The organism is Pseudomonas sp. MIS38, assembly GCF_019891575.1.
Classification (GTDB): Bacteria; Pseudomonadota; Gammaproteobacteria; order Pseudomonadales; family Pseudomonadaceae; genus Aquipseudomonas; species Aquipseudomonas putida_A.
In genome coordinates, this window is the sequence record NZ_JAFLXF010000006.1 from 57,672 (window position 1) to 241,200 (window position 183,529).

Here is a 183,529-nt window from a genome sequence, read left to right on the forward strand (position 1 = left end):
GCGCAGGAACCCGCGATCTCACCTTCTATTTCATATACGCGTGACATCCAGCCAATCTTCACCGAGAAGTGTGTGGCCTGCCATGCCTGCTACGACTCGGCGTGCCAGCTCAATCTGGGCAGCGGCGAAGGCGCAGCGCGGGGCGCGAGCAAGATGCCGGTCTACGATGGCGAGCGCACTCAGGCGGCGCCGACCACTCGGCTGTTCTACGACGCTTTCGGCAAACGTGCCTGGCAGCAGAAGGGCTTTTATTCGGTACTCGACGCTCAGGGCAGCCAGGCGGCGCTGATGGCGCGGATGCTGGAACTGGGCCACAAAACCCCGCTGACACCGAATGCCAAGCTCCCGGAAGACATCGTCCTCGGCCTGCAACGGGAAAACATGTGCGCGATGCCCGCCGAGTTTGACGGCTATGCCGGCGCCCACCCGAAAGAAGGCATGCCGCTGGCGGTGACGGGGCTGACCGATCAGCAATACCAGACCCTGCAACGCTGGCTGGCGTCCGGTGCGCCGATCGACGAGCAGGGGCTGGCGCCGAGCGCCAGGGAAGCGCTGCAAATCGTCCAGTGGGAAAACCTGCTCAATGCGCCGGGGGCGCGGCAGAGTCTGGTCGGGCGCTGGCTGTTCGAACACTGGTTCCTCGCGCATATCTATTTCAAGGACGGCGAGCCGGGGCACTACTTCCAGTGGGTGCGTTCGCGCACGCCGACAGGGCAGCCGATCGACCTGATCGCCACCCGCCGCCCGAATGACGATCCGGGCACTCAGGTGTATTACCGCTTGTGGCCGGTGCGAGGGGTGATCGTGCACAAGACCCACATCACCTATCCGCTGAGTGCGGCGAAGATGGCGCGGGTCAAGAGTCTTTTCTACAGCGGAAACTGGCAGGTCAACGCGCTGCCGGGTTACGGCCCGCAGAGCCGGGCCAACCCGTTCGCCACCTTCGAGGCGATTCCGGCGCAGGCGCGTTATCAGTTCATGCTCGATAACGCTGAATACTTCGTCCGCACCTTCATTCGCGGGCCGGTGTGCCGTGGGCAGATTGCGACGGATGTGATCCGCGATAACTTCTGGGCGCTGTTCCAGGCTCCGGAACATGATCTGTACATCACCGACCCCAACTATCGCGGCCAGGCCACGCCGTTGCTGGCAATGCCTGGGCAGAACGATGACGTCGGCAGTGTGCTGAGCCTGTGGCACAACTACCGTAACAAGCGCAACGAATACGAAGCCCTGCGCCGCGACAGTTACGCCGAACTGCCGGCTCCGAGCTGGTCAACCCTGTGGGCCGGCAACGACAACGCGCTGCTGAGCATTTTCCGCCACTTCGACAGTGCGTCGGTGACCAAAGGCCTGATCGGCGAAGTGCCACAGACCATGTGGCTGTTCGACTATCCACTGCTGGAGCGCACCTATTATCAGTTGGCGGTCAACTTCGATGTGTTCGGCAACGTCTCCCATCAGGCGCAGACGCGTCTGTATTTCGACCTGATCCGCAACGGCGCCGAGCAGAACTTCCTGCGCCTGATGCCGGCCGATTCCCGCGAGGACTACCTCGATGATTGGTACCAAAGCAGCGGCCAGTTCAAGATGTGGCTCGACTATGAGGCGATCGACGACGACAAACCGACCGCGCTGAAACTCGATCCGAAGGACCCGAAATACGATTTCGCCATGCAGTTGCTGGCGCGTTACGGCGACCTCAATGCGCGGCCGGATCCGATCAACCGCTGTGACGGCGCCTACTGCTCGCGGCCGAATATCGACCCGGCGCTACAGAACGCCGAGCAGGCACTCAGTCGCCTGACCTCGCGTCCGGCCGCCGGTTTGAAGGTGATCGACCAATTGCCGGAAGCAACCATGCTGCGCATCGAAACTCGCAGCGGCAAACGCGAGATGTACAGCCTGCTGCGCAACCGTGCGCACAGTAACGTGGCGTTCCTGTTGGGCGAGTCGCTGCGCTATCAGCCAGGGCTGGACACCTTGACCATCTACCCGGGCGTACTGAGCAGCTATCCGAATTTCATCTTCAACATTCCAGCCGAACAAGTGCCGGAGTTTGTCGATGCCATGGAGAATGCCAAGGATGCCGAGCGTTTCGAGAAAATCGTCGAACGCTGGGGGATTCGTCGCAGTCATCCGCAATTCTGGTTCTATTTCCACGACCTGAGCCAATACCTCCACGAAACCGATCCGGTGGAAGAGGGCGTGCTGGACATGAACCGCTACCAGAATCTTTGATCATTTAATACAGGTCTGCTGTCCCAATTCTTAGCAACACCGCACATTCCCTGTAGGAGTGAGCCTGCTCGCGATGGCGTCAGTCCATTCAGAATGGTTGTCGCCTGACATGTCGTCATCGCGAGCAGGCTCACTCCTACAAGGGGGCGGTGGTGGTTTTGAGAGTTGTGGACAGGAGCCGATCATGTTGATTTCAGTGCAGGCCCTGCGGGCGCTTGCCGCGTGGACGGTGGTCTGTCACCACTTCATGCAGATTTTCTTCGACTTCAAGGCGCGCGGCCCGGTCGGGCAATTCTTCATCGACAAGGGCGCAGTCGGCGTCGATGTTTTCTTCGTCATCAGTGGTCTGGTGATTTTCCTCTCCACCGAAAGCAAAGCGCTGCCTCCGGCGCGGTTTCTGCTGTATCGGTTGTTTCGCATTGTCCCGGCGTACTGGCTGTACACGCTGTTGATGGCGTTGCTGGTGCTGTTCGCCCGGCCAATGTTGCCGGATCAGACGGTGGACTGGGCGCATTTCCTCGCGTCGCTGTTATTCATTCCTGCGCAAAACCCCGGCGGTTACGGGATTTATCCGACGCTGAATGTCGGCTGGACGCTCAACTACGAAATGCTCTTCTATGTGTTGTTTGCATGCGCGCTGGTGTTCCGCTGGCAGGTGCGCTTGCTGGTGGTCGCCGCGTTGCTGTTTTCGGTGTGTCAGGCGTTCGGCTGGCTCAACGAGTTTTACCGTTCCGACATCGTCTACGAGTTTCTGCTGGGGATCGGCATTGGCGTGCTCTATCGCCGGGGCTGGATTGGCGCCGGCCTGTGGCTGCCGCTGTTGGCGATGGGCGCTGCGATGATGGCGATCTATCACCTGGCACCGGCGCCAAGGTTATTGAACTGGGGCGTGCCGAGCGCGGTGCTGGTGATGGCTTGCATGGCGCTGGAGCGCTACGTCGAGCGCAATCGGGTGATGAAATGGCTCGGTGACTGTTCCTATTCAGTGTATCTGATGCACGTGTTGGTGTTGTCGGTTGGTGGTTTTATCGCGCGACGCTACGGAATCAACCCGTATCTGATGTTCGTTATCTGTGCTCTGGCGATTGGTGTGGGGTCATGGTTGAGCTACGAATGGGTGGAAAAACGCAGCTATCAGTGGCTTAAAGCGCGGATCGAGGGCGAACCGATGCGCGCACCTGTCGAGAATCTTTCCCGACAAAAATACTAGGACTTTGTCCGGCGCAATGATTGGCGTAAACTGCGCCCAAGCCTGCGAGGAGTTTCCATGACCGCTATTACCATTACCGACGCCGCCCACGATTACCTGGCCGATCTGCTCTCCAAGCAGAACACTCCAGGCATCGGCATCCGCGTCTTCATCACCCAGCCTGGCACCCAGTACGCCGAAACCTGCATTGCCTACTGCAAGCCGGGCGAAGAAAAACCTGAAGATACCGCGCTGGGGCTGAAAAGCTTCACCGCCTATATCGATTCGTTCAGCGAAGCGTTCCTTGACGACGCCGTCGTCGATTACGCCACCGACCGCATGGGCGGCCAACTGACCATCAAGGCGCCAAACGCCAAAGTCCCGATGGTCAATGCCGACAGCCCGGTCAACGAGCGCATCAACTACTACCTGCAAACCGAAATCAACCCGGGACTGGCCAGCCACGGCGGTCAGGTCAGCCTGATCGATGTGGTCGAGGACGGCATTGCCGTGCTGCAGTTCGGCGGCGGCTGCCAGGGCTGCGGCCAGGCCGACGTGACCCTGAAGGAAGGCATCGAACGCACCTTGCTCGAGCGTATTCCAGAGCTCAAAGGTGTGCGCGACGTGACCGACCACACGCAGAAAGAAAACGCCTACTACTGAGTAAGGTGTTCACTGCGAACACGAAAAACGGCGCCCCGTGAGCGCCGTTTTTTTATGCACTTGATTAATGAGTGCCTGTTTATTGTGTGGCGAGGGGATTTATCCCCGATGGGTTGCGAAGCAGCCCCAGAAAAGGAACTGCTGCGCAGTTCATCGGGGATAAATCCCCTCGCCACAGGTTGGCACCCAATCCCATATGATTCAGGGTCTGTAGAGGTGTGCATGCCCCGCGCGATACAGCGACGACTCGCTAAACACCTCACTCCCCAACACCCGTCCCACCAGAATCAACGCCGTACGCCGAAACCCCTTGGCCGCAACCTTCTCGGCAATATCTTCCAGCGTCCCCACCACCCAGTCCTGATCCGGCCACGTCGCCCGGTGAATTACCGCAATCGGGCAATCCGCGCCGTAACGCGGCAGCAGTTCGGCGATGATTTTCTGCAGATGATTGACCCCCAGATGAATCGCCATGGTCGCGCCATGCTGCGCCAGACTGCTCAACTCCTCACCCGCCGGCATGGCGGTTTTATCGGCGTAGCGGGTCAGAATCACGCTCTGCGACACGTCCGGCAGTGTCAGTTCCGCGCCTAGCAAGGCTGCACACGCTGCGGTCGCGGTCACGCCGGGAATGATCTCGAACGGAATATTCAGCTCGCGCAGATAACGAATCTGCTCGCCAATCGCGCCATACAGACTCGGATCACCCGAATGCACCCGCGCCACGTCCTGGCCATTGGCATGGGCGGATTTGATCAGTTCAATGATCTGCTCCAGATGCAATTCGGCGCTGTTGACCACGGTTTCAGCCTGATGCCCCTCCAGCACCGCAGCCGGTACCAGCGAGCCTGCGTAGATGATCACCGGGCAACTGCGGATCAGCCGCTGACCTTTGACAGTGATCAATTCCGGGTCGCCGGGGCCGGCGCCAATGAAGTAGACGGTCATGAAGAAATCCTGTGAAAAACGGGGCAGGGCAACGCTTCAGATGAAGATTGCTCATGATCAAACGGGGGGATTATCGGGAATTTACGCAGCGCCGGCCAATGCCAAGGTTGCCTGAGCGTATTTTTGCCGAGAAATCAGCAGTTTTGCCGGTGCCTGAATCAACTGCTCGGCAAGGGCCAGGGCGGCACTTTCCGCCACGCCGTAGCAGCCAGTGCGCTCATAGGCGATCTGCGAATGGTGGCTCAGGCGTTGCTGATAACTGGCCAGTTCGTCGCTGCTGAAATACAACAGCGGCAACGCCAGTTGACTGGCCAGTTCCTGCAGGCCGGGTTCATCGCGTTTAAGATCGATGCTGGCCAAGGCCTTGACCGCTTCAAGTTCTATACGATGCGCCTGCAACGCTTGATCGAGTAGCGCGCGCAGCGTGCTGACCGGGCAGCCGCGCTGGCAGCCCAGGCCGACCACAAAGGTCGGCGCTGCGCGGTCATCGGTCATGCGTGGTATTGACCATCGCTTTTGCGGCGGAACAACCAGGCGCTGATCAGGCCCAAGGCCAGCCAGAACACCACGTTGGTCAACTGCGAAGCGATTTTGAACTGGGCTTCCAGCGCCTCCGGGGCGAGCATCGAATGCACTTCCGGTTGCGGTGCGCCGATCACGTGCGGCACGGCGAGGATCGCCACGCCGAGCAGCTTCATCAACCAGTGGCGGCTGAACACAATCAACGCCAGGCCAACAGCGGTGGAAGCGGCGGTGCCGATCCACCAGGTTTGCCGCGACGCCAGATCGGCTGCAGCGGTGCCCGGCAGTTCAGGCGGCAGGCCCAGGGTCGGTGCGAGCACGAAGGTCGCGTAACCGGCCAGGCCCCAGAGCAGGCCTTGCGAGGTTTTGGTCGGTGCACGCAGGGTGTACAGGCCAGCGAGCATCAGGGCGAAACCGACCGCCACCACCAGATTGCCGCCGGTGGTCGAGACCACGCGTTGCCAGCCGTCCTCCGGCTCCCAGGCTTCGGCGTCATGGGTGTGAGCAGCCGTACCGGCGGCGTGTTCGTGAACGGCCACCGGTTCGGACTTCTCGAAGGTTTCGGCTTGTAGAATCAGCGGCGAGACCCAGAAGCTTTGCAGCAACGTCAGCAGCAGGGCGGCCAGCAGGCCGGTGAACCCTGCGGTTTGCGCGATACGCTTGATCATGTCTGCAGGTCTCAGTGGCACGGGAACGCGGCGCTGTGGCGGGTATCGTGAGCGGCGTTGTGCACCGCTTCGATGTGCGAGAAACCGGCGAAGTACACAAGGCTGGCACCCAGAATCGACGCGAAGATCGCGGCGGTCAGGCGTTGGCTCAAGGTGGCGGTGCTGGAGATTTTGTCGGTGTTGCTGCCGGTGCTGCTGATGATCGACATGGCGCTTCCCTCTGGAGTGTCAGCGGGTGATATAGAGCGCATGAAAACCCCTGCGAGTCGGGCACGCAGAGGTTCGAACAGCGCCCGCCCACCGCGGGTTTGTTATGTTCAGCGACGCAAAATGCGCACTGTGTGTTGCGGGCCGGTCTCCGGGCTCACGAGGGGTTGGCGTCTGACCGACCTGCAAGCGTCACCTTCCCATGCCGTATGGCACAGTGGATCTGACGCTTCGCTCGCTTACCGTTGCGGGGGCAGCACCGGACTGACATGGCTTTGAGTAAAGCACATGATTCACCGGTTTCCCGTTTCACCCTGTGAAGGGCACCCGTAACAAGTTGTGTAGGAGACCATGAGGGGAGGATTTGAGTCAATTGGGATTGGGGGCATATCCGTTGCTGCGGTAATGGCCTCTTAGGGTTCCGCCCTTACGGCGGGTCACTTTTGGCAAACGCCCCAAAAGTAACCAAAAGGGCTTTACCCTGACGTTCGGCCCTCGCCTAGGCTCGGGTTCCTTCGCTCCGGGATTCATCCGGGGGCAGCGCCTACGGTTTGCTTCGCTGCACCTCCTCTCGCTGTGTTTGGCTGCGCCAAACGGTCGCTGCGCTCCCACCCCCGGATAAATCCCTCCACTCAGCCTGCCGACGGGCCCTGAGATCAAAAGCTTTACTCGAGCTAACGCTCATTGTGTTGAGTGGGGCGGCTGCGCCGCATGGGGCTGTACACAATCTAAACTGTGGGAGCGGGCTTGCTCGCGAAGGCGGCCTGACAGCCGACCAATCTCTGACTGAATACAACCACTCCCGTGAGCTGCCGAAGGCTGTGATCTTTTGATCTGCTTTGGCTTTGGCTCTGGCTTTTGATGTGGCTTTTGATCTTCAGCCCCTTCGGCAGGCCGAGCGAAGGTGTTCATCAGGGGGTTAGGCGCGCAGCGCCATGCGGCGAAGCCGCATACATCGAGAGGAGGTGCAGCGAAGCAAACCGGAGGCGATGCCCCCGGATGGACACCGTAGCGAGGGAACACTGAGCCTCAGCGAAGTGCCGTACGCCGGGGCAAAGCCTTTTGGGTTACCTTTTCGGCGTTTGGAAAAGGTGACTCGCTGTAAGAGCGAAACCGCCAGAGGCAACACCCGAAGGAACGGATATGCCCCCAAACCCCAAACCTCAAACCCGGCGTTTGGAAAAAGTGACCGCTGTAAGAGCGAAACCATAGGAGGCCGTTACCGCAGCAACGGATATGCCCCCAATCCAAAAAAAAACCAAAGCATTGACCCATCCTCAAGCCATGCGTAGCCTTGCGCTTTCGAGGTTCTTCGGCCCACGCCGAAGCTAAGAAGGGAACGCGGTCAAAGCCGCGGCTGCCCCCGCAACTGTGAACGGTGAAGTTCGTTGCCACGCCACTGCCAGCTCAATCCACTGAGCCCGCGGGAAGGCGCAGCGAACGCCGGGCCCAAGGCCCGAACACCGTCAGCCAGGAGACCTGCCTCGTCACAGATTTCTCACTACAACCGGGCGGGGTGATCCGGTGGCGAATTCTTCCGCGCGCACGCTCGCAGCGGATCTCGTCCCGTATGCCCGCCACCTTGCCAAAGGGCATCCGATGAAAACACTGGCCAAACTCCCCGTCACCATCGTCACCGGTTTCCTCGGCTCGGGCAAAACCACCTTGCTGCGCCATATGCTCGACAACGCTCAGGGCCGTCGCATCGCGGTGATCGTCAACGAATTCGGCGAACTGGGCATCGACGGTGAGATCCTCAAGCAATGCACCATCGGCTGCACCGAAGAAGAAGCCACTGGCCGCGTCTACGAACTGGCCAACGGTTGCCTGTGCTGCACGGTGCAGGAAGAGTTCTTCCCGGTGATGCGTGAACTGGTCGCCCGGCGCGGTGACCTTGATCACATCCTGATCGAGACGTCCGGTCTGGCCCTGCCAAAACCGCTGGTACAAGCCTTCCAGTGGCCGGAAATCCGCAGCGCCTGCACCGTGGATGCGGTGATCACCGTGGTCGACAGCCCGGCCGTGGCCGCGGGCACCTTCGCCGCGTTCCCGGATCAGGTCGATGCCCAGCGCAAACTCGATCCGAACCTGGATCACGAATCGCCACTTCATGAGCTGTTCGCCGACCAACTGGCCAGCGCCGATCTGGTGATCCTCAACAAGGCCGACCAGACCAGCGCCGAAGATCTGGCTCGCGTTCGCGCCGAAGTCGCCGAAGAACTGCCGCCAGCGGTGAAAATCATCGAAGCCAGCAACGGTCGCCTGCCGCTGGACGTGCTGATCGGCCTCGGTGCCGGATCCGAAGAACATATCGACAGCCGCCACAGCCATCACGATCACCACCACGACGGTGATGACGACCACGATGACCACGATCACGACGCCTTTGATTCGATCTCGATCGAACTGCCGCAAGCCGACGAAAGCCTGCTGCTCGACGCGCTGACGCAACTGGTTGTGCAGCACGGCATTCTGCGCGTGAAGGGCTTCGCGGCGATTCCGAACAAGCCGATGCGCCTGTTGATTCAGGGCGTGGGCACGCGTTTCGACAAGCACTTCGACCGACAGTGGGGCGCTGACGAAGCGCGCGTCACCCGTCTGGTGCTGATCGGTCAGGAACTCGACGCCGCGCAACTCGAAGCGCAACTGCGCGCCGCGCTCAGCGTTTAAGCCATGCACCTGCTCAGGACCCAGCCCGGCGGTTTCGTGTCGGATGACAACATTGCCGACCTTGGACAAACCCCCGCCGAGCTGGTGATCCTGTGCAGCGGCGATTCCAGCCTGGCGCTGCTCGCCGAAGCGGCGCAGCAACTGCCTGAGGACTACCCGAGCCTGCGCCTGGCCAATCCGATGCAGGTGCAGAATCACGCCTCGGTCGACCTGTATGTCGATGAGGTGCTGCGGCACGCCAAGGTCATTCTGATTTCGCTGCACGGCGGCATCGCTTATTGGCGTTATGGCGTCGAGCGACTGGTGGAGTTGTCCGAGCGCGGGGTGCAGGTGATTCTGGTACCGGGGGATGATCGTCCCGACCCGGAACTCAGCGACCTGAGCACGGTGCCCGCCGAAGATCGCGACCGCCTCTGGCAGTTCTTGCGTCAGGGTGGCATGGGCAATGCGCTGGGCTTCTTCCATTGCCTGGCCAACCGCTGGCTGGCGCGGGATTACGCTTGGGGCGAGCCGCAGGCGTTGCCGCGCACGGCGATTTACCAGCCACAGAAAAACACCGCCGCACTGAGCGACTGGCAAGCCGAATGGCTGCCCGGTCAACCGGTCGCGGCGGTGTTGTTTTATCGCTCGCATTTGCAAGCGGCGAACACTGCGTTCATCGACGTGTTCTGCCAGCGCTTGCAGGCGGCGGGGCTCAATCCGTTGCCGATCGCCGTCGCCAGCCTGAAAGAACCCGGCTGTCTGAGCGTGGTCGAGGACTGGCTGGACGAGGTTGAGGCGGCGGTGATTCTCAACACCACCGGTTTCGCGCAGTCCAGTCCAGAAGCCCCGCATCTGCGCCCGTTCCGGCGCAATATTCCGGTGATTCAGGCGATCTGCGCTCAGGACAACGAGCCCGGTTGGCGCGACAGCGAGCAGGGTCTCGGGCCACGGGATCTGGCGATGCACATCGCCTTGCCGGAACTCGACGGGCGCATCATCAGCCGGCCGATCAGCTTCAAGGATCTGGCCTGGCGCAGTGAGCGCAGTCAGTCCGACGTGGTCTGCTATCGGGCGCAACCCGAACGCATGGATTTTGTCGCTGAACTGGCGCGGCGCTGGAGCGATCTGGCGCAACTGCCGAACGCGGAAAAACGCATCGCGCTGATTCTCGCCAACTACCCGACCCGCGACGGTCGCATCGGCAATGGCGTCGGTCTCGATACGCCGGCCGCGGCATTGAATATCCTGCGCGCGTTGCAGGCGGAAGGCTTCCCGTTGACGGCGGAGTTGCCGGACAGCGGCACCGAGCTGATCCAGCAATTGCTCGGCGGCGTCAGCAACGACCTCGACAGCATCGACCTGCGTCCGTGCCAGCAAAGTCTGGCGATGGATGCCTATCTGGCGATGTTCAACGCGCTGCCGCAAGCCAATCGCGCGGCGGTGCTGGAACGCTGGGGCGCGCCGCAAAACGATCCGATGTGCCGCGACGGGCGGATGATGATCGCCGGGCTGCGTTTTGGCCTGACCTTCGTCGGCATTCAACCGGCGCGCGGTTATCAGGTCGATCCGAGTGCGGTGTACCACGACCCGGATCTGGTGCCGCCGCACGGCTATCTGGCGTTCTATTTCTGGCTGCGTAACACCTACGGTGCGCACGCAGTGATTCACGTCGGCAAGCACGGAAACCTCGAATGGTTGCCGGGCAAGGGCGTCGGCCTTTCGGAAAATTGCTGGCCCGACGCATTGCTCGGGCCGCTACCGAACATCTATCCGTTTATCGTCAACGATCCGGGCGAGGGTGCCCAGGCCAAACGGCGCACGCAAGCGGTGATCATCGACCACTTGATGCCGCCGCTGACCCGCGCCGAAACCTACGGCCCGCTGCGCAATCTGGAATTGCTGGCCGACGAATATTACGAGGCGCAACTGCTCGATCCGCGTCGCGCCCGCGAGCTGCAGCGCGACATTCTGCAACTGGTGCGCGAAACGCAGATCGACCGCGAACTGCAACTCGACGCCGGTCTGGACAGCGACGCCGATGCAGCGATCTGGCTGCCGCGTCTGGATACCTATCTGTGTGACCTGAAGGAATCGCAGATCCGCGATGGCCTGCACATTTTCGGCGAGTCGCCGACCGGACGTTTGCGCATCGACACGCTACTGGCGTTACTGCGTATCCCGCGTGGCGACGGCAAGGGTGCGCAGTCGAGTCTGCTGCGGGCGTTGGCCAAGGCGTTTGAGTTGGGCTTTGATCCGCTGGATTGTGTGCTTGCCGATCCGTGGAGCGGCCCGCGTCCGCCAGAGCTGCAAAGCGTCAGCGACGAAGTCTGGCGCAGCGCCGGTGACACCCGCGAACGCCTTGAGCTATTCGCCACCCAACTGATCTCCGAAACAGTGCACGCCCTTTGTAGGAGTGAGCCTGCTCGCGATAGCGGTGTGTCATTCAACACTGAATTGCCTGACCTGACGCCATCGCGAGCAGGCTCACTCCTACAGGAACCGAGGGGGGCTGAAGTGAGGGCAATCATTGATAGCCTGCGCGAAGTCGTCGCCCCACGCCTCGACGCCTGCGGCCCCGCCGAAATGCGCGGTCTGCTCGACGCCCTCAGCGGCCGCTTCGTCCCCGCCGGCCCAAGCGGCGCGCCCAGTCGTGGCCGTCTCGACGTGTTGCCCACCGGGCGCAACTTCTACTCGGTGGACGTACGTAATCTGCCGACCACCACCGCGTGGCGCATCGGATTCCAGTCCGCCACGCTGATTCTCGAGCGGCACCTGCAAGATCACGGCGATCACCTGCGCCAGCTCGGTTTATCGGTGTGGGGCACGGCGACCATGCGCACTGGCGGTGACGACATCGCCCAGGCCATGGCGTTGATGGGCGTGCGTCCGGTCTGGGCCACCGGCAGTCAGCGCGTTGATGACTTCGAAATTCTGCCGCTGAGCCTGCTCGACCGGCCACGAGTCGATGTCACGCTGCGGGTCTCGGGCTTCTTCCGCGATGCCTTTGCCAATTTGATTCGGCTGTTCGACGCGGCAGTGCAAGCGGTAGCGGCGCTGGACGAGCCGGATGACCTCAATCCGCTGGCCGCCAAAGTCCGCGCCGAGCGTGAGGCGCTGCTGCAATCGGGGCTGGATGCCGACGCGGCGCGGCGCCAGGCCGGCTGGCGGATCTTCGGCGCCAAACCCGGAGCCTATGGCGCGGGCGTACAGGGCGCCATCGACGGTCGCCTGTGGCAGACCCGCGAGGATCTGGCCGAGGTCTACCTGAACTGGGGTGCCTACGCGTACGGCGGGGCAGACGAGGGCACCGCCGCCCGCGAGCAGTTCGTCCAGCGTCTGAGCCAGGTGCAGGCGGTTTTGCAGAATCAGGACAATCGCGAGCACGACTTGCTCGATTCCAACGACTATTACCAGTTTCAGGGCGGCATGCTCGCGGCGGTGGAAACCCTGCGCGGCGAAGCGGCGGCGAGTTATCACGGCGATCACAGCCAGCCGGATCTGCCGAGAATCCGTACCCTGAAAGAAGAGCTGAACCGGGTGATCCGCTCGCGCGCGGCCAATCCGAAATGGATCGACGGGGTCAAGCGTCATGGCTATAAAGGCGCCTTCGAACTGGCGGCGACAGTCGATAACCTGTTCGCTTTCGACGCCACCACGCAACTGATCGATGATCATCAGTACGCGTTGCTGGCGGACGCCTATTTGCTCGACCCGACGACCCGCGATTTTGTTCGTGAACACAATCCGCATGCGCTGCGCGACATGACCGAGCGCATGCTCGAAGCGCAGCAGCGCGGGATGTGGCAGGAACCCGGCGTGTATAAAGAAGCACTGGAAAACCTGCTGCTGGATATAGAAGAAGACACCTGACACACCACAACATTTTGTAGGAGTGAGCCTGCTCGCGATAGCGGTGTATCAGCCAACCTATTTGTCGCTGACCCACCGCTATCGCGAGCAGGCTCACTCCTACATTGAAATGAATTCACACCGACCATGACCGAGTACCGAAGATGACCGACACCCCGCATTTCCCGCTCTCCGCCGTGGTCGGCGCCGATGACCTGAAACTCGCGCTGTGCCTGACCGCCATCGACCCGAAAATCGGTGGCGTGCTGATCGAAGGCCCGCGCGGCATGGCCAAATCGACCCTGGCCCGTGGCCTCGCTGATCTGCTGGCGAGCGGGCAGTTCGTCACCTTGCCGCTGGGCGCTACCGAAGAGCGTCTGGTCGGCACTCTTGATCTCGACACGGCGCTGAGTGAAGGACGGGCGCAGTTTTCTCCCGGTGTTTTGGCCAAGGCTGACGGCGGTGTGCTGTACGTCGATGAAGTGAACCTGCTGCCGGATCATCTGGTGGACCTGCTGCTCGATGTGGCAGCCAGTGGCACCAACCTGATCGAGCGCGACGGTATTTCCCATCGGCATTCGGCGCGATTTGTATTGATCGGCACGATGAACCCGGAAGAGGGCGAATTGCGGCCACAGCTGCTTGACCGTTTCGGCCTGAACGTCGCCCTCAGCGGCCACACCGCGCCGACCGAACGCGGGCAGATCATCCGCCGCCGCCTGGATTTCGACAGCGATCCACAGGTGTTCTGCGCGCAGTGGGAAGCCCGGCAGCAAGCGCTGCGCGAACGCTGTGAACAGGCGCGCATCGCCTTGGCGAGCATTGCGCTGGACGACGACGCGTTGGCGAACATCACCGAGCGTTGTTTTGCGGCGGGTGTCGATGGCTTGCGTGCCGATCTGGTCTGGCTGCGGGCGGCCCGTGCGCACGCAGCATGGCGCGGCGCTGCAGCGATTGCCGAGCAGGACATCGACGCCGTGGCGGAATTCGCCCTGCGGCATCGCCGTCGCGAATCCTCTTCTTCCAGCCCTCAGCCACCCGCGCAGAACCCGGCCAGTAGCCAGGCCGAACCGAGCGAAGGGCAGGGCCAGTGGGGCGATATGCCCGCCCCGGCACTGGCCACTGGCGCTCGCCGCGAAGTGCCGAGCTGGCCAAAAAAGTAACCGGCATTCGTCCCCGATCCGACGCGGGGGCGAATGCCAGACCCCGCGCCGGACGCCTCGACCACGGACGCCAGGGCCAGCGCCACGCTACGCGCAGCGGCCTGGTGAACTGGCCGGGCACGCTGCTCAATGGTCGGCCGCAGACTCGTGAAGATCTGCAGTTCCAGTTGCGTACTCGAACTCCCCATGAGCTGTGGCTGGTGATCGTTGATGCCTCGGCTTCAACGCGTCGGCATCAGGCGCTGAGCGATGCCAAGGGGTTGCTCGCGCAATTGTTCGATGATGCTTATCGGCAGCGTGCGCGGCTGGCCCTGCTGACCGCCAGCGGCAGCGCGCCGAAATGGCAGGTGCAAGGTCTGAAAGCATCGAGTGGCTTGCGCACCTGGCTGGAGGCGTTGGGGGCGGGCGGCGGCACGCCGTTGGTGGCGGCATTGACGCAGGCACAGCAATGGCTGGTGCAGCGACAAAAGCGCTTCCCGGCCGAGCAGCAGCGCTTGCTGGTGGTCACGGATGGGCGTTTGAAAGCCTTACCGTCGATGCCGCCGCTGGAGTGTCCGGGATTGTTGATCGACATTGAGCGCGGGCCCATCCGATTGGCACGGGCGCGGGAATTAGCGGCGGCGCTGAATGCGGATTATCGGCATATTGATGATGTGTGAAGTCTGAGCGGGCCTCTTCGCGAGCAGGCTCGCTCCCACAAGGAATGTGAACGCTGCTTTACCTGTGGGAGCGAGCTTGCTCGCGAAGAGGCCACCTCGGTTCAAACGGATATCATCAAAACTTGCAGCGCTGCTCTATGCTCCACCCCAGCCCAATCACAAGGAGTGAATCATGCGGGTACTGGTCGCCAATCCTCAGGACGATTTTCGCGTCAAAGCCTACGCCGGCACCAACGGCGTATTACTCGCCATGGACCTCGCCGAGCCCCGACGCAAAGGCCTGCTTGGGTTTGCCATTGAGAAGCAGCAGGGCGACAAACCGTGGTTGTTCCTGTTCAACAGCCTGACATCTCCCGGCAAGACGCACACCTTCCCGCAGTATCACGCCACGCCCAGCGATAAAGCGCCGCTACAGAAATTCCGCTGGGCCGATTACGCGGTCAATCCGGGCACGACCATGCACTATCGCGTGCATTTGGCCTACGGCACGGCGGACGCGCCGCTATTGGGCGAATCACTGGAGCTAAGCATCACCAGTGACGACGGCCACCCAGCCAATCAAAGTGTGATCTTCAACCGTGCTGTGGCCGCCAGTCAGGCCTTCCAGCGCAAGTTTCCCGACCTTGACGCGCAGATCAGCGCCAACAAGAACCTGCCCATCGAAGCTTGGCCCGACGCGGCGCGACTGTGGCTGGAGAACGGGTTGCTGGAGCGATTACTGGGCTTTATCGAACGTGCGGTGGACGCGCAGTGGGCGCTGGACATCGCGATCTACGAGTACCAGTTGCAGGCGATAATCGATGCAGTGAATGCCGCATTTACCCGAGGGGTTCAGGTGCGTGTGCTGTATCACGCTCAGCCTGATGATCCCGATACGACCCTGAACGAAACGAACCTTGCCAAATTGCCGGCGGCGAACAAGCGCGGCCGGGTCACCCATAACATCTTTCACGACAAATTCATTGTTCTCAGCCGTGTCGATGGCGCGGGTCAGCGGCAACCGCAGGCGGTGCTGTGCGGCAGCACCAATTTCACCGCCAATGGCGTGTATCGCCAGGCTAACGTGGTGCATACGCTCGACGACGTGACGATTGCCACGCGTTATTTGCAAGTGTTTGAAGAGGTCTGGGCCAACCCCGCCGATGTCGCTGCGACGCGCAGCTGGATCACCGAGCACAACCCGATGGACCCAACACAGGCGCTGTTCGCCGGGTTCTCGCCACGCAGCGGTGGTGGCGATTTGCGTGAGTTTGTCGAGATCATCGAGGCGGCGAAAAAGGACGTGTTGTTCGTCACCGCTTTCAGCCTGCCGGACGCGATTCTCAACGCGCTGCTCGGCAAACCGCATGACGACATCCTGCGTTACGGCCTGCAAAATACCGCGAGCAGCATCACCGGATTTCATGCCGACCGCACCGCCGAATTCGCTGCCACAGCTTTGCTCAACACCGGGCTGGAAGGCTGGCTGAAAGAAAACATGAAAGGCCAGAAGGGCAACCTGCTGGTGCATACCAAAGCCGTGATCACCGACTTCACCACCGATGCGCCGACCATCATCAGCGGTAGTCACAACCTCAGTACCTCGGCCAGTAACGGCAATGACGAAAATTACCTGATCATTCGCGGCGATACTGATCTGGCGGATCGCTATGGCCTGGAATTGCTGCGGTTTTATGAGCATTACCGCTTTCGCTATTTCGCGAAAAAACTCGAGCTCAAGCAGGTGAGTCCGCTGGCGGTGGATGACAGCTGGACCAACGATTATTACGTGGAAGGGGATTTGCGGCAGTTGTCGCGGTTGCGTTTTGCCGGGCGATGATGTGGCGTGTTTGATGACCCCTTCGCGAGCAAGCCCGCTCCCACATTGGCCCCTCTTTGAACTCAGAACTTGCGTCCGACGAACAACCCCTGTGGGAGCGGGCTTGCTCGCGAAAGGGCCAACAGGAAAAACACATTTCTTGTGCTCTTACAGATTTTGAAATGATTTGCCGCTGTAGAAAATGTGCCTTGAGCCTGTACGCTCCAAGGCCATTTTTCATTCAGGATTTGCATGAACACCCTCTTGGAGCCTCCCAGTCGTACCTTCTCCACGCGCCATGGCGCGGTCTTGACGTACTCGCAGCATCCGGTTTTCCGACTCCCGTCTATCGTTGACAACGCGGCTTCAGAGCCTTCGCGTTGCACTTTGCCGTGCCCGGCAGCCTGAATTCACTGAAGAGAGATCGAGACATTTATGGAATGGTTAGCGGATCCCACGGCCTGGTTAGGCTTGTTGACTTTGATCGTGCTGGAACTGGTGCTGGGTATCGACAACCTGGTGTTTATCGCGATCCTGGCGGACAAACTGCCGCCGCATCAGCGCGACCGTGCGCGAATCATCGGCCTGTCGTTGGCGCTGATCATGCGCCTGGGCCTGTTGGCGAGTATTTCCTGGCTGGTCACCCTCACGCAGCCGTTGTTCGAGGTATTCGACAAGAGCTTCTCCGGCCGTGACCTGATCATGCTGTTCGGTGGTGTGTTCCTGCTGTTCAAGGCGACGATGGAGCTGCACGAACGACTCGAAGGCCACGTCGGCCAGCGCTCGACCAACGCCGCCTACGCGCTGTTCTGGCCAATCGTCGCGCAGATCGTGGTACTCGATGCGGTGTTCTCGCTGGACGCGGTAATCACCGCCGTCGGCATGGTTGATGAACTGGCGGTGATGATGATCGCGGTGATCATTTCCATCGGCCTGATGATCGTCGCCAGCAAGCCGCTGACCCGCTTCGTCAATGCGCACCCGACGGTGATCATGCTGTGTCTGGGCTTCCTGATGATGATCGGTTTCGCCCTGACGGCCGAAGGCCTGGGTTTCCACATCCCGAAAGGTTATCTGTATGCGGCGATTGGTTTCTCGATCCTGATCGAGGTGTTCAACCAGATCGCCCGGGCCCGACGCAAACGTTCGATGCAAGGCTTGCGCCCCATACGTGAGCGCACGGCCCACGCGGTAATGCGTCTGCTGGGCGGGCGCAAGCTGGAGGCGGAGGAGGTCGGCGAGGAAATTTCCGATCTGCTGGATGACGGCGAAGCCCCGAGTGCGGAGCTATTCGATCGCCGCGAGCGAGTGATGATCAGTGGTGTGCTGCAACTGGCCGAGCGGCCGATTCGGAACCTGATGACCGTACGCGCGGACGTCGACACCATCGATCTGGCCGACGACGCCGAAACGATTCGCACAAAATTGATGCACTCGTCGTATTCACGTCTGCCGCTGATTCGCCACGGCGCGGTGGATGAACCGCTGGGCTTCGTGCACAAGAAGGAATTGCTCAAGGAATACCTGGCCGGTACCGAGCCGAATCTGGAACACCTGGCACGCAAGACCATCAACCTGCTCGACAGCTATTCGATCCTCAATGCGCTGGAGCAGATGCGCGCGGCGTCGACCCACATTGCCTTCGTGGTCAACGAATTCGGTGACTTCGTCGGCGTATTGACCATGACCGACATCCTCGAGTCGATTGCCGGCGAACTGCCTGATGCCAGCGAAATCGGAGGTCCGGACGTGATCGAGGGGCAGGGCGGGTTCATCGTCAACGGCGCGTTGAACCTGACGCGTGTTCGCCAGCGCACCGGGTTTGGCGCCGAACCGACCGAGGACTATCAGACCCTGGCCGGACTGGTGATGAGCCTGCTGGATCGCTTGCCGATGATCGGCGATCGGCTGCAGTACGCAGGCTGGCAAATGACCGTCAAAGCCGTTGAGGAACGACGGGTGACGCAGGTGTTGCTGGTGCGCGATTCTGCGTAAGGCAGCAGCCTTGCGCTGACGGTGCCGGCCCCTTCGCGGGCAAGCCCGCTCCCACAGTGCACGCGTCGTACACGAAATGTGTGAACAACGTTGCCCCCTGTGGGAGCGGGCTTGCCCGCGAAAGCGATGTGACAGACGCCGCAACGATTACGGGAAATGCACTGCCTCAAATCACCTGCCGATGCGCACGCGTGATTGTGCAGAGCCTGCTCAATGTGCGGCGCAACCACGGCAGGTCATGTCGTGGTTTCTGCTGCACCACCGGTGCCCTGGTCCTGCCGATATGCCGGGCAAAGTCCGCCGCCAGTGTTTCCTCCGTGCCAATCCCTTTGAGCTTCTTCAGCAACCTGCCGATCTTGTAGAACAGCACGGTAGGCGTTCCGGTAACCAGCGGATGGCGTGGCGACTCGCTGGTGTTAAGCATGTAGATGTTGGCGCGATGACGGTACGGCTCGGCCACCTCACGAAACACCGGCCCGGCGAACTCGCAGGCGGGGCAGTGCTCATTGGCGAAATACAGGATCACCGGGCGCCAGGTTTTAAGGGCTTTGCGGTAAACAGGGGCCAGATTGGAAACGGTATTGGCAGCGCTCATTGAGAACTCCTTTTCAACGACCTCGAAGATTCGATGACGTTAAAGAAGGGTGAAGAACAGGTCTACTGTCAGAAATTACAGGTAGCCTGTGGATTCGCGAGATTTTTCCCACTTTTATGAAGGACCGGCCCGACACGAAGCCCGGAAATGTGGAATGTCGGGACGTGATACCTTTTTTCACTCAATAAAAGAGAAGGCGGTAATAAGCGATAGGCGTCGAAGCCCTCTTGGAGTGCTATTTTAAGCACCATTAACAGCACTCCAGGGAGCACCATCATGACTCACGTAGTTCTTTCCAATATCGTTGCGAGTATTTCTGAATTGAAAAGAAACCCCATGGGTACCGTGGCCGCCGGTGGCGGCCAATCTGTTGCAATCCTCAATCGAAATGAGCCAGCGTTTTATTGTGTTCCCGCAAAGGAGTATGAGGCGATGATGAATCGCCTTGAGGATCTGGAACTGATCGCACTGTGCAAGGAGCGAGAAAACGATCCCACCATCAAGGTCTCTATAGATGACCTATGAGCTGGAGTTTTCCGAGAAAGCCTGGAGGGAATGGAGAAAGCTTGATTCAGCACTTCAGGATCAGTTCAAGAAAAAGCTCTCTACACGTCTGGTCAATCCTCACGTTCCTGCCGATCGACTCCGAGGGTTGGGAAACGCCTACAAAATCAAGCTTCGCAGTGCTGGATACAGGCTGGTCTATCGCGTAAAGAACGAGGTTTTGGTTGTTACCGTGATTGCGGTAGGGAGAAGAGAGCGGGGAGAGGTCTACGACAAAGCCGCTTGCCGATAGATATGGAGAGCTGGCCCCTTCAATCGCTAACCACATTGCACCGAAGTAGTCCTTCGTGCTCCATCTGGGAACCTGCTACTCGTTATTTGTAGCCTAAGGTAGCGCAGCCCATCAGTACCCGCACCTGACTCCATTTTTCGCATTTCCTGCATCCCGTTGATTCCAAAAACATTTAACCCCTCTACAGATTCCCTGTGATGCCTGTGGCACACTTTCTGCTGTCTATTCCGTAGTAACAAACCGTGTTCCGGTATAGCGGAATAAACATCATCCTGGAGTGCTTGCCATGCATCGCCGTCCTTCGTTGTTCAAAGCGTGTGTTTTCGTTCTTGCGGCTTCGTCCGCTGTGATGGGCATGGCCCAGGCAGCCGATAGCAAGCTCGACAGTGTTCTGGCCCGGGGCAAGCTGATTGTCGGCACCGGCAGCACCAATGCGCCGTGGCACTTTCAGGGTGCGGACGGCAAGTTGCAGGGCTTTGATATCGACATCGCCAGGATGGTGGCCAAGGGGTTGTTCAATGACCCAAGCAAAGTCGAGTTCGTCGTGCAGTCGTCCGACGCGCGAATTCCCAATCTGCTGACCGACAAGGTCGACATGAGCTGCCAGTTCATCACCGTTACCGCCAGCCGTGCGCAACAAGTGGCGTTCACCCTGCCGTACTACCGCGAAGGTGTCGGCCTGCTGCTGCCGGCCAACAGCAAGTACAAGGAAATCGAAGACCTGCAGGCGGCCGGTGACAGCGTTACTGTGGCCGTGCTGCAAAACGTCTATGCCGAAGAATTGGTGCATCAGGCGCTGCCCAAGGCCAAGGTCGATCAGTACGACAGTGTCGATCTGATGTATCAGGCGGTGAATTCCGGTCGCGCCGATGCCGCTGCTACCGATCAGTCGTCGGTCAAGTACCTGATGGTGCAGAACCCTGGCCGCTACCGCAGCCCGACCTACGCGTGGAGCCCACAGACCTACGCCTGCGCAGTCAAGCGCGGCGATCAGGACTGGCTGAACTTCGTCAACACCACTCTGCATGAAGCCATGACCGGCGTTGAGTTCCCGACTTACGCGGCATCCTTCAAGCAATGGTTCGGTGTCGACCTGCCGTCGCCGGCGATCGGTTTCCCTGTCGAATTCAAATGATCCCGTGAGAGTGGGGCGCCTGCACGCGCCCCGCTCAAGGTACTGCTGACCATGAACTATCAGTTGAACTTTGCCGCCGTGTGGCGCGATTTCGACACCTTGCTGGCGGGGCTCGGTCTGGGCCTTGAACTGGCGCTGGTGTCGATCGCCATCGGCTGCGTGATCGGCCTGCTGATGGCGTTTGCCTTGCTCTCGAAGCATCGCGCCTTGCGGGTGCTGGCCTCGGTGTACGTCACGGTGGTGCGTAACACGCCGATTCTGGTGTTGATTCTGTTGATCTACTTTGCCTTGCCGAGCCTGGGTATCCGGCTGGACAAGATTCCCTCGTTCATCATCACGCTGTCGCTGTATGCCGGTGCCTATCTGACCGAAGTGTTCCGTGGCGGCTTGCTGAGCATCCCCAAAGGCCAGCGCGAAGCGGGGCTGGCGATCGGACTCGGTGAGTGGCAGGTCAAGGCCTACGTCACCGTGCCGGTGATGCTGCGCAACGTGTTGCCGGCGCTGTCGAACAACTTTATCTCGCTGTTCAAGGACACCTCGCTGGCCGCCGCGATTGCGGTGCCGGAGCTGACCTATTACGCGCGCAAGATCAACGTCGAGAGCTACCGGGTGATCGAAACCTGGCTGGTGACCACGGCGTTGTATGTCGCGGCCTGTTACCTCATTGCCATGCTGCTGCGTTACCTCGAGCAGCGTCTGGCGATCCGCCGATAGGAGGCTGCGATGTACGAATCTCCCAGTTGGTTGCATGAATTGTGGTTGGCACGCGAGACGTTGCTGCAAGGCTTCCTGACCAGTGTGCAGGTGTCGGCATTGGCGATTCTGTTCGGCACGCTGCTCGGGGTTGTCACCGGTCTGGTGCTGACTTACGGCAAGTTCTGGATGCGCGCGCCGTTCCGCTTTTATGTCGACATTATTCGCGGCACGCCGGTGTTTGTATTGGTGCTGGCCTGCTTCTACATGGCGCCGGCGTTGGGCTGGCAGATCAGCGCGTTTCAGGCCGGTGCGCTGGGCCTGACGCTGTTTTGCGGTTCGCACGTCGCCGAGATCGTGCGCGGCGCCTTGCAGGCATTGCCACGCGGGCAGATGGAAGCGAGCAAGGCGATCGGCCTGACGTTTTATCAATCCCTCGGTTACGTGCTGTTGCCCCAGGCGTTGCGGCAGATCCTGCCGACCTGGGTCAACTCGTCCACCGAAATCGTCAAGGCTTCGACCTTGCTCTCGGTGATCGGCGTTGCCGAACTACTGCTCAGCACCCAACAGATCATCGCCCGGACCTTCATGACTCTGGAGTTCTACCTGTTCGCCGGTTTTCTGTTCTTCGTCATCAACTACGGCATCGAATTACTCGGCCGGCATATTGAAAAGCGGGTGGCCCTGCCATGACTCAAGCTCAAGTTTCCAACGTTCAGAACGCTCAGCTGCTGCTGGACATCCGTGGCCTGCACAAGCAGTACGGCGCAGTCGAAGTGCTCAAGGGCGTCGACCTGAGCATGCAGCGTGGCAACGTCGTGACGCTGATCGGCTCCAGCGGTTCGGGCAAGACCACCTTGCTGCGCTGCGTGAACATGCTCGAAGAGTTCCAGGGCGGGCAGATCCTGCTCGACGGCGAGTCCATCGGCTACGACGAGGTCGGTGGCAAACGCGTGCGTCACGCGGAAAAAGTCATCGCCCGCCATCGCGCAATGACCGGCATGGCCTTCCAGCAATTCAACCTGTTCCCGCATCTGACGGCGTTGCAGAACGTCACCCTCGGTCTGCTGAAGGTAAAGAAAATGCACAAGGACCAAGCCGTGGTGCTGGCCGAAAAATGGCTGGAGCGGGTCGGCCTGCTGGAGCGGCGCAATCACTTTCCCGGGCAGTTGTCCGGTGGTCAGCAACAGCGTGTGGCGATTGCCCGGGCGATTGCGATGAACCCCAGCCTGATGCTGTTCGACGAAGTCACCTCGGCCCTCGATCCGGAGCTGGTCGGCGAAGTGCTGAACGTGATCAAGGGCCTGGCCGAAGACGGCATGACCATGTTGCTGGTGACCCACGAAATGCGTTTCGCCTTCGAGGTTTCGGACAAGATCGTGTTCATGAATCAGGGGCGGATCGAAGAGCAGGGACCTCCCAAGGAACTGTTCGAACGCCCGCAATCACCGCGTCTGGCTGAGTTTCTCAAGAGCACGCGGTTCTAATTTTTGCTTTGTAATCAGGAGAAGTACCCATGAGCATTACTCGATACGGCACCGGCAGCACCGCCGCTGGCGGTCAGCCACGTCCCTTCGCGCGCGCCGTTGAAGCGGATGGCTGGCTGCACGTGTCCGGCCAGGTGCCGGCGGTGGATGGCGAGATCATCGTTGGCGGCATCGTCGAGCAGACCCACCAGACCATGAAAAACCTGATCGCGATTCTCGAAGAGGCCGGTTATGGCCTGGAGGACGTGGTGCGGGCTGGCGTATGGCTGGACGATCCGCGGGATTTCAGCAGTTTCAACAAGGTCTTCGGCGAGTACTTCAAACCGGAACACGCTCCGGCACGGGCCTGTGTGCAGGCGAGCATGATGGTTGATTGCAAGGTCGAGATCGATTGCATCGCTTACAAGAAAAAGGTTTGAGTGATGGCTACCCCTCACCCTAACCCTCTCCCGGAGGGAGAGGGGACTGATCTGTATCGATGCGAATTTCGCGTATGACGCTTACATTTGCATCGATACGGTCAGGCTCCCTCTACCTCCGGGAGAGGGCGGGGGGTGAGGACCTCGATCCAACTGACACAACACCTCAGGCCAGTTACCATCCCGGCACTTCTTATGGGAACCACTGACATGACCGAAGACACCATCAAACGCCGGGCCCGTGGTCTGGACCGGGCGTTCGATATCCTCGACTTCCTCAAGGAGATCGGCCAGCCGCTGCGTCCGAACGACATCGCCAATGGCATCGGCAGCCCGAAATCCACGGTCTACGAACTGGTGGCGTCGCTGCTGGAACGACGGATTCTGGAGCCGGTGGGCAAGGACGGTCACGTCTATCTCGGTCGCCAGCTGTACTTCCTCGGGCAGGCGCATCTGCGCCATTTCGACCTCAGCCGCGAGGCCGATCACGCCTTGCAGGAGATCGTCAGCCAGACCCGGGAAACCGCGCAGATGTGCCTGCTCAACGGGCGCAAATACACCGTGGCACTGATGAAGGAAGGCGAGCGGCATTTCCGCATTTCGTCCGACATCGGCGAAAACGCGCCGATCCCGTGGACTGCGTCCGGGCGCTTGCTGCTGGCGCATTTGAGCGACCAGCAGATCATCGACCTGATCGACGAAGACGATTACATCCTGCCCGACGGCGAACGCCTGCCGCTGGAACGCTTTCTGGCAGAGATCCGCCAGGCCGGCATCGACGGCTTCTTCTCCTTCGACAGCGTTGCCGACACCTTCACCCATTGCTTTGCCGCTCCGGTCAAAGACCCCAGCGGCGTGGCCATCTGCACCCTGTGCATCGTCGCCCCACGGGCCGATGCGAAGAACAATTACGACGACTATCGCCGGGTGCTGATCGAGAGCGCGAACAGCCTCGCCCGGCGCATCAACGAATAACCGCGGCTGCCTGCGGCCGCGACTGAATGCGAGGAGTTTGACCATGACGACTGCCATCAATACCGCTGTGGAAAAGGGCGACGCCGCCATTGGCGCGCACCTTGTGCGTGACGTCAGCCTGCCAGCGCTGGTGCTGCACCGCGAGGCGCTGGAGCACAACATTCGCTGGATGCAGAAGTTCGTCAGCGACAGCGGTGCCGAGCTTGCGCCCCACGGCAAGACCAGCATGACCCCGGCGCTGTTCCAGCGTCAGCTCGACGCCGGCGCCTGGGGCATCACCCTTGCCAGCGCCACCCAGACCCGCGCCGCATACGCCCACGGTGTACGCCGGGTGCTGATGGCCAACCAACTGGTCGGCACGCCGAACATGGCACTGATTGCCGATCTGCTGGCCGATGCCGATTTCGATTTTTACTGCATGGTCGATCACCCGGACAACGTCGCCGATCTCGGCGCCTACTTCGCCTCGCGCGGAGTGAAGTTGAATGTGATGATCGAGTACGGCGTGGTCGGTGGCCGCTGCGGTTGCCGCAGCGAGCAGGAAGTCATCGCGCTGGCCCAGGCGATCAACGCGCAACCGGCGCTGGCTCTGACCGGCATCGAGGGTTACGAAGGGGTGATCCATGGCGATCACGCGGTCAGCGGCATTCGTGAATTCGCCGCGTCGCTGGTGCGTCTGGCGGTGCAGTTGCAGGACAGCGGCGCGTTTGCCATTGCCAAGCCGATCATCACCGCCTCGGGTTCGGCGTGGTACGACCTGATTGCCGAGTCGTTCGAAACGCAGAATGCGAGCGGACGCTTCCTCAGTGTGCTGCGCCCTGGCAGTTACGTGGCGCATGACCATGGCATCTACAAGGAAGCGCAGTGCTGCGTGCTGGATCGTCGCGGCGATCTGCACGAAGGCCTGCGTCCGGCACTGGAGGTCTGGGCGCATGTACAGTCGATGCCGGAGCCGGGTTTCGCGGTGATCGCCCTCGGCAAACGTGACGTGGCGTTTGATGCCGGGCTGCCGGTGCCGTTGCTGCGTTACAAGGCCGGTGTGTTGCCGGCGGTGGGCGACGATGTCGGCGCGTGCAAGGTGACGGCGGTGATGGACCAGCATGCGTTCATGAGCGTGGCGCCGGGGGTTGAATTGCGGGTGGGCGATATCATTTCCTTCGGCACCTCGCACCCGTGCCTGACGTTCGACAAGTGGCGGGTGGGGTTGCTGGTGGATGAGCAGTTGGCCGTGGTCGAGAGCATGGAGACCTGCTTCTAAGGTTTCAGACCGAGTCGCGCCCATCGCGAGCAGGCTCACTCCTACAGGGGAACGCATTCCAATTGTAGGAGTGAGCCTGCTCGCGATGAGGGCCGCCCAAACACCGATGATTATCCAGAGACACCTCCCAATGACCAGCCTCAGCCCCCTGGGCCCGAACACCCCGCGCATCGCCCTGATCGGCGAATGCATGATCGAACTCCAGCACCGCGCCGATGGCAGCCTGCAGCAAAGCTTCGGCGGCGATACCTTGAACACCGCGGTGTACCTGTCCCGCGCTCTCGGCGACAAGGCCCAGGTCGATTACGTCACCGCGCTCGGTGACGACAGCTTCAGCGACGCCATGTGCCAGAGCTGGGCCGATGAAGGCATTGGCCTCGACATGGTGCAGCGTCTGCCCGGTCGTTTGCCGGGTCTGTACTGCATTCAGACCGACGCCAACGGTGAGCGGCGTTTCCTCTACTGGCGCAATGAAGCGGCGGTGCGCGATTGCTTCACCACCCCGGCGGCGGAGCCGATTCTGGCGGCGCTGCCGGACTACGATGTGCTGTATTTCAGCGGCATCACCCTCGCAGTGTTAGGTGCGAAGGGCCGCGAACGCTTGATCCAGACCCTGATCGAAGCCCGCCAGCGCGATGCGCGGATCGTCTTCGACAACAATTATCGGCCACGCTTGTGGGCCTCACAGGAAGAGGCGCGGGCGGCCTATCGCAGCGTGTTGCCGCATGTCGATCTGGCGTTGCTGACCGTGGATGACGAACAGGCGCTGTTCCATTTTGCCGATTGCGACGCAGTGTTCGAGGCGTACGCGCAGATCGGCACGCCGGAAGTGGTGCTCAAGCGTGGCGCCGAGGCGTGTCTGATTCGCTGCGATGATGAGGCGTTCGAAGTGCCGGCGCAGCAGGTCGAGAAGGTGGTGGATACGACGGCGGCGGGGGACTCGTTCAGCGCGGCGTATCTGGCCAGGCGGTTGCTGGGTGGCAGTCCGGTCGAGGCGGCGCAGGCGGGGCATTGGCTGGCAAGTCGGGTGATTCAGGTGCCGGGGGCATTGATTCCCAGGTAAGCGGTGGATGGCCGCTTGCTGCGCAATCGGTTCGCGGGCAAGCCCGCTCCCACAGGGTACGCATTCCAGACTGTGGGAGCGGGCTTGCTCGCGAAGAGGCCCTGAAGCCAACACTCAATCGCGGAAAAACACCTGCACCAGGTGATAGCCGAACTTGCTCTTGATCGGCCCATGCACCGTGCGCAGCGGCTTCTTGAAGATCACCGCATCGATCGCGCCGACCATCTGTCCCGGCCGCACTTCACCCAGATCACCGCCGCGTTTGCCGGACGGGCAGGTCGAGTATTTCTTCGCCAGCACATCGAACGCTTCGCCCTTGGCAATGCGTTGCTTGAGTTGTTCGGCCTCTTCGGCGGTTTTCACCAGAATGTGGCGGGCTTGGGCTTTCATCGTGCGATACCTGTAACGGGGTGACGGCGGGGCGCGGGATTATGCCTCAAGTGACGGCGTTTGGTTGATCATCTCGCGGATCTTGTTGGCCAGCACTTCAATCGAAAACGGCTTGGCCACCATGTCCATACCATCCTCCAGAAAGCCCTGACGCTCGGCGGCTTTCTGCGCATAACCGGTCATGAACAGCACTTTCAGGCCCGGACGATGCTGGCGGGCGATTTCCGCCAGTTGCCGGCCATTCATCCCCGGTAGACCAACGTCGGTCACCAGCAGATCCACACGCAGCTCCGATTCCAGCAGCGGCAGGGCGGCGCTGGCGTCGGCGGCTTCGTGGGCGAGGTAACCCAGCTCCTTGAGCAGATCGAGCACCAGCATGCGCACCGCCGGGTCATCCTCAACCACCACCACGGTTTCCCCGCAAGTGGCCGTCGGCGCGGCACCGAGGGTTTCCACGACAGGCCGTTCCGGCTCCAGCAGGTTCAGGCGCGGCAAGTACAAGCGCACACAGGTGCCCTGATTCGGCAGGCTGTCGAGGCTGACATGGCCGCCCGACTGCTGGGCGAAGCCATAAATCATCGACAGTCCGAGCCCGGTGCCCTGGCCGATCGGTTTGGTGGTGAAGAACGGATCGAACGCCTTGGCGCGCACCGACGGCGTCATGCCGGTGCCGTTGTCGCTGACCGCCAGCATCAGGTAATCGCCGGCCTTGACCGGTTCGAGGGTGGTGATGTCGTTGCCGTCGAGGTAGACGTTGGCGGTTTCGATCAGCAGCTCGCCGCCATCGGGCATGGCGTCGCGGGCGTTGATCACCAGGTTGAGCAGGGCATTTTCCAGTTGGCTGACGTCGGTGCTGATCGGCCAGACATCGTCGGCCAGGCGCAGCGTGAGTTCGATCGGGTCGCCCTTGGTGCGGCGGATCAAATCTTCCAGCGAATGAATCAGTTCGTTGACGTTGAGGGTCTTGCGGTCCAGCGACTGCCGGCGCGAGAACGCCAGCAGCCGATGGGTCAGCGCCGCCGCTCGGTTGGCCGACGAAACCGCCGCTTCGGTGAAACGGCCGATTTCATCGGCGCGGCCGTCGGCGATGTAGCGCTGCATCAGGTCGAGGCTGCCGATGATTCCAGTGAGCATGTTGTTGAAGTCGTGGGCGATACCGCCGGTGAGCTGGCCGACCGCTTCCATTTTCTGCGCATGGCGCAACGCATCTTCGGCGCGCTCACGTTCGAACATCTCGTTCTGCAAACGTTGATTGGCCTGGGCCAGTTGTTCGGTGCGGGCGCTGACCCGTTCCTCCAGGGTTTCATTGAGATTGCGCAGGGCTTCTTCGGTTTTTTTTCGTTCGGATTCGTCGATCACGAAAATATAGAAACCGTTGACTGAGCCGTCGGCGCCGTGGCGCGGCAGGTAATTCATCAGCGCATGGCGGTTGCTGCCGTCGCGATGCGGGGTATACAGGCTGAACGAGCAGGGCCGCCCGGCCAGCGCTTCGGCAATATACGGCGCGCGCAGGAAGTAGGCTTCTTCGCCGATCACTTCGCGAATGGTGCGGCCATACAGCTCCTGCGGCGTGAGGCCGTACCAGTCCAGATACGCCGCATTGTTCAGGCGGAAGCGCTCTTCGTGGTCGACGTAACTGATGAGGATCGGCATTGCATTGATGATCAGCTGCAATTCCGTCTGGCTCTGGCGCAGCGCCTGCTCGGTGTGCTTGCGCTCGGTCAGGTCCAGCGCTGCGCCGAGGAAGCGCACGGGTCGCCCGTGGTGATCCTTGTAACAGCGGCCCCGGGCAAACACCCAACGCAGCTCGCCGTCGGCTTTTAGCAGGCGATATTCCTCGGCGTACTCGGTGCCGTGGGTGATGCAATGCTTGATGCTGCGGGCGATCAGCGCGCGGTCTTCGGGGTGCACGCCTTGCAGGTAGTCGCTGATCGGCAACTGGCCGGCCTGTGCCGGGTCGATGCCGTGCAACTGGGCGAAATGCGCGTCGGCGATGAAGCGGTCTTCGCCGATATCCCAATCCCAGGTGCCAACCGCATCGGTGGCGGCCAGCGCCAGTTGCAGGCGTTCTTCAGTGTCGCGCTGAGCCTTGAGACTTTCTTCGGAACGGCGTTGCAATTCGAGGGCGATGCGCCGGCGTTCGTTGGTTTCGATGGCCGTCACCAGGATTCCGGCCACTTGCGTGCTTTCATCGCGGATGGGGCTGTAGGTCAGGTCCAGCCAGAAGTCGGACTCTACGCCTCCGCGTTGCAGGGTAAATCGCCGCTCGCTGTAGGTGCGCACCTGGCCTTGTAGGACGGCTCGATAAATCGGGTCGGTAAAGTCCTGAAGTTCTGGCCATATAAGGTGCGCGGGCTGTCCGAAAGCGTGCGGATGCTTGCTCCCGGCGAGCATCGCAAAGCCATTGTTGTAGATCTGCGTGAGCTGCGGCCCCCACAACAGCAGCATCGGCATCGGTGAGTGAATCACGATGTCCACCGCGGTGCGCAGGCTTTGCGGCCAGGTGCCAGAAGCGCCCAACGGCGTGCGGCTCCAGTCGGTACGGGCGATCAGGGCTTGGGCGTCATCGGGGGAGGGTGCTGCGTTCATCACATGTATCCTGAGCGTCGGTCAGTGCGTTGGCATCTACTATTCTTGCACTTGCGGTAGACGCTGTATGACCCGTTACGTCACGACAGCGGGTCATTTCTGTTCATTGAATGCTTCGCGGGTGCTTATTGCCATGGAAATCGATGCACTGTTGCTCCGTCTGTCGAGCCAGCACGGTTCTGACCTGTTCCTGTCCACGGGAGCGCCACCCAGTGCGCGCATCGATGGCGTGCTGACGCCGTTCAGCGAGCGGCCGTTCAAGCCCGGCGAGGTCGAGACCATCGCCAACTCCCTGATGGACGCCGAGCAACGGCGCGAGTTCGATCGGGATCTGGAAATGAACCTGGCGATTTCACGTACAGGCATCGGCCGTTTTCGGGTGAACATCTTCAAGCAACGCAATGATGTGTCAATCGTAATCCGCAACGTCAAACTCGATATCCCGCGCTTCGAAGACCTGAAACTGCCGCCGGTATTGCTGGAAACGGTGATGCTCAAACAGGGGCTGATCCTGTTCGTTGGCGCCACCGACTCCGGCAAGTCCACTTCGCTGGCCGCGCTGATCGATCACCGCAACCGCCACAGCAGCGGGCACATCATCACCATCGAAGACCCGGTGGAGTATATCCATCGGCACCAGCGCTCGATCATCAATCAACGCGAAGTCGGCGTCGATACCCGCAGTTTCCATGCGGCGCTGAAAAACACCCTGCGTCAGGCCCCGGATGTGGTGCTGATCGGCGAAATCCGTGACCGCGAAACCATGGAGCATGCGCTGACATTCGCCGACACCGGGCACCTGGTGCTGTCGACGCTGCATGCGCACAACGCCAATCAGGCGCTGGACCGTATCGTCAATCTGTTCCCCGAAGAACGCCGCCCGCAGTTGCTGCATGCGCTGGGCAACAATCTCAAGGCGTTCGTCTCGCAACGGCTGGTGCGTACGCTGGACGGTCAGCGGCGGGCGGCGGTCGAAGTGATGCTCGGCACGCCCACCATCGCCGACCTGATCCGCCGCAACGAATTGGGCGAACTCAAGGGCATCATGGAAAAGTCTGGCGAGGTCGGGATGCAGACCTTCGACGCGGCGCTGTACGGGATGGTGGTGGAGGGCGTGATCAGCGAAGACGAAGCGCTCAAGCATGCCGATTCGCAGAACAACCTGCGCCTGCGTTTGAAACTGCACACCGAGGCGGGGCCGGCGCCCGCGCCCACAACATCAGGCGATTGGGGCCTGATGGATTAACACCTCACCCCTGTGGGAGCGGGCTTGCTCGCGAATGCAATCCATCAGTCGATATCAGCGGGACTGACACACCGCTTTCGCGAGCAAGCCCGCTCCCACAAGGGCATGAGGGATCAGTCCGACAGCTCCAGGCGATTGCGCGGCCGCTGCCTGCGCCCACCACATCAGGCGATTGGGGCTTGATGGATTAACACCTCACCCCTGTGGGAGCGGGCTTGCTCGCGAATGCAATCTATCAGTCGATATCAGCGGGACTGACACACCGCTTTCGCGAGCAAGCCCGCTCCCACAAGGGATTGGGATCAGTCCGACAATTCCGGGCGATTGCGGAACTGCTCCAAGGCCTCGGGATTGGCCAACGCATCGGTATTTTTCACCGGCTCACCGTGCACCACATTGCGCACCGCGAGTTCCACCACCTTGCCGCTGATGGTGCGCGGAATATCGGTCACCGCGACGATCTTCGCCGGCACGTGGCGCGGTGTGGTGTTGGCGCGGATCACCTGGCGGATCTGTTGTTGCAGGTGGTCATCCAGCGTCACTCCGTCCTGCAGACGGACAAACAGCACTACGCGCACATCGTCCTGCCATTGCTGTCCGATCGCCACGCTGTCCAGCACCTGCGGTACTTTCTCGACCTGACGATAGATTTCCGCCGTGCCGATGCGCACGCCGCCGGGGTTGAGCACCGCGTCGGAGCGGCCGTGGATCAGCATCCCGCCGTGGGGCAATTGCTCGGCGTAGTCGCCCTGGGCCCAGACACCGGGGAACAGGCTGAAATAGGATTTGCGCAGTTTTGTGCCGTCAGGGTCATGCCACAGCCCGACGGGCATCGCCGGGAAGTGTCGGGTGCAGACCAGTTCGCCTTTTTCGCCGACCACGGCAACGCCGGCGTCGTTCCACACTTCAACCGCCATGCCCAGGCTCTTGCCCATGATTTCGCCGCGGCGCACCGCCGACAGCGGATTACCGTTGACGAAGCACGACACCACATCGGTGCCGCCGGACATCGACGCCAGGCACACATCGCGCTTGAAGTCGCGGTAGACGAAGTCATAACTCTGCGGCGACAGCGCGGAGCCGGTGCAGAGCAGGGTCTTCAGGCTACTCAGATCATGGCTGTGCGCAGGCTTCAAACCGCTGCTTTCCAGTGTCGCGAGAAACTTGGGGCTAGTGCCGAACACACTGATGCGCTCGTCGTCGATCAGGTCGAGCAAGCGCTCATGGCCCGGGTGAAACGGCGAGCCGTCATACAGCACCACCGCGCTGCCGACCGCGAGGGCCGAGACCAGCCAGTTCCACATCATCCAGCCGCAAGTGGTGTAGTAGAACAACCGGTCACCGGGGCCGAGATCGACGTGCAGTCCGTGTTCCTTGGCATGCTGCAGCAACACGCCGCCAGTACTGTGCACGATGCATTTCGGTACGCCGGTGGTGCCACTGGAATACAACACGTACAACGGGTGATTGAACAGCACCGGGACAAACCGCGGTTCGCCGCCGGGTTGGTAGAACTCGTCCCACAACGTCACGTTGGCGTGGGTTTGGTAATCCTCGGTACGGGTCTGCGCGCGAGCGTAGGGCACGATGATCAACTGCTGCAGCGATGGCAGTTGCGCGAGGATTTCGTTGATCTTGCTGGTCTGGTTGATGTCTTTGCCGGCGTAACGGTAGCCGGCGCAGGTGATCAACACTTTGGGTTCGATCTGGCCGAAACGGTCGATCACGCCGTGGGTGCCGAAGTCCGGCGACGAGCACGACCAGATCGCCCCGAGGCTGGTGGTCGCGAGCATCGCCACCAGGGTCTGCCAGGTGTTGGGCATGCACGCGGCCACGCGGTCGCCGAGGCCGACACCGGCGGCTTGCAGGCTGGCCTGAAAACCGGCGACGTGCTCGGCCAGTTCGGCCCAGGTCAGCTGTTCGCGCTGACCGTTTTCCGCCACGGCAATCACTGCGACCGCATCGTCACGACGGCGCAGCAAGTGTTCGGCAAAGTTCAGGGTCGCGCCGGGAAACCATTCGGCACTGGGCATCTGCGCGCCTTCACGCAGGACGGCGTCGGGTTGGGTGTGAAAGCGGATGTCGAAGAAATCGACGATCGCCTGCCAGAACGCTTCGCGCTGTTCCACGCTCCAGCGGTGCAGGTCGGTGTAGCTGCTCAGCGCCAGGCCATGGCGCTGATTGATGTCGCGGCGGAACTGATCCATGCGCGATTGGGCGATACGCTCGGCGTCGGGTTGCCAGAGGAGGTCGGACATTGGTTTGCCTCTTGTTTTGTTGTTCATGACACATCACTTGTAGGAGTGAGCCTGCTCGCGATAGCGGAATTACACTCAACATTGATGTTGGCTGATACACCGCTATCGCGAGCAGGCTCGCTCCTACAGGGACGCAGCATTACTGCGCCAACCACCCCCCATCAATATTCCACGCCGCCCCGCGCACCTGGCTGCCAGCCTCGCTGCATAGAAACAACACCAATTCCCCAAGATGCTGCGGCGTGACGAACTCCAGCGACGGCTGCTTCTCCGCCAGCAAATCATGCTGCGCCTGCTGCGGATCGACGCCTTTGGCGGCACGATCATCGATCTGTTTCTGCACCAGCGGCGTCAATACCCAGCCCGGACAGATCGCGTTGCAGGTGACGTTACTGGTAGCCGTTTCGAGGCCGACCACTTTGGTCAAACCAATCACGCCGTGCTTGGCCGCAACATACGCGGCTTTGCCGGTCGAGCCGACCTGGCCGTGCACCGAGGCAATGTTGACGATCCGCCCCCAGCCCTTGGCGCGCATCCCCGGCAAGCTGAGGCGGGTGCTGTGGAACACCGATGACAAGTTGATCGCGATGATCGAGTCCCAGCGCTCCACCGGAAACTCCTCCACGGCCGCCACGTGCTGAATCCCGGCGTTGTTGACCAGAATGTCGACGCCGCCGAATTCGCGTTCGGCGTAAGCGATCATGTCGGCAATCTGCGCCGGATCGCTGACGTCCGCCGGATGATGACCGACCTTGCCGCCAAACTGGCCGACTTCTGCGATCACGCTCGACGCATCACCGAAACCGTTGAGAATCAGGTTGGCGCCGGCCTTGGCCAGGCTCAGGGCGATGCCCAGACCGATGCCGCTGGTGGAGCCGGTAACCAGTGCGGTCTTGCCCGAAAGAGTCGTCATGAATACCTCACACAATGCCAGTGGCGTAGAAAGTGCCGATCACTACGAAGACCGCAAGGGTCTTGATCAGCGTAATACAGAAAATGTCTTTATAGGCTTCGCGGTGGGTCAGGCCAGTCACCGCCAGCAGGGTGATCACCGCGCCGTTGTGCGGCAGGGTGTCCATGCCGCCGCTGGCCATCGCGGCCACGCGGTGCAGCACTTCCAGCGGAATGTTCGCCGCGTGCGCCGCCGCGATGAATTGTTCGGACATCGCCGCCAGCGCGATGCTCATGCCGCCCGACGCCGAACCGGTGATACCTGCCAGCAGGGTCACGGTGATCGCTTCGTTGACCAGCGGATTGGGGATTTGCTTGAGCCAGTCGGCCAGTACCAGAAAGCCCGGCAACGAAGCGATTACCGCACCGAAACCGTATTCCGAGGCGGTGTTCATCGCCGCCAGCAGTGCGCCGCTGACCGCGCTTTTGCTGCCTTCGGCGAGTTTGCTGCGGATCGCCTTGAAGCCGAACACCAACACCATCAAGATGCCGATCAGCAATGCCGCCTGCACCGCCCAGATTGCGGTGAGCTTGGCGATTTCCGTAGTCACCGGAGTGGCCATCCCCGGCAACGCGAGGCTGTGGGTCTTGCCGTACCACTGCGGAATCCACTGGGTGAACAGCAGGTTCATGATGCCCACCGCCAGCAGCGGCGACAGGGCGATCCATGGGTTCGGCAGTTTCAGGTCTTCGGCGGTTTCCGGCTCGTTACGCAGCTCGGTGCCATAACCTTCGCCAGCACGCTGGGCCTTGTTGCGTTGGCGCTGCAGGAACAACATGCCGGCGCAGAACACGAAAATCGTGCCGATCACCCCCAGCCACGGCGCGGCCCACGCGGTGGTGTTGAAAAAGGTGCTGGGGATGATGTTCTGAATCTGCGGCGTGCCGGGCAGGGCGTCCATGGTGAAGGAGAACGCGCCGAGGGCGATGGTCGCCGGAATCAGCCGCTTGGGGATATTGCTCTGGCGGAACATTTCCGCGGCAAATGGATACACCGCAAACACCACCACGAACAACGACACGCCGCCGTAAGTGAGCAAGGCGCAGACCAGCACGATCACCAGCATCGCCTGTCGGGTGCCGAGCAAGCGAATCGCTGCGGCCACGATCGAACGGGAGAACCCCGACAATTCGATCAACTTGCCGAACACGGCACCGAGCAGGAACACCGGGAAATACAGTTTGATGAAACCGACCATTTTCTCCATGAACACCCCGGTGAAGGCAGGGGCGACGGCGGAAGGGTCAGTGAGCAGGACAGCGCCGAGGGCGGCAATCGGGGCGAAGAGGATAACGCTGTAGCCTCGGTAGGCGGCGAGCATAAGCAGCGCGAGGGCTGCCAAGGCGATGATCACACTCATGGAGTGTCTCCAAAGATTGTTATTTTTGTGGGTGAAGCGGGTGCAGGAGAGGCTTTAGCGAGATCTGTGCCAGATATTCAAATCATTGAAATGTAAGGGTTTTATAGGTTTAAGCGTGTTGAGAGTTGAAGGGTTGTCTCTTTTTAGAGATTTTCATTGAGAGGCCTGACGCCTTCGCGAGCAAGCCCGCTCCCACATTTGGAATGCGTATCCCTGTGGGAGCGGGCTTGCTCGCGAAGCTTTTGTTGTTGTCTTTTTCTGGAGACTTAAGTCTCTTTATTGAGACTCGGCGATGCCCAAGGCCAGCATCTTCTTGTACAGCGTCGAGCGTCCCAGTCCCAGTCGAGCCGCCGCCTCCGGCACTTTGCCCGCACATTGCGCGAGGGCAGACTGGATCAGTTGTCGGTCAAACCGCTGGCGCGCCTGGGCAAAAGTCTCTTCCGCCAACGGTGCCAGCGTCGACACCGACGGACGTTCAACCGGGGTAAAGGTGCCGATGGCCGCGCGAATATCCTCTTCGGTGAGGATCAGGTCATCGCTGAGCAGCGCCGCGCGCTCCAGCACGTTGCGCAATTCGCGGATGTTGCCCGGCCACGCATGTTGCCCGAGCAGATCCAGCGCTGCGCGACTCAGCTCATGCTGACTGCGCAGTTCTTCAAGAATCGCCTCGCTGAGTGCCGGCAGATCGTCGAGACGTTCGCGCAGCGGCGGAACCTGGATCGGCAGCACGTTAAGTCGGTAATACAGGTCGGCGCGGAACTCACCGCGCTTGATCGCGGCTTGCAGATCGGTCGAAGTCGCCGCGATCACCCGCACATCGCTCTGGATCACGTCGTTGGAGCCAACCGGCTCGAACTCCTTTTCCTGCAGCACCCGCAGCAGTTTGCTCTGCAGCGGCAACGGCATGTCGCCGATTTCATCGAGAAACAGCGTACCGCCCTGAGCGATCTCCAATTTGCCGGTACGACCCTTGCGGTCGGCGCCGGTAAACGCACCGGGCGCAGTGCCGAAAAACTCGGCTTCCAGCAGCGCTTCGGGAATCGCCGCACTGTTGATGCTGACGAAGGCTTTGTGCGCCCGGGGCGAAGCGCTGTGAATCGCCTGGGCCAGCAACTCCTTGCCGGTGCCGGTTTCACCGAGCAACAACACCGGGGATTCGGCGCTGGCACTGCGGCGGGCGCGGCGTTTGACTTCGAGGCTGGCGCTGCTGGTGCCAATGAAATGGGCGAAGTTGTATTTGGTCTGCCGCGCCCGCAGCAGCGAGCGGGTCGAGGCGAGTTCTTCCTGCATGCTCAGGTAGCGCTTGAGCATCGGCGACAGGCTGCGCAATTCATCGAACAGGGCAAAACCGATGGCGCCGATCACCGCCCCGGCATCGTCGTGGATCGGCAGGCGCATCACCACCAGCGGCTCTTTCGGCGTGTCCTGCATGTCCAGCAGGATCGGCCGGCCGGTGCGCACCACTTCACGCAACAAGCTGCCGGGGATCACGCTTTCGCAGGGTTGGCCGATGGCTTTTTTCGCCGACTCCAGCCCAAAACGCCGGGCATAGCGTTCGTTCATCCAGACGATGTTCGCATCACGATCGACAATCACCGTGCCTTCGCTGGACTGCTCGATGATCTCGAACAGCGAGCGGATCGCCAGCGTGCGCACGCGTTGGTAGTCCTTGAGACTTTCGGTGGTGTTCATGGGTTGGCGGATCCGGAATTTGGGTTGTCTGTTCGAGCCTCCTCGCTGGCAAGCCAGCTCCCACAGGTTTCTCTGGGGTACCCCATATTTGGGTACAACCCGAATCCCTGTGGGAGCGAGCTTGCTCGCGAAGGCCGCGACTCGGTATCAAGGCAAGCGCCGATTATGCCTACCCCGGATGCGCCGCCGCCAACAGCTCCTTGGTGTAAGGATGCTGCGGCGAGTCGAACACCTCGTGGCTGGCACCGCGCTCGACCACTTTGCCGTCCTTGATCACGATCATGTCATGCGCCAGCGCCCGCACCACCGCCAGGTCGTGGCTGATGAACAGGTAGGTCAGGCCGTGTTTTTCCTGAAGATCGCGGAGCAGGGCGACCACTTGTTTCTGCACGGTACGATCGAGGGCTGACGTCGGTTCGTCGAGCAGGATCAGTGCCGGTTTCAGCACCAGCGCCCGGGCGATTGCGATACGCTGGCGCTGACCACCGGAAAATTCGTGCGGGTAGCGATGACGGCTTTCCGGGTCCAGGCCGACTTCCTTGAGTACACGGATCACCTGTGCATCGCACTCATCGGCGCTGGACTGACAATGCACCTCCAGCCCTTCACTGATGATCTGCGCCACCGACATACGTGGACTGAGGCTGCCGAACGGATCCTGAAACACCACCTGCATCTGCCGACGCCATGGTCGCAATTGCTTCTGATCGAGACCGTCGAGGGCGGTGCCCTGAAAACGGATACTGCCCTCGGAATCGAGCAACCGCAGAATCGCCTGGCCCAGGGTCGACTTGCCCGAACCGGACTCACCGACAATGCCCAGGGTTTTGCCGCGCTGGATATTCAGGCTGATGCCGTCCACCGCGCGCAAATATTGTTTGCGCTGGAACAGCCCGCCACCGACGACGAACTCGACCCGCAGATCGTCCACCTCCAGCACGTTCTCGCGTTCATCGCGGGGCAGGGCTTCGCCTTCCGGCTCGGCGTTGAGCAGCACGCAGCTGTAAGGGTGTTTCGGTTCGGTAAACAGGGTTTCGCACGGGGCTTGCTCGACGATTTCGCCAGCCTTCATCACGCACACCCGTTGCGCAATGCTGCGCACCAGATTGAGGTCGTGACTGATCAGCAGCAGCGACATGCCCAGGCGTTGTTGCAGGGATTTGAGCAGCAGCAGGATCTTGCGTTGCACTGTCACATCAAGCGCCGTGGTCGGCTCGTCAGCGATCAGCAGTTCCGGCTCGCAAGCCAGCGCCATGGCGATCATTACTCGTTGCCGCTGGCCGCCGGACAGTTGATGCGGATAGGCCTTGAGGCGCTCTTTGGGTTTCTGAATACCCACCAGTTCCAGCAGTTCAAGAATCCGCTGCTGCGCCGCTTTACCGCCCAGGCCACGATGCACCAGCAGCGTTTCACCGATTTGCTTTTCGATGGTGTGCAGCGGATTGAGCGAGGTCATCGGCTCCTGAAAGATCATCGCGATCCGGTTGCCGCGCAGTTCACGCAGGACCTTCGGATCGGCGCCGAGCAGCTCCTGACCGCGATAGCGAATGCTGCCGCTGGTTTGCGCATCGCCTTCGGGGAGCAACTGCAGAATCGAATGCGCAGTCACCGATTTGCCCGAGCCCGACTCGCCGACCAGCGCCAGGCACTCGCCGGGCCGGATGTCCAGGCACAGGTCGCGCACCGCCGGCTGGCCATGGAAGGCGACGTTCAGGTCACGGATTTCGATCAGGTTATCAGTCATGGTCACACTTCAGGATCGAGGGTCGAACGCGTCACGTAACGCTTCGCCGATGAACACCAGTAAAGAAAGAATCAGCGCCAGGGTGAAGAATGCCGTCAGCCCGAGCCACGGCGCTTGCAGATTCTGTTTGCCCTGGCCAATCAGCTCGCCCAGCGAGGCACTGCCGGCGGGCATGCCGAAACCGAGGAAGTCGAGAGCGGTAAGGGTGGAAATTGCGCCGGTGAGAATGAACGGCAAGTAACTCAGCGTCGCGTTCATCGCATTGGGCAGGATGTGCCGGAAAATCACCTTGCGGTCGCTCAGGCCCAACGCGCGCGCCGCTTTGACGTATTCCAGATTACGCCCGCGCAGGAACTCGGCGCGCACCACATCCACCAGTGCCAGCCATGAAAACAGCGCCATGATCCCCAGCAGCCACCAGAAATTCGGCTCGACAAAGCCGGACAAAATGATCAGCAGGTACAGCACCGGCAATCCGCTCCAGACCTCCAGCAAACGCTGCCCGAGCAGATCGACCCAACCGCCGTAATAGCCTTGCAGGGCGCCGGCAGCTATGCCGATCAGCGCGCTGACGGCGGTCAGCATCAGGGCAAACAGGATCGATACCCGGGCACCGAAAATCACCCGCGCCAACACATCACGCGCCTGATCGTCGGTGCCGAGCCAGTTGACCTTTGAGGGCGGGCTCGGCGCAGGTTGATTGAGGTCGTAGTTGGGCGTGTCGTCGCTGAACGGGATTGGCGGGAACAGCAGCCAGCCACCGTCCTTGCGGATCAGGTTCTGCACATAGTCACTGCGATAATCGGCCTGGAACGGCAATTGCCCGCCAAACTCCTGTTCGGTGTAGCGCTTGAGGACCGGGAAGTAGAGCTGGTTCTGATAGCTGACCACCAGTGGTTTGTCATTGGCGATCAGTTCACCGCCTAGCGTCACCACGAACAGTCCAATAAACAGCCACAACGACCACCAGCCACGGCGGTTTTTCTTGAATCGCGCGAAACGGCGACGGCCCAGAGGCGAGAGCTTGAACATCAGGCGTTCCTCGCGGCGAAGTCGATACGTGGGTCGACCAGGGTGTAGCACAAGTCGCCGATCAGTTTTATCAGGAGGCCGAACAGGGTGAAGATGAACAGCGAGCCGAACACCACCGGATAGTCGCGAGAAACCGCCGCTTCGTAACTCATGCGGCCGAGGCCGTCGAGGGAGAAGATCACTTCGATCAACAGCGAACCGGCAAAGAACACACTGATGAACGCCTGCGGAATCCCCGAGACCACCAGCAGCATCGCATTGCGGAACACATGGCCGTAAAGCACGCGGCGCTCGCTCAAGCCTTTGGCGCGGGCGGTGACTACGTACTGGCGGGTGATTTCATTGAGGAACGAGTTCTTGGTGAGGATCGTCAGCGTGGCGAAGCCGCCAATCACCAGCGCCGTCACCGGCAACACCAGGTGCCAGAAGTAATCGGCAATCTTGCCCAGGGTCGACAGCGATTCGAAGTTGTCCGAGACCAGACCGCGCACTGGAAACCAGTTCAATGACGTGCCACCGGCAAACACCACGATCAGAAACATTGCGAACAGAAACGCCGGCATCGCGTAGCCGATGATGATCGCGGTGCTGCTCCAGATGTCGAAATGGCTGCCGTGATGCACCGCTTTGCGGATGCCCAGCGGGATCGACACCAGATAGGTGATCAGCGTCGCCCACAAGCCGAGGGAAATGGTCACCGGCATTTTTTCCAGAATCAGATCGGTGACCGTCGCACCGCGGAAAAAGCTTTTGCCGAAGTCCAGCTGCGCGTAGTTCTTGAGCATCAGCCACAGCCGCTCATGCGCCGGTTTGTCAAAACCGTACTGCTTTTCGATGTCCTTGATCAGTTGCGGATCGAGGCCACGGCTGGCGCGCGAAGTGTTGCTCATGGTTTCGCTGGAACTGCCGCCGACACTCGCACCGCCGATCCCTTGCAGATGGGCGATGGCCTGTTCGACCGGGCCACCGGGTGCGGCCTGAATGATCACGAAATTGACCAGCAGGATGATCACCAGCGTCGGAATGATCAGCAGCAGGCGCCGCAGAATGTATGCCCACATCAGTGCGGTCCTCCGGGTCTGCCACGGCCGATTTTTTCGGCGGTCATCTGCTGGTTGGTCAGCGGCGTACTGCTGATTTCCCACCAGCTCTCGATCGCTTCGTCATTGCTGGCCTGGATCGCCGGCATGCCGAAGCGGTTCCACCAGACGGTGGAGGTGCCCGGCGGGTAATAGTTGGGAATCCAGTAGTAGTTCCATTGCAGCACCCGGTCCAGAGCGTGGGCGTAGTGCAACATGTCGCTTTGGGTCGAGGCGCGGATCAGGCCGTTGATCAGGGTGTCGACCGCCGGATTCTTCAGCACCATGTAGTTGTTGGCGCCGGGGTCGTTGGCCGATATCGAACCGAAGTAGTTGAGCAACTCGCCCCCCGGAGATGTGCTGACCGGGTAGCCGGTGACGATCATGTCGTAATCACGGCTCATCAGGCGATTGACGTATTGCGAGGAGTCGATGCGGCGGATATTCAGCTCAATGCCGATCTGCTTCAGCGTGCGCTTGTAAGGCAGAAGCAGGCGATCCATACCGTTCTGGCTGACCAGAAAGGTGAAACTCAACGGTTCGCCTTCGGCGTTGACCAGTTGGTCGCCCTCGGGTTTCCAGCCAGCCTGTTCGAGCAGTTCCAGGGCTTGCAGTTGCTTGTCGCGGATCAGCCCGCTGCCATCGGTTTTCGGCGCCTCGAAGACCTGGGTGAACACTTCGTCGGGAACCTGCCCGCGCAACGGCTCGAGGATTTTCAGCTCGGCGGCATCCGGCAACTCGCGGGCTGCCAGTGCGGTATTGGAGAAATAGCTCTGCTGGCGGATGTACATGTTGCGCATCATCTGCCGGTTGCTCCACTCGAAATCCCAGAGCATCGCCAGCGCCTGGCGCACCCGACGATCCTGGAACATCGGTTTCTGCAGGTTGAACACGAACCCCTGCGCAGATTGCGGGGCCTCGGTGGCCAGGTGGGCTTTCTGCAAGCGGCCGTCACTCAGCGCAGGGCTGTCGTAACCGATCGAATAGCCGGTGGCGGAAAACTCGCGGTTGTAGTCATAGGCACCGCCGCGCAATACCTGGCGGGCGACATCGGTGTCGCCGAAATATTCGATGCTGAAGTGATCGAAGTTATACAGGCCGCGACTGACCGGCAGGTCCTTGCCCCACCAGTCGGGGTTGCGTTCAAAGGTGATGCTGCGCCCGGAGTCGACCTTGCCGACCCGATACGGGCCGCTGCCCAGTGGTGGTTCATAGCCACCGCCACCGGCGAAGTCGCGGGTTTTCCACCAGTGCTCGGGAAACACCGGCAGGGTGGCAATGTCCAGCGGCAGGGTGCGGTTCTCGTTGCTCTTGAAATCGAAGCGCACGGTCAGCGGCGCTTCCACTTCCACGCCTTTGACGTCGGCGAACTGCGTGCGATAGCGCAGGCTGCCCTGGGTCATCAACAGGTCATAGGTGTAGCGCACGTCCTCGGCAGTGATCGGCTTGCCGTCGGCAAAACGCGCCTTGGGATCGATGAAGAAGCGCAGCGACAGACCATCCTCCGAGCGCTCCATCTTTTGCGCCACCAGGCCATAGACCGTGTAGGGCTCGTCCATCGAGCGCTGGGCCAGCGGCGAATAGAGCATGCCGTCGATCTGGGTGACGCCGATGCCTTTATCTATATAAGGCAGGATGTGATCGAAATGCCCGATCTCTATCGCCGAGCGGCGCATGGTGCCGCCCTTGGGCGCCTGCGGATTGGTGTAGTCGAAGTGGCTGAAACCGGCCGGGTATTTGGCAGGTTCGCCATAGACGGTCAACGCATGTTGCGGGGTGGCGTTCACACCGGCGGCGCCCAATAGCAGGGCCACGGCAGTGAACAGTAAAGTCGGGAAAGCCAGTCGCATTGTCAGCCTTAAAGCCGGGTGATCGATAAGCGCAATTTGTACGCGAGCGGCGCGTCAGTCGCCAGCCGTATCCTGTAACCAAAACACAACGGCCCACCAAAAGGCGGGCCGTTGGGACAGCAGTCAGGCGACGGATCAGTCCTGGCGGCTGGTGACTTCGAGCAGGTGATAACCGAACTGGGTCTTCACCGGGCCTTGCACGACGTTGATTGGCGCGCTGAAGACTACGGTGTCGAATTCCTTGACCATCTGGCCAGGACCGAAGGAACCCAGATCGCCACCCTGACGGCTGGACGGGCAGCTGGAGTTGGCCTTGGCGACCTCGGCGAAATCAGCACCGCCTTCGATCTGGGCCTTGAGTTCGTTGCACTTGTCTTCGCTGGAAACCAGGATGTGGCGGGCAGTGGCTTTAGCCATGGGGAAATTCTCCAATCTATTTCAGTAAAGTGTGGAGCCTACCGGATTCAGTAAGCGATTTCTCTGCAAAGTTCCACTCGGTACATTGACGTACATCTACAGTTGCGCGGCTTTCAGGCGCATCGCGTGTTCGACATAGAGGTCGACGGGATCCGCGCCGGGTATTCGCAACCCGCCCGGATGGCGCAAGCTGCCAAGGTGATTTAGGGGATAGTCGGAGCGGATGACCCGGCCCAGGTGAGAACTGTAACGGCCCACGAAACCATCGTTCTGTCCGGCCTCCGTGACGAAATGGCTGGATAATGCGTGGCAGACGGAATGCACTGGATCCAGAGCCTGCAACAAATTGTCCTGCAGCGTGCCGCTCCAGGAGTAGTAGTGGACGTCATTGACCCGTTCCGCCCCCTGGCCGCCCCACGTCGAAGGCAGGCCTTGAGGGTATTTTTTGTTGAATTGCCCGACGTCCGCAGTCGTCAGGGCATTGAGTGCGGCTACGGCGTTCTGCGGCAGACCCGGCTGACCGCTGAGCAGCGAGAGGAATCGCGCAAACTGTGTCGCAGCGTGCTCCGCCACCTGCTCCGGCAGGCCTCCCGGAACCAGCGCCAGGCGTAAGGCGTCAGCCAGTTCCGAGCCGTGATTGGGGCCGCTGACCGATGTCACCGAGGCGACTTTCTCCGGCGCGAGCGCAGCGGCATAACGGCATGCCAGCGCGCCCTGGCTATGTCCGATCAGGTTGACTTTACCGGCGTCGGTGCCTCGCAGAACGCGCTCGATCTGGAACATCAATTGCTGGCCGCGAACTTCGTTGTCATGGGTTGCGGACAGCTGCGGCACAAACACTTGCCCGCCTGCCTCCCTCAGCGCTTGCTTGACATCATGAAAAAGCTCGAAATGGCCGATACGGTCAAACCCGAACAGGCCATGGACCAAAAGGATGGGGTAGCGGGTTGTCGCATTCCGTTGCATGTTCCTGCCTCTTTTGCAGATGCTTGTCAGTGGTTGGTGCGTGCCACTGTAAAACAGGCCTGCGGGTCGGCGATGTCTGAAAAATCCTCTGTACTGACAGGAAATTGGACTAAAAGCGGTACGAATTTTCGCTTCTGCTTGAGAGGGTAGTCGGAACATTTGGCAATCTTTTGCCCGGTATCGCTGGATTCTGCTTCGTAAGCCTACGTCATGCGGTGTATTTACCCTGCCGACGGAAGGCGTTGTGCTGACTTCCGCCGGTCGCTGGATGGTGTTCAATGGATTTCGTTCGACGCGGCCTTCACGGCGGCGTTTTATCCAAGGAATGGAGCTACGAATGTCTATATACGAAGCCACCGGCGATTCTTCTGTGGTACCAGCGTCAAATATGTCCCCTGTAGCGGATGAATCCGGTGAACACCGTCTTCTGAGTTTGAAGGTGGACGGCGACCACTTCGAATTCTGCTATCGACACGCCTCTGCGGCGGCAGACTCTCCAGACTCGTGGCTGCCTGCACCGATGCTTGAGGTTATGGAGGGTGGAATGCTTGATCCTTCACTGGACCATGCATTCGTCAGGGTGGCGCCTTACCCGAACATGTTGTGCGGCGACAAACTTGTGCTGAGCTGGCAAGGACTGGATGACGAAGGATTGCCCTATATTCACGAAACCACTCGTGCGGTCAGTGAAAACCAGGTGGGTCAGGAACTCGTCTTTGTCATAAAGGGTTTGCACATCGCAGCGCTGGAGCGCGGCTCGCTGGAGGTTTACTGGACGCTGTACAGCGTTGCGCTTCAGAAGCCCGTGTCATCCAGGCGTTTGCAGCTGAATGTGGGTGATCCGGAACCCGATCTGCTGGCTCCGATCCTTGAAGAGACGGTGGGCGGGACGCTCGATCCGGCCCGTGTCCCGCAGGGCACTGGCGTTATCGTGCGACCTTACGCCCGCATGGCTGTCGGGGACCGGGTCACCCTGTCGTGGCAAGGTGTCGAAGGACTGCCGGTGATCAGTGATGTGTTGCTCGTGGAGCCGTTTGCTGTCGGCGAAGCGCTGTCTTTCTGGATACCCGCAGATCGCATCGCCACTCATCGTATGCAGGAGGTGAGCGTCAGCTACCGGGTGGAATCAAGGTCGGCGCAGGTGAGGAACTCTGCAACCTCGCGAATTCTGATCGCGCCATTGATGCGAGGCGAGCTCGCAGCTCCGCAGGTACTGGAAGCGCAAGATGGCGAACTGGAGGTAGCAGATGCCGAGGATGGCATTACCGTGGTGATCGGCAATGCCCAGGCCGAGGAGGGGGAGCTGGTTTACTTGAAATGCGATGGTGAGTATTTCAGTCACCGCGATGATCGGGACATCACCCGGGAAACTGCAGGCGAGCCCTTGGTATTCATCGTGCCTTATCGTTTCTGGCGAGAGCATCGGGAAACTGTGGTGCAGGTGTCGTATTCAGTGGAGCGGCTGGATGATGTAAGCCAGGCTTCCGAGATAACACGCATCCGGGTGCGGGCATAACCCGGTGGTGAAGTCTGAGCGATGACTCAGCCTTTGCGGGATTTTGATAAGCCCGCAAAGGCTGCTCGGATCATCAGGCTCGAAGTCGCTTGGCGGCATTCGACAGCAACTGCTCCGTCGCGCTGAACCCCAGGCAACCATCGGTGATCGATACGCCATAACGCAGGGCAGGGCTCAAAGGCTGGCAGCCCTCGAACAGATGGGACTCAATCATCATGCCGATCAAGGCGCGATCACCTTGCAGGCGTTGTTCGAGCACCTCGTTGAACACGTCGGGCTGGCGCAATGGGTCCTTGCCGCTGTTGGCGTGGCTGCAGTCGACCATGATCCGGCTCGGAATTTTCAGTCGGCTCAGGTCGGCATGTACCCGGGCGACGCTTTCGCGATCGTAGTTAGGACCGTGATGACCGCCGCGCAGCACTATATGAGTGTCGGGGTTGCCCGGGGTCTGGATGATCGCCGGGTGTCCTTGGCTGTCGACGCCGAAGTGTCGGTGCGGATGTGCTGCTGAGCGCATGGCGTCGACGGCTACACCTACGCCACCGTCGGTGCCGTTCTTGAAACCTACGGGCATGTTCAGGCCGCTGGCCATTTCCCGGTGAATCTGCGATTCGGTGGTGCGTGCACCGATAGCAACCCAACTGAGCAGGTCGTCGAAGTAGCCGGTCGCCATTGGTTGCAGCAACTCGGTAGCGATGGGCAGCCCCAGGCGGATCATCTCAAGCATCAATTCACGCGACAGGGTCAGGCCGCCAGCCATGTCGTCGCTGCCATCCAGGTGCGGGTCGTAAGCCAGACCTTTCCAGCCGACGGTGGTGCGGGGTTTTTCGATGTAGGCGCGCATCACCAGCAGCATCTCGTCGCTGATTTCATGGGCCAGGCGGGAAAGTTTTTCGGCGTATTCGAGTGCGGAGCGCGGGTCGTGAATCGAGCAAGGGCCGACGACGACCAGCAGGCGATGGTCTTCGCCATTGAGGATCGCGCGGACCGCCTGGCGGTGGGCTGCGACTTGCTGGGCGAGGGCATTGCTCAGGGGCAATTGCTGTTTGAGCTGCAAGGCGCTGGGCAGACGCAGGGTCAGTGCTTCGTTGGCAGAATCAAGGGTGGTCAGTGGCAGAGCAGAAACAGACGAGTTCATATTCGGGATTCCTGGGCTGGCGGCGGGTGTTTCCCGCTCACTCGGCCCTACTGGGGTGTTCGACAATTGGCCGGATTGGCTGCGTGTGTGTGCTTGCCACCTGTGGGTGACCGATCGGAGGCGGCAGGCTGTCCCGAGCGGAGGTTGCTAAATCGCCAGGCGGTAAAAGTGTCGTAACGGTAATAAGTGGCGTAGTTCATGTCGTGATTCCTCAAAGTTCTGGTGTGTTGCTGAAAAATTTGGGGCCTGAAAAAACAAAACCCCCGGTCGGGAGGCCGACCGGGGGTTGAGAATTCTCTGGTAGGCGACCCGTTTTTATGGGCGCCGGTGGGTATCAGGCGCGCCAGTGGCTAAACCAATACCCAAAATAAAAGCTGACAGGAGCGCAAGCGTCATTCGCCCGGGCAGCCGCAACCGAGCGCAGGGCGCTGGCGGAACGAAGCTGTGAGAGGGCGTTGAACATGGTTGTCTCCGATGAATGCGCCGAGCTTACTAGAGGCCCGTACGGCTGAGCAATCAGAAATTGCTATCGCCATTGCGGAGGTTACCTATCGCTTGAGTGCTGCAGGCGTTGTGACACACTGGTTGCTTTGCACAAACACCAAGGATGATTCATGTCGATGTTCACGGTCGCTGCAGCCCAGTCGCTCTCCATTGCCGGTGATCTGGCGGCGAACATCGCCCGTCATTTGCGCTTCATGGCCGTGGCGGCGGAGCAGGGCGTCGAGCTGCTGGTGTTCCCGGAGCTGTCGCTGACAGGCTACGAAGGCCAGATGGCCGCAGACCTGGCAATCGATCCGCAGGATGCTGTGCTGCAACCCTTGCGCGATTGCGCTCGCGAGCTAGGCCTCACCGCTGTCGTCGGTATGCCGATTCGCGATAGGGACAGTTCGAAGGTATTGATCGGCGCGCTGACATTAGGAGGGGATGGTTCTCTTGAGGTTTACAGCAAACAACATCTGCACAGTGGCGAAGAGCTTTTCTATGCCCCAGGTGCTGGTGGTTCGTCCTTGAGCATAGGCGGCGATACCATAGCGCTGGCGGTCTGCGCTGATTTTTCCCATGCCAGTCACGCGGCAGCGGCCGCCGATCTTGGTGCCGACCTGTACGCAGCAGGCGTGCTGATCGGGGAAAAAGGCTACGGCGTGGATAGCGCGCTGCTGCAGGGCTATGCCCAAAACCACTCAATGGCGGTGCTGATGGCCAATCACGCCGGGCTCACGGGTGGATGGCAATCGGCGGGTCGCAGCGCGTTCTGGTCTGAAAGCGGGACACTGGTGGTGGCGGCGCAAGGGCCGGGTGAAGTGTTGGTTCTTGCCCGGCGTGATGCCGGCGCATGGCAGGGGCGGGTAGTACCCGTGGCGGTAGACCTGTGACCTGGGCATTGCGTCGTGCCGAATCGGCAGATCGGGCGTTCGCCCGAAAGCTGACGTGCCAGAACATGCTGCGCTATTACATTGACCACGAGCTGCTGTGGCAGGACGAAGCGTTCGACGTTGCTTGGGATGGGCGGGACAACTGGCTGGTCCTTCTTGGTGAAGTTCCTGTGGGATTTTTCAGTCTCAGTCATGATCGCCGGGCCTTGTACATCCGCGAGCTGCAAATAGCCGAGGTCTCTCGCAGGCAAGGTGCAGGATCCTGGGCGATTGATCAGGTTGTCGCTTTGGCTCGCGGCGAAAAACTGCCAGCACTGCGTTTGACAGTATTCAAAAATAATCCGGCGCAAAGTCTGTATAAGAGAAAAGGCTTCAAGGTGTGCGGTGAGGACGAGTGTTTCCTGAGGATGGAGCTCGATTTCGGTACACTTGTGCTCTGAAACCCACGGCCGGCAAGCCTTCGATGATGAATTGAAACTTTTTAAATGATGCTTGCCGCTAGGTCTGTCTGGCACTTTTTGCTAAGGTGTCCGGCATCCCAATAAGACCATATCGCGAGGTGTCTGCTTGATTAGGGTGCTAGTGGTCGACGACCATGATCTCGTTCGTACAGGCATTACACGTATGCTGGCCGATATCGATGGCTTGCAGGTGGTTGGACAGGCCGAGTCCGGGGAAGAATCCCTGATCAAGGCCCGTGAGTTGAAACCCGATGTGGTCCTGATGGACGTAAAGATGCCCGGTATTGGTGGCCTCGAGGCCACGCGCAAGCTGTTGCGCAGCCACCCGGACATCAAGGTCGTCGCGGTGACCGTGTGCGAGGAAGATCCATTTCCTACGCGCCTGTTACAGGCTGGTGCCGCCGGCTACCTGACCAAGGGCGCTGGTTTGCCGGAAATGGTTCAGGCGATCCGTCTGGTGTTTGCCGGGCAGCGTTACATCAGTCCGCAGATTGCCCAGCAACTGGCGATCAAGTCGTTCCAGCCAACCAACGATTCACCTTTCGACGCCTTGTCCGAGCGGGAAATCCAGATCGCGTTGATGATTGTCGGCTGCCAGAAGGTGCAGATCATCTCCGACAAACTCTGCTTGTCGCCGAAAACGGTGAACACATATCGCTACCGGATTTTCGAAAAGCTGTCGATCAGCAGTGACGTCGAGCTTACGTTGCTGGCTGTGCGCCACGGCATGGTGGATGCCAGCGCCTGATCATGACTGAAGTATTCGATTCCGGCGCCTTCCTGGCGACTGTCAGTGGGCGCCCCGGCGTCTATCGCATGTTCGACAGCGATGCGCGCCTGCTGTATGTCGGCAAGGCCAAGAACCTCAAGAAGCGCCTTGCCAGCTATTTTCGCAAGACCGGGCTGGCGCCAAAAACCGCTGCGCTGGTCGGGCGTATCGCGCAGGTCGAAACGACCATTACCGCCAACGAAACCGAGGCGTTGCTGCTTGAGCAGACCCTGATCAAAGAGTGGCGGCCGCCGTACAACATTCTGCTGCGCGACGATAAGTCCTATCCCTATGTCTTTCTGTCTGACGGCCAATTCCCACGCCTGAGTATCCACCGTGGCGCGAAGAAGGCCAAGGGCAAGTATTTCGGCCCGTACCCGAGCGCCGGGGCGATTCGCGAAAGCCTCAGCCTCTTGCAAAAGACCTTTTTCGTCCGTCAGTGCGAAGACAGCTATTACAAAAATCGCACGCGCCCGTGTCTTCAATATCAGATCAAGCGTTGCAAGGCGCCTTGTGTCGGTCTGGTCGAACCTGAGGTCTACGCCGAGGATGTACGCCATTCGGTGATGTTTCTCGAGGGGCGCAGTCATGCCCTGACCAATGAGCTGTCCACGGCAATGGAAGAGGCGGCAATCAATCTCGAATTCGAGCGCGCCGCCGAGTTGCGTGACCAGATTGCCTTGCTGCGCCGTGTTCAGGATCAGCAAAGCATGGAAGGTGGAACGGGCGACATCGATGTTATCGCAGCTTTCGTCAACCCGGGCGGCGCTTGCGTTCACTTGATCAGTGTGCGCGGCGGTCGGGTGTTGGGCAGCAAGAACTTCTTTCCGCAGGTGGGTATCGAGGAGGAGGTCGCTGAAGTCATGGCGGCGTTCCTCGGTCAGTACTACATCAGCAGTCCGGAGCGCGACCTGCCAGGCGAACTGATCGTCAACGTGGTTCCCGAAGACGCCACGGCTCTGATCGACGCCATCCACGAGCTGCGCGGTCGGGAGCTGAGCATCAGCCACCGGGTACGCGGCACGCGGGCACGATGGCAGCAGTTGGCGGTCACCAATGCCGAGCAAGCGCTGGGCGCACGCCTGGCCAATCGTCAACACACGGCTGCGCGTTTCGATGCGCTGGCTGAAGTGCTGAACCTGGATGAGCCGCCGCAGCGTCTTGAGTGCTATGACATCAGTCACTCCAGCGGTGAGGCCACCGTCGCTTCCTGTGTCGTGTTCGGCCCGGAAGGCGCGATCAAATCCGACTATCGTCGTTACAACATTGAAGGCGTCACGGCGGGTGATGACTATGCAGCCATGCACCAGGCGTTGACCCGGCGCTTCAGCAAACTGAAGGACGGGGAGGGCAAGCTGCCGGACATTCTGTTGGTGGACGGCGGCAAAGGTCAGTTGTCGATGGCCCGCGACGTACTCAACGAGCTGGCGGTGCCGGATCTCATTCTTCTGGGTGTGGCCAAGGGTGCAACACGCAAGGCAGGCTTCGAAACTTTGTATCTCAATGATGCCGCGCATGAGTTCACGCTGCGTGGCGATTCCCCGGCGTTGCACCTGATCCAGCAGATTCGTGACGAGGCGCACCGCTTCGCAATCACCGGCCACCGTGCGCGGCGCGGCAAGACCCGCCGCACCTCGACGCTGGAAGGCGTTGCGGGTGTCGGGCCGACCCGACGTCGGGACTTGTTGAAACATTTTGGTGGATTGCAGGAGCTGTCTCGTGCAAGCATCGAAGAGATCGCCAAAGCACCGGGGATCAGTAAAAAGCTCGCAGAGTCGATTTATGCAAACCTGCATAGCGAGTAGAATGCCAACTCACCTCGTAGCCAGTTGTGCCGATGAATATCCCTAATCTGATTACCGTTCTCCGCGTCCTGCTCATCCCGATCTTCATTTTGCTGTTTTACCTGCCTTACCAGTGGAGCTATATGGCCTCCGCTTCGGTATTCGCCTTTGCGGCGGCAACTGATTGGCTGGATGGCTATCTGGCCCGCCGCCTTGAACAAAGCACGCCGTTCGGCGCGTTTCTCGATCCGGTTGCCGACAAGCTGATGGTGGCAGTCGCTTTGGTACTGCTGGTTCAGGAACACGGCAATTTGTGGCTGACACTTCCCGCAGCCGTCATCATCGGCCGCGAGATTGTCGTATCGGCCTTGCGTGAATGGATGGCCGAACTCGGTGCCCGCGCTCATGTAGCAGTGTCCAATCTCGGCAAGTGGAAAACCGCGGCGCAGATGCTGGCGCTGGTGATCCTGCTGGCCAATCCCCGCGATTTCAGCTTCTGGGTGCTGCTGGGTTACGCCTTGCTGATGATCTCGGCGGGCCTGACGTTGTGGTCGATGGTTCAATACCTGCGGGCCGCCTGGCCGCATCTGAAAACCGACGTTGAAAAGAAATAAAACTTTTTTGAATCAAAGGGTTGACGGGGCATCTGAAATCTATAGAATGCGCCACACCAAGCGGGAATAGCTCAGTTGGTAGAGCACGACCTTGCCAAGGTCGGGGTCGCGAGTTCGAGTCTCGTTTCCCGCTCCAAGTTTGTACGCGGTTGTTGTTGTGCTACTAAACAGCGATCGTTTGAGGCCGAGTAGCAAAATGGTTATGCAGCGGATTGCAAATCCGCCTACGCCGGTTCGATTCCGACCTCGGCCTCCACTATAAACAAGCTCCGTAGATCCATGATTTACGGAGCTTTTTTATTTTCAGTGCACTGCAAGATTTAGTCTTGAAATCAGCCACTGTGAACTTGCTTCACCGGGACGTGATGTATATATTTCCCGCTCTGCTTCAAAGGCTCAACAAAGTCAGATTCTCTGGCCGACTGATTTGAGCACTACAACAGCGCTACCGCCCGAATGGCGAAACTGGTAGACGCATGGGACTTAAAATCCCCCGCTCGTAAGGGCGTGCCGGTTCGATTCCGGCTTCGGGCACCATCTTAAATCAAGGGTTTGCGGGCGAAAGCTGAGGCAAACCCTTGTTTGTTTCCGGGTCGCAATTCTGACATTGGTTCGCAATTCACTTTGTGGGCATGACCTTTTTACCCTTTCGATTGCGAATGTACTGCTCTGTCATCCCTACGGTGGTATGCCCAAGTTGATCCTTGGCCCGCATGATGTCGCCGCTCGATTCTGCCTTATCAGTACCAGCCTTGGCGCGTAAATCACGCATTTGAAACTCGGCCTTTTCAACACCAACTGCCTCCCTGGCCACATCAAATCTCCTGCGCAACATTGCCTCCGTCATCGGAGTGCCGTTTTCTGCCACGATCAGCCGCGTCGAGCGGACTTTGTGTCCGGACTTCCTGGCTATGATTCGATCAATCAAAACTTTCAGCTCACCGGTTACCTCAATCCGTCGTTTGGCCTTCGTTTTCCCCTGGAGCACCCAGATTTGGCCGTCGCGCACGTCTCGTTCATCCATAAGCCGCGTGTCTGTCACTCGCTGGCCAGTCAAATAGGCCAAGTCCATGGCATCGCGCAGTCCGGCGTCAGCCTTGTCGTGCACCTCTTCCCAAGACACAGGTCATCTCCTTGGCGATGAGCAATGTGTCTATTAAAAAGTGTCCACCATGTCTCCGAACACCTGTCCACCATGTCTCCGGTACATACATAGTGCAGGCGAGGGGGAGTGCATTCGAGTGGTGTCGGCAGCGGGGAGGGGTTAAAGAAATGAAGGGGCTAAGCCGATAGGCTTGCGTCGGCCTTGATGCCAAACATGAATGCTGGGGTATGAAATGCCGTTGGAAAGATCGCGTATTGGCGTGTTCGCCGCACTTATTGGCTGCACTCTTGCATCGACCGCCCATGCTGCCAGCGAACATGAGATGGCCGTCGGTGGTGCAGCTCTCTACCAAGTCTGCGGAGAGAAGCATCCAGAAAAGGAGCTTTCTTTAGAGCAATTCATATCGCTACATCCACACATGTCGACTCAATTAGCAAACGACATTCGGGAATTCTCCTCGCAGCCAAAACACAAAGCGGAGCTTGAGCAAATGGTTGTACGCATGCGGACCGAGGCCACCCAAGAATTACTTGAAGTGATATGTGATAGCTATTACCGAGATGCAAAGGGGCGGGAGTAGGCCAAAGTTTTATTTCGCATCGGGGTGTGATCTGTCCGGGGCTCAACCGGCATTCGGCGGAAGGGGTAGCCCTGTAGGCGACCAGTTGGCACATCCGATGCCCGAGGCTTGACCTCAGATCACACCCCGATGCGCTCTCATAGAGAGGATCGGGTAGTTAACGACAGGCTGTCGTGGCGCTGGTTGTTTAGCCCGTAGCGCTGAAGGCTGGTAGCATCGAACTCCTTTTCGGAGCGCGCAATTGCTATGCATCAGGTTGTTGAAAGGGCGTTGAACGTGATCGCAACAGAGAGCAGCGAGCCCGAATACACTGAAGCGTTCAGCGCTGCGCGGGCAGTCGTCCTTGAGTTTGGGGAGGACAACCTGGCTGACCGGCTTTTTGCCGATATTCCCGATTCAATCTCTTTCATGCAGGTGGCCCGGCTCTTCGATTTTCTTGCCTGGCAGACGGAGGACAACGGGTCAGCGATGACTCGCGCTGTTGAGCGTTGGCTGGTAGAAGGCACCAATTTGCGCAAGGTTCAGATCGCTCTCAATCTCGACGTCTATCCATTTCTGGACGAGCGCGAGATGGATCGAGTGCTGTCTGATGTGGCTGTATCACTCCCGGAGATGGCTGATAGATGCCAGCAGATAATCAGCTCTCGGAAAAGTTGGTAGCACCTGGTCTACATCCCAAAGCCCGCTCTTAGAACCATCCCTTTCAAGGTCTTCTCGTTCTGGCGGCCTTGATTACCCTGTCCGTTGAAACATGAGCATGCACCGCTGTGCCTTGGACCCACGTCTTAGGCTTTGGCACCTTGGAGCCTCGGGGGCTTTTCGCAACTTGTTTTGGCTGGATGTTTCTGGCTAGTTCCAACAAGCGCTGAGCCAGTTTTTCCGCAGGGATAGCCATTCGCATTTAAGGAGTCGAGTGCATGGAGTTATTGCAGCGCCTGCTCGACAAGATCGACAGGTTTGAATTGCTGATCGCAGGACTGGTCGGCGCTGTCGTCGCAAGCTGGTGGCACAAAGACGATCTGGCCGACTGGCACGCCTGGCTGATCTTCCTGATCACCGGCATCGCTTGCTCGCTGTACCTGACGAGCAAGGTCAGCACCTATCTGGGTGTGACTGAGCCGAAGATTGTCGCGGCATTGGCTTCCTGCTGGGCACCTTCGGCGGATCGCTCTTGCGGCCATCAACCGAGCCATCAGAGCCGCTGACCTCCGGGTGCTCATTCGCCAGCGGTTCGGGGGAGGCAATCCACCATGAGTCTTGAACTATCAACTCTATCGCCTGCGGCTTTATTGCCTTGTGGGCGACTTGGTGTGTTCTGAGCGGTCGAGTGCGGGACGGAATCCTCGGCAAGCTGATCTATTCAGCGATCGCCATCAGCGGGTTTGTGGTGATGAGCCGCAACCAGAACATCTTCATCATCGGCCCGACCACCGCCGGGATCACGCTTCACGTCTCGCTGGCCCTTGCCGGTATGCGTCACATCTTCATGGTCATCTGGTGGCGGCGGGTGAAGGCCTGGCTGTGCCGAACGCTAAACTGTGAGCATTGCATGCGTTGTGAAAAGGCGCCGGGCGGGATCGAGCGGCGCGGCAAGTAGGTCACGCCACCATCTCATCGAAGTAGTCAGTGTAGTTGCTACTCGAAACGAGCCTTCTTGATATCGCCGTGCTTGTTCTGCAGGTAGATGGAATAGGGCAGCACGACAGTGTCTGTAACCGCTGAGAGCCCCATGTCGAGAACAATAAGTGCGGGCGCAGGATATCCATCGAAACCAGTGCTTCGCCGTGGTTCCGCGTCTAGCGTGCAGTAATTAAAGACTGTACCGCTGTAGATTCGCGGAACCGAGTCACAATGGGAATGCCAACGAGCCAGTTTATTGCTAGCCACGGCATCGTCCCGGAAGGTCGTGTTGATTGTTCCGCACCCGGTCACTGAAGCGGCCGCGAGCATCAAAACAATGTATCTGAAGGTCATTGGTCGATTCCGTTCGAAAGAAATGAATGGTAGCTGTTTATCTGGAGTGAAGAATTCCAATTTTCCAGGTCGCGACACGTTTCGCGAATCAGCAAATTGTGTCGCGACACGGGAGCAGCGCATGACCGCATAAATTCATGACATTGCGGATCAGCGATCACACCTGACGGTAACGGCTGAAGACGGTGTCCACGTGCTGCCCTGTGACCTTGTGCGTTCAGTGATCGCCGGCGAAAAAACATCCGCAATCCTGACAGAGCCAGTCATGCGCCGGATCATTGAAGAGTGGTTCGGAATGGTGATGGTGCGGTAGGCGTGCCGCAGGGATACTGCGGCTTTGACTTGGTTACTTGTATGCGAAGGTAATCTTAGCGCTGACTAGAGCCTGTCCGTTGATTGTTACCTTGCAGAATTTCACGGGGGTGGATTTTGCCCCGTCGGCCTCATCTGGCTCGCATTCAAGAAGGCCCGTCTTGTCACCGAATGGCAGTTGTTCGCCCTTTGTGGCTTTACTGAGGTCTATTCGGAACGGTTGACGGTAGTTCACGCCTGCGAGAACTTGTGGCTCGCCATCGCTCAGAAAGCCCGAGCGCGGAGTGGCGCACAGAGTACCTACAATCCGCTTGCCATCAATAATGTTGGCATCTGTGTAGCAAACAATTTTTCCAGCCTCGGTGACGAGATTAGACGGACCCAAGTTGGTCCAGGTCTCTTCTGGAATCGCGACGCATCCGAAGAGAGTTGCGGCAGCAGTCCGGGTCGATCTACCACGCTTACGACCGCAAGCTGAACCAGTGCTTCGACACTGTGCTGCCCGGTGAGCCGCTGTTTATCGGCATGGACTTCAACGTCGGCAAGATGGCGGCGATGTTTTTAACCTTGACGAAAAATCAGGCCCAGCCCCGCGCTGGGCTTTTTTGTATCTGCTGTTCGGCGAGAAAACAAAAAGCCCAGGCATACCCGGGCCAGTTGAGGGAACACATTCAGCGCGAATCAACCTCTTTTGCAGCCTGGGCGTTTGATCGTTCCTTGCGCCTGCGCAGCCAGCTGAAGAATGCATGTACCGGGTGTAAAAACGCAGCCAGTACGCACAGTAGCATGATGGTGAAAATGGCAATCAGCGGGAGGCTTTCGTGCGAGAACATGGTGGGGTACTCCTGTAGGCACTATGTTGGAACCTGCAGGCTAGACGCTTTGAGCCATGCTTGCGATGAACGTATGTTCATCCTTGGGCGCTTGAACTGTGCTACGGAGGGCTCACCAAAATGATCAATTGCAGAGGTGCGCGAGCGCCGGCCTTCAGTAAAGGCCAGCGCTGTGCGTGGAGTGATTACGCAGGTGTGTTATTAGCTGCGCTTGGGCAACTTCCAGTTCGGACGGATGAAGTGGCAGGTGTAGCCATTCGGGATCCGCTCCAGGTAGTCCTGGTGCTCAGGTTCCGCTTCCCAGAACGGCCCCGCCGGTTCGATTTCGGTGACTACTCGGCCCGGCCAGAGACCGGAAGCGTCAACGTCGGCGGCGGTATCCTCGGCGATGTCGCGTTGCTCTTCGCTGAGATAATAGATCGCCGAACGATAGCTGGGGCCGAGATCGTTGCCTTGACGGTTGGGCGTACTCGGATCGTGGATCTGGAAGAAGAACTCGAGGATCTGCCGGTAGCTGATCACCGCCGGGTCGAAGATGATTTCGATGGCTTCAGCGTGGTTGCCGTGGTTGCGGTAGGTGGCGTTCGGTACATCGCCGCCGCTGTAACCGACGCGGGTTTCCAGCACACCGGGATAACGCCGCAGCAGGTCCTGCATGCCCCAGAAGCAGCCCCCGGCGAGAATCGCGGTTTCGGTTTGTCCGGTCATGATTTTTTGCCTATAGGTGACGGTGGATATGGTTCTGGTTATGAGGGCGCGTTGGCTATTTGCAAGCTTGCCTCAGGGCTACGGGCTGCTCGAACCGGAGTTTTCAACAAAAAGCCCTGACGATAAGGCCAGGGCATTGATGGGTTCGAGCGGTGAATTCGTGGCAATTCACGTCGAGTGATGGACTAAAAACACGACATCAATCGGTTATACGAACGCTTGCCCGAAAAAGCCCCTTGGCAGGCGCTGCGGCCCGGCCAGCGCGGTCAGGCGTTCGATCCACTCCGAACGCCAGTTCGACGCACCATGATCAGCTTTGGTGTGGCGCGCTGCGCGGCGTGCGGCATTGCGTTGGGTCTTGCGTGCTTCTTTGTAGGCGTCTGTGTTGCGGCAGCTGCGGCATTTGACGCGATTGAGTTCCAGGCTTGAGGCAAGGTTGCTGCCCTTGTGACCACAAGCCAGATGTCCTTCTGTTTTGAAATGGATAACCATGAACCGTCTCCTGGGTGACGTGTACAGGTTTTGACCGCCCACACCTCGGGGTGTTCGGTACATCGGCCAGACGGTACGCCGGTTAGCTGTCGATTATCGCTGTGCAGTCATCTGAAACGTGGCAGTGGCCGTTCGACCGGTTGTAGCGACGACAGGGTGCTGCGGATCAGCGGTGTGTCTTTTTCGATGTCGTTCAGTCGATCGCGGATGCGCAGGGCAGTCGGATGGCCGCCTTGATGATCGACCCAGTCGGCGATTTCCTTGCAGGCCGCGGCAAGTCGCGCCTGACGAGAGTCGAGCAAGGTGAGGAGGGTGGTGATGGACTCTTTTTCGGACATGGAACACCTCCGTTCAGACAAACCGTTGAGAGGCAGCAAAAAGCCCGCGGGCTGCGAGCTCTCTGCCGTTGGGGCGCTGGTCCGTCAGCTGCTTTGAGTATAGACCCCGCCTGTCAATTGCATCAGCCGGCCGATTGTCGCGCCGGCAGCGGCGAGCTGGCCGCATTGAGCCGTCGGCATTCGCGTCGGGCATCTTCCTCAAGATCGTAGCCGTCGCCGATGAAGCCGCCGGTGCGGGTGTCGTTGATCCGAAACCAACTGCTGGCCTCAGCGGGTTCATGCTTACTTTCCCCGGCGCGGCGGCCGTGAATGATGATCTTGTTGCAGCGTTTTACGACAAAGATGTCTTCCATGGCGTCACCACAGCAAATAGGTGTCAGATCAACTATAGAAGCCTTGGCCAATCGTGCAAAAAATAGCCAGTCAGTTCGTCGGTTGCAGCCGCCACTCCGTGGCATGCCAATCCAGGCGGTGCGTCGGACTCAACGCTTGTAGAAACTCAGGATCGTGGGAAACCGCAACAATTGCGCCGGGAAACGTCTGCAATGCCTGCTCGAAAGCCTGAACCGATGCCAGATCCAGATGATTGCTCGGCTCATCGAGCAGCAACAATTGCGCAGATGTCTTGCCCCACAAGGCCACCGCCAGCGCGGCTTTCAAACGTTCTCCACCGCTCAGTGAAGCGCTCGGTCGGGTGACCCGCTGCGCGTCCAGTTGCAGATGCGCCAGATGGCTGCGCAATTCGCTCTCACTCAACCGACTCTGCAGCGCGAGCAGTTGCTCGATGACGCTGAGACGGTCATCCAGCAGCTTCAGATGCTGGTCCAGATAAGCCGCAGGAACATGGGTGATGCATTCGCCACTGGCGGGATGCAGTTGACCCGCGAGCACTCTGAGCAACGTCGATTTGCCGCAGCCATTCGGACCAATGACGGCGACGCGCACAGGACCGCTCAGCGTGAGATTGAACGGTTGCGCCGGCAGCCATGGCAGGCACGTATCAATCAACGAGCAGACTCTGCGCGCAGCAGGCACTGCGCTGCCGGGCAGGTTCATCAGCACCGCATCATCCGCGAGCACTTTGGCATAGGCATCGCGCACCCGTGCATCAAGCTCCGATTTGCGCTGCTGATGACCATGACGCACCTGGCCCATGATCTGCCTCGCCGCACCTTTGAGGCCGGCGCGTTCGAAGCCTGAGACGTTGGCGGTTTTGGCATTGCGCAGTGAGCGGGCGGCATGCCGCTGGATGGTGTCGTGCTCGTTTTGCAAGCGCTGCTGCTCGCGCCGGCGCTCGGTTCGGCTTTGATCCAGCGTCGCTTGCGCCGCTGCCTGATGGATTTGTCGTTGCTGCTGGTAAGCGGAAAAATTGCCGCCGTACACCGTGACACCCAGCGGCGTCAGCTCGACGATACGCTGCATGCGTTCAAGCAATTGCCGATCGTGGCTGATGACGATCAATCCGCCGCGCCAGCGTTCCAGTTCGCTCATCAACCAGTCGCGGCCGGGGCCGTCGAGATGGTTGGTCGGTTCATCCAGCACCAACAGATGCGCCGGATTCAGAAGCGCCCCGATCAACGCCAGCCGCGCTTGCTGGCCGACGCTCAGCGGTTGGGTCAGATCCGTGGGAGCAATGTCCGGCAGACCGGCGTTATCCAGCGATTGGCGCAGACGTTCGGGCAGATCCCAGCGCTCGCCGAGGATCTCGAAATCTTCTGCTGCCGCCTCGCCAGACTGCAGCCGTTGCAATGCGCGAAGGGCGGCGGCGGTGCCGGTGGCGTCGGCCACGGTCTGCCGCGCATCGGCGGTGAATGTTTGCGCCACATAAGCCAATGGAACCGAGCAGGTGACGCTACCGGCAGTTGGTTGCAAGTGCCCGGCGATCAGCTTGGCCAGCACGCTTTTACCGACGCCGTTGCGCCCGACGATGGCGGTGTGGGTGTGATCGAATTGCAGATTCAGGTCGTTGAAAATCGTCTCGCCATTAGCGAACTGAAAACTGGTTTGATTCAGCGAGACGAGGGCAGGCGTGCGCCAGACGTGAGTCATCGGCACCTCCGAAAAATGTCGTGAAGACTGACAGGCGCTATTCAGCGCTTATCGCGATTACATTTTCAGAAGGCTTGATTGTTCACTGTCTGCGGTCGTCCGGACGGGGGAAAGGTGGCTAGCCTAGATCACCCATCCGCCGCGATCAAGACGCGTCCATCATTTGCTCGAGAAACATCGCCAGCGCCACTTCCTCGGAGCGCAAGCCCTTGCGCACCCTAGGGCGTGGCAGTTCGGCCAGCGCGCCGAGCAGGAAACGCTCGACCACGGCCGGATGGATGTAGCACTTGCGGCACACCGCCGGGGTGTTGCCCAGCTGTTTGGACACGCTCTTGACCATCTCCACCACATGCCGTTTCGCCTCGGCTTCCGACTCCCATTGCAGTTCGCGCAATACCGCCAGAGCCAGTGCGCTGCCGGCCCAGGTGCGGTAATCCTTGGCGGTGAAGTCGGCACCGGTGAGGGTTTGCAGGTAGCTGTTGACGTCATGGGAACTGACGGTGTGCCGCTCGCCGTTTTCGTCCAGATACTGAAACAGATTCTGTCCGGGGATTTCCAGGCAGCGCTTGATGATGCGCGCCAGGCGACGATCCTTGACGGTGATCTGGTGTTCGATGCCGCTTTTGCCGCGAAACTGGAACAGAATCGCGCTGCCGTTGACCTCGACATGTCGGCTGCGCAGGGTGGTCAGGCCATAGGAGCGGTTGTCCCGCGCGTATTGGGTATTGCCGACACGAATCAATGTGGCGTCGAGCAGTGTGATGACCGTGGCCATGACTTTGTCGCGGCTGAAGCCGGGGGCGTCCAGCAAGGTTTCGAGCTGTTTGCGCAACTTCGGCAGCGCCAGGCCGAACTCACGCAAGCGCGAGTACTTGTCGGCATCACGCACCTCGCGCCAGCGCGGGTGATAGCGATACTGCTTGCGGCCCCGGGCATCGCGTCCGGTGGCCTGCAAATGGCCACGCGGATCGGCGCAGATCCACACGTCGGTGTAGGCCGGCGGCACTGCCAGCGAATTGATCCGTTTGATCTCATCAGGGTCGGTGATGCGCTGCCCGGCCGGATCGAAATAGGCGAACTTGCCGCGCAGCTTTTTACGGGTGAGGCCGGGTTGGGTATCGTCGACGTAATGCAGGTCGGGCGGTAAGACGTCGGCTAGTGCGGTGTCGGGCATGGCGGTGTCCTTGGCGAATCGCTCTGTTACAGCGATTGACCGCGCGCCGTGGCCGTCGTGCCAACCAATTCAGGCCAGCACGGCGACGGCCTTGATCTGCGCCCATAAATGCTGGCCCGGGTGGATGCCGAGCTGATCCCGGGAAAACCGCGTGATCCGCGCCAGCAACGGTGTGCCGCCGGCATCGAGCCGAATCAGCACATGCGCGGCATTGTCCGCCGCCAGCTCGCTGACCACGATCACCGGCAAGCGATTGAGGATGCTGCTGGCCTCGCTGTTGTGCAGGGCCAGACTGATATCGCGGGCGTGCACCTTGCAGCGCAGGGCCTGACCGACCGCCATCGGCGCGTGAGTCACCCGGATGTTCATGGCAGTCGCCGGCAATTGCAGACTCAGCAACTGGTACTCGGCATCATAGGCGCTGACCTGGCCTTCGATGATCACTCCGGCGTCATCGCCCAACGCCATTGGCAGGTCAAGGCGCGCGAGGGTTTCGCCAATCGGGCCGCTGGCCAGGGCCTTGCCGTCGCTGAGCAGCACCAGATGATCGGCCAGGCGGGCGACCTCATCCTGCGCATGGCTGACGTAAAGCACCGGGATGTCCAGCTCGTCGTGCAGACGTTGCAGGTACGGCAGGATTTCGTTTTTGCGCTGGCTGTCGAGAGCGGCCAATGGCTCATCCATCAGCAACAGTTTCGGGCTGGTCAACAGCGCGCGGGCGATGCCGACACGTTGGCGTTCGCCGCCGGACAGATGCTGCGGATGACGCTCCAGCAAATGACCGATGCCCAGCAGTTCGGTGGCTTGCGCCATGTCGACCCGGCGCTGGGCCTTGGCAATGCGTTTAAGGCCAAATTGCAGGTTGGCCAGCACTGACAGGTGCGGAAACAAACTGGCTTCCTGGAACACGTAACCGATTGCACGTTTGTGCGGCGGGACAAAAATCCGCCGTTCGCTGTCCTGCCAGACTTCGTCGTTGATCTGGATGAAACCCTGCTCGGCTCGCTCAAGCCCGGCGATACAGCGCAGGCAAGTGGTTTTGCCCGACCCGGAATGACCATACAGCGCAGTCACGCCACGCCCCGGCAAGTGCAGATCGACATCCAGGCTGAAACCCGGATAAGTGATTTTCAGACGTGCATCAATCATCGATCAGCTCCAGCCCGCGCGGGTCTTGCGGCTGGAGTAGAGCGCCAGCAACACCAGAAACGAAAACACCAGCATCGCCCCGGCCAGCCAATGGGCCTGGGCATATTCCATCGCCTCGACATGGTCGTAGATCTGCACCGAGACCACGCGCGTCTTGTCGGGAATGTTGCCGCCGATCATCAGCACCACGCCGAATTCACCAACGGTATGCGCGAAACCGAGGATCGCCGCCGTCACGAAACCGGGGCGGGCCAACGGCAGGATCACGCTGAAAAAAGTGTCCCAGGGATTGGCGCGCAGGGTCGCGGCCACTTCCAGTGGGCGGGTGCCGATGGCGGAGAACGCGTTCTGCAACGGTTGCACCACAAACGGCATGGAATAGATCACCGAACCGATCACCAGCCCGGTAAAACTGAAGGTCAGAGTGCCCAGACCCAGCCATTGCGTGAAGTGGCCGAGAAAGCCATTGGGCCCCATCGCCAGCAGCAGATAAAAGCCGATCACGGTCGGCGGCAGTACGAGGGGCAGGGCGACGATTGCGCCGATGGGGCCACGCAGCCAGGAACGGCTGCGCGACAACCACAGGGCAATCGGCGTGCCGACGACCAGCAGGATAGCGGTGGTCAGGGACGCCAGTTTCAGGGTCAGCCAGATCGCCGCGAAGTCGGCACTCGTCAGCGACATTTAGAGCTGGTAACCGTAGGACTTGATCACCGCAGCGGCTTTCGGACCCTTGAGGTATTCAACCAGCGCTTTGGCGGCGGCGCTGTCCTTGCCTTTGTTGAGAATCACCGCGTCCTGTTTGATGGGGTCGTGCATGCTCGCTGGAACGATCCACGCCGAACCGCTGGTGACCTTGCCGTCCTTGTAGATCTGCGACAGTGCGACAAAACCCAGTTCGGCGTTGCCGGTGGACACGAACTGGTAGGCCTGGGTGATGTTCTGGCCTTCGACGATCTTCGCCCTGGTCGCCTCAGTCAGATTGAGTTTTTCCAGCACCTGAGTAGCGGCCAGACCGTATGGCGCGGCTTTCGGATTGGCGATGGACAGGTGCTGGTATTCATTCTTCTTCAGGACTTCACCTTTGGCGTCGACATAACCTTCTTTCGCCGACCACAGCGCCAGGGTGCCGATGGCGTAGGTGAAGCGCGAACCCTTGACGGTGTCGCCTTCTTTTTCCAGTTTTTCCGGCGTGGTGTCGTCCGCCGAGAGGAACACTTCGAACGGCGCGCCGTTTTTGATCTGGGTATAGAACTGACCGGTGGCACCGTAGGCGGCGACCAGTTTGTGCCCGGTGTCTTTTTCGAAATCGGCAGCAATTGCCTGGATCGGCGCGGTGAAGTTGGCGGCAACCGCCACTTGCACTTCATCAGCCTGAGCGGTACCGAAGGCGAATACCGCAAGCAGGAAGGCCAGGCAGGTTGGGGCAAAACGTGAGGCACGAATGGTCATGTAACAGCTCCGTTATGGGCGAGTGCAGAGGGCAGTTATTGTTGGAGGTGGACTGCACCGATGCGAAGGGTGGAACGCTATATAGCGAAATATATAGCGAAATGCCGCTAAACAGGAAGTGCTGGTGAACACAGGGTGAGGTGGTGCCATGTCTCACCCTGCGCCGGATCAGCGGCGGAGCAGTTTTGCCAGAGCGCCATCCGCCAGTTGCCGGGTCAGATCAGCGCTGTTCAGCTCTTCGCCCAATGGGAACGCCTGACCGGCCCAGAGGTTGCTGAACTGCGCTTCACTTTTGGCACGCAACGGTATCAGCGCCCCGCCGGCCAGCGGGAAGGCCGGAGCATTCGGTGACATCGGGCCGATTTCGCGCATCACCCGATTGAGAATGCCGCGAGCCGGGCGGCCGGTGAACAGGTTGGTAATCGCAGTTTCACTTTCCTTGGCGCTGCGCAGCGCCTGGTGATGCGAGGCGCTGACTTTCGCTTCCGGGGTGAACAGATACGCGGTGCCGACCTGCACCGCTGACGCACCGAGTACCAATGCTGCGGCGACACCGCGTGCATCGGCAATGGCGCCGGCAGCGATCACCGGCACCTTGACCGCATCGACGATCTGCGGCACCAGCGCAAAGGTGCCGACCTGACTGCTCAAATCATCGCAGAGAAACATCCCGCGATGCCCGCCAGCCTCGTAACCCATGGCGATGATCGCGTCGCAACCGTTTTGCTCAAGCCATACCGCTTCATCGACAGTGGTGGCGGACGAGAGGATTTTCGCGCCAGTGGCCTTGACCCGATCCAGCAGGGATTTTTCCGGCAGACCAAAGTGAAAGCTCACCACCTCAGGACGAAACTCTTCGAGCACGGCGCACGCTGCCGCATCGAATGGCGCGCGGTTGGAAACCGGTGTCGGTGCGTCGAAATCCACGCCCAATTCGCGGTAGTACGGCTCCAGCAGGTTTTTCCAGTCTTGCGCGCGCTGTTCATCGGCGGCCGGTGGCTGGTGGCAGAAGAAATTGACGTTGAACGGTTTGCGGGTGTGCTCGCGAATGGTCTTCAGCTCTTCGCGCAACTGCTCGATGCTCAGCATTGCGGCAGGCATCGAACCCAAGCCGCCGGCGTTGCACACGGCGATCACCATTGCCGAAGTCGTGGCGCCGGCCATCGGGGCCTGAATGATCGGCAGCTCGATGCCGAGCAGGTCAAGAATGCGAGTGTCAGGCCATTGGCTCATGAAAGCGGTTCTCCGAACGATGAAACGGGGCAGGGACGGCAGAGCCGGTTTTTTAACAGCAAAACCGGACTCGGGGCCAGTCTGAATTTTCAATGCAGCCATCAGCGGCGATGAAAACCGCCGCCCCCGCCGCCCCCAAATGAGCGGTTCATGACTTGCGAGGAGTTGTGAAAGTTGTTGGTGCGCTGGTTGCCGAAGTTGCGCGCAGCAGACTCGCGATTGAGGTTCTGCAGTTGCGCATTGTTGTTGACCGGCGCCGTGCGGGCCGGGCTGCCCTTGACCATCGATTGCCAGCCGTTGTCGGTTTTCTTGTAGACGTTGCCGTCGCGCCCGGCATAGACGTTGTCGCCAACCCGTGCGGCGCCGCCGTTGCGGCCTTTCACGCCGGCATACTGCGTGGTCTTGTCGGTGTTGGGGTTGTACACCGCGCCACGATTGGCGGTGACCTGGGTGCCGGTGCGAGCATTACCTGCGGTGACCCGGCCACCGGCGATGGCGCCACCATTCGGCCCGACCACTTCACCGCTGCGTCCAGCCGCGTAGTTGCCGGTGTAGGCGTTGTGCACCGCGCCGCGTTGGCCTGCCGCCGCAATGCCGGTGCGCGAGTTATAGGACGAGCCAACCTGACCGGCCCAGCGATTGCCGGTCCAGGCGTTGTATCCGGCGCCATAGCGACTCACCGTCGCGCGATCCCCCCACTGACGATAAATGTTGCCGGTGGTGCCTGCCCAGCCACCGGGCCCCCAGGCCACAGCACCGCCACGATAGCCATAAGCGGCGCCGCCCCAGGCCAGTGGCGCGGGGTACAGGCGCGGGCCCCAGGCGTAACCCCAGCCATAATTGCCCCACCATGGATAAGCGCCCCAGCCCCAACCCATCGCCACGGTGTTGCCGCCCCAGCTCCAGCCGAAGCCGAAACCGAAGGTCCAGCCTGTCCACGGCGTATAGCGCATGGCGACGCCGAAACCGTAGGTCACCGGTGGCCCGTACCAGACGCTGCCGACCCACGGCGTGTAAGGATAACCGGTGCCGTAGACCACCACGCCGGTGGCCGGATCCAGATTCGACCCTTGATAACCCGGGGTATAGCCGACCACCACAGTGTCGCCGCTGGACTCATAGACTTTGACGTAGGTGAGGTAATGCATCGGCGAACTCGGCGGGATCGAATAGATCACCGCCGGCACCGAACTGGCGACGCTCCATGGCCCGTTCACCGAGGTGGCGCTGAACCAGATACCGTTTTCCACCGCATACCAGTTGTCGTTGTCGACACGAATAATCGGCGTCGCGCTGTTGACCACGTACTGCAGGGATGTGCTGTTGATTGCCTTCAACTGTGGCTCGCCATCGAACTGCGGTGCGGTCATTTTCACTGCGCTTTTCTTGATCGCCGAGGTTTGCGGGATGGTCGCCGCGATCGCGGCTTCCTTGGCCTGTGGCGTGCCGGCGACCGAGGCCTTGACGTTCTCTTTCGGGCTGTCGTCCGGGATGTTGGCGAAATCTGCCGGCAGTTTGTCCGCTGGGGTAAACGTCCATGGGCCGCGCATGTCGGCAGCGCGAAACCAGCGCCCGGAAATCAGCACGTAACTATTCTGGTCGCCGATTTCCTTGAAAATGTGCCCGGTGGTGTTGCTCACGTAAAGCAGGCTGGTGCCCTGAATCGGTAGCCACTGCGGCGCGCCGTCGGCGACGATCAGCTCGGTGGGCGTGGTAGCGATGAAAATTTTCGGCTGCGGCGGTTTGGCCAGATTTGGCACCTTGTCTTTCGGATCACTCTGCCCGGTCAGCAGATCGACCTGACGGCTCTGGATCGCCGCCTGTTTGGCCTTCTCCAGATCGGCCGGTGGTGTGGTCAGACGGGTGTATTCGCCGCTGAGGCTGTCAGCGACCATCCAGCCATCGAACACGTGCAGGTAGTGCTTGCCCTCGGCGTCCTTGAGCAATAGCGGGCGGGTGTTGATCACCCGCTGCAGCGCGGTGCCATCGACCGCACGGTACACGGCGTTGCCATCAATGTAGACGAGCAGCGCCGGGACGTCTGAACTGATGATCGTCGGCGGGGTGTTTTCCAGCGGCGCGCTGTCGGCTTTCTGCTCGGCTGACAGCACGCCGACGGCGGCTTCAAGTTGATCGAGGGAGATGGTTTTCTTGCGACTTTCGGCATCTTTCTGCAGCGCGCCGAGCCAGACGTCGGCCTGACTGGCGTCGGCAGGGAAGTCGGCCTTGATGATCTTGTACTGATCCAGTGCAACCCAGCGCGTGGCCTTGTCGACCAGCGTGTGCGCGCTGAACTGGACGATGCCGAAGGTGGGTTTGCCGTCGGCGCCGGTGGCTTCGACGGCAGCCCGGGCATTGAGGGTGTAGCCATCCCAGCTGTCGAGTTGCGGCTGGTACACGGTCAGTTTGGCCTTGCCGCTGCTGATCACTTGCGGCCACGTCGGAGCGCTGGCGGCAGCGTCGGCAGCAGCAGGTTTGCTGGCGGTAGCCGGGGCCGCCCAAGTGTCGCCAACCGTCAGCAGGCACAGCATCAGTATCGCAAGCAACGAGCGCGGGTAAGACATTGTCAGCTCCATCGACAGGGCCGCTTTCAGCAGGATGGCAGCGAAAGCACGACCGTCGAAAAAGCATAGCCGCCCGCTTCATAATTACCGGGCGGATTCGCGAATTGGCGCAAAGTCGGGTGGGGCAATGTGTTGCTTTGTGTTATTTCAGGGCACGAGGATTTGAATCCATTGATTGAGAGGCAGCCATGTTCAACGGCATTTTGATCGACAAAGACGACAGCGGATATCGCGCCAGCCTGCAGCAGATCAGCGAAGCGCAGTTGCCTGAAGGCGACGTGACGGTGAAGGTCGCGTACAGCACGCTGAACTTCAAGGACGGACTGGCGATTACTGGCAGCAGCCCGGTGGTGCGCAAGTTTCCGATGGTGCCGGGGATCGACTTGGCGGGCACGGTCGAGGTCAGTTCGCATCCCGATTACCAGGTCGGTGATCAAGTGCTGCTCAACGGCTGGGGCGTGGGCGAAAGTCACTGGGGCGGATTGGCGCAGAAGGCGCGGCTCAATGGCGACTGGCTGATTCCTCTGCCCAAGGCGTTTACCGCAGCGCAGGCGATGGCCATCGGTACCGCCGGCTACACGGCGATGCTGTGCATTCTGGCGCTGGAGCGTAACGGCGTGTCCCCGGATCAGGGCGAAGTGCTGGTGACTGGCGCCAATGGCGGGGTGGGCAGTTTCGCCATCGCCTTGCTAAGCAAACTCGGTTATCGCGTGGTGGCGTCCACTGGCCGGGTGTCTGAGTATGAGTACCTGAAGCAACTGGGCGCCGGCGAGATCATCGATCGCGCAACTTTGTCTGAGCCGGGCAAGCCCTTGGTTAAGGAACGCTGGGCCGCAGTGATCGATTCAGTCGGCAGTCACACCTTGGCCAACGCCTGTGCAAGCACCCGCGCCGAAGGCACGGTGGCGGCCTGCGGTCTGGCTCAGGGCATGGATTTTCCGGCATCGGTGGCACCGTTCATTCTGCGCGGAGTGACCCTGGCCGGGATCAACAGCGTAACCCAGCCCAAGGCGCGGCGGATCGAGGCCTGGGCGCGTCTGGCCAAGGATCTGGACTTCGCTCTGTTGCCATTGATCAGTCATGAAATCGCCCTCAGCGAAGCCATCGACGCGGCGCCAAAACTGCTCGCCGGACAGCTTCGCGGCAGGGTTGTGGTCGACGTCAATCGCTGACAGAGTAGGCGTCATTGCGGCCCTGTGTGGCCGCACTTCTATACAGGGAGCCGCAATTTCGATGGATTTGAAACGACAGCAAATCGACGCCTTCACCGTTGCTGGCCTGCAGGTTCGCACCACCAACGCCGCAGAGCACCAAGCCGAAACCGCGAAAATCGGCCCGATGTGGGGCCGGTTTTTCGGCGAGGAGTTGGCCGAAACCATTCCCGGCAAGTCAGCCCATTCGCCGATTTATGGCGTGTATTCGGCTTACGAGTCGGATGCTTCGGGTGCGTTTGACGTTACCGCTGGCGTTGCCGTGAATGCTTCAGTCAAAGACTTTGAGTCCGTGCGGATCGAAGCGGGCGAGTATCTGGTGTTCGAAGCGCAGGGGCCGTTGCCTGATGCGGTCATCTCGACCTGGGGAAAGATCTGGGACTTCTTTGCAGCCAATCCGCAGATTCAGCGCCGTTACGCTACCGACTTCGAGGCCTATACCGGCCCCGAGTCCGTGTCGGTCTACATCGGCGTGCGCTAAGACTGGGTTTCGCGTTCCAGCAACTGGCGCTTACGCTCTACGCCCCAGCGATACCCCGACAGATTGCCATCGCTACGCACCACGCGATGGCAGGGGATTGCCACGGCCAGACGGTTGGCGCCGCAGGCTTGCGCCACGGCGCGCATGGAGGTTGGCGCGCCAATGCGTTGGGCGATTTCGGCGTAACTGGCGGTGCGACCCACTGGAATCTCCCGCAACGCCTGCCACACCCGTTCCTGAAACGCTGTGCCACGCACATCCAGTGGCAAGTCGAGGCCCAGCGCTGGCGCTTCGATGAAACCCACCACTTTGGCAATCAACTGCTCGAAGCCGGCATCGGCGCCAATCAGGTTGGCCTGACGGAACTGATCCTGCAGATCGCACACCAGTTGATGCGGATCGTCGCCCAACAGAATCGCGCACACGCCGCGCTCACTCTGCGCCACCAGAATCGCCCCGAGCGAACATTGGCCAACGGCAAAATGAATGTCGTTGTTGCGTCCCGCAGCGCGGTAGTCGCCGGGCTTCATGCCCAGTACCTTGTCGGCTGACTCATAAAAGCGGCTGTTGGAATTGAAACCCGCGTCGTACAGCGCATCGGTCACCGTGCCGCCATCCGCGAGCCGTTCACGCACCCGGCGTGAACGATGCGCCGCCGCGTAACCCTTTGGTGTCAGGCCGGTTGCGGCCTTGAACACCCGATGAAAATGGAAAGGGCTGAGGCCGGCGGTTTCGGCGAGTTCATTGAGTGCGGGCACTGTTTCACTCGACTCGATCTGCCGACAGGCCATCGCCACGGTCGCGGCGTGCTGGCTGGCGACTTCAGTCTGATCCTTGCTGGTGCGCTTGCTTGGGCGGTAACCCGCCGCCTCGGCAGCTTGAGCACTTTCGAAGAACTCGACGTTCTGCGGCTTGGGCAAACGTGAAAGGCTGCTGGGGCGGCAATAGATGCCGGTGGTTTTCACCGCATAGACAAACTGCCCGTCGGCCCGCGGGTCCCGTGCAACGACGGCGGCCCAGCGTGGATCGGTTTCAACGTTGATGAGGGGCGAAAGCTTTTTCATGGCGAGTAGTCCGTTGACCTGTTTGATTCAGGTTAACCAGCGGCAATGTTGGTAGCACTCCGGGCCTTGCGGTCAAACTTTTCAGATCACCCGGCGACACGCAAGGTCAGGTTGATCCGGCGTTCGCCCAACTGCGGATGCCGCCCGGGTTTGATCGGCAGCACACCGTGAAAACGCAAGCGATCAACCCCGCCCCAGACCACCATATCGCCATGCAGCAGAGGAATGCGCTGGCTCTTGTCGCTGCGGGCAAAACCACCGAACAGGAACATCGCCGGCAAACCCAGGGACAGCGAAACGATCGGCGCCGCGTAGGCTTTTTCGTCTTTGTCCTGATGCAAAGACATTTTCGCGCCGGGGACATATTGGTTGATCAGGCAGGAGTCTGGATGAAAGTCGGCAAATTCAGCGCGCTGTGCTGCTTTGCGCGCCAGTTCCGACAACACTTCTGGCATCGCCGGCCAGGGCTGGCCACTCAGCGGGTCGACGGTGCTGTAGCGATAACCGCTACGGTCGGTGATCCAGCCCAGGGTTCCGCAACTGCTGGTGCCCACCGACATGCTGAAACCGCCCGGGGTCATCATGTGGCGCAACGGTGCTACGGCGAGAATGGCTTCCAGCGCTGGCAATAGTTGATCGATCACCGGCAGGGCGAAGCCGCGCAACACCCACGATTGTTCGCCGATCTGCTCGGCGCGGGGTTGTTGCTCGGGTTCGTGGTCGGCGAACAGGTCGAAGGTGGTCGGGTGCATGGTGTTCATGATGCGTCGTGGAAGATGATGCCCAGAGTATGCCGATTTCCGCTGTGCAGGCGACTGACGCCGTGACGCATGGTCACTCGATAATCGCCGCGAGTGCCGCTGACCGGACGCTGGTTGACTGCAAATATAACCGCGTCACCCTTGTGCAGAGCCACAACGTGCGGGCGCGACTGCATGCGTGGACGCTGCTCGGTCAGAACGAACTCACCACCGGTAAAATCCTCTCCGGGCTGCGACAGAAGAATCGCCACTTGCAATGGGAAAACCAGTTCTCCGTACAGATCCTGATGCAGGCAGTTGTAGTCCTGCGGGCCGTATTGCAACAGCAAGGGTGTCGGCCGCAGTTGGCCGGCAGCCTGACAGCGCTGCACAAACTCGGAATGGGTTGCGGGAAAGCGTACAGGCACATTCATGCGTTCGTACCAGCGGTTGGCCAGTGGCACCAGGCGCGGGTAAAACGCAGTGCGCAGACGTTCGATGGCTGTCGGCAGGGGATAGCTGAAGTACTTGTATTCCCCGCGACCGAAACCGTGGCGGGCCATGATGACCTGCGAACGAAACGGTTCGGTCTGCGAATACAGGGCGCTCAAGCGTTCACAGGTTTGCGCCGACAGCAACGAGCGGACGATGGCATAGCCATATTGATCCAGATGCTGTTTGAGGCTTGCCCAATCGAGCGCATCCAGCCGAGACGGGGACATTGACATGCTGACTCCTGAACCCTTTGGTCGAGGCTGTCAGTCTGGGCAAATACCGGCGGCAGAACACTCCGCCGCTTGCGGTCGAATCCCGTAATGTGGTGTTACAGGGCTTTGCTCACGGCGATGTCGCTGATCACGTCTTCGGTGGTGCCATGGATGGCATCCAGTGCGGCCTTGGCCTCTTCGACGGTGCCGTTTTCCAGTTGCGCGAACTCGAAACGGCGTTCACCGTTGAGCTTGTATTTGATGACGTATTTGGTCGTTTGGGCCACGGTCGTGCTTACCTTTTTGTCAGGGGCGACTCAGCTCAGTTTGGAGCTGGAGCGGCGGATGATCTTGATCGAGTGGGTCAGGGTCGGCTTGCGCGTGACGCTGATGGCGCGACGGTTGACGGTGTCGATGGTGATGTTCCAGAAACCGGTGCTCGGCGCGGTGATGCGCGCAGGAAACGTGTCGAAAGCGCCGCCGTGGTAGGTGTGGCGGCCGCCGTTCTTGAACGCGCGGAAGTTGGCGTCGTTCATCAAGCGGATGTTGCAGGTTTGCGAGCATTGGATGACGACGATGTCGTCTTCGTTGAGGTGCTCGCGCTGGTGAATGAATTTCATGGGCGCCTCCAGAAGGGCTTTTTCTACTAAATCAAAACGATAGCATGTGCGATTGGCGCAGTTTATCAGCCCGAACGGGTTATTATCCCGCCGTCGAGCGCTGCTTTGACAATTAAAAACAGTTATTCGCGATTCCATGCGGGTTTAATGGAGTAAGCCTCGGAGAAAAATGGCATTACTGCTGTCCGAGGGTCTTTATGGGAGGTATTTGTATGAAGTGGGGTGTGGTGTGTCTGCCGTTGATGTTGGTCGTGGGTGGTTGCGCGAGTGTTTCCGAAATCAACGAAACCTTGCCCACCATGAGCGTGATTTCCGGCAAGAAACCCCATGAGTATGCTCAGTGCCTGGCCGACAAGCTTGCCAACAGCCGCGGCGCGCTGCAGATGCAGCCGCACAAGGATGGCGTGCGAGTGATTGTTCCCGGGAAATTTTCCACCGGCGCGGCTGCGGTGTTTGATATCGAAGACCGTTCCGGCGGCAGCAGCATCAAGCTGCATGAGCGGATGTCCAATGTGCCGGTTCGTCCCCGTGACGTACAAAACGCCGCCAATGCCTGTATTTCCGGCTGATAGAATAGCGTCCATCAGCACCGATGCCGTCACAGTCTTGCTGTGGCGGCATTTTCATTTCTGGAGTCGCGCATGAAGCGAGAGCAAGTACGGGAACGGCATGCAGAGGGCCTTATCTCTGCCACGCATGTGATTCAAAATCCGGCGAACTCGGGCGAGTGGATCGTGTTTTTCAAGAAGAGCGCCGGTCGCAGCTATTTTCTGGTGGACGATAACGACGAAGTCGAATCCTTTGCCCGGCTAGACGACCTGATCGAGGTCGTGCGCGGGCTCGGGATCAAGTTCGCCGAGATCCACATGTAGGGTCTATTTGCAGACCACCACCACACTGCGGTTCTTGTAGTTGCCGACGTCGACCCCCAGGGTTTTGTCACTCTCCTTGGGCGCCGGCGTGCCGTCGGTACCGACGATGCGATAGCCGGTGCCGGCGCAGGAGGCGTCAGCCTTTTCGTAGCAGGTGGCCCAGGAGTTGGCTTCCCCGGAGCAGTCGATGCTCAAGCCCTGTTCGCCGTTGTTCAGGTAGGTGGTTTCCGAGGTGGCACAGCCACCGAGGGCCAATACCGCGATCAGCGGCAGCATTCTGTTCATGTTCATAAGTGTGTCGTCTTCAGCGAGGGAGGGGCTAAACGCTCTGACAGCGCCAGCATGAAAAGGTTATAGCGATTGGCCACTTGTTTTCATCATGCTGCGAGCGGCCACAAAAAAGCCCTGCACAAGGGCAGGGCTCGGTGCGTGTCGCAACAGATCAGTCCTGATCTTTGCCACGGCGTTTGGACGACGCAGGGGTGTCAGTGAACACCGACGCTACATCAGTCGCCAGTTGCTCGCTGTCGAAAGGACCGGCGATGTGTTCGCCATTGGTCGTGGTCAGGTTCCACTTGCCGTCTTTCTTGTCGATCACATACCCGTTGATGATTTTTACCGCGGCCATCTATCTGTCTCGTTCGCTGGTTCAAAGGCGCCATGATACCGACAAATCCTCACATTGGGGGATGATGAGCGTATGGTGATGCAGCGCATTTGCGTGTTTGAGCTACTCTGTTTTCGCGGGTCGAAGTCGCCAACGGAACTATCGGCGAGAATATTTCTCTATGTTGGCATCGGTTAGCCAGTGCGGGGCATTGTAAGGTGCACGCCGCCTGATTAGACTGCGCCGAAACTCGTACACACAGCCCTTTCAAGGACTTATATGATCAAGAAATGCTTGTTCCCAGCAGCCGGTTACGGTACTCGCTTCCTGCCAGCGACTAAAGCCATGCCCAAAGAAATGCTGCCGGTGGTAAACAAGCCACTGATCCAGTACGGCGTTGAAGAAGCTCTGGACGCTGGCCTGACTGAAATCTCGATCGTGACCGGTCGTGGCAAGCGCGCTCTGGAAGACCACTTCGACATCAGCTATGAGCTGGAAAACCAGATCAAAGGCACCGACAAGGAGAAATACCTGGTCGGCATCCGCAAGCTGCTCGACGAGTGCTCGTTCTCCTACACCCGTCAGACCGAAATGAAAGGTCTGGGCCACGCGATCCTCACCGGTCGCCCGCTGATCGGTGACGAACCGTTCGCCGTGGTACTGGCGGACGACCTGTGCGTCAACCTCGAAGGCGACGGCGTACTGACCCAGATGGTCAAGCTGTACAAGCAGTTCCGCTGCTCGATCATCGCCATCCAGGAAGTCGATCCGCAGGAAACCAGCAAGTACGGCGTGATCGCCGGCGAGATGATCCGCGACGACATCTACCGCGTACACAGCATGGTCGAGAAGCCAAAGCCGGAAGACGCGCCGTCGAACCTGGCGATCATCGGTCGTTACATCCTGACCCCGGACATCTTCGACCTGATCGAACAGACCGAGCCAGGCAAGGGCGGTGAAATCCAGATCACCGATGCCCTGATGAAGCAGGCCCAGAACGGCTGCGTCATGGCCTACAAGTTCAAGGGCAAGCGTTTTGACTGCGGTGGCGCTGAAGGCTACATCGAAGCCACCAACTTCTGCTTCGAGAACTTCTACAAGACCGGCAAGGCTTACTGATAGCGCCGGACCTGCATCGCGAAGGGTGTGAAAGCACCCAAGTGAACGCACCCACAAACGCCCCGACTTGTTCGGGGCGTTTGTTTTTGTGCTGGAACAATCCTTGATCCTGGTGGTGCAATTTACTGGCGCCCTGTGAGCGCGCTGGCTGCTCTTTCAGGGAGGAGGGTACGTGCGAGCATGCTGGCTGCTCCGATTTCCCTCAGGCGGTACAGTAGAGCCCCATAAAGCGGGCTACCTGACCGCCCAAAACGAAAAAAGCTCCGTATCTTGCGATACGGAGCTTTTTCTTTATGCGTTATACCGGTTGCGATCTCTCGAAACCGATGCCTTCCGAGCGGTTACTGCTGCACGACATTCGCTGCGGCAGGGTCAACCTTTTTCGGCTTCATCAGGCTGAAGTCGATCAAGGCGCGCTGCTCGCGCTCGTACGGGTTGCCGATCATCAGCGGACGTGGTTTGAAGCTGTCGCTGACCAGACTCTTGCTGCGGTCCAGTTCATCGAAACTCAAACCGGCCATGTCCGCCCAGGTGTGGATCAGGTGCGAGCTGCTGTACGGCCGGCCCAGGTCGGCGGCGAAGTTCCAGTCGTGGTTCTCGCGCCATTTCGGCGACGCCCAGGCCATGAACGGAATGGTGTACATCGGCGCGGTCGGTTTGTTCTCGTTACGGCCGAGGGTGTTGTGGCCGGCGGAGTCGAACACGTCTTCACCGTGGTCGGAGAGGTACAGCAGGAAACCGTTCGGATCGGACTTGGCGTAGTCCTTGATCAGGCTGGACACCACGAAATCGTTGTACAGCACGGCGTTGTCGTAGCTGTTGTAGGTCGGCACCTGATCGTCACGTACGCCGGCCGGCACGCCGGTACGGTCCTGGAACTTGTCGAAGGTCGGCGGATAACGGTACTGGTAGCTCATGTGAGTGCCGAGCAAGTGCACGACGATCAGCTTGCGCTGCGCCGGGTCGGTCAGCGCCTTGTTGAACGGCTCGATCACGTCACCGTCGTACTGCGCGGCGTTCTGGTTGCGGTTGTTGTTCAGGTACACCTGCTCGTCGGCCTGCTCGGAGAAGGTCGTGAGCATGGTGTTGCGCTTGGTCATGGTCTGCTGGTTGGTGATCCAGAAGGTCTTGTAACCGGCCTGTTTCATCATGCTGACCAGCGACGGCGTGGACAGGTACAGATCAGGGTTCTCTTCGTCGGCGAAGGTCAGGACCTGCTGCAGCGCTTCAATGGTGTAAGGGCGCGGGGTGATGACGTTGTCGAACACCGCGAGCTGATCCTTGAGCTTGTCCAGTTCCGGCGTGGTCTTACGTCCATAGCCGTACAGACTCATGCGCTGACGGTTGGTCGACTCGCCGATCACCAGCACCAGGGTCGACGGTTTATCGGCATCGGTCACCTTGAGGTTATGCAGCGGCGGCACTTTGCTGGTGCTGTGCAGCATGTCCTGCATGCCGGCCAGGGTGTCGAGGTAACGGTGGTAAGCCACCGCCATCTGCCAAGGCACGGCTGGCTCGATACGGTCTTCGAACTTCTCGAAACCGCCGGCGAAACTGCCGGTACGTTGGGTCTGTTTGATCAGCGGGTAGCCGACTACGGCGAAAACGATCGCGATCGCAGCCACGAACGCGCGGCCTCGGGGCATGTACACCGGGCGCAGGCGGGTCCACAGGAAATAGGCGAAAGCGGTATGGGCAAGGAACGCCGGGATCATCCACCAGGCAAAGTACTGGGTCATGTACTCGCCGGCTTCAGAGATGTTCGACTCGAACATGATGAAGATGACGCTTTGCGAGAATTCCTGCTGATAGATGAAGAAATAACCCAGGCTGGCCATCGAGCAGGCCCACAGGACGATACCGATCAGCGCGGCCAGCAGTTTGGTGCGTTTGGGAAACGCCAGCATCGGGGCGAGCCACAGCGCGCTCATCACGAAGGCCTGACGGAAACCGCTGAAACCGGAGGTACCGGTCAGTTGAATCAACAGTTGGGTGATGCCCGAGAAATACCAGAAGAAAGCGAACAGCCAGAGAACCCCGGCCCAGTCGAAACCTGTCGCAGTCGTTTTGCTGCGTTTGAACAATGCCATTCAGCACTCCAGCTCATCGTCACTAACCACCGTCGGAGCGCTACATCAAACCGACGAACGGAAGCCGCGCGCAAACGCACGGCCAGAATGCGCCGGAGTATCACCAAGGCAGTGTGAAAACTTCGTTAGTTGCCGATCAGGGGGAGGGGAGCATCATGTCGGGAACGACAGGTGCCGTTCCCGAAGCTGGCGGGGCAGGTCAGGCGTGCGGATGGCGCTGGACCACCGGCAGAGGTTTGGGCTGAGCGCCCTGGGTCAGCGAGCGCAGCTGCGCCAGCTCCTGCTTCAACTGGTCGCGCTCGTCTTTCAACTGGCGCAATTCATCGCGACGGATCGTGACGTACAGGGTTTGTGGCGGCATTGCTGTGTGTACTGTGCCCATTGCTCACCTCGCAAATGGCGTGTCTCAACTGCAAATCGTCCCCGCGTCGGGGCTACGGAGTTGCTATCGGCGCCAATTTTGATTTCTTTTGCCCGCGAATGGAACTTTTTTATTTTTCATGGTCGGTGTGTCTTCGGCAGGATTCGGGGCGTTATCAGTCTGGATCGGGCACAATGCCCGGAAACTTCATCGCAACGCTCTGGACTAACCTCCATCAGTCGCGTTGGGCTATAACCAATGACACACATTTATTTGTAGTAAGGAGCATCAGCACATGCAACTCGGGATTATTGGACTGGGCCGCATGGGCGGCAATATTGCGCGACGTCTGATGCTCAACGGTCACACCACCGTTGTTTACGACCGCAATACCGCTTTCATCGATAACCTGGTCGCCGAGGGCTCCACCGGCGTTGCCGACCTGCCCGCTCTGGTGGCAGGCCTGGCCAAGCCACGTGCCGTATGGGTCATGCTGCCGGCCGGCGCGCCGACCGAAGACACCATCAACACTCTGAGCGACTTGCTGGAAGCCGGTGACACCATCATCGATGGCGGCAACACCAACTATAAGGATGACATTCGTCGGGCGAAAACCCTGGCCGAGAAGGGCCTGCACTACATCGACGTCGGTACCTCCGGCGGCGTCTGGGGCCTGGAGCGCGGCTACTGCATGATGATCGGCGGCGACGCCGAGACCGTGAACCGTCTGGACCCTCTGTTCGCAGCGCTGGCGCCGGGCATGGGCAACATTCCGCGCACCAGGGATCGCAAATCCGAGGATCACCGCGCCGAGCACGGCTACATTCACGCCGGTCCTGCCGGTGCCGGGCACTTCGTGAAGATGATTCACAACGGCATCGAGTACGGCATGATGGCCGCGTTCGCCGAAGGCTTCGACATCCTCAAGACCAAGTCCAGCGAGCGTCTGCCGGAAGATCAGCGTTTCGACCTGAACGTGGCCGACATCGCCGAAGTCTGGCGTCGTGGCAGCGTGGTCTCGTCCTGGCTGCTCGACCTGACCGCCGACGCACTGGCCAGCGACCCGAAACTCGACGGCTTCTCCGGTTCGGTGGCGGACAGCGGCGAAGGTCAATGGACCATCGAAGCGGCCATGGAGCAGGCGGTGCCGGTTCCGGTGCTGTCCAACTCGCTGTTCTCGCGCTACCGCTCGCGCGGGCAGGGCACTTTTGGCGACAAGATTCTCTCGGCCCAGCGCTTCGGCTTCGGCGGCCACGTGGAGACACCGAAGAAATGACCCATACGATCCGCAGGAAATCCAAGGCAGAACCCGCACCACCGACCACGCTGTTTCTGTTCGGTGCCCACGGCGACCTGGTCAAGCGCTTGCTGATGCCGGCGCTGTACAACCTCAGTCGCGACGGCTTGCTTGACGAGAATCTGCGGATCGTCGGCGTTGATCACAACGCCATTACCGATGAAGCCTTCGCGCAAAAACTCGAAGACTTCATCCGTACCGAAGTGGCGGCGAAAGTCGGCAAGGGCGATCAGATGCTTGATCCGGTCTTGTGGGCCAAGCTCGCCAAAGGCATCAGCTACGTCCAGGGCGACTTCCTGGACGACAGCACTTATTCCGCGCTGGCGGCAAAAATTGCCGACAGCGGCACTGGCAATGCGGTGTTCTACCTGGCCACCGCGCCACGTTTCTTCAGTGAAGTGGTACGCCGTCTCGGCGCGGCCAAACTGCTGGAGGAAACCCCGGAAGCGTTCAGAAGGGTGGTCATCGAGAAGCCGTTCGGCTCCGATCTGCAAACTGCCGAAGCGTTGAACGCCTGCCTGCTCAAGGTCATGTCCGAGAAACAGATCTATCGGATCGACCATTACCTGGGCAAGGAAACCGTGCAGAACATTCTGGTCAGCCGGTTCTCCAACAGCCTGTTCGAAGCGTTCTGGAACAACCATTACATCGACCACGTGCAAATCACTGCCGCCGAAACCGTCGGCGTCGAAACCCGTGGCAGTTTTTACGAGCACACCGGTGCGCTGCGTGACATGGTGCCCAATCACCTGTTCCAGTTGCTGGCGATGGTCGCCATGGAGCCGCCGGCCGCGTTCGGCGCTGACGCCGTGCGCGGCGAGAAGGCCAAGGTGGTTGGCGCGATCCGCCCATGGAGCGTTGAAGAGGCACGAGCCAATTCGGTACGCGGTCAGTACCGCGCCGGCGAGGTCGATGGCAAAGCGTTGAATGGCTATCGTCAGGAAGCCAACGTGGCGCCTGACAGCAACACCGAAACCTACGTCGCGCTGAAAGTCATGATCGACAACTGGCGCTGGGTCGGCGTGCCGTTCTACCTGCGTACCGGCAAGCGCATGAGCGTGCGCGACACCGAGATCGTCATCTGCTTCAAACCGGCGCCGTACGCGCAGTTCCGGGATACCGAGGTCGACGAGTTGCAGCCGACCTATCTGCGTATTCAGATCCAGCCCAACGAAGGCATGTGGTTCGACCTGCTGGCCAAACGGCCGGGGCCGGCGTTGAACATGGCCAACATCGAGCTGGGTTTTGCCTACAAGGATTTCTTCGAGATGCAGCCGTCCACCGGCTACGAAACGCTGATCTACGACTGCCTGACCGGCGACCAGACGCTGTTCCAGCGCGCCGACAACATCGAGAACGGCTGGCGCGCGGTGCAGCCCTTCCTCGATGCCTGGCAACAGGATGCGAGTGTGCAGACTTACGCTGCCGGGGAAGACGGCCCGCAAGCCGCCAATGATCTGCTGACTCGCGACGGTCGCGTCTGGCATGGTCTGGGATGAGTGAATCGATCCGCTTTTTATTGAGTGACATGGACGGCACGCTGCTGCTGCCCAATCACAGTCTGAGCCAGCGCACCATTGACGCCGTTCGTTCGCTGCGCGAGGCCGGCGTGTTGTTCAGTCTGGCGACCGGGCGCCCACCCAAAGCCATGTTGCAGCAGATCGAAGCCTTGGGCGTCGATCTGCCGACCGCCGCTTTCAATGGCGGCACCATCGTCAATCCGGATGGCAGTCTGTTGGTGGCGCATTACCTGCCGGTGCCGACCGCGCTGATTGCTCTGGCGTTGTTCACTGACCAACCGGATGTGGAGATCTGGGTGTTCAGCGGTGGCGACTGGTTGCTCAAGGATCCGCACGGGCCGATGGTGCCGCGCGAACAGCACGGCCTCGGTTATCCGCCGGTGGTGGTCGAGAGTTTCGAGCCGTACCTGGAGCGCATCGACAAAATCGTCGCCACCAGTAACAACACCGATCTGCTGATCGAGCTTGAGGCGCGCCTGTTAGCCAAAGTCAGCGGCATGGCTCAGGTTTCGCGTTCGCAACCGGTGTACCTGGACGTGACGGCGCTGGAGGCCAACAAGGGCACCGCACTGGCAACCATTGCCGCGCACCTCGATATCCCGCTGGCGCAGACCGCCGCGATTGGCGATGGCGGCAACGACCCGGCGATGTTCCATTGCGCGGGATTGTCGATTGCCATGGGGCAGGCGGAAGAGGCGGTGAAGCGCCAGGCTGACGTGGTCACTGCGCCAAACACCGACGACGGCGTGGCGCAGGCGATCGAGAAGTACATCCTCGGTCGCTGATTCACCCGGAAACAAACTGTGGGAGCGAGCTTGCTCGCGAATGCGGTGCATCAGTCAACACATCAAGTGCCTGACACTCCGCATTCGCGAGCAAGCCCGCTCCCACAGTTTTAATCGCGTGTAGTCAGAGCCATTGGCTGAGCGCCTGCCAATGTGGGAGTGAGCCTGCTCATACCGGTTGATCGAGAGTTGCCAGCGCCATTGGCTCACCGCCCTGACAATGTGGGAGCGAGCTTGCTCGCGAATGCGGTGCATCAGTCAACACATCAAGTGCCTGACACTCCGTCAGCCCGCTCCCACAGTTTTATCGCGTGTTGTCAGAGCCAGTAACTCACCGCATACCAGCCCAGCAACCCCATCACTACGGTGTACGGCAACGCCATCCACACCATCCGCCCGTACGACAGGCGCACCAGCGGCGCAATCGCCGAGGTCAGCAGGAACAGGAATGCCGCCTGACCGTTCGGCGTCGCCACGCTTGGCAGGTTGGTGCCGGTGTTGATCGCGATCGCCAGGGTCTCGAAATGCTCGCGGCTCATGTGCCCGGACAGGAAAGCCTGTTTCACTTCGGTGATGTAGATCGTGGCGACGAACACGTTATCGCTGATCGCCGAGAGCAGGCCGTTGGCGATGAACAGCATGCCCGGCTGTTGTTCCGCCGGCAGCGCCAGCACCCACTGGATCAACGGGGCGAACAGTTGCTGATCGTGAATCACCGCGACCACGGCAAAGAACACCACCAGCAATGCGGTGAACGGCATGGCGTCCTTGAACGCGCTGCCCAGACGATGCTCGTCGGTGATGCCGGTGAACGCGGTGATCAGCACGATCACCATCAGGCCGATCAGCCCGACCTCCGCGACGTGAAACGCCAGGCAGCCAATCAGGATCAATGCGGCAGCGCCTTGCACCAGCAGGGCGGCACGCTGACGCGGGGTGCGTTCGGCGTTGTCTTCGGCGGCGTAATTGGCCAGCACGGCGCGGACGTTGTCCGGCAGCAGGGTGCCGTAGCCAAACCAGCGCAGTTTTTCCAGCAGCACGCACGTCACCAGACCCGCCGCCAGCACCGGCAACGAAACCGGCGCGACTTTCTGGAAGAACTCTGCGAAGTGCCAGCCCATTTCATGACCGATCAGCAGATTCTGCGGCTCACCCACCAGGGTGCAGACCCCACCGAGTGCGGTGCCGACCGCGCCGTGCATCAGCAGGCTGCGCAGGAATGCGCGGAATTGCTCCAGGTCTTCATGGTGCAGGGCCGGCAGATGGCGGTCGTCGCTGAATTCGCTGTCCTGACGCGGATCATTGCCCGAGGCCACGCGGTGGTAGACCGAATAGAAGCCGACCGCCGCGCTGATGATCACCGCAGTGACGGTCAAGGCATCGAGAAACGCCGACAAAAAAGCTGAGAGAAAGCAGAACATCAGCGCCAGCAGCGCCTTGGAGCGCACGCCCAGCAGCAACCGTGAGAACAGAAACAGCAGCAGATCCTTCATGAAGTAGATGCCCGCGACCATGAACATCAGCAGCAGGATCACCGGGAAGTTGTGCACCAGTTCATCGTACAGGGCCTGTGGTGAGGTCATCTTCAGCAGCAGGGCTTCGATCAGCAACAAGCCACCGGGCATCAATGGATAGCACTTGAGGGCCATGGCCAGGGTGAAAATGAATTCGATCACCAGCAGCCAGCCAGCGGCGACCGGGCCGACAGTGAACAGCACCACGGCGTTGAGGATCAGGAACCCTACGATGCACGCCTTGTACCAGCGGGGCGAGTGCCCGAGAAAATTATGCGCGAACGCCTGGGCCAGTGAACCGGACATCGGTTGCTCCTTGTATTAAGAAGCGCGCAAGTTGCCGCAAGTGCCTGGCAAGTTCAAGTCTGGAGAGTTATTGATTCAGATAGCGCGCGACCATGGCACGGTAGTTGCCGTCGAGCGAGTAGCCGCCGACAAGAATTTTCCGATCTGGCTGGATCGCGAGAGAATTGGCGGTATCCAGGCTGCGGCCCAGGCGCGTGCGCAACCAGCCGTGGCCGTTGCCAAAGCTTCGGTCGAGATGACCATCAGCTTTATAGCGAGCAACGATGAAGTCGGCCTCGACGCCGCCGATCGTTGCACCCACCGCCATGATCCGACCATCCGCCATGCGTTGCGCGGCGCTCCACTGACAACCACTGGGACCGATTTCCAGCAGATGCGGGTGGCCAGTGTCGTTGCGCCAGTCCGGGCGGCCATTAGGGTGCAGGCTCAGCGCCAGGCAGCGGATCGGATCGCGACTGCTGCCAAAACAGTGCAGATGTTCCTTTGACTCGATGACCTGACAGACCATCGCGCTTTTGCCGTTGGCTTTGAAAGCCAGGAAGCCATCCACCGCGAAGCGCTCATCAAGACGCCCGTCAGGCAGGTAGCGCGCCACCAGCCCCTCCTGGGGAAAATCAATTGAGCCGGCGACAAGGATCCGCCCGTCCTTCTGCAATACGAGGCTGCTGAGCCACGTGTTGAGCAGCAAATGTCGAATCATCACGAAACCGCGCCCATTGAAGCTTGCATCGAGCGTCCCGTCTGGCGTCAGGCGGATCAGCATTCCGGCATGGTCGGCGAGTTCGAAGTGGTGATTGGCGATCAGCAGAATATGCCCGTCGTCCTGCACGGCGATGTCACAGGCTTCAGCACCCGGTACGCCGGGAGGCAGCCAGCAGTCACGGGAACCGATGGACAGGTCGCCGGGCAGGCGCACTACTTTGCGACCATTTTCACCAAAGCTCGGGTCGGGGATACCCTCGGTGCTGAACAGGGCAAGGGCGGGCAGGGTGCGATGGGCGTTTTGATAATGCAGCCCGGCCAGCAGGATTCGTCCGTCGGGCAATACCTGGACCTTGCCACCGGTGGCCTCAAAACCGCGTTCGAACTCGCCAATCACGCTGCCATGCTGGCCGAAAGCGAGGTCGGCCGAACCGTCCGCAAGTAGGCGTGCCAGACCGAAACGACTGCCTTGAGCAGTGCCGACCTTGGCGGCGACCAGCACGCGCCCCTGTCGATCCAGTGCGACACCCTGAGTCATGCTGGAAACACTGCCGGCGAAATACACTTGGGCGACGCCAGTGTTGGCAAATTGTTTGTCGAGTTGCCCGGAACTGTTGAGTAGTGCCGGGCGCGCAAAGGCGTTCTCGGGTGACATGCATGCCTCTCCTTGCAAGTTGACCAGGCCCGAATGGGCGGTAACTGCATGAGCGGAACATTCAATCCCTGAATACACGCAAGTTCAACTGACAGAACTAACAGGTGGAGGGTCGCACTGTGCCATAACAGTGTCTTTTTGAACCAAACGAAAGCCTGCCAAGCAGTGGCGCCTGGCAGGTTGAAGAAAGTTGTACAGAAGTATTGAAGATAAACAGCAGCGGATAACTAACAAAGAACAGAGCGGATGACGTGAAAGTCATCCGCATCAGCCTCTGATCAATGTGGCATCGACCACGATTGCAGCAGGTAACCTTCTTTGCTCAATTCAGCGCGGGCCTGTTGCAACAGCAGTTCCAGTTGCGCCGGATCGGAGTAGGCGCTGCTTGGAATCTGCTGGCGACCGATGTGCGAGTTGGTACGATCGATGACGGTCAGGTTCAGTTCGCCATTGCCGTCTTGTGGGGCCCAGGCCACGCACTGAAAGGGTTTGAACGCGTGGTTGGCAATCAAAAGAGCTTCGTTGATACGGAGCGGGGCGGTCATTGGGGTCTTCTCTCTGTCGTGCCCAATCAAGTGATGTGCCGTCGGTTGGGCTTACCGTTCGGCTGGTTACTTGTACTGATGCACGCAACCCCGTGGCAGGTCACACACGAAACAAAGAAATTTCAACTTAATTGCTCGGGCTCAACATTCCGAACGTTTTTGAAAGCCTGGTGAAAGATAGCAACTCGATAGCTGACTAATAAACTTGCTTCTTATAACTCGTTAGCTTGTACACCTATAAGCAATCGATACAAGGCCCTGTCAATTTCTTGCTAATGTTACAGTCGGGTCTGCCAAATGACTGTTTTTACAATAATTTCCCTAAATTTGGCGCCAAGGAACAGTCATGATCGAAGCGCCAGCGTTACGACGTTTATTGGTAGTCGACCCTTGTGACGACTGCCATCGCCTGTTACCCGGATTGCGCGCGGTGGGCTGGGATGTCGACAGTTGTACCCTGGAAAATGCCGCCGATCGGACATGCGATGTCGGGCTGCTGCGACTGCAACCTTTTCACCTTGAACGTCCCGAAGCGGTCAAGGAACTGATCAGCCGCAGCGGCACCGAGTGGATCGCGGTGTTGAACCAGGAAGTCCTGCGGTTGCAGAACGTCGGTGACTTCGTCTGCGAATGGTTTTTCGATTTTCATACCTTGCCGTTCGATGTCTCGCGGGTCCAGGTGACCCTGGGGCGCGCATTCGGCATGGCACGTCTGCGCGGACAAGGCACGATTCACGTCGACCAGCCGGAACATGAGCTGCTTGGCGACAGCAAGCCGATCCGCGAGCTGCGCAAGTTATTGAGCAAACTGGCGCCGACCGAATCCCCGGTACTGATCCGCGGTGAAAGCGGCACCGGTAAAGAACTGGTGGCGCGCACACTGCACCGCCAGTCCCAGCGCCACAGCAAGCCGTTTGTGGCGATCAATTGCGGGGCGATTCCCGAACACTTGATTCAATCCGAACTGTTCGGCCACGAAAAAGGCGCCTTTACTGGGGCGCATCAGCGCAAGGTCGGGCGCATCGAGGCCGCGAATGGTGGCACGCTGTTTCTCGACGAAATCGGCGATCTGCCGCTGGAATTGCAGGCCAATCTGCTGCGTTTTCTGCAGGAGAAACACATCGAGCGCGTCGGTGGCAGTCAGCCGATCCCGGTGGATGTTCGCGTGCTGGCGGCCACCCACGTCGACCTCGAGGCGGCAATCGAGAAAAAGCGTTTTCGCGAGGACCTGTATTACCGCCTCAATGTGCTGCAAGTGGTGACCGCGCCATTGCGCGAGCGCCACGGTGATCTGTCGATGCTGGCCAACCATTTCTCGCATTTCTACAGCCACGAAACCGGCCGCCGCCCGCGCAGCTTCAGTGAGGATGCGTTGATTGCCATGGGCAAGCACGACTGGCCAGGCAACGTTCGAGAACTGGCCAACCGAGTGCGACGGGGTCTGGTTCTGGCGGAAGGCCGACAGATCGAAGCCCGGGATCTGGGATTGCTCAGCCAGCACACGATTTCGACGCCAATGGGTACGCTGGAAGACTACAAGACGCGCGCCGAACGCCAGGCGCTGTGCGATGTATTGAACCGCCACAGTGACAACCTAAGTGTGGCGGCGAAAGTGCTGGGCGTGTCGCGGCCGACGTTTTATCGCCTGCTGCACAAGCATCAGATTCGCTAGAGACCAAAGCCCAAAAGATCGCAGCCTGCGGCAGCTCTTACAGGGATTAACCCTGTAGGAGATGCCGCAGGCTGCGGTCTTTTGCTTTAGAAGTAGTACGGGAATTTCAGGCTGAAGGAAAAGTCGGGGGCATCCGGGGTCATGCCGATCGACAGATTGGGCACGATAGTCAGGTTGTCCGTGGCGGCAATGGTCATGCCGACGTTGAAGTAGCCTGCGTTGGCGTCACTTGAGACCACCGATTGCCAATCCCCTCCATCGGGTTTGAGTTTGCTCCTGCGTTGCACCAGATCAGACATCGAAAACGACATACTCATCTTTTCGTTCAGTGCAAACGCAATACCGGCGCCGATCTGGAAGCTGTCGCCAATGCTGACCTTGCCCGGGGTTTTCTGGTTGACGGTCGAGCTGATGTCGTCGAACGACTCCTCCAGGTTGTGGGTGTAGGACAAGCTGCCGAACAGCACTGCCGGGTCGAACGTCTTGACCAGCGAAACCCCGGGTGTGATCGACCAGACACCGTTACCGGTTGGCAGCGTGTCAGGCACGAACAGGTTGGAGTTGGCGTCGGTCTGGCGCAGTTTGATGCCGAACGGATCCTTGCCGGTTGGCGCCTTGACCCGCAGGGTGACCACGGCGTCCGGCGTGTTGACCGACTCGTCGAGGAACTTGTAGGCAATACCGAAGTTGACGTCGCCGATGGTCGGGTCGCGCGAAACATCCTGTTCCGTCGTGACGTTGGACGCACCACCGTTGCCGCCACCGGACTGGTAGGTCGATTCGCGGTAAACCACCGGCACGTTCACGTCGAACTGCCAACGGTTGTCGAAGTTGTAGCGCCCGGTCAGGTCCAGCGTCCAGGTGTCGGCCTTGATCCGGTCGAGGTTGATGTTGCCCAGAAAGATCGAGTCCAGCGCGAGGAAGCCGTTGAGGATCAGCTGCCGGGTGTCGTAACGCGAATATGTCACGCCGGTTTCAAAGCTGAATTTACCGCCGCCGAAGAAGCCGCTGGCCTCGTCGTAGAGGTTGGACACACTCTGGGCCGGTTGCGAATCGTCGGCCAGCGACTGGCCGTAAGAAGCGCCGCTGCCCCCGGCGGCGCCCCCCGATGCTGCTGCCGCGCCAACTCCGGGAGCCCCGGTACCGGTCGCGACTTTTGGATTGCCTTTCATGTCAGACGGCGACTTGGCCAGCCGTTTGGGTTGCGGGGCTGCCGGTTGATCTTCGACCTGACGGACCCGTTGTTCGAGCACCGCCAGGGCCTTTTGTTGCACTTCGTATCGTTGCTTCAGCTCCAGAAGTTCCTGTTTCAGGGTCTCCACATCTGCGTCGGGTGCTGCTTGCAGCATCGCCGCGGGTAGAAGAGTACTCAGACATACAGCGGCACGCAGTGATACTGATCGATACATGAATAAGCCGTCCCTTTAAGCCCAATGATCGAGACTCAGCGTAGTTCAATATCCGATATTGCGTAGTGCCCTGAGTTGAGTCAGGTTGCAGTCCAGTGCGCCGGGGCTGATGCCGTTATTGTTAAGCACAACATTGAGTTGGGTCATGTTGTTGACCACGTTGGCGCTGCCGAGCAGGCGGGTGTTCTGCAGCAGGCCACCCTGGGCCACTTGTTGCAGGGCGGTGCCCTGATTGCCCGAGGCCTGAATGGCCATTTGCACGCCACTGTTGGTGGCCGAAACGGCGACACTGCCAGCGGCATTGCTGGCCCCGATAGTCTGCCCGGCCATCAGGGCCTGGCCTTGTGCGGGTGCCAGCGGAGGAGGGGTGTTGGCTTCTTTTACATTGATGGCCACATTGTTGCTGGCGGTGTTGCCGTCGCCGGCGGCGCGTACGCTTTGGGTCACGCCCTGGCTGCTGTTGAGTGCCGCGCCACCAATGACATTGCCAGTGCCCGGCGTCGGGGTGCTGCCGTTGCCCTGTTCCTTGATAGTCGAGACATAGAATTCCGGTTTGATCGTGGCGGCCTGGATTTGCATCGACGTCGCAGCGCCGATCAGATCACCGCTGGCGTTGCGCCAGGTACTGCTCATGACAATGCCGAAGCTGATGATCCGCCCCGGCATGACGTAACGACCACGAAGCTGGGACAGCTCCTGATCCTGAACTTCGATGGGTTTGAATCCTGCATTGGCATAGCCTGACGCGCTCGCTGCCAGGCAGGCGGCGGCCAGCCAGTATGAGGTTTTCATCTGCTGCTCCCGGGACATCCAGCCCCATTCTTTATAATCGGCGATTAAAAGAAGTCGCTCTGTATGAACCCGAAGTCCATCAATTCGGCATCTCTGACAGGGTTGAAGTTATCCAGCTTGTTCTTCGCGGTCAGCGGGGTCGGCGGCATGCGCAATGCATTGGTTTTGTCATAACCGGGGCCGACGATGGCGAAGACGATGCCGTTCCAACCTTTGACAAAGTCATCATGGGCGTAGCGTTTATGGCCTAAGACGGGATCTCCGATATAAACCCAATCCTTGTCCGAACGCTGCAGCACCACGAAATGCTTGTAGCCGCGAATTTCCATCAGTACCACCACCGGGATTGTTACGTCGTCGAGTTTTTCCGGTGGAATCTTGTAGCCCCTGGCGCGCATGCCGATGCTTTCTATGTAGCGCTTCATGTCCAGCATGGAGAAACCTTGAGTACGAACAAGGTCCTGGTCAGCGTTGACCAGCATGCCTTTGATGATGTGCTCTTCATCGACGTCGAGCCAATAAGCCTGGCGCAGTACCGTGGCCAGCGCGGCGGCGCCGCAGCTGAAATCGGTTTTTTGTTCGACGATGTCGGCAAACTTGCGTTCACGAATGCTTTGCACGTTCTTGTAGACGAGTACGCCGCCGGGCAGGGCAGCGACGGGCATCTGGGCAGCCTGGGTCAGGCCGGACAGGCAAAGCAGGGCGATAAAGGCAGTCTTACGCATGATCGATACGCCTTTGCGGACTGAGGAAAAGCCCCGTTTCCGGGGCTTTCGTTTCGATCGCGATTACATGCAGGCTTTGCAACCTGCAGCGATGGACAGCGAGTTGCTTTGTTGGTTGCCAACACCGGCAGCGTTGTTGAAGCCACCGTTACCCGACCAGTTGTTGCCCACGTTGGTCATGCTGGCGTTGTTGGTAACTGGGTTTTTCCAGCCGTCTGGGGTCAGCACTTGTTGCGTGGTTACACCAGCAAGACCGAAGGCACCCACAGCTTCGAAGGTGGCTTTCTGATCTTTGCTGCCGCCATTGCCGCCATGGCCTTTGTCGTCGTTGCCATAACCGCCACCGCCGTGGCTGTCACCTTTGATGGTAGCTTCGCCCACGGCGCCGAATACGCCGACGGCGGCGACAGTGCCAGTGAGGGTGTCTTTTTTGTAGGTCTGAGTGCCGTTGTTGCCGACTTGCAGACCGGTAGTGCTTTGGTTGGCAGCAGCAGCGGCTTGCGCTACACGACCACCGGACACAGCGATTGCCAGGTTGTTTTTCTGTTGGTTGAAGTTGCCGGCAGCGTTGTTCACGCCAATGTTGCCCGAGCCACTGTTGCCGACGTTGTTCATGCCGGCGTTGTTGGTGCTGGAGTAGTTGCCAACGGTGTTGTTGCTGTTGACTTGAGTGGCGCTGGAAGCGGACACCGCAGAGCCGAAGATGAAGCTTTCGTCAGCAGTGGCCAGAGCCGCGGCGTTGTCTTGCTGGTTGCCGTCACCGGCCACGTTGTTGGCGCCGATGTTGCCGTTGGCGCCGTTAAGCGAGCCACTGATGCCGGCGTTGTTCTGGGTGCCCTGGTTCAGGACGGTGTTACCGCCGTTGTTTTGCACGTCGAGCACTGCAGCACCGGCACCTGCGCCGATTTGCAGCAGTTCTTCCAGGGTAGGGCCTTTTGGTGGAGGAGGGTTGTGACCGTGACCACCGTTGTTACCATGATCATTGCCGCCTGCTTGAGCCGCCATTGCCATTACTGCTGCAAGTGCGAAAACCAGTGGTTTGAGAGCCATTGTAGTTTTCATGGTGTTTCTCCATCGTGCTTATTAGTTGGTTAAGTGTTGGTACTTTCTAATTGCACTGCTTTTGTTGTTTGGGTCAGTCAGCGACCCGGATGCTCAGGGTGTTAGCCATACGGTTCCCCACCCCGGCACTCTGGTTCACCTGAATCACCCCTCGGCTGCCGGTGAAGGCCTGATCACTTGTCGTGACCTGGCGACTGCCGGGTGAGGTGCCAGTTGCTCCTGAGCTCGGTAAAAGCGCCACGTTCTGTTGCGACAGGGCGCTGTCGTCAACGCTTTGCGGGGCAGCACTGATGCTGACGCGCGTCACGTTGGCCATCTGGTTGTTGGCACCGGCGCCCTGGTTCACGCCCAGGATCCCGTTGCCATTACTGAAAGAGGTGCCGCCAATGGTGGCGCTGGCGTTCATCGACGGGTTGGCAGGGGTATCCAGCTTTTGCCTGACGATGGTGGTGGCACTGGCATTGGTGCCAATGGCGATCGCTTTGGTGTTGGTCTGTTGCATCTGGTCGCCGGCGGCCTGGTTGACATTGAAGTTGCCGCGATACTGCACACCGGTATCCTGGATGTCTGCGTTGTTCACGGAACTCGGATCGGCCATGACGCTGGCACAGCTGAAGAGGGCAAGCAGCAGAAGGGAACGATTCATCTCATTGACCTCCAGCCATGCGAGTCAGCGGCGCCAGACCGGTGCTCAGCGAGCGATTGATCGTGTTGGAGATCGTGCCGCCACCGCCGCCGCCGTGACCGGCACTCATGCCAGGCAGGCCGTTGGGGTTGGTCAGCACGTTCATGCCGGGCATGTCCGAGTTCGGCGTGATCATGTTGCTGCGGATCGAAGCGCCGCTGGCGACACTGGCAAAATCGCCGTCACTGAGTTCGGTGCTGGTCATCGCTTGATGGATTCGATCGGAAGGGTTGGCGTTGACCGTGGTTGGATACGGGTCTTTGCCACCGCTGCGCCCGATTGCAATAGGCTGGACGTCGCGGTTGAGAACGATCACGCCATTGCCTTCGGCCTGAACGTTGAAACTGATGAATGTGCTGGCGGCTGATCCAATCAGCAGAAGGCAGGTCAGGCCTTTATTGATATTCCCCACGGCGGCAATTCCTTCTTCAGTGGGCTGGCTCTTGTCAGCGTTGGGAAGGAGAGAGCGAAAGCTGTGCCGCTTTTTAGTTGTCTATTGTTTTCAACGGGTTGGCGCTGCGGCACGCAATCTTGATACATAACCTGTTTCAGCGCTGAAACAGTCACGCCGACAGCGGCGGGGGCAGGGGCGGTGCAAAGCTCTGGAACAAGGGTTTGCCGGGGACTGTTTCACTGGCGTAACAGATGCCCTTTCAGAATGATGAAGGCCATTTAAACGGCTGCTTTGCGCGGGGTCGGGTGTTTCAAGAATGGACACTTGGACTCCGAAAGGAGCTGTTTGCCAGGTCAACCAGCCATTAAACGCGCCACGGCTTCGAAAGCCTGAGACCGCCGCTCATCCCAATCGCCCTGAATGATCTGCAGCGGTTGCCGTTGTTGTTCCAGCCAGTCTCGGGTGGCCTGAAAGAACGCCATGCGTTCACTGAGCTGCGGCTGGCAGCGTTGGCCGTCGTCGGTCCAGTCGATCTGCTCCGGCGACAACAGCAGATGCAGGTCGTAATGCCGGGCCAGCAGCTCGGGTTCCAGCCACGCCGGGCAGTCGCCAAACAGGGTCTGGCTCCAGAGGATGTTGCTCAGCAAATGGGTATCGAGAATCAGCAATTGCGGTTGCTGCGCCCGTGCCTGATCCTCCCATTGCAACTGCCCACGGGCGATAGCGGGGATGTCGTTGAGGCAGGTATCGCGTGGATTCTGCTCGATGAACCAGCGCACGTATTCGTCCACCCGCAGGCCGCCGAAGCGCGCCTGAAGGCCAGCGGCCAGCCAGCTCTTGCCGGTGGATTCCGGGCCGGTGAGGACAACTACCTTCATCGCTGCAACGCCGGATCGGCGCGCCATTCGCGCCAGCCTTGCAGCGCAATCAGGGTGAACAGGGCATACAGCGCGGCAGTAAGGTACAAGCCCTTATAAAGAAACAGGCCGACGAAAATCACATCCAGCACGAACCACAGCGCCCAGCATTGCAGACGTTTCTGCGCCATCCACAATTGCGCAACCAGGCTGAACGCCGTCAGCGCGGCATCGAGCCACGGCTGCGCCGCGTCGGTCCAGTGCGCCATGGCCGTGCCGAGCAGCAGGCTGCCCAGTGCCCCGATACTCAGGCCGAGCAGGATCGAGCGCCGATCCAGACGCGTGACTTCACGGCCGTCATGCATCGTCCCGGCGCGGGTCCATTGCCACCAGCCGTAGACTTGCAGCGCGGCGTAAATCACTTGCAGCAACATGTCCGAGTACAGCTTCACGTCATAGAAAATCCAGCTGTACAGCAACACCATGACCAGCCCGATCGGCCAGCACCACGGATTCTGTTTGACCGTCAGCCAGACGGCGATCACACCGAGGGCGGCGGCAAACAGTTCAAGCCCGGACATGGGGGTTCCTTGGGGGAGTTGAGGAGGGAGCGGATTGTACCCAAAAACCTGTAGGAGTGAGCCTGCTCGCGATGGCGGTGGGTCAGCCGCTCTGTGGTTGACTGATACGACGCTATCGCGAGCAGGCTCACTCCTACAGGGGGAGCGGGGTCAGACGCGGAACTGGCGCAGAAGCTGGTTCAGCTGTTCACTCAACTGCCCAAGCTTGACGCTCGCCGCACTCGACTGCTCCGCCGCCAGCGCCGTACTGTGCGACAGACCGGCGGCCTGCGTGACGTTCTGGTTGATGTCCTCGACCACATGCGCCTGTTGCAGTGTGGCGCTGGCAATCGAGGCATTCAGGCCGTTGAGATTGCGCAGCGCCTGGCCGATCGCGTTAAGGCTGGCACCGGCGAGGCCGGCCTGTTCGATGGTCAGTTGCGAGGCCTTGCTGCTGTCGCCAATGACTTTCACCGCCGCTTCGGAATGATTCTGCAGGCGTTCGATCATGCTCTGGATTTCCGCCGTCGACTTTTGCGTGCGCTGCGCCAGCAACCGCACTTCATCGGCCACCACCGCAAAGCCCCGGCCCTGTTCCCCGGCGCGGGCCGCTTCGATGGCCGCGTTGAGCGCCAGCAGGTTGGTTTGCTCGGCAATCGAGCGGATCACCTCCAGCACACTGCCGATCTGCGTACTTTCGGCCGCCAGGGTGCGAATCACTTCGACCGCTTGGTCAATGGTTCCGGACAACTTGTCGATCTGTTGCAGACTGCCGTCGATGTTGATCTGGCCCTGCTGCGCCTGAGCTTCGGCATCGCGCATTTCAGCGGCAGCATGTTCGGCGTTCTTCGCTACGTCCTGTACGCCGTAGGTGACTTCGTTGATCGCGGTCGCCACCAGTTCCATCTGCTGCGATTGCTGTTGGCTGCGCTGCTGGGCCTGAGTCGCATCGTTGCCCAGTTCACTGGACGACTGACCCAGCGCACTGGCCGAAACCTGCAGGTCACCGATGACCCGGCGCAACTTGGCGGTGAAGGCGTTGAAGTGATGCGCCAGTTGCGTGACTTCGTCCTGACCGTGGGTGTCGAGGCTGCGGGTCAGGTCGCTCTCGCCGCTGGCGATGTTGGCCATGGCGTTCACGGTTTCCTGTAACGGACGGACGATGCTGCGGGCAATCAAAATCACCAGCAGGGCCATGATCACGGCGATCACCAAACCAATCACTGAAGCCTTGATTAACTGCCCCCGGAACTCGCTCTGCACATCATCGACGTAAACCCCGGAACCGAGCACCCAGCCCCACGGTTCGAACAGTTTCACGTAGGAGGTTTTCGCCACCGGTTCGCTGGCACCGGGCTTGGGCCAGCGGTAATTGACCATGCCGGCGCCTTTGTTTTTGGCGATCGCGACCATCTCGTTGAACACCGCGAAGCCGTCTGGGTCGCGGATCGCCGAAAGGTTCTGGCCTTCGAGTTTGGGGTTGGTTGGGTGCATGACCATCACGGGGGTGAGGTCGTTGATCCAAAAGTAATCGCTCTGGTCGTAGCGCAGGCCGCGAATGGCGGTCAGCGCTTGCTTCTGTGCGGCGTCGCGGGTGAGGGTGCCAGCGGTTTCCAGGTCGTGGTAATAGGTCAGCAGGCCGCTGGCGGTCTGCACCACATGCTGGGTTTTCTGCGCCTTGGCGTGGTACAGGTCATCGTGGATCTGCTTGAGCATCAACACGCCCAAGGTCAACAACATGACCACCGCCACAATCAAAATGAGCCACAAGCGTCGGCTGATCGACACACTGCGCAAGCTGTTCATAACGCTGTCACTCCGATTTCTTTTTCTTGTAATAAATCAACGCCAGCATCCAACCACGTTTGCGTGGTCAGGCATACGCGACCCAAGTCGTATAACGCCGCAGCACTATTAAGGCTTGTCTGTTAGGATTTCGGCCCCGCGCGTGAAAACCTGAATCCGAATTGATATTTCACGGAATTTTGACCGTTTCGTGTGGATCCTGTGCGCGCGGAATCGGTACAGCTACGCTGAACGCAGTGAACGTTAGAAAAATATTATCGGGGCATGCCCGCGTGCATCGCTCTTTGGGGGATTGATGGATCTTTGGACCGCCTTGCAGGCACTGATTCTTGGAGTTGTAGAGGGGCTGACGGAGTTTTTGCCCATTTCCAGTACCGGACACCAGATCATTGTTGCCGACCTGCTCGAGTTCGGCGGCGAACGGGCCATGGCGTTCAACATCATTATTCAGCTCGGCGCGATCCTTGCGGTGGTCTGGGAGTTTCGCCGCAAGATTCTCGACGTGGTGATCGGCTTGCCGACCCAGCCGAGTGCACGGCGTTTTACTGCCAACCTGCTGATCGCGTTTCTGCCGGCGGTGGTGCTGGGGGTGATTTTTGCCGACCTGATTCACCAATACCTGTTCAATCCGATCACCGTCGCGACCGCGCTGGTGGTGGGCGGTGTGATCATGCTGTGGGCCGAGCGTCGGCAACATGAAGTGCACGCCGAAACCGTGGACGAGATCACCTGGAAGGACGCGCTGAAAGTCGGTTTCGCCCAGTGTCTGGCGATGATCCCCGGCACCTCGCGTTCCGGCTCGACGATCATCGGCGGCCTGCTGTTTGGCCTGTCGCGCAAGACTGCGACCGAGTTCTCGTTCTTCCTGGCGATGCCAACCATGGTCGGTGCGGCGGTGTACTCCGGTTACAAGTATCGCCATCTGTTTGTGCCGGCGGACTTCCCGGTGTTCGCCATTGGTTTCATCACCGCGTTCATCTTCGCCATGATCGCCGTGCGCGGTCTGCTCAAGTTCATCGCCAGCCACAGTTACGCGGCATTCGCCTGGTACCGGATTGTTTTCGGTCTGGTGATTCTGGCGACCTGGCAGTTCGGCTGGGTGGATTGGTCGGCGGCGAAACCATGAGTGATTCCCGCGCGCGCCGCCCGGATGGACGACCGTCCGGTGGCGGCATTCAGCATCTGAAACTGAAACTGGCGGTGCTGCTGATCGTGTGCGCGCTGCCGCTGTTCGGCTCGCTGTCGATGTGGCTACGTGGCATCTCGCTGGTGCCGTTGACTGCTTATGGCGTGGTCAGCGTGCTGGCGTTTTTCATGTACTGGGCAGACAAGCGCAAGGCCCGCGCCGATGCGTGGCGCACACCGGAAAACATCCTGCATGCGCTGGAACTGGCCGGCGGCTGGCCCGGCGCGCTGATCGCCCAACAGGTATTCCGGCACAAGACGCGCAAGGTGTCGTTTCAGATTCTGTTCTGGGTGATTGTGGCGCTGCATCAGGTGTTCTGGATCGATCAGTTGTTTCTCGGTTCGAACCTGCTTTCACTGTTCTAAATCACCACAAATCCTCTTGTAGGAGTGAGCCTGCTCGCGATGGCGTCGCATCAGTCAAGGATATGTCGACTGACACACCACTATCGCGAGCAGGCTCACTCCTACAGGATCGGGTTTACAGCAGTAATCCGATTTGGGTCTTCTTCGGCAACTTGCCCACCACCAACTGGTGCGAACGCTGCAGCAATGCCCGCAATTCCTCGGCACCCAGCGGGTAGGGCGGGTGCATGATGATCCACTGCGCCCGCGCCAGATAAGGCGCAGGGTGAATGCCCGGGCGGTCGCAATGGCCGAGAAACAGATCCTTGTCGACCTTGAACGCCAATGAATCCCCGCGCAGCCCTTGCAGGGCAAACATCTTGTTGCCGGCAATCGAGAACACCCGCACGCCGCCCCATTTGTAATCCTCCCGCGCACCCGGCAAGGCCAGGCAGAAGGCAGCGACATCCGCTTCGTTCATTTTTCCCTTGTTCATAACAACCGCTCCCCACACGCATTGAACGATTCGACCAGATGATCGATCCATGCCCGCACCGCCGGCATCACCCCGCGTCGATGCGGATACACCGCCTGCAACCAGCCGCCGGGCAACGACCACTCGGGCAACAGTTGCACCAGCGCGCCGCTCTCAAGGTCGGCTTCGCAATACATCATCGGCAGCAGGGTAAAACCCTGGCCGGCGAGCACACAGGCCTTGCGCACGATGAAGTCATCGATGCCCAACCGCGCCTCCATGTTCAGTTCGACGCTGTTGCCTTGCTCATCCAGCAAGCGCACATGCACCATGCGATCGGCCTCCAGCGCGCCGAGCACCGGCAGGTTCTTCAAGTCCTGCGGATGAGTGATGGTTTTGCCCTCGACAAAAGCCGGGCTGGCCACCACGACCATTTGTGCCTGGCGCAGACGCCGGGTGACCAGCAACGGATCTTCATCGCCCAACTCGCGTACACGCAGGGCCACGTCGAAGCCTTCAGCGACCAGATCCACCCGGCGATTGAGCAGCACCACCTCCAGTTGCACCTGAGGGAATTTGCCGAGGAATTCGCTGATCACCCACGGCAACATTTCCCGCGCCAGACCGGTAGGACAGGATACGCGCAGGCGGCCACGTGGCTCGCTGGACATGCTGGCGACCGCTTCGTCGGCCATCTCCGCTTCCAGCAACATCGCCTGACAGTGGCGCAAGTAGCGCTCGCCAACCGCGGTCAGGTTCAACTGGCGCGTGGTGCGTTGCAGCAGACGGGCGCCGAGGCGCTCTTCGAGTTCGGCGATGCGTCGTGACAGGCGGGACTTGGGAATGCCCAGCAAACGCCCGGCCGCCGCGAAGCCACCGGCCTCGACCACCTTGGCGAAATAGTAGAGATCATTGAGATCCTGCATGAAAAGCCCACCGTTCTATCAGTGGGACGAACTATCGCATTGTCGGCGGCTAATCAGCTATTGGTTTCTTCCGTAGGATTGTCTCCATTCCGTCGCCGCCGGCGATTCTTTACAGGAGATTCCACATGAAACTGCTGCACATCGATTCGAGCATTCTGGGCGACAACTCCGCTTCCCGTCAGTTGAGCAGCCAAGTCGTCAAAGCCTGGCAAGCCGCCGAGCCAACCGCCGTGGTCACCTACCGCGATCTGGCCGCCGACGCCATCAGTCACTTCTCGTCGACCACCCTGGTGGCTGCCGGTACCACTGCTGAGCTGCGCGACGCCGCACAACAGCACGAAGCCGAACTGAGCGCCTCGACCCTGGCCGAATTCATCGCTGCCGACGCCATCGTCATTGCCGCGCCGATGTACAACTTCACCGTGCCGACCCAGCTCAAGGCCTGGATCGACCGCGTCGCCGTTGCCGGCCAGACTTTCCGCTACACCGAAGCCGGCCCTGAAGGCCTGTGCGGTGGCAAGAAAGTGGTGATCGTCTCCACCTCCGGCGGCATCCATGCCGGTCAGGCGAGCGGCATCGCTCACGAGGAATATCTGAAGCTGGTATTGGGCTTCCTCGGCATCACCGACATCGAAATCGTCCGTGCCGAAGGTCTGGCCTACGGTGAAGAAGTGCGCAACAACGCGATGAGCGCTGCTCAGGCGAAGATCAGCGAGCAGTTGTTCGCCGCCGCGTAAGCATTGCGTAAAGACCAGCTGCCGTTCAGGTAGCCCCTCAAAAAACTCTGTATTCTGGTTCTGCAAGGGCCAGATGCGGAGTTTTTTGTTTCTGACTGTTGCATAATCTGGCCCGGGTTATGCAGTCAAACGATCAACGTCTGAGTGCACCGTTGCGCCGGATCTCCGAACCTCAGGGTTTGGGGCGTGTCGGAACACAAAGGATCTTTCGATTGAGTAACACAGGGTGGGCCATCCCATGATGCGTCTTTGTGCAACGTTACTGATTTGCCTGCTCGGCAGCCTCGGTTCAGTGCATGCCGCGCCCGGGCGACACCCTGTCTGGAGTGTCGGTTACCACGAAATGACATTCCTCGATCCGCTGGATCTGCAACCGATGCGCGCCATCGCCTTCTATCCTTCCAGCGACCGCGAACACAGCAGCCTGCTTGAGGGTTACACCGTCGAGGCCGGCGCTGACACCAAGGTGGCCATCGGTCGTTTTCCGATGCTGATGCTGTCTCACGGCAACACCGGAACGCCGCTGGCGCTGCATGACCTCGCCACCTCGCTGGCACGCAAGGGCTTTGTGGTGGTCGCGGTGATTCATCCCGGCGACAACTCCAAAGACCACAGCCGCCTCGGCACCCTGAGCAATCTGTATGGGCGGCCGATCCAGATTTCCGAAGCGATCACCGCGACCCTCGGCGACCCGATGCTCTCGCCGTTCGTCAACGCTGATCAGGTCGGGGTCATTGGTTATTCGGCAGGTGGCGAAACCGCGTTGATTCTCTCCGGCGCGCAGCCGGATCTGGATCGTCTGCGCCGCTACTGCCAGGAACGCCCTGACGACCATGATGCCTGCAACACCCAGGGTGAACTGATCGTCGACCGCGACGATTTGCAGCCAGTGGCCGATTCGCGCGTGCATGCCTTGCTGCTGATGGCGCCGCTGAGCCTGAAATTCGGCCGTAGCACCCTGGCGGATGTGCATGTGCCGGTGCTGCTGTACAGCGGCGATGGCGACAAACTGGTGGCCTTCGACAAAAACGCCGCGGCTCTGGCGCGCAAACTGCCGACCGCGCCGGACTTCAAGTTATTGGCCGGGGCAGGGCACTTCGTGTTCATGGCGCCGTGCAATGAAGAGCAGATTCGTGCGATGCCGGCGCTGTGCACCGATGCTGACGGCGTGGATCGCGAAGATATTCACCGCAACCTGATTTCCGAGGCCGGGCAGTTCTTCTCGCGCACGCTGGGCAAGCCGAGCCGGGCGGGGATGCAGACCGCGGATCAATAAACGACTCAATCCCCCTGTGGGAGCGGGCTTGCTCGCGAATGCGATAGATCAGTCACTCTATATTTTGACTGACCCACCGCCTTCGCGAGCAAGCCCGCTCGCACAGTGATTTGTACGTAATTTCAGGATGTCGAGTGGCGCTTGAGTACCAAGGTCAACCCCAGCCCGATCACTGACAACAGCGCCGCACTGAAGAAAATCCACGCATACCCCAGATTCAACGCCACCGCGCCCATCAATGGCCCGGCAATCGCCAGCGCCAGATCAAAGAACACCGCATAAGCCCCCAATCCCGAGCCACGGCTGGAACTGGGCACCTGCTTGATCGCCTCGACCCCCAGCGCCGGATACACCAGCGACAAGCCAAACCCCGCCAGTCCCGCGCCAATCAGGGCGAATGCGGTAGAGGGCGCCAGCCATAGCAACACCAGTCCGACGGTTTCGACGCTCATGCAGGCAATTGCCGAATTGAAGCCGCCAAAACGGCTAATCGCCGAAATGAACAGCAGCCGCGACAGGATGAAACATACACCGAACACCGTCAGGCAATACGCTGCGCCGCTCCAGCCACGGTTGAGGTAATAAAGGGTAATGAAGGTTGTCAGCGTGCCGTAGCCGATCGACGCCAGAGTCAAACTGGCCCCATACGGTGCAATCCGCCCGAACACCGCCCAAAAAGGCAGCCGTTCGCCGCGTACCACCGGCACCGATGGTTTATTGCGGACCAACACCAAGGCACCCGCGGCCAATATCGACAAGGCGATACCCAGGCTGGCAAAGCCGTAGTCGGCGACCATCACCACGCCCAGTGGCGCGCCAATCGCAATCGCGCCGTAAGAGGCGATGCCGTTCCAGCCAATCGACCTCGCCGTGTGTTCGACACCGACCTGGCCCATGCACCAACTGATGGTACCGACCCCGATTAAGCCCTGTGCCACGCCGAGCAGCAGGCGCCCGACGATCAGAATGATCAGGCTCGGCATCGGGAAGTCCTGCAACAGCGTTGAGATCAGCGTCAGCAGCCCGCTGAGCACAATCCCCGACAAGCCAAAAACAATCGCCCGTTTGGTACCCAGCGTATCCGACATGCGTCCGGCCATCGGCCGACTGAGCAGGGTAGCCAGATACTGCGAGCCGATCACCAGCCCGGCAATAATGGCGCTGAAACCCAGCTGCTCATGCACATAACCGGGCAGCACCGCGATCGGCAGGCCGATGCACAGGAAGGCGACAAAGGTATAAAACACGATGGAGACGATCTGCAGGGTGATCGCCAGGGAGCTTTGCGGAGGCGGTTGCTGCGCAGACATGTGGACTCGTTCGCGGGCGGCGGTGGGAGAGTGGGCATCATGGCTTGGCGTTGAAATAAAAGGAAGCAGGCTAACTATTTTTCCCGGCTATTCCGATTGTTGCTGGTGCCCTCATCGCGAGCAGGCTCACTCCTACAGGAGGGGGCGCATTTCAAATGTAGGAGTGAGCCTGCTCGCGATGGTGTTGGTGCCCGCATAAATATTGGCTCCGAAATGCAAAAAGCCCTGTCACACCGACAGGGCTTTCGCTTGAAGCTTGAAGCTGGAGGCTCGAAGCTGCTCTTAGAACACCACACCCTGACTACGCAGGTAGTCATCGTAAGTGCCGCTGAAGTCAGTCACGCCGTTGGCGCTCAGCTCGATGATGCGCGTCGCCAGGGACGATACGAACTCACGGTCGTGGCTGACAAAGATCAGCGTGCCCGGGTAGTTTTCCAGCGCCAGGTTCAGCGCCTCGATCGATTCCATGTCCAAGTGGTTGGTCGGTTCGTCCATGATCAGCACGTTCGGCTTTTGCAGGATCAGCTTGCCGAACAGCATGCGACCTTGCTCACCACCGGAAATCACTTTGACCGACTTGAGGATCTCGTCGTTGGAGAACAGCATGCGGCCCAGAGTGCCGCGAATCATCTGCTCGCCCTGAGTCCACTGACCCATCCAGTCGAACAGCGTCACGTCGTCTTCGAAGTCGTGCGCGTGATCCTGAGCGTAGTAGCCCAGTTCCGCGGCGTCGGTCCACTTGACGCTACCGGCATCCGGGGTCAGTTCGTTGACCAGGGTACGCAGCAGGGTGGTTTTGCCGATACCGTTCGGGCCGATGATCGCTACGCGCTCGCCGGCTTCAACCTGGAAGCTGAAGTCTTTGAACAGTGGCTTGCCGTCGAAGCCTTTGGCCATTTTTTCGACCATGACCGCCTGACGGTGCAGCTTTTTGTTCTGCTCGAAGCGGATGAACGGGCTGACGCGGCTGGACGGCTTGACCTCAGCCAGCTGGATCTTGTCGATCGCCTTGGCGCGGGAAGTGGCCTGTTTGGCTTTCGAGGCGTTGGCCGAGAAGCGGCTGACGAACGATTGCAGCTCGGAAATCTGCGCTTTCTTCTTGGCGTTGTCCGACAGCAGTTGCTCGCGGGACTGGGTCGCCACGGTCATGTACTCGTCGTAGTTGCCCGGGAACAGGCGCAGCTCGCCGTAATCCAGGTCAGCCATGTGCGTGCACACGCTGTTCAGGAAGTGACGGTCGTGAGAGATGATGATCATCAGGCTGTTACGCTGGGTCAGAACGTTTTCCAGCCAGCGAATGGTGTTGATGTCCAGGTGGTTGGTCGGTTCGTCGAGCAACAGCACTTCCGGATCGGAGAACAGCGCCTGCGCCAGCAATACGCGCAGTTTCCAGCCTGGCGAGACTTCGCTCATCGGGCCGAAATGCTGTTCCAGCGGAATACCCAGACCCAGCAGCAGTTCACCGGCGCGGGATTCTGCGGTGTAGCCGTCCATCTCGGCGAACTCGGTTTCCAGCTCGGCCACGGCCATGCCGTCTTCTTCGCTCATTTCCGCCAGCGAGTAGATGCGATCGCGCTCGGCCTTGACCTTCCACAGCTCTTCGTGACCCATGATCACAGTATCGATCACGGTGAATTCTTCGTAGGCGAACTGGTCCTGGCGCAATTTACCCAGACGGACGTTCGGCTCGAGCATGACCTGACCGCCGGACGGATCGAGGTCGCCGCCGAGGATTTTCATGAAGGTCGACTTGCCGCAACCGTTGGCGCCGATCAGGCCGTAGCGGTTGCCCGCGCCGAATTTGACCGAAACGTTTTCGAAGAGCGGCTTGGCGCCGAACTGCATCGTGATGTTAGCTGTAGAAATCAAAGGTTTTTCCTGCGAAGCATTCTGAGTAGCGAGGGTGCGGCTGGAGCGCTTGGCCCGAGTCAAAGTGCGCTGAAGCGGGATAGTCCCGTCATCAACCAAGGGGGGCGCGTAAAGTTTGGCGGCGATTGTACTGGTCTGGCTCTTTAAACGATAGGGCGATGACGTCGCGCCTGCTGTTTGGCAGATTCAGCGGACAGTTTTTCACAGATCAGGTTCACTATTGGTTACAAAGTATGGCTAAAATGCCATCCGATTACCCAATAGCCGCTAACGGCATGGGCTCAAGGAAGTGCCACCGGGATAGTATTTGTATTCATGCCACTGCATCAGACCCTGGGCCTCTGGCCGGCAGGCGCGCAGTTTGTTCACTTTTGACGTGTGACGATTTCCGTGAAACTCATCATTGCCGCTATTTATGTCATTTCGATTGCATACGTTCACCTTCGTGGACGTGTGCGTCACAAACTGGGCCGTCAACTGAGCGATCACTCGACGTTTCTGGCCCCGATCAACTGCTTCCTTTACCTGTTTTCGAAGAAGCCGAACAAACCGTATCTCGATCCGTCCGAGTTTCCGGACCTGAGCCCGTTGCAGGCGCATTGGGAAGAAATTCGCCAGGAAGGGCAGAACCTGCTGCGCGCCGGTGAGATCAAGCGCTCGAATCAGTACGATGACGTCGGTTTCAATTCGTTCTTCAAAAGTGGATGGAAGCGTTTCTACTTGAAATGGTACGGCGAGAGCCATCCGTCGGCGATGAAGCTGTGCCCGCGCACCACTGAGCTGGTGCAGAGCATCGGCTCGATCAAGGCCGCAATGTTCGCCGAGCTGCCACCGGGTTCGAAACTGGTTCGCCACCGTGACCCGTATGCCGGTTCGTACCGCTACCACCTGGGTCTCGACACGCCGAATGATGCCGGTTGCTACATCAATGTCGACGGCGAGAGCTACCACTGGCGCGACGGTGAAGCGGTGATGTTTGATGAGACTTACATCCACTACGCCGAAAACACCACCGACAAGAACCGCATCATCCTGTTCTGCGACATCGAGCGCCCGATGAAATATCGCTGGGCGGCGGCGTTCAACAGCTGGTTCAGCCGTACCGTGATGTCCGCGGCGGGTGCACCGAACGATGCGGGCGACCGTACCGGTGGGATCAATCGCCTGTTTACCAAAATCTACAAGGTTCGCCTGCGTGGTAAAGAGCTGAAAAAGCGTAATCGCGCGCGCTACTACATGGAAAAATGGGCGATCTTTGGCGGTTTGCTGGCGATCTTCATTTTGATCTGACCGGTGTATCGCGCCTGTTTATGCCATCGCCAGCAGGCTGGCTCCTACAGTGGAATGTGAGTTCAGGAAAGAACGCATTTCAACTGTGGGAGCGATGAGTCTCTCAAAGCCAACCTGTCAGCTTCCTGACAGGAACCGCATCTGATTACTCCCCCGAGGCCTTTTTGGTCTTTCTCGCCGGGGCTGGCTTACTGGCAGGCTTTTCTTTTGCCTTCGCTTTGGCCGGCGCTTTACCGCCCAGGCTGCGTTTAAGCAACTCGGTCAAGTCGATAACATCCGCAGATTTGCGCTCCTCCTCGCCACCCACGGTCTCGACATCCTCGATCTTGCCTTCATGAGCCTTTTTCTCGACCAGGGCCATGATCTTGTCTTCAAACTCGTCCTTGTAGTCCTCCGGGCTCCAGTCGCCGCTCATGTCCTGCACCAGACGTTTAGCCATGTCCAACTCGCCCTTGGCCAGTTGCGGTTTGGTCACTTCGCTGCCCAGCTCCAGCTCATCAAGGCCGCGGACTTCCTGCGGCCAGCGCAGTTTGACCAGCACCAATGCCGATTCCAGTGGCATCAGTGCCGCCAGATATTGCCGAGTGTGCAGGACGACACGGGCGAGGGCGACCTTGTTGGTTTTGCTCAATGTTTCACGCAGCAACGCGTAGACCTTGCCGCCGCGTTTGTCCGGGGCCAGGTAATAAGGCGTATCGATGTTTTGCAGCGGGATCTGCTCGGCATCGACGAAGGAGAAAATGTCGATGGTCTGTGTCGACACCGGGTGCGCCGAGCGGATCTCTTCCTCGCTGAGCACTACGTAGCGACCTTTTTCATAGGCCACACCTTTGACGATGTGCTCCTTGGTGACTTCCTTGCCGGTGACCTTGTTTACCCGTTTATAACCCACCGGATCCATGCTGCGGCTGTCGAGCCAGTCAAAGTCCACGCCGTGCGAAGAGGTTGCCGACACCAGCGCGACAGGGATGTGTACCAGTCCGAAACTGATCGCGCCTTTCCAGATTGCCCGAGCCATGGTGAGTTCTCCAAGTGATGATCAGGTGACCTGCGGCGCAGTGCGAAAGTTTCCGGCATTTGCGTGGCGCGCGGCGTTGCCGGTCAAGCCGTGTTACATCTTGTTTAAGGGCAACGGGTTAACAAATCCGAACCCGGGGCGTAGCGTGGACTCGAAGGCTCTATCACCTGTGCACCGCGAGGCCACCCCATGAAACGACTACTGCCAGGCATTATCGTTCTGCTCCTTGGGGCCGGTCTGGCGCATGCCGACGTCGCGGCACCGTCCGCGCCGCTATTGCTGGCGCAAAGTCCCACCGGCACCAACAACAATCCCTACAACAGCCCGATCCGCCGGGCCAATCCCAACAGCATGCAGGGCACGCAGCCCAGCGCGCCGGCGATTCGCGGGCCGAATACCGTGCCGACGCCCAGTACGCCCACCGTTGGTAACGGCGGGATTGGCAATGGTCAGCAGCAACGCTCGGTGCCGAGTACGCCGCCCAGATTCATCCCCAACCCACCGCCACGCGATGGAGACAGCAACCGTTGAACGGCGGGACTGCGTCCCTGTCAGCCTTTGAAATGAACAAAAGGAATCGTGCATGTTGCGTAAAACCCTTCTAGCCACGCTGTGCGCCAGCGCGCTGATCAGCGCTCCAGCTTTCGCCGCTGCTCCACAAGAGTTGCAAAGCGAGCAGGGCACCCTTGAAGTCACCACGGTCACCCAAGGCCTTCAGCACCCTTGGGCGCTGGCGTTTCTGCCAGATCGTCAGGGCATGCTGGTGACCGAGCGCCCGGGAACCCTGCGGCTGATTACAGCCGACGGCAAGCGTTCCGAGCCCATCAGTGGCGTGCCGAAGGTCTGGGCCAAGGGCCAGGGCGGTTTGCTCGACGTGGTGCTGTCGCCGGACTTCAAACAGGATCGACTGGTCTATCTGTCCTACGCCGAGGGCGGTGGTGCCGGGGACAAGGCCGGTACGGCGGTGGGGCGTGGGCGGCTGTCGGATGACCTGAAGACGATCAGCGATTTCAAGGTGATCTTCCGTCAGGAGCCGAAACTCTCGACCGGCAACCACTTCGGCTCACGACTGGTGTTCGACCGCGACGGTTATCTGTTCATCACCCTGGGCGAAAACAACGACCGACCGACCGCGCAGGATCTCGACAAGCTGCAGGGCAAGGTCGTGCGGATCTTCCCCGACGGCAAGGTGCCGGATGACAACCCGTTCGTGGGCCAATCCGGTGTGCGTCCGGAAATCTGGTCGTACGGCCAGCGCAACCCGCAGGGCGCGGCGCTCAATCCGTGGAATGGCACTATCTGGGAAAACGAACACGGCCCCCGTGGCGGCGATGAGGTGAACATCATTGAGCGCGGCAAGAACTACGGTTGGCCGCTGGCGACCCACGGCATCAACTATTCGCTGCAACCGATCCCGGAAGCCAAGGGCAAGAGTGTCGAGGGTGCGGTTGATCCGCACCATGTCTGGGAGAAGTCCCCCGGTGTCAGCGGGATGGCGTTCTATGACGCTGACCGCTTCAAGCCTTGGCAGCAGAATCTGTTTATCGGCGCGCTGGTCAGTCAGGAGCTGATCCGGCTGCAGTTCGATGGCGACAAGGTCGTGCACGAGGAGCGTTTGCTGGGCGACTTGAAACAACGAATTCGCGATGTGCGGCAGGGGCCGGACGGGTATCTGTATGTGCTGACGGATGAGCAGGATGGTTCGTTGTACAAAATCGGTCTGAAATAACTTCACTTCAGACACTGAGTTTCAACTGTAGTGAGGGGATTTATCCCCGATGGCCTGTGCAGCAGGCCCTTAAAAATTCAGGAGGGCCCGCTTCGCGCGCCATCGGGGCGGTGCGACGTTTCGCTAAATCCCCTCACTACAACGGGTCAGCCAGAGATTTCATTCCGGGCATACAAAACCACCGCCGCCCGCAATTTCCCCCGACCAAACCGACTCATCTTCTCAAACTCGCCATGGCTGACCGGCACGTGCTGGCAGTCCATCGGCTGACGATGCTGGCTGTGATCGATATCCGGATCGTGCAGATACACAAAATCTTCATCGCAGTCGGTCACCATGACCCAATGCGGTGATTTGGAGCGGGTCAGGCGATAGCTGCTGATCAGCACCAGAGGCTGTCCGCCACCCTGTAACAACTTCGGCAAATCCAGGTGGGTGCCAATCTGCCGATCGATGTCGGTTTCGTGCATTTGCGCAGTGAACTCCTCGTGCACCAGGCGCATGACGTCTTTTTTATGCTCATCGCGCACGCCATCGAGGAACAATGGCCCGGCCATACTCAGCTGCAAACGCACCTTAAAACCCCGTCGCCAGGCCGCCAGTGCCAAGCCCTGGGGGCTGCAGCCACCATGGCCGGAGGTCATGAACACCGTGGTCGCTTCACGCCAGATCTGCAATTCCTCACGCCGCTCCAGCAAGCGCTCAGGTTGCAGCGCGCCCATGGCCATCAGCAGGCAGGCCGGGCCACAGGTGAACTCAGTGGTTTGCGGATAATAGGGCACCTTGATGTTGCGCGAGTCACGGTGCTGAACAATGCGCTTTTCCAGACGCAACGCATCGGCGTGGTCTTCGTAGTAATCGTGAATCAACGCAAAGCGTCGGTAGCCGTTGCGCTCGTAAAGCGCGATGGCGGTGGGGTTGTCGATACGCACTTCCAGGCGCAGGTATGCGCAGTCATGCTCGACGGCGCAGGCCTCGATACGTTGCAGCAACTGTTTGCCCAATCCGCTGCCGCGAGCTTCCCCGGCAATGGCGATCGAGTACAGGCGCGCCAGCGAGGTGCCGCGATGAAACAGCACCAGTGCGTAGCCGAGCAATCGACCGTCGATCTCGGCGACCATTAGCTGCGCATGGGCGCGGGTGATCATCCATTGAAAGCTGCGGCTGGTGAGCCGGTCGGTGGTGAAACATTGCATTTCCAGGGCCAGCAGCGCTGGCAGATCTTCAACTACCGCCAAACGAAAAACAGCATTCATATGACCACCGTAAAAGTTGCGTAACGAAACGGGACTTTCGAAAAACTTCGTGCTTAATAGAAATGGTCTTGTTCTCCAACGGATCAATCTCTATGTCAGCGGTACAGGGTCATTGGCGCGAAGTATCCGAGCAAAGTTTGCCGGCGGCAACTTTTTTAAATCCAGCCATCAGAACTTCCAGTCAAGTGTTGATTATCGTCGAACGCAAGGAAGACTGGGCTTCGTACTTTCCCAGCGAGGACATCGTCACGGCTCAGGAATACCTCGAGCAAACCCGTGACAGCGAGCCGGGCAAGCGGGTGCAGGTGATCAATCTGTGCCGCAGCTACAAGTACCTGGGCCACGGTTACTACTGCTCGCTGCTGGCTGAAGCCCGCGGCCACAAAGTAATTCCATCGGTGCGTACGATCAGCGAACTGACGAAAAAATCGCTTTACGGTCTGGCACTGGACGACCTAGATAAAACCCTGGAAAAAGCCCTCAGTCATCACCTTTACAGCGATACCGAAGGTTTTACCCTGACACTTTACTTCGGCAAGACCCATATCGAGCCGCTGCAGGATCTGGCCCGGCAATTGTTTGAAGTGTTTCCGTGCCCGATTCTGTTAGTTGAATTTCGTCGAACTAACGGTTGGCACATCGAAGGCATAAAGTCCGGCGCGCTGCACAAGTTGCGCGACGATCAGGAAGACCAGTTCGCCAATGCGCTGGACGGCTTCAGCCGTAAAGTCTGGCGGGCGCCACGCTCGCCACAAGTGGCGCGTTACGACCTGGCGATCCTGCACGATCCGCAGGAAGCCTTGCCGCCATCCAACGCCAAGGCACTGGAAAATTTCGTCCGGGTCGGCAAGCGCATGGGCATCGATGTCGAGCTGATCGAACGCAAGGATTACGCGCGGATCGCCGAGTACGACGGCTTGCTGATCCGCGAAACCACCAGCGTCGACAACCACACCTATCGCTTTGCAAAAAAAGCCGAAAGCGAAGGGCTGGTGGTCATGGATGATCCGACGTCGATCCTGCGCTGCACCAACAAGGTGTATCTGACCGACCTGCTCAACAGCCATCAACTGGGCATGCCCGCCACCGAAATTCTCTACAAGGAACGACCGGAAGACTTCGAGCGGGTCGGCGAACGCCTCGGTTTTCCGCTGGTGCTGAAGATCCCCGATGGCTGTTTTTCTCGCGGAGTGATCAAGGTCGAAAGCCAGCAGGCGTTGCTCGAAGCCACCGCCGAACTGTTCGAGCACTCGGTGTTGCTGCTGGCTCAGGAGTTTTTCTACACCGAGTACGACTGGCGCATCGGCGTGCTCAACCGCAAACCGATCTTCGCCTGCCAATACTTCATGTCCAAGGGACACTGGCAAATCTACAACCACAAAGCCAAGGGCCAGGACATCAACGGCGAGTGTCGCACCCTGGCCGTGCACGAGGCGCCGCGAGCGGTGGTGGAACTGGCCGTCAAGACCGCCAACCTGATCGGCGATGGCCTCTACGGCGTGGACCTGAAACAGGCTGGCGACAAAGTGGTGGTGATCGAGGTCAACGACAACCCCAACCTCGATGCCGGTATCGAAGACGCCTACTTGCAGGACGATCTGTATTCACTGGTGCTGGAGGAGTTCGTGCGACGGCTGGAGCTCAAGCGTCGCGGCCAGGCCTGGTGAAGCGCCGATGATCAGCAGTTTCGCATTGAGTCATGGCGCGCTGCAGCGGGTCGAGCGGCTGGACGCCGAGGTGATGCTGTTCAGCAATCCCGATGCGGCCGAGCGCGATTTGCTGCACAGCCACTACAAGGTCGACGAACACGCGTTGGCCTCGGCGCTGGACCCGGACGAGGTTTCGCGAATCGAGTTTCACCCCGATCACTTGTTCCTGATCTGGAAACGTCCGGAAAACTATTCCGGCGGTGGCAGCCTGGCGTTTGAGGTGTCGTCCTGCGGCCTGCTGTTCGCGCCCGGGCAACTGCTGGTGATCGCCACCGACGACACGCCGCTGCACGGCATCGGCACGCGCCAGCCGCTCAATGCACCGCTGGATGTGCTGCTCGATTTGCTGTTCAACAACATCCATCACTACCTCGGCCATCTGAAGGTGATCAAACTGGTGGCCCGCGAGCTTCAACAGAAATTCAACGCCTCGATGCAGAACCAGCATCTGGTGCAGATGTTCAACCTCAGCGAAAGCCTGATCTATTACATAAATGCTCTGCACAGCAACGGCGCGGTGCTGACGCGGCTGCGCAATCACGCGGAAAAACAGCATTTCGGCAGTGAAGCGATCGGGCTGATCGACGACCTGATCATCGAGAATAACCAGTGCTACAAGCAGGCGGAGATCTACTCCACGGTGTTCTCGGGGCTGATCGATGCGCGCGGCAACTTGATGAATAACAGCATGAACAACCTGCTGCGCAAGTTGACGTTGATCAACGTGGTGTTTCTGCCGTTGAACCTGATTGCGAGCATTGGCGGGATGTCCGAGTTCAGCATGATGACGGCAGGCACGCCGTGGTGGATTTCTTACCCGTTGTTTCTGCTGGTGATGTTGTTGGGGGCGGGGGGGATGTTGTTGGGGCTGCGGCGGCTGGCCCAGTGATTGATCGGTGCCTGAGCTGACACCTTCGCGAGCAAGCCCGCTCCCACAGTGGATTGCGGGTTGGCAGGGGATCTGTGCCTGATACAAATCCCTTGTGGGAGAGGGCTTGCTCGCGAAAGCTATTTCAGCAGCACCGGAGGCTCAGGATCAGCCCGCTGGATCTGGCACAATCACTTTCCGGCGCTCCCGAACCCCACGCACCACCAGATACAACAACGGCCCAATCGACACAAACACCGCCGTCAGCAACAGATACGGCACCACCGACCAGATCGACATTCCTCGCGCTCGCGCATCCTTGACCATCCATACCCCGGCCAGCGTCGCCAGCAGATACAGATCAATCACCACCTGCGCCGTGTCCGGACGCGACATCAGGCTGATACCGAAGTCGATCAACGACTGTTCGGCCTGGAGCATCACCGATACGGTGTAGCCAGTAAACGCAATCAACGCAGTGAGGGGCAGGGCGACAGACATCATGCATTCCTTCCTTGGGGTGATGAGCAGAATCGCCAGCCTACCTTGGTGTCCGCAAATAAGCCATTGACTCGCCGGCCGCCGCCGGGCTAATTTCAGGCCCATGACTTCCACCGTATTGCGTTGCCAGCCAAGCATTATTACCGCCATTCCTTATTTGGCGGGCTAGCTCACGACTGCAGCACCCAACCCGCCCTAGAGGCGGGTTTTCATTTTCTGTCTCCGGGGTTCTGATCAAAACGTCAGGAGACGATCATGCCGCACAGCCCCGACCAGCAAGCCCTGCTTGAGCAGTACGTGAAAAGGATCCTCGCCGCGCCGGTCTACGACATTGCTGTGCGCACGCCGTTGCAAGCGGCGCCTGCGCTGTCCGAGGCGCTGGGCAACCGGATCCTGCTCAAGCGCGAAGACCTGCAACCGACGTTCTCCTTCAAGATCCGTGGCGCCTACAACAAGCTGGTGCAATTGAGCGATGCGCAGAAAGCAAGCGGGGTGATCACCGCTTCGGCGGGCAACCATGCCCAAGGCGTGGCGCTGGCAGCGCGGGAGCTGGGGATCGCGGGGACCATCGTCATGCCCTCGACCACCCCCGAACTCAAGGTGCTTGGGGTACGAAGTCGGGGTGCCGAGGCGCTGCTGCACGGCGAGAGTTTTCCGTTTGCCCTGGCCCATGCGCTGCAACTGGCCGAGCAGACCGGGCGCACTTTTGTCTCTCCATTCGACGACCCGGACGTGATCGCCGGCCAAGGCACGGTTGCCATGGAAATCCTCCGTCAGCATCAGGGGCCGCTGGATGCGATCTTCGTTCCGGTGGGCGGGGGCGGCCTGATTGCCGGCATCGCGGCGTACGTCAAATACCTGCGTCCGGAGGTGCGGATCATCGGTGTCGAATCGGAGCACTCGGCCTGCCTGAAGGCGGCGCTGCAAGCGGATGCGCGCGTTGTGTTGCCCAGTGTCGGAACGTTCGCCGATGGCGTGGCGGTGGCGCAGATCGGCGCTTATGGTTTTGAGGTGTGCAGGTTTTGCGTGGACGAGGTGGTCACCGTCAGCAATGACGAGCTGTGCGCGGCGATCAAGAATATCTACGACGATACCCGCTCGATCACCGAGCCTTCCGGGGCATTGGCGGTGGCCGGCATCAAGCAATACGTGGGACGCACCGGTGTTCGCGGGCAGACCTTCGTCGCGATCGACTCCGGCGCGAATATAAACTTCGACAGCCTGCGCCATGTCGCCGAGCGCGCCGCGGTGTGCGGCGGCGTCCCGGCGTGATAACACTCAGGGCAGCAGTGGGCGCAGGAAACTGCGCTCGTAGCTGACGATGAATTTCTTCTGCACCAGTGATTCCACCAGCGCCGTGCTTTCCGGGTCGGTCAGCGCGATGTGCCGGTAGCTTTCGTAATCGGCCAGCGAAGGAAAGCTGAACAGGCAATAAGCGATGTTGCTCGCGCCCTCGGAGGGCAGGAAATAGCCGTGATGCGTGCCGCCCAAGCGCTCGACGATGCCCAGCCAGGCCTTGGCGTAGGCCTCGAACTCGGTCAATTGGTACGGATCGATCACGTATCGCACATGGCAGGTAATCAAGTTTGGTGCTCCCTGTTCAGGTCATTCCGCAATAGCAGTGCCGACCTTGTCCGAAGCCGACCAGATGCGATAGCGCACCTCGACATCTTTCGGGGCGTAGATCACCAGTGGCAGCTTGCTGTTGTAGCGCAGCATGAAGCCGTCACCGACAACCGGGACAAAGGCGCGTTTCTTCGCGGTGCCGGGTGGGCAGGCCATCAGCGTGCTCATCGGGCCAATGACTTTTTCCAGGCGGTAGAACGGATAGCCCCAGCCTTCGAGGTTTTTCTCGTCCAGAGCGCCGCCCAGGCGCTGGCGATTGCAGTCGACTTCCAGGGTTTTGCCGGCGAGCACTTCAACCTGGAAGTTCTCCTCCTGATCCTGTTTGGGCAGGTAGATGACTTGGCGGGTGAAGCCGTTTTCCGCCTTGGGATACGGCGCGACGTCTTCGAGTTTGGCCGCGTGGGCGAGGGTAGACAGGCCGGCAACGAGCAGACCGACTGTCGCGCGAGCGCGTAAAGAACCCATGAAAGCCTCCTGGCGGGTGTAGGGTGGATGTCGGGCATTCTCACTGTCATCAGCGATGAATGCAAACTGGCGTCGACTTGCAAATTGCAGTGCTCAGGAGGGTCGATCTTGCATTTTGCAACTGGCCAACTGCTGGCCACCGCGCCAAGTGCTTGATTTCATGAGGGTCGAAATGACCCGATGAAAGGCACGTTTTATGCGTCGCTTTGGTGCAGCGCACCGGCTTCGGGCGCCTACACTCCAATGGGCATTTCGCAGTACAACCGTTTGCCGCACCAGGGAATCAGCGGGGACACACCCGTGCAGGGGCAGCAAAAGCGGTCAACGTGAAGAGTTGATTGGCAGTTTCATCAATAAGGAGAGGTTCACCATGTTTCTGTCTGCCTTGGAACTACGCAATATCATTGAAAGCAGTTTTTTGCCTAAACGCTGCCAGTGCACGCTGTCGCCAGACCTGTCGATGACCGTCAAGGTCTTCGGTGACCACCAGACTGACCAGGTTGATCTGCACGTCAGCGGTATCGACGCCAGCCATCTCAATGGCTGTCGCGAGATCAATGAACTGATTGCCGGCCTGCGTTCGGATCTGGCGCAACAAACCACACCACAGCATTACAGTCCTCGCTCCAGAGCGCTTTAACTCACCGTTTCACCCAGTTCGACCGTCACGCGCCGGGCCTGCACAAAGCCAAGGCCCAGCGCGAACTCGACCAGCACCGCGAGCAGAATCCCGGGGCCAGCATGGCCGTTCAGCCATTCGCCAAAACCCAGTACCGCCAAACCAAAACAACCGACGATAAACCCGTTACTCAGGGCATTGCGACCCAGCGACGGCGGCGCGCTGCGCACCAGATAAAACATCACCCCCAACGCCGCAAACAGCACCGCACTGCGCCGCGCTACAAAACCGGCAGCGAACGAATACTCAATGCTCCAGATCGCCAGCAACACCTGCGGGAAAAAGCCCCAAGCCAGCGCGAGCACGAAACACAACAAAGACGTGATGATCGACAACGTGCGAAACGACAACTGCATGGCGAGTCCTTGCGGCAGTGAGAAGTGACCCCGAGCATAACCCGCGAGCCCTTCACCGCCTACCGCAAAGCCGCAAATCAGAGCCTTCTGTCAGTTCTGGAAGCTGCAGGCGTCAGACATTTTCCGGTAGGTGATTTCCGCCGGCTTGCCTGCATTGTCGATGTACTTCATGTCGGCGGTGATGACCTTGCACTGCTGAGTCTGTGGCTCGGTCAGCGAGATCACTTTGTTCACATGCAACGGCATGCCGTACTGGTAAGGAACGGGCTGGGTAGCAGCGTTGGTGTCATTGGCCTGAGCCAGCCCGGCGAACGCGGTGCAGGCGAGGGCGGAGGTAAACAATAGCGTGCGAATGTTCATGAATTGGACTCCCGTGCGACGGAATAAGCGTTCGGCGCCATACAGCCGAACCTGCCGCACTCGGCGTCAGCCAGGAGCTGAGGTGTGCGGTTCAGTACAGTCTTGGACTGCGGCGTTAAGCGATGGTTAACCTGGCTGAACGCCGGCTGTCTGGAAGAGAGGGATGACCTGGCTGAATCGAGCAAATCAACAGCGGTTGTCACCGACAGCGCGCCGATGGTCATCAATACCGAAGCCAACCCCCGGCATCCCCGCCATCCAGCACATCCGCGCGCGCAGCGATCTGCTTGAAACCCTGCATTCCGTGTGCTTCAGGCACAGCGATGTTCAGGACGTTTCACGCATTAAGCACGGGCTGTATCGCTGGCGCAGGATGGCAATGATTTGTCGCAGGTTGTGCAGCAAGAGAAATCACGCGGTTCTCAACTGAGCGCTGCCCGCCTGAGGAATCATGGCCAGCTGAACCTCTACATTGTTCTCTTTCTTCGCCAGCCAGCGTTCGATATTGATGTCATGTTCTGGCCCTTGAGTCGCTGAGCCATAGATATCTTCAGGCGTGATTTTTTGGAAGCTGAGGGTGTGCAGTCGTTGTCTTGACGTATCGATGCGCCCCATCTCAGCTCGGAGCGAATTGATTTGCTGTAGAACAGTTCGGCGATCAGGCTGAAAAGAATGATTTAGCTCAGCCTCCTTGGCCTTCAAGCGTTCCTGCATTTCCTGCAACTGATAGTAGATCTGATCGTATTCAGTCTTGGTCACTACTGTACGACCGGCATCTTGAGTTTGCTGCCATCGGCGAAGTGTCGCCCACGCATTTGGAATATAGGATGGGACCATGTAGTGGTCAGACATCTGGAACAGTTGCTGGATAAACATGGCACGATCAGGTAAGTCGCCGAACTTTTTCAACGCTCGTGTACAGGCGGCTTCTTCGATGGATTCGCATCCGGGGTTCCAGAGCACAGCAGATTGTTCGCGCCCCTTGAAATGCACCGGCATGAAATGGCGCAACTCCCCTTGGTGCTCATAAGGTGCTCCTCCGATTCGCGTCAACCCCAGAGCGAAAATAAGAGCACCTAGAGGCGCTGTAATGAAGCTGAGTACCAGTCCAGGTATCCAGACGCTTTTTCTAGTGTTCATCCAAGGCGCGGGAACACTCGGGATTGGGTCGTTGTCGTTGACCATGCGGTGATGCGCCAAAGCTGCTGCACCCTCCACGAACTCGGCATCGCCGGCTCTTGGCGAGCCGTAGGTATAAAGCAAAATGTCATAACCATTTGGGTGCCGTCTCAAGGACTCAGCAAGGAGTGTGGCGATTGCTCCCCCCAAGCTGTGCCCGCAGATAATTATCTTTTGCCCAGTGTGAAATTGGCCGAGATAAATCTCGACAAGTTTACTCAATGCTTCGTAAGCCTCGTAAAAGCCTTGGTGAGACTTGCCGACACCCGCTGCAAAGGGAATCTGCTCAGCATCGGTATCACGTATGAAGTCGACAAGTTCCAATGTGCCCCGGACGGCAATCAATATGATTTCGTCATGATGAGTTATGAAGGCTTGAGTGTTGGTTCCTTCATTGCTGTCGTCAAAGAAGTGCAGTTTTGCAGGGTGCTCTTGTTTTTCATTTAAGTCAGGTTTGTTCTGATCATAAAGTGCCGGGTCGAAAGGCAGAATCTCGAATCGTTTCGAATAAGGAACATCTTCATATAAAGGGTAGTAAGCTTTTGCCTGTTCTGCGTTAACTTTCCATGGCTCCTTGTAGCTAGCCATCCCTTCAGCAAACATATTCCCGACACTAGGGTCAAGAGGAAAGCTAACCGTATCTTTGGGGTTTTCAGCTGGTGATTGACCGAAATTGCAATAGCTTAAGGCAGCAAATAAAGACAATTGATAAAGATTCAATGCGCTGAACTTGTTGTCTTTCGAAAGTATTGGCCGAAAAGCACGTAATGGTCTGACCTCAAGCACGGCATGCTTGTTAGGTAATAATGCAACTCCGCGAAGCTCTGACTCCTCTGGGCCAAATCCCAAGTCGCCCATGATTTTAAGCAGGCTGAAATTTGGTGGGTACTTTCTGGTTGAGTAAGGGGGCAAGTGAGCGGATTTGCTTACAAGGTCTTTAACTTCGACGTGAAAAAATTGCTGAGCGTTATTCTTTGCAGGGTTATTTTCAACGCGTGTACCATCCTTTTTTACAAAGCGCGTTTTCTCTGCTCGTACCTGGAGCTCAGTAATTGGAAGAGGATAGCTACTCCGTTGAGATAGAGCACTGTAGAGGTTATCCGTACCTTTGTAAGGGCTGTCAACAGTGAGTACAACAGGTCCTTGATAGTGGTTCATGACCTTGGCCGAGCCATTTGCATCCAGTACGCCGACATATTGTTGATGAGCGCTATCGCTCAAGACGTAACCAAGGCCAGCGTACGGCTTGCCGTCGCCATTTTCATCAACCAGTTGAAAGCTGATCCAGTCGCCACGCAATGGGCATGCTTCCGACTTTCCGCTTAACATGGGGTCGCAAGTTTTTTGTGATGCCATAAAAAATATCCTTATTCAGTACAGTTTGGGTACACAGTGCACTCGCGACCGTCAGGCATTTTAAAAGACTTGAAGTCTTTTGTGTTGCCGCGACAAAATCCGTATTGATCATCAAGATTTTCGCCCATGCAACGCTTCCATCCCTCTGGAAATTTAATCCACGTATCGCCCATGTAGGGGCGCTCCTCTTTGGAAAGGGAGAATTCTACAGTAAGCGTTTTTCCAGCCAATTGAGCTCGTGAAATAGAACTGGTGGCAGAGTCTTTTTCGGGTTGCGAAGTTTCTATGGCTTTGCATTTCAATATTTTTGTTATGTATCGATTTGATCCGATTGTGCGGAACAACCACTCGCATTCTCTTTTTAATGAGAGATGTGAGGGGGAGGGCTGGCTATTTGCTTTGGCGTCTTCAAACGCAATGCTGGTGTAATCTCGCCCTAAGTTAAGTCTGGCAGCACCGTATTTCGCATCTACTTCGTAATCAAAACGCTTCAAAACCAAAGGACAGCCGTCTCCCGAGCTTGAAAGTGGGATCGTAAAATGCGCTGTCTGAGCTTTTTCACTTGGTTCCTGTTTGAAAATTTTTGACCCTGGATGATTCTTGCCACTTTTTGGCGGGACTTTGCAGGTTTCTCCAGTGCGAGGAGTATAGATAGCTTCACCCTTCACCTCGAACCCCGGCGGAAGCTCAGTCACCAAAGTAAAACTGTCCTCCTGAGCAACCGAACAGCCAGTTGCTCCAATCGCACTCAGCCCAATCAGCAAGCTGCGAAACCCATTGGAAGTATTGCGATGAAGCATTTGATTGTCCTTTGTCTCGTGGCGGTCATTTCGAGCAGGTGACGCCCAATCTCGAATTCAATTCAGTGCAAGGTCATCGCTGTATTGGGCGAAAAAGCGCTCGCACCGCTCAAAATGCTCCTCCGGCGTTTCCCCCGGTAAGGGTTGCCAAGCCATATCCTTGGCATTCTTGGGATCAAGGCGCAGGGTCAACATGAACTCCCGTTGCTCTGGAGTACTCCATCGCCAGCCTTCAAGCAGGTCCATCTGCTCTTCAAGCCATTCGAGGATGGGCTGGGCTTCTGAAAGTTTCGCGGCGGTTTCGGCGTGATTCACCAGCAGCCAACGCTTCAGGTTGGCACGCAAGATTTCGCGGGTTCTTTCCGGTGGGGTGGGTACTTGCAGCCATGGTGCCGGATTCGGCACCGGATACATCCCAGGCCTACTGTTATCTGCACTTTTCCACTGATCCTGGTCCCAATACAGCACGCTGCTGATTGGCCCGAGCAGCAGCGGCCATTCGGTTTCCTTCATGTTGCCCAGGCAGCGGGCCAGAACCCGGTTGTCTTGAAAACGGAACAGCGAGCGCCCGCCGTCTTCGTCGATGACCATACGGGCAATCCAGTGCTGAGTCAGACTGTCGAGATCAGCCTTGTCCATGCTACCGATCCAGCCCCAGTTCCGCTGTGGCTCATCGAGCAGTTTGCGGAAAGCATCATTGCCCGGGTTCTGCAGTTCAGTTAGCCATGGACTGATGGCGGCGAACTGCGCGTATTCGGTACGGCGATAGAGTTGTACCGAGCGTTGCATGACGCCGGCGCTGTACAACGAGGTGACCGGATTGGGTTCGGCGAGGCTGTCCAGTGCCAGAATCAGCACGCGATTGAGTCTGGACTGTTCGCCTAGCCAGTTGTTGAGTACTTCGCTCATGCTGTGGCTCCCAGATCGCATTTGCCTTCGCGGCAGGCTTCGCAGATCGGGCAACGTATGTCGCCGGCCGCGCGAGCGGCTTTGGCCAAGGCCATTTGTGCGGCGGCCGGGACGAGCAGGGCACCTGCTTTGTCTTTCGCTGCGGCCCACGGTATGACAGGTTCCAGAATCCCGATCCCGGTCCCCACACCCGGCGCACCACCGGTATTCACCTTCACCTCAGCCCCGCTGATGGTCACACCACCGGCATCCACCTTCACAAAACTCCCGCCCGCCTTGGCGGTCAGCTCCATGCCACCCTCGATTACTACTTTCTCACCCGCGTGATAGTGAATCTCCGTCCCGGCCTCGACAAACTGCGCCGTACCGACCTTCAAATGCTGCGTCACGCCCACCGTCAGGTGATCATCCGCCCGCATCTCACTCACCCGATCCAGATGGGTAATCCGGTGCTCCTCAACCTTGAATTCGCTCAGGGTGTTGGCCTCAACCGTGTCATGCCGCTCATTGCCCACGCGGATCTTCTGGTCGTGCTCGATGTTCTCGTCCCAATCGCGCTGCGCATGGATGTAGATCTGCTCGGCACCCTTTTTGTCTTCAATCCGAAACTCGTTGTAGCCCTTGCCGCCCGGGGAGCTGAGGGTTTTGAAGGTGCTGCGGGTCTTGTTTGCCGGCAGGTCGTAGGGGACGACGTTTTCCTTGTGGTACAGGCAGCCGGTGACAAGTGGCTGGTCGGGGTCGCCTTCGAGGAAGGTGACGAGGACTTCCATGCCGATGCGCGGGATGGCGATGCCGCCGTAGGCGGCGCCGGCCCAGCCGCTGGCGACGCGTAGCCAGCAGGTGGTTTTGTCGTCGGACTGGCCGTCGCGGTCCCAGTGGAACTGGACTTTGATGCGGCCGTACTGGTCGCAGTGGATTTCTTCACCGGCCGGGCCGGTGACGACTGCGGTCTGGCTGCCGAGGACTTTGGGTTTCGGGTGTTCGAGGGCAGGGCGGTAGTGCGCGTCCCACGGGGTGGCGAGGAAGCTGTTGCGGTAGCCCTGGTGGAAATCGCTTTTGTTGTCGGTGACGTCGCTGGTGACGTTTTCACCGAGCACTTGCGGTTGTTTGCCTTCGTGGAAGACTTCCAGCAGCAGCCACAGGTCGTTCCATTCAGCGCGCGGGTGTTCGGCCAGGGTCAGGAAGTGGCCGCTGGTCAGGGTCGGTTCGTCACCTTTGCCTTCGGCGAGTTTGTAGTCGCTGCGATGACGTTCGAGGGCGCGGGTCGAGAGGAATTTGCCGCGCTCGCGGGTGGTGAAGCGGCCGGGGTAATCGTAGTCCTCAAGGTCCGGGGCGAACTCGGATTTGACCGCGCCTTCGGGCAGGATCTTCGGTTTTTCGAAGTCGTAGTCGCGGCGGCTGACGCGGGTGGTGCGGGTTTCCAGGCGCAGGTTGAAGCGCTTGATCACCGGTTTATCGGCGCTCATGCCGGAGTCTTGCTGGTAGCTCACGGCCTTGAGTTTGCGGAACACTGTCTGATCGTCGCCGAACACCAGTTTGTGCCCGCTGCTGCTGTGCTGGAAATGGAAGTGAATGCCTTCCTCTTCGCACAGACGCTGGATGAAATGCAGGTCGGACTCGTCGTACTGCACGCAGTAATCGCGCTGCGGGTACTCGGCGTTGAGCTGGAAGCTGTAAGCGTCGGCCAGAATGCCGCGATCTTCGAGGACCTGGGCGATGATCTTCGGCACCGTGAGGTTCTGGAAAATCTGCTGGTCATGGTTGTGCCGCAGATAGGCCAGTTGCGGCACCAGGCTGATGCTGTAGCGGGTCAGGGTCTTGCCGGAATCGCCTTGTTCGATGCGATACACCAGGCCATGAATCTTGCCTTCGCCGGTGGCGCCGAAGGTCAGGACGCCGGGCTTGTGCAGCAACTCTTCGAGTTTGAGGTCGGGGCGGGCGCTGACCAGTTCGAGGTCGAAACGGAAAGGCTCGTTGAGGGCTTCGCGACCAGTGAAGCTCAGCACTTGCAGGTCGGCGGAGGCGCCTTCGAGGGTAAGGGTAATGTGGGTAGCGTTGGCGTCCAGCATGCCTTGAATTCCGTCCATTGAATAAGCAGGTGACGGATGATGGAGGATTAAACCGCCTCGTTCAAGGCGCAAATGCCGTAGAGAGGGGTCCCGCGCTGTATAGGGAAAACCCCTATGACGGCGTTTAAACCCAATGAAACCGGGGGCTTCGCAGTCGTGAGCCCTTGGTCAGCGCATGATTTGAGCCCATCGCAGGCCGAAGAATCGCCAGTCAGTTTCAGACTAAAGTCGCCTTCAACCCGTAAAAGCCATCTGCCATCATTGCAACTCACCCCTGCGTGTCCACTTCTTCCCGGCTGTTTTTGACCCGGGACGGGAGCTATTTTTCTGGCTGACTGCGCCCCGGCGCAAACGCTGTACTGTTGGAGTTTTTCATGCGTCCCCCATTCCCTCTCATCACCCCGCGCCAGTCGTTTGGCTTCGGCGCCGTTGTGCTGTGCGCCGGTTTTGCCGCGCAGGTTCAGGCCAGTGGTTTTCTCGAAGACACCACGGCGAAAATCGAATCGCGCACGGTGTACTTCAACCGCGATTTCCGTGATGGGCATACCTCCAGTGACCAGGGCGCTTCCAAGCGTGAAGAATCGGCGCAAGGCTTTATCCTCAATCTGCAATCGGGTTACACCGCAGGCACGGTCGGCTTCGGTATCGATGCGCTGGGCATGCTCGGGTTTCAGCTCGACTCCAGCCCCGATCGCAGCAACAGCGGCTTGTTGCCGTCCAGCGGCGAGAACCCGCGCGGCTCGAAGGGCCAGTACGCGAAAATGGGCCTGACCGCCAAGGTCAAGGTTTCGGACACGGTGTTGAAGTACGGCGCACTGCTGCCGGATCTACCGCTGCTCAAGTACAACGACGGCCGCTTGCTGCCGACCATGTTCAACGGCGCCATGCTGACCTCCAGGGAAGTGAAGGATCTGACCTTCATGGCCGCGCGTCTGGACAAGTACACCGCGCGCGATTCCACCGATTCGCAAGACATCCGCGTGCACTGTAAGAACAAGCGCTACGCCTGCAACACTACCGCCGATCATTTCGACATGTACGGCATCGATTACAAGATCAACGATCGCCTGACCGCGCAGTATCACTACGCCGAGCTGGAAGACATCTATCGCCAGCACTTCATTGGCTTGCTCGGCAACCAACCGCTGGGTGACGGTGTGCTGAAGGCCGATCTGCGTTTGCTGAAAAGCGCCGACAGCGGTGATGCCAAGGCCGGCTCCATCGACAACCGCGCCTTGAGCGGCATGCTCTCGTACGGCATCAGCGGCCACACCTTCAGCGCCGGCTGGCAGCGCATGAACGGCGACAATTCGATGCCGTACCTCGATGGCAGCAATCCGTATCTGGTCAACTACGTGCAGGTCAACGACTTCGCCGCGGCGCAGGAACGCTCCTGGCAGCTGCGTTATGACTATGACTTCAAGGCCATCGGCATCAACGGCCTGAGCTTCCTGACCCGCTATGTCAACGGTGATCACATCAAGGTGCCGGGCAGTGATCAGGAGGGCAAAGAGTGGGAACGCGACAGCGAGTTGAAGTACGTGATCCAGACGGGCACGTTCAAGGATGTCAGCCTGCGCCTGCGCAATGCGACTTACCGCACCAACTATGAAAAGTTTGCCCGGGATGTGGATGAGACCCGGTTGATTGTGAGTTACAACTTTTCGGTGTTGTAACTGTGAGGGCTGCAGTGTCTGGATGACCGCCTTCGCGAGCAAGCCCGCTCCCACATTGGATCATGGGTGAACACAAATTTTGTGCTCGGCACTGATCCCCTGTGGGAGCGGGCTTGCTCGCGAAGGCGTCCTCACAGGCTCCCCTACAACCAATGCCAGAACCGGCTCCAGAAGCCGCGATTCAGATCCTCTTTGCACCCGGCATACTGCCGCGCATACACATCGGAACGCGCCTGTACCTTGCGTGCAGTCGGCATCAGCCAGGCCTTGCTGGCGTAGGTCTTGTTGCGGAAGCCGCCCCAGCCTTCGTGGTAGTTCAGGTACTGGTTATAGGCGTCGTACTTGTACACGCCGTTGATCGAAGTGGTCTTGTCCATGTACCAGCCGACGAAGTCGATGGCGTCATCGAAGTCTTCGCGGTCGGCGCCGTGTCGGCCGGTGCTTTTCTGGTAATCGGCCCAGACTTCATCCTTGGCCTGGGCATAGCCGGAGGCCGTCGACACCCGGCCCCACGGAATCACCCACAACAGGTATTTACGCGGCGTCTTGGCGTCGTAGCGGTAGCCGGACTCCTGATACATGATCGCGAAGGGCACCTGGATCGGTACGCCCCAGCGTTTCTGCGTGACTTGCGCCGCATCGTACCAGTCGCTTTTCTCGCGGAAGATCGCGCAGATGTCTTCCGGCGAACGCGGCGGCGAGGTGCCGCAGCCGCTGAGTAATCCCGCCAGTATCAAAAGTCCCGCCGTCCGCCCCGACATCAAACCGTCATCCCCATGCGCGCAAAAAGGCCGACAGTCTACGCGCTCAGCTCAACTGGTGACGATAGGGCAAATCCGGACCGGTCTTGCTGCACGTAAGGGCGGCCGCCTGTACGGCAAACCTGAGCATCGCGTCGATCTGCTCGCGGCTGAGTTGTTGAACCCCTTCCACCGAATCCAGTGCTTGCTCGGTCAACCAGGTAATCAGCGCTGCTTGAAAGGTATCGCCGGCGCCGACGGTATCGGCGATCTTCACTGAACATGCCGGTACTGACCACGAACCGTGGGCGCGACTGAACACCGTCGCGCCTTCGCCGCCACGGGTGAGGAACACTAACTGGCAGCGATGCTGCAGCCAGCCTTCGATCACGCGTTTTGGCTCCTGCTCGGGATACAACAGGCTCAGGTCTTCGTCGCTGACCTTGATCATGTCGGCCAGTTGCACCAGGGTCGCCACACGCTCGCGCCACAGGTCAATGTTTGGCTCCGGGTTCAGGCGTACGTTGGGGTCGAGGGTGATCAGGCGCTTGCCGCTTTCGCGCTGCACCAGGGTCAGCAGGGTGTCGGCGATCGGTTGCACCACCAGCGAGAACGAGCCGATGTGCAGACCACGGACTTCAGCGTCCAGTTGCGGCAGATGGGCGAGGCTTAATTGGCGATCAGCACAGCCCTCGCCGCGAAAACTGTAATGCGGCGAACCGTTGGCGCCGACCGCGACCATCGCCAGCGTGGTTGGCGCGGCGAAGTCGATCAGGTAGTCCGCACGCACGCCTTCTTCCTGCAGCACTTGCTGCAAACGCCGGCCGAGATAGTCGGTAGACAGCCCGGCAAACAGCGCCGAATCCACACCCAAACGGCGCAAGCCGACCGCGACGTTGAACGGCGAGCCGCCGGCAATCGCCTTGAAATTCACCTTCGAGGCCAGACCGCTGGCATCGTCTTCGCTGAAGAAATCGAACAGAGCTTCGCCACACACCAAATACATAATTGTTTGCTCTTTATAGGGTTGCGACATGCTGTTGATAGCGTTCATAGGCCTGCTGGAACGCCGCGACATGGGCGGCGACCGGCAGGGTTTCACTGTGCAGATCGAGCTTCACGCAGCGCTGGCACAGATCGGCCAAAGTGTCTTCGTGGCCGTTCGACCATGACTTGCACCACGCCGCCTGAATCGCCGCGCCGAGGGCTGCGGCTTCGCTGTGTTCGGTGCAGATTACCGGGGTGTTCATGATGTCGGCGACGATCTGCCGCCACACCGCGCTTTTCGAACCGCCGCCGATCAGGCAAATGCTGCGGCTTTGTAAACCATTGTGGCGCAACAGATCCAGTCCATAACGCAAACCGAAGGTGGTGCCTTCTACCACGGCGCGACACAGGTTGGCCTGGGTCAGGTTGCTCAGGGTCAGGCCGTGCAGGCTGCCGGTGGCATGGGGCAGTGCGGGGACGCGTTCACCGTTGAGGAACGGCAACATGCTCACGCCTTCGGCGCCGATCGGTGCTTGGGCCACGAGGTCGTTGAATTGTTCGAGATCAAGGTCGAACAGTTCGCGGATCGCACCGGTGGCGTTGGTCAGGTTCATGGTGCAGATCAGCGGCAGCCAGCCGCCGCTGGATGAGCAGAACGTCGCGACCGAAGCATCCGCGCTGACCTTCGGCGCCTCAGCGTAGGCGTACACCGTGCCGGAGGAACCGAGGCTCATGGTGATCGCTCCCGGCTGAATATTGCCGGTGCCGATGGCGCCCATCATGTTGTCGCCACCGCCGCTGGAAACCTGTGCATTCGGGTTGAGGCCGAGCTGTTCGGCAATCGCCGGCAGCAGCGTGCCGACCGCCTGATGCGCGTCGATCAGCTCCGGCAACGCGGCTTGCAGGCGACCCGTGGCGTCGATGTCGCGCAGCAGTTGCAAGTCCCACTGACGGCTGCGCACATTGAAATAGCCGGTGCCGGAGGCGTCGCCGTATTCGCTGCACGCGCGGCCGGTGAGCCAGTAATTCAGATAATCGTGGGGCAGCAGAATGCGCGCGATACGCGAGAACACCTCCGGGTGCTGCTCTTTGGTCCAAAGCAGTTTCGATACGGTGTAGCCCGGCGCGATGACCACGCCCAGGCGCTCTAGCGAACCTTGTTCGCCGCCCAGGTGTTTGAGCAGACGGTCGTTTTCATCGGTGGTTTCGGTGTCGCACCACAGCTTGGCCGGACGCAGCACCTGGCCCTGATCGTCGAGCAGCACCAGACCGTGTTGCTGGCCGGATACGCCGATGCCGAGGATCGCCTGACCGTCAACATTGGCTAAGAGCAAGGCGCGGCGGGTGGCGAGGGCGAAGGCGTCGAGCCACTGTTGGGTGTCCTGCTCGCGCCGGCCATTGGCGCCGCTGATCATCGTGTGCGTGGCCGCGCCTTCGCCGAGCACCTGACCGTTGCTGGCATCGAGGATGATCGCCTTGGTGCCCTGGGTGCCGCAGTCGATGCCGAGGAAGAGTTGTCGGGTGGTCACAGTGAGGTCCTCAGGGTTTCAGATCTGCCAAGGTGAGGCTGCCATTCGCGAGCAAGCCCGCTCCCACATTTTGAAACGCGTTCCCCTGTGGGAGCGGGCTTGCTCGCGAAGGCGTCGGTGGTTTCACCGCTGAATTCAGGCCAAAACCCGCTCCAACGTGCGCGTCACCCCCACCTCGCGCAAGCTGTTGCAGCACCACTCAAACGCCGCAACAAACTCCGCCGACCGTGGAATCGCCGTGCCGAAGATCTCCTCGACCGCCAGCAACCGCTGGGTAATCAGCGCATCATCCGCCACCAGTCCCTGACAGAATTCCGCCCGTGGATCGGGAATCGTATAAGTGTCGCCATTCTCATCCACGCCCTTCAAATACAACGCCCAGGCCGCCACCACCAACGCTGCGCGCTTGGTCTCCTGGCCATCGGTAATCAAGCGGTTGATCGTCGGAATGGTGAACTTGGGAAACTTCGACGAGCCGTCTGAACACACTCGTTCCAGCTGATCGGCAATCGCCTGATTAGAGAAGCGCGCGACCAGCGTATTTTTGTAGTCGGTCAGGTCGATGCCCGGTACCGGCGCCAGTTGTGGGGTGACATCGAGATCCATGTACGCACGCATGTAGCGCACGAACAGCGGGTCGTTCATGGTTTCGTGAACGAAGCGGTAGCCCTTCAGAAACCCCAGATAAGTCAGCGCCAAGTGACTGCCGTTGAGCAGTTTGATCTTCATTTCTTCGTAGGGCGATACGTCATCGGTGAACTGCACGCCGACCTGTTCCCAGGCCGGGCGCCCATTGACGAATTTGTCTTCCAGCACCCATTGCACAAACGGCTCGCAGACCACTGGCCAGGCATCGTCCACCGCGTGTTTGTCGGCCAGTTGCAGGCGATGCGCGGTGCTGGTCATCGGCGTGATGCGATCAACCATGGCGTTGGGAAAACTGACGTTCTGCTCGATCCAGTCGCGCAGCCCCGGGTCACGCAGGGTGGCGAAGGCGAGCAGGGCTTTGCGGGTCACCGCGCCGTTATGCGGCAGGTTATCGCAGGACATGATCGTGAACGCCGGTATGCCCGCGCCACGGCGTTTTTCCAGCGCCGCGCAGAGGAAACCGAACACGGTTTTCGGCGCCTGCGGATGTGCCAGATCGTGTTGAATCTGCGGCAGGTGCGCCATGAATTCGCCGTTGCTGTCGTCGATGCAGTAGCCGCCTTCGGTGATGGTCAGCGAGACGATACGGATCTGCGGATCGGCAAGTTTGTCGATCAGCGCCTGCGCGCCATCCTCGGCCAGGAGCATGTCGCGGATCGCACCGATCACCCGGACTTCGGTGTCATTGCTATCACCGAGTTCAAACAGGGTGAACAGGTAGTCCTGCTCCTTGAGGTCGTCACGGGCGCGGCGGTCTTCCGCGCGCAGGCCGACGCCGCAAATCGCCCAGTCGAGGGCTTCGCCGGTGTTCATCAGCGCATCGGTGTAATACGCCTGATGGGCGCGGTGGAAGCCGCCGACGCCAATGTGTGCGATGCCCTGACGGGTGTCGCTGAGGCTGTAGGACGGCAGTTGCACCTCGGGGGCGAGGCGGTGCAGGTTTTGTTCATTCAGTTTCATCGGACAGGTCTCGAAATTCAGGCCGCGGCGCGAAGCGGGCGGGTCAGCGCCACGCCATCGGCGTCGAACAGGTGGCAATGGCTGGCGTCCAGGTGCAGGTTCAGTTGCTCGCCGTAGCGGCTTGCCAAGTCGCCGCGCACGCGCAGGGTCAGGGCTTCGCCGGCGTTGGTGGTGACGTGGCAGAAGGTGTCGCTGCCCAGGCGTTCGCTGACGTCGGCGGTGACTTGCAGGGTGCAGTCGCCCGGTTGTGCCAGCTCCAGATGTTCCGGGCGAATGCCTAGGGTCACGGCGCTGCCGACGCTCAGGTTGGCGGCGTTGAACGGCAGGGTGATGCGCGTGCCGGCGTCCAGCGAGACTTCGCAGGTCTGGCCGTCGATGCGGGCGATCTTGCCTTTGAGGAAACCCATTTTCGGCGTGCCGAGGAACCCGGCGACGAACAGGTTGGCCGGGTTGTGATAGAGGTCCAGCGGCGAGCCGACCTGCTCGATTTTGCCGCCGTTGAGCACCACCACTTTGTCGGCCATGGTCATCGCTTCGACCTGATCGTGGGTCACGTAGATCATCGTGGCTTGCAGGTCCTTGTGCAGACGCAGCAGCTCCAGACGCATCTGCACGCGCAGCGCGGCGTCGAGGTTGGACAGCGGTTCGTCGAACAGAAAGATCTTCGGATTGCGCACGATCGCCCGGCCGATGGCGACCCGTTGCCGTTGGCCGCCGGACAGCTGTTTGGGCTTGCGCTCGAGCATCGGCCCGAGTTCGAGAATGCGCGCCGCTTCGCCGACCTTTTTCTCGACTTCGGCTTTCGGTACACCGGCCAGATCGAGGGCGAACGACATGTTTTTCTTCACGGTCATGTGCGGGTACAGCGCGTAGGTCTGAAACACCATCGCCAGATCGCGCTTGGCCGGGCTGACTTCGGTGATGTCGCGGCCATCGAGTTCAATGGTGCCGCCGCTGACCTCTTCCAGCCCGGCGATCAGCCGCAACAGGGTGGATTTGCCGCAGCCGGACGGGCCGACGAAGACCACGAATTCCTTGTCGTTCACCTCAAGGTCGATACCCTTGATGATGGAAAAACCTTCGAAGCCTTTTTGCAGATTCTTGATTTTCAGGTTGGCCATGGTGATGGGCCTCCGCTTAAGTTAATTCAATGGCGCCGGGCATGCTTTTGGTGGGAGCGGGCTTGCTCGCGAAGGGGCCGTGTCAGTCACGATCATTGTTGGATGACCCACCGCTTTCGCGAGCAAGCCCGCTCCCACAGGGGAAGGTGTTGGTTCTCGAATATTCATTTCACGGCACCGAACGACAAGCCGCGCACCAGTTGCTTCTGGCTGATCCAGCCGAAGATCAGGATCGGCGCACAGGCCAGGGTCGAGACTGCCGACAACTTGGCCCAGAACAAGCCTTCGGGGCTTGAGTACGAGGCGATCAGCGCGGTCAGCGGCGCGGCTTTCGACGAGGTCAGGTTCAGCGACCAGAAGGCCTCGTTCCAGCACAGGATCAGCGACAGCAACACGGTCGAGGCGAGGCCGCCCTTGGCGATCGGCAGCAGCACGCGGACCATTTCCTGCCACAGGGTGGCGCCGTCGAGGCGGGCGGCTTCGAGGATGTCTTTGGGGATGTCCTTGAAGTAGGTGTAAATCATCCAGACCACGATCGGCAGGTTGATCAGGGTGTAGATCACGATCAACGCGATGCGCGTGTCGAGCAGGCCGAAACTCTTGGCCAGCAGGTAGATCGGCATCAGCACGCCCACCGGCGGCAGCATCTTGGTCGAGAGCATCCACAGCAGCGTGCCTTTGGTGCGCTGGGTTTCGTAGAACGCCATCGAGTAGGCGGCGGGCACCGCGATCAACAGGCACAGAGCGGTAGCACTGAACGAGATCACCACCGAGTTCCAGGCAAAACTGAAGTAGTCGCTGCGCTCGTTGATGTGCAGGTAGTTCTCCAGCGTTGGCGTGAAGATGAACTGCGGCGGCGTGGCGAAGGCGTCGATTTCGGTTTTGAAACTGGTCATCACCATCCAGAAGATCGGGAAGAAAATCACGATCGCGATGGCCCAGGCCAGGGTGCCGAGCAGCAGGCTTTGCAGCCGGCGGGATTGTTGAAGAGTCATGGCGGGCCTCAGGCTTTGTCAGTCAGGTTTTTGCCGATCATCCGCACCAGAATGATCGCGGCGATGTTGGCGATGACCACGGCAATCAAGCCGCCCGCCGAGGCCATGCCGACGTCGAACTGCACCAGCGCCTGGTTGTAGATCAGGTAGGCGAGGTTGGTCGAGGCGTAGCCGGGGCCGCCGTTGGTGGTGGTGAAAATCTCGGCGAACACCGACAGCAGGAAGATCGTTTCGATCATCACCACCACCGCAATCGGCCGCGCCAGGTGCGGCAGGGTCAGGTGCCAGAAGATCGCCACCGGACCGGCACCATCGAGGCGCGCTGCTTCTTTCTGTTCCTGGTCGAGGGACTGCATGGCGGTCATCAGGATCAGGATCGCGAAGGGCAGCCATTGCCACGAAACAATGATGATGATCGACAGCAGCGGGTAGTGCGCCAGCCAGTCCACCGGCTCGGCGCCGAACAGCCGCCAGACGTAGGCGAGAATCCCCGACACCGGATGGAAAATCAGGTTCTTCCAGATCAGCGCACCGACCGTGGGCATGATGAAGAACGGCGAGATCAGCATCACCCGCACGATGCCACGACCGAGAAATTCGCTGGCCTCAAGCAACGCGCTGATCAACACCCCGAACACCACGCTGATCAGCAGCACGCTGCCCACCAGCAACAGGGTGTTGGTGGCGCCGGGCAGGAACCCGGAGTCGGTGAGGAAATAGCTGAAGTTCTCCAGCCCGACGAATTCGTTCACCCCCGGATCGAGCAGGTTGTAGCGAATCATCGAGAAGTAAATGGTCATGCCCAACGGCACGATCATCCACAGCAGCAACAGGGCCACCGAAGGGCTGACCAGAAACCAGCCGGGATTGCGTACGCGGACTTTGCGCTGGGGTTGCGACAAGTCGAGGTGGGCTTTGGCAGTTGAAGTATTCATGGTGATCACAACCGAGTCATACAGACCTATGGAGATCCCGTGTGGGAGCGGGCTTGCTCGCGAAGGCGTCGTGTCAGTCAATACACATGACACTGACCCACCGCTTTCGCGAGCAAGCCCGCTCCCACAGGAGGCAGGAGCAAGTCGTTCAGTGGTTACTTGGGATAACCGGCGCGCTTCATCTCGCGTTCGGTGGTCTGCTGCGCGGCGGTCAGGGCCTGATCCACCGTGGTCTGGCCGATCAGCGCCGCCGAGAACAGCTTGCCGACCTGGGTGCCCACGCCCTGGAACTCAGGAATGGTCACCAGCTGAATGCCGATGTAAGGCACCGGTTTCAGCGTCGGTTTGCTCGGGTCTGCGGCCTTGAGCGATTCCAGCGTGACTTTGGCGAACGGCGCGGCGCTCATGTAAGCATCGCTGTAGGTCGAGGCGCGGGTGCCCGGCGGCACGTTGGCGATGCCGTCGGTCTTGGCCACCAGTTCGCCGTATTCCTTGGAGGTGGCCCAGGCGCTGAACGCTTTGGCGGCGTCCTTGGCCTTGGAACTGGTCGGAATCGCCAGTGCCCATGAATACAGCCACGCCGAACCTTTGTCAGTGACCTGATGCGGGGCGAAGGTGAAACCGACGTGATCGGCGACCTTGCTCTGGGTCTTGTCGGTGACGAACGAGCCGGCGACGCTGGCGTCAACCCAGATCGCGCACTTGCCGCTGTTGAACAGCGCCAGGTTCTCGTTGAACCCGTTACTGGAGGCGCCCGGCGGGCCGGATTTCTTCATGGTGTCGACGTAGAAATTCAGCGCGTTTTTCCATTCCGGGCCGGTGAATTCCGGCTGCCATTTCTCATCGAACCAGCGCGCGCCGTAAGCATTGGCGACAGTGGTGATCAACGCCATGTTCTCGCCCCAGCCGGCCTTGCCGCGCAGGCAGATGCCGTACTGCTCTTTATCCTTGTTGGTGAGTTTTTCGGCGAAGCCGGCGATCTGTTCCCAAGTCGGGCGCTCGGGCATGCTCAGGCCGGCGTCCTTGAACAGGTCGGTGCGGTAATAGGTGATCGAGCTTTCGGCGTAGAACGGCAGGGCATACAGCGAACCCTTGACCGACAACCCTTCGCGCACCGACGGGAACACGTCGTCGAGGGCGTAAGAAGCCGGCAGATCCTTCATCGGTTCGAGCCAGCCCTTGGCGCCCCAGAGTGCCGCTTCGTACATGCCGATGGTCAACACATCGAACTGGCCACCCTGAGTGGCAATGTCGGTAGTCAGGCGCTGACGCAGGACGTTTTCTTCCAGCACCACCCAGTTGAGCTTGATCTCCGGATGCTCGGACTCGAAAGTTTTCGAGAGCTTTTGCATGCGGATCATGTCGCTGTTGTTGACGGTGGCGATGGTCAGGGTCTGGGCGCCAAGGCTGACGCTGCTGAGGGTCATGCAGGTGAGGGCTAGCAGAGCTTTTGCAGTGGGTTGCATCGTGCACTCCTTTTCTGCACCCGGCGGGCGGCAGAAGGACAGTTATTGTTTTTGTGTCTTCCGAATGCAGGAAGAATGTGCGCTGATTACAGCCCTCAATCGACGGACTGACAAATCATCCGTCGCACTCGAATCAATACTTTTTTGCACTGGGGTTTGTTGCGGTAGACGCAGGGAAGGGCTTTTCAGTGGGGAGGGGCTATCGAATCAGTACAGGTTTCATCGCGTCGGATGCTTTTTGTGGGAGCGGGCTTGCTCGCGAAAGCGCTGTGTCAATTTGCAGATCAGTTGACTGATACCCCGCTTTCGCGAGCAGGCTCACTCCTACAAGTGGCGGTAATATCAGCCGAGGTTTTGTTCAGTCAGGCGCTGTACAGCGAGGCGTCGATAGTGCGACGGCGTCATGCCCTTGAGTTGCTGGAAGCGCCGATTGAAGTTGGAAATGTTGTTGAACCCCGACTCGAAACACACCTCGGTCACCGGTTTGTCGCCGTCGGCCAGCAGTTCGCAGGATTTACTGATGCGCAGGCGATTGACGAACTCGATGAAGTTGCGCCCGGTGGCCTGTTTGAACACGCGGCTGAAATAGGTCGGCTTCATCCCCAGATGATCGGCGACTTCTTCCAGGGTCAATTCGCGGGCGTAATGGTCGAAGATGAAATCGACTGCGCGGTTGGTGCGGTCGATGTTGTGCTCGTCGGCCAGTTGCGTGTTAGTGGCGCCGGACAGCAATTGATAATCGTCAGTCGCTGCCAGCAGCTCCATCAGAATGAAAAAGTGCCCTAGACGGGTTACGCCGCGTGTGTCGGCAATTCGCTGCATCAACGTCATGGCCTGACGGATCGTATCCTTGTCGCGAAATTCGATGCCATATTGCGCACGCTCCAGTAGCGGCGCCAAAGTCTTGAGTTCGGCGAACACCTGGTGCCCGCTGTCGAACAACTCATCGGTGAAGTTCACCAGCATGTCGCGCTTTTCCACCACCTCTTCGTCGGCCACCTGGCTGATCCAGTTGTGCGGCAGATTGGGCCCGGTGAGGAACAGTGTTTGCGGATAAAAGTTGCCGATGTAGTCGCCGATGAAGACCTTGCCGGAACTGGCGACGATCAGGTGTAGTTCGTATTCCTTGTGAAAATGCCAGCGCACTAACGGGCACGGAAAACCATGCTGACGGTAGATGATGGACAACCCGTTATGGTCGTCCATCAGTTCGTAGGAGGGATCAGTGATTCTGGTTGCCCGAGTCATGTCCGATGCGTCTTGTTGTGGTGTTCAGGTGCCCATCATGCACGCGCGTCACGGACAGTTCCAGCGCCTCAGCCCCGGGCCTTGCGTAGACCTTTGGACTGGTTGACCTGCTGGCAATGGCTGATCAGTGGAGTGCCACCGATGAAGTCGGCATTGATAATGCTGCACTTCGGCGCCCATCCCGAGTCTGGGCCAAACCATTGATCGAGTTCGTCGGTGATCCGCTTGACGCCGGCCAGTTCGCCATAGCTGGTGGCCGACAATGACCAGAGGCTGCCGGGTACCGGCGGGTTGGCCAGGGTTCGGGTGATGTGTTGCTTGAGTTGCTCTGGCGAGGTGATGTCCGACCCGCTCCATTCATGGCGGATTTTCGGCCAGTACAGGGGCGAATTGAAATCCGGGTGCGAGTCGCTTGCCAACACCACGCGTTGTAGCGAACTGGCCCTTTTAAGTTGTTCAAGGGTCAGATGACCGTTGTTTCGGGGAATAAGCCGCGAAGCCAGCTCCGTGGTGATGACTTCATGGAAACCCTTGTAATCGAATGGCTGATCGTTGGTGCCCTTGAGTTCATGTAAGTCCAATACGATGAATTCGTTCGGATTTTCATTGAGGAAAAAGTTTAGACTTTTTACCAACTCGCTCAAGGAGCGTCCCTGGAGCAGTTTCACGCCATGAAAGGTATGAAACTTCCTGATGCCCAGCCAGTGTTCATCTGAATGCAGGCGCAAGTCGAAGGCGCGCACGCCTTCATTAAGTTGCTGAATGAACGGACCGTCCTGACAGACAAACCAGTTCTGGGCGGGTTGGAGATAAGCCGGGTACGGAAAATCAAAATCCAGCCCGGAGTTATGCGCGCCGGGCCAGACCACTTCACCAAGGGTCAGTCGGTCCATATCCGGTGTAGCCGCCATCCAGTTTTTGAAAGGGTAATTACTCATGGTGCATTCCGTTGCAGATAAAGTTTAATTTCCGACCAGTCAACTTGTTTGGTCAGTTCGGAAGTTATTCTTTGGTGCAAACGGAAAAAGTACAAGCCAGCACTCTTTGCAAAGTATTGGTAATGTGATTTTGCACTTTAATGATCAACTTTTCTGGTTCTTTGCTTCGATCCACTGCGCCATGTATTGGGTGCTTTTATGCAAGTGGTGACGCAACATACTGCCAGTAAAGTTGGCGCGACGTAATGCTGACAAGTTGTCGCGGCAATGTCGCAGGCGAGCGATCAGCGCCGGGCCGTGATCAGTCTGCCGATAGCGCGCATTCAACAACGCGACGCCGGCCTGCTGTGCATCAGCCCAGCGCAATCTGTCTTCGTGCAGCGCCACAGCGGCGTCGGCCAGGGCCTGGGCCGACTGAGCCACCGCACCGGGCCAGGGCAATGCGCCGCCCATGCCTTCGGCGCCGATGGGCGTCGTGACATTGGGCGTGCCGCAGAGCATCGCATCGACGATCTTGCCCTTGATCCCAGCGCCGAAACGCAAAGGCGCCAGGCAAACCCGGGCTTGCGACATCACTTGCAGCGCATCTTCTGCCCAGTTCATCACATGAAACCCCTGCGCCGCGTTGTGCAGGGCTGTGGCCTTGGGCGGCGTATAGGCACCGTAGATATGCAGTTGGGCGCCGGGCAATTGCTGGCGGATCAGCGGCCAGATGGCGGTCTTCATCCACAGCACGGCGTCCCAGTTAGGCGCGTGACGGAAGTTGCCAATACTCAGAAAGTGCGCGCGCTCCTCAAAGGGCACGAACGAATCGCGCGGTGGTTCGAGCATCAGCGGGCACCAGTGCAGCAGGTCGCCAGGGACTTGAAACTGTTCGACCAGCAACTGAATTTCAACTTCGGAAATCATCAGATTCAGATCGCAGCGATACAACGCGGCGATTTCCCGTTTGGCCAGGTCCGTATCGGCCATCAACTCGAACTCTTTGCGCAGCGCCGGGGCGAACAGTGCGCTGAAGTCCTGATTGTCCGGGTCGTCTTTCAAGCGCTCCTTGAGCCGTTGGTGGCGGGCGTGGCGCAGGCTCTGCAGGTCGGATGTCTCCAGTACGCGCAAGGCATTCGGGCATTGCTTTTCGACGCGCCAGCCGAACTGCTCTTCCATCATGAACTGGTCGAACAGGACGATATCTGGAGCCAGTTCACTGATGAAACTATCGAAGCTGCTGTTGTTCAGTTCGATCGGCACTTCGCGGATGCCCAGCGCGGTCAGGTCAGCCTTATGCTCGCCCGGGCCGGCCGGGCTGCTGAAGGTGATGTCCCAGCCTTGCTGCAAAAACGTCTCGAGGATCTGCATCACATGCCCGCTGGCTGCCGAAGAGCGCGGTTCGGGCCAGACGTAACCGATGACCAGAACTTTGGTGGCGGGTGATGCAGTCATTGACGGGGGTTCCTTGCAGGCAGGCGGCTAAAAATGGCGCGCAATTAGAGCACATCTGCAGCCGCTGCCGGATCAAGGCCAATCACTTGGTCAGAATGCCCTTGACCTTGTCACGCAGTTGATCGATCGAGAATGGTTTGCCGATCACGTGCATGCCGGCGGGAACGTCGATGTTTTCGGCGTAACCACTGGCGAACAGGACGGGCAGGGTGGAGCGCAGTTCACGTGCCTTGCCGGCCAGTTCACTGCCTGTCATGCCCGGCAGGCCGTAGTCAGTCATCATCAAGTCGATAAGCTTGCTCTGATCCCGGAGAGTGTTCAGCGCAGATTCGCCGTCTGCCGCCTCCAACACCTTGAAATCCAGCTCCTCCAGCACATCGACGATGAGCATGCGTACGATGTCGTCGTCTTCTACTACAAGGATGGTGGACTCTGGGGTGGACATAGGGATAGCTCTCAAGAAATGAAATCGGAACGGCGACCGGTCGAAAATGCCGGGCTCTTGCATGAGTAAGTGGCGCATGGCCACAAGTTCCCGAGCGGGTACAAAAAGATTAGCTGCAAATCGGGGCGGCAAGGATACCCGTTGCCTGATCGGGAAGTGCAGCAAATGTAGGAAATTGCCACCATGGCAGTGAGAAAAATAGATCCATAGTACCGTTTTGGGGCAAACTCCCGGGTTTCGACAGTTCGACAAGGCTGCCTCATGTCCACTCGGTCTACAGTTGACGAAACACGGTTCCGTAAACTCCTGACGCGCAACATCAGTCTGCCTTTGGGCGTCGGCGCGATCAGTGCAGTGTTTTTCATTTCGCTGATCACCTATTTGCTCTCGGTGATCCAGTGGGTGGAACACACCGACCGGGTGATCAATAACGCCAACGAAGCGGTGAAACTCACCGTTGATCTGGAAACCGGCATGCGCGGCTTCCTGCTCAGTGGCGACGAGCACTTCCTCGACCCGTACGAGACCGCCAAGCCGCGGATCAACGTGGCGCTCAATACCTTGCTCGAACTCACTGCCGACAATCCGATCCAGACCGACCGGTTGCGGCGTCTGCAGGCCTTGCAGACTGAGTGGAGCAACTACGCGCAATCGATGATCGATCTGCAGCGCTCCAGCGGTGACTACCGGGGCGCGGTCAAGGCCGGGCGCGGCAAGCGCCTGACCGATGAGATCCGCAAGCAGTTCGAAGACGTGATCGACATGGAGCAGCAGTTGCGCACCACGCGCAACGAAGAGGTGCGCCGTACCACGATCTGGAGCATCACTCTTTATCTGCTGTTTATAGCCGGGATCAGCGGTTTGCTCGCGTATGTCGGTCGCCGCGATCTGGTCAGCCTGTCGGACAGCTACAGCGCCAACCTTGCGGCGCAGCAAGCCAGCGCCGAGCGTCTGGAGCGCCAGGCGTGGATGCGCAGCGGCCAGACCGAACTGGCGGAACAGGTGCTGGGGCAACTGACGCTTAACCTGCTGGGGCGCAACATCCTGCAGTTCTGCGCACAATATCTGGGCACTGCGGTGGCGGCGCTGTACGTACGCGAAGAACACGGCGGCCTCAAGCGCGTGGCGTCCTATGGGTTCTCCCGCGAACAGGAAGAAAAGGATCAGCAGATTTACAGCGGCGAAGGCATCGTCGGCCAGGTTGCCCAGCAGGGGCAACTGATTCGCCTGGATTCGGTTCCGGCCGACTATTTCAAAGTCAGCTCCGGCCTGGGCGCAGGTCTGCCGCACAGTGTGCTGGTGGTGCCGACCAGTGATGATGACCGGGTCAACGGGGTGATCGAACTGGGCTTCCTGCGCCCGCTCACCGACCGCGATATCGATTTGCTGGAACTGATTGCCGGCAACATCGGCACCTCGATCGAAGCGGCGCGTTATCGCCAGCGTCTGCAGGAAGTGCTGGCCGAAACCCAGCAGCTCAACGAAGAGTTGCAGGTGCAGCAGGAAGAGCTGAAAACCGCCAACGAGGAGTTGGAAGAACAGTCGCGGATTCTCAAGGAATCCCAGGCGCATCTGGAAACCCAGCAAGTCGAGCTGGAGCAGACCAACGAGCAGCTGGCCGAACAGGCACAGACTCTGGCCGAGCAGCGCGACGCCATGGACCAGAAGAACACCGAACTCAATCAGGCTCAGGTGCAGCTCGAAGAACGCGCCGAAGAACTGCAGCGTTCGAGCAAGTACAAGTCCGAATTCCTCGCCAACATGTCCCACGAACTGCGCACGCCGCTGAACAGTTCGCTGATCCTCGCCAAGTTGCTGGCCGAGAACCCGCAGGACAATCTGACGGCTGAACAGGTCAAGTTCGCCGAGTCGATCTATTCGGCGGGCAACGATCTGCTGAACCTGATCAACGACATTCTCGACATTTCCAAGGTCGAGGCCGGCAAGCTGGAAGTGATCCCGGAAAACACCAGTGTCGCGCGGCTGGCCGACGGCCTGCGCAGCGTGTTCGAACCGCTGGCGGCGGACAAGCAACTGACGTTCAGCGTCGAGTTGCAGCCGGATGCGCCGATCATGCTGTACACCGATCGCCAGCGTCTGGAGCAGGTGATCAAGAACCTGCTGTCCAACGCCGTGAAGTTCACCGAACACGGCGCGGTCAGCCTGACCATCGCCGGCCAGCCGAACGAACGCATTGCGTTCATCGTGCGCGATTCGGGGATCGGTATCGCCGCAGATCAGCAGGAAAGCATCTTCGAAGCGTTCCGCCAGGCCGATGGCACCACCAACCGCAAATACGGTGGCACCGGTCTGGGCTTGTCGATCTCGCGTGATCTGGCGGCCTTGCTCGGTGGCTCGATCAGCGTCAGCAGCGCGCCGGGGCAGGGCAGTGTGTTTACCCTGGTGCTGCCGCAGCAATACAGCGAGCCGGGTGACAGCCCTGCGATCCCGCTGACCTTCACGCCGCCGGTATCGGCCCCGGCCCCGGTGGTGCAGCCGCCATCGATCGCGGTGTCGCCGCTGGCGCCGGTGCACATCCCGCGCTTTGCCGACGACCGTGGCAAGGCGCCGTTCGCCACGCGCTGCATTCTGGTGGTGGAAGACGAGCCGAATTTCGCCCACATCCTTTACGACCTGGCCCACGAACTGGGCTACCAGTGCCTGGTGGCCCACGGTGCCGACGAAGGCTATGACCTGGCCCGCGAGTTCGTGCCGGACGCGATCCTGCTCGACATGCGTCTGCCGGATCACTCCGGTCTGACCGTGCTGCAACGCCTGAAAGAACACGCCGAAACCCGGCACATCCCGGTGCACGTGATCTCGGTCGAAGACCGCGTTGAAGCGGCGATGCACATGGGGGCGATCGGTTACGCAGTCAAACCGACCACCCGCGAAGAGCTCAAGGACGTGTTCGCCCGTCTCGAAGCCAAGCTGACTCAGAAGGTCAAGCGCGTGTTGCTGGTCGAAGATGACGATCTGCAACGCGAAAGCATTGCCCGCCTGATCGGTGATGAAGACATCGAGATCACCGCGGTCGGTCTGGCGCAAGACGCGCTGGAGAAACTGCGTACGACGATTTACGACTGCATGGTGATCGACCTTAAATTGCCGGACATGCTCGGCAACGATCTGCTCAAGCGCATGTCGACCGAGGACATCTGCTCGTTCCCGCCGGTGATCGTCTACACCGGACGCAACCTGACCCGCGATGAAGAGGCCGAGCTGCGCAAGTATTCGCGCTCGATCATCATCAAGGGCGCGCGCTCGCCGGAACGCCTGCTGGATGAGGTGACACTCTTTCTGCACAAAGTCGAATCGCAGTTGTCCCATGAACGGCAGAAGATGCTCAAGACCGCCCGCAGCCGCGACAAGGTCTTCGAAGGCCGCAAGGTGCTGCTGGTGGACGACGATGTGCGCAACATCTTCGCCCTGACCAGTGCGCTGGAGCACAAGGGCGCAGTCGTGGTGATCGGCCGTAACGGTCGCGAAGCGATTGATAAGTTGAATGAAATCGAGGACATCGACCTGGTGCTGATGGACGTGATGATGCCGGAGATGGATGGTTTTGAAGCCACCATTGAAATCCGCAAGGATCCGCGCTGGCGCAAACTGCCGATCATCGCAGTGACGGCCAAGGCCATGAAAGACGATCAGGAGCGCTGCCTGCAGGCGGGCGCCAACGATTATCTGGCCAAGCCGATCGATCTGGATCGCCTGTTCTCGTTGATTCGCGTGTGGTTACCGAAGATGGAACGCATTTAGTGGATAGCAGTCACTCCGCGGAGCGCAACAGCGAAATCGAATTACGCCTGTTGATTGAGGCCATCTACCTCAAGTACAGCTACGATTTTCGTGATTACTCGGGCGCTTCGATCAAGCGCCGGGTGCAGCACGCCTTGAGTCAGTTCGAATGCGCAACGATCTCGGCGTTGCAGGAGAAAGTCCTGCACGATCCCACGGCGTTCATGCAGTTGCTGCAGTTGCTGACGATCCCGGTCAGCGAGATGTTCCGCGACCCGTCGCACTTCCTGGCAATCCGCAAGGAAGTGGTGCCGCTGCTGCGCACCTATCCGTCGCTGAAGATCTGGATCGCCGGGTGCAGCACTGGCGAGGAGGTTTACTCGATGGCGATTCTGCTGCGCGAAGAAGGCCTGCTCGACCGTACGATCATCTACGCCACCGACATCAACCCGCGCTCGCTGGACAAGGCCAAACAGGGCATTTTCTCGATGGAGAATGTCCGGGCCTACACTGCCAATTACCAGCAAGCCGGCGGTCAGCGTTCCTTTGCCGATTACTACACCGCAGCCTATGGCTACGCGATCTTCGACAAGAGCCTGTGCGAGAACGTGACCTTCGCCGATCACAGCCTGGCGACGGACAGCGTGTTCTCCGAAACGCAGTTGATTTCCTGCCGCAACGTACTGATTTACTTCAACAAGAAACTTCAGGACCGTGCCTTCGGTCTGTTTCACGAATCGCTGTGCCACCGTGGCTTTCTGGTGCTGGGCAGCAAGGAAACGCTGGATTTTTCCGGTTACTCGAATCAGTTCGAACCGTTGGTCAAACAAGAACGGATCTACCGCAAATTATGAACGATGCCGTGGATTTGCCTCGTGTCGAGGCCATCGTGGTCGGTGCTTCAGCCGGTGGGGTTGAGGCCCTGCTGACTCTGCTCGCGCCGTTGCGCCAGGGTTACGTGTTGCCGATCATTGTGGTGCTGCACCTGCCGGAGGAGCGGCGCAGTCAGTTGGCCGAAGTGTTCTCCCGGCGCCTGATGCTGCCGGTGGCAGAGGCGACCGACAAGCAAGACATCATGCCCGGCACGGTTTATTTCGCCACGCCCGGGTATCACCTGTCGGTGGAGCAGGATCGCAGTTTGTCGCTGAGTCTTGAGGACCGCGTACACCATTCCCGACCTGCCATCGACTACTTGTTTGAGTCCGCCGCTGATGTTTACGGCGAAACCCTGGCTGCCGTGTTGCTGACCGGCGCCAATCACGATGGCGCTCGCGGCCTGGCGCAAGTCAAGCAGCGTGGCGGACTGACCATTGTTCAAGACCCGCAGGACGCGCAGGTCGCCACCATGCCTCTGGCTGCGCTGAAAATTCAGCAGCCTGACCATGTCCTACCCATTCACGGCATCGGCCGTCTGCTTGTCGAGCTGGAACGAATCGCATGCTGAGTAATATCCAGGCCAAATTGCTGATCGTCGACGATCTGCCGGAGAACCTGCTGGCCCTCGAAGCGCTGATCAAGCGCGAGGACCGCACGGTGTACAAGGCGCTGTCGGCGGACGAAGCACTTTCGCTGCTGCTGCAACATGAGTTCGCCATGGCCATCCTCGACGTGCAGATGCCGGGGATGAACGGCTTCGAGCTCGCCGAGTTGATGCGCGGCACCGAGAAAACCAAGAACATTCCGATCATTTTCGTCAGCGCCGCCGGCCGTGAACTGAACTACGCGTTCAAGGGCTACGAGAGCGGGGCGGTGGACTTCCTGCACAAGCCGCTGGATATCCACGCGGTGAAGAGCAAGGTCAACGTATTCGTCGACCTGTACCGCCAGAGCAAGGCCATGAAACAACAGGTCGAAGCCCTGGAGCAGGCGCGTCGCGAGCAGGAAGCGCTGCTGCAACAACTGCAAAGCACGCAACTGGAGCTGGAGCAGGCGGTGCGTATGCGCGATGACTTCATGTCAATCGTCGCTCACGAAGTGCGCACGCCGCTCAATGGCCTGATACTCGAAACCCAGTTGCGCAAGATGCACCTGGCGCGGGACAACGCCGCGGCGTTCACTCTCGACAAGATGCACGCGATGGTCGATCGCGACGAGCGCCAGATCAAAAGCCTGATCCGGCTGATCGAAGACATGCTCGATGTTTCGCGTATCCGCACGGGCAAGCTGTCGATCCGGCCGAATCGTTTCGACCTGACGCAACTGGTGAGCAACCTGCTGCAGAATTTCGCCCAGCAGATAGAGGCGGCGGAGACCGAAGTGTCGTTCACCGCGCCGCAGCCGGTGGAAGGTTACTGGGACGAATTTCGCATCGAGCAGGTGGTCTCCAACCTGCTGACCAATGCCTTGCGCTACGGTGGCCGCAGCCCGATTCAGGTGCGCGTGTACCGTGAAGGCGACGAGGCGCGGGTCGAGGTTCAGGACCGGGGCATCGGCATCAGCGAAGAGAACCAGAAGCGCATTTTCCAACAGTTCGAACGGGTTTCCGCCAAGACGGTAGTGGCTGGTCTCGGGCTGGGTCTGTTCATTTCCGAGCAGATCGTCGCCGCCCATGGCGGTTCCATCGTCGTCGAGAGTCAAATCAACGAAGGCGCCCTGTTTCGCGTTTGTCTGCCAATCCAGGAAAACGGCATATCCGACGCAACCTCTGAGTGACCGCACGGTCGTATCAGCAGCTATTGACCGAACAAAGGCTTCCCATGAGCGTAGATGCACAAGATGTAGTACTCGTCGTCGAGGACGAACCGGTTATCTTGATGGTGCTGACAGATTACCTGTCGGGGCAGGGGTACCGCGTGTTGCAGGCCGAAAACGGCGAGCAGGCGTTCGAGATCCTCGCGAGCAAGCCGCATCTGGACATGCTGATCACTGACTTCCGCCTGCCGGGCGGGATCTCCGGCGTGCAGATCGCGGAGCCGGCAGTAAAACTGCGCCCGGATCTGAAGGTGATCTTCATCAGCGGTTACCCGCAGGAAATCCGCGAGACCGGCAGCCCGATCACGCGCAAGGCGCCGATCCTGGAAAAACCGTTCGATCTGGATGTATTGCAGGAAAAGATTCAGGAATTGCTGGCCTGATCCGTAGCGGCTGATGCTCCCCATGTAGGAGCTGCCGCAGGCTGCGATCTTTTGATCTTAAAAAACAAGATCAAAAGATCGCAGCCTGCGGCAGCTCCTACAGTCGTTTTGGGGGATCAGTTCTGGATCATCTCGCGGACTTTGGCGGTCAGCAGATCGAAAGTGAACGGTTTGGTGATCATCTGCATGCCCGGGTCGAGGAAACCACCGCGCACTGCCGCGTGCTCGGCATACCCAGTAATGAATAACACCTTCAGCCCCGGCCGATACTGCCGGCCGATTTCCGCCAGTTGCCGGCCGTTCATGCCTGGCAGGCCGACGTCACTGATCAGCAGGTCGATGCGCTGTGTCGAGTTGAGGATCGGCACGGCGCCGTCGGCATCGCCGGCTTCGACAAACGCATAACCCAACTCACTGAGCACCGCGCTGACCAGTACGCGTACGGCAGGGTCGTCCTCGACGATCAACACGGTTTCGCCATCCATTGCTTCCGGGGCCTGCTGAGCATCGGACACCGGATGCTCCAGCTCTTCGCCGCGAAAGCGCGGCAGGTACAGTTTGACCGTGGTGCCCTGATCGATTTCGCTGTCGATCGAGACGTGACCACGAGACTGCTTGCTGAAGCCGTAAATCATCGACAGACCCAGCCCGGTGCCCTGGCCGATCGGCTTGGTGGTGAAGAACGGATCGAACGCGCGGCTGACCACGCTCTGGGCCATGCCACTGCCGTTATCGGTGACGCTGAGCATCACGTAGTCGCCGGGTTCGAGATTCGGGTAGGCCTCGGTGAATTCCGGCTTAAGCACCTGATTGCTGGTTTCGACCACCAGTTTGCCGCCCTCGGGCATTGCATCGCGGGCGTTGAGTACCAGGTTGAGCAGGGCGCTTTCCAGTTGATTGGGATCCGCTTCGGCGATCCACAACTGGTCGTTGAGGCGCATGTCCAGCTGGATACTTTCGTTGAGGCTGCGCTGCAGCAGCTCGCCCATCGACAGCACCAGTGTGTTCATCTGCACGGCTTTGGAGTCCAGCGATTGCCGGCGGGAAAACGCCAGCAAACGGTGGGTCAGGCCGGCCGCGCGGTTGGCTGAAGTGACACCGAGATCGATCAGGCTGTCGAGGTCATCAAGGCGTCCGCGAGCCAGACGCCGGCGCAGCAGTTCAAGGCTGCCGATAATCCCGGTGAGCATGTTGTTGAAGTCGTGAGCGATGCCGCCGGTCAACTGACCGACCGCTTCCATTTTCTGTGACTGGCGCAGGGCTTCTTCGTTGTGGCGCAGTTGCGCGGTGCGTTCCTCGACCTGTTGCTCAAGGGTTTCCAGGGTCGATTGCAGTCGGCGTTCGCTTTCACTCAAATCGATCAGGCGGTCGCGGGCTTCGTACTGTCGTCGTCGCCCGCGCAGGGCGGTGGAGACCAGACTGACCAGGGTCGCCGGATGAAACGGGCGCTCAAGGAACGTGACGTTGCCCAGCAGTTTGCTCAGGCGCGAGGAGGGGCCCGGTTCCGGGCCGCCATGGTGGGTCAGCAAGACGATCGGCAGATCCGACCAAGCCGGTTGCTGTTCCAGAAAGTGCAGGAGCGTTTCCAGCTCGGGGCCGCGCAGGGCTTCGGTGGCAATTAACAAAAGTCCGGCGCCAGGCTCCAGTTCTGCGCACAGCGCGCCCAGATCCGGGGTGATGACGCCGCCGTAACCCGCCTCATTGAGGATCATCAGCGCCACTTGGCTGTCCCGACCCATGGGCGCCAGAATCAGCGCCCGTTCCGGCAGTGATACGGAGGCTGTCACAAGGTTTCTTCCCGCAACAGCGGATTGCTCGCGCCGAGGTAAGTCGGCACGCCACGCAACACACCCTGGAACGCTTCCAGTGGTTCGCCGATGGTCATGCCCTGGCCCGAAATGCGGTATTCACGGATGGTCGATTCGTGGCTGCCGGTACGTTTCTTGATGATGGAAATGGCTCGGCGAACTTTGCCGATGGCTTCGAAGTAGCGCAGCAGGATCACCGTGTCGGCCAGGTAAGTGATGTCGACCGGCGCCTGCATGTCGCCGACCAGGCCATGCTGGGCAACGGTCATGAAGGTTGCCGCGCCTTTGCGGTTGAGGTACAGCAGCAACTCATGCATGTGCAGCACCAGGGCATTCTCTTCCGGCATCGCGGCCTGATAGCCGTTGATGCTGTCGATCACCACGGTCTTGATGTTGCCTTCGTCTACGCAACGACGCACCCGGTGCGAGAACTCGCCGGGGGACAGCTCGGCGGCGTCCACTTGATCGATCAGCAGGTTGCCGGTGGCTTGCAAGGCCTTGAGGTCGATGCCGATGTTTTTCATGCGCTCGAACAGCAGACCCAGCTCTTCATCAAAGATGAACAGCGCAGCTTTTTCGCCTCGGGCCACTGCGGCAGCGGCGAAGATCATCGAAATCAGCGATTTGCCGGTACCGGCCGGGCCAAGAATCAGCGTGCTGGAGCCGGTTTCGACCCCGCCGCCGAGCAAGGCATCCATTTCCTGAATCCCGCTGCTCAATTGCAGGCGCGGGTAGTCGCTGCGGTGTTCGGCGGCGACCAGTCGTGGGAACACATGGACGCCGTCGCCCATGATGGTGAAGTCGTGGTAACCGCCACGGTATTTCTGGCCGCGATATTTGACGATGCGCACGCGGCGGCGCTCGGCGCCGTAATTGGGCGTCAGTTCTTCGAGGCGGATCACCCCGTGGGCGACGCTGTGCACGGTCTTGTCGAGGGACTCGGTGGTCAGGTCGTCAAGCAGCAGTACGGTGGCGTCGTAACGCACGAAGTAATGTTTGATCGCCAGAATCTGTCGGCGGTAGCGCAGCGAACTCTGCGCCAGCAGGCGGATCTCCGACAGGCTGTCGAGAACCACGCGGGTCGGCTTGAAGCGCTCGACCACTTCGAAAATCTGCTTGGTGGCTTCGCCCAGCTCAAGGTCGGACGAGTACAGCAGGCTTTGCTGATGCTCGGCGTTGAGCAGGCTTTCGGGCGGCGTCAGCTCGAAGATTTCAATGTTCTCGTTCAGCTCCCAGCCGTGGGAGGCCGCGCCTTGACGCAATTCACGCTCGGTTTCCGACAGCGTGATGTAGAGACAGCGTTCGCCGGCACGGGCGCCCGCCATCAGGAAATGCAACGCGACGGTGGTTTTGCCTGTACCGGGTTCACCTTCGAGCAAAAACACATGCCCTCGGGACAGACCACCGGCGAGGATGTCATCCAGGCCAATGATGCCGGTGGCGGCTTTTGCACTGATCAACTCGTTGGACGTAGACAAAGAATGCCCTCTCATGACTAGGGGAATCGAGGCAGCAGGCTGTATCAGCCGTTGTGCTCTACCTGATTACTTGACCGCTGCCAGTCATGACGGTTCCGATGTTTCGATATCAAAATGTCATTGAATCAGCGGGTAAGGGCTCAGAGTCCCTGCTGTAACGCCGGGTCATCAGGGTTCATCTGCTCCAGTTGCGCGAGCAGAATCTGGACGTTCTGCAACTGGCCGCTTTCCTTCCAGTAATTGATCAGCAGCACTCGCGCCTTGCGGTCGGCTGGGTGACGCTGGACGACTTCCTGCAACTGCTTTTGCGCCGCTTCCAGCTCTTCGGCAGCGTGCAGGGTGGTGGCGAGGTCGTAGCGGTAATCCTTGTTGTCCGGCTCCAGCTCCACCGCTTTGGACAAGCCGAGCAGGGCGAATTCACGCTGGCCGTGGTGCAACAGCCACAGTCCGAGCGCGTGTTGCAGGTAGGCGGAATCCGGTTGCGCCTGCAACTGTTTGGCGAGCAACTGGCGGGCGGCGTCGCTCTGACCCTGGCGGTCGAGGACATCGATCTGCATCACCAGTGCCGGCAGGTTGCCCGGTTCCAGCCGCAGGGTGTTGTCCAGCGCTTGTTGGGCCTGTTTGAGTTCGGCGTTGTGCAGATACAGGCGTGCCAGTTGCGCATAGGTGGCGGCGCTTTCCGGCTGTCCCTTGAGCGCTTGTTCCCAGCCATCGATCGCCTGCTGCAGCGGGGCGAAATACAGCCCCAGTTCATCCGGCGTCAGGCCCAGCAGGGCATTGATCGCAGCGAACCGTACGTTTTGGTCCTCATCGTCGAGCATCGGCCCGAGCAGCAGACTGCGTTGCCCGCCGGGCACCAGTCCGACCACACTTTGAATCGCTGCCAGCCGTACTTCGGGGGCTTCGTTCTGCAGATGGGCGTCGGCCAGTTTCAGCGCTTGCGGGCTCGGATAGTTGGGCAGCTCGGCCAGCAGCCAGACACTGCGTTTGACCGACAGGTCCGGGCGACCCAATTGCTGATACAACTGCCGCGCGGCTCCCGGCTGACCGGAACGGGCGGCCGTCAGGGCTTCGCTGTAGCCGCGCTTGATCGCTTCCGGCACCACCGGGGCGGTGGAGCGCAGGGATAACCAGGCAATGACGACGAGCAGCACAAGGCCAAGGCTGATAAGCAGGTAGCGGCGGGACTGAGGCATGCAGATTTCCGTGAACTGGCGTTCTATAGCAGAACGGCAAGCTTCGACCAGCGAGGGCCGTGAGTCAAACCCCGTGCATGCGAATCGCCCTACAACATCTGTCGATTCAGTTACCCATCAGGCATTCGATGCAGAGTCTACGCTTGCAGGAGTCGCTTCGATGAGAGCCCCCATGCAAGCCCTGCGCAATTATTTCCAGGTCGTGATCCATCCCGGTCAGGCTGTCCTGCTGTTTGCCCTGCGCACCATTGCCGCCGGGCTGTTGACGCTGTATCTGGCGTTTTTGTTCGATCTCGACCAACCCAAGTGGTCGATCATGGCCGTCGTGATTGTCAGCCAGCCGTTGGCCGGCATGGCGCTGGCGCGTAGTTTCGGTCAAGTGATTGGCACCACGCTGGGTGCTGCGGTGGCGGTGTTGATCATGGCGATATTCCCGCAGGCGCCGCTTCCGTTCATCACAACGCTGGCACTGTGGCTGGCGCTCTGCACCGCGGGCGGCACGTTGCTGCGCTATACCAGTTCTCAGGCGTTTGTGCTCAGTGGTTATACCGCCGTGGTGGTGGCATTGCTGGCCATTCCCGACCAGGATGGCACCTTTCTGCTGGCTGTCACCCGCGTTACCGAAACCTTGCTGGCCGTAGCGTGCGTCTGCGTGGTCAGCCTGCTCACTGCGCGTCCGGAAGCAGTTGCCAAAGGTTACTTCGCCAAGGTCGATCAGGTGATCAAACTGGCTGCCAGTCACTCCGCTGCGGTGATTCGCACAGAAGAAAGTGAAGCCGACTTTCAGCGCCGTCAGATGCAGTTGCTCGGTGAAATCAGCGCGCTCGAAGGGTTGCGCCGCCATCTGTATTTCGATGCCCCACGGTTGCGCGGTGCCGACAATCTGGTGCTGCTGTTGGGTAATCAACTGATGTTGCTGACCTCGCGTTTGACTGCATTACGTCATCAGCGCGAATTGCTCACCGAACGTTGGGAGGGCGATCTTCCTCTGGACGTACAGCGCTTGCGTGCAGAAGAGCTCGCACTTCTCGACCAGTTGGCGCAGTTGGGCCGAGCGCTGCCCGCCGAGCGGCGGCACCAATTCATCACGCTGCAGCAGCAGTTTGAAGCCTTGGCGTATGAGGCCGAACAACTGACCGAAGACATGAGCGCTATCCTGCGTTCGCTGGCGTGGGCGTTACGCTGGGAGCAGGCGCGGCTGTTGCAGCAACTGGAGCAGATTCTGGAGTTGAGTGATGCCATTCAGGAAGGGCGCGAAGCCAGTTGTCTGTATCGCGGTCAGGCCAGCCCGCTGCATCTTGATTTCACACTGGCTTCAATGAACGCCATCCGCGCCTTTACCGCATTACTGGTAGCCGGGTTGATCTGGATCGAAACCGCCTGGGATGGCGCGCGGGGCGGGATGATTCTGGTGGGGATTCTCTGTTCGCTGATGGCGACATTCCCGCGGCCACTGATGGCCGCGCAGAGTTACGCGCGTGGGTTGGGACTGGCACTGGTGGTCTCGGCGTTCTATCAATTCATGCTGGTGCCGACCATCAGTGATTTCGAGCCATTGGCGTTGATGCTGGCACCGCTGCTGTACGTGATCGCTGTCGGTTTGGCGAGCCCGACGACCGCGGGCATTGGTATGGGCCTGGGGTTGTCGAGTTTCCTCCTGCTCGGCCCACAGAATGTCGGCACCGGGCAGAACACTGCGATTCAATGGTTCGAATTCGCCGGCGCCTATGTCAGCGCGGCGATGCTCGCTTTGATGGTCTACGCATGGATTTTCCCGTTCCGTCCGGCATTGCGCATTCGCCGCTTTTATAACGAGGCGCGTGAGCAGGTTTATGAACTGACCAAAAAACCGGCCACCGATGAACAGCAATTCGCTTTCGAAAGCCGTATGGTCGACCGACTGACCAGCATGCTTGGCTTGCTGCCGGCCGTGAGCGAGCGCGCCATGCAGCAGCTCTATGAAATCAGTCTGGCGTGCGTCGCATTGGGCGTAGCAATGCATCAACTCCGGCAGCAGGCACAGAACAATGCACTGCTGAGGGACGCGTTCAGCCAGCAATTGGCTTCGGCGCTGCGCAAGACCGGCCGTTTTGTGGCCGGGCGCCAGGACGTGCAATTGCAAGCGTTGTTGACCTCGCTCCAGCTATTGGGTGATGAGCTGGACGAGTTGCACGTCGCCAGCCACGAACATTTGTGGTCGGTGTTTCGCATGCGCGTGGCGCTGTTGATCGTCGTGTCTTTCCTGAAACGCCACGGCGAATACCTGCAACGTAACGTCTCGGAAGGAGAACCGGCCCTTGCCCATTGATTTCGAAATGGGTGGCGTTTATCTGCCACCCATTGCCCAGGCCCTATTGCTGGCGATACCGATATTTATGCTCCTGGACTGGTGTTTGCGACGTCTGGGTGTGTTGCGACTGGTCTGGCACGAGGCGCTGTTTGAGGGCGCCTTGTATGCATGCGTTTGTGCCTCGCTGATTTTGCTGATGGGAGCCTGATGCCTTGAAAGTGTTACTCGCTCGAACAACGACATTAGCGGTGGTATTGCTGGCCATCGTGCTTGGCTGGTTTGCCTGGGAGCATTACACCCGTGCGCCTTGGACGCGGGATGCGCGGGTGAGGGCGGATGTGGTGACGCTATCAGCCGATGTTTCCGGGCGTATCGTCAGCCTCGTGGTGCAGGACAACCAGCATGTCGACAAGGGGCAATTGCTCATGGAGATCGATCCGGCGCGCTACAGCCTGGCAGTCGAGCATGCGCGGCGTTCGGTCGAGGTGGCGAAGGCGACGCTGGGGCAATCACAGGCATCCATCGTCGCCAGTGAAGCGCTGCTCAAACAACGCCAGAGCGAAGAGCGGCGCCGGCGTACGCTCAAGCAGGGTTTTGCAATTTCCGGGGAAGAATGGGAGAAGTCCAATACCGATGTGGCGGTGGCTCAGGCTGATCTGTTGCGCAATCAGGCCAATCTCGGGCTGGCCGAGGCCAATGTGCAATTGGCGATTGCTGCACTGACTCAGGCGGAACTGGACTTGCAGCGTACTCGTGTCGAATCGCCGGTCAGCGGTTACGTCACTAATCTGCTGACCCGACAGGGTGATTACGCGGTGGCGGGTGGTGCACTGCTGGCACTGGTCGACAGCGATTCGTTCTACGTCAGCGGTTACTTTGAAGAGACCAAATTGCCGCGAATCGAGGAGGGGGACCGCGTGCGCGTGCAGTTGATGAGCGGAGAAACCTTTGGTGGCACGGTCCAGAGCATCGCCTTTGCCATCGCCGACCGGGAAAACGCCACGGGTGGCCGACTGCTGGCCAATATCAATCCGAGTTACACCTGGGTGAAGCTGGCGCAGCGGGTGCCGGTGCGCATCGGCATTGATGGTGACTATGCCGGCAAGAATCGATTAAGGGCCGGTACGACAGCCACTGTCACTGTTCTGGAAGCGCAAAACCATCAGGCGAAAAAAAGCCCCGCGACCGAATGATACGCGGGGCAAAAAAATTGGTTGGTTGCGGCCAACTAAAGGAGCTCTTTAACAACTATTACTTACTGGCGACGGTTTCCGGCTGCCAGCCACCACCCAAGGCCTTGTAGATCGCGACGATGCCGCGATACAGATCAACTTCGGCCTGTGCCTGGCTGTCTTCGGCATTCAGGCGTTCGCGCTGAGCATCGAGCAGCACGAGGAAGTCGGTGGTGCCTTCGCGGTAGCGGATTTCCGCCAGATCGGCAGCCTTGCGGCTCGATTCACTCTGACGAATCAGCGAGATCAACCGTTGCTGACGCTTGCCGTAATCGCTGAAGGCGTTTTCCGATTCTTCCAGCGCCAGCAGCACTTGTTGCTCGTAGGTGGCGAGTGCGCCTTCGGCGTCGGCATCGGCGCCGCGCAGACGAGCGCGCACGCTGCCCAGATCGAACGCCGCCCAGGTGATGCTCGGGCCGAGTGCCCAGGCGTTGGCCGCCGAGGAGCCGATCTGCGAACCACGCCCGGCCGTCCAGCCGAGGAACCCGCTGAGGCTGACCCGTGGAAACAGATCAGCCTTCGCCACACCGATTCGCGCGGTGGCTGAGGCCAGTTTGCGTTCGGCGCTGAGGATGTCCGGCCGGCGTTGCAGCAGTTCACCCGGATCGCCGATCGGCAGGGCCTTGGCAATCGCCGGCAAGTCTTTCGGGCTCAGATCCACGGTCAGTTTGTCCGGACGCTCACCCAGCAGGGTCGCGATGCGGTTTTTCTGCCGAACCTGTTCCGCCTGCAATTGCGGCACGCTGGCTTCGACCGAGGCCAGACGCGCATCGGCACGTTCGACGTCGAGCTGATCGCCCACGCCGGCGTCACGCAGGCTGATGGTGATCTTGCGCGACTCCTGCTGGTTCTCCAGGTTGGCCACGGCGATCTTCTCGCGCAATTGCGCACCGCGCAGTTGACCGTAGGCGTCCACCAGTTCGGCAATCATGGTGACTTGCAACTGGTACAGATCGGCTTCGGCCGCTTGCTGATCGGCGTCGCTGGCTTCCAGATTGCGCTGGATGCGCCCGAACAGATCGAGTTCCCAGGCCATGTCCAGGCCCAGATCGTAGCGTTCGCTGTTGACCCGTTTGGTGGTCTGGCCGGGGATTTGCCCCTTGGCCAGATCACTGCTCGCGCGGCTGGTGATGGTCGGCATCGCATCGTTGCTGACGTCGTCGCGGATCGCCCGGGCGGCTTTCCAGCGGGCGAACGCCACGCGCAGTTCACGGTTGCCTTGCAGCGATTGCGTCACCAACTGGTTGAGGGTCGGATCGTCGAATTGCTGCCACCAGATGCCTTCGAACTTCGAACGGTCAAAGTTCTTCTGACCGGCAGCGCCGTCGGTGGCGGTCGTGATGTTGGCCGCCTCCGTGGCTGGGGTCTTGTAGTCGGGGCCGACGGCGCAGGCGCTCAATGCCAGCACCAGCAGACTCGGCAGGAAGACTTTCAGACTCATTATTGCGCCTCCAGTGGCTTTTGAAGAGCTTGCGCCTTGGACGCTTTGCGGGCTTCGCCACGCTCGACGAAATTACGGATCAACACGTAGAACACTGGCGTCAGCAACAGACCGAAAAAGGTTACCCCGAGCATCCCGGAGAACACCGCCACACCCATCGCGTGACGCATCTCGGCACCGGCACCGCTGGAGAACACCAGTGGCACCACACCCATGATGAACGCGAAGGAGGTCATCAGGATCGGCCGCAGACGCAGACGGCAGGCTTCCAGTACCGCAGCTAGCGGATCGAGACCTTCCAGCTGTTTATCCTTGGCGAATTCGACGATCAGAATCGCGTTCTTGCACGCCAGGCCCACCAGTACGATCAGGCCGATCTGGGTGAAGATGTTGTTGTCGCCGCCGGAGACAATCACCCCGGTGATGGCCGACAGCAGGGTCATCGGTACGATCAGGATCACCGCCAGTGGCAGGCTCCAGCTTTCGTACTGCGCCGCGAGCACCAGGAACGCCAGCAATACGCAGAGCGGGAACACGAACAGCGCGGTGTTACCGGACAGAATCTGCTGGTAGGTCAGGTCGGTCCACTCGTAGGTCATGCCGTTCGGCAATTCATCCTTGAGCAGTTTCTCGATGGCTTTTTCGGCCTGGCCGGAGCTGTAGCCGGGGGCTGCCGCACCGTTGATTTCCGCAGTGATGAAGCCGTTGTAGTGCATCACGCGATCCGGACCCGAGGTGTCGCTGACCTTGATGAAGGTCGCCAGCGGGATCATTTCGCCCTTGTTGTTGCGCACTTTCAGTTGACCGATCTGGTCGGATTCGAGGCGGAACTGTTGCTCAGCCTGAACGTTGACCTGATAGGTGCGTCCGAAACGGTTGAAGTCGTTGGCATACAGCGAACCCAGGTAAATCTGCAGGGTGTCGAAGATGTCGCTGACGGCCACGCCGTGGGTCTTGGCTTTTTCGCGGTCGATGGCAGCATCGACCTGGGGTACGTTCACGGTGTAGCTGGTGAACAGCCCCGCAAGCTCAGGCACGCTGTGGCTCTTGGTGATGATGTTCATCGTCTCTTTGTACAGCTCGTCGTAACCCAGGTTGCCCCGGTCTTCGATTTGCAGACGGAAACCGCCAATGGTGCCCAGACCTTGTACCGGCGGAGGCGGGAAGATCGCCATGTACGCTTCCTGAATGTTCGCGTACTGACCGTTCAAGGCCCCGGCGATGGCACCGGCGGACATGCTCGGGTCTTTACGCTCGTCGAACGGTTTCAGGGTCACGAACACGATGCCGGCGTTCGGGCTGTTGGTGAAGCCGTTGATCGACAGGCCCGGGAACGCTACGGCGCTTTCCACGCCCGGCTGTTTCAGCGCCAGGTCGGACATGCGCTTGATCACGTCTTCGGTGCGATCCAGGCTCGCGGCGTCCGGCAGTTGCGCGAAGGCCACCAGGTATTGCTTGTCCTGGCCAGGTACGAAACCGGTCGGTGTGCTGGAGAATCCGAAGAACGTCAGCACCATCAGGCCTGCATACAACAGCAGGGCGATGCCGCTGCCACGGATGACCCGGCGCACAGTACCGACGTAACCGTGACTGGCCTTTTCAAAGAAGCGGTTGAACGGACGGAACAACCAGCCACCAAAGATCTTGTCGAGCACTTTGGAGAAGCGGTCTTTCGGCGCGTCATGACTTTTCAGCAACACAGCGGCCAGCGCTGGCGACAGGGTCAGCGAGTTGAACGCGGAGATCACGGTCGAGATCGCAATGGTCAACGCAAACTGCTTGTAGAACTGCCCGGTGAGGCCGGAGATGAACGCCGCCGGAACAAACACCGCACACAGCACCAGCGCGGTTGCGATGATCGGGCCGGTCACTTCACGCATCGCTCGCTTGGTCGCTTCGACCGGGGTCAGTCCGAGCTCGATATTTCGCTCGACGTTCTCCACCACCACGATGGCGTCGTCGACCACGATCCCGATCGCCAGTACCAGGCCGAACAGCGACAGGGCGTTGAGCGAGAAGCCGAACAGGTGCATGACTGCAAACGTACCGATCAACGATACCGGCACCGCCACCAACGGAATGATCGAGGCGCGCCAGGTCTGCAGGAACAGGATCACCACCAGCACCACGAGGATCAGCGCTTCGAAGAGGGTGTGAACCACCGCCTCGATCGAGCCGCGTACGAAGATCGTCGGGTCATAGACGATGCTGTAGTCCATGCCTTGCGGGAAGCCTTTCTTCAGCTCTTCCATCTTGCCGCGAACTTCGTTCGAGATATCGATGGCGTTGGAGCCTGGACGCTGGAAGATCGGGATCGCTACAGCGGGCTGGTTGTTCAGCAGCGAACGCAGGGCGTACTGGCTGGAACCCAGCTCGACGCGCGCGATGTCCTTCAGACGAGTGATTTCACCGTTATCGCCTGCGCGAATGATGATGTTCTCGAACTCTTCTTCAGTGACCAGACGGCCCTGAGTGTTGACCGACAGCTGGAAGCTCTGGGCATTCGGGGCAGGGGGCGCACCGAGTTGACCGGCAGCGACCTGACGGTTCTGTTCACGAATTGCGGTCACCACGTCGGTGGCGGTCAGGTTGCGCGAAGCAGTCTTGTTCGGATCGAGCCAGACCCGCAGCGAGTAGTCGCCCATACCGAACAGCTGCACGTCACCGACACCACCCAGGCGCGCCAGCTCATCCTTGATGTTGAGGATCGCGTAGTTGGACAGGTAGAGCATGTCGTAGCGTTTGTCCGGCGAGGTCAAGTGCACAACCATGGTCAGGTCGGGCGAGGCTTTGTCGACGGTGATACCGATGCGCGTCACTTCTTCGGGAAGTTTCGGCTCGGTCCGGGTCACCCGGTTCTGCACCTGCACCTGCGCGTTGTCCAGGTCGGTGCCCAGAGCGAAGGTGATGGTCAGGGTGATCTTGCCGTCGGCGGTGGACTGCGAGGACATGTACAGCATGTTCTCGACGCCGGTGATGGCTTGCTCCAGCGGAGCGGCCACGGTTTCACCGATGACTTTGGGGTTGGCGCCCGGGAAGTTGGCACGCACCACCACGGTCGGTGGCACGACTTCCGGGTATTCGCTGATCGGCAGCTGGAACAGCGAGATCGCACCGGCGATCAGGATCAACAGCGAGAGCACCGCTGCGAAGATCGGCCGTGAAATGAAGAATTGGGAAAAATTCATCGGAGTTGTCGTCCCTTAACCGCGTGGGGTCGTAGCGGCCAGCTTCACAGCCGTACCCTGTGCACCTTTGGCGGGTGCGACTTTGGGCAGGTTGCTGGCTTCCAGCGCTTGACGTTGTTGAGCCAGAGCGGCAATGGTCTGCTCGCTGGCCATCGGGATCACTTCAGGGGTCACCGGCGAACCCGGACGTACCCGCTGCAGACCCTTGACGATGATCGTGTCGTCCTTGTTCAGACCGCTGCGCACAATGCGCAGGCCTTCGATCTTCGGCCCCAGTTCGACGGCGCGGTAAGCGGTCTTGTTGTCCGCATCCATCACCAGCACGAACTTCTTGCCCAGATCGGTACCGACCGCTTCGTCGTTGATCAGCATGGCGTTGTAGGTGCCGCTGCCGACCAGTTTCAAGCGTGCGTACAGGCCCGGGGTGTAGGTGCCGTCGCTGTTGTCGAACACCGCACGACCACGGATGGTGCCGGTTTTCGGGTTGACCTGGTTGTCGACGAAGTTCATCTGACCGAGGTGCGGATTGCCGTCCTCGTTGGACAGACCCATGTACACCGGGGTGGTGGCGCCACGTTGGCCGTTGCGGGCGAGTTGGGTGTATTTGAGGAACACACGCTCGTCGGCGTCGAAGTAGGCGTAGACCTTGTCGGTGGAGACCACGCTGGTCAGCGGGGTGGTGTCAGCAGTCACCAGGTTGCCGGCGGTGATTTCCGCACGGCTGACGCGACCGCTGATGGGCGCGGTGACGCGGGTGAAGCTCAGGTTCAGCTTGGCCAGATCCAGTTGCGCCTGCAGGGCGCCGACGGCGGCGCGGGCTTCCTGAGCGGCGCTGGTGCGCGAGTCGGCCAGTTCAGCGGAAATCGCGTTGCTCGCACGCAGACGTTCGCCACGCCCGGCTTCGTTTTCACTGCGAGTGGCATTGGCGCGGGCCTGGGCTACCAGGGCTTCGAGGCGGCGCACTTCAGCCTGGAAAGGACGCGGATCGATCTGGAACAGCAGGTCGCCTTTCTTGACCAGCGCACCTTCGGTGAACGCCACCTCGTCGATCTGGCCAGAGACCCGAGGACGGATTTCAACAGTTTCCGGCGCTTCGAGGCGCCCGGTGAATTCGTCCCACTCGTTGACCGGTTGTTCCAGCACCTTGGCCACGCTGACTTTAGCAGCGGGCATAGTGGCGGCAGTCTCCGGAGTCTTGCCGCAAGCGCTCATCACCAGCACGGCCAGCATGGCCAAGGGGAAGCGCAAATGTTTGAGTGACTGTTCCATGGAATCATCCGCCAATGTATTGAAGATGGGCGGATGATGCTCGGCGGGCTGTGATGGCACGAATCGAATGAAGCAAAGGTAACTATCATTCGGAATGATATAAGACCGATTCGAGCCCTCTAGCATGCACCTTTCGTTAGGGGGCTATCAATCTTTTCAACGCAATTCTGTGTTGCTGCCAATGCAATGATCGATATTGACGACGAGACAGGATCAGCAGCGAAACCTCTTACTTCCTCGGCATGGTCGAGCGCTTCACCGGTCTTTTGCTGCTCAACAGGCGTCGCGCAGCTTGTACCGCGCGCTCGGAGAGCATTTCCATGCGCGGTGATTGCAGCGCCCACGCATGCCAGTAAAGCTCAACATCAGTGAAATGCCCCGGCGCGACATCCACCAGCTCCCGATTTTTCAGCAAGTCGCTGACCTGCATGTGCGGCACCATTCCATAACCCAGTCCACGGCGTATGGCTTTGAGGCGTGCCTCCGGAAGTGACAGGTAGTGCGTGGGATAAGCGTCTGCGGTAAGACCGAAACGCGACTGCATGAAATCCGACTGCAAGGTGTCCTTGCGCGAATAGGCGAATACCGGCGCCTTACGTGCAGTCGCGCGAGTCAGGCCCTTGGCAAACCAGCGCTGCTGAAACGCGGGCGATGCGACCAACTGATAGCGCATCGACCCCAGCAACTCGGCAAAACATCCCCGCATAGGCTGTGAACGCGTGCCGATGCAGCCAATAACCTGACCACTTTCCAGCAAGGCATAGGTGTGATCCTGATCGTCGACCACAACGTCGAGCAAAATATTCTCGCTGACGAAGATCTCGGCCAGTGCCGGAAAGAACCAGGTCGCCAGCGTGTCGCCATTGACCGCAATCACCACGCGCAGGTGATCCTGTTCATCGCCGCTCAGCTCGTTGAGCAGTTCCTCTTCAAGCACGGTTGCACGGCGCAGATAGAGCATCAGTTTTCTACCCGCCAGCGTCGGCTCGCACGGGCGCCCGCGCACCACAACCGAGCTGCCCAGACGCACTTCAAGGGCGTGTATGCGTTGCGACACCGCCGACGGCGTCACGTTTAGCCGTTCCGCAGCCTTCTCGAAACTGCCGCTGTCGACCACAGCGAGGAACGCCTGCATCTGTTTTGCGTCGAGTTGCATGGCTGTCGCTCTGGATAAGTATTTCTAATCTTTGCTGAAAGATACTGCGTTTTTCTTCACTTAAACATATGGCTGCTCAATCATTGCTCTGCGGTGACAGTGAGCGGCTTCAACCTGCACAACACACTGCACCGGGTGTCATCCGAACTTTCGCATGACAGCAATGAGGCTTGATTCAAAGAGAAGGGTGGGCGTGATGAGCAATCAAATATCCAGCGTCCGATACTGGCCATGAAACTCAATATGATCATCGCTGTGAGCGCAATTGCATTGGTCGGCAACTATGTCTGGCAGTCCCATGACCTGAAACTCGGTCCCTACGAGTACCAGGTCTCGGCAAAGACACTGCAGTCCCGACACACGCACTCCGAGGCCCGTCGGATGGCCCTTGATGGCGCCGAGAAAAAATGTGCATCGCTCGGCAAGCAGATCGACGTGTTTGACGTGCAATCGCGCCTGCCGCTCGATCCTGCGAATGAAGTAACCAATGTGACATTCGTCTGCAAGTAAGCAGCCCTTAATCAATCGGCGGTACACACTATGAAATTATTGATGATTGCGTTGTTTGCGACGCTGTTGAGCGCCTGTGTGACATCTGTGCAGGACTGGTCCAGGCCCGGCGCCAGTGCTGCTGATATCCAGCACGATAAAGCTGAATGCCAGTATCAGGCCAAGGCCGCGACCGCCAGCTACCATTCAACCCCGGCAGCGAACGATAAAACCCACGGCATGGGCAGCGCCGTGGGTGACGGGATTGTCATAGCGGAGAAACAGATCGACCTGACCAATGACTGCATGCGCGTCAAAGGTTACTCGGGCCAGTGAACAAGGCAGATTGATTGATCAAGACCTCGTATGCTCTACCGCATTGGACCCGATCAGTGTGGCTTGACCCTCTGATGATGCGTCCCCTGAACGTCGACACATTCGGCAATCGGTATCAAGACACCGACAGATGGGCACAGATCGCTTGCGTACAATTACGCGCGATCATCAAAGAGTAATACGACGTTTAAATGAGTGATTCTACGGCGACAAACAACGGCAACTGGTACGCAGTCATTGCCTTGGCACTGGCTGCGTTCGTGTTCAACACCACTGAATTTGTCCCGGTCGGTCTGTTGAGTTCGATCGGCAGCAGCTTCGACATGTCGACCGCGCAGGTCGGCCTGATGTTGACCATCTATGCGTGGGTGGTGTCTCTGACGTCGCTGCCGATCATGCTGCTGACGCGCAACGTCGAGCGGCGGAAATTGCTGATTGTGCTGTTCGGGATGTTTATCGCCAGTCACATTCTGTCGAGTCTGGCGACCAGCTTCGGTGTACTGCTGGTGAGCCGGATCGGTGTGGCGTTGTCGCATGCGTTGTTCTGGTCGATCACCGCGTCGCTGGCCGTGCGCCTGGCACCGCCGGGCAAACAGGTTCAGGCCTTGGGCTTGCTGGCAACCGGTACTTCGCTGGCGATGGTGCTGGGGATTCCCCTCGGCCGCTTGCTGGGCGAGGCCATGGGCTGGCGCACCACGTTCATGGTGATTGCAGGCTTTGCCGCGGCGTTGGTGTTCTGCCTGGCGAAGGTACTGCCGCTGCTGCCCAGCCAGAACTCAGGCTCGCTCAAGAGCCTGCCGATATTGCTGAAGCGACCTGCGCTGGTGGCCGTCTATGTTCTGACGGCTCTGGTGGTGACGGCACAGTTCACCGCTTACAGCTACATCGAACCGTTCGTACTGACCGTGGCCAACATGAGCGGCGACGTGGTGACGCTGCTGCTGTTGCTATTCGGCGGTGCCGGTATCTTCGGCTCGCTGCTGTTCAGCTACCTGCACAGCTATAACCCCCAGCGCTTTCTGATCATCTGCGTATCGGTGCTCGCCTTGTGCCTGGCTTTGCTGTTGCCGTTGAGCGGCAACGTCTCCTACCTCGGCGTGCTGAGTGTGTTCTGGGGTATGGCGATCATGGGCTTCGGGCTGGCGTTACAGTCCAAAGTCCTGGTACTGGCGCCGGACGCCACCGACGTGGCGATGGCGCTGTTTTCAGGCATCTACAACATCGGTATCGGCGGCGGGGCACTGGTGGGCAGTTGGGTGGGCAGCCAGTTTGGTTTTGCTTACATCGGGGTGGTGGGCGGAATGCTGGCGGCGGCAGCGCTGTCGTTTTACTGCCTGTCGATTTATTGCAACAGCCGGGCTGGGGCTTGAGTCGCTGGCTGCCTGGTTAATGCGCAGGCAGCTCGAGACTGTCCGGATCGCCAAAGAACATCTGAATCCGCGACCGCAACCAACGCTCCCCCGGATCGTTATCCTGCGACCCACGCCACGCCATATGCAGTTCGAACGTGCGCGTCGGCAACGGTGGATCCTCCGCCCGCACGCCGCCGGCAGCCGTCAGCGCATCCGCCGTGTAATCCGGCACCGTCGCGACGATGTCAGTACCGGCAAGCAACGTACTCAAGCCATTGAACTGCGGCACGGCCAGCACCACGTGGCGCTTGCGCCCGAGTTTCTCCAGCTCTTCATCAATAAAGCCACTGAGGTCACCGGCGAACGACACCAGTGCATGCGGACGCGCGCAGTAGTCATCCAGACTAAGCGGGCCGGGCACGGTGTCGGCGCGCAGCAGTTTCGGCTGGCTGCGACGCAGCACCTTGCGCTTGGCGTTGGCCGGCAGGTCGGTGGTGTAGCTGACGCCGATGGAGATTTCGCCGGAGGCCAGCAGGCCCGGCATCAATATGTAGTTGACTCGGCGCACGACGAGGACGATGCCCGGTGCTTCGGCGCGCAGGCGTTTGAGCAGCATCGGCAGCAGGGCGAATTCGACGTCGTCGGACAGGCCGATGCGAAATACCGACGTGCTGGTGGCGGGGTCGAATTCCGCCGCGCGGCTGACAGCCGTTGAAATCGAGTCGAGCGCCGGGGAGAGCAGGGCGAAGATTTCCACCGCGCGGGCGGACGGTTCCATGCTGCGTCCGGTGCGCACGAACAACGGGTCATCGAACAGGCTGCGCAGGCGCGAGAGCGCCGCACTGATCGCCGGCTGGCCGAGAAACAGCTTCTCGGCGGCGCGGGTCACGCTGCGTTCGTGCATCAATGTTTCGAATACGATCAACAGGTTCAGGTCGACACGACGCAGGTCATTACGATTCATCTGGAGTCCTGGCAGAGTCATCAAGCTTGACGAGAGCGACCATATGAGAACAATGGCCGGCATGAATATTACGGGGAAAGGCTGGTACTCTGCACCGCTAAATTCAGCTTTACCGGGCCGGTGGCGGCATTTTTTCATCGATTTTGCCAATGCCGTTCATACTGCGGAATCAATGACAGGCATGTCGACTATTAATAGCCACTGATAGTCTTGGGTCAAAAGCCCAGATAGAGTTCAGGGCATTAGAGGTTACTTTGACGAGGTTTGCGATGTCCCGCACGATCCGTTTTCACAAGTTTGGTCCGGCCGAGGTGCTCAAATGCGAAGAGCATGCGGCCGCTCAGCCAGGTCCTGGCGAAGTGCAGGTGCGTGTCGAGGCGATCGGCATCAGCTGGTACGACATTCTATGGCGTCAGAACCTGGCCTCGTCCCAGGCACGCCTGCCGTCCGGTCTCGGCCATGAAATGGCCGGTGTGGTCACCGCCGTCGGTGACGGTGTGGACGATCTGTCGGTCGGCGACAAGGTGGCCAGTTTCCCGGCCGAAAGCCCGAACGATTACCCGGTGTATGGCGAGCAGATCGTGCTGCCACGTACCGCGCTGACCCGTTATCCGGATGTGCTCAGCCCGGTTGAGGCCAGCGTGCATTACACGCCGTTGTTGATCGCCTACTTCGCCTACGCGGATCTGGCGCGGGTCAAACCAGGGCAGTTTGCCTTGGTCACTGATGCCAGCCATTGCGCCGGTCCGTCCTTTGTCCAGTTGGGCAAGGCCATGGGTGTGCGGGTGATTGCCGCGACGAAAACCGCTGATGAGCGTGAGTACCTGCTGTCGCTGGGTGCCGAGAAAGTCATCGTCACCGAGGAAGAAGACTTGTTGATGCGAATCAACAAGATCACCGACAACCGTGGCGTCGATGTGGTGTTCGACGGTCTTGGCGGCCCGCAGATGTCGTTGCTCGGCGATGTGCTCGCGCCACGTGGCAGCCTGGTTCTGTATGGTCTGCAGGGTGGTAACCAGACACCATTCCCGGCCTGTGCGGCGTTCCAGAAAAACATCCAGTTCTTTGTGCACTGCATCGGTAATTTCACTGGTAAACCCGAGTTGGGCATTGTTCAGGATCAAGTCGCCTTGCAGCGTGCCCTGCGTGATATCAATCAGCTTACGGCCGACCGTGTGCTGCTGCCGCTCAAGACCCGGGTCTTCCCGTTCAACGAGTTCGTCGAAGCACATCGCTACATGGACGAATGCCCATGCCGCGAACGGGTCGCCCTTCAGGTCGAACCCGCGTAACGCCCTCCGAACAGAGTCCGTGGCCCCACGGACTCTTGCGTTTTTACCTCTCGCAAATAATCAGACAGACCAAGCATGATGCGTGGCCGGTTGTGCATCTGAACCGGTTTTTGTCTGCCATCTGTATCTTCTATTCGCCATATAAGCCCTGATAATTGAATGATTACTTTCATCTCAAGGAATGAGCCATGTCTGTGCATTCTGTTTTTCATTTCGCGTTTAACGTTTCCCCTCATGGGGGATATAGCGGTTTTTGTTTAATGACTGTAGGGCATTTCCTATTGTTGTTCTGCTTTTGTTGTACTCAATGTTCGTGGGACGCTGTAAGAAGTTTCCTCAGATATTTTCTGATCAGAAAAAACTCAATGCTGACGGGGGTTTACGTTGTCTTAGGCGGTGGGGTTGCTGACTTCCTTGCGTCAAGTGTTTCAAATAACTTCAAAATCATAAGTGTTAGTATTTGATCGTCTATTACTTATTGATGAATTTATTGCGCCAGCGTCATCGCTGATGCGCGATATGAATTTTTTATGCCGGGTGAAGTACTGATGAGCACGATTCATGATCAGGCAATGAACTATGTCTACCAGCAAGTATTGCAACGCCTGCTGAGTTTCTTTTCCAGAGCCGAGCGCACAGCGCTGCAGTTGCTGATCCAGCGTCTGGTGGTCGCCGCCGGCGGAATGGAGCGCATGGGTGAATACAAGGTCATGGTGACGCCATCCGGTACCCGTGACAGTTGCTACATGCTGGCGCTGCTGCGCGCCGCCCAGTTGAGTATTGCCGGCCGCGCCCCCGCCACGTTCCAGTTACGTGTGGCCACCTTGCGCCGCAGCGAATCGGGGACGGCGGCGCTGAACAACATGCACCGCAGCTTCGCTGCCTTGTTTCTGTATGACGACCCCCGTGTCGAGTTGCTCATGGTGGAACATCGACAAGTGTTGCCGTTCAACCATCTGGCGCCACTCGGAATGGACAGCGCGGACGCCCATCGCACCAATCTGCTGATGATGGGGCATCGACGTGCCAGGGGCGAGAAGCTTGAGTGGCGGGACGACGCCTGCCTGGCCTGGGCCGAATTTTACGGCCAGATTGCTCGCTGGAGTAACGGCGTGGATGCCTGGCTGGCCAGCGAATCGCCGCGTCGTCAGAAGCAGTTTGTCGAAGACCTGGACCGGGCCGTGCAGAAGGCCGGTATCGGGGCGCTGACGCCGAATTCCGGGACGTTCGATGAGCTGTTCGCTTTGCTGGACGGATTGGGAGGGGATTTGTATCGCGGTTTTTACTCCGAATCGGAGCGGCAATGCTGGCGTCCCGAGGGTGGCTTCGAGTCATGTCGTCGCACGACATTTGTCGACATTCATGACATGGCGGTCGGCAATCTTGAAGAACGCTGGCCGCTACTGAGCGAGTTTCTGGGGTTCGAGGCAGAGGAATGGGTGTTTCACCAGGGTGAGGGCGAATACGCCGACCCTTTGATCGAGGCCCATTTACGCGGCCTGGAAGCCGAGTTCCTCAGCGATCGCAGCTATGAAGCGGGGTTCTCGGAACATGTCCAGCGCATGCTGGCGAACATGCAGCTGCAGCGGGTGCCGGAACCGGTCTGCGAGCAGATGATCGCAAGATTGGGGCAACGGCAGACCACGGAAGAACTGCGCGAAGCAGCGGCGAGCTGGCTGCACCAGACTTACGGTCTGAACGAAGCACAATGGGTCTGCCTGCTGTTCACGCCGTTCATCGAGCGTGGAGCCGGGCTCGAGCGGTTTCTGCGCAGCTGTCATCCCGGCATGTTGGTGGCGCTGCCTGATTTGCATCGGGCCATGCAGGGGCTGCACGGCCCGGAGCAGGTAATGCAGTGGATGATGGACGTCAGCGGTTTACCGGTTCGGCTCATCGGCCACCTCTACGCCATGGAACCCTTGCCAGCGCACGGTGCGGCCCGGCAAACACTGGAGACCGCACTCGACGCGGCAGGCCTCGATGGCGCCGGCGTGGGTGACCGGTCAGTGGAACGATGAAGTGAGCGAGCGATCCTTGGGCGCACCAACGGTTATGGTGTCCGCCTCATGAAGGCTGCACGGGAATCCGGTTTCGCCTACCAGGCAGTCTATCGATACCTGATGCGCTTGATGGCCGAGTCGGCTTGCGATGGCAATTCAAGGCTGCCATCGCTGCGTCAGTTGGCAGATCGCTTGAACGTGTCGATCTCGACCATTCAATACGCTTACTCGTTGCTCGAAAAGGAAGGGCGGATCTATTCGGTGGCCAAGTCCGGGTATTACGCCACGGCGGTTTCGGGGGGGACGCCACCTGCCATGAGCAATGATCTGCTCGAAACGCTCTATGTCAACGCGCGGCACCCGGGTATGCGTTTGTTGAATGCTGATGATCCGGTTTCGCTGCAGTCACTGGACAGTCCATTGCTGTTGTTGGAGCGTGAGCTGCTGCGCCAGTATCCCCGCCAGCCGCCGTTGCTCGACCAGCCTTGTGGTGAACTGGAATTACGCGCCGTCCTGGCGGCCCGCTATACCACCTCGCCAAAGCAGTGCTGGCACGCCGAGGATGTTTACATCGGCGCGGATATGCGCGGGGTGCTGGAGATCCTGGTGGCCGTTCTGCAGCTCAGGCACACAACCATTCTGGTCGAGTCGCCCTGTGACTGGGTGATACTGCGGTTGCTGCAGGCGGCTGAGGTGCGTGTAATCGAACTGCCGTTGCAGGCCTGTGGCGGGCTGGAGCCGCAGCGGCTGGAAACACTGCTCAAGACCGAAGACGTGCGGCTGATTCTGCTGTCCTCGGGCCTGTGCATGCCGCGCGGTACACAGGTTCCAGCGGATAACCGCAACGCGATCGCCGGCCTGCTTGGCGAGCACGGCACCTGGGTGCTGGAAAACGACTGCTACGGTGAACTGGGCGAGGCAACGGGCGTCGAGCGTCTGCGTGATCAACTGGACCCTGACCGACTGCTGGTCTTCTCCACGTTCGAGAAATTCATCGGTATCGAAGCGCCTTACGGGTACGTGTTGTCGCGCCAATGGAAGCACGAAATGCAGCGGCATTTTCTGATGCGCTCGTTCCGGTTGTCGCCCGTTCGCCAGAAAGCCATTGCCCGGCTGTATGGAAACGGTCGGGTCGACCAGCATCTGCACGTACTTCGCCGGCTCCTCAAGGAACGCCGTACGCCGATGATCGACTTGTTGCGCGAACGTCTGGGCGAAGCGCTGCAGGTTGTCGAGCCACAAGGTGGGGCGACGGTCTGGGTGCGGGCACGGCGGCCGGTGGACATGCGCGATGTGTTTCAGCGCCTGCTCAGGCAACAGGTGTTGATTGCGCCGGGCGAACTGTTCAGCTTGCAGGGATTGCACCGTCGGCATCTGCGCCTGAACCTGCTGGATCACGGAGAGAGCGGCTTGGGCGGAGCGCTCGAGAGGTTGGGAGAGGCGTTGCGCTTGGCGCCGCTGGAATGAACGTTGAAATCTGTCGGATAGATCCCGTCGCGCTGCGGTCGAACTGTCAGTAAACTGCGCTGTATTTCCTGAACCACTCTATTTCAGAGGTTTTGCATGACTATCAGTCCTTTTGCGGGCAAACCGGCACCAGCAGAATTGTTGGTCGACATCCCGCGACTGGTAACGGCTTATTACACCGGCCAACCGGACGCTTCGATTGCCACCCAGCGTGTTGCGTTCGGTACTTCCGGGCACCGCGGCAGCTCCTTCGACCTGAGTTTCAATGAATGGCACGTTCTGGCGATCAGCCAGGCGATCTGCCTGTATCGCGAAGCCCAAGGCATCGACGGCCCGTTGTTCGTCGGTATCGACACCCATGCGCTGTCGACCCCGGCCGGGGCCAGTGCGCTGGAAGTGCTGGCGGCCAACGGCGTGACCGTGATGATCGCCGAAGGTGACGAATACACGCCGACACCGGCGGTTTCGCATGCAATTCTCTGCTACAACCGTGGCCGCACCTCGGGCCTGGCCGATGGCATCGTGATTACGCCGTCGCACAATCCGCCACAAAGCGGGGGCTACAAATACAACCCTACCAACGGCGGCCCGGCCGACACCCACATCACCAAGTGGATCGAAGCCAAGGCCAACGAGCTGCTGGCCAACAAGCTGGCAGGCGTCAAACGCATCAGCTACGAGCAGGCGCTCAAGGCCAGCACCACCCACCGTCACGACTACCTCAACACCTATGTCGCTGACCTCATCAACGTGATCGACTTCGATGCCATCCGCGACGCCAAGCTGCGTCTGGGTGTAGATCCGTTGGGCGGAGCAGGGGTGCGCTACTGGTCGGCGATTGCCGAGCATTACCGTCTTGATCTGGATGTGGTGAACAAGCAGGTCGATCCGACTTTCCGCTTCATGACGGTCGACTGGGATGGACAGATCCGTATGGACCCGTCGTCCAGCCATGCCATGCAAGGTTTGATCGGTCTCAAGGAGCGTTACGACGTGGCCTTCGCCTGCGACCCGGATCACGATCGCCATGGCATCGTCACCCCGTCGGGTGGTCTGCTGGCACCGAACAACTATCTGGCGGTGTCCATCGATTACCTGTTCCAGAACCGTCCGCAATGGCGCGCCGACGCCGCCGTGGGTAAAACCGTGGTCAGCAGCGGTCTGATCGATCGTGTGGCCAAGCGTCTGGGACGTCGTCTGTACGAAGTGCCGGTCGGTTTCAAATGGTTTGCCGATGGCCTGTTCGATGGCTCGCTGGGTTTTGGTGGCGAAGAAAGCGCTGGCGCTTCGTTCCTGCGCAAGGACGGCGGCGTCTGGAGCACCGACAAGGACGGTCTGATTCCGGCGTTGTTGGCGGCGGAAATGACTGCTCGTACCGGGCGTGATCCAAGCCAGGCTTATCGCGCACTGACCGATGAGCTGGGCGAGCCGTTCTCGGTGCGCGTAGACGCCAAGGCCAACCCTGAGCAGAAAGCGCTGTTGAGCAAACTGTCGCCGGAGCAAGTAACGTCGACCGAACTGGCAGGCGAGAAGATTCAGAGCATTCTCAGCCATGCGCCGGGCAACGATCAGGCCATTGGTGGTTTGAAGGTGATGACCGAAAACGGCTGGTTCGCCGCACGTCCTTCGGGCACCGAAGACATCTACAAGATCTACGCCGAAAGCTTCATTGGCGATGACCACCTCAAGCAACTGGTGGCTGAAGCGCAAACGCTGGTGGATGGCGCAATCAGCACCAAGTGATCTTCAGGGAGGTGAGTTCTTCCTGTGGTGAGGGGATTTATCCCCGATGGACTGCGTAGCAGTCCGCTCCATTGAAAAGAAGGCCGCTTTGCGGCCTATCGGGGATGAATCCCCTCGCCACAAAAGCTGCAAAAAAGGGGCGACCATGACGGTCGCCCCTTTTTTTACCTGCATATCAGGCGATCAAGCCAGATCCACCAACACGATTTCGCTGTCTTCGAGTGCCGTCACCGTCAGTATTGACTCATGCTCGACGGCGACACCGTCTCGAGCTTGTGCGCGCAAGCCATTGACTTCAATCAGACCGGTGGCGGGTACCAGATACGCTCGACGTCCGGCATCCAACTGATATTCAGCTGTTTCGCCGGCCTTGAGGTTGGCTGCGACCAACCGCGCATCACCGCGAATGCGCAGGCTCTGATCGTCGCCGTCCTTGCCGCTGGCGAGGGTCACGAAGCCTTCGCGCTGGCCTTTGGGGAACGGTTTGGCACCCCACGATGGCGGCGCGCCAGTTTCCGTCGGCAGAATCCAGATCTGAAAGATTCGGGTCTCTTTGTCTTCCAGGTTGTACTCGCTGTGTGCGATGCCGGTACCCGCGCTCATGACCTGCACGTCGCCGGCTTCAGTGCGTCCCTTGTTGCCAAGGTTGTCCTGGTGGGTAATCGCACCTTCACGCACGTAGGTGATGATTTCCATGTCGCGGTGCGGGTGCAGCGGGAATCCGGTGCCGGCGGCGATCACGTCATCGTTCCACACCCGCAGATTGCCCCAGTTCATGCGTTGCGGGTCGTAGTATTCGGCGAACGAAAAGTGGTGATGGGCATCCAGCCAGCCGTGATGAGCGCCGCCCAGCGTGTTGAAAGGTCTGAGTTCAAGCATGATCGTCTCCTGAAAAGGTTCGTCATGGCGCGTAACGCCAGAGCCATGAAGCGAGACCGTCGGTTATGACGGGCATCATCCATCAGGCAACCATCGAGAAAAAGCGTAAAAAGTGCGGCATTCTCATCGAATCCGTTGATGAGAAACTGGCTCGAAACGATCTCATCCAACTTTCAGTTCATCGCCTAAACCAATGAGCTGTAAGCATTTCGCTAGAACTCACGGGCGAATACGGCCACCATAGCCCCCAACAGCCTCACACACTGGAGCCCCTCAGCGTGGCGCAACACACTCCCGATCTTCCTCCCGAACTTCGCCCACTGGCCGAGATGCCATGGTTCAAGCGTCTGGCCGCGCGTTTTTTCGGCCACGGCCTGACGCGTTTGCGCGCCCAGCACCGAGCCTCTTGGCTGCACGGTCAGGCGGACGGTTTTCGCAGCGGACACACCGCTGGCGTGGAGTACGGCTTCAAAGAGGGAAAACTTGAAGGGCTGGAGGAAGGCCGCCAGGTTTTGCTGATTCGTGACAGTCGCAGCACCGAGCATCGTCCGCCGAGCGTCGATAATCATCTGTTCGACGACTGGCGTCTGCCGCTCAGCGCCGAGCTGAAGAAACGCATGAAAGCCGATGTGGCGCGCCTGCTGCCCGCGCATGCCCAGCCAAGCCTCGCTCAATGGAAGATGATTTTCAGTGACACTCCTTCGACCTCGGTGATCGCCGGGGCCGGGGCAGGCAAGTCGACCACGCTGGTGCTGCGCATCCTGTTGCTCACGCATTATCTGGGCTTTGAGCTGGATTCAATGACCGTGGTGACCTTCACCCGTGAGTCGCGCAAGGATTTCATCAATAAGCTGATCGAGATGTTCGCGCTCTGGGGCCAGCCATTGAGCCTGCAACAGGCGCGGGAACTGGTGCGCACCTTTCACTCACGCATTTTGCCGATGGTACGCAGCCTGCCGGGGTTCGAACGCTTGCAGGCTTTTGAAAATCTCAGCAATCGGCCACAAGGCGCTGACGAGGAGGTCGACAGCAACCCGTTCGATCTGCGGATCAACGATGCCCAGCGCCAGCAGCTCAACGCGTGCTACCACCGGTTATTCAATCAGGACCAACGTTTCCGCCAGTTGATTCAACCACTGGCCAAGGCTGCCTTGCAGCTCAAGGAGCTTGAGCGCGATCACCCGGACGTGCAGAAGCGCATGGCGGTGACCGAACTGGCAGCCAAACGCGACGAAGAACTGTGCGATGCCATCGAAGACCTGTGGTTTCGCGCAGGTGCCTGGCCGATCAAGGGCATTGAGCCCAGCCGGCAGACGTTCGAGATCAACGGTTCGACCTTTCACTGCCACGGCTACATTCCTAGCCTCGATACCTGGGTGGTGCTCGGCTTCGATCCCCGGGAAAACCCGCAAATCTGCCGTCCAAACGCCAAACTTAGCGTGCGTGCTGAATGGGCTGTGAAGCGCACCCTGTTTCAAGCTTTCTGTCGTAAGCCATTGATTTGGCTGGATAGCTATGAAATGTCAAAGCGGGTTCTGTCGACGTTGGCTGGCGATGCGAGCGCCGGTCCGGGGTTCGATTACAAGGTCAAAGGTGAACTGGTTTCGGCGCCGTTACTGGACTGTTTTGTTGCGGCGGCCGGCTTTATCGAAAACCTTGGGCTGGACGTGCCGGATGCCGTCGGCCGCATGAGTTTTGCCAAAGACGACCCGGACCGATTCTTCTTTGAGGCGCTGAGCCTGTTCTGGCGTGCCCTGGAAGATCATTTGCTCGATCAGAAGCCGCCGGTGATGACCTACAACCGAATGTTCGCGCTGTTCAGCGAACATTCGCCGGAGAACCTCAAGTTGCTCAGCGATGAGCTGCTGCGACCGATGTCGCACCTGATGATCGACGAGTTTCAGGACGTATCGCCGCAAATCGTCTCGTGGATCCGCGCCAGCCTGGCGGAAATCCGCAGTCGCGGCCCGGCCATGCATGTCGGGCGGGGTGCGCAGCGTTCTTCGTTGCTGTGTGTCGGCGACGATTGGCAGTCGATCTACGGCTGGCGCGGCAGTTCGCCGAGTTACTTCATGGAGTTCAACAAGGAATTCCCGTCGCCGAGCACTACTCGGGTGATGCTCAGCGACAACTATCGCAGCCATCAGCACATCATCGATGCTGCCGAACACATCGTTCGTGCCGCGCCGGCAATCCCCGGCAAGAAGGCCAAGGCCAGCGGTGCTCCCAAGGCATTGCAGCCAGTCAATGTGCTGGAGCGCGATGACCAGGCCATGGGGCAGCGCTTGGCCGAACATTACAATCGTGGCGATTCGATCTTGATGCTCTATCGAAAAAGCAGCGATAAGTTATTGATAGAGCAGCATATTCAGCCTGTAGTTAATGTTGATTCGAGTTTGCCGTACGAAGCGCGACGGCTGAAACAGCTGACTTACCACAGCTCCAAGGGGCTGCAGGCTGATGCGGTGTTCCTGCTCGGTGACTGCCAGCACCTGACCAGTTCGCCCTACAAGAACCAGGTGTATCGCATGGCCGGCTTGGGCAAGGCTGGCGACAGTGAGCCTTATGACACGGCGCAGAAGGACGAGATTCTGCGGCTGGCCTACGTTGGTATCACCCGGGCGGTCAGCCATTGCTACTGGTACGTCGAGCCGCAGGATACCCAGGCGGTGAACATGCCAAGGGCGTCCAATCGGGTTACCCAAGGCAAGGCGTTTTTCGCTGATCACCGGAAACAGCCGCAAAACGCGTAGCACGCAAGCACAAAAAAAGCCCGCCTGAATTGGCGGGCTTTTTTATATAAAACAATAGGTTATGCGTAACTCTTGAGAGATTCCGGAGGAATGAAAGCCTCCAGTTCGTCTTCCACAGCCTCAATGATGCGCTCGACATCGGCCGCGTTCATCACCGTCGCACAAGGAATACCGGCGATGGCGATCATGGTTTCACCGCTGGCACGATCAAACAGACGGGCAATCATGCTGCCCGGCGCATCCATCGTTGCCTCAAAACCCATGGGATGAAAGTGCCAACGCATCAGTTGGCACGCATTGGGAAACGTGACTTTACTGGAGCCTTTATTCATGTGTTGCCCGCCTTCTTCATCGAGCGCTTCCTTTTGCTCATGTTAGGTGGGAAGAGCCTTCATTGGCTCAACCGGTCAGTGACGTTAAAAGTAGCACCCGCATGTGAATTTTCCGTGAGATTTTTCAGTTCATTTTGCGATTGCTGCGCGTTTTTTGATGTAAGTCACGTCGGGATCAGTCATCGCCAAATGGCCACTACGGTTTGCTCGTTGATCGTTTTGTCGAACTTGGGCAAGCTCGGTTCTTTTGCGCCGAGCCCTTTATGCACGCCGACGATGACGGCCCCGAACAGACCCCGGCCACGGCCGCCACGGTCATGCGCTACCACCTGAGCTGGAAGCACCGCGATCTGGACAGCGTCATGGCGCTGTATCACCCGGACGTCCACTACAACGATTTTTTTCAGAACCGGGTCCTCGGCCTCGACGAATTGCGCGAGTACGTGCGCGTGAGCATGCCGCGAGAATCCGACGAAGCGCTCGAGCATTGCGACCGGATTCGCGTGGATGGCAACACCGCGTTCATTCAATACGAAGTGACTTTGCGCGGTGGCGACGGGCTGGTGTCGTTCCGATCCAGCGAAGCGATCACGGTCAAGGACGGCCTGATCTGGCGGGTCAACGAATACGCCTCGCTGGTCCGCACGCAAACCAACGGCGCTGTCGCACCCAGTCAGCGCCCGGCGGTGAGTCGCCTGGGGCTGTCGCCGCGCCAGATCAGTTTCATGGCCGAGGATCTGCAGCAGTATTTTGAGCGGCAGCAGCCGTACCTCGATCCGGAACTGGATCTGCAACGGGTGGCAAAGGAGTGCGGCTACAGCCGCAATCAGATTTCCTATCTGCTCAATCAGGTGTTGGGCCAGAGCTTCTATCGCTACGTCAACCAGGCCCGCCTGCAGCACTTGCTCAAGTCACTGGATCAGGCCACGCCACCGCTGCGCATCGATGAGCTGGCGTTTGCTGCCGGTTTCAACTCGCTGTCAGCGTTCTACAGTTGTTTCCGCCAACACACCGGCCAGTCGCCGAAGGCCTACGCCAAACAAATTTCTTTGCGGGCACGCGCGCAAGACAGTGATTGAAGTCACACACTAGGATCGACGCCATCGAAGGTTTTCAGTGGCGGAGTCTTGCATGCCGGCGTGGCGCACTATCAGTTTGTGGATGGATCAACTCGACGAGCCGCTGATTGCGCGGCCGGCGCTGGAGCAGGATCTGGATGTCGACGTGGCGATCATCGGCGCCGGTTATACCGGGTTGTGGACCGCGTACTACCTGAAAAAACTCGCCCCCGGTCTCGATATCGCCATCGTCGAGGCGCAAACCGCCGGTTTCGGCGCGTCCGGGCGCAATGGCGGCTGGCTGATGGGTAACCTGCTGGGCGAGGATCGACTGTTCGCCGGTCTCTCTCCACAACAACGCCGCGCATCGTTTGATCTGCTGCACAGCATCCCCGATGAGGTGGAAGTTGTCCTCGAACGTGAGGGCATCCACTGCGATTACCGTAAAGGCGGGGTGCTGTACTGCGCCGCCCGTTACCCGGAGCAGGAAGCCAGCCTGCGCGAATACCTCGACAAACTGCACGCCCAAGGCCTGACCGACAACGATTACCGCTGGCTGAACCCCGAGCAACTGGCGCAACAGATTCGTGTGGCGAAACCCTACGGCGGCATTTACGCGCCGCACGTGGCGACCATTCACCCGGCGAAACTGGTGCGCGGTCTGGCGCGCACCGTGCAGAGCATGGGCGTGAAGATCTATGAAAACAGCCCAGTCACCCATTGGCAGTCCGGCAGTTTGCGCACGGCCAGGGCCAGTGTGCGCAGTCGCTGGATTGTGCCGGCGGTCGAAGGTTATTCGGTCACGCTCCCACCGTTGGGCCGCTATCAGTTGCCGGTGCAAAGCTTGATTGTCGCCACCGAGCCGTTGTCGGCAGCGACCTGGGATGAAATCGGCCTCAACCGTGGCCAGGCTTTCAGTGAGTTCAGCCGTCAGGTCACTTATGGCCAGCGCAGCGCCGATAACCGCCTGATCTTCGGCGCCCGCGGCGGTTACCAGTTCGCCGGCAAACTGCGCCACAACTTCGATCTGACCCGTGATGAGGTTGAGCTGCGCCGCTATCTGTTCGGCGAGCTGTTCCCGCAGTTGAAAAACGTGCAGATCACCCACGCCTGGGGCGGCAACCTCGGCATGTCCCGGCACTTCAAGCCGCACATGCTCTGCGATCGCGCCAATGGCATTGCGCTGTCCGGCGGTTATGGCGGGGAGGGTGTGGGTGCCAGCAATCTCGGCGGCCGCACCCTGGCCGATCTGATTCTCGAGCGCGATACCGAACTGGTGCATCAGCCGTGGGTGCTGCCGGACGGCGGAATTCATGCGCTACGCGCCTGGGAGCCGGAGCCGTGCCGCTGGCTTGGCTACAACGCGATCATCAAAAGTTTCGTCCACGAAGACCAGACCCTGGCCAACCCGGCCAGCGCCCCGTGGCGGCGCAAGCTGGCCAGTCAGGTCGCGGGCTTCATGGAAGGTTTCATGCACTAACCGCCGTTTTCTTCACAAGACAGGTCTCACCATGAGCATTACGCAGTTCAAGAACACCGCCAGCCTGCAAATGGATGAATCCAACCCGGTGGCCGTGCCACTCAGCGAGCCGGTCGCCATTGCCTCGACCACCAGCGTCGAGCGCGATGACGGCGTTGAAACCGGCGTCTGGGAATGCACCCCGGGGCGCTGGCGCCGGCAGATCACCGCACAGGAGTTCTGCCACTTCATCTCCGGCCGTTGCACGTTCACCCCGGACGACGACGGCGAAACCCTGCACATACAAGGTGGCGACGCACTGATGTTGCCGGCCAACACGCTCGGTATCTGGGATATCCAGGAGACTGTGCGCAAGACCTACGTGCTGATTTTCTGATTGTCTGATCCTTTGATTGCCTGCCAACAACAATAGTCTCTACAGGAATCGACCCATGCTCCAGAAAGCACTTACCCTGGCGCCGCTGCTGCTGGCCGCCTCGATCAGCCATGCCGCCGAAACGGTCAAGGTTTATAACTGGTCCGACTACATCGCGCCGGACACCACGAAAAATTTCCAGAAAGACACCGGCATCGGCGTCACCTATGACGTCTACGACAGCAACGAAACCCTCGACGGCAAGTTGATGACCGGCAAATCCGGTTATGACGTGGTGTTCCCTTCCAACCACTTCATGGCGCGGCAGATCCAGGGCGGGGCGCTGAAGAAGCTCGACAAGAGCCAGTTGCCGAACTGGAAAAACCTCAACCCGGTGTTGCTCAAGGCCTTGCAGGTCAATGACCCGAACAACGAGCACGGTTTCCCGTATCTGTGGGGCAGCACCGGCATCGGCTACAACGTCGCCAAGGTCAAGGCGGTGCTGGGTGATAACGCGCCAGTGGATTCCTGGGATCTGATCTTCAAGCCCGAATACATGGAAAAACTGCAGAAGTGCTGCGTGGCGATCCTCGATAACGGCCCGGAACTGCTGCCGGCGGCGCTCAATTACCTGGGCTTGCCGCCCCACAGCAAGAACCCCGAGGACTACAAGAAAGCCGAAGCACTGCTGATGAAAGTGCGGCCGTATGTCAGCTACTTCCATTCCTCGAAATACACCAGCGACCTGGCCAATGGCGATATCTGCGTGGCGGTCGGTTTCTCCGGTGACATCCTGCAAGCGGAAAACCGCGCCAAGGAAGCGAAGAACGGCATCGACATCGGTTACGCGATTCCCAAGGAAGGCGCCGCCATCTGGTTCGACATGGTCGCCATGCCCGCCGATGCGCCGGACGAGAAGGCCGGTTACGCGTTCATGAACTATTTGCTGCGTCCGGATGTGATGGCCGGCATCAGCAATTACGTGCACTACGCCAATGGCAACCAGCAGGCCGACAGCCTGATCGATCCGGCAATCAAGGGTGACACCAAGGTCTATCCGAGCCCGGAGATGATGGGCAAGCTGTTTGCGCTGGAGGCAATGCCGCTGAACATCGATCGGATCCGCACGCGGGTGTGGAACAAGATCCGTACCGGTAGCTAAACCACATCACCCCTCCTGTGGGAGCGGGCTTGCTCGCGAATGCGTCCGTTCGGTCAGCAATTATGTTGATTGATAAGCCGCATTCGCGAGCAAGCCCGCTCCCACAATGTGTTTTCAGCGCAGCATTTTATTTGATATCAATACACTGGCATTGCACTAATAGAGTGCAGGAAAGTGAGACGCGTCTAACAAAAAACAACTTACCAATATTTAATATTTAAATAGAAAATCGTCAGACAATTGGGCGTGGTGATGCCCGGTAAAACAATCTTTCGACCCCGCAAGCTTTGTTTTCGGCAGTTTTACGCAACAGTTCAATTTGATCTCAAAAAAATGCTAGACGACAGATTTCAAATTGTGTCAGGTTTCTTACGCCTTCATTGGGCGAGTGATAGGACGATCTCGCCAGGGATCGTCGCTATCTGACAAAAACTGTTCCATTGCTAAACAAGGAAGTGTGTTTATGTCGAAAGTAAAAGCGAACGCTATTGATATCACCGCAGACACATTCGTGCCTGTCGGCGCAGCGCAATCTCTGGCTGCGACCAGCTCTGCCTGGAACCAGATCAATAGCTTCAGCCATCAATACGATCGTGGCGGCAACCTCACGGTCAATGGCAAACCGTCCTTCTCGGTGGATCAAGCCGCCACTCAACTGTTGCGCGACGGTGCCTCCTGGCACGACCTGGACAACAGTGGCAAGATCGAACTGACCTACACCTTTCTGACCGCCAAAACCGCTAACTTCAGCGGCCTGGGCGTCACCGGTTTCAGTCAGTTCAGCTCCCTGCAGAAAGCCCAGGCCGTGCTCGCCATGCAATCCTGGGCGGATGTCGCCAACGTGACGTTCACCGAATCGGCCCGAGGTGGCGACGGGCACATGACCTTCGGTAACTACAGCGGCGGCCAGGAAGGCGCAGCGGCGTTTGCGTTCCTGCCAGGCACCGAGCCAGGCTATGACGGTCAATCCTGGTACCTGACCGGCAGTGGCTACGACGTCAACAAAACCCCGGGTCTGAACAATTACGGGCGTCAAACCCTGACCCACGAAATCGGCCACACCCTGGGCCTGTCTCACCCTGGCGACTACAACGCCGGCGAAGGCAATCCGACTTACAAGGATGCTTCCTACGGGCAAGACACCCGCGGTTACAGCCTCATGAGTTACTGGAGCGAAAGCAACACCGCCCAGAACTTCAGTAAGGGTGGTGTGGAAGCCTATGCTTCCGGCCCGCTGATGGATGACATCGCGGCCATCCAGAAGCTGTACGGCGCCAACATGAACACCCGTACCGGTGACACCACCTACGGCTTCAACTCCAACGCCGGTCGCGATTTCCTCAGCGCCTCGTCGTCGAGCGACAAGCTGGTGTTCTCGGTGTGGGATGCGGGCGGCAAGGACACCTTCGACTTCTCGGGTTTCACCCAGAACCAGAAGATCAACCTCAATGAAGCCTCGTTCTCCGACGTAGGGGGCATGATCGGTAACGTGTCCATCGCCAAGGGCGTGACCATCGAGAACGCCATCGGCGGTTCGGGCAACGATCTGCTGATCGGTAACAGTGCGTCCAACGAGCTGAAGGGTGGTGCCGGCAACGACATCATCTACGGCGCCGGTGGTGCGGACAAACTGTGGGGCGGTGCGGGTTCGGACACTTTCGTGTTCGCCTCCAGCTCCGACTCCAAGCCGGGTGCAATCGATCAGATCCTCGATTTCGTCAGCGGTCTGGACAAAATCGACCTGAGCGCCATCACCAACGGTTCCGGCCTGCACTTTGTCAGCAGCTTCACCGGTTCGGCCGGCGACGCGATCCTGACCTCGTCGGGTGGCAACAGCCTGTTGTCGGTGGACTTCTCCGGGCACGGCGTGGCGGACTTCCAGGTCAGCACCGTGGGCCAGGCAGCGACCAGCGACATCGTGGCGTGATGTGAAACGGGAAGCGGCGCTTGATGCGCCGCTTTCTTTGCTTGCATCGTGTTGATGGCTGGGCAAGGCTAGGTGCTGGAGCGAATTTTCTGATGATCTGTAAAGTTTTTACCTACAAGGCAATGGCGTGGCTTTCGGCGGCGCTGATCATGATTTCTGGAGAAACAACCATGGCAAGCAGCCTCAGACTTGAAGATCCATCGGTTTTTGCCGGGCAATGGCAGGCGACGTTGAGCACAGAAAATGACGCGCCCGAAGCGCAAAAGCTGCAGGATAAACCGTCGAACACCTGTGCCCTCGAACTGCAAGCCAATCAGACCGTCGGCAACGGCGCCGAATGCCTTGGCGCATGGCTGGAAGATTCGCCCATCGGCTGGTTTCCGGAACCCGACGGAATTTCGATCACCGGCAAGGAAGGTTCAAGAATCGTGTTTTTCAGCCGACAAGGTGACGGGCTCTATTCCAGCACTTTGAAGTCGGGCCTGATTGTTACACTCGAACGCGCGACGAAATAAACGCTCAACTAATTCAGATTGAATATATGGCAGTGTTTGAACGTTATAAGTGATTGTCGCAGTTGTTGTTGAATGGTAAGCGAGTACTTGCAAAACATCTTTCGCAGGTAGGCGGAACATTAATTGAGCGCTCGTCGAAGTCTGGCGGGATCTATCATTTCAGGAAGAAACAATGAAGATGGCGAAGGCCCCAGCCACCGCTCCCTTGTTCAAGGCTTTGGGTGACTATAAAAGCATTCTGATCAGCGTCGGGTGCTTTACCGCACTGATTAACGTGCTGATGCTGGTGCCCTCCATTTATATGCTGCAGGTCTACGACCGCGTACTGTCTTCGCAGAACGAAACGACGTTGGCGATGCTGTCATTGATGGTGGTTGGCTTCTTTGCCTTCATCGGCATGCTGGAGGTGATCCGCAGCTTCATCGTGATCCGCATCGGCAGCCAACTGGAGCGCCGCTTCAACCTGCGGGTGTATCAGGCAGCATTCGAGCGCAACCTGTTCAAGGGCGAGGGCAACGCCGGGCAATCGCTGGGCGACCTGACTCACATTCGACAATTCGTCACCGGCCCGGCCCTGTTCGCGTTTTTCGACGCGCCGTGGTTCCCGGTCTATCTGTTTGTCATCTACCTGTTCAACGTCTGGCTGGGCGTGCTCGCCACAGCCGGCGCGCTGCTGCTGATTGCGCTGGCCTGCCTCAACGAATACATGACCAGGAAACCGCTGGGCGAAGCCGCCGGTTACTCGCAGAAGTCCAGCCAACTGGCGACCAGCCACCTGCACAACGCGGAAACCATCCAGGCCATGGGCATGCTCGGCGCGTTGCGCAAGCGTTGGTTCGGCGTGCACTCGCGTTTCCTCGGCCTGCAGAATCAGGCCAGCGACACCGGCGCGGTGATCAGCTCGATCAGTAAGACCTTGCGCCTGTGCCTGCAATCGCTGGTGCTGGGCCTCGGTGCGTTACTGGTGATCAAGGGCGACATGACCGCCGGGATGATGATCGCCGGTTCGATCCTGATGGGCCGCGTGCTGAGCCCGATCGACCAGTTGATCGCCGTGTGGAAACAGTGGAGCGGGGCGAAGCTGGCCTATCGTCGTCTGGACTCTTTGCTGCAGGCGTTCCCGCCGAGTGATGACGCCATGGCGCTGCCGGCGCCGAAAGGCCAGATCACCTTCGAGCAAGTCAGTGCCGGCCCTCCCGGGCAGCGCGCGGCAACCCTGCAGATGATCAATTTCAATCTGGGCGCTGGCGAAGTGCTCGGCGTGCTCGGTGCTTCCGGTTCCGGCAAGTCGACCCTGGCCCGTGTGCTGGTCGGCGTGTGGCCGACCCTCGGCGGCACGGTGCGCCTGGACAGTGCCGACATCCATCGCTGGAACCGCGACGAGCTCGGCCCGTACATCGGCTACCTGCCACAAGACATCGAACTGTTCAGCGGCAGCATCGCCGAAAACATTGCCCGTTTCAGCGAAGCCAACCCGGAGAAGGTCGTGGCCGCCGCGCAACAGGCCGGCGTCCACGAGATGATTCTGCGCCTGCCGCAAGGCTACGACACGCAACTGGGCGAGGACGGCAGTGGCCTGTCCGGCGGTCAAAAGCAGCGTGTGGCCCTGGCCCGTGCGATGTATGGCGATCCGAGCCTGGTGGTGCTCGATGAGCCGAACTCCAACCTCGACACTGTTGGTGAAGCCGCGCTGGCCAGCGCCATCGCCCAGCTCAAGGCCAAGGGCACCACCGTGGTGCTGGTGACGCATCGCTCTTCGGTACTGGCTCAGGCGGACAAACTGCTGGTGCTCAACGATGGCCGCTTGCAGGCGTTCGGCGCCAGTCAGGAAGTGCTCAAGGCGCTGTCCGGCGCTCAGGAACAACAACGGGAAAAATCCGCGCAGGCACCGGGCGGGCTCAGCATGAGCCGGCAGTACCAGCCCTCGACAAGGAATTCGGGTGTATGAGCAGCGCCAGCATGAACACTGAAAACGAAGCCTCCATGGAACACGCGTACGTCACCGAGCGCCCGGAGCGCGATGCGAAATTCTTCGCCCGCATGGGCTGGATTCTGGCCATCGTCGGCGCCGGCAGTTTCTTCACCTGGGCCGCACTGGCGCCGCTGGATCAGGGGATTCCGGTGCAAGGCACCGTGGTGGTCTCGGGCAAGCGCAAAGCTGTGCAGTCGATGAGCAGCGGCGTGGTCAGCCGGATTCTGGTACGTGAAGGCGAAATCGTGAAGCAGGGGCAACCGTTGTTCCGCCTCGATCAGACCCAGGTCGCCGCCGATGTGCAGTCGCTACAGGCGCAATACCGCATGGCGTGGGCTAGCCTCGCACGCTGGCAGGCCGAACGCGACAACCTCAAAGAAATCACCTTTCCTGCCGAACTGAGTAACGATCCGGATCCGCGTCTGGCGCTGGTTCTTGAAGGCCAGCGTCAACTGTTCAGCAGCCGTCGCGAAGCGTTCTACCGCGAGCAGGCCGGTCTGCGCGCCAGCATTGAAGGCGCCACCGCGCAGCTGGCGGGCATGCGCCGCGCCCGCACCGACCTCAATGCCCAGGCCGATTCGCTGCAACAGCAACTGAGCAACCTGCAGCCACTGGCGGACAACGGCTACATCCCGCGCAACCGCTTGATGGAGTACCAGCGTCAGCTGTCGCAAGTGCAGCAACAACTGGCGGAAAACACCGGTGAAAGCGGCCGGGTGGAGCAGGGCATCCTCGAATCGCGCCTGAAACTGCAACAGCATGGCGAGGAATATCAAAAGGAAGTGCGCACGCAACTGGCCGACGCGCAACTCAAAAGCGTGACCCTGTCCGAGCAACTGACCTCGGCCGGTTTCGACCTGCAACACAGCGAGATCCTCGCCACCGCCGACGGCGTGGCGGTCAACCTTGGCGTGCACACCGAAGGCGCCGTGGTGCGTCAGGGCGAAACCCTGCTGGAGATCGTCCCGCAAGGCACCACCCTGGAAGTCGAAGGGCACTTGCCGATCAACCTGATCGACAAGGTCGGCACGCATCTGCCGGTCGATATCCTGTTCACCGCGTTCAACCAGAGCAAGACCCCGCGTGTACCGGGTGAGGTCAGCCTGATTTCCGCCGACCAGATGGTCGACGAGAAAACCGGCGTGCCGTACTACGTGCTGCGCAGCAGCGTCAGTGATCAGGCGATGGAGAAACTCCACGGTCTGGTGATCAAGCCCGGTATGCCGGCGGAAATGTTCGTGCGCACCGGCGAACGTTCACTGCTCAATTACCTGTTCAAACCATTGCTCGATCGCGCTGGCTCTGCGTTGACTGAAGAATAAGGATGTTCGGCTGTATGAATAAGCTTTCGATGTTGGGAGCAGCGTTCACGCTGCTCGCAGGAAACAGCGCGCTGGCGGCCATGGGGCCATTCGAGGTCTACGAACAGGCATTGCGCAACGATCCGGTGTTCCTCGGCGCGATCAAGGAGCGCGACGCAGGCCTGGAAAACCGCATCATCGGCCGCGCCGGGCTGTTGCCGAGACTGGGTTACAACTACAACCGGGGTCACAACACCTCGAAGGCCACGCAACTGACCGCTCGCGGCAACCTCACCGAAGACCGCAACTACAACAGCTATGGCTCGACCCTGACCTTGCAGCAACCGTTGCTCGACTACGAAGCCTACGCGGCGTATCGCAAAGGCGTGGCGCAGTCGCTGTTCGCCGACGAAGCGTTTCGCGGCAAGAGTCAGGAGCTGCTGGTACGGGTGCTGGACAACTACACCAAAGCCTTGTTCGCTCAGGATCAGATCGACATCGCCCAGGCCAAGAAGAAGGCTTACGAGCAGCAGTTCCAGCAGAACGAACACATGTTCAAACAGGGCGAGGGCACGCGCACCGACATTCTCGAAGCCGAGTCGCGCTATGAACTGGCGACCGCCGAAGAGATCGAGGCGCGCAACGAGCAGGACGCGGCGCTGCGCGAGTTGGGCGCGCTGGTCGGCGTGCAGACGGTGGACATCAGCGAGCTGGCACCACTGGATCAGAATTTCCAGACCTTCGCGCTGATGCCGGCCAACTACGACACCTGGCATGAGCTGGCGATCAGCAACAATCCCAATCTGGCGTCGCAACGCCAGGCGGTGGAAGTGGCCAAGTACGAAGTCGAGCGCAACCGCGCCGGGCACCTGCCGAAAGTCAGTGCCTACGCGTCGATCCGCAAGACTGAATCGGACAGCGGCAACACCTATAACCAGCGCTACGACACCAACACCATCGGCTTTGAAGTCAACGTGCCGCTGTACGCTGGTGGCGGGGTGTCGGCCTCGACCCGTCAGGCCAGCCGCACCATGGAGCAGGCGGAATACGAACTCGACGGCAAGACCCGCGAGACGCTGATCGAACTGCGCCGCCAGTTCAGCGCCTGCCTGTCGGGCGTCAACAAACTGCGCGCCTACCAGAAGGCCCTGGCCTCGGCTGAAGCACTGGTGGTGTCGACCAAGCAAAGCATTCTTGGCGGTGAACGGACGAACCTCGATGCGCTGAACGCCGAACAGCAACTGTTTACCACCCGCCGCGATCTGGCCCAGGCGCGCTACGACTACTTGATGGCCTGGACCAAGCTGCATTACTACGCGGGGACGTTGAACGAACAGGATCTGGCGCGGGTGGATGAGGCGTTCGGTGTTGCTCATCGCTAATGTGCATGGCTTGGGGGTGGCCCTCACCCTAACCCTCTCCCAGAGGGAGAGGGGACTGGATGGGGGATGTTCCAGATGGGCACCGATATGAGTGAGCGGTGCTGAATCCATAATCGACTCGGTTTCTCAGGTCGATGCATGGCTCAAGAC

General features: G+C 59.6%; 164 protein-coding genes, 3 tRNA genes, 6 pseudogenes and 2 riboswitches (1 of these 175 running past the window's edge). Of the genes and pseudogenes, 81 read left to right on the plus strand and 92 right to left on the minus strand.

Annotated features, from left to right (window positions below; all coding sequences use genetic code 11):
- The 3 genes from J1G18_RS09255 to nfuA all read left to right on the plus strand — a co-directional run.
- Positions 1-2,241: the 3' portion of a fatty acid cis/trans isomerase gene (locus J1G18_RS09255; RefSeq protein ID WP_223007535.1), read on the plus strand. Its footprint begins 54 nt before the window's first position; the window shows 2,241 of its 2,295 coding nt (coding positions 55-2,295); its start codon lies beyond the left edge, outside the window; it ends in the stop codon at positions 2,239-2,241.
- A gap of 184 nt (positions 2,242-2,425) precedes the next feature.
- Positions 2,426-3,451 (plus strand): acyltransferase family protein, encoded by a 1,026-nt coding sequence (locus tag J1G18_RS09260; RefSeq protein WP_134786526.1) that lies wholly within the window; start codon positions 2,426-2,428, stop codon positions 3,449-3,451.
- Positions 3,452-3,508: 57 nt separating this feature from the next.
- Positions 3,509-4,093: a Fe-S biogenesis protein NfuA gene (nfuA, locus tag J1G18_RS09265; protein WP_003225494.1), complete on the plus strand. Its 585-nt coding sequence runs from the start codon at positions 3,509-3,511 to the stop codon at positions 4,091-4,093.
- 201 nt (positions 4,094-4,294) lie between these two features.
- Here the strand turns inward: nfuA and cobM are convergent, their stop codons facing one another.
- From cobM to J1G18_RS09285, 4 genes are all read right to left on the minus strand, one after another.
- A complete protein-coding gene (gene cobM / locus J1G18_RS09270) occupies positions 4,295-5,041 on the minus strand; it encodes a precorrin-4 C(11)-methyltransferase (RefSeq protein ID WP_223007536.1) in 747 nt (248 codons plus the stop codon).
- A gap of 81 nt (positions 5,042-5,122) precedes the next feature.
- A complete protein-coding gene (locus tag J1G18_RS09275; RefSeq protein ID WP_041072679.1) occupies positions 5,123-5,536 on the minus strand; it encodes a cobalamin biosynthesis protein in 414 nt (137 codons plus the stop codon).
- Positions 5,533-6,231 (minus strand): CbtA family protein, encoded by a 699-nt coding sequence (locus J1G18_RS09280; protein WP_139053696.1) that lies wholly within the window; start codon positions 6,229-6,231, stop codon positions 5,533-5,535. The genes J1G18_RS09275 and J1G18_RS09280 overlap by 4 nt, the downstream gene beginning before the upstream one ends.
- 11 nt (positions 6,232-6,242) lie before the next feature.
- The gene (locus J1G18_RS09285; RefSeq protein ID WP_003225486.1) at positions 6,243-6,440 is read right to left on the minus strand and encodes a CbtB domain-containing protein; all 198 of its coding nucleotides are present in this window, start codon (positions 6,438-6,440) and stop codon (positions 6,243-6,245) included.
- 122 nt (positions 6,441-6,562) lie between these two features.
- Positions 6,563-6,784, minus strand: a riboswitch (cobalamin riboswitch).
- 942 nt (positions 6,785-7,726) lie between these two features.
- Positions 7,727-7,940, plus strand: a riboswitch (cobalamin riboswitch).
- Between the two features lie 97 nt (positions 7,941-8,037).
- On the opposite strand from J1G18_RS09285, the gene cobW reads away from it, so the two are divergent.
- The 6 genes from cobW (at position 8,038) to J1G18_RS09315 (ending at position 18,554) form a co-directional block, all read left to right on the plus strand.
- Complete coding sequence (gene cobW, locus J1G18_RS09290) at positions 8,038-9,108, plus strand: cobalamin biosynthesis protein CobW (protein WP_095136192.1); 1,071 nt, start codon at positions 8,038-8,040, stop codon at positions 9,106-9,108.
- Positions 9,109-9,111: 3 nt separating this feature from the next.
- Positions 9,112-12,960: a cobaltochelatase subunit CobN gene (cobN, locus tag J1G18_RS09295; protein WP_223007537.1), complete on the plus strand. Its 3,849-nt coding sequence runs from the start codon at positions 9,112-9,114 to the stop codon at positions 12,958-12,960.
- A 143-nt stretch (positions 12,961-13,103) separates the two neighbouring features.
- The gene (locus tag J1G18_RS09300) at positions 13,104-14,102 is read left to right on the plus strand and encodes an ATP-binding protein (protein WP_223007538.1); all 999 of its coding nucleotides are present in this window, start codon (positions 13,104-13,106) and stop codon (positions 14,100-14,102) included.
- Positions 14,030-14,761: a vWA domain-containing protein gene (locus tag J1G18_RS09305; RefSeq protein WP_223007539.1), complete on the plus strand. Its 732-nt coding sequence runs from the start codon at positions 14,030-14,032 to the stop codon at positions 14,759-14,761. Before J1G18_RS09300 ends, J1G18_RS09305 begins: the two co-directional genes overlap by 73 nt.
- A gap of 172 nt (positions 14,762-14,933) precedes the next feature.
- Complete coding sequence (locus J1G18_RS09310) at positions 14,934-16,580, plus strand: phospholipase D-like domain-containing protein (RefSeq protein ID WP_223007540.1); 1,647 nt, start codon at positions 14,934-14,936, stop codon at positions 16,578-16,580.
- A 414-nt stretch (positions 16,581-16,994) separates the two neighbouring features.
- Positions 16,995-18,554, plus strand: coding sequence for a TerC family protein (locus J1G18_RS09315; RefSeq protein ID WP_223007541.1), 1,560 nt, complete (start codon positions 16,995-16,997; stop codon positions 18,552-18,554).
- Between the two features lie 166 nt (positions 18,555-18,720).
- Here the strand turns inward: J1G18_RS09315 and J1G18_RS09320 are convergent, their stop codons facing one another.
- Positions 18,721-19,149 (minus strand): thioredoxin family protein, encoded by a 429-nt coding sequence (locus tag J1G18_RS09320; protein ID WP_223007542.1) that lies wholly within the window; start codon positions 19,147-19,149, stop codon positions 18,721-18,723.
- A gap of 276 nt (positions 19,150-19,425) precedes the next feature.
- Here J1G18_RS09320 and J1G18_RS09325 point away from each other — a divergent pair, with 276 nt between their 5' ends.
- From J1G18_RS09325 to J1G18_RS09370, 10 genes are all read left to right on the plus strand, one after another.
- Complete coding sequence (locus J1G18_RS09325; protein ID WP_003225462.1) at positions 19,426-19,674, plus strand: type II toxin-antitoxin system Phd/YefM family antitoxin; 249 nt, start codon at positions 19,426-19,428, stop codon at positions 19,672-19,674.
- Complete coding sequence (locus J1G18_RS09330) at positions 19,664-19,945, plus strand: type II toxin-antitoxin system RelE family toxin (protein ID WP_098964185.1); 282 nt, start codon at positions 19,664-19,666, stop codon at positions 19,943-19,945. The genes J1G18_RS09325 and J1G18_RS09330 overlap by 11 nt, the downstream gene beginning before the upstream one ends.
- A 286-nt stretch (positions 19,946-20,231) precedes the next feature.
- Positions 20,232-21,080 (plus strand): transporter substrate-binding domain-containing protein, encoded by an 849-nt coding sequence (locus J1G18_RS09335; RefSeq protein WP_098964184.1) that lies wholly within the window; start codon positions 20,232-20,234, stop codon positions 21,078-21,080.
- A gap of 51 nt (positions 21,081-21,131) precedes the next feature.
- On the plus strand, positions 21,132-21,794 hold the full coding sequence (locus tag J1G18_RS09340) for an amino acid ABC transporter permease (RefSeq protein WP_003225455.1): 663 nt from the start codon (positions 21,132-21,134) through the stop codon (positions 21,792-21,794).
- 9 nt (positions 21,795-21,803) lie between these two features.
- Positions 21,804-22,466 carry an amino acid ABC transporter permease gene (locus tag J1G18_RS09345; RefSeq protein WP_134786515.1) on the plus strand — a complete coding sequence of 221 codons (663 nt, stop codon included), beginning with the start codon at positions 21,804-21,806 and terminating at the stop codon, positions 22,464-22,466.
- Entirely contained in the window at positions 22,463-23,260 is a 798-nt protein-coding gene (locus tag J1G18_RS09350; RefSeq protein WP_223007543.1) for an amino acid ABC transporter ATP-binding protein, read from the plus strand. Before J1G18_RS09345 ends, J1G18_RS09350 begins: the two co-directional genes overlap by 4 nt.
- Before the next feature lie 29 nt (positions 23,261-23,289).
- A complete protein-coding gene (locus tag J1G18_RS09355) occupies positions 23,290-23,679 on the plus strand; it encodes a RidA family protein (RefSeq protein WP_016984340.1) in 390 nt (129 codons plus the stop codon).
- 210 nt (positions 23,680-23,889) lie between these two features.
- Positions 23,890-24,654, plus strand: a complete 765-nt coding sequence (locus J1G18_RS09360) for an IclR family transcriptional regulator (RefSeq protein WP_027612656.1) — start codon at positions 23,890-23,892, stop codon at positions 24,652-24,654.
- 43 nt (positions 24,655-24,697) lie between these two features.
- Complete coding sequence (locus J1G18_RS09365; RefSeq protein WP_223007544.1) at positions 24,698-25,912, plus strand: amino acid deaminase; 1,215 nt, start codon at positions 24,698-24,700, stop codon at positions 25,910-25,912.
- A gap of 130 nt (positions 25,913-26,042) precedes the next feature.
- The gene (locus tag J1G18_RS09370) at positions 26,043-26,975 is read left to right on the plus strand and encodes a sugar kinase (protein ID WP_223007545.1); all 933 of its coding nucleotides are present in this window, start codon (positions 26,043-26,045) and stop codon (positions 26,973-26,975) included.
- A 114-nt stretch (positions 26,976-27,089) separates the two neighbouring features.
- Here J1G18_RS09370 and J1G18_RS09375 read toward each other — a convergent pair whose 3' ends face one another.
- Both J1G18_RS09375 and J1G18_RS09380 read right to left on the minus strand, forming a co-directional pair.
- Positions 27,090-27,365, minus strand: a complete 276-nt coding sequence (locus tag J1G18_RS09375; protein ID WP_003225447.1) for a peptidylprolyl isomerase — start codon at positions 27,363-27,365, stop codon at positions 27,090-27,092.
- Positions 27,366-27,404: 39 nt separating this feature from the next.
- Positions 27,405-29,954 carry a PAS domain-containing sensor histidine kinase gene (locus J1G18_RS09380; protein ID WP_223007546.1) on the minus strand — a complete coding sequence of 850 codons (2,550 nt, stop codon included), beginning with the start codon at positions 29,952-29,954 and terminating at the stop codon, positions 27,405-27,407.
- A 133-nt stretch (positions 29,955-30,087) separates the two neighbouring features.
- Here J1G18_RS09380 and J1G18_RS09385 point away from each other — a divergent pair, with 133 nt between their 5' ends.
- Entirely contained in the window at positions 30,088-31,200 is a 1,113-nt protein-coding gene (locus J1G18_RS09385; RefSeq protein ID WP_223007592.1) for a PilT/PilU family type 4a pilus ATPase, read from the plus strand.
- Positions 31,201-31,502: 302 nt separating this feature from the next.
- Here the strand turns inward: J1G18_RS09385 and J1G18_RS09390 are convergent, their stop codons facing one another.
- From J1G18_RS09390 to J1G18_RS09435, 10 genes are all read right to left on the minus strand, one after another.
- A complete protein-coding gene (locus J1G18_RS09390; protein ID WP_223007547.1) occupies positions 31,503-33,458 on the minus strand; it encodes an acetoacetate--CoA ligase in 1,956 nt (651 codons plus the stop codon).
- A gap of 139 nt (positions 33,459-33,597) precedes the next feature.
- On the minus strand, positions 33,598-34,371 hold the full coding sequence (gene hbdH / locus J1G18_RS09395) for a 3-hydroxybutyrate dehydrogenase (RefSeq protein ID WP_047294787.1): 774 nt from the start codon (positions 34,369-34,371) through the stop codon (positions 33,598-33,600).
- A gap of 7 nt (positions 34,372-34,378) precedes the next feature.
- Entirely contained in the window at positions 34,379-35,770 is a 1,392-nt protein-coding gene (locus tag J1G18_RS09400) for a GntP family permease (protein ID WP_027612663.1), read from the minus strand.
- Between the two features lie 276 nt (positions 35,771-36,046).
- Positions 36,047-37,462, minus strand: a complete 1,416-nt coding sequence (locus J1G18_RS09405; protein WP_223007548.1) for a sigma-54 interaction domain-containing protein — start codon at positions 37,460-37,462, stop codon at positions 36,047-36,049.
- A gap of 169 nt (positions 37,463-37,631) precedes the next feature.
- On the minus strand, positions 37,632-39,206 hold the full coding sequence (locus J1G18_RS09410; RefSeq protein WP_134786510.1) for an ABC transporter ATP-binding protein: 1,575 nt from the start codon (positions 39,204-39,206) through the stop codon (positions 37,632-37,634).
- A gap of 9 nt (positions 39,207-39,215) precedes the next feature.
- The gene (locus J1G18_RS09415) at positions 39,216-40,238 is read right to left on the minus strand and encodes an ABC transporter permease (protein WP_134786509.1); all 1,023 of its coding nucleotides are present in this window, start codon (positions 40,236-40,238) and stop codon (positions 39,216-39,218) included.
- Positions 40,238-41,299, minus strand: a complete 1,062-nt coding sequence (locus J1G18_RS09420; RefSeq protein WP_027612667.1) for a microcin C ABC transporter permease YejB — start codon at positions 41,297-41,299, stop codon at positions 40,238-40,240. Before J1G18_RS09420 ends, J1G18_RS09415 begins: the two co-directional genes overlap by 1 nt.
- Positions 41,299-43,167: an extracellular solute-binding protein gene (locus tag J1G18_RS09425; protein WP_139053683.1), complete on the minus strand. Its 1,869-nt coding sequence runs from the start codon at positions 43,165-43,167 to the stop codon at positions 41,299-41,301. Before J1G18_RS09425 ends, J1G18_RS09420 begins: the two co-directional genes overlap by 1 nt.
- Before the next feature lie 135 nt (positions 43,168-43,302).
- Positions 43,303-43,584: a peptidylprolyl isomerase gene (locus J1G18_RS09430; RefSeq protein WP_039758565.1), complete on the minus strand. Its 282-nt coding sequence runs from the start codon at positions 43,582-43,584 to the stop codon at positions 43,303-43,305.
- A gap of 96 nt (positions 43,585-43,680) precedes the next feature.
- Positions 43,681-44,550 (minus strand): esterase/lipase family protein, encoded by an 870-nt coding sequence (locus J1G18_RS09435; RefSeq protein ID WP_210557278.1) that lies wholly within the window; start codon positions 44,548-44,550, stop codon positions 43,681-43,683.
- Positions 44,551-44,887: 337 nt separating this feature from the next.
- On the opposite strand from J1G18_RS09435, the gene J1G18_RS09440 reads away from it, so the two are divergent.
- The gene (locus J1G18_RS09440) at positions 44,888-46,066 is read left to right on the plus strand and encodes a hypothetical protein (protein WP_223007549.1); all 1,179 of its coding nucleotides are present in this window, start codon (positions 44,888-44,890) and stop codon (positions 46,064-46,066) included.
- A 73-nt stretch (positions 46,067-46,139) separates the two neighbouring features.
- Here J1G18_RS09440 and J1G18_RS09445 read toward each other — a convergent pair whose 3' ends face one another.
- Entirely contained in the window at positions 46,140-47,204 is a 1,065-nt protein-coding gene (locus J1G18_RS09445) for a 3-deoxy-7-phosphoheptulonate synthase (protein WP_098964171.1), read from the minus strand.
- A gap of 614 nt (positions 47,205-47,818) precedes the next feature.
- On the opposite strand from J1G18_RS09445, the gene J1G18_RS09450 reads away from it, so the two are divergent.
- The 8 genes from J1G18_RS09450 (at position 47,819) to J1G18_RS09485 (ending at position 52,745) form a co-directional block, all read left to right on the plus strand.
- A complete protein-coding gene (locus J1G18_RS09450) occupies positions 47,819-48,580 on the plus strand; it encodes a carbon-nitrogen hydrolase family protein (RefSeq protein ID WP_223007550.1) in 762 nt (253 codons plus the stop codon).
- Positions 48,577-49,020, plus strand: a complete 444-nt coding sequence (locus tag J1G18_RS09455) for a GNAT family N-acetyltransferase (RefSeq protein ID WP_177416194.1) — start codon at positions 48,577-48,579, stop codon at positions 49,018-49,020. Before J1G18_RS09450 ends, J1G18_RS09455 begins: the two co-directional genes overlap by 4 nt.
- Positions 49,021-49,147: 127 nt before the next feature.
- Complete coding sequence (gene uvrY, locus J1G18_RS09460; RefSeq protein WP_024012761.1) at positions 49,148-49,789, plus strand: UvrY/SirA/GacA family response regulator transcription factor; 642 nt, start codon at positions 49,148-49,150, stop codon at positions 49,787-49,789.
- 2 nt (positions 49,790-49,791) lie between these two features.
- Positions 49,792-51,615, plus strand: coding sequence for an excinuclease ABC subunit UvrC (uvrC, locus tag J1G18_RS09465; RefSeq protein WP_027612674.1), 1,824 nt, complete (start codon positions 49,792-49,794; stop codon positions 51,613-51,615).
- 32 nt (positions 51,616-51,647) lie between these two features.
- Positions 51,648-52,208, plus strand: a complete 561-nt coding sequence (pgsA, locus tag J1G18_RS09470; protein WP_003225417.1) for a CDP-diacylglycerol--glycerol-3-phosphate 3-phosphatidyltransferase — start codon at positions 51,648-51,650, stop codon at positions 52,206-52,208.
- 60 nt (positions 52,209-52,268) lie between these two features.
- Positions 52,269-52,344 (plus strand) — tRNA-Gly (locus tag J1G18_RS09475).
- Between the two features lie 46 nt (positions 52,345-52,390).
- A tRNA-Cys gene (locus J1G18_RS09480) sits at positions 52,391-52,464 on the plus strand.
- 194 nt (positions 52,465-52,658) lie between these two features.
- Positions 52,659-52,745: transfer RNA gene (locus J1G18_RS09485), tRNA-Leu, on the plus strand.
- A gap of 82 nt (positions 52,746-52,827) precedes the next feature.
- Here J1G18_RS09485 and J1G18_RS09490 read toward each other — a convergent pair.
- A pseudogene (locus J1G18_RS09490) lies at positions 52,828-53,304 on the minus strand (tyrosine-type recombinase/integrase); the annotation flags it as partial.
- 241 nt (positions 53,305-53,545) lie between these two features.
- Between J1G18_RS09490 and J1G18_RS09495 the strand changes: the two are divergent.
- Both J1G18_RS09495 and J1G18_RS09500 read left to right on the plus strand, forming a co-directional pair.
- Positions 53,546-53,893 carry a hypothetical protein gene (locus J1G18_RS09495; protein ID WP_098964167.1) on the plus strand — a complete coding sequence of 116 codons (348 nt, stop codon included), beginning with the start codon at positions 53,546-53,548 and terminating at the stop codon, positions 53,891-53,893.
- Positions 53,894-54,139: 246 nt separating this feature from the next.
- Positions 54,140-54,553 (plus strand): hypothetical protein, encoded by a 414-nt coding sequence (locus J1G18_RS09500; protein ID WP_223007551.1) that lies wholly within the window; start codon positions 54,140-54,142, stop codon positions 54,551-54,553.
- A 43-nt stretch (positions 54,554-54,596) separates the two neighbouring features.
- Here the strand turns inward: J1G18_RS09500 and J1G18_RS09505 are convergent.
- Positions 54,597-54,782: pseudogene (locus tag J1G18_RS09505) on the minus strand (IS4 family transposase); the annotation flags it as partial.
- A gap of 28 nt (positions 54,783-54,810) precedes the next feature.
- Between J1G18_RS09505 and J1G18_RS09510 the strand changes: the two are divergent.
- Both J1G18_RS09510 and J1G18_RS09515 read left to right on the plus strand, forming a co-directional pair.
- Positions 54,811-55,147 (plus strand): annotated as a pseudogene (locus J1G18_RS09510) (MFS transporter).
- A 10-nt stretch (positions 55,148-55,157) separates the two neighbouring features.
- Positions 55,158-55,490: a hypothetical protein gene (locus J1G18_RS09515; protein ID WP_098964165.1), complete on the plus strand. Its 333-nt coding sequence runs from the start codon at positions 55,158-55,160 to the stop codon at positions 55,488-55,490.
- A 38-nt stretch (positions 55,491-55,528) separates the two neighbouring features.
- Here J1G18_RS09515 and J1G18_RS09520 read toward each other — a convergent pair whose 3' ends face one another.
- Together J1G18_RS09520 and J1G18_RS09525 are read right to left on the minus strand one after the other, a co-directional pair.
- Positions 55,529-55,990: a YceK/YidQ family lipoprotein gene (locus tag J1G18_RS09520; protein WP_316851778.1), complete on the minus strand. Its 462-nt coding sequence runs from the start codon at positions 55,988-55,990 to the stop codon at positions 55,529-55,531.
- A 223-nt stretch (positions 55,991-56,213) separates the two neighbouring features.
- Positions 56,214-56,564, minus strand: coding sequence for a hypothetical protein (locus tag J1G18_RS09525; RefSeq protein WP_098964163.1), 351 nt, complete (start codon positions 56,562-56,564; stop codon positions 56,214-56,216).
- A gap of 11 nt (positions 56,565-56,575) precedes the next feature.
- Here J1G18_RS09525 and J1G18_RS28390 point away from each other — a divergent pair.
- A pseudogene (locus J1G18_RS28390) lies at positions 56,576-56,776 on the plus strand (terminase); the annotation flags it as partial.
- Positions 56,777-56,850: 74 nt separating this feature from the next.
- On the opposite strand, the gene J1G18_RS09530 reads toward J1G18_RS28390, so the two are convergent.
- The 12 genes from J1G18_RS09530 to J1G18_RS09585 form a co-directional block, all read right to left on the minus strand.
- A complete protein-coding gene (locus tag J1G18_RS09530; RefSeq protein WP_166495875.1) occupies positions 56,851-57,012 on the minus strand; it encodes a hypothetical protein in 162 nt (53 codons plus the stop codon).
- A gap of 201 nt (positions 57,013-57,213) precedes the next feature.
- On the minus strand, positions 57,214-57,720 hold the full coding sequence (msrA, locus tag J1G18_RS09535; protein WP_098964162.1) for a peptide-methionine (S)-S-oxide reductase MsrA: 507 nt from the start codon (positions 57,718-57,720) through the stop codon (positions 57,214-57,216).
- 207 nt (positions 57,721-57,927) lie between these two features.
- On the minus strand, positions 57,928-58,212 hold the full coding sequence (locus J1G18_RS09540) for a hypothetical protein (RefSeq protein ID WP_135295900.1): 285 nt from the start codon (positions 58,210-58,212) through the stop codon (positions 57,928-57,930).
- Between the two features lie 107 nt (positions 58,213-58,319).
- Positions 58,320-58,550, minus strand: a complete 231-nt coding sequence (locus J1G18_RS09545; RefSeq protein ID WP_007964939.1) for a hypothetical protein — start codon at positions 58,548-58,550, stop codon at positions 58,320-58,322.
- A 122-nt stretch (positions 58,551-58,672) separates the two neighbouring features.
- On the minus strand, positions 58,673-58,903 hold the full coding sequence (locus J1G18_RS09550; RefSeq protein ID WP_027612678.1) for a hypothetical protein: 231 nt from the start codon (positions 58,901-58,903) through the stop codon (positions 58,673-58,675).
- A 70-nt stretch (positions 58,904-58,973) separates the two neighbouring features.
- A complete protein-coding gene (locus tag J1G18_RS09555; RefSeq protein WP_223007552.1) occupies positions 58,974-60,599 on the minus strand; it encodes an ABC-F family ATP-binding cassette domain-containing protein in 1,626 nt (541 codons plus the stop codon).
- A gap of 145 nt (positions 60,600-60,744) precedes the next feature.
- A complete protein-coding gene (locus J1G18_RS09560; protein ID WP_223007553.1) occupies positions 60,745-61,773 on the minus strand; it encodes a DNA topoisomerase IB in 1,029 nt (342 codons plus the stop codon).
- Positions 61,774-61,842: 69 nt separating this feature from the next.
- Positions 61,843-62,922 (minus strand): molybdenum ABC transporter ATP-binding protein, encoded by a 1,080-nt coding sequence (gene modC, locus J1G18_RS09565; RefSeq protein WP_223007554.1) that lies wholly within the window; start codon positions 62,920-62,922, stop codon positions 61,843-61,845.
- Positions 62,923-62,925: 3 nt separating this feature from the next.
- Positions 62,926-63,606 carry a molybdate ABC transporter permease subunit gene (gene modB, locus J1G18_RS09570; RefSeq protein WP_003225407.1) on the minus strand — a complete coding sequence of 227 codons (681 nt, stop codon included), beginning with the start codon at positions 63,604-63,606 and terminating at the stop codon, positions 62,926-62,928.
- Positions 63,607-64,374 carry a molybdate ABC transporter substrate-binding protein gene (gene modA, locus J1G18_RS09575; protein ID WP_223007555.1) on the minus strand — a complete coding sequence of 256 codons (768 nt, stop codon included), beginning with the start codon at positions 64,372-64,374 and terminating at the stop codon, positions 63,607-63,609.
- Positions 64,375-64,542: 168 nt separating this feature from the next.
- Positions 64,543-65,607 carry an NAD(P)H-dependent flavin oxidoreductase gene (locus J1G18_RS09580; RefSeq protein ID WP_223007556.1) on the minus strand — a complete coding sequence of 355 codons (1,065 nt, stop codon included), beginning with the start codon at positions 65,605-65,607 and terminating at the stop codon, positions 64,543-64,545.
- 101 nt (positions 65,608-65,708) lie between these two features.
- The gene (locus tag J1G18_RS09585) at positions 65,709-68,171 is read right to left on the minus strand and encodes an autotransporter (protein ID WP_223007557.1); all 2,463 of its coding nucleotides are present in this window, start codon (positions 68,169-68,171) and stop codon (positions 65,709-65,711) included.
- Between the two features lie 188 nt (positions 68,172-68,359).
- Here J1G18_RS09585 and J1G18_RS09590 point away from each other — a divergent pair, with 188 nt between their 5' ends.
- Together J1G18_RS09590 and J1G18_RS09595 are read left to right on the plus strand one after the other, a co-directional pair.
- The gene (locus J1G18_RS09590; protein ID WP_223007558.1) at positions 68,360-69,343 is read left to right on the plus strand and encodes an MDR family oxidoreductase; all 984 of its coding nucleotides are present in this window, start codon (positions 68,360-68,362) and stop codon (positions 69,341-69,343) included.
- 61 nt (positions 69,344-69,404) lie between these two features.
- Positions 69,405-69,863 carry a GyrI-like domain-containing protein gene (locus tag J1G18_RS09595; RefSeq protein ID WP_223007559.1) on the plus strand — a complete coding sequence of 153 codons (459 nt, stop codon included), beginning with the start codon at positions 69,405-69,407 and terminating at the stop codon, positions 69,861-69,863.
- On the opposite strand, the gene ada is transcribed toward J1G18_RS09595, so the two are convergent.
- From ada to J1G18_RS09620, 5 genes are all read right to left on the minus strand, one after another.
- On the minus strand, positions 69,860-70,927 hold the full coding sequence (gene ada, locus J1G18_RS09600) for a bifunctional DNA-binding transcriptional regulator/O6-methylguanine-DNA methyltransferase Ada (protein WP_223007560.1): 1,068 nt from the start codon (positions 70,925-70,927) through the stop codon (positions 69,860-69,862). The genes J1G18_RS09595 and ada overlap by 4 nt on opposite strands.
- Before the next feature lie 86 nt (positions 70,928-71,013).
- Positions 71,014-71,679 (minus strand): DNA oxidative demethylase AlkB, encoded by a 666-nt coding sequence (alkB, locus tag J1G18_RS09605; RefSeq protein WP_096796583.1) that lies wholly within the window; start codon positions 71,677-71,679, stop codon positions 71,014-71,016.
- A 5-nt stretch (positions 71,680-71,684) separates the two neighbouring features.
- Positions 71,685-72,395, minus strand: coding sequence for a 2OG-Fe(II) oxygenase (locus tag J1G18_RS09610; protein WP_223007561.1), 711 nt, complete (start codon positions 72,393-72,395; stop codon positions 71,685-71,687).
- Positions 72,396-72,490: 95 nt separating this feature from the next.
- Complete coding sequence (locus J1G18_RS09615) at positions 72,491-72,661, minus strand: hypothetical protein (RefSeq protein WP_096796544.1); 171 nt, start codon at positions 72,659-72,661, stop codon at positions 72,491-72,493.
- A gap of 30 nt (positions 72,662-72,691) precedes the next feature.
- Positions 72,692-72,994: a DUF1883 domain-containing protein gene (locus J1G18_RS09620; RefSeq protein WP_024164475.1), complete on the minus strand. Its 303-nt coding sequence runs from the start codon at positions 72,992-72,994 to the stop codon at positions 72,692-72,694.
- Between the two features lie 212 nt (positions 72,995-73,206).
- Between J1G18_RS09620 and J1G18_RS09625 the strand changes: the two genes are divergently transcribed.
- Complete coding sequence (locus J1G18_RS09625) at positions 73,207-73,563, plus strand: hypothetical protein (protein ID WP_027612690.1); 357 nt, start codon at positions 73,207-73,209, stop codon at positions 73,561-73,563.
- Between the two features lie 72 nt (positions 73,564-73,635).
- Complete coding sequence (locus J1G18_RS09630; RefSeq protein ID WP_007964656.1) at positions 73,636-73,866, plus strand: hypothetical protein; 231 nt, start codon at positions 73,636-73,638, stop codon at positions 73,864-73,866.
- 3 nt (positions 73,867-73,869) lie between these two features.
- Here the strand turns inward: J1G18_RS09630 and J1G18_RS09635 are convergent, their stop codons facing one another.
- Positions 73,870-74,157, minus strand: coding sequence for a hypothetical protein (locus tag J1G18_RS09635; RefSeq protein ID WP_007964655.1), 288 nt, complete (start codon positions 74,155-74,157; stop codon positions 73,870-73,872).
- A 151-nt stretch (positions 74,158-74,308) separates the two neighbouring features.
- Positions 74,309-74,494 carry a hypothetical protein gene (locus J1G18_RS09640; RefSeq protein WP_007964653.1) on the minus strand — a complete coding sequence of 62 codons (186 nt, stop codon included), beginning with the start codon at positions 74,492-74,494 and terminating at the stop codon, positions 74,309-74,311.
- A gap of 258 nt (positions 74,495-74,752) precedes the next feature.
- Between J1G18_RS09640 and galU the strand changes: the two genes are divergently transcribed.
- Complete coding sequence (galU, locus tag J1G18_RS09645; protein WP_007912230.1) at positions 74,753-75,592, plus strand: UTP--glucose-1-phosphate uridylyltransferase GalU; 840 nt, start codon at positions 74,753-74,755, stop codon at positions 75,590-75,592.
- A 341-nt stretch (positions 75,593-75,933) separates the two neighbouring features.
- Here galU and J1G18_RS09650 read toward each other — a convergent pair whose 3' ends face one another.
- Together J1G18_RS09650 and J1G18_RS09655 are read right to left on the minus strand one after the other, a co-directional pair.
- On the minus strand, positions 75,934-77,682 hold the full coding sequence (locus J1G18_RS09650) for a phosphoethanolamine transferase CptA (RefSeq protein WP_135295891.1): 1,749 nt from the start codon (positions 77,680-77,682) through the stop codon (positions 75,934-75,936).
- Between the two features lie 199 nt (positions 77,683-77,881).
- Positions 77,882-78,064 (minus strand): DUF6026 family protein, encoded by a 183-nt coding sequence (locus tag J1G18_RS09655; protein WP_007964649.1) that lies wholly within the window; start codon positions 78,062-78,064, stop codon positions 77,882-77,884.
- Positions 78,065-78,338: 274 nt separating this feature from the next.
- On the opposite strand from J1G18_RS09655, the gene gnd reads away from it, so the two are divergent.
- From gnd to J1G18_RS09670, 3 genes are read left to right on the plus strand one after another with little or no spacing between them, the layout of a single operon-like run.
- The gene (gene gnd / locus J1G18_RS09660) at positions 78,339-79,319 is read left to right on the plus strand and encodes a phosphogluconate dehydrogenase (NAD(+)-dependent, decarboxylating) (RefSeq protein ID WP_098964149.1); all 981 of its coding nucleotides are present in this window, start codon (positions 78,339-78,341) and stop codon (positions 79,317-79,319) included.
- Positions 79,316-80,839, plus strand: a complete 1,524-nt coding sequence (gene zwf, locus J1G18_RS09665; protein ID WP_210557244.1) for a glucose-6-phosphate dehydrogenase — start codon at positions 79,316-79,318, stop codon at positions 80,837-80,839. The genes gnd and zwf overlap by 4 nt, the downstream gene beginning before the upstream one ends.
- The gene (locus tag J1G18_RS09670; RefSeq protein ID WP_223007562.1) at positions 80,836-81,645 is read left to right on the plus strand and encodes an HAD family hydrolase; all 810 of its coding nucleotides are present in this window, start codon (positions 80,836-80,838) and stop codon (positions 81,643-81,645) included. Before zwf ends, J1G18_RS09670 begins: the two co-directional genes overlap by 4 nt.
- Positions 81,646-81,962: 317 nt before the next feature.
- On the opposite strand, the gene nhaB is transcribed toward J1G18_RS09670, so the two are convergent.
- The 3 genes from nhaB to J1G18_RS09685 all read right to left on the minus strand — a co-directional run bounded on the left by nhaB (position 81,963) and on the right by J1G18_RS09685 (position 85,367).
- Complete coding sequence (gene nhaB / locus J1G18_RS09675; RefSeq protein WP_096796548.1) at positions 81,963-83,465, minus strand: sodium/proton antiporter NhaB; 1,503 nt, start codon at positions 83,463-83,465, stop codon at positions 81,963-81,965.
- A 67-nt stretch (positions 83,466-83,532) separates the two neighbouring features.
- Positions 83,533-84,822: a hypothetical protein gene (locus tag J1G18_RS09680; protein ID WP_134786492.1), complete on the minus strand. Its 1,290-nt coding sequence runs from the start codon at positions 84,820-84,822 to the stop codon at positions 83,533-83,535.
- A 278-nt stretch (positions 84,823-85,100) separates the two neighbouring features.
- Positions 85,101-85,367 (minus strand): hypothetical protein, encoded by a 267-nt coding sequence (locus J1G18_RS09685; RefSeq protein ID WP_003225374.1) that lies wholly within the window; start codon positions 85,365-85,367, stop codon positions 85,101-85,103.
- A 346-nt stretch (positions 85,368-85,713) separates the two neighbouring features.
- Here J1G18_RS09685 and J1G18_RS09690 point away from each other — a divergent pair, with 346 nt between their 5' ends.
- Positions 85,714-87,039: a sigma-54 dependent transcriptional regulator gene (locus J1G18_RS09690; protein WP_098964146.1), complete on the plus strand. Its 1,326-nt coding sequence runs from the start codon at positions 85,714-85,716 to the stop codon at positions 87,037-87,039.
- 86 nt (positions 87,040-87,125) lie between these two features.
- Here J1G18_RS09690 and J1G18_RS09695 read toward each other — a convergent pair whose 3' ends face one another.
- The 9 genes from J1G18_RS09695 to J1G18_RS09735 all read right to left on the minus strand — a co-directional run bounded on the left by J1G18_RS09695 (position 87,126) and on the right by J1G18_RS09735 (position 95,329).
- Positions 87,126-88,448 carry a hypothetical protein gene (locus tag J1G18_RS09695; protein WP_098964145.1) on the minus strand — a complete coding sequence of 441 codons (1,323 nt, stop codon included), beginning with the start codon at positions 88,446-88,448 and terminating at the stop codon, positions 87,126-87,128.
- A gap of 45 nt (positions 88,449-88,493) precedes the next feature.
- Positions 88,494-89,240: a hypothetical protein gene (locus tag J1G18_RS09700; RefSeq protein WP_027612700.1), complete on the minus strand. Its 747-nt coding sequence runs from the start codon at positions 89,238-89,240 to the stop codon at positions 88,494-88,496.
- A gap of 44 nt (positions 89,241-89,284) precedes the next feature.
- Positions 89,285-89,965 (minus strand): C39 family peptidase, encoded by a 681-nt coding sequence (locus J1G18_RS09705; RefSeq protein ID WP_007964629.1) that lies wholly within the window; start codon positions 89,963-89,965, stop codon positions 89,285-89,287.
- A 63-nt stretch (positions 89,966-90,028) separates the two neighbouring features.
- Positions 90,029-91,027: a heme utilization protein gene (locus J1G18_RS09710; RefSeq protein WP_098964144.1), complete on the minus strand. Its 999-nt coding sequence runs from the start codon at positions 91,025-91,027 to the stop codon at positions 90,029-90,031.
- Between the two features lie 73 nt (positions 91,028-91,100).
- Entirely contained in the window at positions 91,101-91,673 is a 573-nt protein-coding gene (locus J1G18_RS09715) for an adhesin (RefSeq protein ID WP_098964143.1), read from the minus strand.
- A gap of 1 nt (position 91,674) precedes the next feature.
- Positions 91,675-92,124 (minus strand): hypothetical protein, encoded by a 450-nt coding sequence (locus J1G18_RS09720; protein WP_098964142.1) that lies wholly within the window; start codon positions 92,122-92,124, stop codon positions 91,675-91,677.
- A 335-nt stretch (positions 92,125-92,459) separates the two neighbouring features.
- Complete coding sequence (locus J1G18_RS09725) at positions 92,460-92,984, minus strand: AAA family ATPase (protein WP_223007563.1); 525 nt, start codon at positions 92,982-92,984, stop codon at positions 92,460-92,462.
- Positions 92,981-93,544: a nicotinamide riboside transporter PnuC gene (gene pnuC, locus J1G18_RS09730; RefSeq protein ID WP_223007564.1), complete on the minus strand. Its 564-nt coding sequence runs from the start codon at positions 93,542-93,544 to the stop codon at positions 92,981-92,983. Before pnuC ends, J1G18_RS09725 begins: the two co-directional genes overlap by 4 nt.
- 150 nt (positions 93,545-93,694) lie before the next feature.
- Positions 93,695-95,329 carry a methyl-accepting chemotaxis protein gene (locus J1G18_RS09735; protein WP_139053896.1) on the minus strand — a complete coding sequence of 545 codons (1,635 nt, stop codon included), beginning with the start codon at positions 95,327-95,329 and terminating at the stop codon, positions 93,695-93,697.
- Positions 95,330-95,624: 295 nt separating this feature from the next.
- Between J1G18_RS09735 and J1G18_RS09740 the strand changes: the two genes are divergently transcribed.
- Both J1G18_RS09740 and J1G18_RS09745 read left to right on the plus strand, forming a co-directional pair.
- On the plus strand, positions 95,625-96,455 hold the full coding sequence (locus J1G18_RS09740; RefSeq protein WP_098964138.1) for an undecaprenyl-diphosphate phosphatase: 831 nt from the start codon (positions 95,625-95,627) through the stop codon (positions 96,453-96,455).
- On the plus strand, positions 96,452-96,880 hold the full coding sequence (locus J1G18_RS09745; RefSeq protein ID WP_041064418.1) for a DUF1294 domain-containing protein: 429 nt from the start codon (positions 96,452-96,454) through the stop codon (positions 96,878-96,880). The genes J1G18_RS09740 and J1G18_RS09745 overlap by 4 nt, the downstream gene beginning before the upstream one ends.
- A 115-nt stretch (positions 96,881-96,995) precedes the next feature.
- On the opposite strand, the gene J1G18_RS09750 is transcribed toward J1G18_RS09745, so the two are convergent.
- Together J1G18_RS09750 and J1G18_RS09755 are read right to left on the minus strand one after the other, a co-directional pair.
- The gene (locus tag J1G18_RS09750; protein WP_098964137.1) at positions 96,996-97,355 is read right to left on the minus strand and encodes an MmcQ/YjbR family DNA-binding protein; all 360 of its coding nucleotides are present in this window, start codon (positions 97,353-97,355) and stop codon (positions 96,996-96,998) included.
- Positions 97,352-98,260, minus strand: a complete 909-nt coding sequence (locus J1G18_RS09755) for a LysR substrate-binding domain-containing protein (protein WP_007964611.1) — start codon at positions 98,258-98,260, stop codon at positions 97,352-97,354. The genes J1G18_RS09750 and J1G18_RS09755 overlap by 4 nt, the downstream gene beginning before the upstream one ends.
- Before the next feature lie 125 nt (positions 98,261-98,385).
- Here J1G18_RS09755 and J1G18_RS09760 point away from each other — a divergent pair, with 125 nt between their 5' ends.
- Both J1G18_RS09760 and J1G18_RS09765 read left to right on the plus strand, forming a co-directional pair.
- Positions 98,386-98,997: an FMN-dependent NADH-azoreductase gene (locus tag J1G18_RS09760; protein WP_064587669.1), complete on the plus strand. Its 612-nt coding sequence runs from the start codon at positions 98,386-98,388 to the stop codon at positions 98,995-98,997.
- Positions 98,998-99,235: 238 nt separating this feature from the next.
- The gene (locus J1G18_RS09765; protein WP_027612711.1) at positions 99,236-100,273 is read left to right on the plus strand and encodes an alpha/beta hydrolase family protein; all 1,038 of its coding nucleotides are present in this window, start codon (positions 99,236-99,238) and stop codon (positions 100,271-100,273) included.
- A gap of 122 nt (positions 100,274-100,395) precedes the next feature.
- Here the strand turns inward: J1G18_RS09765 and J1G18_RS09770 are convergent, their stop codons facing one another.
- Positions 100,396-101,583, minus strand: coding sequence for an MFS transporter (locus J1G18_RS09770; RefSeq protein ID WP_223007565.1), 1,188 nt, complete (start codon positions 101,581-101,583; stop codon positions 100,396-100,398).
- A gap of 282 nt (positions 101,584-101,865) precedes the next feature.
- Positions 101,866-103,452 (minus strand): ABC-F family ATPase, encoded by a 1,587-nt coding sequence (locus J1G18_RS09775; protein ID WP_027612713.1) that lies wholly within the window; start codon positions 103,450-103,452, stop codon positions 101,866-101,868.
- Positions 103,453-103,842: 390 nt separating this feature from the next.
- Here J1G18_RS09775 and lpxO point away from each other — a divergent pair, with 390 nt between their 5' ends.
- Positions 103,843-104,742, plus strand: a complete 900-nt coding sequence (gene lpxO / locus J1G18_RS09780) for a lipid A hydroxylase LpxO (RefSeq protein ID WP_098968420.1) — start codon at positions 103,843-103,845, stop codon at positions 104,740-104,742.
- 145 nt (positions 104,743-104,887) lie between these two features.
- Here the strand turns inward: lpxO and J1G18_RS09785 are convergent, their stop codons facing one another.
- Complete coding sequence (locus J1G18_RS09785) at positions 104,888-105,760, minus strand: Ku protein (protein ID WP_223007566.1); 873 nt, start codon at positions 105,758-105,760, stop codon at positions 104,888-104,890.
- A gap of 189 nt (positions 105,761-105,949) precedes the next feature.
- Here J1G18_RS09785 and J1G18_RS09790 point away from each other — a divergent pair, with 189 nt between their 5' ends.
- Both J1G18_RS09790 and J1G18_RS09795 read left to right on the plus strand, forming a co-directional pair.
- A complete protein-coding gene (locus tag J1G18_RS09790) occupies positions 105,950-106,291 on the plus strand; it encodes a hypothetical protein (RefSeq protein WP_098964134.1) in 342 nt (113 codons plus the stop codon).
- 52 nt (positions 106,292-106,343) lie between these two features.
- The gene (locus J1G18_RS09795; RefSeq protein ID WP_223007567.1) at positions 106,344-107,489 is read left to right on the plus strand and encodes a PQQ-dependent sugar dehydrogenase; all 1,146 of its coding nucleotides are present in this window, start codon (positions 106,344-106,346) and stop codon (positions 107,487-107,489) included.
- A 146-nt stretch (positions 107,490-107,635) separates the two neighbouring features.
- Here J1G18_RS09795 and rimI read toward each other — a convergent pair whose 3' ends face one another.
- Positions 107,636-108,745: a ribosomal protein S18-alanine N-acetyltransferase gene (gene rimI / locus J1G18_RS09800; protein WP_223007568.1), complete on the minus strand. Its 1,110-nt coding sequence runs from the start codon at positions 108,743-108,745 to the stop codon at positions 107,636-107,638.
- A 92-nt stretch (positions 108,746-108,837) separates the two neighbouring features.
- On the opposite strand from rimI, the gene J1G18_RS09805 reads away from it, so the two are divergent.
- A complete protein-coding gene (locus tag J1G18_RS09805; protein WP_047597122.1) occupies positions 108,838-110,412 on the plus strand; it encodes a RimK family protein in 1,575 nt (524 codons plus the stop codon).
- 7 nt (positions 110,413-110,419) lie between these two features.
- Positions 110,420-111,343 (plus strand): magnesium transporter CorA family protein, encoded by a 924-nt coding sequence (locus tag J1G18_RS09810; protein ID WP_135295886.1) that lies wholly within the window; start codon positions 110,420-110,422, stop codon positions 111,341-111,343.
- Between the two features lie 147 nt (positions 111,344-111,490).
- Here J1G18_RS09810 and J1G18_RS09815 read toward each other — a convergent pair whose 3' ends face one another.
- A complete protein-coding gene (locus tag J1G18_RS09815) occupies positions 111,491-111,826 on the minus strand; it encodes a DUF2834 domain-containing protein (protein ID WP_098964130.1) in 336 nt (111 codons plus the stop codon).
- Positions 111,827-112,034: 208 nt separating this feature from the next.
- Between J1G18_RS09815 and ilvA the strand changes: the two are divergent.
- Positions 112,035-113,068 (plus strand): annotated as a pseudogene (gene ilvA, locus J1G18_RS09820) (threonine ammonia-lyase, biosynthetic); the annotation flags it as partial.
- A gap of 33 nt (positions 113,069-113,101) precedes the next feature.
- On the opposite strand, the gene J1G18_RS09825 reads toward ilvA, so the two are convergent.
- Both J1G18_RS09825 and eco read right to left on the minus strand, forming a co-directional pair.
- Complete coding sequence (locus J1G18_RS09825) at positions 113,102-113,407, minus strand: NIPSNAP family protein (RefSeq protein ID WP_003225174.1); 306 nt, start codon at positions 113,405-113,407, stop codon at positions 113,102-113,104.
- Positions 113,408-113,428: 21 nt separating this feature from the next.
- Positions 113,429-113,914, minus strand: coding sequence for a serine protease inhibitor ecotin (eco, locus tag J1G18_RS09830; protein WP_223007570.1), 486 nt, complete (start codon positions 113,912-113,914; stop codon positions 113,429-113,431).
- Between the two features lie 370 nt (positions 113,915-114,284).
- On the opposite strand from eco, the gene J1G18_RS09835 reads away from it, so the two are divergent.
- Positions 114,285-114,554, plus strand: a complete 270-nt coding sequence (locus J1G18_RS09835) for a DUF1652 domain-containing protein (protein ID WP_007964586.1) — start codon at positions 114,285-114,287, stop codon at positions 114,552-114,554.
- Here J1G18_RS09835 and J1G18_RS09840 read toward each other — a convergent pair.
- Together J1G18_RS09840 and J1G18_RS09845 are read right to left on the minus strand one after the other, a co-directional pair.
- Positions 114,551-114,949, minus strand: coding sequence for a hypothetical protein (locus J1G18_RS09840; RefSeq protein ID WP_134786482.1), 399 nt, complete (start codon positions 114,947-114,949; stop codon positions 114,551-114,553). The genes J1G18_RS09835 and J1G18_RS09840 overlap by 4 nt on opposite strands.
- 90 nt (positions 114,950-115,039) lie before the next feature.
- Positions 115,040-115,309, minus strand: coding sequence for a DUF2790 domain-containing protein (locus tag J1G18_RS09845; RefSeq protein WP_223007571.1), 270 nt, complete (start codon positions 115,307-115,309; stop codon positions 115,040-115,042).
- A gap of 168 nt (positions 115,310-115,477) precedes the next feature.
- Between J1G18_RS09845 and J1G18_RS27975 the strand changes: the two are divergent.
- Positions 115,478-115,717: pseudogene (locus J1G18_RS27975) on the plus strand (hypothetical protein); the annotation flags it as partial.
- Between the two features lie 3 nt (positions 115,718-115,720).
- On the opposite strand, the gene J1G18_RS09850 reads toward J1G18_RS27975, so the two are convergent.
- Genes J1G18_RS09850 through J1G18_RS09865 form a run of 4 tightly spaced genes read right to left on the minus strand, consistent with a single transcriptional unit; the run spans position 115,721 to position 121,622 of the window.
- Positions 115,721-117,844, minus strand: a complete 2,124-nt coding sequence (locus tag J1G18_RS09850) for a lipase family protein (protein WP_135295881.1) — start codon at positions 117,842-117,844, stop codon at positions 115,721-115,723.
- A gap of 11 nt (positions 117,845-117,855) precedes the next feature.
- On the minus strand, positions 117,856-118,644 hold the full coding sequence (locus tag J1G18_RS09855; protein WP_135295880.1) for a hypothetical protein: 789 nt from the start codon (positions 118,642-118,644) through the stop codon (positions 117,856-117,858).
- Positions 118,645-118,701: 57 nt separating this feature from the next.
- On the minus strand, positions 118,702-119,553 hold the full coding sequence (locus tag J1G18_RS09860; RefSeq protein WP_135295879.1) for a DUF4123 domain-containing protein: 852 nt from the start codon (positions 119,551-119,553) through the stop codon (positions 118,702-118,704).
- Positions 119,550-121,622, minus strand: a complete 2,073-nt coding sequence (locus J1G18_RS09865) for a type VI secretion system tip protein VgrG (protein WP_223007572.1) — start codon at positions 121,620-121,622, stop codon at positions 119,550-119,552. The genes J1G18_RS09860 and J1G18_RS09865 overlap by 4 nt, the downstream gene beginning before the upstream one ends.
- Before the next feature lie 374 nt (positions 121,623-121,996).
- On the opposite strand from J1G18_RS09865, the gene J1G18_RS09870 reads away from it, so the two are divergent.
- Positions 121,997-123,298: an OprD family porin gene (locus J1G18_RS09870; RefSeq protein ID WP_223007573.1), complete on the plus strand. Its 1,302-nt coding sequence runs from the start codon at positions 121,997-121,999 to the stop codon at positions 123,296-123,298.
- Between the two features lie 143 nt (positions 123,299-123,441).
- On the opposite strand, the gene J1G18_RS09875 is transcribed toward J1G18_RS09870, so the two are convergent.
- From J1G18_RS09875 to J1G18_RS09930, 12 genes are all read right to left on the minus strand, one after another.
- Positions 123,442-124,059 (minus strand): hypothetical protein, encoded by a 618-nt coding sequence (locus J1G18_RS09875; RefSeq protein ID WP_410477709.1) that lies wholly within the window; start codon positions 124,057-124,059, stop codon positions 123,442-123,444.
- Positions 124,060-124,105: 46 nt separating this feature from the next.
- A complete protein-coding gene (locus J1G18_RS09880) occupies positions 124,106-125,044 on the minus strand; it encodes a carbohydrate kinase family protein (RefSeq protein ID WP_223007575.1) in 939 nt (312 codons plus the stop codon).
- Between the two features lie 13 nt (positions 125,045-125,057).
- Positions 125,058-126,554: a xylulokinase gene (gene xylB, locus J1G18_RS09885; protein WP_223007576.1), complete on the minus strand. Its 1,497-nt coding sequence runs from the start codon at positions 126,552-126,554 to the stop codon at positions 125,058-125,060.
- Positions 126,555-126,689: 135 nt separating this feature from the next.
- Positions 126,690-128,162: a mannitol dehydrogenase family protein gene (locus J1G18_RS09890; RefSeq protein WP_223007577.1), complete on the minus strand. Its 1,473-nt coding sequence runs from the start codon at positions 128,160-128,162 to the stop codon at positions 126,690-126,692.
- Between the two features lie 17 nt (positions 128,163-128,179).
- Entirely contained in the window at positions 128,180-129,283 is a 1,104-nt protein-coding gene (locus tag J1G18_RS09895) for an ABC transporter ATP-binding protein (protein WP_223007578.1), read from the minus strand.
- A gap of 164 nt (positions 129,284-129,447) precedes the next feature.
- The gene (locus tag J1G18_RS09900; protein ID WP_003225143.1) at positions 129,448-130,278 is read right to left on the minus strand and encodes a carbohydrate ABC transporter permease; all 831 of its coding nucleotides are present in this window, start codon (positions 130,276-130,278) and stop codon (positions 129,448-129,450) included.
- Between the two features lie 8 nt (positions 130,279-130,286).
- Complete coding sequence (locus J1G18_RS09905) at positions 130,287-131,213, minus strand: carbohydrate ABC transporter permease (RefSeq protein ID WP_096796586.1); 927 nt, start codon at positions 131,211-131,213, stop codon at positions 130,287-130,289.
- A 155-nt stretch (positions 131,214-131,368) separates the two neighbouring features.
- On the minus strand, positions 131,369-132,679 hold the full coding sequence (locus J1G18_RS09910) for an ABC transporter substrate-binding protein (protein WP_103367022.1): 1,311 nt from the start codon (positions 132,677-132,679) through the stop codon (positions 131,369-131,371).
- A 342-nt stretch (positions 132,680-133,021) separates the two neighbouring features.
- Positions 133,022-133,927: an AraC family transcriptional regulator gene (locus J1G18_RS09915; protein ID WP_135295871.1), complete on the minus strand. Its 906-nt coding sequence runs from the start codon at positions 133,925-133,927 to the stop codon at positions 133,022-133,024.
- Positions 133,928-133,995: 68 nt separating this feature from the next.
- Complete coding sequence (locus J1G18_RS09920) at positions 133,996-134,865, minus strand: phosphatidylinositol-specific phospholipase C domain-containing protein (protein ID WP_139053914.1); 870 nt, start codon at positions 134,863-134,865, stop codon at positions 133,996-133,998.
- 144 nt (positions 134,866-135,009) lie between these two features.
- Positions 135,010-136,302, minus strand: coding sequence for a glycosyltransferase (locus tag J1G18_RS09925; RefSeq protein ID WP_223007579.1), 1,293 nt, complete (start codon positions 136,300-136,302; stop codon positions 135,010-135,012).
- A gap of 82 nt (positions 136,303-136,384) precedes the next feature.
- Positions 136,385-136,747: a response regulator gene (locus tag J1G18_RS09930; RefSeq protein WP_223007594.1), complete on the minus strand. Its 363-nt coding sequence runs from the start codon at positions 136,745-136,747 to the stop codon at positions 136,385-136,387.
- Between the two features lie 261 nt (positions 136,748-137,008).
- On the opposite strand from J1G18_RS09930, the gene J1G18_RS09935 reads away from it, so the two are divergent.
- Genes J1G18_RS09935 through J1G18_RS09955 form a run of 5 tightly spaced genes read left to right on the plus strand, consistent with a single transcriptional unit; the run spans position 137,009 to position 143,562 of the window.
- A complete protein-coding gene (locus tag J1G18_RS09935) occupies positions 137,009-140,509 on the plus strand; it encodes a response regulator (RefSeq protein WP_223007580.1) in 3,501 nt (1,166 codons plus the stop codon).
- On the plus strand, positions 140,509-141,342 hold the full coding sequence (locus J1G18_RS09940; protein WP_027612745.1) for a CheR family methyltransferase: 834 nt from the start codon (positions 140,509-140,511) through the stop codon (positions 141,340-141,342). Before J1G18_RS09935 ends, J1G18_RS09940 begins: the two co-directional genes overlap by 1 nt.
- On the plus strand, positions 141,339-141,932 hold the full coding sequence (locus J1G18_RS09945; protein ID WP_097087405.1) for a chemotaxis protein CheB: 594 nt from the start codon (positions 141,339-141,341) through the stop codon (positions 141,930-141,932). Before J1G18_RS09940 ends, J1G18_RS09945 begins: the two co-directional genes overlap by 4 nt.
- The gene (locus J1G18_RS09950) at positions 141,926-143,140 is read left to right on the plus strand and encodes a hybrid sensor histidine kinase/response regulator (RefSeq protein WP_027612747.1); all 1,215 of its coding nucleotides are present in this window, start codon (positions 141,926-141,928) and stop codon (positions 143,138-143,140) included. The genes J1G18_RS09945 and J1G18_RS09950 overlap by 7 nt, the downstream gene beginning before the upstream one ends.
- Positions 143,141-143,184: 44 nt before the next feature.
- Positions 143,185-143,562, plus strand: a complete 378-nt coding sequence (locus J1G18_RS09955) for a response regulator (protein WP_003225116.1) — start codon at positions 143,185-143,187, stop codon at positions 143,560-143,562.
- A 116-nt stretch (positions 143,563-143,678) separates the two neighbouring features.
- On the opposite strand, the gene J1G18_RS09960 is transcribed toward J1G18_RS09955, so the two are convergent.
- The 3 genes from J1G18_RS09960 to J1G18_RS09970 form a co-directional block, all read right to left on the minus strand.
- A complete protein-coding gene (locus J1G18_RS09960) occupies positions 143,679-145,349 on the minus strand; it encodes an ATP-binding protein (protein WP_210557214.1) in 1,671 nt (556 codons plus the stop codon).
- Positions 145,346-146,848: an ATPase domain-containing protein gene (locus J1G18_RS09965; RefSeq protein WP_098964109.1), complete on the minus strand. Its 1,503-nt coding sequence runs from the start codon at positions 146,846-146,848 to the stop codon at positions 145,346-145,348. The genes J1G18_RS09960 and J1G18_RS09965 overlap by 4 nt, the downstream gene beginning before the upstream one ends.
- 140 nt (positions 146,849-146,988) lie before the next feature.
- On the minus strand, positions 146,989-148,044 hold the full coding sequence (locus J1G18_RS09970; RefSeq protein ID WP_027612750.1) for a tetratricopeptide repeat protein: 1,056 nt from the start codon (positions 148,042-148,044) through the stop codon (positions 146,989-146,991).
- A 172-nt stretch (positions 148,045-148,216) separates the two neighbouring features.
- On the opposite strand from J1G18_RS09970, the gene J1G18_RS09975 reads away from it, so the two are divergent.
- Genes J1G18_RS09975 through J1G18_RS09985 form a run of 3 tightly spaced genes read left to right on the plus strand, consistent with a single transcriptional unit; the run spans position 148,217 to position 151,527 of the window.
- Positions 148,217-150,352, plus strand: coding sequence for an FUSC family protein (locus J1G18_RS09975; RefSeq protein WP_223007595.1), 2,136 nt, complete (start codon positions 148,217-148,219; stop codon positions 150,350-150,352).
- Positions 150,342-150,542 (plus strand): DUF1656 domain-containing protein, encoded by a 201-nt coding sequence (locus tag J1G18_RS09980; protein ID WP_027612752.1) that lies wholly within the window; start codon positions 150,342-150,344, stop codon positions 150,540-150,542. Before J1G18_RS09975 ends, J1G18_RS09980 begins: the two co-directional genes overlap by 11 nt.
- Positions 150,543-150,546: 4 nt before the next feature.
- Complete coding sequence (locus J1G18_RS09985) at positions 150,547-151,527, plus strand: HlyD family secretion protein (protein ID WP_027612753.1); 981 nt, start codon at positions 150,547-150,549, stop codon at positions 151,525-151,527.
- Positions 151,528-151,585: 58 nt separating this feature from the next.
- Here J1G18_RS09985 and J1G18_RS09990 read toward each other — a convergent pair whose 3' ends face one another.
- The 4 genes from J1G18_RS09990 to argP form a co-directional block, all read right to left on the minus strand.
- Complete coding sequence (locus tag J1G18_RS09990; RefSeq protein WP_027612754.1) at positions 151,586-153,007, minus strand: efflux transporter outer membrane subunit; 1,422 nt, start codon at positions 153,005-153,007, stop codon at positions 151,586-151,588.
- Positions 153,007-156,195 carry an efflux RND transporter permease subunit gene (locus tag J1G18_RS09995; protein WP_223007581.1) on the minus strand — a complete coding sequence of 1,063 codons (3,189 nt, stop codon included), beginning with the start codon at positions 156,193-156,195 and terminating at the stop codon, positions 153,007-153,009. Before J1G18_RS09995 ends, J1G18_RS09990 begins: the two co-directional genes overlap by 1 nt.
- 15 nt (positions 156,196-156,210) lie before the next feature.
- Positions 156,211-157,464 carry a multidrug efflux RND transporter periplasmic adaptor subunit MexE gene (mexE, locus tag J1G18_RS10000; RefSeq protein ID WP_098964105.1) on the minus strand — a complete coding sequence of 418 codons (1,254 nt, stop codon included), beginning with the start codon at positions 157,462-157,464 and terminating at the stop codon, positions 156,211-156,213.
- 229 nt (positions 157,465-157,693) lie between these two features.
- Positions 157,694-158,620, minus strand: coding sequence for an HTH-type transcriptional regulator ArgP (argP, locus tag J1G18_RS10005; RefSeq protein WP_223007582.1), 927 nt, complete (start codon positions 158,618-158,620; stop codon positions 157,694-157,696).
- Positions 158,621-158,851: 231 nt separating this feature from the next.
- On the opposite strand from argP, the gene J1G18_RS10010 reads away from it, so the two are divergent.
- The 3 genes from J1G18_RS10010 to J1G18_RS10020 all read left to right on the plus strand — a co-directional run bounded on the left by J1G18_RS10010 (position 158,852) and on the right by J1G18_RS10020 (position 160,815).
- Positions 158,852-159,130 carry a hypothetical protein gene (locus J1G18_RS10010; RefSeq protein WP_134786460.1) on the plus strand — a complete coding sequence of 93 codons (279 nt, stop codon included), beginning with the start codon at positions 158,852-158,854 and terminating at the stop codon, positions 159,128-159,130.
- Positions 159,131-159,172: 42 nt separating this feature from the next.
- Positions 159,173-159,445, plus strand: a complete 273-nt coding sequence (locus J1G18_RS10015; protein WP_098964101.1) for a hypothetical protein — start codon at positions 159,173-159,175, stop codon at positions 159,443-159,445.
- 191 nt (positions 159,446-159,636) lie between these two features.
- Positions 159,637-160,815, plus strand: coding sequence for a sugar transporter (locus tag J1G18_RS10020; protein WP_223007583.1), 1,179 nt, complete (start codon positions 159,637-159,639; stop codon positions 160,813-160,815).
- A gap of 16 nt (positions 160,816-160,831) precedes the next feature.
- On the opposite strand, the gene J1G18_RS10025 is transcribed toward J1G18_RS10020, so the two are convergent.
- Positions 160,832-161,761 (minus strand): LysR family transcriptional regulator, encoded by a 930-nt coding sequence (locus tag J1G18_RS10025; RefSeq protein ID WP_007963542.1) that lies wholly within the window; start codon positions 161,759-161,761, stop codon positions 160,832-160,834.
- Positions 161,762-162,030: 269 nt separating this feature from the next.
- Here J1G18_RS10025 and J1G18_RS10030 point away from each other — a divergent pair, with 269 nt between their 5' ends.
- From J1G18_RS10030 to pgm, 4 genes are all read left to right on the plus strand, one after another.
- A complete protein-coding gene (locus tag J1G18_RS10030) occupies positions 162,031-163,053 on the plus strand; it encodes a zinc-dependent alcohol dehydrogenase family protein (RefSeq protein WP_027612770.1) in 1,023 nt (340 codons plus the stop codon).
- A gap of 548 nt (positions 163,054-163,601) precedes the next feature.
- Positions 163,602-165,071, plus strand: coding sequence for a hypothetical protein (locus J1G18_RS10035; RefSeq protein ID WP_223007584.1), 1,470 nt, complete (start codon positions 163,602-163,604; stop codon positions 165,069-165,071).
- Positions 165,072-165,119: 48 nt separating this feature from the next.
- Positions 165,120-166,520: a PLP-dependent aminotransferase family protein gene (locus J1G18_RS10040; protein WP_139053930.1), complete on the plus strand. Its 1,401-nt coding sequence runs from the start codon at positions 165,120-165,122 to the stop codon at positions 166,518-166,520.
- A gap of 96 nt (positions 166,521-166,616) precedes the next feature.
- Positions 166,617-168,263 carry a phosphoglucomutase (alpha-D-glucose-1,6-bisphosphate-dependent) gene (gene pgm, locus J1G18_RS10045; RefSeq protein ID WP_096796764.1) on the plus strand — a complete coding sequence of 549 codons (1,647 nt, stop codon included), beginning with the start codon at positions 166,617-166,619 and terminating at the stop codon, positions 168,261-168,263.
- A gap of 183 nt (positions 168,264-168,446) precedes the next feature.
- On the opposite strand, the gene J1G18_RS10050 is transcribed toward pgm, so the two are convergent.
- A complete protein-coding gene (locus J1G18_RS10050) occupies positions 168,447-169,142 on the minus strand; it encodes a pirin family protein (RefSeq protein WP_027612774.1) in 696 nt (231 codons plus the stop codon).
- 278 nt (positions 169,143-169,420) lie between these two features.
- Here J1G18_RS10050 and J1G18_RS10055 point away from each other — a divergent pair, with 278 nt between their 5' ends.
- Positions 169,421-171,895 carry a UvrD-helicase domain-containing protein gene (locus J1G18_RS10055; protein ID WP_223007585.1) on the plus strand — a complete coding sequence of 825 codons (2,475 nt, stop codon included), beginning with the start codon at positions 169,421-169,423 and terminating at the stop codon, positions 171,893-171,895.
- Positions 171,896-171,954: 59 nt separating this feature from the next.
- On the opposite strand, the gene J1G18_RS10060 is transcribed toward J1G18_RS10055, so the two are convergent.
- Positions 171,955-172,227 carry a DUF1652 domain-containing protein gene (locus J1G18_RS10060; protein WP_025109621.1) on the minus strand — a complete coding sequence of 91 codons (273 nt, stop codon included), beginning with the start codon at positions 172,225-172,227 and terminating at the stop codon, positions 171,955-171,957.
- Positions 172,228-172,490: 263 nt separating this feature from the next.
- Here J1G18_RS10060 and J1G18_RS10065 point away from each other — a divergent pair, with 263 nt between their 5' ends.
- The 9 genes from J1G18_RS10065 to J1G18_RS10105 all read left to right on the plus strand — a co-directional run bounded on the left by J1G18_RS10065 (position 172,491) and on the right by J1G18_RS10105 (position 183,379).
- On the plus strand, positions 172,491-173,306 hold the full coding sequence (locus tag J1G18_RS10065; protein WP_223007586.1) for a helix-turn-helix domain-containing protein: 816 nt from the start codon (positions 172,491-172,493) through the stop codon (positions 173,304-173,306).
- A gap of 52 nt (positions 173,307-173,358) precedes the next feature.
- Positions 173,359-174,765: an NAD(P)/FAD-dependent oxidoreductase gene (locus tag J1G18_RS10070; RefSeq protein ID WP_223007587.1), complete on the plus strand. Its 1,407-nt coding sequence runs from the start codon at positions 173,359-173,361 to the stop codon at positions 174,763-174,765.
- 31 nt (positions 174,766-174,796) lie between these two features.
- Complete coding sequence (locus tag J1G18_RS10075; protein WP_223007588.1) at positions 174,797-175,141, plus strand: cupin domain-containing protein; 345 nt, start codon at positions 174,797-174,799, stop codon at positions 175,139-175,141.
- 55 nt (positions 175,142-175,196) lie between these two features.
- Positions 175,197-176,282, plus strand: coding sequence for a polyamine ABC transporter substrate-binding protein (locus J1G18_RS10080; RefSeq protein WP_223007589.1), 1,086 nt, complete (start codon positions 175,197-175,199; stop codon positions 176,280-176,282).
- Positions 176,283-176,745: 463 nt separating this feature from the next.
- Entirely contained in the window at positions 176,746-178,209 is a 1,464-nt protein-coding gene (locus J1G18_RS10085) for a serralysin family metalloprotease (protein ID WP_134786450.1), read from the plus strand.
- A gap of 92 nt (positions 178,210-178,301) precedes the next feature.
- Positions 178,302-178,724: an AprI/Inh family metalloprotease inhibitor gene (locus J1G18_RS10090; RefSeq protein WP_153049092.1), complete on the plus strand. Its 423-nt coding sequence runs from the start codon at positions 178,302-178,304 to the stop codon at positions 178,722-178,724.
- 172 nt (positions 178,725-178,896) lie between these two features.
- A complete protein-coding gene (locus J1G18_RS10095) occupies positions 178,897-180,672 on the plus strand; it encodes a type I secretion system permease/ATPase (RefSeq protein ID WP_223007590.1) in 1,776 nt (591 codons plus the stop codon).
- Positions 180,669-182,018, plus strand: a complete 1,350-nt coding sequence (locus tag J1G18_RS10100) for an HlyD family type I secretion periplasmic adaptor subunit (protein ID WP_003225006.1) — start codon at positions 180,669-180,671, stop codon at positions 182,016-182,018. The genes J1G18_RS10095 and J1G18_RS10100 overlap by 4 nt, the downstream gene beginning before the upstream one ends.
- Positions 182,019-182,020: 2 nt before the next feature.
- Positions 182,021-183,379, plus strand: coding sequence for a TolC family outer membrane protein (locus J1G18_RS10105; RefSeq protein WP_210557197.1), 1,359 nt, complete (start codon positions 182,021-182,023; stop codon positions 183,377-183,379).
- The last annotated feature ends 150 nt before the right edge of the window (positions 183,380-183,529 follow it).

Coding starts and splice junctions, on each gene's coding strand:
- J1G18_RS09260 (WP_134786526.1), top strand. CDS start 2,426: ATGTTGATTTCAGTGCAGGCCCTGCGGGCGCTTGCCGCGTGGACGGTG.
- nfuA (WP_003225494.1), top strand. CDS start 3,509: ATGACCGCTATTACCATTACCGACGCCGCCCACGATTACCTGGCCGAT.
- cobM (WP_223007536.1), bottom strand. CDS start 5,041: ATGACCGTCTACTTCATTGGCGCCGGCCCCGGCGACCCGGAATTGATC.
- J1G18_RS09275 (WP_041072679.1), bottom strand. CDS start 5,536: ATGACCGATGACCGCGCAGCGCCGACCTTTGTGGTCGGCCTGGGCTGC.
- J1G18_RS09280 (WP_139053696.1), bottom strand. CDS start 6,231: ATGATCAAGCGTATCGCGCAAACCGCAGGGTTCACCGGCCTGCTGGCC.
- J1G18_RS09285 (WP_003225486.1), bottom strand. CDS start 6,440: ATGTCGATCATCAGCAGCACCGGCAGCAACACCGACAAAATCTCCAGC.
- cobW (WP_095136192.1), top strand. CDS start 8,038: ATGAAAACACTGGCCAAACTCCCCGTCACCATCGTCACCGGTTTCCTC.
- cobN (WP_223007537.1), top strand. CDS start 9,112: ATGCACCTGCTCAGGACCCAGCCCGGCGGTTTCGTGTCGGATGACAAC.
- J1G18_RS09300 (WP_223007538.1), top strand. CDS start 13,104: ATGACCGACACCCCGCATTTCCCGCTCTCCGCCGTGGTCGGCGCCGAT.
- J1G18_RS09310 (WP_223007540.1), top strand. CDS start 14,934: ATGCGGGTACTGGTCGCCAATCCTCAGGACGATTTTCGCGTCAAAGCC.
- J1G18_RS09315 (WP_223007541.1), top strand. CDS start 16,995: ATGGAATGGTTAGCGGATCCCACGGCCTGGTTAGGCTTGTTGACTTTG.
- J1G18_RS09320 (WP_223007542.1), bottom strand. CDS start 19,149: ATGAGCGCTGCCAATACCGTTTCCAATCTGGCCCCTGTTTACCGCAAA.
- J1G18_RS09325 (WP_003225462.1), top strand. CDS start 19,426: ATGACTCACGTAGTTCTTTCCAATATCGTTGCGAGTATTTCTGAATTG.
- J1G18_RS09330 (WP_098964185.1), top strand. CDS start 19,664: ATGACCTATGAGCTGGAGTTTTCCGAGAAAGCCTGGAGGGAATGGAGA.
- J1G18_RS09335 (WP_098964184.1), top strand. CDS start 20,232: ATGCATCGCCGTCCTTCGTTGTTCAAAGCGTGTGTTTTCGTTCTTGCG.
- J1G18_RS09340 (WP_003225455.1), top strand. CDS start 21,132: ATGAACTATCAGTTGAACTTTGCCGCCGTGTGGCGCGATTTCGACACC.
- J1G18_RS09345 (WP_134786515.1), top strand. CDS start 21,804: ATGTACGAATCTCCCAGTTGGTTGCATGAATTGTGGTTGGCACGCGAG.
- J1G18_RS09350 (WP_223007543.1), top strand. CDS start 22,463: ATGACTCAAGCTCAAGTTTCCAACGTTCAGAACGCTCAGCTGCTGCTG.
- J1G18_RS09355 (WP_016984340.1), top strand. CDS start 23,290: ATGAGCATTACTCGATACGGCACCGGCAGCACCGCCGCTGGCGGTCAG.
- J1G18_RS09360 (WP_027612656.1), top strand. CDS start 23,890: ATGACCGAAGACACCATCAAACGCCGGGCCCGTGGTCTGGACCGGGCG.
- J1G18_RS09365 (WP_223007544.1), top strand. CDS start 24,698: ATGACGACTGCCATCAATACCGCTGTGGAAAAGGGCGACGCCGCCATT.
- J1G18_RS09370 (WP_223007545.1), top strand. CDS start 26,043: ATGACCAGCCTCAGCCCCCTGGGCCCGAACACCCCGCGCATCGCCCTG.
- J1G18_RS09375 (WP_003225447.1), bottom strand. CDS start 27,365: ATGAAAGCCCAAGCCCGCCACATTCTGGTGAAAACCGCCGAAGAGGCC.
- J1G18_RS09380 (WP_223007546.1), bottom strand. CDS start 29,954: ATGAACGCAGCACCCTCCCCCGATGACGCCCAAGCCCTGATCGCCCGT.
- J1G18_RS09385 (WP_223007592.1), top strand. CDS start 30,088: ATGGAAATCGATGCACTGTTGCTCCGTCTGTCGAGCCAGCACGGTTCT.
- J1G18_RS09390 (WP_223007547.1), bottom strand. CDS start 33,458: ATGTCCGACCTCCTCTGGCAACCCGACGCCGAGCGTATCGCCCAATCG.
- hbdH (WP_047294787.1), bottom strand. CDS start 34,371: ATGACGACTCTTTCGGGCAAGACCGCACTGGTTACCGGCTCCACCAGC.
- J1G18_RS09400 (WP_027612663.1), bottom strand. CDS start 35,770: ATGAGTGTGATCATCGCCTTGGCAGCCCTCGCGCTGCTTATGCTCGCC.
- J1G18_RS09405 (WP_223007548.1), bottom strand. CDS start 37,462: ATGAACACCACCGAAAGTCTCAAGGACTACCAACGCGTGCGCACGCTG.
- J1G18_RS09410 (WP_134786510.1), bottom strand. CDS start 39,206: ATGACTGATAACCTGATCGAAATCCGTGACCTGAACGTCGCCTTCCAT.
- J1G18_RS09415 (WP_134786509.1), bottom strand. CDS start 40,238: ATGTTCAAGCTCTCGCCTCTGGGCCGTCGCCGTTTCGCGCGATTCAAG.
- J1G18_RS09420 (WP_027612667.1), bottom strand. CDS start 41,299: ATGTGGGCATACATTCTGCGGCGCCTGCTGCTGATCATTCCGACGCTG.
- J1G18_RS09425 (WP_139053683.1), bottom strand. CDS start 43,167: ATGCGACTGGCTTTCCCGACTTTACTGTTCACTGCCGTGGCCCTGCTA.
- J1G18_RS09430 (WP_039758565.1), bottom strand. CDS start 43,584: ATGGCTAAAGCCACTGCCCGCCACATCCTGGTTTCCAGCGAAGACAAG.
- J1G18_RS09435 (WP_210557278.1), bottom strand. CDS start 44,550: ATGCAACGGAATGCGACAACCCGCTACCCCATCCTTTTGGTCCATGGC.
- J1G18_RS09440 (WP_223007549.1), top strand. CDS start 44,888: ATGTCTATATACGAAGCCACCGGCGATTCTTCTGTGGTACCAGCGTCA.
- J1G18_RS09445 (WP_098964171.1), bottom strand. CDS start 47,204: ATGAACTCGTCTGTTTCTGCTCTGCCACTGACCACCCTTGATTCTGCC.
- J1G18_RS09450 (WP_223007550.1), top strand. CDS start 47,819: ATGTCGATGTTCACGGTCGCTGCAGCCCAGTCGCTCTCCATTGCCGGT.
- uvrC (WP_027612674.1), top strand. CDS start 49,792: ATGACTGAAGTATTCGATTCCGGCGCCTTCCTGGCGACTGTCAGTGGG.
- pgsA (WP_003225417.1), top strand. CDS start 51,648: ATGAATATCCCTAATCTGATTACCGTTCTCCGCGTCCTGCTCATCCCG.
- J1G18_RS09495 (WP_098964167.1), top strand. CDS start 53,546: ATGCCGTTGGAAAGATCGCGTATTGGCGTGTTCGCCGCACTTATTGGC.
- J1G18_RS09500 (WP_223007551.1), top strand. CDS start 54,140: ATGCATCAGGTTGTTGAAAGGGCGTTGAACGTGATCGCAACAGAGAGC.
- J1G18_RS09520 (WP_316851778.1), bottom strand. CDS start 55,990: ATGCGCTGCTCCCGTGTCGCGACACAATTTGCTGATTCGCGAAACGTG.
- J1G18_RS09530 (WP_166495875.1), bottom strand. CDS start 57,012: ATGTTCTCGCACGAAAGCCTCCCGCTGATTGCCATTTTCACCATCATG.
- msrA (WP_098964162.1), bottom strand. CDS start 57,720: ATGACCGGACAAACCGAAACCGCGATTCTCGCCGGGGGCTGCTTCTGG.
- J1G18_RS09540 (WP_135295900.1), bottom strand. CDS start 58,212: ATGGTTATCCATTTCAAAACAGAAGGACATCTGGCTTGTGGTCACAAG.
- J1G18_RS09545 (WP_007964939.1), bottom strand. CDS start 58,550: ATGTCCGAAAAAGAGTCCATCACCACCCTCCTCACCTTGCTCGACTCT.
- J1G18_RS09550 (WP_027612678.1), bottom strand. CDS start 58,903: ATGGAAGACATCTTTGTCGTAAAACGCTGCAACAAGATCATCATTCAC.
- J1G18_RS09555 (WP_223007552.1), bottom strand. CDS start 60,599: ATGACTCACGTCTGGCGCACGCCTGCCCTCGTCTCGCTGAATCAAACC.
- J1G18_RS09560 (WP_223007553.1), bottom strand. CDS start 61,773: ATGCCCGACACCGCACTAGCCGACGTCTTACCGCCCGACCTGCATTAC.
- modC (WP_223007554.1), bottom strand. CDS start 62,922: ATGATTGATGCACGTCTGAAAATCACTTATCCGGGTTTCAGCCTGGAT.
- modB (WP_003225407.1), bottom strand. CDS start 63,606: ATGTCGCTGACGAGTGCCGACTTCGCGGCGATCTGGCTGACCCTGAAA.
- modA (WP_223007555.1), bottom strand. CDS start 64,374: ATGACCATTCGTGCCTCACGTTTTGCCCCAACCTGCCTGGCCTTCCTG.
- J1G18_RS09580 (WP_223007556.1), bottom strand. CDS start 65,607: ATGAGCCAATGGCCTGACACTCGCATTCTTGACCTGCTCGGCATCGAG.
- J1G18_RS09585 (WP_223007557.1), bottom strand. CDS start 68,171: ATGTCTTACCCGCGCTCGTTGCTTGCGATACTGATGCTGTGCCTGCTG.
- J1G18_RS09590 (WP_223007558.1), top strand. CDS start 68,360: ATGTTCAACGGCATTTTGATCGACAAAGACGACAGCGGATATCGCGCC.
- J1G18_RS09595 (WP_223007559.1), top strand. CDS start 69,405: ATGGATTTGAAACGACAGCAAATCGACGCCTTCACCGTTGCTGGCCTG.
- ada (WP_223007560.1), bottom strand. CDS start 70,927: ATGAAAAAGCTTTCGCCCCTCATCAACGTTGAAACCGATCCACGCTGG.
- alkB (WP_096796583.1), bottom strand. CDS start 71,679: ATGCACCCGACCACCTTCGACCTGTTCGCCGACCACGAACCCGAGCAA.
- J1G18_RS09610 (WP_223007561.1), bottom strand. CDS start 72,395: ATGTCAATGTCCCCGTCTCGGCTGGATGCGCTCGATTGGGCAAGCCTC.
- J1G18_RS09620 (WP_024164475.1), bottom strand. CDS start 72,994: ATGAAATTCATTCACCAGCGCGAGCACCTCAACGAAGACGACATCGTC.
- J1G18_RS09625 (WP_027612690.1), top strand. CDS start 73,207: ATGAAGTGGGGTGTGGTGTGTCTGCCGTTGATGTTGGTCGTGGGTGGT.
- J1G18_RS09630 (WP_007964656.1), top strand. CDS start 73,636: ATGAAGCGAGAGCAAGTACGGGAACGGCATGCAGAGGGCCTTATCTCT.
- J1G18_RS09635 (WP_007964655.1), bottom strand. CDS start 74,157: ATGAACATGAACAGAATGCTGCCGCTGATCGCGGTATTGGCCCTCGGT.
- J1G18_RS09640 (WP_007964653.1), bottom strand. CDS start 74,494: ATGGCCGCGGTAAAAATCATCAACGGGTATGTGATCGACAAGAAAGAC.
- galU (WP_007912230.1), top strand. CDS start 74,753: ATGATCAAGAAATGCTTGTTCCCAGCAGCCGGTTACGGTACTCGCTTC.
- J1G18_RS09650 (WP_135295891.1), bottom strand. CDS start 77,682: ATGGCATTGTTCAAACGCAGCAAAACGACTGCGACAGGTTTCGACTGG.
- J1G18_RS09655 (WP_007964649.1), bottom strand. CDS start 78,064: ATGGGCACAGTACACACAGCAATGCCGCCACAAACCCTGTACGTCACG.
- gnd (WP_098964149.1), top strand. CDS start 78,339: ATGCAACTCGGGATTATTGGACTGGGCCGCATGGGCGGCAATATTGCG.
- zwf (WP_210557244.1), top strand. CDS start 79,316: ATGACCCATACGATCCGCAGGAAATCCAAGGCAGAACCCGCACCACCG.
- J1G18_RS09670 (WP_223007562.1), top strand. CDS start 80,836: ATGAGTGAATCGATCCGCTTTTTATTGAGTGACATGGACGGCACGCTG.
- nhaB (WP_096796548.1), bottom strand. CDS start 83,465: ATGTCCGGTTCACTGGCCCAGGCGTTCGCGCATAATTTTCTCGGGCAC.
- J1G18_RS09680 (WP_134786492.1), bottom strand. CDS start 84,822: ATGTCACCCGAGAACGCCTTTGCGCGCCCGGCACTACTCAACAGTTCC.
- J1G18_RS09685 (WP_003225374.1), bottom strand. CDS start 85,367: ATGACCGCCCCGCTCCGTATCAACGAAGCTCTTTTGATTGCCAACCAC.
- J1G18_RS09690 (WP_098964146.1), top strand. CDS start 85,714: ATGATCGAAGCGCCAGCGTTACGACGTTTATTGGTAGTCGACCCTTGT.
- J1G18_RS09695 (WP_098964145.1), bottom strand. CDS start 88,448: ATGTATCGATCAGTATCACTGCGTGCCGCTGTATGTCTGAGTACTCTT.
- J1G18_RS09700 (WP_027612700.1), bottom strand. CDS start 89,240: ATGAAAACCTCATACTGGCTGGCCGCCGCCTGCCTGGCAGCGAGCGCG.
- J1G18_RS09705 (WP_007964629.1), bottom strand. CDS start 89,965: ATGCGTAAGACTGCCTTTATCGCCCTGCTTTGCCTGTCCGGCCTGACC.
- J1G18_RS09710 (WP_098964144.1), bottom strand. CDS start 91,027: ATGAAAACTACAATGGCTCTCAAACCACTGGTTTTCGCACTTGCAGCA.
- J1G18_RS09715 (WP_098964143.1), bottom strand. CDS start 91,673: ATGAATCGTTCCCTTCTGCTGCTTGCCCTCTTCAGCTGTGCCAGCGTC.
- J1G18_RS09725 (WP_223007563.1), bottom strand. CDS start 92,984: ATGAAGGTAGTTGTCCTCACCGGCCCGGAATCCACCGGCAAGAGCTGG.
- pnuC (WP_223007564.1), bottom strand. CDS start 93,544: ATGTCCGGGCTTGAACTGTTTGCCGCCGCCCTCGGTGTGATCGCCGTC.
- J1G18_RS09735 (WP_139053896.1), bottom strand. CDS start 95,329: ATGAACAGCTTGCGCAGTGTGTCGATCAGCCGACGCTTGTGGCTCATT.
- J1G18_RS09740 (WP_098964138.1), top strand. CDS start 95,625: ATGGATCTTTGGACCGCCTTGCAGGCACTGATTCTTGGAGTTGTAGAG.
- J1G18_RS09745 (WP_041064418.1), top strand. CDS start 96,452: ATGAGTGATTCCCGCGCGCGCCGCCCGGATGGACGACCGTCCGGTGGC.
- J1G18_RS09750 (WP_098964137.1), bottom strand. CDS start 97,355: ATGAACAAGGGAAAAATGAACGAAGCGGATGTCGCTGCCTTCTGCCTG.
- J1G18_RS09755 (WP_007964611.1), bottom strand. CDS start 98,260: ATGCAGGATCTCAATGATCTCTACTATTTCGCCAAGGTGGTCGAGGCC.
- J1G18_RS09760 (WP_064587669.1), top strand. CDS start 98,386: ATGAAACTGCTGCACATCGATTCGAGCATTCTGGGCGACAACTCCGCT.
- J1G18_RS09765 (WP_027612711.1), top strand. CDS start 99,236: ATGATGCGTCTTTGTGCAACGTTACTGATTTGCCTGCTCGGCAGCCTC.
- J1G18_RS09770 (WP_223007565.1), bottom strand. CDS start 101,583: ATGTCTGCGCAGCAACCGCCTCCGCAAAGCTCCCTGGCGATCACCCTG.
- J1G18_RS09785 (WP_223007566.1), bottom strand. CDS start 105,760: ATGGCTCGGGCAATCTGGAAAGGCGCGATCAGTTTCGGACTGGTACAC.
- J1G18_RS09790 (WP_098964134.1), top strand. CDS start 105,950: ATGAAACGACTACTGCCAGGCATTATCGTTCTGCTCCTTGGGGCCGGT.
- J1G18_RS09795 (WP_223007567.1), top strand. CDS start 106,344: ATGTTGCGTAAAACCCTTCTAGCCACGCTGTGCGCCAGCGCGCTGATC.
- rimI (WP_223007568.1), bottom strand. CDS start 108,745: ATGAATGCTGTTTTTCGTTTGGCGGTAGTTGAAGATCTGCCAGCGCTG.
- J1G18_RS09805 (WP_047597122.1), top strand. CDS start 108,838: ATGTCAGCGGTACAGGGTCATTGGCGCGAAGTATCCGAGCAAAGTTTG.
- J1G18_RS09810 (WP_135295886.1), top strand. CDS start 110,420: ATGATCAGCAGTTTCGCATTGAGTCATGGCGCGCTGCAGCGGGTCGAG.
- J1G18_RS09815 (WP_098964130.1), bottom strand. CDS start 111,826: ATGATGTCTGTCGCCCTGCCCCTCACTGCGTTGATTGCGTTTACTGGC.
- eco (WP_223007570.1), bottom strand. CDS start 113,914: ATGGGTTCTTTACGCGCTCGCGCGACAGTCGGTCTGCTCGTTGCCGGC.
- J1G18_RS09835 (WP_007964586.1), top strand. CDS start 114,285: ATGTTTCTGTCTGCCTTGGAACTACGCAATATCATTGAAAGCAGTTTT.
- J1G18_RS09840 (WP_134786482.1), bottom strand. CDS start 114,949: ATGCAGTTGTCGTTTCGCACGTTGTCGATCATCACGTCTTTGTTGTGT.
- J1G18_RS09845 (WP_223007571.1), bottom strand. CDS start 115,309: ATGAACATTCGCACGCTATTGTTTACCTCCGCCCTCGCCTGCACCGCG.
- J1G18_RS09850 (WP_135295881.1), bottom strand. CDS start 117,844: ATGGCATCACAAAAAACTTGCGACCCCATGTTAAGCGGAAAGTCGGAA.
- J1G18_RS09855 (WP_135295880.1), bottom strand. CDS start 118,644: ATGCTTCATCGCAATACTTCCAATGGGTTTCGCAGCTTGCTGATTGGG.
- J1G18_RS09860 (WP_135295879.1), bottom strand. CDS start 119,553: ATGAGCGAAGTACTCAACAACTGGCTAGGCGAACAGTCCAGACTCAAT.
- J1G18_RS09865 (WP_223007572.1), bottom strand. CDS start 121,622: ATGCTGGACGCCAACGCTACCCACATTACCCTTACCCTCGAAGGCGCC.
- J1G18_RS09870 (WP_223007573.1), top strand. CDS start 121,997: ATGCGTCCCCCATTCCCTCTCATCACCCCGCGCCAGTCGTTTGGCTTC.
- J1G18_RS09875 (WP_410477709.1), bottom strand. CDS start 124,059: ATGTCGGGGCGGACGGCGGGACTTTTGATACTGGCGGGATTACTCAGC.
- J1G18_RS09880 (WP_223007575.1), bottom strand. CDS start 125,044: ATGTATTTGGTGTGTGGCGAAGCTCTGTTCGATTTCTTCAGCGAAGAC.
- J1G18_RS09890 (WP_223007577.1), bottom strand. CDS start 128,162: ATGAAACTGAATGAACAAAACCTGCACCGCCTCGCCCCCGAGGTGCAA.
- J1G18_RS09895 (WP_223007578.1), bottom strand. CDS start 129,283: ATGGCCAACCTGAAAATCAAGAATCTGCAAAAAGGCTTCGAAGGTTTT.
- J1G18_RS09900 (WP_003225143.1), bottom strand. CDS start 130,278: ATGACTCTTCAACAATCCCGCCGGCTGCAAAGCCTGCTGCTCGGCACC.
- J1G18_RS09905 (WP_096796586.1), bottom strand. CDS start 131,213: ATGAATACTTCAACTGCCAAAGCCCACCTCGACTTGTCGCAACCCCAG.
- J1G18_RS09910 (WP_103367022.1), bottom strand. CDS start 132,679: ATGCAACCCACTGCAAAAGCTCTGCTAGCCCTCACCTGCATGACCCTC.
- J1G18_RS09915 (WP_135295871.1), bottom strand. CDS start 133,927: ATGACTCGGGCAACCAGAATCACTGATCCCTCCTACGAACTGATGGAC.
- J1G18_RS09920 (WP_139053914.1), bottom strand. CDS start 134,865: ATGAGTAATTACCCTTTCAAAAACTGGATGGCGGCTACACCGGATATG.
- J1G18_RS09925 (WP_223007579.1), bottom strand. CDS start 136,302: ATGACTGCATCACCCGCCACCAAAGTTCTGGTCATCGGTTACGTCTGG.
- J1G18_RS09930 (WP_223007594.1), bottom strand. CDS start 136,747: ATGTCCACCCCAGAGTCCACCATCCTTGTAGTAGAAGACGACGACATC.
- J1G18_RS09935 (WP_223007580.1), top strand. CDS start 137,009: ATGTCCACTCGGTCTACAGTTGACGAAACACGGTTCCGTAAACTCCTG.
- J1G18_RS09945 (WP_097087405.1), top strand. CDS start 141,339: ATGAACGATGCCGTGGATTTGCCTCGTGTCGAGGCCATCGTGGTCGGT.
- J1G18_RS09950 (WP_027612747.1), top strand. CDS start 141,926: ATGCTGAGTAATATCCAGGCCAAATTGCTGATCGTCGACGATCTGCCG.
- J1G18_RS09955 (WP_003225116.1), top strand. CDS start 143,185: ATGAGCGTAGATGCACAAGATGTAGTACTCGTCGTCGAGGACGAACCG.
- J1G18_RS09970 (WP_027612750.1), bottom strand. CDS start 148,044: ATGCCTCAGTCCCGCCGCTACCTGCTTATCAGCCTTGGCCTTGTGCTG.
- J1G18_RS09975 (WP_223007595.1), top strand. CDS start 148,217: ATGCAAGCCCTGCGCAATTATTTCCAGGTCGTGATCCATCCCGGTCAG.
- J1G18_RS09990 (WP_027612754.1), bottom strand. CDS start 153,007: ATGAGTCTGAAAGTCTTCCTGCCGAGTCTGCTGGTGCTGGCATTGAGC.
- J1G18_RS09995 (WP_223007581.1), bottom strand. CDS start 156,195: ATGAATTTTTCCCAATTCTTCATTTCACGGCCGATCTTCGCAGCGGTG.
- mexE (WP_098964105.1), bottom strand. CDS start 157,464: ATGGAACAGTCACTCAAACATTTGCGCTTCCCCTTGGCCATGCTGGCC.
- argP (WP_223007582.1), bottom strand. CDS start 158,620: ATGCAACTCGACGCAAAACAGATGCAGGCGTTCCTCGCTGTGGTCGAC.
- J1G18_RS10010 (WP_134786460.1), top strand. CDS start 158,852: ATGAAACTCAATATGATCATCGCTGTGAGCGCAATTGCATTGGTCGGC.
- J1G18_RS10015 (WP_098964101.1), top strand. CDS start 159,173: ATGATTGCGTTGTTTGCGACGCTGTTGAGCGCCTGTGTGACATCTGTG.
- J1G18_RS10020 (WP_223007583.1), top strand. CDS start 159,637: ATGAGTGATTCTACGGCGACAAACAACGGCAACTGGTACGCAGTCATT.
- J1G18_RS10025 (WP_007963542.1), bottom strand. CDS start 161,761: ATGAATCGTAATGACCTGCGTCGTGTCGACCTGAACCTGTTGATCGTA.
- J1G18_RS10030 (WP_027612770.1), top strand. CDS start 162,031: ATGTCCCGCACGATCCGTTTTCACAAGTTTGGTCCGGCCGAGGTGCTC.
- J1G18_RS10035 (WP_223007584.1), top strand. CDS start 163,602: ATGAGCACGATTCATGATCAGGCAATGAACTATGTCTACCAGCAAGTA.
- J1G18_RS10040 (WP_139053930.1), top strand. CDS start 165,120: ATGAAGGCTGCACGGGAATCCGGTTTCGCCTACCAGGCAGTCTATCGA.
- pgm (WP_096796764.1), top strand. CDS start 166,617: ATGACTATCAGTCCTTTTGCGGGCAAACCGGCACCAGCAGAATTGTTG.
- J1G18_RS10050 (WP_027612774.1), bottom strand. CDS start 169,142: ATGCTTGAACTCAGACCTTTCAACACGCTGGGCGGCGCTCATCACGGC.
- J1G18_RS10060 (WP_025109621.1), bottom strand. CDS start 172,227: ATGAATAAAGGCTCCAGTAAAGTCACGTTTCCCAATGCGTGCCAACTG.
- J1G18_RS10065 (WP_223007586.1), top strand. CDS start 172,491: ATGCACGCCGACGATGACGGCCCCGAACAGACCCCGGCCACGGCCGCC.
- J1G18_RS10070 (WP_223007587.1), top strand. CDS start 173,359: ATGCCGGCGTGGCGCACTATCAGTTTGTGGATGGATCAACTCGACGAG.
- J1G18_RS10075 (WP_223007588.1), top strand. CDS start 174,797: ATGAGCATTACGCAGTTCAAGAACACCGCCAGCCTGCAAATGGATGAA.
- J1G18_RS10080 (WP_223007589.1), top strand. CDS start 175,197: ATGCTCCAGAAAGCACTTACCCTGGCGCCGCTGCTGCTGGCCGCCTCG.
- J1G18_RS10085 (WP_134786450.1), top strand. CDS start 176,746: ATGTCGAAAGTAAAAGCGAACGCTATTGATATCACCGCAGACACATTC.
- J1G18_RS10090 (WP_153049092.1), top strand. CDS start 178,302: ATGATCTGTAAAGTTTTTACCTACAAGGCAATGGCGTGGCTTTCGGCG.
- J1G18_RS10095 (WP_223007590.1), top strand. CDS start 178,897: ATGAAGATGGCGAAGGCCCCAGCCACCGCTCCCTTGTTCAAGGCTTTG.
- J1G18_RS10100 (WP_003225006.1), top strand. CDS start 180,669: ATGAGCAGCGCCAGCATGAACACTGAAAACGAAGCCTCCATGGAACAC.
- J1G18_RS10105 (WP_210557197.1), top strand. CDS start 182,021: ATGTTCGGCTGTATGAATAAGCTTTCGATGTTGGGAGCAGCGTTCACG.